Source organism: Aquincola sp. J276, from assembly GCF_024700035.1.
GTDB lineage: Bacteria > Pseudomonadota > Gammaproteobacteria > Burkholderiales > Burkholderiaceae_C > Aquincola > Aquincola tertiaricarbonis.
In genome coordinates this window covers 3,492,320-3,717,361 of the sequence record NZ_JAJONC010000001.1, presented here as the reverse complement: position 1 = coordinate 3,717,361, position 225,042 = coordinate 3,492,320, and the positions used below count along the sequence as shown (strand labels likewise).

213 protein-coding genes, 3 tRNA genes and 7 pseudogenes (2 of these 223 only partly in view) are annotated in these 225,042 nt (G+C 68.5%); 87 read left to right on the top strand and 136 right to left on the bottom strand.

Annotation, left to right across the window (positions count from 1 at the left end; genetic code table 11):
* Both rfbD and rfbB read right to left on the bottom strand, forming a co-directional pair.
* A protein-coding gene (rfbD, locus tag LRS14_RS17320; protein ID WP_257800301.1) for a dTDP-4-dehydrorhamnose reductase crosses the window boundary here: on the bottom strand, positions 1-858 show its 5' portion. The gene continues 36 nt to the left of window position 1, outside the view; only the first 858 of its 894 coding nucleotides appear in the window; the start codon lies at positions 856-858; its stop codon lies beyond the left edge, outside the window.
* Complete coding sequence (gene rfbB / locus LRS14_RS17315; protein ID WP_257800300.1) at positions 855-1,919, bottom strand: dTDP-glucose 4,6-dehydratase; 1,065 nt, start codon at positions 1,917-1,919, stop codon at positions 855-857. The genes rfbD and rfbB overlap by 4 nt, the downstream gene beginning before the upstream one ends.
* A gap of 163 nt (positions 1,920-2,082) precedes the next feature.
* Here rfbB and lysS point away from each other — a divergent pair, with 163 nt between their 5' ends.
* The 3 genes from lysS (at position 2,083) to LRS14_RS17300 (ending at position 4,519) form a co-directional block, all read left to right on the top strand.
* Positions 2,083-3,591, top strand: a complete 1,509-nt coding sequence (lysS, locus tag LRS14_RS17310; protein ID WP_257800298.1) for a lysine--tRNA ligase — start codon at positions 2,083-2,085, stop codon at positions 3,589-3,591.
* 13 nt (positions 3,592-3,604) lie between these two features.
* Positions 3,605-4,159, top strand: coding sequence for a pyridoxamine 5'-phosphate oxidase family protein (locus LRS14_RS17305; RefSeq protein ID WP_232315434.1), 555 nt, complete (start codon positions 3,605-3,607; stop codon positions 4,157-4,159).
* Between the two features lie 111 nt (positions 4,160-4,270).
* Entirely contained in the window at positions 4,271-4,519 is a 249-nt protein-coding gene (locus tag LRS14_RS17300) for a hypothetical protein (RefSeq protein ID WP_046114709.1), read from the top strand.
* A 16-nt stretch (positions 4,520-4,535) separates the two neighbouring features.
* On the opposite strand, the gene LRS14_RS17295 is transcribed toward LRS14_RS17300, so the two are convergent.
* From LRS14_RS17295 to LRS14_RS17270, 6 genes are read right to left on the bottom strand one after another with little or no spacing between them, the layout of a single operon-like run.
* Complete coding sequence (locus tag LRS14_RS17295) at positions 4,536-5,324, bottom strand: enoyl-CoA hydratase (protein WP_046114710.1); 789 nt, start codon at positions 5,322-5,324, stop codon at positions 4,536-4,538.
* 59 nt (positions 5,325-5,383) lie between these two features.
* Positions 5,384-6,574 (bottom strand): DUF3108 domain-containing protein, encoded by a 1,191-nt coding sequence (locus LRS14_RS17290; RefSeq protein ID WP_257800297.1) that lies wholly within the window; start codon positions 6,572-6,574, stop codon positions 5,384-5,386.
* Positions 6,559-8,283 carry a M61 family metallopeptidase gene (locus LRS14_RS17285; protein WP_257800296.1) on the bottom strand — a complete coding sequence of 575 codons (1,725 nt, stop codon included), beginning with the start codon at positions 8,281-8,283 and terminating at the stop codon, positions 6,559-6,561. The genes LRS14_RS17290 and LRS14_RS17285 overlap by 16 nt, the downstream gene beginning before the upstream one ends.
* Positions 8,284-8,305: 22 nt before the next feature.
* On the bottom strand, positions 8,306-8,755 hold the full coding sequence (locus LRS14_RS17280) for a DUF3429 domain-containing protein (RefSeq protein ID WP_046114713.1): 450 nt from the start codon (positions 8,753-8,755) through the stop codon (positions 8,306-8,308).
* 42 nt (positions 8,756-8,797) lie between these two features.
* Positions 8,798-9,520 (bottom strand): DsbC family protein, encoded by a 723-nt coding sequence (locus tag LRS14_RS17275; protein WP_046114714.1) that lies wholly within the window; start codon positions 9,518-9,520, stop codon positions 8,798-8,800.
* A gap of 11 nt (positions 9,521-9,531) precedes the next feature.
* Positions 9,532-10,656: an FAD-dependent oxidoreductase gene (locus LRS14_RS17270; protein WP_257800295.1), complete on the bottom strand. Its 1,125-nt coding sequence runs from the start codon at positions 10,654-10,656 to the stop codon at positions 9,532-9,534.
* A 100-nt stretch (positions 10,657-10,756) separates the two neighbouring features.
* Between LRS14_RS17270 and LRS14_RS17265 the strand changes: the two genes are divergently transcribed.
* Entirely contained in the window at positions 10,757-11,611 is an 855-nt protein-coding gene (locus tag LRS14_RS17265) for an MOSC domain-containing protein (RefSeq protein WP_046114716.1), read from the top strand.
* A gap of 3 nt (positions 11,612-11,614) precedes the next feature.
* Here the strand turns inward: LRS14_RS17265 and LRS14_RS17260 are convergent, their stop codons facing one another.
* Positions 11,615-12,502 carry a pirin family protein gene (locus LRS14_RS17260; protein ID WP_257800294.1) on the bottom strand — a complete coding sequence of 296 codons (888 nt, stop codon included), beginning with the start codon at positions 12,500-12,502 and terminating at the stop codon, positions 11,615-11,617.
* 123 nt (positions 12,503-12,625) lie between these two features.
* On the opposite strand from LRS14_RS17260, the gene ychF reads away from it, so the two are divergent.
* The 4 genes from ychF to rpoH all read left to right on the top strand — a co-directional run bounded on the left by ychF (position 12,626) and on the right by rpoH (position 19,770).
* Complete coding sequence (gene ychF, locus LRS14_RS17255; protein ID WP_257800293.1) at positions 12,626-13,720, top strand: redox-regulated ATPase YchF; 1,095 nt, start codon at positions 12,626-12,628, stop codon at positions 13,718-13,720.
* A 13-nt stretch (positions 13,721-13,733) separates the two neighbouring features.
* Positions 13,734-16,919: a CHASE domain-containing protein gene (locus LRS14_RS17250; protein WP_257800292.1), complete on the top strand. Its 3,186-nt coding sequence runs from the start codon at positions 13,734-13,736 to the stop codon at positions 16,917-16,919.
* 100 nt (positions 16,920-17,019) lie between these two features.
* Positions 17,020-18,702 (top strand): methyl-accepting chemotaxis protein, encoded by a 1,683-nt coding sequence (locus LRS14_RS30330; RefSeq protein ID WP_310733675.1) that lies wholly within the window; start codon positions 17,020-17,022, stop codon positions 18,700-18,702.
* Positions 18,703-18,834: 132 nt separating this feature from the next.
* On the top strand, positions 18,835-19,770 hold the full coding sequence (rpoH, locus tag LRS14_RS17240) for an RNA polymerase sigma factor RpoH (RefSeq protein ID WP_046115709.1): 936 nt from the start codon (positions 18,835-18,837) through the stop codon (positions 19,768-19,770).
* A 72-nt stretch (positions 19,771-19,842) separates the two neighbouring features.
* On the opposite strand, the gene LRS14_RS17235 is transcribed toward rpoH, so the two are convergent.
* Genes LRS14_RS17235 through LRS14_RS17215 form a run of 5 tightly spaced genes read right to left on the bottom strand, consistent with a single transcriptional unit; the run spans position 19,843 to position 23,953 of the window.
* Positions 19,843-20,463, bottom strand: a complete 621-nt coding sequence (locus tag LRS14_RS17235) for an SCO family protein (protein ID WP_046115710.1) — start codon at positions 20,461-20,463, stop codon at positions 19,843-19,845.
* Positions 20,448-21,377, bottom strand: coding sequence for a heme o synthase (gene cyoE / locus LRS14_RS17230; protein ID WP_257800291.1), 930 nt, complete (start codon positions 21,375-21,377; stop codon positions 20,448-20,450). Before cyoE ends, LRS14_RS17235 begins: the two co-directional genes overlap by 16 nt.
* A 26-nt stretch (positions 21,378-21,403) precedes the next feature.
* Positions 21,404-22,552: a COX15/CtaA family protein gene (locus tag LRS14_RS17225; protein WP_404977563.1), complete on the bottom strand. Its 1,149-nt coding sequence runs from the start codon at positions 22,550-22,552 to the stop codon at positions 21,404-21,406.
* Entirely contained in the window at positions 22,552-23,277 is a 726-nt protein-coding gene (locus LRS14_RS17220) for a hypothetical protein (RefSeq protein WP_046115712.1), read from the bottom strand. The genes LRS14_RS17225 and LRS14_RS17220 overlap by 1 nt, the downstream gene beginning before the upstream one ends.
* Positions 23,222-23,953 (bottom strand): SURF1 family protein, encoded by a 732-nt coding sequence (locus tag LRS14_RS17215; protein WP_257800288.1) that lies wholly within the window; start codon positions 23,951-23,953, stop codon positions 23,222-23,224. The genes LRS14_RS17220 and LRS14_RS17215 overlap by 56 nt, the downstream gene beginning before the upstream one ends.
* A 48-nt stretch (positions 23,954-24,001) precedes the next feature.
* Between LRS14_RS17215 and LRS14_RS17210 the strand changes: the two genes are divergently transcribed.
* Positions 24,002-24,220, top strand: coding sequence for a twin transmembrane helix small protein (locus LRS14_RS17210; protein ID WP_046115714.1), 219 nt, complete (start codon positions 24,002-24,004; stop codon positions 24,218-24,220).
* Between the two features lie 64 nt (positions 24,221-24,284).
* Here LRS14_RS17210 and LRS14_RS17205 read toward each other — a convergent pair whose 3' ends face one another.
* The 8 genes from LRS14_RS17205 to LRS14_RS17170 are packed head-to-tail and all read right to left on the bottom strand — an operon-like array spanning position 24,285 to position 30,682.
* A complete protein-coding gene (locus tag LRS14_RS17205; RefSeq protein ID WP_257800286.1) occupies positions 24,285-25,169 on the bottom strand; it encodes a cytochrome c oxidase subunit 3 in 885 nt (294 codons plus the stop codon).
* A gap of 37 nt (positions 25,170-25,206) precedes the next feature.
* Entirely contained in the window at positions 25,207-25,431 is a 225-nt protein-coding gene (locus LRS14_RS17200) for a DUF2970 domain-containing protein (RefSeq protein WP_046115716.1), read from the bottom strand.
* The gene (locus tag LRS14_RS17195) at positions 25,428-26,003 is read right to left on the bottom strand and encodes a cytochrome c oxidase assembly protein (protein ID WP_046115744.1); all 576 of its coding nucleotides are present in this window, start codon (positions 26,001-26,003) and stop codon (positions 25,428-25,430) included. The genes LRS14_RS17200 and LRS14_RS17195 overlap by 4 nt, the downstream gene beginning before the upstream one ends.
* Before the next feature lie 60 nt (positions 26,004-26,063).
* Entirely contained in the window at positions 26,064-26,192 is a 129-nt protein-coding gene (locus LRS14_RS17190; RefSeq protein WP_232315544.1) for a cytochrome oxidase small assembly protein, read from the bottom strand.
* A gap of 2 nt (positions 26,193-26,194) precedes the next feature.
* Entirely contained in the window at positions 26,195-27,817 is a 1,623-nt protein-coding gene (ctaD, locus tag LRS14_RS17185) for a cytochrome c oxidase subunit I (protein ID WP_257800285.1), read from the bottom strand.
* A gap of 30 nt (positions 27,818-27,847) precedes the next feature.
* The gene (gene coxB / locus LRS14_RS17180) at positions 27,848-29,041 is read right to left on the bottom strand and encodes a cytochrome c oxidase subunit II (RefSeq protein ID WP_232315546.1); all 1,194 of its coding nucleotides are present in this window, start codon (positions 29,039-29,041) and stop codon (positions 27,848-27,850) included.
* A gap of 2 nt (positions 29,042-29,043) precedes the next feature.
* The gene (locus LRS14_RS17175; RefSeq protein WP_257800284.1) at positions 29,044-29,688 is read right to left on the bottom strand and encodes a DUF2244 domain-containing protein; all 645 of its coding nucleotides are present in this window, start codon (positions 29,686-29,688) and stop codon (positions 29,044-29,046) included.
* Positions 29,689-29,734: 46 nt separating this feature from the next.
* Positions 29,735-30,682, bottom strand: a complete 948-nt coding sequence (locus tag LRS14_RS17170) for a biotin synthase (RefSeq protein ID WP_257800283.1) — start codon at positions 30,680-30,682, stop codon at positions 29,735-29,737.
* 24 nt (positions 30,683-30,706) lie between these two features.
* Between LRS14_RS17170 and LRS14_RS17165 the strand changes: the two genes are divergently transcribed.
* Both LRS14_RS17165 and LRS14_RS17160 read left to right on the top strand, forming a co-directional pair.
* Entirely contained in the window at positions 30,707-31,411 is a 705-nt protein-coding gene (locus LRS14_RS17165; protein ID WP_257800282.1) for a ComF family protein, read from the top strand.
* Positions 31,412-31,425: 14 nt separating this feature from the next.
* The gene (locus LRS14_RS17160) at positions 31,426-31,896 is read left to right on the top strand and encodes a tRNA (cytidine(34)-2'-O)-methyltransferase (RefSeq protein ID WP_046115720.1); all 471 of its coding nucleotides are present in this window, start codon (positions 31,426-31,428) and stop codon (positions 31,894-31,896) included.
* Between the two features lie 8 nt (positions 31,897-31,904).
* On the opposite strand, the gene LRS14_RS17155 is transcribed toward LRS14_RS17160, so the two are convergent.
* The 4 genes from LRS14_RS17155 to LRS14_RS17140 form a co-directional block, all read right to left on the bottom strand.
* Entirely contained in the window at positions 31,905-32,915 is a 1,011-nt protein-coding gene (locus LRS14_RS17155; RefSeq protein ID WP_257800503.1) for an NAD(P)H-dependent glycerol-3-phosphate dehydrogenase, read from the bottom strand.
* Between the two features lie 34 nt (positions 32,916-32,949).
* Positions 32,950-33,423, bottom strand: a complete 474-nt coding sequence (gene secB / locus LRS14_RS17150) for a protein-export chaperone SecB (RefSeq protein ID WP_046115721.1) — start codon at positions 33,421-33,423, stop codon at positions 32,950-32,952.
* Between the two features lie 89 nt (positions 33,424-33,512).
* Positions 33,513-33,770 (bottom strand): glutaredoxin 3, encoded by a 258-nt coding sequence (gene grxC, locus LRS14_RS17145; RefSeq protein ID WP_257800281.1) that lies wholly within the window; start codon positions 33,768-33,770, stop codon positions 33,513-33,515.
* Positions 33,771-33,851: 81 nt separating this feature from the next.
* The gene (locus LRS14_RS17140; protein WP_046115723.1) at positions 33,852-34,274 is read right to left on the bottom strand and encodes a rhodanese-like domain-containing protein; all 423 of its coding nucleotides are present in this window, start codon (positions 34,272-34,274) and stop codon (positions 33,852-33,854) included.
* Between the two features lie 81 nt (positions 34,275-34,355).
* On the opposite strand from LRS14_RS17140, the gene gpmA reads away from it, so the two are divergent.
* On the top strand, positions 34,356-35,102 hold the full coding sequence (gpmA, locus tag LRS14_RS17135; RefSeq protein WP_046115724.1) for a 2,3-diphosphoglycerate-dependent phosphoglycerate mutase: 747 nt from the start codon (positions 34,356-34,358) through the stop codon (positions 35,100-35,102).
* A gap of 3 nt (positions 35,103-35,105) precedes the next feature.
* Here the strand turns inward: gpmA and LRS14_RS17130 are convergent, their stop codons facing one another.
* Genes LRS14_RS17130 through LRS14_RS17105 form a run of 6 tightly spaced genes read right to left on the bottom strand, consistent with a single transcriptional unit; the run spans position 35,106 to position 39,639 of the window.
* Positions 35,106-35,858 (bottom strand): 1-acyl-sn-glycerol-3-phosphate acyltransferase, encoded by a 753-nt coding sequence (locus tag LRS14_RS17130; protein ID WP_257800280.1) that lies wholly within the window; start codon positions 35,856-35,858, stop codon positions 35,106-35,108.
* Positions 35,855-37,171, bottom strand: a complete 1,317-nt coding sequence (locus tag LRS14_RS17125) for a dihydroorotase (protein WP_257800279.1) — start codon at positions 37,169-37,171, stop codon at positions 35,855-35,857. The genes LRS14_RS17130 and LRS14_RS17125 overlap by 4 nt, the downstream gene beginning before the upstream one ends.
* Positions 37,168-38,121: an aspartate carbamoyltransferase catalytic subunit gene (locus LRS14_RS17120; RefSeq protein WP_259376505.1), complete on the bottom strand. Its 954-nt coding sequence runs from the start codon at positions 38,119-38,121 to the stop codon at positions 37,168-37,170. The genes LRS14_RS17125 and LRS14_RS17120 overlap by 4 nt, the downstream gene beginning before the upstream one ends.
* Positions 38,122-38,126: 5 nt before the next feature.
* The gene (gene pyrR, locus LRS14_RS17115) at positions 38,127-38,639 is read right to left on the bottom strand and encodes a bifunctional pyr operon transcriptional regulator/uracil phosphoribosyltransferase PyrR (RefSeq protein WP_257800277.1); all 513 of its coding nucleotides are present in this window, start codon (positions 38,637-38,639) and stop codon (positions 38,127-38,129) included.
* Positions 38,636-39,058 (bottom strand): Holliday junction resolvase RuvX, encoded by a 423-nt coding sequence (ruvX, locus tag LRS14_RS17110; protein ID WP_046115729.1) that lies wholly within the window; start codon positions 39,056-39,058, stop codon positions 38,636-38,638. Before ruvX ends, pyrR begins: the two co-directional genes overlap by 4 nt.
* Positions 39,055-39,639, bottom strand: coding sequence for a YqgE/AlgH family protein (locus tag LRS14_RS17105; protein ID WP_046115730.1), 585 nt, complete (start codon positions 39,637-39,639; stop codon positions 39,055-39,057). Before LRS14_RS17105 ends, ruvX begins: the two co-directional genes overlap by 4 nt.
* Before the next feature lie 82 nt (positions 39,640-39,721).
* Here LRS14_RS17105 and LRS14_RS17100 point away from each other — a divergent pair, with 82 nt between their 5' ends.
* The gene (locus tag LRS14_RS17100; RefSeq protein WP_257800276.1) at positions 39,722-40,945 is read left to right on the top strand and encodes an SAM-dependent methyltransferase; all 1,224 of its coding nucleotides are present in this window, start codon (positions 39,722-39,724) and stop codon (positions 40,943-40,945) included.
* The gene (locus LRS14_RS17095; RefSeq protein WP_257800275.1) at positions 40,942-42,417 is read left to right on the top strand and encodes a deoxyribodipyrimidine photo-lyase; all 1,476 of its coding nucleotides are present in this window, start codon (positions 40,942-40,944) and stop codon (positions 42,415-42,417) included. Before LRS14_RS17100 ends, LRS14_RS17095 begins: the two co-directional genes overlap by 4 nt.
* 25 nt (positions 42,418-42,442) lie before the next feature.
* On the opposite strand, the gene LRS14_RS17090 is transcribed toward LRS14_RS17095, so the two are convergent.
* From LRS14_RS17090 to LRS14_RS17065, 6 genes are all read right to left on the bottom strand, one after another.
* Positions 42,443-48,751: an Hpt domain-containing protein gene (locus LRS14_RS17090; protein ID WP_257800274.1), complete on the bottom strand. Its 6,309-nt coding sequence runs from the start codon at positions 48,749-48,751 to the stop codon at positions 42,443-42,445.
* Between the two features lie 31 nt (positions 48,752-48,782).
* Positions 48,783-51,269 carry a methyl-accepting chemotaxis protein gene (locus LRS14_RS17085; protein WP_257800273.1) on the bottom strand — a complete coding sequence of 829 codons (2,487 nt, stop codon included), beginning with the start codon at positions 51,267-51,269 and terminating at the stop codon, positions 48,783-48,785.
* A 35-nt stretch (positions 51,270-51,304) separates the two neighbouring features.
* A complete protein-coding gene (locus LRS14_RS17080) occupies positions 51,305-51,853 on the bottom strand; it encodes a chemotaxis protein CheW (protein WP_046115733.1) in 549 nt (182 codons plus the stop codon).
* Positions 51,854-51,874: 21 nt separating this feature from the next.
* Positions 51,875-52,240 (bottom strand): PleD family two-component system response regulator, encoded by a 366-nt coding sequence (locus LRS14_RS17075; RefSeq protein ID WP_046115734.1) that lies wholly within the window; start codon positions 52,238-52,240, stop codon positions 51,875-51,877.
* A 27-nt stretch (positions 52,241-52,267) separates the two neighbouring features.
* A complete protein-coding gene (locus tag LRS14_RS17070; RefSeq protein WP_310733676.1) occupies positions 52,268-52,684 on the bottom strand; it encodes a response regulator in 417 nt (138 codons plus the stop codon).
* A gap of 82 nt (positions 52,685-52,766) precedes the next feature.
* Positions 52,767-52,919, bottom strand: a complete 153-nt coding sequence (locus LRS14_RS17065) for a rubredoxin (protein WP_046115735.1) — start codon at positions 52,917-52,919, stop codon at positions 52,767-52,769.
* Positions 52,920-53,097: 178 nt separating this feature from the next.
* Here LRS14_RS17065 and LRS14_RS17060 point away from each other — a divergent pair, with 178 nt between their 5' ends.
* The gene (locus LRS14_RS17060) at positions 53,098-54,057 is read left to right on the top strand and encodes a bifunctional hydroxymethylpyrimidine kinase/phosphomethylpyrimidine kinase (protein WP_046115736.1); all 960 of its coding nucleotides are present in this window, start codon (positions 53,098-53,100) and stop codon (positions 54,055-54,057) included.
* 20 nt (positions 54,058-54,077) lie between these two features.
* Positions 54,078-55,373, top strand: coding sequence for a glutamate-1-semialdehyde 2,1-aminomutase (gene hemL / locus LRS14_RS17055; RefSeq protein ID WP_257800272.1), 1,296 nt, complete (start codon positions 54,078-54,080; stop codon positions 55,371-55,373).
* A gap of 543 nt (positions 55,374-55,916) precedes the next feature.
* On the opposite strand, the gene LRS14_RS17050 is transcribed toward hemL, so the two are convergent.
* Together LRS14_RS17050 and LRS14_RS17045 are read right to left on the bottom strand one after the other, a co-directional pair.
* A complete protein-coding gene (locus LRS14_RS17050; RefSeq protein WP_257800271.1) occupies positions 55,917-56,393 on the bottom strand; it encodes a DUF6152 family protein in 477 nt (158 codons plus the stop codon).
* Positions 56,394-56,415: 22 nt separating this feature from the next.
* Positions 56,416-56,838 carry a hypothetical protein gene (locus tag LRS14_RS17045; protein ID WP_257800270.1) on the bottom strand — a complete coding sequence of 141 codons (423 nt, stop codon included), beginning with the start codon at positions 56,836-56,838 and terminating at the stop codon, positions 56,416-56,418.
* A gap of 47 nt (positions 56,839-56,885) precedes the next feature.
* Between LRS14_RS17045 and mpl the strand changes: the two are divergent.
* Positions 56,886-58,242 (top strand): annotated as a pseudogene (mpl, locus tag LRS14_RS17040) (UDP-N-acetylmuramate:L-alanyl-gamma-D-glutamyl-meso-diaminopimelate ligase).
* A gap of 38 nt (positions 58,243-58,280) precedes the next feature.
* Here mpl and LRS14_RS17035 read toward each other — a convergent pair.
* Entirely contained in the window at positions 58,281-61,025 is a 2,745-nt protein-coding gene (locus tag LRS14_RS17035) for a zinc-dependent metalloprotease (RefSeq protein ID WP_257800269.1), read from the bottom strand.
* Positions 61,026-61,160: 135 nt separating this feature from the next.
* Between LRS14_RS17035 and LRS14_RS17030 the strand changes: the two genes are divergently transcribed.
* From LRS14_RS17030 to LRS14_RS16965, 14 genes and pseudogenes are all read left to right on the top strand, one after another.
* A complete protein-coding gene (locus tag LRS14_RS17030) occupies positions 61,161-61,754 on the top strand; it encodes a YqiA/YcfP family alpha/beta fold hydrolase (RefSeq protein ID WP_257800268.1) in 594 nt (197 codons plus the stop codon).
* A 7-nt stretch (positions 61,755-61,761) separates the two neighbouring features.
* Complete coding sequence (gene fabG, locus LRS14_RS17025) at positions 61,762-62,502, top strand: 3-oxoacyl-[acyl-carrier-protein] reductase (RefSeq protein ID WP_257800267.1); 741 nt, start codon at positions 61,762-61,764, stop codon at positions 62,500-62,502.
* A 122-nt stretch (positions 62,503-62,624) separates the two neighbouring features.
* Positions 62,625-64,680, top strand: a pseudogene (locus LRS14_RS17020) (ribonuclease catalytic domain-containing protein).
* 5 nt (positions 64,681-64,685) lie between these two features.
* Positions 64,686-65,615 (top strand): energy transducer TonB, encoded by a 930-nt coding sequence (locus LRS14_RS17015; protein WP_257800266.1) that lies wholly within the window; start codon positions 64,686-64,688, stop codon positions 65,613-65,615.
* Positions 65,612-66,475: a shikimate dehydrogenase gene (gene aroE, locus LRS14_RS17010; RefSeq protein WP_257800265.1), complete on the top strand. Its 864-nt coding sequence runs from the start codon at positions 65,612-65,614 to the stop codon at positions 66,473-66,475. The genes LRS14_RS17015 and aroE overlap by 4 nt, the downstream gene beginning before the upstream one ends.
* Positions 66,472-67,242: a transglycosylase domain-containing protein gene (locus LRS14_RS17005; protein ID WP_046111175.1), complete on the top strand. Its 771-nt coding sequence runs from the start codon at positions 66,472-66,474 to the stop codon at positions 67,240-67,242. The genes aroE and LRS14_RS17005 overlap by 4 nt, the downstream gene beginning before the upstream one ends.
* Before the next feature lie 29 nt (positions 67,243-67,271).
* Positions 67,272-67,880, top strand: a complete 609-nt coding sequence (locus LRS14_RS17000) for a hypothetical protein (protein WP_232315240.1) — start codon at positions 67,272-67,274, stop codon at positions 67,878-67,880.
* Entirely contained in the window at positions 67,877-68,401 is a 525-nt protein-coding gene (locus LRS14_RS16995; protein WP_257800264.1) for a TlpA disulfide reductase family protein, read from the top strand. Before LRS14_RS17000 ends, LRS14_RS16995 begins: the two co-directional genes overlap by 4 nt.
* Positions 68,402-68,622: 221 nt before the next feature.
* The gene (accB, locus tag LRS14_RS16990; protein ID WP_257800263.1) at positions 68,623-69,084 is read left to right on the top strand and encodes an acetyl-CoA carboxylase biotin carboxyl carrier protein; all 462 of its coding nucleotides are present in this window, start codon (positions 68,623-68,625) and stop codon (positions 69,082-69,084) included.
* A gap of 10 nt (positions 69,085-69,094) precedes the next feature.
* The gene (accC, locus tag LRS14_RS16985) at positions 69,095-70,444 is read left to right on the top strand and encodes an acetyl-CoA carboxylase biotin carboxylase subunit (RefSeq protein WP_046111171.1); all 1,350 of its coding nucleotides are present in this window, start codon (positions 69,095-69,097) and stop codon (positions 70,442-70,444) included.
* Between the two features lie 75 nt (positions 70,445-70,519).
* Positions 70,520-71,422, top strand: a complete 903-nt coding sequence (gene prmA / locus LRS14_RS16980; protein WP_257800262.1) for a 50S ribosomal protein L11 methyltransferase — start codon at positions 70,520-70,522, stop codon at positions 71,420-71,422.
* Positions 71,419-72,519, top strand: a complete 1,101-nt coding sequence (locus LRS14_RS16975) for a zinc-ribbon and DUF3426 domain-containing protein (protein ID WP_257800261.1) — start codon at positions 71,419-71,421, stop codon at positions 72,517-72,519. The genes prmA and LRS14_RS16975 overlap by 4 nt, the downstream gene beginning before the upstream one ends.
* A gap of 31 nt (positions 72,520-72,550) precedes the next feature.
* Positions 72,551-73,456: a carbohydrate kinase family protein gene (locus tag LRS14_RS16970; RefSeq protein ID WP_257800260.1), complete on the top strand. Its 906-nt coding sequence runs from the start codon at positions 72,551-72,553 to the stop codon at positions 73,454-73,456.
* A gap of 41 nt (positions 73,457-73,497) precedes the next feature.
* Positions 73,498-74,127, top strand: coding sequence for a hypothetical protein (locus LRS14_RS16965; RefSeq protein WP_198156837.1), 630 nt, complete (start codon positions 73,498-73,500; stop codon positions 74,125-74,127).
* A 105-nt stretch (positions 74,128-74,232) separates the two neighbouring features.
* Here LRS14_RS16965 and LRS14_RS16960 read toward each other — a convergent pair whose 3' ends face one another.
* The 7 genes and pseudogenes from LRS14_RS16960 to LRS14_RS16935 all read right to left on the bottom strand — a co-directional run bounded on the left by LRS14_RS16960 (position 74,233) and on the right by LRS14_RS16935 (position 83,886).
* Positions 74,233-75,459, bottom strand: a complete 1,227-nt coding sequence (locus LRS14_RS16960; protein ID WP_257800259.1) for a ribonucleotide-diphosphate reductase subunit beta — start codon at positions 75,457-75,459, stop codon at positions 74,233-74,235.
* A gap of 122 nt (positions 75,460-75,581) precedes the next feature.
* The gene (locus LRS14_RS16955) at positions 75,582-78,512 is read right to left on the bottom strand and encodes a ribonucleoside-diphosphate reductase subunit alpha (protein ID WP_257800258.1); all 2,931 of its coding nucleotides are present in this window, start codon (positions 78,510-78,512) and stop codon (positions 75,582-75,584) included.
* Between the two features lie 230 nt (positions 78,513-78,742).
* Positions 78,743-79,366, bottom strand: coding sequence for a 1,6-anhydro-N-acetylmuramyl-L-alanine amidase AmpD (gene ampD / locus LRS14_RS16950; protein WP_257800257.1), 624 nt, complete (start codon positions 79,364-79,366; stop codon positions 78,743-78,745).
* On the bottom strand, positions 79,359-80,948 hold the full coding sequence (locus LRS14_RS29950; protein ID WP_259376747.1) for a sigma-54 dependent transcriptional regulator: 1,590 nt from the start codon (positions 80,946-80,948) through the stop codon (positions 79,359-79,361). Before LRS14_RS29950 ends, ampD begins: the two co-directional genes overlap by 8 nt.
* A gap of 39 nt (positions 80,949-80,987) precedes the next feature.
* A pseudogene (locus tag LRS14_RS29945) lies at positions 80,988-82,187 on the bottom strand (sensor histidine kinase); the annotation flags it as partial.
* A gap of 614 nt (positions 82,188-82,801) precedes the next feature.
* Positions 82,802-83,035: a PP0621 family protein gene (locus LRS14_RS16940; RefSeq protein ID WP_046111162.1), complete on the bottom strand. Its 234-nt coding sequence runs from the start codon at positions 83,033-83,035 to the stop codon at positions 82,802-82,804.
* Positions 83,032-83,886, bottom strand: coding sequence for an inner membrane protein YpjD (locus LRS14_RS16935; RefSeq protein ID WP_046111161.1), 855 nt, complete (start codon positions 83,884-83,886; stop codon positions 83,032-83,034). The genes LRS14_RS16940 and LRS14_RS16935 overlap by 4 nt, the downstream gene beginning before the upstream one ends.
* Positions 83,887-84,014: 128 nt before the next feature.
* Here LRS14_RS16935 and ffh point away from each other — a divergent pair, with 128 nt between their 5' ends.
* The 3 genes and pseudogenes from ffh (at position 84,015) to LRS14_RS16925 (ending at position 86,245) form a co-directional block, all read left to right on the top strand.
* The gene (ffh, locus tag LRS14_RS16930; protein WP_046111160.1) at positions 84,015-85,409 is read left to right on the top strand and encodes a signal recognition particle protein; all 1,395 of its coding nucleotides are present in this window, start codon (positions 84,015-84,017) and stop codon (positions 85,407-85,409) included.
* A gap of 82 nt (positions 85,410-85,491) precedes the next feature.
* A pseudogene (locus LRS14_RS30710) lies at positions 85,492-85,974 on the top strand (DUF2726 domain-containing protein); the annotation flags it as partial.
* 142 nt (positions 85,975-86,116) lie between these two features.
* Entirely contained in the window at positions 86,117-86,245 is a 129-nt protein-coding gene (locus tag LRS14_RS16925; RefSeq protein WP_257800255.1) for a hypothetical protein, read from the top strand.
* On the opposite strand, the gene ftsY is transcribed toward LRS14_RS16925, so the two are convergent.
* Entirely contained in the window at positions 86,242-87,609 is a 1,368-nt protein-coding gene (gene ftsY, locus LRS14_RS16920; RefSeq protein ID WP_257800254.1) for a signal recognition particle-docking protein FtsY, read from the bottom strand. The two genes, LRS14_RS16925 and ftsY, sit on opposite strands and share 4 nt — an antisense overlap.
* Before the next feature lie 65 nt (positions 87,610-87,674).
* On the opposite strand from ftsY, the gene LRS14_RS16915 reads away from it, so the two are divergent.
* The 3 genes from LRS14_RS16915 to miaB all read left to right on the top strand — a co-directional run bounded on the left by LRS14_RS16915 (position 87,675) and on the right by miaB (position 89,627).
* A tRNA-Met gene (locus LRS14_RS16915) sits at positions 87,675-87,751 on the top strand.
* A 134-nt stretch (positions 87,752-87,885) separates the two neighbouring features.
* Positions 87,886-88,269, top strand: coding sequence for a hypothetical protein (locus LRS14_RS16910; protein ID WP_257800253.1), 384 nt, complete (start codon positions 87,886-87,888; stop codon positions 88,267-88,269).
* Complete coding sequence (gene miaB / locus LRS14_RS16905) at positions 88,266-89,627, top strand: tRNA (N6-isopentenyl adenosine(37)-C2)-methylthiotransferase MiaB (RefSeq protein WP_257800252.1); 1,362 nt, start codon at positions 88,266-88,268, stop codon at positions 89,625-89,627. The genes LRS14_RS16910 and miaB overlap by 4 nt, the downstream gene beginning before the upstream one ends.
* A 9-nt stretch (positions 89,628-89,636) precedes the next feature.
* Here miaB and LRS14_RS16900 read toward each other — a convergent pair whose 3' ends face one another.
* Positions 89,637-89,915: a hypothetical protein gene (locus tag LRS14_RS16900; RefSeq protein WP_257800251.1), complete on the bottom strand. Its 279-nt coding sequence runs from the start codon at positions 89,913-89,915 to the stop codon at positions 89,637-89,639.
* A gap of 117 nt (positions 89,916-90,032) precedes the next feature.
* Here LRS14_RS16900 and hemA point away from each other — a divergent pair, with 117 nt between their 5' ends.
* The 6 genes from hemA (at position 90,033) to LRS14_RS16870 (ending at position 95,036) form a co-directional block, all read left to right on the top strand.
* Positions 90,033-91,331, top strand: a complete 1,299-nt coding sequence (gene hemA / locus LRS14_RS16895; protein ID WP_257800250.1) for a glutamyl-tRNA reductase — start codon at positions 90,033-90,035, stop codon at positions 91,329-91,331.
* A gap of 87 nt (positions 91,332-91,418) precedes the next feature.
* Positions 91,419-92,513: a peptide chain release factor 1 gene (gene prfA, locus LRS14_RS16890; RefSeq protein WP_046111153.1), complete on the top strand. Its 1,095-nt coding sequence runs from the start codon at positions 91,419-91,421 to the stop codon at positions 92,511-92,513.
* On the top strand, positions 92,506-93,351 hold the full coding sequence (gene prmC / locus LRS14_RS16885) for a peptide chain release factor N(5)-glutamine methyltransferase (protein WP_257800249.1): 846 nt from the start codon (positions 92,506-92,508) through the stop codon (positions 93,349-93,351). The genes prfA and prmC overlap by 8 nt, the downstream gene beginning before the upstream one ends.
* A gap of 93 nt (positions 93,352-93,444) precedes the next feature.
* Positions 93,445-94,029, top strand: a complete 585-nt coding sequence (locus LRS14_RS16880) for a hypothetical protein (protein WP_046111151.1) — start codon at positions 93,445-93,447, stop codon at positions 94,027-94,029.
* A gap of 102 nt (positions 94,030-94,131) precedes the next feature.
* Positions 94,132-94,449 carry a Grx4 family monothiol glutaredoxin gene (gene grxD / locus LRS14_RS16875; RefSeq protein WP_046111150.1) on the top strand — a complete coding sequence of 106 codons (318 nt, stop codon included), beginning with the start codon at positions 94,132-94,134 and terminating at the stop codon, positions 94,447-94,449.
* On the top strand, positions 94,449-95,036 hold the full coding sequence (locus LRS14_RS16870) for a UbiX family flavin prenyltransferase (protein ID WP_046111149.1): 588 nt from the start codon (positions 94,449-94,451) through the stop codon (positions 95,034-95,036). The genes grxD and LRS14_RS16870 overlap by 1 nt, the downstream gene beginning before the upstream one ends.
* Before the next feature lie 21 nt (positions 95,037-95,057).
* On the opposite strand, the gene LRS14_RS16865 is transcribed toward LRS14_RS16870, so the two are convergent.
* The 3 genes from LRS14_RS16865 to LRS14_RS16855 are packed head-to-tail and all read right to left on the bottom strand — an operon-like array spanning position 95,058 to position 98,547.
* Complete coding sequence (locus tag LRS14_RS16865; protein WP_257800248.1) at positions 95,058-95,699, bottom strand: lytic transglycosylase domain-containing protein; 642 nt, start codon at positions 95,697-95,699, stop codon at positions 95,058-95,060.
* The gene (locus LRS14_RS30325; protein ID WP_257800247.1) at positions 95,696-96,790 is read right to left on the bottom strand and encodes a DUF418 domain-containing protein; all 1,095 of its coding nucleotides are present in this window, start codon (positions 96,788-96,790) and stop codon (positions 95,696-95,698) included. The genes LRS14_RS16865 and LRS14_RS30325 overlap by 4 nt, the downstream gene beginning before the upstream one ends.
* A complete protein-coding gene (locus LRS14_RS16855; RefSeq protein WP_257800246.1) occupies positions 96,787-98,547 on the bottom strand; it encodes a proline--tRNA ligase in 1,761 nt (586 codons plus the stop codon). The genes LRS14_RS30325 and LRS14_RS16855 overlap by 4 nt, the downstream gene beginning before the upstream one ends.
* Positions 98,548-98,685: 138 nt before the next feature.
* Between LRS14_RS16855 and LRS14_RS16850 the strand changes: the two genes are divergently transcribed.
* The gene (locus LRS14_RS16850) at positions 98,686-99,276 is read left to right on the top strand and encodes an RNA pyrophosphohydrolase (RefSeq protein ID WP_257800245.1); all 591 of its coding nucleotides are present in this window, start codon (positions 98,686-98,688) and stop codon (positions 99,274-99,276) included.
* A 31-nt stretch (positions 99,277-99,307) separates the two neighbouring features.
* Here LRS14_RS16850 and proB read toward each other — a convergent pair whose 3' ends face one another.
* The 4 genes from proB to rplU all read right to left on the bottom strand — a co-directional run bounded on the left by proB (position 99,308) and on the right by rplU (position 102,174).
* Complete coding sequence (proB, locus tag LRS14_RS16845) at positions 99,308-100,426, bottom strand: glutamate 5-kinase (RefSeq protein ID WP_257800244.1); 1,119 nt, start codon at positions 100,424-100,426, stop codon at positions 99,308-99,310.
* The gene (gene cgtA, locus LRS14_RS16840) at positions 100,419-101,489 is read right to left on the bottom strand and encodes an Obg family GTPase CgtA (protein WP_046111143.1); all 1,071 of its coding nucleotides are present in this window, start codon (positions 101,487-101,489) and stop codon (positions 100,419-100,421) included. The genes proB and cgtA overlap by 8 nt, the downstream gene beginning before the upstream one ends.
* An 86-nt stretch (positions 101,490-101,575) precedes the next feature.
* Positions 101,576-101,833, bottom strand: coding sequence for a 50S ribosomal protein L27 (gene rpmA / locus LRS14_RS16835; protein WP_046111142.1), 258 nt, complete (start codon positions 101,831-101,833; stop codon positions 101,576-101,578).
* 29 nt (positions 101,834-101,862) lie between these two features.
* Positions 101,863-102,174, bottom strand: a complete 312-nt coding sequence (rplU, locus tag LRS14_RS16830) for a 50S ribosomal protein L21 (RefSeq protein WP_046111141.1) — start codon at positions 102,172-102,174, stop codon at positions 101,863-101,865.
* 146 nt (positions 102,175-102,320) lie between these two features.
* On the opposite strand from rplU, the gene ispB reads away from it, so the two are divergent.
* The 8 genes from ispB (at position 102,321) to LRS14_RS16790 (ending at position 109,127) form a co-directional block, all read left to right on the top strand.
* Positions 102,321-103,331 (top strand): octaprenyl diphosphate synthase, encoded by a 1,011-nt coding sequence (gene ispB, locus LRS14_RS16825; protein WP_404977562.1) that lies wholly within the window; start codon positions 102,321-102,323, stop codon positions 103,329-103,331.
* 25 nt (positions 103,332-103,356) lie between these two features.
* Positions 103,357-103,433 (top strand) — tRNA-Pro (locus LRS14_RS16820).
* 139 nt (positions 103,434-103,572) lie between these two features.
* Entirely contained in the window at positions 103,573-105,291 is a 1,719-nt protein-coding gene (gene pilB, locus LRS14_RS16815; RefSeq protein ID WP_046111139.1) for a type IV-A pilus assembly ATPase PilB, read from the top strand.
* 20 nt (positions 105,292-105,311) lie between these two features.
* Positions 105,312-106,532 carry a type II secretion system F family protein gene (locus LRS14_RS16810; protein ID WP_257800243.1) on the top strand — a complete coding sequence of 407 codons (1,221 nt, stop codon included), beginning with the start codon at positions 105,312-105,314 and terminating at the stop codon, positions 106,530-106,532.
* A 4-nt stretch (positions 106,533-106,536) separates the two neighbouring features.
* Positions 106,537-107,472, top strand: coding sequence for an A24 family peptidase (locus LRS14_RS16805; RefSeq protein ID WP_257800242.1), 936 nt, complete (start codon positions 106,537-106,539; stop codon positions 107,470-107,472).
* Positions 107,473-107,479: 7 nt separating this feature from the next.
* Positions 107,480-108,094, top strand: coding sequence for a dephospho-CoA kinase (gene coaE / locus LRS14_RS16800; RefSeq protein ID WP_046111136.1), 615 nt, complete (start codon positions 107,480-107,482; stop codon positions 108,092-108,094).
* Positions 108,095-108,121: 27 nt separating this feature from the next.
* Positions 108,122-108,877: a cell division protein ZapD gene (gene zapD / locus LRS14_RS16795; RefSeq protein ID WP_257800241.1), complete on the top strand. Its 756-nt coding sequence runs from the start codon at positions 108,122-108,124 to the stop codon at positions 108,875-108,877.
* Positions 108,878-108,899: 22 nt separating this feature from the next.
* Positions 108,900-109,127, top strand: coding sequence for a DNA gyrase inhibitor YacG (locus LRS14_RS16790; protein WP_257800240.1), 228 nt, complete (start codon positions 108,900-108,902; stop codon positions 109,125-109,127).
* A 28-nt stretch (positions 109,128-109,155) separates the two neighbouring features.
* On the opposite strand, the gene rpoN is transcribed toward LRS14_RS16790, so the two are convergent.
* The gene (gene rpoN, locus LRS14_RS16785) at positions 109,156-110,589 is read right to left on the bottom strand and encodes an RNA polymerase factor sigma-54 (RefSeq protein WP_046111133.1); all 1,434 of its coding nucleotides are present in this window, start codon (positions 110,587-110,589) and stop codon (positions 109,156-109,158) included.
* A gap of 251 nt (positions 110,590-110,840) precedes the next feature.
* Between rpoN and LRS14_RS16780 the strand changes: the two genes are divergently transcribed.
* Positions 110,841-111,956, top strand: a complete 1,116-nt coding sequence (locus tag LRS14_RS16780) for a DNA topoisomerase IB (RefSeq protein WP_257800239.1) — start codon at positions 110,841-110,843, stop codon at positions 111,954-111,956.
* Here the strand turns inward: LRS14_RS16780 and LRS14_RS16775 are convergent.
* Positions 111,886-112,317 carry a PRC-barrel domain-containing protein gene (locus tag LRS14_RS16775; protein ID WP_046111131.1) on the bottom strand — a complete coding sequence of 144 codons (432 nt, stop codon included), beginning with the start codon at positions 112,315-112,317 and terminating at the stop codon, positions 111,886-111,888. The genes LRS14_RS16780 and LRS14_RS16775 overlap by 71 nt on opposite strands.
* A 125-nt stretch (positions 112,318-112,442) precedes the next feature.
* On the opposite strand from LRS14_RS16775, the gene LRS14_RS16770 reads away from it, so the two are divergent.
* The gene (locus LRS14_RS16770; protein ID WP_046111130.1) at positions 112,443-113,810 is read left to right on the top strand and encodes a sigma-54 dependent transcriptional regulator; all 1,368 of its coding nucleotides are present in this window, start codon (positions 112,443-112,445) and stop codon (positions 113,808-113,810) included.
* On the opposite strand, the gene LRS14_RS16765 is transcribed toward LRS14_RS16770, so the two are convergent.
* On the bottom strand, positions 113,788-114,708 hold the full coding sequence (locus tag LRS14_RS16765; RefSeq protein WP_046111129.1) for a LysR family transcriptional regulator: 921 nt from the start codon (positions 114,706-114,708) through the stop codon (positions 113,788-113,790). The genes LRS14_RS16770 and LRS14_RS16765 overlap by 23 nt on opposite strands.
* A 94-nt stretch (positions 114,709-114,802) precedes the next feature.
* Here LRS14_RS16765 and LRS14_RS16760 point away from each other — a divergent pair, with 94 nt between their 5' ends.
* The gene (locus tag LRS14_RS16760; RefSeq protein WP_257800238.1) at positions 114,803-115,831 is read left to right on the top strand and encodes a bile acid:sodium symporter family protein; all 1,029 of its coding nucleotides are present in this window, start codon (positions 114,803-114,805) and stop codon (positions 115,829-115,831) included.
* A gap of 9 nt (positions 115,832-115,840) precedes the next feature.
* On the opposite strand, the gene LRS14_RS16755 is transcribed toward LRS14_RS16760, so the two are convergent.
* The 7 genes from LRS14_RS16755 to LRS14_RS16725 all read right to left on the bottom strand — a co-directional run bounded on the left by LRS14_RS16755 (position 115,841) and on the right by LRS14_RS16725 (position 120,942).
* The gene (locus LRS14_RS16755) at positions 115,841-115,990 is read right to left on the bottom strand and encodes a hypothetical protein (protein WP_157039401.1); all 150 of its coding nucleotides are present in this window, start codon (positions 115,988-115,990) and stop codon (positions 115,841-115,843) included.
* Between the two features lie 62 nt (positions 115,991-116,052).
* Positions 116,053-116,394, bottom strand: coding sequence for a hypothetical protein (locus tag LRS14_RS16750; protein ID WP_257800237.1), 342 nt, complete (start codon positions 116,392-116,394; stop codon positions 116,053-116,055).
* A gap of 36 nt (positions 116,395-116,430) precedes the next feature.
* Complete coding sequence (locus LRS14_RS16745; RefSeq protein WP_046111127.1) at positions 116,431-117,675, bottom strand: ROK family transcriptional regulator; 1,245 nt, start codon at positions 117,673-117,675, stop codon at positions 116,431-116,433.
* Positions 117,675-118,130 carry an RbsD/FucU family protein gene (locus tag LRS14_RS16740; protein ID WP_046111126.1) on the bottom strand — a complete coding sequence of 152 codons (456 nt, stop codon included), beginning with the start codon at positions 118,128-118,130 and terminating at the stop codon, positions 117,675-117,677. Before LRS14_RS16740 ends, LRS14_RS16745 begins: the two co-directional genes overlap by 1 nt.
* Positions 118,131-118,146: 16 nt before the next feature.
* A complete protein-coding gene (locus LRS14_RS16735; RefSeq protein ID WP_232315238.1) occupies positions 118,147-118,953 on the bottom strand; it encodes an ATP-binding cassette domain-containing protein in 807 nt (268 codons plus the stop codon).
* A gap of 16 nt (positions 118,954-118,969) precedes the next feature.
* A complete protein-coding gene (locus LRS14_RS16730) occupies positions 118,970-119,923 on the bottom strand; it encodes an ABC transporter permease (protein WP_046111125.1) in 954 nt (317 codons plus the stop codon).
* Complete coding sequence (locus tag LRS14_RS16725) at positions 119,923-120,942, bottom strand: sugar ABC transporter substrate-binding protein (RefSeq protein WP_257800236.1); 1,020 nt, start codon at positions 120,940-120,942, stop codon at positions 119,923-119,925. Before LRS14_RS16725 ends, LRS14_RS16730 begins: the two co-directional genes overlap by 1 nt.
* Before the next feature lie 267 nt (positions 120,943-121,209).
* On the opposite strand from LRS14_RS16725, the gene LRS14_RS16720 reads away from it, so the two are divergent.
* From LRS14_RS16720 to LRS14_RS16700, 5 genes are all read left to right on the top strand, one after another.
* Complete coding sequence (locus tag LRS14_RS16720; protein WP_310740841.1) at positions 121,210-122,037, top strand: carbohydrate kinase; 828 nt, start codon at positions 121,210-121,212, stop codon at positions 122,035-122,037.
* A 138-nt stretch (positions 122,038-122,175) separates the two neighbouring features.
* Positions 122,176-122,820, top strand: a complete 645-nt coding sequence (locus LRS14_RS16715) for a biliverdin-producing heme oxygenase (protein WP_257800235.1) — start codon at positions 122,176-122,178, stop codon at positions 122,818-122,820.
* A complete protein-coding gene (locus LRS14_RS16710) occupies positions 122,817-125,039 on the top strand; it encodes an ATP-binding protein (RefSeq protein WP_257800234.1) in 2,223 nt (740 codons plus the stop codon). The genes LRS14_RS16715 and LRS14_RS16710 overlap by 4 nt, the downstream gene beginning before the upstream one ends.
* Positions 125,036-125,572, top strand: a complete 537-nt coding sequence (locus LRS14_RS16705; protein WP_083440285.1) for a response regulator — start codon at positions 125,036-125,038, stop codon at positions 125,570-125,572. The genes LRS14_RS16710 and LRS14_RS16705 overlap by 4 nt, the downstream gene beginning before the upstream one ends.
* Entirely contained in the window at positions 125,569-128,028 is a 2,460-nt protein-coding gene (locus LRS14_RS16700) for a response regulator (RefSeq protein ID WP_257800233.1), read from the top strand. The genes LRS14_RS16705 and LRS14_RS16700 overlap by 4 nt, the downstream gene beginning before the upstream one ends.
* A gap of 162 nt (positions 128,029-128,190) precedes the next feature.
* On the opposite strand, the gene LRS14_RS16695 is transcribed toward LRS14_RS16700, so the two are convergent.
* Positions 128,191-129,858 carry a Na/Pi cotransporter family protein gene (locus LRS14_RS16695; protein WP_257800232.1) on the bottom strand — a complete coding sequence of 556 codons (1,668 nt, stop codon included), beginning with the start codon at positions 129,856-129,858 and terminating at the stop codon, positions 128,191-128,193.
* Positions 129,859-130,106: 248 nt separating this feature from the next.
* On the opposite strand from LRS14_RS16695, the gene LRS14_RS16690 reads away from it, so the two are divergent.
* Both LRS14_RS16690 and LRS14_RS16685 read left to right on the top strand, forming a co-directional pair.
* Entirely contained in the window at positions 130,107-130,832 is a 726-nt protein-coding gene (locus LRS14_RS16690) for a gamma-glutamyl-gamma-aminobutyrate hydrolase family protein (RefSeq protein WP_232315237.1), read from the top strand.
* A gap of 60 nt (positions 130,833-130,892) precedes the next feature.
* Positions 130,893-132,308: a CoA transferase gene (locus LRS14_RS16685; RefSeq protein ID WP_257800231.1), complete on the top strand. Its 1,416-nt coding sequence runs from the start codon at positions 130,893-130,895 to the stop codon at positions 132,306-132,308.
* A gap of 13 nt (positions 132,309-132,321) precedes the next feature.
* Here the strand turns inward: LRS14_RS16685 and LRS14_RS16680 are convergent, their stop codons facing one another.
* From LRS14_RS16680 to LRS14_RS16670, 3 genes are read right to left on the bottom strand one after another with little or no spacing between them, the layout of a single operon-like run.
* Positions 132,322-134,031 carry an ATP-dependent DNA ligase gene (locus LRS14_RS16680; protein ID WP_257800230.1) on the bottom strand — a complete coding sequence of 570 codons (1,710 nt, stop codon included), beginning with the start codon at positions 134,029-134,031 and terminating at the stop codon, positions 132,322-132,324.
* Positions 134,032-134,077: 46 nt separating this feature from the next.
* Positions 134,078-134,854 carry a hypothetical protein gene (locus tag LRS14_RS16675; RefSeq protein ID WP_257800229.1) on the bottom strand — a complete coding sequence of 259 codons (777 nt, stop codon included), beginning with the start codon at positions 134,852-134,854 and terminating at the stop codon, positions 134,078-134,080.
* Between the two features lie 16 nt (positions 134,855-134,870).
* Positions 134,871-135,962 carry a ligase-associated DNA damage response exonuclease gene (locus tag LRS14_RS16670; protein WP_257800228.1) on the bottom strand — a complete coding sequence of 364 codons (1,092 nt, stop codon included), beginning with the start codon at positions 135,960-135,962 and terminating at the stop codon, positions 134,871-134,873.
* A 72-nt stretch (positions 135,963-136,034) separates the two neighbouring features.
* Between LRS14_RS16670 and LRS14_RS16665 the strand changes: the two genes are divergently transcribed.
* Positions 136,035-136,436 (top strand): DUF805 domain-containing protein, encoded by a 402-nt coding sequence (locus LRS14_RS16665; RefSeq protein ID WP_052736036.1) that lies wholly within the window; start codon positions 136,035-136,037, stop codon positions 136,434-136,436.
* Between the two features lie 27 nt (positions 136,437-136,463).
* Here the strand turns inward: LRS14_RS16665 and LRS14_RS16660 are convergent, their stop codons facing one another.
* From LRS14_RS16660 to LRS14_RS16620, 9 genes and pseudogenes are all read right to left on the bottom strand, one after another.
* Positions 136,464-137,276 (bottom strand): phospholipase D-like domain-containing protein, encoded by an 813-nt coding sequence (locus tag LRS14_RS16660; protein WP_257800501.1) that lies wholly within the window; start codon positions 137,274-137,276, stop codon positions 136,464-136,466.
* A 92-nt stretch (positions 137,277-137,368) separates the two neighbouring features.
* Positions 137,369-137,611: pseudogene (locus tag LRS14_RS16655) on the bottom strand (phospholipase D-like domain-containing protein); the annotation flags it as partial.
* A 133-nt stretch (positions 137,612-137,744) separates the two neighbouring features.
* Positions 137,745-138,551 carry an endonuclease/exonuclease/phosphatase family protein gene (locus LRS14_RS16650; RefSeq protein ID WP_257800227.1) on the bottom strand — a complete coding sequence of 269 codons (807 nt, stop codon included), beginning with the start codon at positions 138,549-138,551 and terminating at the stop codon, positions 137,745-137,747.
* A 3-nt stretch (positions 138,552-138,554) separates the two neighbouring features.
* The gene (gene nudB, locus LRS14_RS16645; protein WP_257800226.1) at positions 138,555-139,037 is read right to left on the bottom strand and encodes a dihydroneopterin triphosphate diphosphatase; all 483 of its coding nucleotides are present in this window, start codon (positions 139,035-139,037) and stop codon (positions 138,555-138,557) included.
* A gap of 58 nt (positions 139,038-139,095) precedes the next feature.
* On the bottom strand, positions 139,096-140,889 hold the full coding sequence (gene aspS, locus LRS14_RS16640; protein WP_257800225.1) for an aspartate--tRNA ligase: 1,794 nt from the start codon (positions 140,887-140,889) through the stop codon (positions 139,096-139,098).
* A 215-nt stretch (positions 140,890-141,104) separates the two neighbouring features.
* Positions 141,105-141,728: pseudogene (locus LRS14_RS16635) on the bottom strand (DUF502 domain-containing protein); the annotation flags it as partial.
* A 23-nt stretch (positions 141,729-141,751) separates the two neighbouring features.
* Positions 141,752-142,099 (bottom strand): FmdB family zinc ribbon protein, encoded by a 348-nt coding sequence (locus tag LRS14_RS16630; RefSeq protein WP_257800224.1) that lies wholly within the window; start codon positions 142,097-142,099, stop codon positions 141,752-141,754.
* Positions 142,100-142,175: 76 nt separating this feature from the next.
* On the bottom strand, positions 142,176-143,723 hold the full coding sequence (gene ubiB / locus LRS14_RS16625; protein WP_257800223.1) for a ubiquinone biosynthesis regulatory protein kinase UbiB: 1,548 nt from the start codon (positions 143,721-143,723) through the stop codon (positions 142,176-142,178).
* 13 nt (positions 143,724-143,736) lie between these two features.
* The gene (locus tag LRS14_RS16620; RefSeq protein ID WP_404977561.1) at positions 143,737-144,219 is read right to left on the bottom strand and encodes a hypothetical protein; all 483 of its coding nucleotides are present in this window, start codon (positions 144,217-144,219) and stop codon (positions 143,737-143,739) included.
* A 235-nt stretch (positions 144,220-144,454) separates the two neighbouring features.
* Between LRS14_RS16620 and LRS14_RS16615 the strand changes: the two genes are divergently transcribed.
* The 6 genes from LRS14_RS16615 to LRS14_RS16590 all read left to right on the top strand — a co-directional run bounded on the left by LRS14_RS16615 (position 144,455) and on the right by LRS14_RS16590 (position 151,256).
* On the top strand, positions 144,455-145,849 hold the full coding sequence (locus LRS14_RS16615) for an undecaprenyl-phosphate glucose phosphotransferase (protein ID WP_257800222.1): 1,395 nt from the start codon (positions 144,455-144,457) through the stop codon (positions 145,847-145,849).
* 34 nt (positions 145,850-145,883) lie between these two features.
* Positions 145,884-146,648: a hypothetical protein gene (locus LRS14_RS16610; RefSeq protein WP_257800221.1), complete on the top strand. Its 765-nt coding sequence runs from the start codon at positions 145,884-145,886 to the stop codon at positions 146,646-146,648.
* Positions 146,645-147,067, top strand: a complete 423-nt coding sequence (locus LRS14_RS16605) for a hypothetical protein (RefSeq protein ID WP_257800220.1) — start codon at positions 146,645-146,647, stop codon at positions 147,065-147,067. Before LRS14_RS16610 ends, LRS14_RS16605 begins: the two co-directional genes overlap by 4 nt.
* A gap of 13 nt (positions 147,068-147,080) precedes the next feature.
* Positions 147,081-148,100 carry a UDP-glucose 4-epimerase GalE gene (gene galE / locus LRS14_RS16600; RefSeq protein WP_257800219.1) on the top strand — a complete coding sequence of 340 codons (1,020 nt, stop codon included), beginning with the start codon at positions 147,081-147,083 and terminating at the stop codon, positions 148,098-148,100.
* A gap of 7 nt (positions 148,101-148,107) precedes the next feature.
* On the top strand, positions 148,108-149,565 hold the full coding sequence (locus LRS14_RS16595) for a mannose-1-phosphate guanylyltransferase/mannose-6-phosphate isomerase (protein WP_257800218.1): 1,458 nt from the start codon (positions 148,108-148,110) through the stop codon (positions 149,563-149,565).
* A 353-nt stretch (positions 149,566-149,918) separates the two neighbouring features.
* Positions 149,919-151,256: an MBL fold metallo-hydrolase RNA specificity domain-containing protein gene (locus LRS14_RS16590; protein ID WP_257800217.1), complete on the top strand. Its 1,338-nt coding sequence runs from the start codon at positions 149,919-149,921 to the stop codon at positions 151,254-151,256.
* Positions 151,257-151,327: 71 nt separating this feature from the next.
* Here LRS14_RS16590 and tnpC read toward each other — a convergent pair whose 3' ends face one another.
* The 27 genes from tnpC to LRS14_RS16455 form a co-directional block, all read right to left on the bottom strand.
* Positions 151,328-152,749 carry an IS66 family transposase gene (tnpC, locus tag LRS14_RS16585; protein WP_257800216.1) on the bottom strand — a complete coding sequence of 474 codons (1,422 nt, stop codon included), beginning with the start codon at positions 152,747-152,749 and terminating at the stop codon, positions 151,328-151,330.
* A gap of 3 nt (positions 152,750-152,752) precedes the next feature.
* Positions 152,753-153,097: a hypothetical protein gene (locus tag LRS14_RS16580; protein WP_257800215.1), complete on the bottom strand. Its 345-nt coding sequence runs from the start codon at positions 153,095-153,097 to the stop codon at positions 152,753-152,755.
* Between the two features lie 33 nt (positions 153,098-153,130).
* The gene (tnpB, locus tag LRS14_RS16575) at positions 153,131-153,469 is read right to left on the bottom strand and encodes an IS66 family insertion sequence element accessory protein TnpB (RefSeq protein ID WP_257800214.1); all 339 of its coding nucleotides are present in this window, start codon (positions 153,467-153,469) and stop codon (positions 153,131-153,133) included.
* Positions 153,466-153,894 (bottom strand): IS66-like element accessory protein TnpA, encoded by a 429-nt coding sequence (gene tnpA, locus LRS14_RS16570; protein WP_257800213.1) that lies wholly within the window; start codon positions 153,892-153,894, stop codon positions 153,466-153,468. The genes tnpB and tnpA overlap by 4 nt, the downstream gene beginning before the upstream one ends.
* Positions 153,895-154,322: 428 nt before the next feature.
* Entirely contained in the window at positions 154,323-154,928 is a 606-nt protein-coding gene (locus LRS14_RS16565; protein WP_257800212.1) for an SGNH/GDSL hydrolase family protein, read from the bottom strand.
* A gap of 74 nt (positions 154,929-155,002) precedes the next feature.
* Complete coding sequence (locus LRS14_RS16560; protein ID WP_257800211.1) at positions 155,003-156,085, bottom strand: acyltransferase; 1,083 nt, start codon at positions 156,083-156,085, stop codon at positions 155,003-155,005.
* 576 nt (positions 156,086-156,661) lie between these two features.
* Positions 156,662-156,895: a hypothetical protein gene (locus tag LRS14_RS16555; protein WP_257800210.1), complete on the bottom strand. Its 234-nt coding sequence runs from the start codon at positions 156,893-156,895 to the stop codon at positions 156,662-156,664.
* Positions 156,896-157,287: 392 nt separating this feature from the next.
* Complete coding sequence (locus tag LRS14_RS16550) at positions 157,288-158,709, bottom strand: DUF1501 domain-containing protein (protein ID WP_257800209.1); 1,422 nt, start codon at positions 158,707-158,709, stop codon at positions 157,288-157,290.
* A 5-nt stretch (positions 158,710-158,714) separates the two neighbouring features.
* The gene (locus tag LRS14_RS16545; protein ID WP_257800208.1) at positions 158,715-160,799 is read right to left on the bottom strand and encodes a DUF1800 family protein; all 2,085 of its coding nucleotides are present in this window, start codon (positions 160,797-160,799) and stop codon (positions 158,715-158,717) included.
* A 624-nt stretch (positions 160,800-161,423) separates the two neighbouring features.
* The gene (locus tag LRS14_RS16540; protein WP_257800207.1) at positions 161,424-162,527 is read right to left on the bottom strand and encodes a DUF1972 domain-containing protein; all 1,104 of its coding nucleotides are present in this window, start codon (positions 162,525-162,527) and stop codon (positions 161,424-161,426) included.
* Entirely contained in the window at positions 162,524-163,465 is a 942-nt protein-coding gene (locus LRS14_RS16535; protein WP_257800206.1) for a glycosyltransferase family 2 protein, read from the bottom strand. Before LRS14_RS16535 ends, LRS14_RS16540 begins: the two co-directional genes overlap by 4 nt.
* Complete coding sequence (locus LRS14_RS16530) at positions 163,462-164,664, bottom strand: glycosyltransferase family 4 protein (protein ID WP_257800205.1); 1,203 nt, start codon at positions 164,662-164,664, stop codon at positions 163,462-163,464. The genes LRS14_RS16535 and LRS14_RS16530 overlap by 4 nt, the downstream gene beginning before the upstream one ends.
* Positions 164,661-165,689 carry a polysaccharide pyruvyl transferase family protein gene (locus LRS14_RS16525; RefSeq protein WP_257800204.1) on the bottom strand — a complete coding sequence of 343 codons (1,029 nt, stop codon included), beginning with the start codon at positions 165,687-165,689 and terminating at the stop codon, positions 164,661-164,663. Before LRS14_RS16525 ends, LRS14_RS16530 begins: the two co-directional genes overlap by 4 nt.
* Before the next feature lie 23 nt (positions 165,690-165,712).
* Positions 165,713-167,011, bottom strand: a complete 1,299-nt coding sequence (locus LRS14_RS16520) for a Coenzyme F420 hydrogenase/dehydrogenase, beta subunit C-terminal domain (protein ID WP_257800203.1) — start codon at positions 167,009-167,011, stop codon at positions 165,713-165,715.
* Between the two features lie 102 nt (positions 167,012-167,113).
* Positions 167,114-168,673 carry a hypothetical protein gene (locus tag LRS14_RS16515; RefSeq protein ID WP_257800202.1) on the bottom strand — a complete coding sequence of 520 codons (1,560 nt, stop codon included), beginning with the start codon at positions 168,671-168,673 and terminating at the stop codon, positions 167,114-167,116.
* On the bottom strand, positions 168,670-170,067 hold the full coding sequence (locus LRS14_RS16510; RefSeq protein WP_257800201.1) for a hypothetical protein: 1,398 nt from the start codon (positions 170,065-170,067) through the stop codon (positions 168,670-168,672). The genes LRS14_RS16515 and LRS14_RS16510 overlap by 4 nt, the downstream gene beginning before the upstream one ends.
* Before the next feature lie 95 nt (positions 170,068-170,162).
* On the bottom strand, positions 170,163-171,611 hold the full coding sequence (locus LRS14_RS16505) for a hypothetical protein (RefSeq protein WP_257800200.1): 1,449 nt from the start codon (positions 171,609-171,611) through the stop codon (positions 170,163-170,165).
* 49 nt (positions 171,612-171,660) lie between these two features.
* The gene (gene epsI / locus LRS14_RS16500) at positions 171,661-172,347 is read right to left on the bottom strand and encodes an exosortase-associated protein EpsI, B-type (protein ID WP_257800199.1); all 687 of its coding nucleotides are present in this window, start codon (positions 172,345-172,347) and stop codon (positions 171,661-171,663) included.
* Positions 172,344-173,216, bottom strand: a complete 873-nt coding sequence (gene xrtB / locus LRS14_RS16495) for an exosortase B (RefSeq protein WP_257800198.1) — start codon at positions 173,214-173,216, stop codon at positions 172,344-172,346. The genes epsI and xrtB overlap by 4 nt, the downstream gene beginning before the upstream one ends.
* A 20-nt stretch (positions 173,217-173,236) precedes the next feature.
* On the bottom strand, positions 173,237-174,142 hold the full coding sequence (locus LRS14_RS16490; protein WP_257800197.1) for a polysaccharide biosynthesis tyrosine autokinase: 906 nt from the start codon (positions 174,140-174,142) through the stop codon (positions 173,237-173,239).
* A gap of 1 nt (position 174,143) precedes the next feature.
* Complete coding sequence (gene epsF, locus LRS14_RS16485) at positions 174,144-175,571, bottom strand: chain length determinant protein EpsF (protein WP_257800195.1); 1,428 nt, start codon at positions 175,569-175,571, stop codon at positions 174,144-174,146.
* A 12-nt stretch (positions 175,572-175,583) separates the two neighbouring features.
* Positions 175,584-176,432 (bottom strand): polysaccharide export protein EpsE, encoded by an 849-nt coding sequence (epsE, locus tag LRS14_RS16480; protein ID WP_257800194.1) that lies wholly within the window; start codon positions 176,430-176,432, stop codon positions 175,584-175,586.
* 8 nt (positions 176,433-176,440) lie between these two features.
* Positions 176,441-177,421 carry an EpsD family peptidyl-prolyl cis-trans isomerase gene (locus LRS14_RS16475; protein WP_257800193.1) on the bottom strand — a complete coding sequence of 327 codons (981 nt, stop codon included), beginning with the start codon at positions 177,419-177,421 and terminating at the stop codon, positions 176,441-176,443.
* A gap of 200 nt (positions 177,422-177,621) precedes the next feature.
* Positions 177,622-178,353 carry a bifunctional demethylmenaquinone methyltransferase/2-methoxy-6-polyprenyl-1,4-benzoquinol methylase UbiE gene (ubiE, locus tag LRS14_RS16470; RefSeq protein WP_257800192.1) on the bottom strand — a complete coding sequence of 244 codons (732 nt, stop codon included), beginning with the start codon at positions 178,351-178,353 and terminating at the stop codon, positions 177,622-177,624.
* 16 nt (positions 178,354-178,369) lie between these two features.
* Complete coding sequence (locus LRS14_RS16465; RefSeq protein WP_257800191.1) at positions 178,370-178,771, bottom strand: DUF971 domain-containing protein; 402 nt, start codon at positions 178,769-178,771, stop codon at positions 178,370-178,372.
* Positions 178,768-179,211 carry an HIT family protein gene (locus tag LRS14_RS16460; protein ID WP_257800190.1) on the bottom strand — a complete coding sequence of 148 codons (444 nt, stop codon included), beginning with the start codon at positions 179,209-179,211 and terminating at the stop codon, positions 178,768-178,770. Before LRS14_RS16460 ends, LRS14_RS16465 begins: the two co-directional genes overlap by 4 nt.
* Positions 179,208-183,143 (bottom strand): FAD/FMN-binding oxidoreductase, encoded by a 3,936-nt coding sequence (locus LRS14_RS16455; RefSeq protein WP_257800189.1) that lies wholly within the window; start codon positions 183,141-183,143, stop codon positions 179,208-179,210. The genes LRS14_RS16460 and LRS14_RS16455 overlap by 4 nt, the downstream gene beginning before the upstream one ends.
* 216 nt (positions 183,144-183,359) lie before the next feature.
* On the opposite strand from LRS14_RS16455, the gene ugpB reads away from it, so the two are divergent.
* From ugpB to ugpQ, 5 genes are all read left to right on the top strand, one after another.
* Entirely contained in the window at positions 183,360-184,667 is a 1,308-nt protein-coding gene (gene ugpB / locus LRS14_RS16450; protein WP_046111088.1) for a sn-glycerol-3-phosphate ABC transporter substrate-binding protein UgpB, read from the top strand.
* A gap of 98 nt (positions 184,668-184,765) precedes the next feature.
* On the top strand, positions 184,766-185,647 hold the full coding sequence (gene ugpA / locus LRS14_RS16445; RefSeq protein WP_046111087.1) for a sn-glycerol-3-phosphate ABC transporter permease UgpA: 882 nt from the start codon (positions 184,766-184,768) through the stop codon (positions 185,645-185,647).
* On the top strand, positions 185,647-186,498 hold the full coding sequence (ugpE, locus tag LRS14_RS16440) for a sn-glycerol-3-phosphate ABC transporter permease UgpE (RefSeq protein WP_046111086.1): 852 nt from the start codon (positions 185,647-185,649) through the stop codon (positions 186,496-186,498). The genes ugpA and ugpE overlap by 1 nt, the downstream gene beginning before the upstream one ends.
* Before the next feature lie 9 nt (positions 186,499-186,507).
* Entirely contained in the window at positions 186,508-187,596 is a 1,089-nt protein-coding gene (gene ugpC / locus LRS14_RS16435; RefSeq protein ID WP_046111085.1) for a sn-glycerol-3-phosphate ABC transporter ATP-binding protein UgpC, read from the top strand.
* 9 nt (positions 187,597-187,605) lie between these two features.
* Positions 187,606-188,382, top strand: a complete 777-nt coding sequence (gene ugpQ, locus LRS14_RS16430; RefSeq protein ID WP_257800188.1) for a glycerophosphodiester phosphodiesterase — start codon at positions 187,606-187,608, stop codon at positions 188,380-188,382.
* Positions 188,383-188,425: 43 nt separating this feature from the next.
* Here the strand turns inward: ugpQ and LRS14_RS16425 are convergent, their stop codons facing one another.
* The 3 genes from LRS14_RS16425 to secA form a co-directional block, all read right to left on the bottom strand.
* Entirely contained in the window at positions 188,426-189,766 is a 1,341-nt protein-coding gene (locus tag LRS14_RS16425) for an MFS transporter (protein ID WP_257800187.1), read from the bottom strand.
* 111 nt (positions 189,767-189,877) lie between these two features.
* Positions 189,878-191,107 (bottom strand): bifunctional glutamate N-acetyltransferase/amino-acid acetyltransferase ArgJ, encoded by a 1,230-nt coding sequence (gene argJ / locus LRS14_RS16420; RefSeq protein ID WP_257800186.1) that lies wholly within the window; start codon positions 191,105-191,107, stop codon positions 189,878-189,880.
* 50 nt (positions 191,108-191,157) lie between these two features.
* Complete coding sequence (secA, locus tag LRS14_RS16415) at positions 191,158-193,902, bottom strand: preprotein translocase subunit SecA (RefSeq protein WP_257800185.1); 2,745 nt, start codon at positions 193,900-193,902, stop codon at positions 191,158-191,160.
* A gap of 215 nt (positions 193,903-194,117) precedes the next feature.
* Between secA and LRS14_RS16410 the strand changes: the two genes are divergently transcribed.
* Positions 194,118-194,438: a hypothetical protein gene (locus LRS14_RS16410; RefSeq protein WP_257800184.1), complete on the top strand. Its 321-nt coding sequence runs from the start codon at positions 194,118-194,120 to the stop codon at positions 194,436-194,438.
* Positions 194,439-194,457: 19 nt separating this feature from the next.
* On the opposite strand, the gene LRS14_RS16405 is transcribed toward LRS14_RS16410, so the two are convergent.
* The 6 genes from LRS14_RS16405 to petA form a co-directional block, all read right to left on the bottom strand.
* Positions 194,458-194,533, bottom strand: a tRNA-Thr gene (locus LRS14_RS16405).
* Positions 194,534-194,563: 30 nt separating this feature from the next.
* Positions 194,564-195,112, bottom strand: coding sequence for a ClpXP protease specificity-enhancing factor (locus tag LRS14_RS16400; protein ID WP_257800183.1), 549 nt, complete (start codon positions 195,110-195,112; stop codon positions 194,564-194,566).
* Positions 195,113-195,118: 6 nt separating this feature from the next.
* On the bottom strand, positions 195,119-195,730 hold the full coding sequence (locus tag LRS14_RS16395; protein ID WP_046111078.1) for a glutathione S-transferase N-terminal domain-containing protein: 612 nt from the start codon (positions 195,728-195,730) through the stop codon (positions 195,119-195,121).
* A 132-nt stretch (positions 195,731-195,862) separates the two neighbouring features.
* Complete coding sequence (locus tag LRS14_RS16390) at positions 195,863-196,633, bottom strand: cytochrome c1 (protein ID WP_046111077.1); 771 nt, start codon at positions 196,631-196,633, stop codon at positions 195,863-195,865.
* Positions 196,634-196,658: 25 nt separating this feature from the next.
* Complete coding sequence (locus LRS14_RS16385) at positions 196,659-198,059, bottom strand: cytochrome bc complex cytochrome b subunit (protein WP_046111076.1); 1,401 nt, start codon at positions 198,057-198,059, stop codon at positions 196,659-196,661.
* A gap of 28 nt (positions 198,060-198,087) precedes the next feature.
* The gene (gene petA / locus LRS14_RS16380; protein ID WP_046111075.1) at positions 198,088-198,690 is read right to left on the bottom strand and encodes a ubiquinol-cytochrome c reductase iron-sulfur subunit; all 603 of its coding nucleotides are present in this window, start codon (positions 198,688-198,690) and stop codon (positions 198,088-198,090) included.
* A 192-nt stretch (positions 198,691-198,882) separates the two neighbouring features.
* Here petA and mscL point away from each other — a divergent pair, with 192 nt between their 5' ends.
* Both mscL and LRS14_RS16370 read left to right on the top strand, forming a co-directional pair.
* The gene (gene mscL, locus LRS14_RS16375) at positions 198,883-199,317 is read left to right on the top strand and encodes a large conductance mechanosensitive channel protein MscL (protein WP_046111074.1); all 435 of its coding nucleotides are present in this window, start codon (positions 198,883-198,885) and stop codon (positions 199,315-199,317) included.
* Positions 199,318-199,421: 104 nt separating this feature from the next.
* Entirely contained in the window at positions 199,422-201,767 is a 2,346-nt protein-coding gene (locus LRS14_RS16370) for a DUF1631 domain-containing protein (protein WP_257800182.1), read from the top strand.
* A gap of 26 nt (positions 201,768-201,793) precedes the next feature.
* Here LRS14_RS16370 and pdxA read toward each other — a convergent pair whose 3' ends face one another.
* The gene (pdxA, locus tag LRS14_RS16365) at positions 201,794-202,804 is read right to left on the bottom strand and encodes a 4-hydroxythreonine-4-phosphate dehydrogenase PdxA (RefSeq protein ID WP_046111073.1); all 1,011 of its coding nucleotides are present in this window, start codon (positions 202,802-202,804) and stop codon (positions 201,794-201,796) included.
* 123 nt (positions 202,805-202,927) lie between these two features.
* Here pdxA and LRS14_RS16360 point away from each other — a divergent pair, with 123 nt between their 5' ends.
* Positions 202,928-203,464: an outer membrane beta-barrel protein gene (locus LRS14_RS16360; RefSeq protein WP_046111072.1), complete on the top strand. Its 537-nt coding sequence runs from the start codon at positions 202,928-202,930 to the stop codon at positions 203,462-203,464.
* A gap of 21 nt (positions 203,465-203,485) precedes the next feature.
* Here LRS14_RS16360 and LRS14_RS16355 read toward each other — a convergent pair whose 3' ends face one another.
* A complete protein-coding gene (locus LRS14_RS16355; protein ID WP_257800181.1) occupies positions 203,486-204,235 on the bottom strand; it encodes a Nif3-like dinuclear metal center hexameric protein in 750 nt (249 codons plus the stop codon).
* Between the two features lie 29 nt (positions 204,236-204,264).
* Between LRS14_RS16355 and LRS14_RS16350 the strand changes: the two genes are divergently transcribed.
* Positions 204,265-205,434 (top strand): trypsin-like peptidase domain-containing protein, encoded by a 1,170-nt coding sequence (locus LRS14_RS16350; protein WP_046111070.1) that lies wholly within the window; start codon positions 204,265-204,267, stop codon positions 205,432-205,434.
* A gap of 24 nt (positions 205,435-205,458) precedes the next feature.
* Here the strand turns inward: LRS14_RS16350 and tatC are convergent, their stop codons facing one another.
* The 15 genes and pseudogenes from tatC to LRS14_RS16275 form a co-directional block, all read right to left on the bottom strand.
* Positions 205,459-206,250 (bottom strand): twin-arginine translocase subunit TatC, encoded by a 792-nt coding sequence (tatC, locus tag LRS14_RS16345; protein WP_046111069.1) that lies wholly within the window; start codon positions 206,248-206,250, stop codon positions 205,459-205,461.
* The gene (gene tatB / locus LRS14_RS16340) at positions 206,247-206,729 is read right to left on the bottom strand and encodes a Sec-independent protein translocase protein TatB (protein ID WP_046111068.1); all 483 of its coding nucleotides are present in this window, start codon (positions 206,727-206,729) and stop codon (positions 206,247-206,249) included. The genes tatC and tatB overlap by 4 nt, the downstream gene beginning before the upstream one ends.
* A gap of 37 nt (positions 206,730-206,766) precedes the next feature.
* Positions 206,767-207,009: a Sec-independent protein translocase subunit TatA gene (gene tatA / locus LRS14_RS16335; RefSeq protein ID WP_257800180.1), complete on the bottom strand. Its 243-nt coding sequence runs from the start codon at positions 207,007-207,009 to the stop codon at positions 206,767-206,769.
* Positions 207,010-207,075: 66 nt separating this feature from the next.
* Positions 207,076-207,423, bottom strand: coding sequence for a histidine triad nucleotide-binding protein (locus LRS14_RS16330; RefSeq protein WP_257800179.1), 348 nt, complete (start codon positions 207,421-207,423; stop codon positions 207,076-207,078).
* Between the two features lie 31 nt (positions 207,424-207,454).
* Positions 207,455-207,841, bottom strand: coding sequence for a hypothetical protein (locus LRS14_RS16325; RefSeq protein WP_232315234.1), 387 nt, complete (start codon positions 207,839-207,841; stop codon positions 207,455-207,457).
* Between the two features lie 21 nt (positions 207,842-207,862).
* The gene (locus LRS14_RS16320; RefSeq protein ID WP_257800178.1) at positions 207,863-208,210 is read right to left on the bottom strand and encodes a phosphoribosyl-ATP diphosphatase; all 348 of its coding nucleotides are present in this window, start codon (positions 208,208-208,210) and stop codon (positions 207,863-207,865) included.
* On the bottom strand, positions 208,207-208,596 hold the full coding sequence (hisI, locus tag LRS14_RS16315) for a phosphoribosyl-AMP cyclohydrolase (RefSeq protein WP_257800177.1): 390 nt from the start codon (positions 208,594-208,596) through the stop codon (positions 208,207-208,209). The genes LRS14_RS16320 and hisI overlap by 4 nt, the downstream gene beginning before the upstream one ends.
* Positions 208,597-208,605: 9 nt before the next feature.
* Positions 208,606-209,055, bottom strand: coding sequence for an NUDIX domain-containing protein (locus LRS14_RS16310; protein ID WP_257800499.1), 450 nt, complete (start codon positions 209,053-209,055; stop codon positions 208,606-208,608).
* Positions 209,048-209,917 carry an ATP-binding protein gene (locus LRS14_RS16305; RefSeq protein WP_257800176.1) on the bottom strand — a complete coding sequence of 290 codons (870 nt, stop codon included), beginning with the start codon at positions 209,915-209,917 and terminating at the stop codon, positions 209,048-209,050. Before LRS14_RS16305 ends, LRS14_RS16310 begins: the two co-directional genes overlap by 8 nt.
* A gap of 43 nt (positions 209,918-209,960) precedes the next feature.
* Positions 209,961-210,626 (bottom strand): ligase-associated DNA damage response endonuclease PdeM, encoded by a 666-nt coding sequence (pdeM, locus tag LRS14_RS16300; RefSeq protein WP_257800175.1) that lies wholly within the window; start codon positions 210,624-210,626, stop codon positions 209,961-209,963.
* A 34-nt stretch (positions 210,627-210,660) separates the two neighbouring features.
* Positions 210,661-211,305: a nucleoid occlusion factor SlmA gene (gene slmA / locus LRS14_RS16295; RefSeq protein WP_046111060.1), complete on the bottom strand. Its 645-nt coding sequence runs from the start codon at positions 211,303-211,305 to the stop codon at positions 210,661-210,663.
* A 75-nt stretch (positions 211,306-211,380) separates the two neighbouring features.
* The gene (locus LRS14_RS16290) at positions 211,381-212,103 is read right to left on the bottom strand and encodes a pyrimidine 5'-nucleotidase (RefSeq protein ID WP_257800174.1); all 723 of its coding nucleotides are present in this window, start codon (positions 212,101-212,103) and stop codon (positions 211,381-211,383) included.
* Positions 212,104-212,157: 54 nt separating this feature from the next.
* Positions 212,158-212,544 (bottom strand): hypothetical protein, encoded by a 387-nt coding sequence (locus LRS14_RS16285; RefSeq protein ID WP_046111058.1) that lies wholly within the window; start codon positions 212,542-212,544, stop codon positions 212,158-212,160.
* Positions 212,545-212,750: 206 nt separating this feature from the next.
* Positions 212,751-213,657: pseudogene (gene argB, locus LRS14_RS16280) on the bottom strand (acetylglutamate kinase).
* Positions 213,658-213,717: 60 nt separating this feature from the next.
* Complete coding sequence (locus LRS14_RS16275) at positions 213,718-214,152, bottom strand: Cd(II)/Pb(II)-responsive transcriptional regulator (RefSeq protein WP_257800173.1); 435 nt, start codon at positions 214,150-214,152, stop codon at positions 213,718-213,720.
* 72 nt (positions 214,153-214,224) lie between these two features.
* Between LRS14_RS16275 and LRS14_RS16270 the strand changes: the two genes are divergently transcribed.
* On the top strand, positions 214,225-216,534 hold the full coding sequence (locus tag LRS14_RS16270; protein ID WP_257800172.1) for a cation-translocating P-type ATPase: 2,310 nt from the start codon (positions 214,225-214,227) through the stop codon (positions 216,532-216,534).
* 22 nt (positions 216,535-216,556) lie between these two features.
* Here LRS14_RS16270 and LRS14_RS16265 read toward each other — a convergent pair whose 3' ends face one another.
* Together LRS14_RS16265 and LRS14_RS16260 are read right to left on the bottom strand one after the other, a co-directional pair.
* A complete protein-coding gene (locus LRS14_RS16265; protein ID WP_257800171.1) occupies positions 216,557-218,050 on the bottom strand; it encodes a carboxypeptidase M32 in 1,494 nt (497 codons plus the stop codon).
* A 20-nt stretch (positions 218,051-218,070) separates the two neighbouring features.
* Positions 218,071-218,565 carry a YqaA family protein gene (locus LRS14_RS16260; protein ID WP_046111054.1) on the bottom strand — a complete coding sequence of 165 codons (495 nt, stop codon included), beginning with the start codon at positions 218,563-218,565 and terminating at the stop codon, positions 218,071-218,073.
* A 107-nt stretch (positions 218,566-218,672) separates the two neighbouring features.
* Here LRS14_RS16260 and dusB point away from each other — a divergent pair, with 107 nt between their 5' ends.
* From dusB to LRS14_RS16225, 7 genes are read left to right on the top strand one after another with little or no spacing between them, the layout of a single operon-like run.
* Positions 218,673-219,698, top strand: coding sequence for a tRNA dihydrouridine synthase DusB (dusB, locus tag LRS14_RS16255; protein WP_257800170.1), 1,026 nt, complete (start codon positions 218,673-218,675; stop codon positions 219,696-219,698).
* Between the two features lie 18 nt (positions 219,699-219,716).
* Entirely contained in the window at positions 219,717-219,953 is a 237-nt protein-coding gene (locus LRS14_RS16250) for a Fis family transcriptional regulator (RefSeq protein ID WP_046111052.1), read from the top strand.
* 8 nt (positions 219,954-219,961) lie between these two features.
* Complete coding sequence (gene purH, locus LRS14_RS16245) at positions 219,962-221,533, top strand: bifunctional phosphoribosylaminoimidazolecarboxamide formyltransferase/IMP cyclohydrolase (RefSeq protein WP_257800169.1); 1,572 nt, start codon at positions 219,962-219,964, stop codon at positions 221,531-221,533.
* Positions 221,530-222,156, top strand: coding sequence for a lysophospholipid acyltransferase family protein (locus LRS14_RS16240; protein WP_257800168.1), 627 nt, complete (start codon positions 221,530-221,532; stop codon positions 222,154-222,156). The genes purH and LRS14_RS16240 overlap by 4 nt, the downstream gene beginning before the upstream one ends.
* Before the next feature lie 10 nt (positions 222,157-222,166).
* Entirely contained in the window at positions 222,167-223,132 is a 966-nt protein-coding gene (locus LRS14_RS16235; RefSeq protein ID WP_046111049.1) for a phosphatidate cytidylyltransferase, read from the top strand.
* Complete coding sequence (gene ruvC, locus LRS14_RS16230) at positions 223,129-223,683, top strand: crossover junction endodeoxyribonuclease RuvC (RefSeq protein WP_046111048.1); 555 nt, start codon at positions 223,129-223,131, stop codon at positions 223,681-223,683. The genes LRS14_RS16235 and ruvC overlap by 4 nt, the downstream gene beginning before the upstream one ends.
* A 26-nt stretch (positions 223,684-223,709) precedes the next feature.
* Positions 223,710-224,198, top strand: a complete 489-nt coding sequence (locus tag LRS14_RS16225) for an MgtC/SapB family protein (RefSeq protein WP_046111047.1) — start codon at positions 223,710-223,712, stop codon at positions 224,196-224,198.
* Positions 224,199-224,213: 15 nt separating this feature from the next.
* Here LRS14_RS16225 and LRS14_RS16220 read toward each other — a convergent pair whose 3' ends face one another.
* Positions 224,214-225,042: the 3' portion of a tripartite tricarboxylate transporter substrate binding protein gene (locus LRS14_RS16220; RefSeq protein ID WP_257800167.1), read on the bottom strand. It continues 158 nt past the right edge of the window; the window shows 829 of its 987 coding nt (coding positions 159-987); the start codon falls outside the window, past its right edge; it ends in the stop codon at positions 224,214-224,216.

Here is a 225,042-nt window from a genome sequence, read left to right as displayed (position 1 = left end):
CTCTTGCCACGGCGGCATCACGAGGTCGAAGGCCTGCTGCAGGCGGGCGGTGGACAGCCGCGAATTCAGCGGCCGCTGCGCCGGCGTCGGGAAGCTGGTGGTCGGCACCGGCTCGATGGCGCCGGGCGCCACCTTCAGCGGCAGGCTGTTGGCACGCGCCCAGTCGATGACGAAGCTGGCATAGCCGTGCCAGCTGGTCTCGCCCGCGGCCACCGCGTGGTAGGTGCCGCACAGCGCCGGGTTGGCGCGGCAGGCGCGGATGGCATGGGCGGTGATGTCGGCCAGCAGGTCGGCACCGGTGGGTGCGCCGATCTGGTCGTCGATCACGGTGAGCTTCTCGCGCTCGCCGGCCAGCCGCAGCATGGTGCGGGCGAAGTTGCCGCCACGCGCGCCGTAGACCCAGCTGGTGCGCAGGATCACATGCGGGCAGCCGCTGGCGCGGATGGCCTCCTCGGCCTGCAGCTTGGTGCGGCCGTAGACGCTCAAGGGGCCGGTGGGCGCATCCTCGTCGCGCGCATGGCTGCCGCTGCCGTCGAACACATAGTCCGTGCTGTAGTGCACCAGCAGCGCGCCGATCGCGGCGGCCTCGTGGGCGATCACCGCCGGACCGGTGGCATTCAGCGCCTCGGCCAGCGCCGGTTCGCTCTCGGCCTTGTCCACCGCGGTGTGGGCGGCGGCATTCACGATCACGTCGGGCCGCACCTGGCGCACCGTCTCGGCCAGGCCCTCGGGGCGGCTGAAGTCGGCGTGCAGCGTGGTGCTGTCGAAGTCCAGCGCGACCAGCTCGCCCAGCGGGCGCAGCGCGCGCTGCAGCTCCCAGCCGACCTGGCCGCCCTTGCCGAAGAGCAGGACCTTCATGCGCGGCCGCCGTAGTTGGTGCCGATCCAGTCCTTGTAGGCGCCGCTCTGCACGTCGGCCACCCACTGCGTGTTCTCCAGGTACCACTGCACCGTCTTGCGGATGCCGGTCTCGAAGGTCTCGGCCGGGCGCCAGCCCAGCTCGCGCTCGATCTTGCGGGCGTCGATGGCGTAGCGGCGGTCGTGGCCCGGGCGGTCGGTCACGTAGGTGATCAGGCGGCTGTAGGGGCCGGCCGGGTCGGGCTTCAGCTCGTCGAGCAGCGCGCACACGCGCTGGACGATGTCGATGTTGGCCTGCTCGTTCCAGCCGCCGATGTTGTAGGTCTCGCCCAGCGTGCCGCGCTCCAGCACCGCGCGGATGCCGCTGCAGTGGTCCTTCACGTACAGCCAGTCGCGGATCTGCTGGCCGTCACCGTACACCGGCAGCGGCTTGCCGGCCAGGGCGTTGACGATCATTAGCGGGATCAGCTTCTCGGGGAAGTGATAGGGCCCGTAGTTGTTCGAGCAGTTGGTGGTGACCACCGGCAGGCCGTAGGTGTGGTGCCAGGCGCGCACCAGGTGGTCGCTGGCGGCCTTGCTGGCCGAGTACGGGCTGTTCGGCTCGTAGGCGTTGGTCTCGGCGAACGGCGGGTCGCTGGGCTTGAGCGAGCCGTACACCTCGTCGGTGCTCACGTGGTGGAAGCGGAAGGCCGCCTTGGCGTCGCCCTGGAGCTTGCCCCAGTAGGCGCGGGCGGCTTCCAGCAGCGCGAAAGTGCCGTCGATGTTGGTGCGCATGAAGGCGCCGGGGCCATGGATGCTGCGGTCCACGTGACTTTCGGCGGCGAAGTGCACCAGCGCACGCGGCTGGTGCGTGGCCAGCAACTCGTCGACCAGGTTGCGGTCGCAGATGTCGCCCTGCACGAACACGTGGCGGGCGTCACCTTCCAGCGACTTCAGGTTGCCGAGGTTGCCGGCATAGGTCAGCAGATCGAGGTTGATCACCTTCTCGTCCGACTGGGCCAGCCAGTCGAGCACGAAGTTGCTGCCGATGAAGCCGGCGCCGCCTGTCACGAGGATCGTCATGGGTGTCGAGGTGGTTGGATGAGGCCCCGCCGCGGCACTGCGCCGCCACTGAACGAGCCGGGAAATCTGACCGTGCAAGTATGCCTTGCTAGGGTCAGCACCTAGAATCGCGACCCCCTGGCGCCGCCAGCGCCCCTTCGGCCGTTTTGCGGCCTGCCCTCGCATGACCGACCACGCCACCCCCACGCCGCCCGTCGCCGACGACAACAAGCTGATCGCAGAGCGCCGCGAGAAACTCGCCGCCATCCGCCGCGAGGGCGTTGCCTTCCCCAACGACTTCAAGCCACGCGACCATGCCGCCGCGCTGCTGCAGGCGCATGGCGAGTCGCCCAACGAGGCGCTGGAGCCGAAGGCCGTGGCCGTCTCGCTGGCCGGACGCATGATGCTCAAGCGGGTGATGGGCAAGGCCAGCTTCTGCTCGCTGCAGGACGCCACCGGCCGCATCCAGCTGTTCGTGGCGCGGGACAACGTGGGCGAGCAGGTCTACGCCGCCTTCAAGCACTGGGACCTGGGCGACATCCTGGGCGCCGAGGGCACGTTGTTCCGCACCAAGACGGGTGAACTTTCGGTCAAGGTGACCACGCTGCGGCTGCTGACCAAGAGCCTGCGCCCGCTGCCGGACAAGTTCCACGGCATGGCCGACCAGGAGCAGAAGTACCGCCAGCGCTACGTCGACCTGATCACCGACGACGACGCCCGCGCCCGCTTCACCGCCCGCAGCAGGACCCTCTCGGCCATCCGCCAGTTCATGGTGGACCACCGCTTCATGGAAGTGGAGACGCCGATGCTGCACCCGATCCCGGGCGGCGCCAACGCCAAGCCCTTCGTCACGCACCACAACGCGCTCGACCAGGAGATGTTCCTGCGCATCGCGCCCGAGCTGTACCTCAAGCGGCTGATTGTCGGCGGCTTCGAGCGGGTGTTCGAGATCAACCGCAGCTTCCGCAACGAAGGCATCAGCGTCCGGCACAACCCGGAATTCACGATGATGGAGTTCTACGCGGCCTACTGGAACCATCACGACCTGATGGACTTCACCGAGGAAGTGCTGCGCCATGCCGCGCGCCAGGCCACCGGCTCGGCCGCCATCAGCTATGCCGGCAAGCCGGTGCACCTGGACCAGCCCTTCGCCCGCCTGACGGTGCGCGATTCGCTGGTGGCCCATGCCGGCCTCAGCGCCGAGGAGGCCGTGGACGCCGAGGTGCTGCGCGCCCGGCTGAAGGCCGCCGGCGAGGAGGCGCCTGCCCACTGGAAGCTGCCCGAGCTGCAGTTCGGCCTGTTCGAGGCGGTGGTGGAAGAAAAGCTCTGGCAGCCCACCTTCATCATCGACTACCCGGTGGAAGTGAGCCCGCTGGCCCGCGCGTCCGATGCCGACCCGTCGATCACCGAGCGCTTCGAGCTCTTCATCACCGGGCGCGAATACGCCAACGGCTTCTCGGAGCTGAACGACGCCGAGGACCAGGCCGCCCGCTTCCAGGCCCAGGCCGCCAACAAGGAAGCCGGCGACGAGGAGGCGATGTACTACGACGCCGACTTCATCCGCGCGCTGGAATACGGCATGCCGCCCACCGGCGGCTGCGGCATCGGCATCGACCGCCTGGTGATGCTGCTGACCGATTCGCCCAGCATCCGCGACGTGATCCTGTTCCCGGCGCTGCGGCGCGAAGGCTGAAGGCAGGCCTGCGGTGTTGTCGTCCCGCATCGAGTCCCTGCACATCCTGGAGGCGGCCTGCTGGCAGGAGCTGGAGAAAGCCGCCACCGACCCCGCCCACGGCTGGCGGCTGATGACCCTGGCCACCGTCCAAGGCGATGAGGCCGATGCCCGCAGCGTGGTGCTGCGCGAAGCGCGCCGCGGCCCGCAGGAGCTGCTGTTCTACAGCGACGCCCGGGCCGCCAAGGTGCGGCAGATCGGGCAACAGCCCAAGGGCACGCTGGTGATGTGGTCGAAGGCGCTGAGCTGGCAGCTTCGGCTGCGGGTGGCGATGACCGTGGCCACCGACGGCCCCGACGTGGCTTCCCGCTGGGCCCAGGTGCGGCTCACGCGCTCGGCGGCCGACTACCTGGCCGGCGCCGCGCCGGGCAGCGAGCTGCCCTCGCCGCTGGTGCCCGAGCGCGCCGCGCGGGAGCATTTCGCGGTGATCACCGCCCGTGTGCTGTCCATCGACTGGACCGAGCTGCATGTCGACGGCCACCGCCGCGCGATCTTCTCGGCCGACCACGCCACCTGGGCGCAGCCGTGAACTGCGCCGGATAGCCGGCGCTTTTCGACACGTTTGCGCAGGCTTCGGTTGTCAACCGGAACGCGGCTCAACCGATATAGGGAGACCTCGTCAGAGAGTTGTCCCCACACCATGCCATCTCCCGCCCATCCCGTCTTCGAACGCCTGACCGCCGCGCAGAGCCCGCTGGCCCGCCAGCAACTGCTGCATGAGCTGGAAAAGCTCGTCGACAGCCGCCCTGCAGAGAAGGCGCTGGCCCAGCGCGTGCATCAGGTGATCGACCGCGGCGTGCCGTACTTCGCGCCCACCGACGCCCACTACCTGAGCTGGGCCCGCCAGGTGGCCGAGCTCTGGCAGCGCGCCGAAGCCCTGCCCGCCTGACACCGGCCGGCACGCGTCACCGGTGCTTGAACACCGGGGCGCGCTTGCTCAGGAAGGCGTCCATGCCTTCCTTCTGGTCTTCCGTCGCGAACATCGCGTGGAAGAGGCGCCGCTCGTAGGACACGCCGTCCGACAGCCCGCCCTCGAAGGCCTTGTTCACGCATTCCTTGGCCATCATCACGCTGGGCATGCCGTAGCCGCAGATGACCGTGGCCGCGCCGATGGCCTCGTCGATCAGCTTGTCGGCCGGCACCACGCGCGACACCAGCCCGGCCCGCTCCGCCTCGGCCGCGTCCATCATGCGGGCGGTGAGGATCATGTCCATCGCCTTGCTCTTGCCCACCGCGCGCGGCAGCCGCTGCGTGCCGCCGGCGCCCGGCATGATGCCGATCTTGATCTCGGGCTGGCCGAACTTGGCCGTGTCGGCGGCGATGATGAAGTCGCACATCATCGCCAGCTCGCAGCCGCCGCCCAGCGCGAAACCCGCCACCGCGGCGATCACCGGCTTGCGCACCTGGCGGATGGTTTCCCAGTTGCGGGTGATGAAGTTGCCGCCGTAGGTGTCCTCGAAGGTGTACTTGGCCATCGCCGCGATGTCGGCGCCGGCCGCGAAGGCCTTCTCGCTGCCGGTGATCACGATGCAGCCGATGCCCGGGTCGGCATCGAAGGCCAGCAGCGCATGGCCCAGGTCGTTCATCAGGCCATCGTTCAGCGCATTGAGCTGCTTGGGCCGGTTCAGCGTGATGAGCGCGGTCTTCAGCGGGCCGTCGCCGCGCAGCTCGGTGAGGATGTTCTCGTAGTCCATTCGCGTGGTCCCTCGGTGGCACAGTCGTGCGGGCACTATAGGCGGGGCACCACGGCCGGCTATTCGGTCTGCAGCGGAGGCGCGTCCAGCATCAGGTCGACGTAGGTGTCGCCCTCGTGGCGGATCAGGATGCGCACCGGCAGGTACTGCAGCGTGGGCGCGAACCACAGCTCCGCCGTCAGCTCGCCGGGCCGGGTGGATTCGCGCCGCGGCTTCACATGGAAGGTGCGCAGCTCGCCGACGCGGGTGTAGAGCGTTTCCTCGGCCACCACGTCGTAGTGCCAGCGGTCGATGCGCCGCGGCAGTGCCAGCGGAAACTCCAGCGCCTGGCCCACCCGGAGCAGCTGCGGCTGGGTGGTGAACAGCCAGGTGAGCTGCACGAACTGGCTGGCCGTGTCCTGCACCCCGGGCCAGGGCTCGGCGGTGCCCTTGTCCAGCACGATGCGGTCGGGCTCGAAGCGCAGCCCGCGGCGCCGCGGCTTGCCGAACAGCGTGCTGGTCACTTCCTCGTAGGCCTGCGGCACCAGGCCGCCGGGCGTCACCGCGCCTTCACTGGTCATGCGGCGCGCCACCAGCGGCGCGAAGCTGGGACCGACCACCACGTCCACATGCACCTGGTAGCGCTGCGCCTGGCGGATCCATTGCACCCGCGCATGGCCGTTCACCTCGCCGCGGTAGTTGCCGTTGAGCACATAGTCCAGCCGGGTGGACGGCGGCCACTCGAAGGCCGGCGCGCTGGCCGAGGCCACCTGCAGCGGCTGGAAGGCGGCCAGGGGCGGGCTGGCCGCAGGGGTCGGGGCCGGGGCCGCTGCCATCTCCGCCGCGGAAGCGGCCGCAGCGGCGTCAGGCACGGGCTCCGATGCCGGCCCGGAGGCCGGCTCGGGCGGCAGCTCGGGCGCCTGTGCCACCAGGCCCGGCACCGGCTCCACCTCGGCCTCGGTGGGCGTGTCGGGCGCGCTGGCGGCCGAAGCCGCGGGCTCCGGCGGCGGCGCGGGTTGGGGCTTGCGGCGTGCCGGCGCAGGCGGCGCGGCACGCACCGGCGCGGCAGCTGGCGGCGCGGCCTGCTGCAGTTCGCGCACGAAGGCCACGTCCATGCGCTGCATCGCCGGCTTGTCGCCGCCGCCAGCGGAGACCAGGGCGTCCGACAGCCGGCTGCTGAGCCACAGATGGCCGGCCAGCACCGCCACCGCCACGGCCAGCGCCGCCAAGCGGCGGCCGCCGCGGCCCGGGCGACTCAGCAGCCCAGCCATGCGCGGCGCAAGGCCGCGGCCGACTTCGCCGGCTTGTCGGCCGGGCTCAGCAACAGCGTGGCCGCGGGCGTGGCTTCGGGCACCACACGCACGGTGTGCAGCCGCTGGTCACGTGCCAGCAGCAGTTCGAACGGCAGGCCGGCGCCCACCCACTGCTGCGCATCGTCCAGCCGGCGGATGCGCCAGCCATCGACCGCCAGCAGTTCGTCGCCGGCCGAGACACCGGCACGCTCGGCCGCGCTGCCGCGCAGCACCTGGCGCACCTGCACGCCGCTCAACGCGCCCTCGGACAGCCGCAGGCCCAGCGCGGCCGACCAGCCGGCCGGCTCCGGCTTCACCGCCACCCCGGCACGCTCCAGCAGCGGCTGCAGCGGCAGGTCGTCGGTGCCGTGCACCCAGGCGGCCAGCTCGTCGGCATAGGAACGGCGGCCGACCGATTGCAGCGCGGCCAGGATGGCGGCCTCGTCCACCGGGCCGCCATCGCTGGCCGCCCACAGCGCGCGCATCACGTCGTCCAGCGAGCCGCGGGCCTCGGCGCGCAGCGTCAGGTCCAGCGCCATCGCCACCAGTGAGCCCTTGGTGTAGTAGCTCACCGTGGCATTGGGCGTGTTCTCGTCGGCGCGGTAGTACTTCACCCAGGCGTCGAAGCTGGCCTGCGCCACGCTCTGCACCTTGCGCCCGGGCCCGGCCAGCACGCCGTTGACGGTCTTGCCGATCAGCTTCAGGTAGCGCGGCGCGTCGATCAGGCCGGCGCGCAGCAGGAACTGGTCGTCGTAGTAGCTGGTGAAGCCTTCGAAGAACCACAGCAGCTCGGTGTAGTTCTCGCGCGTGTAGTCGAACTGCGCGAACGGCGCCGGCTTCAGCCGCTTGACGTTCCAGGTGTGGAAGAACTCGTGGCTGATCAGGCCCAGCAGCGTCACGTAGCCATCGCTGGCGGCCGCCACGCCGGGGCGCGGCAGGTCGCGGCGGTTGGCAATCAGCGCGGTGCTGGCGCGGTGCTCCAGGCCGCCATAGCCTTCTTCCACCGTGTTGAGCATGAACACGTAGCGCTCGTACGGCGGCTGGCCCTGCGGCCCGTGCCAGAAGGCCACCTGCGCCTCGCAGATGCGGCGGGTGTCGGTCAGCAGCCGGTCGCCGTCGAAGCCGGGCCAGGCGCCGGCCACCACGAATTCATGCGGCACGCCGGCCACCTCGAAGCGGCCGCGCCAGAAGCTGCCCAGCTCGAACGGATGGTCCACCAGCTCGTCGTAGTCGGCGGCCACGAAGGCGCGCGGGCCGTCGGCCGGCATGGCCGTGGCCACCTCCCAGCCGCGCGGCAGCGCGCCCAGCTCGATGCGGTGCGGCTCGGCCTCGCGGCCTTCGACACGCAGGCACAGGCTGGTGTTGTTGAAGAAGCCGCGCGAGGCATTGAGGAAGGCGGTGCGCACCGAGGTGTCGAAGGCATAGACCAGGTAGCTCAGCGTCAGCGCGCCGCGGCCTTCCGGCCGTGCGATCCAGCTGGTCTTGTCGCGCTGCTGCAGCGGCACCGGCGTGCGCCCCTGGCGGGCCTGCACCTCGGAGAGGTGCCGGCCGAACTCGCGCACCATGTAGCTGCCCGGGATCCACACCGGCAGGCTCAGCACCTGCTCGGGCGCCGGCTGCGGCACGGTGAGCGTGACGCGGTACAGGTGGGCGTGGACGTCGGCCACGTCGATGCGGTAGGTGATCATGGAGGACAGCCAGTGGGAAGGGTCATGCGCCCGCGGCGCCGATGAAGCAGCTCAGCGACGACACCGCGCTCAGGCGGAAGCGCAGCGTGAGCCACGCGGCCAGGCCGTGGCGCGGATACACCCGGCGGTCCACCAGGTAGCAGCCCAGCAGCATGGCGCCGCTGATCACCAGACCGGCGTCGGGCGACATCATCAGCGCCACCCAGGCCACCAGCGAGGGCACCACGCCCCAGGCGAACAGCGCCGGCGTGCCGTCCCGGAAGCCGATGCCCCAGTGGATGCCGCCGAGGAAGGACACGATGATTGCGGCATAGCTGGCCAGCGCCAGCGTCACGTAGGGCAAGGCGTCGGCACGCACCAGCCACACCAGCAGCGCGCCGGCGACGAAGGGGATGAGGCCGGCATAACCGAGGCGCAGGGCAGGCGCCGACGGCGCGGCGGCAGGAGGAAGGGCGACAGGTGGGGCGGACATGGCGCGCGCATTGTGACTGCGCCCGCCCGCCCTGCGGCGCGATCAGGACTTGCCCGAGGCCTCGGCCAGCTGCTTCTCGATCTCCGCCGCCGGAATGGCGCCGGGCAGGCGCCGGCCGTCCTGGAACACCAGCGCCGGCGTGCCGTTGAGCTTGTGCTTCTGGCCGAAGGCCACGTTGCGGGTGATGGCCGCGGCGTCGCACTGGCCCATCTGCTTGGGGATGGTGGCGTTGTCCAGCATCCAGGCGCGCCAGGTCTTCTGCGCATCCTTGGCGCACCAGATGGCCTTGGCCTTGGCGTCCGAATCGGCGCCCAGGATCGGGTACAGGAAGGTGTAGATGGTCACGTCCTTCACCGTGGCCAGGTCGCGCTCGAAGCGCTTGCAGTAGCCGCAGTTGGGGTCGGCGAAGACCGCCAGCTTGCGCGAGCCGTTGCCCTGCTTCTGCACCATCGCGTCCTTCAGCGGCAGCGCCGCGAAGTCGATGGCCGTCAGCTTCTGGATGCGGGCATCGGTCAGGTTGGTCTTGCTGCGGGTGTCGAAGATGGAGCCCTGGATGAGGTGGTTGCCCGTCTCGTCGCTGTAGATCACCTCGGTGCCCATGCGCACCTCGTACAGGCCGGGGATGGTGGTCTTGCTCACCTCGTCGATCTTGGGCATCTGCGGCAGCCGCTCCGCGAGGTTCTTGCGGATGACGTCTTCCTGGGCGGCCAGCGGCAGCGCGGCGACGGCCAGCACGGCGGCGGCGACGAGGGTTCGGTTCAGCATGGGGTTGTCCTTCAGAGACCGAGCGCACGCCCGGCAAGCCAGCGCTTGGCACGCGGCAGGTGATCCACCAGATTCAATCCGCGGTTGCGTAGTTCCCGCAGCCCTGGCGTGGGCGGGGCGAAGAGGTGCAGCAGGCCGTCGGTCACCGTGGCCATCGCGCTGGTGGGGCCGAGCCGGCGCCGCGCATAGCGCGACAGCAGGCGCTCGTCGCCCAGGGCGCGCCAGGGCTCGCGCGCGGCCAGGGTTTCGGCCAGCACCTGCACGTCGGCCAGGCCCAGGTTCAGGCCCTGGCCGGCCAGCGGATGCACCACATGGGCACTGTCGCCCAGCAGTGCCCAGCCAGGACCGGTGACCCGGCGCGCCTGCCCGATGCCCAGCGGCCAGGCCGCCCGCTCGCTGCCCAGCGCAAGGCGGCCCGCAGCGCCGCCGGTGGCGTCGTTCAGGGCTGCCTCGAACTCGGTGGCCGGCAGGGCCAGCAGCTCGCCCGCGCGCGCCTCCGGCAGCGACCACACCAGGCCGTAGCTGGTGTGCGGCTGCGGCCGGTCGAAGGGCAGCAGCGCCAGCACGTCGGGCGAGCGGAACCACTGGCGCGCGGTGCCGTGGTGCGGCCGGTCGGACGTCAGGCGGGCGGCGATGGCCCGCTGGCCGTACCAGTGCATCTCGAACTCGATGCCCAGGCGCTGGCGGGTGGCCGAATGCTTGCCTTCGCACAGCGCGGTCAGGGGCGCGGCGATGGACTCCTCGGGCGCGGCCATGCGCACATGCGGCGCAAAGCGCAGGGCGGTGTGCAGCGCGGTCTCCAGCGCGGCGGCATCGACGATCCAGGCCAGCGCCTCCACCGCCTGCTCCCAGGCCGAGAAGCTCAGCGCCCCGGGCCGGGCATCGCCTGCGATCTGCATGTCGTGCACCGGCGTCACCGCATCGGGCGGCAGCGCCTCCCAGACCTTGAGCGAGCGCAGCAGCGCCACCGAGGCGGCATTCAGCGCATAGGCACGCACGTCGGGCTGGCCGGCCGGCGCCGGCGCGGCCGCCTGCAGCACCACCCGCAGCCCCTGGCGCGACAGCGCCAGCGCCAGGCTGGCGCCCACCGCGCCGGCACCGCGGATGCACACGTCGATCGAGCTGTCGGAATTCATATGAAAACCATTGTAGGGAGCAGCCCCTGCCCCGCCTCGCCCGCAGGAAGCGGCCCGCATGGGCGCGCCCGCAGGGGGTGGTGGCGGGCAGAATGGCCGCATGAGCGACCATTCCGTCACCGTGCATTCGCTGCACATCCATCCCATCAAGTCGTGCGGCGGCATCGCGGTACGCCAGGGCCTGCTGATCGAGACCGGCCTGGAGCTGGACCGCGCCTGGATGGTGGTGGACGAGCACGGCGAATTCCTCACCCAGCGCGAGCTGCCGCGCATGCAGCTCGTCAAGCCCACGCTGCGCACGGACGACCTGGTGCTGCGCGCCCCCGGCATGCTGGCGCTGCACCTGACGATCGACGCGGTGGAAGCGCCCTGCCGGGCCACCGTGTGGGGCGACGAGGTGGCCGCCTTCGACATGGGCAAGGTGGCCGCGCAGTGGTTCAGCGACTACCTGGGCCGCCCGGCGCGGCTGGTGCGCTTCGACCCCGAGCACCGCCGCGCCTGCGACACGAAGTGGACGGCCGGCCTGCCGGCGCAGACCGCCTTCGCCGACGGCTTCCCGCTGCTGGTGACGTCCACCGCCTCGCTGGCCGAGCTGAACCGGCGGCTGGCCGAAGCGGGGCGGCCCGCCGCGACCATGGAGCGCTTTCGCCCCAACCTCGTGCTCGACGGGCTGGAGGACGCGCATGCCGAGGACTTCATCGACGAGCTGGTAATCGAGTCGCCGCAGGGCCCCATCGTGCTGAAGCTGGTCAAGCCCTGCTCGCGCTGCAGCATCCCCGACGTGGACCCGGCCACCGCCGAGACCGGCCATGCCATCGCCGACACGCTGGTGGCCTACCGGGCCGACCCGCGGCTCAACGGGGCGCTCACCTTTGGCATGAACGCCATCATCGTCAGCGGCACCGACCATGTGCTGCAGGTGGGCGCCAAGGGCGAGGCGACGATCGCCTTCTAGGCTTCAGGTCGGCCGCTTCTGCGGCAGCGGGATGAATTCCGTCTCGCCCGGCACGGCCGCGAAGCGTTGCGCCTGCCAGTCGTCGGCCGCCTGCACGATGCGCTCCTTGCGGCTGGAGACGAAGTTCCACCACATGTAGCGCTGGCCCAGCGGCTCCCCGCCCACCAGCGCGATGCGCGCGCCGGCCGGCGCGGCCACGGTGCAGGTGGCGCCTTCGGGCAGCAGCGCCATCGTCTGCGCGCCGATCTCCTCGCCATCGAGCAGGAAGCCGCCCTCCACCGCATACAGCGCCTGCTCGGCGGCCAGCGGCGGCAGCGCCAGTTCGGCGCCGGCCGACAGCCGCAGGTCGATGTACAGCGTGGGCGAGCGCTGCGGCACCGGCGAGGTGGCGCCGAATCCGCTGCCCATCAGCACCCGGGCCACCACGCCCGGCGCGGGCACCACCTCGGGGATGTCGGCGGCGCCGGTGTGCGAGAAGAAGGCGGGCATCTCCTCGTCGGCCTCGGGCAGCGCCAGCCACAGCTGCAGGCCATGGCGCAGGTCGGCCTGGCCACGCAGTTCGTCGGGCATGCGCTCGGAATGAGCCACGCCGCTGCCCGCCACCATCAGGTTGACCGCCCCGGGCTCGATGCGCTGCACCGCGCCGGTGGAGTCGCGGTGCACCATCGCGCCCTGGTACAGGTAGGTGACGGTGGCCAGGCCGATGTGCGGATGGGCCCGCACGTCCTGCGTGTCATGCGCTTCCACCGGGCCGAAGTGGTCGAAGAATACGAAAGGCCCCACCGCCGGCTTCGGCAGCGAAGGCAGCGAGCGGCGCACCAGGAAGCCGCCGCCCAGGTCCTTGGTGTGGGGCGAAATCAGCGTGATGCCGTGGGGGGTGGTGGCGGTCATGTCAAGCCTCGGGCCGGTACAGCGATGCGTGCAGTATCTGGCACCCGCCGGCCGGCGACTTAAACTTCACCCTCGTTTGTCTGCTGCCCGGCGCGTCCTGTGCCGGCACCTCCGGAATCCCCTATGAGCCTCAAGTGCGGCATCGTCGGCCTGCCCAACGTCGGCAAGTCCACCCTGTTCAACGCCCTCACCAAGGCGGGCATCGCTGCCGAGAACTATCCCTTCTGCACCATCGAGCCCAACGTCGGCATCGTGGAGCTGCCCGACCCGCGGCTGCAGGCGCTGTCGGACATCGTCAGGCCCGAGCGGGTGGTGCCGGCGATCGTCGAGTTCGTGGACATCGCCGGCCTGGTGGCCGGTGCCTCCAAGGGTGAAGGCCTGGGCAACCAGTTCCTCTCGCACATCCGCGAGACGGACGCCATCGTGAACGTGGTGCGCTGCTTCGAGGACGACAACGTCATCCACGTGTCGGGCAAGGTCGACCCCATCGCCGACATCGAGGTCATCCAGACCGAGCTGTGCCTGGCCGACCTGGGCACGGTGGAAAAGACGCTGCAGCGCTCGATCAAGGCCGCCAAGTCGGGCAACGACAAGGAAGCCGCCAAGCTGGTGTCCGTGCTGCAGAAGTGCCAGGCCGCGCTCGACCAGGCGCAGCCGGTGCGCAGCATCGACTTCAGCAAGGAAGAGCTGGTGATCCTGAAGCCGCTGTGCCTGATCACCGCCAAGCCGGCGATGTTCGTGGGCAACGTGTCGGAGACCGGCTTCGAGAACAACCCCCTGCTGGACCGGCTGAAGGCCTATGCCGAGGCGCAGAAGGCGCCGGTGGTGGCCATCTGCGCCAAGACCGAGGCCGAGCTGGCCGACATGGCCGACGACGACCGCGCCCTCTTCCTGGCCGAGATGGGCCAGGACGAACCCGGCCTGAACCGCCTGATCCGCGCCGCCTTCAAGCTGCTGGGCCTGCAGACCTACTTCACCGCGGGCGTGAAGGAAGTGCGCGCCTGGACCATCCACATCGGCGACACCGCGCCCAACGCGGCCGGCGTGATCCACACCGACTTCGAGCGCGGCTTCATCCGCGCGCAGACCATCGCCTTCGACGACTTCATCCAGTACAAGGGTGAACAGGGCGCGAAGGACGCCGGCAAGATGCGCGCGGAAGGCAAGGAGTACGTGGTGAAGGACGGCGACGTGATGAACTTCCTGTTCAACGTCTAGCGGCCCAGCGCCCATGTCCTTGCCGCAGTCCCGGGCAAACGGCTGGGCCCTCAAGCTCATCGTCACCTGGGTGGCCTACGTGGCCACCGGCATGCTGGGGCTGCTGGTCTCCATACCGCCCAGCTTTGCATCGCCGCTGTTCCCGGCCGCCGGCTTCGCGCTGGTGGCGGTGCTGTTCTGGCGCATGCCCGCCGCGGTGGCGGTGGCGCTGGGCTCGGCCACCATCAACTTCTACCTGAGCGCGCCGCGTGGCCAGTTCGCGCTGGCGGCGCTGCTGATGCCCGCCTGCGCCGGTGCCGGTGCCATGCTGCAGGCGCTGGCGGGCGCGGCCCTGGTGCGGCGCCACGTGAGCCAGCCGCTGGTGCTCACCGAGCCGCGCGACCTGCTGCGCTTCTACCTGCTGGGCGCGCTGCTCAGCTGCCTCATCAGCGCCTCCATCGCGGTGGCGGCGCTCACCGCGGTGGGCACGCTGCCGCCGGGCATGCGCTTCATCACCTGGTGGACCTGGATGGCCGGGGACACGCTGGGCGTGATGATCGGCGCGCCGATCGCGCTGACCCTGCTGGGCCAGCCGCGCACCGAATGGGCGGCGCGCCGCCTCACGGTGGGCCTGCCGCTGGTGGTGGTCACGGTGCTGATGGGCCTGGGCATCCGCCAGATGGTGGAGCTGGACAGGGAGCGCGAGCGCGCCGCCTTCGAGCGCGAGGCCAGCAGCCTGTCGGGGGCCATGCAGGCTCGCCTGCGCGAGCCGCTGCGGGCGCTGGAGGCGATCAACGGCGTGTTCGTCGCCTCGCAGGACGTGACCGCCGCCGAATTCCGCCGCGCCACCGCCGCCTGGCTGCAGCCGGCCCTGGGCCTGCAGGCGCTGGGCTGGAACGAGCGGGCGCGGCGTGCCGACGTGCCGGCGCTGGAGGCCCGGGCGCAGGCCGAGGGCCTGGCCGGCTACCGCGTGTTCGACCGCCAGGACGCCGGCGTGCCCGATGCCGCGGCGCAGCCCGAGGTGATGGCCATGCGCTACATCGAGCCCGAGGCCCGCAACCGCGGCGCGCTGGGCGTGAACGTGCTGTCGATCGCCGCCGCCCGCGACACCGTGGCCGAGGCGGTGCGCAGCGGCCAGCCGGTGGCCACGCCGGGCTTCATGCTCACCCAGGGTGGCATCGGCATCGTGGTGTACCAGGCGGTCTATGCCGGCACGCCCGCCGGGCCGGTGGACCGCATCGCCGCGGTGCGCGGCACCGCCTTCGTCACCCTGCGGCTGGAAGACCAGGTGGATGCGGTGGAAGCCGCGCCCGGCCCGCCGCTGGCGCTGTGCATCGTCGACACCGACCCCGATGCCTCGCTGCGCCGCCTGGGCGGTGCGCCGGGCTGCGAGCGGCCGGTGGTCGGCAAGCGGCGGCCGGTGCATGTGCGGCCGGTCACCTTCGCCGGCCGGCACTGGGAGATCCAGGTGCGCCCCCAGCCCGGCGCCGGCACGCTGGGCAGCCAGTTCGGCAATGCCTGGCCCTTCTCGGTGGTGGGCCTGCTGGCCACCGCCATGGTGGGCGCGCTGCTGCTGACGGTGACCGGCCGCGCCCGCCGCATCGAGATGGCGGTGGCCGAGCGCACCGCCGACCTGCTGCGCGAGGTGGCCGAGCGCAAGCGCACCGAGGCCGCGCTGCGCGAGAGCGAACAGCGCTTCCGCAACATGCTGGACCATGTGCCCATCGGCGTGATCTACACCGACCTGGAAGGCCGCATCCGCGAATCCAACCCCCGGCTGCGCGAGATGACCGGCTACAGCGCCGAGGAGCTGAACGGCATGGATGCCCTGCTGCTCACGCATGCCGACGACCGGGCCTTCGACAGCGAGCTCAGCCAGCGCCTGGTGCGCGGCGAGATGCCGATGGTGCGGCGCCAGAAGCGCTACGTCACCCGCGACCAACGCACCGTGTGGGTGTCGGTGGTGCTCACCGTGCTGCGCAACGCGGCCGGCGAGCCGCACCGCCTGGTGGGCGTGGTGGAGGACATCACCGAGCACCTGCGCCTGCACGAGGCCGAGCGCGCGCGCGAGAGCGCCGAGGCCGCCAACCGGGCCAAGAGCGAGTTCCTCTCCCGCATGAGCCATGAGCTGCGCACGCCGCTGAACGCGATGCTGGGCTTCGCACAGCTGCTGGAGCTGGACCGCCAGCAGCCGCTGGCCCCTCACCAGACCGAATGGACCACGCAGATCCAACAGGCCGGCTGGCACCTGCTGCACATGATCAACGACACGCTGGACCTGTCGCGCATCGAGTCCGGCACGCTGAAGCTGCAGACCGAGACGCTGGACGTGGCCGACCTGCTGCGTGCAACCCGCTCGCTGCTGGAGCACAACGCGCAGCGGCGCGGCGTGACGGTGGTGGAGCGGCTGGACCCGGCGGCCGCGGCCGTCACCGGCGACCTCACCCGGGTCAAGCAGATCATGACCAACCTGCTGTCCAACGCCATCAAGTACAACCAGCGCGGCGGCCGCGTCACCATCACCACGCAGCTGGTGGATGCGCAGACGGTGCAGCTGGAAGTGCATGACACCGGCCTGGGCATGAGCGAGCAGCAGCTGTCCGAGCTGTTCCAGCCCTTCAACCGCCTGGGCCGCGAGACCAGCGGCGAGGAAGGCACCGGCATCGGCCTGGTGATCAGCCAGCGCCTGGCCGAGCTGATGGGCGGCACGCTGCGCGCGCGCAGCGTGGAAGGCCAGGGCTCCACCTTCGTGCTGCAGCTGCCGCTGGCCCGCGACGGCAGCCTGCCGCGCAGCCTGGCCGAGGGCGAGCTGCCCGGCGAGGCGGTGTACCGCCGCCGCACCGTGCACTACGTCGAGGACAACGAGACCAATGCGGAGGTGATGCGCGGCATCCTGGCGCAGCGGCCGCAGATCCGGCTGGAGGTGTTCACCACCGGTCTGGACGGCCTGGCGGCCATCCGTGTCGAACGCCCCAGCCTGGTGCTGCTGGACATGCACCTGCCCGACATCGACGGCCTGGAACTGCTGCGCCACCTCAAGGCCGACCCCGACACGGCCCGCATCCCGGTGGTGGTGGTGTCGGCCGACGCCACCTCGGCGCGCATCCAGGAAGCCATGGCCGCAGGCGCGGCGCAATACCTCACCAAGCCGGTGAACGTGGGCGAGATCCTGGCCGTGCTGGACGAGCAGCTGGAGCCGATGGAAACGCGCTTCGGATGAGTGCATGCCGCACCAGCGGTGTGCGGATTACAGATTGACCGCGCAGGCGCCGAAACGCTGGTCATCGTTGTACTTCGCCAGCCGCCGCGCTGCCTTCGCCATGCCTGATCTGCGTTCGCTTTCCGTTCGAAGCCGCTTCTACTGGGTGATGGGTCTGGTCAGCTTGTCGATGCTCGTGCTGGGCGGCTGGAGCCTGCTGGACAGCCGCACCACCAACGGCCCCGTGGCCCGCCTCTTCGACCAGGCGCTGGCCGCCTCCAGCCAGGTGGGCGACCTGCGCGAATCGCTGTCGGCGGTGCGCCGCTTCGAGGCCGCGATGATCGCCACCGCGGTGTCCAACCCCACCGACGTGGAGCCGCTGCACACGCAATGGAAGCAGCAGATCGAGCGCCTGAAGGTGGCCGGTGCCCGACTGGCCGAGGACAACCCCGGCAACCCCGCGCTGGCCGAGTTGGTGAGCGCCCAGGGCAAGCTGCTGGCCGACTATGCCGCGGTGATCGAGCCGATCGCCGTGCAGCTGAAGGAAGCGCGCATGGACGCCTCCGCCGGGCTGGCCTATGCCCAGCGCGCCACCGAGACCATGGACGCGCTGCAGGCCAACGGCGCCGCGCTGCTGAAGGCCGAGCACGACCATGCCAACATCCTGCGCGCCGAGATCGCCGCCAGCACCGCGATGGCGGCCTGGATGCGGCTGGGCCTGGTGGCCGCCACGCTGCTGGTGGTGCTGCCGCTGATGGCGGCCACGCTGCGTGCCGTCTGCGGGCCGCTGGACCATGCGGTGGAAATCACCGGACGCATCGCCCGCGGCGACCTCACCAGCCGCATCGACACCCGCGGCAGCGACGAACCGGCGCGCCTGATGCAGGGCCTGGCGGGCATGCAGGCCTCGCTCAGCACGCTGGTGGGCCAGGTGCGCGGCGCATCGGCCAGCATCGAGGCCGCCTCGTCCGAGGTGGCCAGCGGCAACCTCGACCTCAGCCACCGCACCGAGCAGGCCGCCAAGCACCTGCAGAGCACCGCCTCGGCGATGGAGGAGCTGAGCGGCAAGGTGCGCCAGTCGGCCGAATCGGCCCACAGCGCCAACCAGCTGGCCGGCTCCGCCTCCGGCGTGGCCCAGCGCGGGGGCAGCGTGGTGGCCGACGTGGTCAGCACCATGAACGAGATCCACGCCAGCTCGCAGAAGATCGCCGACATCATCGCCACCATCGACGGCATCGCCTTCCAGACCAACATCCTGGCGCTGAACGCGGCGGTGGAAGCCGCCCGCGCCGGTGAACAGGGCCGCGGCTTCGCGGTGGTGGCCGGCGAGGTGCGCAGCCTGGCCCAGCGCAGCGCCGAGGCCGCCAAGGAAATCAAGACGCTGATCGGCGCCAGCGTCGAACGGGTGGATGCCGGTTCCCGGCTGGTGCATGCCGCTGGCGGCACCATGGGGGAGATCGTGGGCAGCGTGCAGCAGGTGCGCGACATGATCGGCGCCATCACCGCCGTGGCCGGCACCCAGAGCCACGACCTGGCGCAGATCAGCAGCGCCATCACCGAGCTGGACCAGGTCACGCAGCAGAACGCCGCGCTGGTGGAGGAATCGGCGGCGGCCGCGGAGTCGCTCAAGGCCCAGGCCGGGACGCTGGCGGCCATCGTCGCCACCTTCCGGCTGGAAGGTGCGCAAGCCGCGTCGGCAGGCACACCGCCTGCCACCTTGCATGCACGGGCGGCCGCGGATCTGATCAGCCGCGCACAGGGCGGCGAAACCACTGAACAGCCGCTGTCGACGATGGTTATGTGAGCGCATGCTTACGCCGAAGGCTTGTGTTGCATTCAGGTGGCTCCCGGCTATCCGGCCGATAGCCGGCGCCGTCAGCACTCGACCGAGGCGAGTGCTAATATTCCGGAACCTTCTGCGGAACAGCTTGTCTGAATGACCATGACTTCAACCACTGCCTCTGCGATCGCCGTGCGTGACCCGTGGGCGTTGGTGCCGCCGATCGGCAACCTCGACGCCTACATCTCCGCGGTCAACCGCATTCCCCTGCTGACCCAGGAGGAAGAGTCTCGCTACGCCCGCAAGTTGCGTGACGAAGGCGACGTCGAAAGCGCCGGCCGGCTGGTGATGAGCCATCTGCGCCTGGTGGTGTCGCTGTCGCGCCAGTACATGGGTTATGGCCTGCCGCAGTCCGACCTGATCCAGGAAGGCAACGTCGGCCTGATGAAGGCCGTCAAGCGCTTCGATCCCGACCAGGGCGTGCGGCTGGTGAGCTATGCCATGCACTGGATCAAGGCCGAGATCCACGAATACATCCTGCGCAACTGGCGCATGGTCAAGGTGGCCACCACCAAGGCCCAGCGCAAGCTCTTCTTCAACCTGCGATCGATGAAGCAGGGCTTGAAGAGCGACGCGGCCGATGGCGACACCCACCGCAGCACGCTCACCAGCGCCGAAGTGGCTTCGGTGGCCGAGGCGCTGAACGTCAAGCCGGAGGAAGTGCTGGAAATGGAAACCCGGCTGTCCGGTGGCGACGTGGCGCTGGAGCCGCAGACCAGCGACGACGGCGAGGAAAGCTACGCCCCGATCGCTTACCTGGCCGACGAAAGCCAGGAACCGACTCGCGTGCTGGAAAACCGCCGCCGCGACGAGCTGTCGGGCGATGGCATCGGCCGCGCTCTGGAAGTGCTGGACGCGCGCAGCCGCCGCATCGTGGAAGAGCGCTGGCTCAAGGTCAACGACGACACCTCCGGCGGCATGACGCTGCATGAGCTGGCGGCCGAGTACGGCGTCAGTGCCGAACGCATCCGCCAGATCGAGGTGGCGGCCATGAAGAAGATGCGCAAGGCGCTGGAGCCGGTGGCGGGCTGACCGACACTGCCCCGCCAGACGACGGAACGGCCCCTGCAGGGGCCGTTTTTCATGGGGCATTGCGCAGGGGCCTCAGGCCCCGGCCAGCAGCGCCTTGATGTCCGAGGCCAGCGCCTGCGCCCCGCTGCCGTAGCGGGTGAACAGCCTCACCTTGCCCTGCGGATCGAACAGGTACGAGCCTGCGGTGTGATCCACCGAGTAGGCACCTTCGGTCTTGCCCGGCACCTTGGTGTAGAACACCTTGAACTCACGCGCCGCCGCCTTGGTTTCCTCCGGCGTGCCGCGCAGCGCGACGAAGCCCGGGTCGAAGTTGGCGACGTAGGCCTTCAACAGCTCCGGCGTGTCGCGCTCCGGATCCACGCTGACAAAGATGCCCTGCACCTTGTCGCCGTCCGGCCCGAGGGAGCGCTTGACCTCGGCCAGCTCGGCCATGGTGGTGGGGCAGACGTCGGGGCACTGGGTGAAGCCGAAGAACACCACCACCACCTTGCCCTTGAACTCATCCAGCGAGCGCTGCTTGCCGTCCGGGTCCTTCAGCGACAGCTTCTGCGCATAGTCCGCGCCGGTGATGTCCACGCCGGTGAAGGCGGCCTTGGGCGTGGAGGAAAACTTGTCGCAGCCCGCCAGCAGCAGCGCCGCGGCAGCCGCGCCCGCCAGGCAGGCGCGGCGGGAGAACGTCAGATGGAAAGCCATGGGCCCAGGTAGTGGTCCAGCAGCAGCGCGGCGAACAGCAGCGACAGGTGCAGGATGGAGAAGCGGAAGGTGCGGCGCGCCAGTGCGTCGCTGTAGTGGCGCCACAGACGGAAGGCGTAGGCGATGAACAGCCCGCCCAGCACGGCCGCGGCCACCAGGTAGATCAGGCCGCTCATGCCGTACAGGTAAGGCAGCAGCGTGGCCGGGAACAGCACCAGCGTGTACAGCAGCACCTGCAGCCGGGTGAATTCGGCGCCGTGGGTCACCGGCAGCATCGGCAGGCCGGCGCGCGCATAGTCCTCCACCCGGTACAGCGCCAGCGCCCAGAAGTGCGGCGGCGTCCACAGGAAGATGATGAGCACCAGCATCCAGGACTCGGCACCCACCTCCCCGCGCATCGCGGCCCAGCCCAGCAGCGGCGGCATGGCGCCGGAAGCGCCGCCGATGACGATGTTCTGGGGCGTCATCGGCTTGAGCACCACGGTGTAGATCACCGCATAGCCCACGAAGGTGGCCAGCGTGAGCCACATCGTCAGCGGATTGACCAGGAAGTACAGCACCGCGCCACCCAGGCCGCAGAGCACGGCGGAGAACAGCAGCGTCTGGGTGTTGGTGAGCTGGCCCTTGGCCGTCGGCCGCCAGGCGGTGCGCGCCATCTTGGCGTCGATGCGCTGTTCCACCACGCAGTTGAAGGCGGCGGCGGCGGCCGCCACCAGCCAGATGCCTACCGTGGCCGCCAGCACCACGCCCAGGTCGGGCAGGCCGGGCACGGCCAGCAGCATGCCGATGACGGCGCAGAACACGATGAGCTGCACCACGCGCGGCTTGGTCAGCGCATGGAACTGCCGGACCTTGGAAGCGGGCGGCGCAGGCGCTGCGACGGCAGGCGTGGCGGTGGACGAGGAGACAGACATGGGAACCCGGATTGTAGGAAGCCGCTTCAGGCCATGGCCGCGGCGCGGCGGGCGGACGGTGCGGCCCGTGCAGGGGCCGGTTGCAGCGCCCGCGCCAGCAGCCGGCTGAGCAGCAGCACCAGCGCGGCCGCGCCGGCGGTGTGGGCCACCGCGGCCAGGATGGGCCAGCCCAGCACCACGTTGGACAGGCCGCTGGCCAGTTGCCAGGCCATCAGCCCCAGCAGGCCGAGCGCGAACCGGCGTGCACCGGGCTGGCCGCTGGCGTGCAGCCGCCAGGCCAGCAGCCCCATGGCGGTGAGCACCACCGCCGCCATCAGCCGGTGCGCCATGTGGATGGCGGTCAGTGCGGCAAACGGCAGATAGCTGCCGGCGCCCGTCTGGCCCAGTTCACGGCGCAGGGTGAAGGCATGTTCGAAGTCCATCGGCGGCCACCAGCTGCCCTGGCAGGTGGGAAAGTCCCGGCAGGCCAGCACCGCGTAATTGGTGCTCACCCAGCCGCCCAGCGCGATCTGCAGCACGCACAGCCCCGCCACCGCCAGCGCGCCCCACTGCAGCCCGCGCGACAGCTTCAGCGGCCGCGGCAGGAAGGCCTCGGCCTGCAGGGCCAGCAGCGCCAGCAGCCCCAGGCCGAACAGCAGGTGCAGGGTGACGATGGCCGGGTACAGCTTCATGGTGACCGTGAGCGCGCCGAAGGCGCCCTGCAGGCACACCGCCACCAGCGTGACCGTGGCCCACCAGGGCGATGGCGCCTGCTCGGCACGGCGCCGCCGGTCCAGCCAGCTCATCACCGCGATGACGACGATGAGCACGCCCACGCCCATGGCGAAGTAGCGGTGCACCATCTCCATCCAGGCCTTGCCGTGGGTCACCGGACCGGTGGGCATGGCCGTCTGGGCGGCATGGATCTCGTCGCGTGCGCCCAGCGGCGTGGCGCTGCCATAGCAGCCGGGCCAGTCGGGGCAGCCCAGGCCCGAGTCGGTCAGGCGCGTGGTGGCGCCGATCACGATCAGGTCGAAGGTGAAGAACAGCGTGAGCAGCGTCAGCGCGCGCAGGCGCTGCGCGGGCGTGGCACCGCGGTGGCGCGTCCACACCCACACCAGCGGCCCGGCAGCCAGCAGCACGCCCAGCACCGCCAGGTGCAGCACCGGAGACCAGTCGACGAGGTCCATCACCATCACCGGCCCGGCTGGTCCCAGCTGGACGAACCACGCAGCAGGCGGTCCAGGTCCTTCTTGAGCTTGAGCGGGTCCGGCTCCACCGGCGCGCGCATCATCCAGTTGCCCATCGGATCGACGATGTACAGGTGGGCATCCAGTGGCTGGCCGGGCTCCGGCGCCAACCAGCCGGCCAGGGCCTCGGCCGGCACGCGCAGCACGGTGGCGGCCGGCGTGGTGTTGAGCGCGGCGGTGAGCTCCGGCCGCAGCGGCGCCCGGTCGGTGAACAGCACCACCTTGTCGATCCGCTCGCGCTCGCGTCCCATCATCTCGCGCAGCTGGCGCTGCAGGAACAGGCGCTTCTCGCAGGCGGCGTCGCAATCGGCGTCCACCGCGATGACCAGCAGCCACTGCCCGCGCAAGGAGGCGGCCGGCACGGGCTTGCCATCCAGGTCGGCCAGCGGCAGCGCCGCCGGCAGCTCACGCACCGGCGTGATCAGCGTGCTGTAGTTCGTACGGCCCTCGGGGCGGATGACGAAGTAGGTGAAGTACGAGGCGATGACCGGCGAGGCGCACACCAGCAGCACCATCAGCATCTTCAACCGGCCCATGGCCGTGCGGCGCTGCACCGTCGCATCGGCCACGGCGGCGCCCGGATCGGGCATCGAATGCACGGTGAAGCTCAGCGGATCACCCGCCACGCCGACTGCCTTGCCGCCAGGGACGGACGAGTTGGAACCAGACATACAAACCCGCGACGAGCGCGCTCAGTGCAAACCATTGAAAGGCGTAACCGTGGTGTCTTGCGACGTCGATGGCCGGAGGCAGCCAATCGCGCTCCAGGCCATCGGACGCGGTGCCGGTCTGCCAGACCGACAACGGGCGCAGCGTCAGGCCCGTTTCACGCGCATAGGCTTCCAGATCCAGATTTTGCCGGATGCGTTCCGCAGTCGGCGCCTCGAACTCATACAACCGGGCCGGCGGCGGGGCGACCCGGCCCGTCAGCTCCACCGAGCCCGACGGCGTGGGCGTGTCGGCCACACGGCTGCGGTCCAACGCGTCACGCGGCTGCCAGCCACGCTGCACCACCACCGCGCTGCCATCGGCCAGCTGCAGCGGCGTGATGACGAAGAAGCCCGGCCGGCCGTTCATCTGCCGGTTGTCCAGGTACACGGTGGCCGCCGGCAGCCAGCGCCCGGTCAGCCGCACCGTGCGGTGGAACTGCGCCTGCGCCTGCTCGGGCGTGCGGGCCAGCGCCGCGGTGTCCAGCATCGGCATCAGCGCGCGTTCGTCGATGGCGCGCTGCAGGCTGGTCTTCTGCTCGGCGCGGTCCAGCTGCCACAGGCCCAGCCGGAAGGTGAGCGCGCCCACCACCAGCGCCGCCACGGCCACCACCACCCGCCGGCCGCGGGCGCTCAGCATGGCCGTGCTGCCAAGGCGGCCGGGGCCGCGGTGCCAGAATCCTGACCCATGAAAATCGTCATTGCGGTGGTCCTTCTGGGCATCCTCGCGGCGCTCGGAAGTGCCGGCCTGTTCATGCTGCGCAAGCCCAAGCCGGGGCAGGTGGGCCGCGGCAACAAGATGGCCCGCGCGCTGGCGCTGCGGGTGGGGCTGTCGGTGGCGCTGTTCCTGTTCATCCTGTTTTCCTACTGGATGGGCTGGATCCAGCCCACCGGCGTGCCGCGATGAAAAAGAGCGCCTTGCGGCGCTCTTGATGCGGGGCCGGAAGGCCCGGGATCGGGCCGGCCTCGGCTTACATCCAGTACACCACCACGTACAGGCCCAGCCACACCACGTCCACGAAGTGCCAGTACCAGGCGGCACCTTCGAAGCCGAAATGGCGCTCCGGCGTGAAGTGGCCCTTCTGCAGCCGCAGCGTGATGAACAGCAGCATCAGCATGCCCACCAGCACATGGAAGCCGTGGAAGCCGGTGAGCATGAAGAAGGTGGAGCCGAACACGCCCGAGTTGAGCTTCAGGTTCAGGTCGCGGTAGGCGTGGAAGTACTCGTAGCTCTGCACGCACAGGAAGGTCACGCCCAGCAGCACCGTGGCCCACATCCACACGATGGTCTTGGCGCGGTGGCCGGCGATCAGCGCATGGTGGGCGATGGTCAGCGTGATGCCCGACGTGAGCAGCAGCGCGGTGTTGATGGTGGGCAGGGGCCACGGGCCCATGGTGCTGAACGGCTCCACGGTGCCGGTGGGCGAGGCGGTGGCGCCGGGCGCGCCGCTCGGCCACACGGCCTTGAAGTCGGGCCACAGCAGCGCATTCTCCAGGCTGCCCAGGCTGGGCACCGAATGCACCCGGGCCCAGTACAGGGCGCCGAAGAAGGCACCGAAGAACATCACCTCCGAGAAGATGAACCAGGCCATGCTCCAGCGGTACGACACGTCGATGCGCGAGCCGTACATGCCGCCTTCGCTCTCGCGGATGGAATCGCCGAACCACTGGAAGAGCGTGACCGCCCACCAGATCAGGCCGAACAGCACCGAATAGGCGCCCCAGCCGTGGCCGTTGACCCACTGGCCTGCGCCCAGGATCACGAAGAACAGGCCGATCGCCGCCATCACCGGATGCCGCGACGGGCCCGGCACGAAGTAATAAGGCGTTGCCCCTTGGTGTGTCGCTGCCGACATGCTCGCTTCTCCTCGAACCTTCTATCGTTTGTGACGGTCAGCCGGCGATGCCGCTGCCCACCACCCATTTCACCAGCAGCACCAGCGCCGTCACGAACACCGCCGCGGCCAGCAGGCCGGCGACGATGACGTGCACCGGGTTCAGGTGCTTCACGTCTTTCTCGTATTCACTGTTCTTGCGCACGCCGAAGAACGACCACGCCACCGCGCGCAGCGCATGCAGGAACGAACCCTTGCGGGCGGCCGCCTCCTTCAGGCTCACGAGCGCGGCTCCTTGGCAGGTGCCTGCACCACGTCGGCGGCCTGCTTGCCGGGCACCTCGAAGAAGGTGTACGACAGGGTGATCGTCGTCACGTCCTTCGGTAGCTTCGGGTCGATCACGAAGGTGACCGGCCAGGCCTTCACCTCGCCCGGCTGCAGCGTGTACTCGTTGAAGCAGAAGCACTCGAGCTTGTTGAAGTAGGCGGTGGCCTGCTTCGGCGCATAGCTGGGAATGGCCTGCGCGGCCATCACCCGGTTCTGCACGTTCTTGAAGTCGTACATCACCGTGGTGAGCTCGCCCGGATGCACCTGCACCGACCGTTTCGCCGGCTTAAATTCCCAGGGCCCGCGCGAGTTCGCGTCGAACTCGATGGTGATGGTGCGCGTGGTGTCGACCTGCGTGTTGGCCTTGCTCGTGCGGCCGGACGAGCCGGCGTTGTACGAGGTGGCCTGGCGCTCCGACAGCGAGAGCACGTTGATGCCCAGCGCCGCGCAGATGTGGCGGTACATCGGCACCAGGCCGTAGCCGAAGCCGAACATCAGGCCGGCGATGACCACCAGCTTGCCCACCATGCGCAGGTTGTCCCCGTGCACGGTGGAGGCGAGCAGTCGCCGCTTCTGGTCAGCCACGGCTCAGCCCCCGATCAGCCACATGCGGGCCATGAAGCCCAGCGCGAAGATGATCGCCACCGACGCCAGGATGATGCCCAGCCTGACGTTGGCCTTGCGTTGCTCCTGCTGACGCGGTCCACCGGCCATCATGTTCACGCCAGGATGCGCGTGGCGGTGGCGTCGAGCTTGGGCGGGTTCTCGAAGGTGTGGAACGGGGCCGGCGACGGCACTTCCCACTCCAGGCCTTCGGCACCGTCCCACGGCTTGGCCGGGGCCGGTTCACCCTTGCCGCGCATCATCGGCACCACGACGAACAGGAAGAAGTACACCTGCATCAGGCCGAAACCGAGCGCGCCCAGCGACGCGATCATGTTGAAGTCGGCGAACTGCATCGGGTAGTCGGCGTAGCGGCGGGGCATGCCGGCCAGACCCAGGAAGTGCATCGGGAAGAAGGTGATGTTGAAGAAGATCAGCGACAGCCAGAAGTGGATCTTGCCGCGGGTCTCGCTGTACATCACGCCGGTCCACTTCGGGCCCCAGTAGTACACGCCGGCGAACAGCGCGTACAGCGAGCCGGCCACCAGCACGTAGTGGAAGTGCGCCACCACGTAGTAGGTGTCCTGCAGCTGGATGTCCACCGGTGCGGTCGACAGGATCAGGCCGGTGAAGCCGCCCATCGTGAACACGAAGATGAAGCCCACCGCGAACAGCATCGGCGTCTCGAAGGTCATCGAGCCGCGCCACATCATGGCCACCCAGTTGAAGATCTTCACGCCCGTGGGCACCGCGATCAGCATGGTCGCGTACATGAAGAACAGCTGGCCCGTCACCGGCATGCCGGTGGTGAACATGTGGTGCGCCCACACGATGAACGACAGGATGGCGATGGACGCCGTGGCGTACACCATCGAGGTATAGCCGAACAGGCGCTTGCGGGCGAAGGCCGGGATGATGGCGCTGATGATGCCGAAGGCCGGCAGGATCATGATGTACACCTCGGGGTGCCCGAAGAACCAGAAGATGTGCTGGTACATGATCGGGTCGCCACCGCCGGCGGGGCTGAAGAACGACGTGCCGAAGTGGCGGTCGGTCAGCGTCATCGTGATGGCGCCGGCCAGCACGGGCATCACCGCGATCAGCAGGTAGGCGGTGATCAGCCAGGTCCAGCAGAACAGCGGCATCTTCATCAGCGTCATGCCGGGCGCGCGCATGTTCAGCACCGTGACGATGATGTTGATGGAGCCCATGATGGACGAGGCGCCCAGCAGGTGCATCGCGAAGATGCCGGCGTCCATCGACGGGCCCATCTGCAGCGTCAGCGGCGCATACAGCGTCCAGCCGGCGGCGGGGGCGCCACCGGGCATGAAGAACGACGCCACCAGCATGATGGCCGCGGGGATCATCAGCCAGAAGCTGAAGTTGTTCATCCGCGCGAAGGCCATGTCGGACGCGCCGATCTGCAGCGGGATCATCCAGTTCGCGAAGCCGACGAAGGCCGGCATGATCGCCCCGAACACCATGATCAGGCCGTGCATGGTGGTGAACTGGTTGAACAGCTCGGGATTGAAGAACTGCAGCCCGGGCTGGAACAGCTCCAGCCGGATCATCAGCGCCAGCACGCCGCCGATCATCAGCATGGTGAAGCTGAACAGCAGGTACAGCGTACCGATGTCCTTGTGGTTGGTGGCAAAGACCCAGCGGCGCCATCCGTGCGGATGGTCGTGCGCGTGGTCGTCGTGGCCCGCATGGCCGTGATGGTCGAGAACTGCGCTCATGATGTTTCCCCGTTCGTTCCGCCTAGGCGATTACTTGCCGCGAGCAGCCAGTACTTCCTTCGGCTGAACGATCTGCCCGGTCTTGTTGGTCCAGGCGTTCTTCGTGTACGTGGCGACGGCAGCCAGCTCGGTGTCCGACAGCTGCGGCCAGGCCGGCATCGCGCCGTTGTTCTGGCCCTTCAGCAGCACCTGGATCTGCACGTCGTGGTTCTCGTCCAGCACCTTGGGCGAGCCGACCAGCGCCTTGATCGGGCCGGCGCCGGAGCCGTCGGGCTTGTGGCAGGCGGCGCAGTTGGCGTTGTAGACCTTCTCGCCGCGCGCGATCAGCTCTTCCAGCTTCCATTCCTTGTTCGGATCGTCCGCGGCCGCTGCGGCTTCCTTGCGCTTGCCGTCCACCCACTTGGTGTAGTCCTCCTGCGAGAGCACCTTCACGTGGATGGGCATGTACGCGTGTTCCTTGCCGCACAGCTCGGCGCACTGGCCATAGTAGTCGCCCACCTTCTCGGCGCGGAACCAGGTGTCGCGCACGAAGCCGGGGATGGCGTCCTGCTTGACGCCGAAGGCCGGCACCATGAAGGCGTGGATCACGTCGTTGGCGGTGGTGATGATGCGGACCTTCTTGTCCACCGGCACCACCAGCGGGTTGTCCACCTTCAGCAGGTAGTCGTCCATCGGCGGCGGGTTGCCGCTGTTGGAGGCTTCGCGCTGCGCGGTGTCCAGCGTGGACAGGAAGCCCAGGCCTTCGCCCTCGCCCTTCAGGTAGTCGTAGCCCCACTTCCACTGGTAGCCGGTGGCCTTGATGGTCAGGTCGGCATTGGTGGTGTCCTTCATCGCCACCACCACCTTGGTGGCGGGCAGCGCCATGAAGATGACGATGACGAACGGTGCCACCGTCCACGCCACCTCGACGGCCACGCTCTCGTGGAAGTTGGCCGACTTGGCACCGCGCGACTTGCGGTGCTTGAACACCGAATAGAACATGACGCCGAACACCGCGATGAAGATCACCACGCAGATGATCATCACGAAGTTGTGGAGCCACATCTGCTCCGCCGCGATGCGGGTGACCGGCGGATGCAGGTTGACCTGGTTCACGCCGGGGCCGCCCGGCAGGTCTTTCACCTGGGCCAGCGCCGCATGCGTGGCAAGCGTGGCGCCCAGTGCCACCCCGGCGCCTGCAAGCCGCTGTCCCCATCGGCCGAGGTGCTTCATCGTCGTCTTCATCGTCACTTGAGCTCCATTCCCAGATCGTCTTCGCCGCCGTGCGCCCGGCCCTCGGAGCGCAGCGCACGCCGCAGCTCCTGGGCCAGCGACCCGCGCAATTCCGGCCGCACGTGGCGGCCCACACGCACACGGCGGCCCTGGCCCGACAGCTCGAGCAGCGACCCTTCACCGTGCACCGGTTCGACGCGCACCCACGCCGACCGAAAATCCATCCGTTCCACGCTGTTGCCGCAGCGGGTTTCCACGCTCAGCGCATCGCCCCGCAGGGTGATCGTCTCGCGGTCGGAGGCATGGCGCGCATGCACCAGCAGCGCAATGCCGAAGACCAGCAGTTCCAGGCCGGCGAAGCCGAGCACGATGCTCGCGCCCAGCCAGGTGAAGCCGAGTGCCACGGCCAGCGACACCACGCACACCGACAGGTAGGCGGTGAGCAGCTGCCGCGGTGAGAGCGAGCAATTGCGCCGCAACACCCACTGCAGCGCCGGCAGGCCGTCCACATCCAGCACGCTGCCCCAGCGCCACGGTGCACGGCCCGCGGCCGACGACTGCAGGGCCGGCCAGGAGCTTGGAGCAAGTGTGACGGACATCAAGGTTGCGTGCAAAAAGGCTGGCAGGGTGGCGTGCTTCAGGGATTGACGCGCGCTCACCAAAAGCCGCGGGATTCTAGCGGCAAGTGTTGGTCTCGTGAGACCGTCAGGGAGATGGCTTGCGCGGTGGCCTTCCACCGGCGCGCACCATCGCACGCATGTCGTCCAGGGAGACGGCCGTCTGCGCTGCCACCGCGGGCCGCGGCGCGGGGTTGAACGCATGGCCGTAGACCACCTCGAAGCGCATCGCGATGCGGCCGTCGGCGCCGGCGCGCTCGGCCAGCGCCGCTTTCAGCCGGTGGTGCCAGCGCGGCGTGCGCAGGCCCGGCGCCCGCGCCGGATCGGCATTGCCGCCGAGCTGGCGCAGCTCGGCCAGCAGTGCCTCGGGCGTGGCCCAGGTGAGGGTGAGCTGCTCCTGGTCCATCACCGGGTCGGCGAAGCCGGCATGCACCAGCATGTCGCCGATGTCGTGCATGTCCACCAGCGGCGCGCCGGGGCTGCCGGCGCCGAGGTCGGCATACAGCGCATGCAGCTCGCGCAGCGTGTCGGGGCCCAGCGTGGAAAACATCAGGAAGCCGTCCACCGCCAGCGCCCGCCGCCACTGCGCCAGCAGCGCCGGCGGATCGATGGCCGCATGCAGCACCATGTTGGCCCAGAGCAGGCCGCCGGCAGCCGCGGGGACCTCGGCCTCGCCCAGCACCTGCGCGCCGCCACCGGCCCAGCGCCGGGCGCTCCACCAGGGTGCGCTGCCGGCCTGGCGGCTGCGCGCCAGCAGCGCGGGCGTGGGTTCCACCTGCAGCTGGCGCGCCTTGGGGTAGGTCTGCCGCAGCAGCGCATCGCTGGCGCCGGCATGGGCCCACCATTGCAGCACCGCCTCGGGCTGGCTGCGGATCACCGGCAGGCGCTCGGCCATGCGGCGGGCCACCTCGGCATGCAGCCAGGGCGGCTCGGCGGCCGCGGCCCAGCGGCCCAGCACCCGGGCCACGGCGGCGGCATCGACGTTGCGGGCGGTCGAGGCGGCCTTCGGGGCCTCGTTCGGCAGGGCATGGGACATGGTCCGGCTCAGTATATTGAGCCGATGACCCCTCGCCCCGCCCTGCCCTGGCCGACTCTGTGCTGCGTGTGCCATGCCTGGGCCCAGGCCCGCATCTGCCCGGACTGCTGCCACCGCTTCGCCCCGCCGCGGCCGCGCTGCCGCCGCTGCGCCGCCCGCGTGCCGGAAGGCGTGGTCACGTGCGCCGACTGCAGCGCCACGCCCCCGCCCTTCGTGCGCAGCACCGTGGTGGCCGACTACGCCTTCCCCTGGCATGCGGTGATCGGCCGGCTGAAGTACCACCAGGGCCTGGACGTGGCCGATGCGCTGGCCGACCTGCTGGCCGCCGCCGTGCAGGCCGATGGCGCGGCGCAGCCGGCCCTTGTGCTGCCGATGCCGCTGGGCCACCAGCGGCTGCGTGAGCGGGGCTACAACCAGGCGGCCGAGCTGTCGCGCCGGGTGGCGCGCCGACTGGCGCTGCCGCATGCGCCCGGGTTGCTGCACCGGGTGGCCGAGACCGCCCACCAGGCCCTGCTCAGCCGCGCCGATCGGCAGCGGGCGGTGCTGGGCTGCTTCGCGGTGGATGCGGCCCGCAGCCATCCGCTGCGCGGCCATGTGGTGGCCCTGGTGGACGACGTGGTGACCACCGGCGCCACCGCCGCTGAAGCCGCGCGCACCTTGCTGGCCGCGGGGGCCCACGCTGTGCAGGTCTGGGCCTTCGCCCGCACGCCGCCGCCCATGGACGCCTGACCGAGAATGCGGCCATGTTCCGCATCGTCCTCGTCGAGCCGCAGATTCCGCCCAACACCGGCAACGTGATCCGCCTGGCTGCCAACACCGGCAGCCAGCTGCACCTGGTGGAGCCACTGGGCTTCTCGATGGAGGACAAGCTGCTGCAACGCGCCGGCCTGGACTACCACGAGTACGCCGAGGTGCGCCGGCATGCCTCCTGGGCCGCCTTCGTGGCCGACCAGCAGCCCGAGCCGGCACGCTGCTTCGCCTTCACCACCCATGGCAGCCGGCCCATCGGTGACGTGGCCTGGCAGCCGGGCGACTGGCTGGTGTTCGGCAGCGAGACGGCCGGCCTGGCGCCCGCGCTGCGCGAGAGCTTCGCGCCTGCACAGCGGGTGCGCCTGCCGATGCGCCCCGGCCAGCGCAGCCTGAACCTCAGCAATGCGGTGGCGGTGGCGGTGTTCGAAGCCTGGCGGCAGAACGGTTACGCCGGCGGCGGCTGAGGCGCGGCTCAGCCTTCCTGTTCGGGGCGGGCTTCGCGGGCCATCAGGCGGGCCACCGCTTCGGGCGGCGTGAGCCGACCCTCCAGCACCGCCACCACCGCCTGCGCGATCGGCATCTCGATGCCGAGATCAGCCGCCCGGCGGCAGACCGTTGCCGCGCTGTATACCCCTTCGGCCACGTGGCCCAGCTCGGCCAGGATGCGCGCCAGCGGCAGGCCTTCGGCCAGCAACAGGCCCACCTTGCGGTTGCGCGACAGGTGGCCGGTGGCGGTGAGCACCAGGTCGCCCAGCCCGGACAGGCCCATGAAGGTATCGGCCCGCGCGCCCATGGCCACGCCCAGTCGGGTCATCTCGGCCAGGCCGCGGGTGATGAGCGCGGCCCGTGCATTGAGCCCCGGGGCGCCAGGCGAGCCGGCAGCCGCCAGGCCGTCGCACAGGCCGGTGGCAATGGCCAGCACATTCTTCACCGCGCCGCCCACTTCCACGCCCACGGGGTCGGCCGAGGTGTACACCCGCAGCGCGTCGCTGTGAAAGGCCTGCACCATCGCCTCGCCCAAGGCGGCGTCGAAGCTGGCGGCCACCAGCGCCGTGGGCTGGCCGCGCGCCACCTCTTCCGCAAAGCTGGGGCCGGACAACACGCCCGAGGCGGCGCCCGGCCGCAAGGCCTGCGCCACCTCATGGCCGAGCAGCCCGGTGCCGGCCTCGAAACCCTTGCACAGCCACACCACGCGCGCGCCGGGCGGCACGCGCTGCAGCATCTCGCGCAGGCTGGCCATGGGCGTGGCGACCACCACAAGGCCATCGGTGCCGGCCGGCTGCAGGCAGCGGTCGATGTCGGCTTCGTACTCCAGCGAGGCCGGCAGCGCGATGCCGGGCAGGTAGCGCTCGTTGCGGCCGCTGGCGGCCACCTGGGCCAGGTGCGCGGCATCGCGGCCCCACAGCATCACGCGGTGGCGCCCGGCCGCCTGTGCGGCCAGCGCGGTGCCCCAGGCACCGGCGCCCAGCACGGCGATGTTCAAGCGCATGGCAGCGCCCTCACGCCGCACCCGAGGCTCAGTTCAGGCTGGTGATGATGCCCGAGCCGTTCGCGCCGGCTTGCTGCTGCTGCTGGGCTTCGAACATGGCCTGGAAATTGACTTCCGACAGCACCACCGGCGGGAAGCCGGCGCGGGTGCAGACGTCGGAGACGATGGCGCGCAGGTACGGGTACACCATGCCCGGGCAGGCGATGCCGATGATGGCCTGCATCTGGTCCTGCGGCAGGTTGCGGATCTCGAAGATGCCGGCTTGCTTGGCCTCGATCAGGAACAGCGTCTTCTCGCCGATCTTGGTGGTGACGGTGGCCGTCACGCAGACCTCGAACACGCCCTCGGCGATCGGCTCGGCCGACACGCCCAGGTTGATGTCGACCTGTGGCTGGACCTGCTGCTCGCGCAGGATCTGCGGCGAGTTGGGTTGCTCCAGCGACAGGTCCTTCAGGTACATGCGCTGGATCTGGAACACGGGGGTCAGTTCTTGCTCGGCCATGGTGAGTTCATCCAAGAAAACAAAACCCGCAGGCTGCGGGCTTGATCGCGGATTATGGCGTGCGCGAATGACGCCCCGTGCGGGGCCGCTCAGGCGCCCAGCAGGGGCAGCAGGCCGCCGGCGCGGTCCAGCGCGATGAGGTCGTCGCAGCCACCCACGTGCTTGTCGCCGATGAAGATCTGCGGCACCGTGCGGCGGCCGGTGAGCTCGATCATCGTGTCCCGTTCGGCCGGCTGCAGGTCGATGCGGATCTCGTCGATCTCCTTCACGCCGCGCTGCGCAAGCAGCTGCTTGGCGCGGATGCAGTAAGGGCAGACCTGGGTGGTGTACATGCGGACGGTGTTCATGACTCGATTGTCATGAAGTGCCGCCCCGCGGGCAGCACCGCCGGCCAAAGCCTCATGCGCCGTGCAGGCTCTGGCCGGTGTTCAGGCCGATTTCTCGATCGGCAGGCTGGCATCGCGCCAGGCGTTCAGGCCGCCCACCACGGTGCGCACGTCGGCATAGCCGGCCTTGCGCAGCATGCCCGCGGCCCGGTTGACGTTGACGCCCGGACCCCCGATGACCAGTAGCGGCAGTGTCTTGTTGGCCGGCAGGCCCTTGGGCGCGGATTCCAGCGTGGACAGCGGCACGTTGCGCGCGCCGATGGCATGGCCGGCGGCATAGGCCGCGGCTTCGCTGACGTCGATCAGCGTGGCCTTCTCGCGGTTGATGAGGCGTACCGCCTCACCGGTGGGCACGGCGTTGGGGCCGCCGCCGGCCGCAGCCTGCTTCAGCGTGGGCAGCATCAACAACCCGCCGGAGACGATGGCGACGAGCACGAGGTACCAATTGGCGATCAGGAATTGCACGGGTGGGCCAGCGGGAGCGAAAGACGCGAATTATAGAATTCGCCCCCTTTCCTCCCTCTGCCCCTCGGGCCCGACCGCGCCATGTACAAGCTCGTGCTGATCCGCCACGGCGAATCCACCTGGAACCTCGAGAACCGCTTCACCGGTTGGACCGACGTGCCGCTGACCGCCACCGGCGTGGCCCAGGCCCAGCAGTCGGGCGACCTGCTGCGCGAGGCCGGCTACGAGTTCGATGTGGCCTACACCTCGGTGCTCAAGCGCGCCATCTGGACGCTGTGGCACTGCCTGGACCGCATGGACCGCACCTGGCTGCCGGTGGTCAAGGACTGGCGCCTGAACGAGCGCCACTACGGCGGCCTGCAGGGCCTGAACAAGGCCGAGACGGCCAAGCAGTACGGCGACGAGCAGGTGCTGGTCTGGCGCCGCAGCTACGACACGCCGCCGCCGGCACTGGAAGCGGGCGATCCGCGCAGCGAGCGCGGCGACCTGCGCTACGCGCAGCTCGACCCCGCCCAGGTGCCGCTGACCGAATGCCTCAAGGACACCGTGGCCCGCGTGCTGCCGCTGTGGCACGAGACGCTGGCACCGGCCATCCAGAGCGGCCAGCGCATCGTCATCGCGGCGCACGGCAACAGCATCCGCGCGCTGGTGAAGTACCTGGACAACATCAGCGACGACGACATCGTGGGCCTCAACATCCCCAACGGCATTCCGCTGGTGTACGAGCTGGACGCCGACCTGAAGCCCATCAAGAGCTACTACCTGGGCGACGCCGAAGCCGCCGCCAAGGCCGCCGCGGCCGTGGCCGCACAAGGCAAGAAGAGCTGATCTTCAGCCGCGCTGCAGCGCCTGCTCGACCTGCTGCTGCAACGCCGCCGCCAGCGCCCGCCGGTCGGCATGGGCGCTGGCCTGCGAAGGCAGCCAGCGCACCCGCACCGTGAGGCCGCGAGCACTCACGATGTTCCACACGCTCTGCAGCAGCGTGGTGTTGCCGACGAACTCCGCCGCCGGGCTCACCGCATGCAGCGGGTCGGCATAGCGCAGCACCGCCGGCTGGATCGGCGTGGCGGTGGTGATCGCCGCATGCAGCAGGTTGGCATGGAAGGGCAGCACGCCCTGTCCGTCGGAGGTGGTGCCTTCGGGGAAGACCGCCACGCACTGGCCGGCCTGCAAGGCCTCGGCCATCTGGTGCACCACGCGCAGTGCATCCCGCTTGCTGGCACGCTCGATGAACAAGGTGCCCACGCTGCGCACCAGCCAGCCGACCACCGGCCAGCCCAGCACGTCGGCCTTGGAGACGAAGCGGGCCTGCGGGCAGCAGGCATGCAGCGCGGCAATGTCCAGCCAGGACACATGGTTGGCCACCACCAGGCCGGCACCCGCGCGCGGATGGCCTTCCACCACCAGCGCGACGCCCAGCGCCTTCAGCACGCCGGCTGACCAGCGTTGGATCTCGCGGTGCCGCCCAGCCGCGTCCAGCGACGGGAACTTCAGCGCAACGATGGCCACGCCCTTGAGCAGCTGCAGCAGCGCCCGCAGCAGCCGCCAGGCCGCGCGTGGCGCACTCACCCTCGGGAAGCTCAAGCGGCGGCCGTGCTGTCTTCGTAGGCCACCGTGCCGGCCACCAATGTGGCCTTGACGCGGCCCGGCAGCTCGAAGCCGGTGTGCTCGGGCGCGAACGGCGTGTGCTTGCCCTGGCTCTTCAGGGCGGAGGGCTTGGCCTGCCAGCGCTCGTCGAGGTCGAACACGCACACGTCGGCCACGCCGCCTTCCACCAGCCGGCCGGCACTGGCCGACAGCGAACCCAGCGAGGCGCCCAGCGCCCGCACCGGCTCGCTGGTGATGGTGGCCAGCGCACGCAGCAGGCCGGCGCCGCTGTCGTCGCCCCATTTCAGCGCCAGCGGCAGGAGAAGCTCCAGCCCGGTGGCGCCGGGCGTGGCCTCGGCGAAGGGCAGCGTCTTCTCGTCCGCGCTCACCGGGTTGTGGTCGCTGACCAGCGCGTCCAGCGTGCCGTCGGCCAGCGCGGCGCGCAGCGCGTCGCGGTCGCGGCCCTGGCGCAGCGGCGGCGTCACGCGCATGGCCGAGTTGAAGTAGCCGATGTCCACGTCGGTCAGGTGCAGCGAGTTGATGCTGACGTCGGCCGTGACCGGCAGGCCCTCGGCCTTGGCCGCGCGCACCAGGGCCACGCCCGCCGCACTGGAAATGCGGCACAGGTGCACCCGCGCGCCGGTGGAGCGCACCAGCTCGAACAGCGTGTGCAGCGCGATGGTCTCGGCCATCGCCGGCACGCCGGCCAGGCCCAGCCGCGTGGCCACGGCACCGCTGGCGGCCACGCCCTTGCCCAGCCACGCATCCTGCGGCCGCACCCAGACGGTGTAGCCGTAGGTGGCGGCATAGAGCAACGCGCGCTGCATCACCAGCGTGTCGGCGATGGGCACCTCGGCCTGCGAGAAGCCGACGCAGCCGGCCTCGGTCAGCTCGGCCATCTCGGTCAGCACCTCGCCGGCCAGGCCGCGGGTCAGCGCGCCCAGCGGGAACAGCCGGCAGCGGCTCAGCTTGCGGGCGCGGAACTTCAGCATCTCGACCAGGCCGGGCTCGTCCAGCGCGGGGTCGGTGTCCGGCGGGCACACCAGGCTGGTGACGCCGCCGGCGGCCGCCGCGGCCAGCTCGCTTTCCAGCATGCCTTCGTGCTCGTGGCCGGGCTCGCGCAGGCGGGCCGCCAGGTCGACCAGGCCGGGCGCGACGATGCGGCCGGTGGCGTCGATGCGGCGGTCGGCCGCGAAGTCGCCGGCCTTGCCGATGGACACGATGCGGTCGGAGGCGATGGCGATGTCGGTGACTTCGTCGCGGCCCGAGGCCGGGTCGATCACGCGGCCGTTCTGGATCAGGATCTTCATGCCTCGTTCCCAGCAATGATGCTCATGACCGCCATGCGCACCGCGATGCCGAAGGTCACTTGCGGAAGGATCACGCTCTGCGTGCCGTCGGCCACGGTGGAGTCGATCTCCACGCCGCGGTTGATCGGCCCCGGGTGCATCACGATGGCGTCGGGCTTGGCCAGCGCCAGCTTCTCGGGCGTGAGGCCGAAGCTCTTGAAGAACTCGCCGGCGCTGGGCAGCATCGCGCCGCTCATGCGCTCGTTCTGCAGCCGCAGCATGATGATCACGTCGGCATCACGGATGCCCTCGGCCATGTCGTGGCACACCCGCACGCCCATCTGCGCCAGGTCGGCCGGCACCAGCGTCTTGGGGCCCACCGCGCGGATCTCGGGCACGCCCAGGGTGGTGAGTGCATGGATGTCGGAGCGGGCCACGCGCGAGTGCACGATGTCGCCCACCACCGCCACCGTGAGGTTGCGGAAGTCCTTCTTGAAGTGCCGGATGGTGTACATGTCCAGCAGGCCCTGCGTGGGGTGCGCATGGCGGCCGTCGCCGGCATTGACCACATGCACGTGCGGCGCGCAGTGCTGGGCGATCAGGTAGGGCGCGCCGCTTTCGCTGTGGCGCACCACGAACATGTCGGCATGCATGGCCGACAGGTTGGCGATTGTGTCCAGCAGGCTCTCGCCCTTGGCGGTGCTGCTGCGCGCGATGTCCAGGTTCAGCACGTCGGCCGACAGCCGCTTGGCCGCGATCTCGAAGGTGGTGCGGGTGCGGGTGCTGTTCTCGAAGAACAGGTTGAACACGCTCTTGCCGCGCAGCAGCGGCACCTTCTTCACGTCGCGGTCGTTCACGCTGAGGAAGGTGCCCGCGGTGTCCAGGATCTGCGTGACGACGTCGCGCGGCAGGCCCTCGATGGACAGCAGGTGGATCAGCTCGCCGTGCTTGTTGAGTTGCGGATTCTTCATGCGTGTCACTCCCCGGCCCCGGTCGCTTCCACCGCGAAGCGCAGCCGCCCGTCGTCGTGACGGGCCAGCGACAGGCGCTGCGTGGCCGGCAGCGTGAGCCGCGCGGCGGCATAGGCCGCTTGTATAGGCAACTCGCGCCCGCCGCGGTCCACCAGCACTGCCAGCGTCACGCTGGCCGGGCGGCCGAAGTCGAACAGCTCGTTGACCACCGCGCGGATGGTGCGGCCGGTGTAGAGCACGTCGTCCACCAGCACGATGTGCTTGCCGTCGATCTCGAAAGGCAGCCGGGTGGCGTCGACGCCGGCGGCCATGCCGCGCTGGCCGAAGTCGTCGCGGTGCAGGGCGCTAGAGATCACGCCGTGCTCGCCGGGCAGGCCCAGGTCGGCCTGCAGCCGCTCGGCCAGCCAGGCGCCGCCGGACCACACGCCCACCAGCACCGCGCCGGGCTGCAGCAGCCCGCGCACGCCGTTGCGCAGCTCGGCATAAAGCGCCTCGGCGTCGAGGGACAGAGTACTCATGGTTGGGCTCTCAGAAACTGGTCAAGGATGATCGCGGCCGAGGCCGCATCCACGTCGGCGGCGCCGCCGGCCAGGGCCTCGGTGGTGCTGTAGCGCTCGTCCACCTCGTGCACCGGCAAGCGCAGCCGGCCATGCAGCTGGCGGGCGAAGCGCTGCGCGCGGCGGGTATTGTCGTGCGGCGTGCCGTCGGGGTGCAGCGGCACGCCCACCACCAGCGCATCGGGCTGCCACTCGCGCACCAGCTTCTCGATGGCGGCAAAGCGCGCGTCGCCCTCGGCCGCGATGGTCTTCAGCGGCGTGGCACTGCGCAGCAGCGTGTTGCCGCTGGCCACGCCCACGCGGCGCGTGCCGTAGTCGAAAGCGAGAAAGGAACGGGTGGCGGGCGGCGCAGGGCGGGGGGCGTCGGGCTGGTCGCTCACGCGTGCCCCGCCTCCCCGCTCAGCATGCGCGGGTCGATGCCCAGCAGCGACAAGGCCTTGTCGTAGCGCTGCGCGATCGGCGTGTCGAAGATGACTTCGGGCGTGGCATTGACGGTCAGCCAGCCGTTGCGGCCGATCTCTTCCTCGAGCTGGCCGGCGCCCCAGCCGCTGTAGCCCAGCGTGACCAGGATCTTGCGCGGGCCGGCACCGTTGGACAGCGCTTCCAGCACGTCCTTGCTGGTGGTCATCTCCAGCTCGCCGCCGGGGATGGCCATGGTGGAGTTGTAGTGGCCGCCGCTGCCGGAGAGCTTCTCGTGCAGCACGAAGCCGCGCTCGGTCTGCACCGGGCCGCCGAAGTACACCGGCGCGTCGGCCAGGTCTTCGCGCTCCAGCGGCAGCTCCACCTTCTCGAACAGGTTGCGCAGCTTGATGTCGATCGGCTTGTTGATCACCAGGCCTAGCGCACCGCGTTCGGTGTGCTCGCACAGGTACACCACGGCGCCGACAAAGTTCTCGTCGGCCATGCCGGGCATGGCGATCAGGAACTGATTCGTGAGATTGATGCGGGCGCTGTCGGCCATGCGGGGGATTCTAGTGCGGCCCGACCGGTGCTATGGCGGGCCCGATAATCGCCAAGGCCTTCCCGCCCCTGCTGCCCACCCCATGACCGCGCCTGCCGACACCGTACCCACCGACCGCTTCTTCGCGCTGCTGGCCGAGAGCCTGGCCGCGGGCACGCTGGCCAAGCTGGTGCTGGGCAAGTACCACGGCCCCGAGGCCGACCTGCAGCGGCTGACCGCGCGGCCGGTGCTGCTGCGCGGCCAGCCGCACCTGAGCTTCGTCTACACCCACCGCACCAAGGACATCACCAAGAACCACCCGGTGGACGAGGCGATGGCGCTGCTGCGCGGGCTGGCCGGCCCGGCCTTCGGCCACGCCCACCTGCTGACCACCGCGGAAGACGTGCAGCTGCTGTTCAGCCGCAAGGGCAAGCCCGCACTGGTGCGCCGGCCCACCGCGCAGCCGCGCGAGGCGGCCGTGGCCCACGACCGCGAAAAGCACCGCTTCCTCGACCTGGGCCGGCCCTTCCTGCGCGAGCTGGGTGTGACCGACGCGCAGCACAAGCTGGTGCCGGCGATGTCGCGCAAGTGGAAGCAGATCAACAAGTTCGTCGAGGTGCTGGACCATGCCTTCGACGGCAGTGCGCTGGCACAGGGCAGCGCGCCGGTGAAGGTGCTGGACTTCGGCTCCGGCAAGGGCTACCTCACCTTCGCGGTGCACGACTACCTGAGCCACACCCGCGGCCGGCCCGCCGAGGTCATCGGCGTCGAGCTGCGCGAGGACATGGTGCAGCTGTGCGAAGGCGCGGCCCGCAAGCTCGATTTGGCCGGGCTGCACTTCAGGCTCGGCGACGTGGGCAGCATCGAGACCGGCCCCACCGACGTGATGATCGCGCTGCATGCCTGCGACACCGCCACCGACCATGCGCTGCACCGCGGCATCACGGCCGGCGCTTCCATCATCCTCAGCGCGCCCTGCTGCCACAAGCAGATCCGCCCGCAGATGAAGAGCCCGGCGCTGCTGCAGCCGATGCTGCAGCACGGCATCCACCTGGGCCAGCAGGCCGAGATGGTGACCGACAGCCTGCGCGCGCTGCTGCTGGAAGCGCATGGCTATGCCACGCAGGTGTTCGAGTTCATCTCGCTGGAGCACACCAGCAAGAACAAGATGATCCTGGCGGTCAAGCGCCCCGGCCTGCCGGCGGCGAAGCGGCAGGCGCTGCGGGCGCAGATCGCGGAGATCAAGGCCTTCTACGGCATCCGCGAGCACTGCCTGGAGACGCTGCTCGACGCCCGCAGCCCGGCGCCCGAGGCCACGCCCGCATGAAGGCGCTGGATGCGGCGCTGATGTGGTTCCGGCGCGACCTGCGGGCCGAGGACAACGCCGCCCTCTTCCATGCGCTGAAGGCAGCGCGCCAGGTGCATTGCGTGTTCATCTTCGACAGCACGATCCTGGACGAACTGCCGCGCGCCGACCGCCGGGTGGAGTTCATCCGCGACAGCCTGGTGGGCCTGGACGCCCAGCTGCGCTCGATGGCCGCCGCACACGGCGTGGACGGCGCCGGCCTGATCGTGCGCCACGGCGTGGCGGTGCAGGAGCTGCCGCGGCTGGCCGACCAGCTGCATGTGCAGGCCGTCTACACCAACCACGACGACGCGCCCTATGCGCTGGAGCGCGATGCCAAGGTGCGCGGCGCGCTGGCCAACCTGGGCATCAGCTTCCACACCAGCAAGGACCATGTGGTGTTCGAGCGCTCGGAGGTGCTGACCGCCACCGGCAGCCCGTACAGCGTGTTCACGCCCTACAAGAACGCCTGGCTGAAGAAGGTCGACGACTTCTACCTCAGCGCCTACCCCGTCTCGCGCCATGCGGGTGCGCTGGCGCCGCGGCCCGATGGCGATTGCTCCGAGGTGCCTTCGCTGGAGGACATCGGCTTCCAGCGCACCAACCTGCATGAACTCAAGCTGCCCAGCGGGCCGGTGGGCGCGCTGGAGCTGATGGCCGACTTCCGCGAACGGATGGACCGCTACGACGACGCCCGCAACTATCCGTCGGTGAAGGGGCCGAGCTACATGGGCCCGCACCTGCGCTTCGGCACGGTGTCGGTGCGGCAGCTGGCGCGCGAGGCACATGCGCTGGCGGGCCAGGGCTCGCGGGGCGCGGCGACCTGGTTGTCGGAGCTGATCTGGCGCGACTTCTACCACCAGATCCTGCACCACCATCCGCATGTGGTGGGCCATGCCTACAAGCCCGAATACGACGCCATCAAGTGGGACCACGGCAAGGCCGCCGACGCGCTGTTCGCCGCCTGGTGCGAAGGCCGCACCGGCTACCCGCTGGTGGACGCGGCCATGCACCAGCTGAATCAGACCGGCTACATGCACAACCGGCTGCGCATGGTGACGGCCAGCTTCCTGTGCAAGGACCTGGGCATCGACTGGCGCCGCGGCGAGGCCTACTTCGCGCTGCACCTGAACGACTACGACCTGGCCGCCAACAACGGCGGCTGGCAGTGGGCCGCTTCCACGGGCTGCGATGCGCAGCCCTACTTCCGCATCTTCAACCCGGTGTCGCAGAGCGAGAAGTTCGATGCGGACGGCAAGTTCATCCGCCGCTACCTGCCGCCACTGGCGCGGCTGCCCGACAAGCTGATCCATGCGCCGTGGCTGGCCACGCCGATCGAGCTGGCCGCCGCGGGCGTGACGCTGGGCAAGGACTACCCGCGCCCGGTGGTGGACCACAACGAGGCGCGGGCCAGGACCCTGGAGCGCTTCTCGGTGGTGAAACGCCCCGCATGAAGCGGGGCGGCCGGGCGGGGCCGAGTCACCCGGGCTGCGAAGCCTCGGCCGCGTAGCGCGCCACCAGGGCCAGCAGCTGCTCTTCCGAGTAGGGCTTGCCCAGGTAGTGGTCCACGCCCAGCTCGGCCGCCACGTCGCGGTGCTTCTGGGCGATGCGCGAGGTGATCATCACCACCGGCAGGTCGCGCAGGCGCTCGTCGGCGCGCAGGTTGCGCACCAGGTCGAAGCCGTCCATGCGCGGCATCTCGATGTCGGTCAGCAGCACCGCGGGGCGCTCGCCGGCCAGCTTCTCCAGGCCTTCCAGCCCGTCCTTGGCCAGCGCCACGCGGTAGCCCTCGCGCTGCAGCAGCCGCTGCGTCACGCGGCGCACCGTCAGCGAATCGTCCACCACCAGCACCAGAGGCGCCAGCGGTGCGACGGGTGCCGCAGCCGAGGCGGCCGGCTGGCCAGCCTGCCCCGCCTCGCGGGCCGCGGCCTGGGCACCGTCGCCGTACAGGCTGGCCAGCGCCACCGGGTTGTAGATCAGCGTCGGCGCGCCGGAGGCCAGCAGCGTGACGCCCACCAGGCCCGGCAGCCGCGAGAGCTGCGCGCCCAGGTTCTTGACCACCACCTCGTGGTTGCCGACCACCTCGTCCACATGCAGCACCACGCGCTGCTGCGCGCTGCGGATGACCACCAGCGCCTGCGTGCGTGACGCGTCCACGCCGCGCGGGCTGCCGTGCAGCAGGGCGCCCAGCCAGAAGAAGGGCAGCCCCTGGTCGCCGACCTGGCATTGCCCGCTGGCATAGGCCTGCGCCACCTCGGCAGCGGGCACGCGGCGCACCGCCTCCACCAGCGGCGAGGGCACGGCCACCGTGAGGTCGCCGGCACGCAGCATCACCACCTGCGTCACCGCGGTGGTCAGCGGCAGCACCAGGCGGAAGCTGGTGCCCTGGCCCCAACTCGTCGCGGTCTCGATGCGGCCGCCCATGGCCACGACCTCGCTGCGCACCACGTCCATGCCCACGCCGCGGCCGGCCAGCTCGGTCACTTCGCGGGCGGTGGTCAGGCCGGGCGCGAACACCAGCTGCGCCAGCTCGCCATCGCTCACCGCCGCGTCAGGGCCGATCAGCCCCAGCTCCATGCCGCGCTGGCGCAGGCCCAGCAGGTCGAGACCGCCGCCGTCGTCGCGCACCTCCACGCCCACCTCGTTGCCCGCATGGCTGAGCGAGACGGTGATGCGGCCCACCGGGTCCTTGCCCCGCTGCGCCCGCAGCTCGGCCGGCTCGATGCCGTGCACCACGCAGTTGCGCAGCAGGTGCTCGAAGGCACCCGTCATGCGGTCCAGCACGCCACGGTCCACCTCGATGGCGCCGCCGACGATGTCCAGCCGCACCTGCTTGCCGGTCTCCTTGCTGGCCTGGCGCACCACGCGGTAGAGGCGATCGGCGATGCCCTCGAACTCCACCATGCGGGTGCGCAGCAGGTCGTCCTGCAGGTCGCGCGTGAGGCGGCCCTGCGCGGCCAGCTCGTCCTCGGCGGTCTGCAGGCTGCGCTGCAGGCTGCGCTGCACCGTGGCCACGTCGTTGACCGACTCGGCCATCATCCGCGTGAGCTCCTGGAAGCGCGTGAAGCGGTCCATCTCCAGCGGATCGAAGCTCTGCGCGGCCTTGGCCGCCTCGATGCGCGAGCTGATTTGCGTCTCGGCCTGCAGCTCCAGGTCACGCAGCTGGCGGCGCAGGCGCTCCAGGTTCTCGGTCAGGTCGCCCAGCGAATGCTTCATCGTCACCAGCTCGGTGTCGATGCGCGAGCGGGTGATCGACACCTCGCCGGCATGGTTGACCAGCCGGTCCAGCAGCGGCGCGCGCACGCGCACCGGGGCCTGCTGTGCCGGCGCGGCCAATGGCGCCGCCGGCACGTCGGCCGGCTGGGCGGGCGCGGCGAAGCGCGACCAGTCGATGGCCGAAGGCTCGGGCTGCGGCTGTGCCTGCGGCGGCGCGGGCAACGTGAACAGCGGCTGGGGCGCCTGCATCGTCGGCAGCGGCTCCGGCGGCACGGGCTGCAGCGGCGGCAGCTCAGGCAGCGCCTGCTCGGGCGAGGCATCGATGGTGAAGCCGAAGCCGGTGTCCACCGCCGGTTCCGGCTCGCCGCGCTGCAGACCTTCGAAGGTGCTGTTCAGCGCATCGACACGGGCCTGCAGCGCCTCCACGTCGGCCGCGGCCACCAGCTCGCGTGCCAGCAGGTGCTCGATGGCGGTTTCCAGCCGGTGCGCCATCTCGCCCAGTCGCATGGCGCCGGCCAGGCGGGCACCGCCCTTGAGCGTGTGCAGCGTGCGCATGCAGGCCGATGCGCCAGCCGGATCGTCGGGGCGCTGCGCCCAGTCGCGCAGGCGGGCGGCCAACTGCGGCAGCAGCTCCTGCGCCTCTTCCTCGAAGATGGGAAACAGCTCGGCATCCACCGCGTCGACGGCGTCGATGCTGTCCTCGTCGTCCAGCGCCAGCGCGCCGGCACGCGGTGCCTCGAAGACCGGCTCGGGGGCCAGCGGCTTGACCTCGACACCGGGCAGCGCGTCGGCGATCGGGATGAGGTCGGGCTGGGGCTCGGGCTCGGGCTCCGGCTCCGGCTCCGGCTCCGGCTCCGGCTCCGGCTCGGGCTCGGGCTCGGGCGCTGCGGCCGCATCGCCGGCCAGGTGGTGCCAGTCGCTGCCGTCGTCCAGGCGGCCAGGCAGCGTGCCGCTGCCGGTGTCCAGCACCTGCTCCGCGGCCAGCGGGGCGGCGGCTTCGGCCAGCTGCCGCTCGCAGGCCTGCAGCCGCTGGATCAGCTCCGGCGACGGGCTGCGCAGGAAGCCGGCGGCGAACTGGTGCAGCAGATGACGGATCTCGTCGCTGACCTGGTTGAACAGCCGCGAGGTGGCGCCATCGCCCTGCCCCAGCGCCTGCGCATGGGCCAGCGTGTGTTCCAGCAGGCGCGCCAGCTGGGACAGCTCGGCAAAGCCCACCGTGGCCGAATTGCCGGCCAGCGAATGCGCCAGCGAGACCGCCGTCTCGCCCACCGGGCGGTGCAGCTCCAGCGCCCATTCGGCCAGCTCGATGCCCAGGCGACGCGACTGCTCGTCGGCCTCGGCCAGGAAGATGTTGAACAGCGCCTGCGGCACCGCCAGGTCGCCGACCATCTTGTAGTCGTCGGCCGGCGGGGCCGCCGGCTGCGGCTCGGGCAGCGCATCGGCCTCGGGCGTGCCGAAGTCCAGCGCCAGCCAGTCGTCGGCCGGCACCGGCGGCAGCCCGGGCAGCGCCAGCGACGGCGGCGGCTCGGCGGCCGGCTCGGACAGCGGGGTGATGCTGAAGTCGGGCCAGGCATCCACCAGGGTGGACACCTCGGGCTCGGGCAGTGCTTCCACTGCAGGCTCGGCCACCGGAGCGTCGGGCTGCGCGAGCGGCTCCGGCTCGCCGGGCAGGTCCAGGTCGGGCAGCAGCGCCATCGGCGAAGTCATCAGCGGCTGCAGCTCGGGGGCGCGTGCGGCCTGCGTCGGGTCCGGCAGGTCGAAGCCGAAGTCCAGGTCCAGCGCATCCGCCGACGGCAGGTCGGGCACCGCGGCCAGCAGCGGTGCGGTGTCGGCCAGCGGCGGCGTGGCCGGCTCGGGCAGCACCAGCGGCGGGGTGCGGTCCACCGGCTCGGTGAGCACGGCTTCCAGCGCGCCGTATTCCGACTGGCCGCCCGCATCCACCAGGGGCACCGGGCCGGTGATCGGCTCGGGCAGCTCGCCGGGCTGGCTGTCGGCCAGGCCGTCGTCGGTGGCGGCGGCCACCGAGGGCAGGAACAGCGGCTCGCGCCGGCCCTGCAGCCGCATCGCGTCGGCCACCTGCTGCACCGGCTGCGGCGCATGGCCGCCGGCGCGGCCCTCGGCCAGCGCCTGCACCCAGTCGGCCAGGTAGTCCAGCAGCTCGGCGGTGACGGCCAGCAGGTCGTCGTCGGCCGGCAGGTGGCTGGCCAGGCGGGCGTTGTAGAGCTGTTCGGCGGCCCAGGCGGCCTCGCCGAACGCGTTCAGGCCGACCATGCGACCACTGCCCTTGAGCGTGTGGAAGGCCCGGCGCAGCACCGTCATGCGGCCGAGGTCGTCGCGGTGCAGCGCCAGGCCCTGCAGCGCGGCGGCGGCCGCCTCGAACACCTCGCGCGCCTCTTCCAGGAAGACCTCGCGCATCTCGGCGTCGTCGTCGCCGAAGCCTTCGGTGACGGGCAGCGCAGCGGCCGGCGCGGGCGCCGGCTCGGGCTCGGGTTGCGGCGCAAGCGACGGCAGCTCGGGCAGGTCCAGGTCGAGCGTGGCGGCGGGCTCGGGCGACGTCGGCGCGGGGGCCTGCAGCGCCAACAGCGGCGCATCGGCCGGCTCGGCCGGCCAGTCCAGCGTCAGATCGGGCAATGCGGCCGGCTCGGCGGGCACGGGCTGCGGCGGCTGCGCGGTGGCGGGCTCCGGCGCCCAGGGCACGGCGGGCTCCAGCACCGGCGGCGGTGGCGGTGGCACCACCGTGGCCTCGGGCTCGGTCGGGGTCGGCGCTGCGACCTCGTCGGGGATGGCCGCCACGGCCGGGGCCGCCATGCGGTGCGCCGCGCCGCTGCCCACGTTGGAGCGCAGCAGGCCGCTGTCGGCATCGAAGCTGAACAGCGACTTGGCCACCTGCGGCTGCACGCTCAGCATGTCGATCAGGAAGCCCAGCATGCCGAGGTTGGCGGCCAGGCGGTCGAAGCGCTGCACGTCGGCACCGGCATCGCCGCCGGCATGCAGCAGCGCATCGACGTCGTCGCGCATGCGCAGCACGGCCTGGCTGGCATGGTCGAAGCCCAGCACCGACAGCACGCCACGCATCGCCTGCAGCTGGCCGGGCACCGGCATCAGCGGCTCCACCGCCTGCGGCGTGCGGAAGTACAGGTCGATCTGCTTTTCGCTCTCGGCCAGCGAGGCACGCAGTTCCTGCACCACGCTGCCCATGGTCTGCCGGTCGGACACCCGCCGGTACAGCGATTCCATCCAGCCTTCCAGCGGCTGCGCGGCTGCGCCGCCGCGGGCGGCGTCGATGCGCTCGGCCAGCCGCTGCACGCGCTGGATCTCGTCGGGGCGGTCGAAATCCGCGTCCTCCAGCGAGGCGTCCACGTACAGCACGCTGGTCGCCACCTCCATCGCCAGCCCGGCCGGCGGCGCCTGGCCGCTGTCGGCGGTGCCGGCCACGGCGTCGTGCAGCGCAGCGGCCAGGCGCTCGCCGCCCGGGAACAGGCGGCGCAGCGATTCCCCCACCAGCGCGAACAGTTCGCCGATGCCGTTGAGCCGGTGCAGTTCACCGCCCGCCACGGCCGACCAGGCATCCCGCGCCACCGCCACGCGCTTGCGCGCCTGCGACACCCAGGCGGGATCGAAGCGGCCCAGCCGGCTGGTCTCGTAGTCCACCGCCGGCAGCACCGGCAGGCCCCAGGCCTCGCGCACCGCGGCCAGCCGCGGCGCGGCCGTGCCTTCGGCGGCCGGCAGGGCCTGCGCGCAGAAGAACAGCAGGTCGTGCGCCAGCCGCTGGGTGGCCGGGCTGGCGGCCAGCGCGTGGGCATCCCGCTCGCCGGCACGCAGCTGCGCCATCAGCCGGGCGGCGATGCGCTTGGTGTGCATGTCGGTGCGCAGCAGCCGCGCGGCCTGTGCCTCGAAGAAGGCGCCGGCCAGCTTCCACAACGTGGCCGCATGCTGGTGGCGGGTGCCGGCGCCCAGGCCGGCGAACAGGTCGCTCAGCTGCCGGGCGGCCGGGCCGTCGGGCTGGCGCATCATGGCCAGCGTCTGGGTTTCCACCGCGGCGCGGGCATCGGCATCCAGCGGCCGCGGCTCGGCCGCGGCGTCGGCCGGCATTTCGCGCCAGCGCCATTCCACCGGCCACAGGTCGGCCGGGTGCGCCCGCTCGGCGCCGGCCAGTTCCTGCACCGCGCGGTACTGCGGAAACAGCAGCAGCGGCGACACCGGCTTGCCGGCCAGCAGCCGCTGCAGGTAGTCCAGCAGCGCGAAGGAAGCGAACTCGATGGTGTCCACCGCCGCGGCGTTCAGCTTGCGCTGGCCCACCTGCTGCGCCAGCGCCTGCTCCGCCGCGCGCAACAGCACGGCGGCCGACGGCAGGCCGATCAGCTCCAGCGCGCCGGTGCCCTGGTGGAAGGCCTGTTGCGCCTGGCGCAGCAGGGCCGGGTCGCCGCCAGCGGCGTCGGTGCCGGCGTCGGCCTCCTTCAGGTGGCGGCGCAGCGACTTGTGCGCCAGCTCCAGCGAACGCCGCAGTTCTTCATGCACCCAGGACAGCGCGGTGAGGTCTTCGGTGTGGTCGCGCGACAGGTGCGCAGGCATGGCAGCGGACATGGATTCGGCGCCCGCGGCGTCAGTTGATCTTGAACCGGGCCACGGACTGGCTCAGCTCCTCGGCGGTGCGCGACAGCTCGCGCACCATCTGCGAGGTGGAACGGGTGCCTTCGCCGGTCTGCTCGGTCACCGCGAAGATGTGCTGGATGTTGGCAGCCACCACGTTGGCGCCCTGCGCCTCGCTCAGCGCCTGGGCGGAGATCTGGGCGATCAGCTCGGCCAGGCGGCGGGTCACCCGCTCGATGTCGGCCAGCGCGGAGCCGGCGGCGTCGGACAGGCGAGTGCTTTCCACCACGCCCTGGGTGGAATGCTCCATCGCGGCCACCGCATCCTGGGTGTCGGTCTGGATGGTGCGCACCAGCGCGGCGATCTGCCGCGTGGCGTCGGCCGAGCGCTCGGCCAGCCGCTGCACTTCCTCGGCCACCACGGTGAAGCCGCGGCCCGCCTCGCCGGCCGAAGCGGCCTGGATCGCGGCGTTCAGCGCCAGCACGTTGGTCTGCTCGGTGATGTCGGAGATCAGCTCGGTGATCTCGCCGATCTCCTGCGAGCTTTCGCCCAGCCGCTTGATGCGCTTGGAGGTCTCCTGGATCTGGTCGCGCATGGTGTTCATGCCGCCGATGGTGTCCTGCACCGCGGCGCGGCCCGATTCGGCCGCCGCCAGCGACTGGGCTGCCACCTCGGCGGTCTGCTGCGCCTGCGCCGACACCTCGTTGATGCGGCCGGCCATCTGCAGCACGGCCTCGCCGGTCTCGTGGATCTCGCGCAGCTGCTCGGTGGATGCGGCCAGCAGCTCGGTGGAGGTGTCCTCCACCTTCTGCGTGGTCTCGGTCAGGCGGCCGGCGGCGGCCTGCACCTGGGCCACCAGCGAGCGCAGTTCCTCCACCGTGTAGTTCACCGAGTCGGCAATGGCGCCGGTGATGTCCTCCGTCACCGTGGCCTGCTGCGTCAGGTCGCCCTCGGCCACCAGCTGCAGCTCGTTCATCAGGCGCAGGATGGCGGCCTGGTTGGCATCGTTGACGCGCTTGGCCTGCTGCTCCTGGCGCTCGGCCTCGGCCCGCTGGGCCTGCGCCAGCCGGGCCTGTTCGCCCTGGTCGCGCACATACAGCCGCACGAAGCCGCCACCGCCGAGCAGCGCGAGCAGCAGCCCGCCGCCGATCAGCGGCAGCGCGGCGCCCAGGCCGGCGGCCGCGGCACCTTCGCTGACGCCGGGCAGCGCCTCCAGCGCCTGGCGCAGCGGCTCCACGTCGGCCACCACGGCGGCCTGGGCCTGGCGCGCGGCCAGCAACGCCGGCAGCCGCGGCAGCACCGCCTCGGCCTGCATGCGCAGCGGCTCGTAGGCGGCCAGCAGCGTGGCGATGCGCTCGCGCAGCGCGGCATCGCGGGTGCCGGGCAAGCCCAGTTCGGCATTGCCTTCCAGCAGCAGGTTGGCGGTGTCGCGCAGCGCCGGCAGGTCCTTGCCCAGCAGCACCACCGCCTCGGGACCCAGGCCTTCGGGCGTGGCGTATTCGCCGGCATTGCGGCCCAGGCGCTGGGTGAGCATCGGCAGCTGGCTGGCCACTGCCAGCTCGGCAGCCGAGGCACCGGCCTGCACCTTGCCGCTGACCACCGCCTGCGCGGCTTCCAGCAGCTGGCCCGACTGGCGCGCCACGCGGCGCAGCGCCTGGCCGGCCTGCTGCAAGCCTTCCTGCTGCGACAGCACGCTGCCGGTGTTCTGCACGATGCGCTCGGCCAACGGCAGCACCGTGGCCGCCTGCTCGGCCGACAGCGGCTGGGCCAGCCTGCGCACGGTGGTGCCCAGCTGGTCGCGGCTGGCTTCGGCGGCGGCGAAGGCATCGGCCTGGCCGGCCACCGCCAGCGGCAGCACCCGCGCCAGGCGTTGCGAATGCGCCAGCGCCTGGCCCACCGCGTTGAGCTGCTGGCTGCCGCGGCTGGCCGACCCCAGCGCCAGCACCACGCCCACGATCAGCATCAGCAGGCCACCCAGCATCAGCAGCGCCAGCATGTTCCGCTGGCGCGACACCGGCCAGCGGCCGATCAGCGGCAGGCCGCTGCCGGCATCGCCGGCCGCGGGCGCGGGCACCGGTTCGTTGAAGCGGCTTTCCAGGTCGTCGTCCGCGAGCTCGGACGGCCGGCTCTCGGCGATCAGCGACGCCGGGCCGGCCACGGGAGCAGGCGCCGGCGCGGGCCGCGCGGCCGGGGCCGACGCGGTGCTGGCCACCGGCGCGCGCGGCGCGACGACCGGGCCGGCCGAGACCGGCGGCGCCAGCCCGGCGCCGGTGCGCGGAAAGTTGGTGGCGGTGGCCGCGAACGGCTCGTCGTCGTCCAGCGGCGCGGGCCGCGTGGGCAGCGGCGTGGCCGGGTACGGCGCGCCGATGTCCATGTCCAGGTCGATGTCGGGCGCCTCCGGCGTGGGCCGGCCGAAGTCCTCGCCCACCTGGGTCACCGGGCCTGCCGGGTCTGCCGCCTGTCCATCGCCCTTGGTCTTGTACTGATCGAGAAAACTCATTGCTTCACCCCGGGGCTGACTCGTGTGCTCGGGCGCTACTGGCCCGCGATGGCAAGGAACTGAGGATCGTCGGCCAGGGCCGACAGCAGGATCTCCTGCCAGGCGCGCCCTTCGGCGTCCCGGAAGCGTGCGCCGGCGAAGGCCGGGCGGACGGGCCCCTGGGCTTCATCGGCAGCGGCGCTCTCGCGCTTGAGCTGGCTCTCGTTGCGCAGGCCGGCCAGGCGCTCCACCAGCAGCGCGCAGTTCAGGCCGCCGGCCGCGTTCAGCGCCACCAGCCGGGCCGGGTCGCGCGTGCCCTCGCGGGCGGTCTCGGTGCGGCCCAAGCCCAGGAAGGCGGCCAGGTCGACCACGCCATGCAGGCCGCCGCGCAGGTTGGCCACGCCGACGAACCAGGGCTTGGCATGCGGCACCGGCAGCAGCGTGGCCAGCGGGAAGATCTCGCCCGCCTGCTGCAGGGGGAACAGCAGCCCATGGCCGTGGCACTCCACCGCCAGCCAGGACGCCACCTGCTGCTGCGTGCGGGCCGCCTGCAGGCGATCGGCCAGGCGGGCATGCAGTTCGCGCAGGGCTTCGCGGTTGGCCATCGTGTGCGGTGCGCGCTCAGGCTAGTCGAAGGCGCGGATCTTGGCGATCAGCTCGTCCGCATCCACCGGCTTGACGACGTAGTCGCGTGCACCCTGGCGCAGGCCCCAGACCTTGTCGGTCTCCTGGTTCTTGCTGGTGCACATGATGACCGGCACGCCGGAAAAGCGCGGGTCGCGGGTGATCGAGCGGGTGAGCTGGAAGCCGTTCTGGCCCGGCATCACGACGTCCATCAGGATCAGGTCGGGCAGGTCCTCGCCCAGGCGGCGCAGCGCCTCGTCGCCGTTCTCGGCCGTGCGCACCGCATAGCCGCGGCGGCCCAGCAGGTCCGACAGGTGGTACAGCTCGGTCTTGGAGTCGTCCACCACCAGGATCTTGCGGATCGTCATGTCGTTGTTCCTTGGCCGGGCGGGGCGTCAGGCGGGGCGCCGGTGCTGCGCCACGGCGCGCAGCAGCTGTTCCTTGGTGAACGGCTTGGTCAGGTAGTCCTCCGAGCCCACCATGCGGCCGCGAGCCTTGTCGAACAGCCCGTCCTTGGACGACAGCATGATCACCGGCACATGGGCGAAGCGGGGGTTGCGCTTGATGATGGCGCAGGTCTGGTAGCCGTCCAGCCGCGGCATCAGGATGTCGCAGAAGATCAGCTCGGGCTCATGGTCGTTGACCTTGGCCAGCGCATCGAAGCCGTCCTCGGCCAGCACCACCTCGTGTCCGCCCTGGCGCAGGAAGATCTCTGCGCTCCGGCGGATGGTATTGCTGTCGTCGATCACGAGCACCTTGGCCGCCGTGGGCGGCGCAGCGGTCTCGGACAGGGTGGGAAACGGGTCGCTCACGGGCGAATCTCCTTCACGCACGCCGGCGCCGATGCTGCGGCGGGGCGGGCAGACTGCAAGGCCGCCCTCCTGGGCCGGTCCGTCAGATCTGGACCATCTCGAAGTCTTCCTTGCGAGCGCCGCATTCGGGGCATACCCAGTTCATGGGCACGTCGGCCCACTTGGTACCCGGCGCAATGCCGTGTTCGGGGTCGCCGGCGGATTCGTCATAAATCCAGCCGCAGATCAGGCACATCCAGGTTGCGGGTTCGCTCACGTTATGCAGTCAATCACTACAATAAAGGGGCATTGTAGCCACGCGGTTTTGCGAAAAGCTGAGACCGTGCAGGTACATGCAACACATTCTTGAAACTCCTCTGGAGGTTATCGGCACCCTGCTGCTGCCCTTGAGAGGACGTACCGGATCCCACCCCATGAACCCCCAAAACCAACCGCCCCCGGCCGACGAAGTGGCCGAAGAAGGCGTCGCACCGGCCTGCGTGATGAGCTTCAACGCCAGCGACGCCAGCGGTGCCGGCGGCCTGGCCGGCGACATCGCCACCATCGCGGCGATGGGCGCCCATGCGCTGCCGGTGGTCACGGCCATCGTCATGCGCGACACGGCGGAGATCTTCGACCGCCACGAGATCGAGGGCGACGTGGTGGCCGAGCAGGCCCGCGGCATCCTGGAGGACGTGACCATCGCCGGCTGGAAGGTCGGCTTCCTCGGCTCGGCCGAAGGCGTGAGCGCCGTGGCCGAGGTGCTGAGCGACTACCCCGACGTGCCGCTGGTGGCCTACATGCCCAACCTCGGCTGGCTGGAGGAGGACGACCACCAGAGCTACGTGGACGCCTACCGCGAGCTCATCCTGCCGCAGACCGAGGTGCTGGTCGGCAACCACAAGACGCTGACCGACTTCCTGCTGCCCGACTGGGACAACGAGCGCCCACCCTCGGCGCGCGAGCTGGCCGTGGCCGCCGGCGAGCACGGCACGCGCTTCGTGCTGGTCACCGGCGTGATGCTGCCGGCCAAGGCCAAGGGCACCGAGCAATGGGTGGACAACGTGCTGGCCTCGCCGCAAGGCGCGCTCACCGGCGAGAAGTTCGAGCGCTTCGAGGCCAGCTTCGTGGGCGCCGGCGACACGCTGTCGGCCGCGCTGGCCTCGTTGCTGGCCGCCGGCAGCGAGCTTCAGGCCGCAGTGGGCGAGGCCCTGGCCTTCCTGGACAACAGCCTGGACGCGGGCTTCCGCCCCGGCATGGGCAACGTCATCCCCGACCGCTTCTTCTGGGCCCTGCCGCCCGGCGAGGAGGAGGAAGGCGAGCCCGGCGAAGACCCCGGCTCCGGCCCGCAGGGCGAGCCCGACGGCAGCAACCTGCCTAGACAAGTGCATTGATCCTTTCGCCTGCAGCACCCATGACCGACAAGAACGCTGAACTCTTCGAACGCGCGCAGCGCGTGATCCCCGGCGGCGTGAATTCGCCGGTGCGCGCCTTCCGCGCCGTGGGCGGCACGCCGCGCTTCATCCAGCGCGCGCAGGGGCCCTACATCTTCGATGCCGAGGGCAAGCGCTACATCGACTACATCGGCTCCTGGGGCCCGATGATCCTGGGCCATGGCCACCCCGCGGTGCTGGAAGCAGTGCAGAAGGCCGCGCTGGAGGGCTTCAGCTTCGGCGCGCCCACCGAGCGCGAGATCGAGCTGGCCGAGGAGATCATCTCCCTGGTGCCCAGCGTGGAGCAGGTGCGGCTGGTGAGCAGCGGCACCGAGGCCGCGATGAGCGCCATCCGCCTGGCGCGGGGCGCCACCGGCCGGCCGATGCTCATCAAGTTCGAGGGTTGCTACCACGGCCATGCGGATGCGCTGCTGGTCAAGGGCGGCTCGGGCATGGCCACCTTCGGCCACCCCACCAGCGCCGGCGTGCCGCCCGAGGTGGTGCAGCACACGCTGGTGCTGGAGTACAACAACCTGGAGCAGCTGGAAGAAGCCTTCGCGCTGCACGGCGACCAGCTGGCCTGCGTGATGATCGAGCCGATCGCCGGCAACATGAACTTCGTGCGGGCGCAGGTGCCCTTCGTCAAGCGCCTGCGTGAGCTGTGCACCGAGCACGGCGCGCTGCTGGCCTTCGACGAGGTGATGACCGGCTTCCGCGTGGCGCTGGGCGGCGCCCAGAGCCTGTATGGACAACTGATCCCGGGCTTCCAGCCCGACATCAGCGTGTTCGGCAAGGTGATCGGCGGCGGCATGCCGCTGGCGGCCTTCGGCGCCTCACGCGCTGTGATGAGCCTGCTGGCGCCGCTGGGCCCGGTCTACCAGGCCGGCACGCTGTCGGGCAACCCGGTGGCCACGGCCTGCGGCCTGGCCACGCTGCGCGAGATCCGCAAGCCCGGCTTCTTCGAAGCCCTCTCGGCCCGCACGGGCGAGCTGGTGCAGGGCCTGCAGGGCGCCGCGCAGAAGGCCGGCGTGCCGATGGTGTTCGACCACCAGGGCGGCATGTTCGGCTTCTTCTTCGCGAATGAGCTGCCGCAGCACTACAACGCGGTGCTGGCCACCGACAAGGAGCGCTTCAACCGCTTCTTCCACGCGATGCTCGATCGCGGCGTGTACCTGGCGCCTGCGTTGTACGAGGCCGGGTTCGTGAGCGCTGCCCACACGGCCGACGACATTGCGGCGACGGTGGCGGCGGCGGGTGAGGCACTGGCTGAGGGTTGAGGCTCGTGCTTATGCGCGGAGGTGACATGCCGGGTGTGCGCTGTTTGCGCAGGGCCGTGCGGGCCGGCCCGGGGGCTTAGCTTCCGCGGTCGGTGCTGCGCATGGAGGTGCCTTGGCACGGCGCCACGGTCTGCCGCTACCGTGCTGCGCCGTCGGCCGCGGCCGCGGCACGGCAGAGCGTGCTTGCCGGCGAGGCGGCGGCAGCAGCCTTTTCGCACCCGCAGAGCAGAGCCGCGCGGGGGCGGTGCCCGGCGGGGCGATTTGTGGGGTGGCGAGGAGCGCAGCGCCGAGGTCGGCGCGCGCCGCGCGCTTCGTGAACTGACTCGCGGCCGACTGTTTGAGCGGCAGTGAGCGAAGCGAACGAGAGCGAGTTGGGCCGCGCGACCTCGGCGTGAGCACCGCAGCGAAGTCCGGCCCGCAGGGCCGGACCACCCCAGCATGAGCCCCGCCGGGCACCGCCCCCCGCGTGGCGGCCGAACAAGACGGCGCCTGCGGCCTGTGCGGCCGAAGGCAACGGGAGCAACGCCGAATGCCACCCGGCCCTCAAGCCGGCGACGACCTCAGGCCGTAAGCCTTGCCGCCCACCCACACGTATTCAGCGCGCAGCACCGGGTCGCCCTTTTCGCCGGTGAAGGTGAAGCCCAGCACCGCCACGTCGGTGCCTTCGGCGATCGGCGGCATGCCCCAGGCCTGCAGCCGGGTGAGCGGCGCGAGCTCGATGGTCCATCGCCTGTCGTTGCGCGTGGGCAGCCGGGCGGCCTGAAGCAGCGCCGGGCCGTCCACTGGCGACGCCTGCGCCGGCACCGGGCGCTGGGCCAGGTCGGCCGGCAGCTGCAGGTTCGGCGGGCGTTCCAGCGTCAGCTCCGCATGCGGATTGCGCCAGGCCACCTGCACGGCCTTGCCCTCCAGGTACAACGGCCTCTGCTGGTCGAAACTGCTCCAGCCATGGTGCGCCCAGGCGCTGCGCGCCAGCATCAGCGCGCCCGGCACGGCGATTGCGAGAACCTGTCTGCGTTGCATGTGTACTCCTTGCTTGCAAGCGTCAATAAGCCAGCCACCGACCGCAGATGATGACCGCCAGCCAAAGCCCCAGCGAAAGCGCGGTCTGCCCGCGGGCGAAGCCGTCCAGCCGCTGCAGGCCGCCGCGGGAGTGGAAGAGCAGCGCATTCAGCCCCGCCAGCATCACCAGCCCCAGCTTGACGATGAACAGCCGGTTGGCCAGCAGCTCGGCCGGCTGGCTGCCGAACATCATCAGCCCGCTGCCCAGCACCAGGCAGAAGCCCAGCACCGTTACTGTCAGCGCCAGCCGCGCCAGCGGCCCCACGGGCAAAGTCGCGGCCAGGCCCCACACGCGCAGCTCCAGCAGCACCAGCGGGCCCACCAGCAGCGCGATGCCGGCGATGTGCACCACCTCCAGCGCCGGATACAGCCAGGCGTGCTCCGCAATCCAGGTCAATCCTTGCACCGCGGCCTCCCCGGGCAGGCAATGGACCGCCTCCTAGAATCTTTGCCATGCATATTCACATCCTCGGCATCTGCGGCACGTTCATGGGCGGCCTGGCCGCCCTGGCGCGCGAGGCGGGCCACCGGGTCACCGGCTGCGACGCCAACGTCTACCCGCCGATGAGCGACCAGCTGCGCAGCCTGGGCATCGAACTGATCGAAGGCTTCGATGCGGCGCAACTGAAGCTTGAGCCCGACCTCTTCGTCATCGGCAACGTGGTCACCCGCGGCAATGCGCTGATGGAGGCCATCCTCGATGCCGGCCTGCCCTACACCAGCGGCCCGCAATGGCTGGCCGAGCACGTGCTGCAGGGCCGCCATGTTGCTGGCGGTGGCCGGCACGCATGGCAAGACCACCACCACCTCCATGCTGGCCTGGATCCTGGAAGCCGCGGGCCTGAAGCCCGGCTTCCTGGTGGGCGGCGTGCCGCAGAACTTCGGCGTCTCCGCGCGGCTGGGCGAGGGCGCGCCCTTCGTCATCGAGGCCGACGAATACGACACCGCCTTCTTCGACAAGCGAAGCAAGTTCGTGCACTACCGGCCGCGCACCGCGGTGCTGAACAACCTGGAGTTCGACCACGCCGACATCTTCGACCGCATCGAGGACATCGAACGCCAGTTCCACCACCTGGTGCGCACCGTGCCGGCCAGCGGCCGCCTGGTGGTCAATGCGCGGGAGCCGGCGCTGCAGCGCGTGCTGCAGATGGGCTGCTGGAGCGAGACGGTGCGTTTCGGCCCGCCGCGCGAGGAGCCAGGCGCGCTGCGCGCCCGCGGCGAGCCGCATGCCTTCGACGTACTGCGCGGCAGCCTGAAGATCGCGCGGGTGGACTGGCCGCTGCTGGGCGAGCACAACCAGCTCAATGCGCTGGCCGCCATCGCCGCGGCCGAGCACCTGGGCGTCGATCCCGAGGTGGCCGGCAAGGCGCTGGGCAGTTTCGAGAACGTGCGGCGCCGCCTGGAGCTGCGCGGCGAGGCCGGTGGCGTGAAGGTCTACGACGACTTCGCGCACCATCCCACCGCCATCCGCACCACGGTCAACGGCCTGCGCCGCAAGGTGGGCCTGGCGCGCATCCTGGCGGTGTTCGAGCCCCGCTCCAACACGATGAAGCTGGGCACGATGAAGGCGCAGCTGCCCTGGTCGCTGGAAGAGGCCGACCTGAGCTTCTGCCATGGCGGCGGCCTGGGCTGGGACGCGCGCGAAGCGCTGGCGCCGATGGGCGCGCAGGCCTCGGTGCACGACAGCATCGATGCGCTGGTGGCCGCCGTGGTGCGTGCGGCCAAGCCCGGCGACCACGTGCTGTGCATGAGCAACGGCGGCTTCGGCGGTGTGCATGACAAGCTGCTGAAGGCGCTGCACAAGGGCTGAAGCCCGCCATGCAGCGCCGCCGGGCATGAGGCCCGGCCTCAGCTGCGGACCATCGTGGCCCGCAGTGCCTCGTTCAAGGTGCTCAGGCTTTCCTGCAGGTGGGCCCGCGTCTCGGCACTCACGCCGCTGCGGCCCGCGCTGGCCTTCAGCTGAGCCTGCAGCTCGGTGGCCTGCATGCGCACCAGGCTCATCGCATCGGCCGGCAGGTCGCTGGGCCGCGTCAGCAGCGCCTGCACGCGCTTCAGGTGCTCGCGCTGCAGGTTGCGCCGCATGCCGTCGATCTCGCCGCCCTGCTTCAGTTCGCGCCAGATGGACGACTGCAGCGTGCCGTACACCTCGTTGAGCGTGAGCGCGCCGTTGCGTTCACGGGCCGTCAGGTAGGCCGGCAGGTCCAGCACGCGCTGGGCGGTGCCGGCGGTCATCAGCCGGTCCAGCGCCTGGGTCTGCAGGCCCAGCACCAGCGTGGGGATGCTCACCGGCTGGCCGCGCTCCCATTCGTTGAAGTCGGGGCTCAGGCTGGCCAGGAACTCGGGGCGGAAGCGGAAGCTGTCCACGCTGAACACGCTGTCGGCCAGGAAGCGCAGCGCCTCGCGCTGGCGAGCGGGCTCCACCGGTTTGTAGGTGGGCCGTCCGGTGGTGCCGGGCAGGTCGCGCTGCACCACCATGCCGCCCACGTACTTGGCGGTGAGCTGCGGGATGTCGCGCAACTGGCGGAAGCCGCTGGCCAGCACCCGGCGTTCGCGCTGCGGGTCGTCGCCCGGCCGCGCGCCGCGGGCCTGCACCCGGTCCCACAGCTCGCGGGAGAGCGCGAAGCGCTTGCGGTACCAGGCCAGCGGGTCGTCGCCCAGGTCGAAGCGGTTGGTGTAGGGGTCGATGCCGCCGCCGCGGCCGGAGTCGGCATCGGCATCGTCGGCATAGGCCAGCTGCGGCTCGGTGCTGCGCGCGGCGATGCGGCCCAGCTCCTGCGCCTCCTGCTCGCGCGGGATGGGCTTGTACGCGTATTCGATGGCCCAGTAGTCGTAGGCGCCGAGCGTGGGCGTCACGTAGTTGCCCTGGCGCTCGTTGGCCAGCGCGATGTTGAACGGGGTGTAGTCCATCACCGAGCTGACGATGCCATTGGCCTCGGTGAAGCTCCTGTCCTGCAGCTGGTTGCGGTTGACGGTGGTGGAGGCCTTGAAGTTGTGCTTGAGGCCGAGCGTGTGGCCCACCTCATGCATGATCACGTCCTTCACGTAGGCCTGCACGATGGCCTCCACCTCGGGGCTGTCGGGCGGCAGCTCGGCGCGGGCCGCCAGCAGGTCGAAGGCGAAGGCAGCCTCGTCGGAACTCTGTTCGGCGTAGTCGCAGAAGGCGTTGTGCTGGTGGCGGCCGAAGGGCTGCGCAAACGACTGCAGCTTGGCCGGCGAGGTGCCCAGGTCCTCGGTGGCGAAGCGCCGGGCGCCGCGGGCGAACACGTCGCTCATCGCGATGTCGGCATCCAGGATCTCGCCGGTACGCGGGTCACGCACGCTGGGGCCGCGGGCAAAGCCCACGTCGCTGCCGACGAACCAGCGGATGGAGGCATGCGAGGCATCCAGCGTGTCGAAGGTGGCGTCGTCCGGTTGCTGCTTCACCACCACCGCATTCTTGAAGCCGATGCGCTCGAAGGCCTTGTTCCACTCCAGCACGCCGGCTTCCACCGAGGCGCGATAGCGCTGCGGGATGTTGCGGTCCAGCCAGTAGGTGATGGGCTGCACCGGCTCCGACAGCGCGGCGTCCGGCTCCTTCTTCTCCAGCCGCCAGCGCGCCACATGGTGCACGCGCAGGTTGGGCTTCAGCTCCTGGCCGTAGTCGGTGAAGGCATCGGTGAAATGGCCCAACCGCGGGTCGGCGGCCCGCGGTGCCATCGGCTGCTGCGGCAGCTGCTGCAGGCTGTAGACGATGCCGACGAACAGGCTGCGCGGGTCGGGCGTGGTGGTGGGCGGCGACGGCATCGGCGTGGGCGTCGGCGGCCGCACCAGCGGCGGCGCCGGGATGCGCGGCGTGACGAAGTGCAGGTTGGCATTCAGCGAGGTGCTGTTGCCATCGGCGCGGGCCGACTCGAACCATGAATTCCCGCGATCCAGCCCGTAGGGCAGCCGGTAGGCCGCTTCCAGCAGGGTGGAGTAGCCGACGATGTCCGACAGCAGGAAGGCCGCGTCCACCAGCACCGACTTGCGCTGCGGATGCTCGGCGCTGGCCACCGGCGCCGCGCCCAGCAGGCTGTCGGAGAAGCTCTGGCGCACGGTGCGGGCCAGCGCCGGGTCGCCGGAGGCGACGAAATCGGTGTTCTTGGCCACCAGCTGCACGGTGTTGCCGATGCGGCGCAGCTCCACCATCCAGCCGTTGGCCATCTGGCCGCCGTACAGGCCACGCTCGCCCACCGACTGGCTCACGCCCGCCGTCAGCAGGAAGGGCTTGCCGAAGCGGTCGGAGGGGATCTCCAGCCATACCTTCTCGTCCTTGCGCCAGACGGGGAAGAAGCCGTCGTCGACCTTGGCCTCGCGGATCACGTCGGCGAAGGGGCGCGGCGCGGCGGGGTCGGGCCGGGCGGCGGCGCCAGGCGGCGGTGCGCCGGCTGCCGACCCACCGGCCGGGGCCGAGGCCCCCGCGGCCGGCGCGGCAGCCGCGCCGGCCGCGGCGGCCATGGTGGCGGCACCGCCGCCCACGGCGGCAGGCGGCCTGGCCGGCGCGGGGCTGCCGGACGCGGCAGCCGGGCCGGCGGCCGGCCGCTGCAGCGCGGCGCAGCCGGACAGGATCAACAAGGCCGCTGCAACGGCACTCAGGCGGACGGGTCGGACGGATGAACGCATGTCGGCTTTCAACGGGTTCGCAGCAGGAGCGCCTATGTTCCCACGCTGCGCAAGCCAGCGTTCAGGGGTGGCCGATAGACTGGCTGCGTGAACCAAGCGCCCACCCACCTGCTGTACCTGCACGGCTTCCGGTCGTCACCGCAATCCTTCAAGGCCCGCCACATGGGCGCCTGGATCCAGGCCCACCGGCCCGGTGTGCAGTGGTGGTGCCCCCAGCTGCCGCCCTCGCCCCGCGCGGCGATGCAGCTGCTGACCGAAGGCATCGCCGGCTGGCCGGCCGATCACATGGCGGTGGTGGGCAGCTCGCTGGGTGGCTTCTACGCCACCGCGGTGGCCGAGCGCACCGGCTGCCCCGCCGTGCTGCTGAACCCGGCGGTGAACCCGGCGCGCGACCTGGAAAAGTACATCGGCGAGCAGACCGCCTTCCACGACCCCGGGCAGCACTTCTTCTTCCGGCCCGAGTTCATCGACGAGCTGCGGGCGCTGACGGTGCCGGCGATCACCCGGCCCGAGCGTTATGCCGCCGTCATCTGCCAGGGCGACGAGGTGCTGGACTGGCGCGAGATGAGCGGCCGCTATGCCGGCGCCAATGTGCGCCTGCTGGAAGGCGGCGACCACGCCATCTCCAATTTCGACGTGCACCTGCCCTTCGTGCTCGATTTCCTCCACCTGACACCCTGAAGCAACCATGAGATTGAAAGACAAGATCTGCATCGTCACCGGCGCGGCCCAGGGCATCGGCCTGGCCACCGCCGCCAAGTTCGCGGCCGAGGGCGCGGTGGTGATCGTGTGCGACGTGAAGCCCGCGGCCATCGATGCCGCGGTGACGCAGTGCGTGCAGGCCGGTGGCCGCGCCGAAGGCCATGTGGTGGACGTGACCGACCGCGCCCAGGTGGATGCGATGGTGGCCGCGGTGAAAGCCCGCCACGGCCGCATCGACGTGCTGGTGAACAACGCCGGCATCACCAAGGACGCCCGCCTGGTGAAGATGACCGAGGCGCAGTTCGACGCGGTGATCGACGTGAACCTGCGCGGCGTGTTCCATTGCGCGCAGGCGGTGGCCGAGACCATGAGCGCGCAGGGCGGCGGCGTGATCCTGAACGCATCGTCGGTGGTGGGCATCTACGGCAACTTCGGCCAGACCAACTACGCGGCCAGCAAGTTCGGCGTCATCGGCTTCACCAAGACCTGGAGCCGCGAGCTGGGCCCCAAGGGTGTGCGGGTGAACGCGGTGGCGCCGGGCTTCGTTGAAACGCCCATCCTGTCCACCATTCCCGAGAAGGTGCTGGACCACATGCGCGAGCAGGTGCCGCTGCATCGGCTTGGCAAGCCGGAAGAGATCGCCAACGTGTATGCGTTCCTGGCCAGCGACGAGGCGAGCTATGTGAACGGCGCCGTGATTGAGGTGTCCGGCGGCATGACCGTCTGAATCGCGCACCCGGTGCCGTGCGTACACGGCCCCACCCGCCAAGCGGGTAACGCGGCCGCCTTCGGGGCGGCCGGTCGGCGGCCGCGAGAGGCTCCGCTTGATCAGGGTGTGACAATTGGCCGATGTATGCACTGTTCGATGAATCCGGCAAGTTCCTGGCCGGCCGCGTGATGTCCGAGGCCGAGAGCTCGATGCAGATCGAGCTCGACTCGGGCAAGCGCGTCAAGGTCAAGGCCGCCAACGTCCTGCTCAAGTTCGACAAGCCGTCGCCTGCCGAGCTGATCGCCGAAGGGCAGCGCCTGGCACCCGAGATCGACCTCGACCTGGCCTGGGGAATTCGCCCCCGAAGGGGAGTTCGGCTTCGCCGACCTGGCGCGCGACTACTTCGATGCCAAGGCCGGGCTGGCGCAGCAGGCCGCCGCCCTCTTCCGCCTTTACGAGGCTCCGCATTACTTCCGCCGCGTCGGCAAGGGCCTGTTCAAGAAGGCGCCGGAGGAAACCGTCAAGGCCGCGCTGCTGGGCATCGAGCGCAAGAAGCAGCAGGCCGCGCAGATCGAGTCCTGGGCCACCGAGCTGGCCGAGGGCCGCTGCCCCGAGCCGGTGCAGGAGCAGCTCTACAAGATCCTGTTCAAGCCCGACAAGAACGCGCCCGAGTACAAGGCCGTGGTGGAGGCGGCCAAGCGCTCGCAGCGCGCGCCGCTGGACCTGCTGAAGGCCGCGGGCGCCATCCGCAGCCCGTACCAGTTCCACTGGAAGCGCTTCCTGTTCGAGCAGTTCCCGAAGGGCACGGGCTTTCCGGCGCTCCAGGCGCCCGACATTGCCGAGCCGCTGCCGCTGGCGCCGGTGCAGGCCTTCTCGATCGACGATTCGCAGACCACCGAGATCGACGATGCGCTGTCGGTGCAGGGCCTGGGCACCGGCACCGTGGTGTTCGGCATCCACATCGCCGCGCCCGGCCTGGCCTTTGCGCCGGGCAGCGCCATCGACAAGGTGGCCGGCGAGCGCCTGTCCACCGTCTACATGCCCGGCTGGAAGCTGACGATGCTGCCCGACGAGGTGGTGCAGCGCTACACGCTGGCCGAAGGCCAGGACTGCCCGGCCGTCAGCCTGTACGTGACGATGGACGAGGCCACGCTGGAAGTGCGCGCCAGCGAGACGAAGCTGGAGCGTGTGCCCATCGCCGCCAACCTGCGCCACGACCGGCTGGACGACGTGGTGACCGAGGCCACGCTCACCGGCGCGGCGCCGGCGGACTATGCCTTCGCGCCCGAGCTGGCCTTCGCCTTCCGGCTGGCGCAGCACCTGAAGGCCCGGCGCGAGGTGGTGCGCGGCAAGCCGGAGAACTTCAATCGGCCCGACTACAACTTCCGGCTGGAAGGGAATACCGGCGTGCCCGAGGGCGACGAGACGGTGCAGATCAGCACCCGCCGCCGCGGCGCACCGCTGGACCTGATCGTGGCCGAGGCGATGATCCTGGCCAACAGCACCTGGGGCGGCTGGCTGGCCGAATGCGGCCTGCCCGGCATCTACCGCAGCCAGGCCAGCCTGGCACCCGGCATCAAGGTGCGCATGGGCACCAAGGCGCTGCCACATGCGGGCATGGGCGTGGCGCAGTACACCTGGGCCACCTCGCCGCTGCGCCGCTACGTCGACCTGGTCAACCAGTGGCAGATCATCGCCTGCGCGCGCCACGGCCGCACCGCCGCGCTGGCTGCGCCCTTCAAGCCGAAGGATGCGCAGCTGTTCTCCATCATCTCGGCCTTCGACGCCGCCTACGGCGCCTACAACGACTTCCAGCACGGCATCGAGCGCTACTGGACGCTGCGCTGGCTGGAGCAGAACGGCGTGACCGAGCTGGAAGCCGCGGTGATGAAGGACGGCCTGGTGCGGGCCGACACGCTGCCGCTGGTGTTCCGTGCCAACGGCTGCGAGCAGCTGCCGCGCGGCGCGCACGTGCGGGTGCGCATCACCGGCATGGACCTGCTGACGCTGGACCTGCATGCGCAGCTCGTCACCCGCCTGGACGACGCGGTGGCCGAGGTGGCTGCCGAGACCGATGCCGAGGTGGACGAGGAAGTGCAGGAAGCCGCGCCGCTGTCGCTGGCCATCGACCTGGGCGATGCGCCCGAGGCGGGCGCCGCCGCACCGCAGGAGGGTGCCGCCCCCGCGGCGGCCTGACGCCGATGGCCGCGGCGCAGCGCCTGGCACGCGGTGGCGGGGGCCGGCCAGCCGGCCGCCCCGTCCTGCTGCGGCGCCTGCGCGGCTGGGGCACGCTGCAGTGGGCGCTGCTGGCCTCGGTGGGCGTGCATGCCGGCCTGTTGACGATGCAGGTGGCCTCGCCTGCCGGGCTGCTGCAGCGCATGGGCGAATCACCGCTGGAAGTCATCCTGGTGAATGCCCGCGGCGCGGAGCCGCCACCGCAGGCCCAGGCGCTGGCCCAGGCCGCGCTGGCCGGTGGCGGCGAAGCCGCGCAGGGCCGCGCCACCTCCCCGCTGCCGCCCACGCTGGAAGTGCGCAGCGGCGAGGACACCGACAGCCGCCAGCGCCGCATCGAGCAGATGCAGACCCAGCAGCAGCAGTTGCTGGCCCAGGTGCGGCGCGAGCTGGCGCTGCTGCCGCCGCCCGATCCCCGGCGCGACACCGGCGCGGCCGACGGCGACGCGCAGGAGGAAAAGCGCCGCCAGATGCTGCGCCTGCTGGCCGAGATCGAAACCCGCATCAACCAGCAGAACGCCGAGCCGCGGCGCCGCTACATCAGCCCGGCCACCCGCGAGGTGACCTACGCCACCTACTACGACCGCCTGCGCCGCCGCATCGAGGAACGCGGCACCCGCGACTTTCCGCGCTTCCAGGGCCGCAAGCTGTACGGCGAGCTGACGATGAACGTCACCGTGGATGCGCTCGGCCAGGTGGTGGAGGCCGAGGTGCTGCGCTCCTCCGGCAACCGCCACCTGGACCAGCGCGCCGTGGCCATCGTGCATGCGGCCTCGCCCTTCGGCCGCTTCAATGCGGCCATGCAACAGGAGGCCGACCAGATCGTGGTCACCTCCCGCTTCAGATTCACCCGCGACGACGGGCTGGAAACCAGCCTGTCCGCCACCTCCCGACGATGAGCACCTCCGCAACCGCCCCCGCGCCCGCCGACGAGCTGTATGCCGTGATCGGCAACCCGATCCAGCACAGCCAGTCGCCTTTCATCCACGCCGCCTTCGCCCGCCAGACCGGCGAGCCGGTGCGCTACAGCCGGGTGCTCAGCCCCTTCGACGGCTTTGCCGACACGCTGCGGCAGTTCATCGCCGAAGGCGGCAAGGGCTGCAACGTCACCGTGCCCTTCAAGCTCGAAGCCCCCGGCCTGGCCGCCCGCGTCAGCGAGCGCGCCGCGCTGGCCGGCGCGGCCAATGTGCTGGACCTGCGGCCCGACGGCTGGGTGGCCGACAACACCGACGGCATCGGCCTGGCGCGCGACATCGCCAACGCCGGCGTGCCGCTGGACGGCACCCGGGTGCTGCTGGTGGGCGCAGGCGGGGCGGCCGCCGGCGCACTGGGGCCGCTGATCGAAGGCCGGCCGCGTGAGATCGTGGTGGCCAACCGCACGCCAGCCAAGGCCCAGGCCCTGGCGGACCGCCACGCCGACTGGGCCCGGCGCCACGGCGTGCGGCTGCAGGCCGGCGGGCTGGACCTGCCCGAAGGCCCGTTCGACGTGGTGCTCAACAGCAGCGCCACCAGCCTGCAAGGCGCGGCCGTGCCCGTGCCGGCCTCGGTGCTGCGGCCGGGCACGCTGGCCATCGACCTGATGTACGGCCCGGCGGCCGAGCCCTTCCTGCAGTGGGCGCGGGCCCATGGCGCCGTGGCCCGCGACGGCCTGGGCATGCTGGTGGAGCAGGCGGCCGAGGCCTTCTTCCTCTGGCGCGGCGTGCGGCCGCAGACGGCGCCGGTGCTGGCTGCGCTGCGCGAGGCGCTGGCCCGGCCATGAAGCAGCTGGGCCGTTGGATCGCTCTGGCGGTGCTGTGCTTCCTGGCGCTGCAGCTGTACTTCGGCCTGCGCGTGGCGCTGATGGTGGTGGTCGACCCGCAATCCACCGCCTTCCAGCGCAGCGAGGCGCGGCGGCTGCTGGGCAGCCAGGCCGGGCGCCAGGCCGGCTGGAGCCAGCAGTGGGTGCCCTATGAGCGCATCGCGCCCAGCCTGAAGCGCGCCGTGATCGCCAGCGAGGACGCCAGCTTCGTGGACCACGGCGGCGTGGACTGGGAAGCCATCGAGAAGGCCTGGGACCGCAACCTGCGCGCCGAGGCCCAGGCCGAGAAACGCAACCAGCTGCTGGCCCAGCGCCAGGGCAAGGCCGCGGCCAAGGCTCCGCCCGTGCCGGCGCAGCCGCGCATCGTGGGCGGCTCCACCATCACCCAGCAGCTGGCCAAGAACCTGTTTCTCTCGTCCGAGCGCACCACGGTGCGCAAGGGGCAGGAACTGGTCATCACCTACATGCTGGAGACCTTGCTGGGCAAGCAGCGCATCCTGGAGATCTACCTGAACAACGTGGAATGGGGCGAAGGCGTGTTCGGCGCGCAGGCGGCCGCGCGGCACTACTTCCGGGTGGATGCGGCGCAGCTCGGCACGGCGCAGGCCGCCCGGCTGGCGGTGATGCTGCCGGCGCCCAAGCGCTTCGAGCGGCGGCCGGGCTCGCCCTACATCGTGGGCCGCGCCGGCACCGTCGCCGCCCGCATGGGCGCGGTGGAACTGCCCTGATCCGTATCATCCCCGGCATGAGTGAATCGATGAGTGCCGACATCGCCGCCACCGCCGCCCGCCTGGTGGTGGAAGAAGGCATGGAGTACGGCCCGGCCAAGCGCAAGGCCGCCCGTTCGCTCGGCCGCTCGCGCCCGGCCGACCTGCCTGGCAACGACGCGGTGGAGGACGCGGTGCGCGAGTACATCAGCGTGTTCTGCGCCGATACCCAGCCGGCCGAACTGGCCGCGCTGCGCGGCCTGGCGCTGCGCTGGATGGAGCGGCTGGCCGAGTTCCGGCCGCACCTGTCGGGCGCCGCCTGGCGCGGCACCGCCACCCGGCTGTCGGCCCTGCACCTGGACCTGTATTGCGACGACACCAAGTCGGCCGAGATCGAGCTGATCAACCAGGGCGTCGACTACGACGTCGGCAGCCTGCCGTCCCCGCGCGGCGGCGAGCCGGTGGACATGCTCTCGCTGGCCAGCTGGTGCCCCGAGCTGGACGATCACGTGACGCTGTTCCTCGCCATCCGCGACCTGGACGACCTGCGCGGCGCCCTCAAGCCCGATGCCACCGGCCGCACCCTGCGCGGCGACCTGGGCGCCTTGCGGCGCCGCATGGCCGAAGATGCGGCCGACCCCGAGGCTTCCGACACATGAAAAGACGCAGCACCTTGTTCGCCGGCGTGGGCGCCCTGGCCGCGATGGCCGGCGCCGGCCTGGCGTGGTGGCGGCTGTCGCCCGGCCCGGTGGATGACCAGGCCGCGGCGGCGCTGTGGTCGCTCAGCTTCACCCAGCCGGACGGCGGCGAGCTCCAGATGGCCGGCCTGCGCGGCCAGCCGCTGGTGCTCAACTTCTGGGCCACCTGGTGCCCGCCATGTGTGAAGGAGCTGCCGCAGATCGACCGCTTCCACACCGACTTCCGGGCCGCCGGCTGGCGCGTGGTGGGCCTGGCGGTGGATGGGCCCACCTCCGTGCGCGAGTTCCTGCGCAAGCAGCCGCTGGGGTTCCCCATCGGGCTGGCGGGGCTGGAAGGCACCGACCTGTCCAAGCGGCTGGGCAACACGGCCGGTGCGCTGCCGTTCACCGTGGTGTTTGGCCGCGATGGCCGGCCGCTTCATCGCAAGCTGGGCGAGACCAGCTACGAGGAATTGGCCTCCTGGGCCCGCTCCGCGGGCTGAAGCCCTAACAGCCTTCTAATTTTTGTCAACACCGGGTAACGGCGGATAAACCGCGTAGAGTTCGCTCCCCGCGCCCTGCTCGCAATTATTCGCGGACCTGTTGTTCCGCTGCGACGCCAGGGTGGACGAAACGCCGGTGATGCCGGCCACTTCGCCGCAAAACTTGACTTGATCGCGCGTGATGCCGGGTGCTGCCCGCTTCGTGTGCAGGAGAACGAACAATGGATCTGCGCAAGCTCAAAACGCTCATCGACCTCGTGTCGGAATCGAACATCTCCGAGCTCGAGATCACCGAGGCCGATGGCAAGGTGCGCATCGTCAAGGCCGATCCCCAGGCCGCGCCGCAGGCCTACGCACCGGCTCCCGCGCCGCTGCAGCAGGCACCGGCGCCGCTGGCCGCTGCCGCCTCGGCAGCCGCGCCGGCGGTGGAGGCACCGGCCGAGCCCAGCGGCCACATCGTCAAGTCGCCGATGGTGGGCACGTTCTATGCGGCGTCCAGCCCGGGTGCCAAGCCGCTGGCCGAGGTGGGCCAGGCCGTCAAGGAAGGCGAGCCGCTGTGCATCATCGAGGCGATGAAGATCATGAACGAGATCGAAGCCGACAAGAGCGGCACCGTCACCAAGATCCTGGTGGACAACGGCCAGGCGGTCGAATTCGGCCAGCCGCTGTTCATCATCGAGTGAGGCCGGCCTCGTGTTCAAGAAACTGCTGATCGCCAACCGCGGCGAGATCGCCCTGCGCATCCAGCGCGCCTGCCGCGAGATGGGCGTCAAGTCGGTCGTGGTGTATTCCGAGGCCGACCGCGACGCCAAGTACGTGAAGCTGGCCGACGAGGCGGTGTGCATCGGCCCGGCGCCGTCGGCGCAGAGCTACCTCAACATGCCGGCCATCATCTCCACCGCGGAGGTGACCGACGCCGAGGCCATCCACCCCGGCTACGGCTTCCTGTCCGAGAACGCCGACTTCGCCGAGCGCGTGGAGAAGAGCGGCTTCGTCTTCATCGGGCCGACGCCCGAATCCATCCGCATCATGGGCGACAAGGTCTCGGCCAAGCAGGCCATGATCAAGTCGGGCGTGCCCTGCGTGCCGGGCTCGGAGGGCGCGCTGCCCGACGACCCGAAGGAGATCATCCGCACCGCCCGCGCCATCGGCTACCCGGTGATCATCAAGGCCGCCGGCGGCGGCGGTGGCCGCGGCATGCGCGTGGTGCACACCGAGGCAGCGCTGCTGCATGCGGTACAGACCACCAAGGCCGAGGCCGGTGCCGCCTTCGGCAACCCGGCGGTGTACATGGAGAAGTTCCTCCAGAACCCGCGCCACATCGAGATCCAGGTGATGGCCGACTCGCACCGCAATGCGGTGTGGCTGGGCGAGCGCGACTGCTCCATGCAGCGCCGCCACCAGAAGATCATCGAGGAAGCGCCGGCGCCGGGCATCCCGCGCCGGGTGATCGAACGCATCGGCGACCGCTGCGCCGCCGCCTGCAAGAAGATCGGCTACCGCGGTGCCGGCACCTTCGAGTTCCTGTACGAGAACGGCGAGTTCTACTTCATCGAGATGAACACCCGGGTGCAGGTGGAGCATCCGGTGACCGAGATGGTCAGCGGCATCGACATCGTGCAGATGCAGATCCGCGTGGCCGCCGGCGAGAAGCTGCCCTTTGCGCAGCGCCAGATCCAGCAGCGCGGCCATGCGATCGAGGTGCGGGTGAATGCCGAGAACCCGTACACCTTCGTGCCCTCGCCGGGCCGCATCACGATGTGGCATCCGCCGGGCGGCCCGGGCGTGCGGGTGGACTCGCACATCTACTCGAACTACTTCGTGCCGCCGAACTACGACTCGATGGTGGGCAAGATCATCGTGCACGGCGACACCCGCGAGCAGGCCCTGGCCCGCATGCGCACCGCGCTGGACGAGACGGTGGTCGAAGGCATCCAGACCAACATCCCGCTGCACCGCGAGCTGATGGTGGACGCCAAGTTCATCGAAGGCGGCACCAGCATCCATTACCTCGAAGGCTGGCTCGCCCAACACAAGAGATGATGTCCGCCCCCACGCTCACGGCTTCGCCGCTTCGTTGCCCCGCGAGGCGGCTCGGCATCGGCTGCGGAGGCCCGCATGTTTGAGCTGGTGCTGCGCGCGCCGGAGCCGCTGGTCGAGGCGGTGTCCGATGCCTTGATGCTCGAGCTGGACGCGCTGTCGGTCTCGGTGGAAGACGCCGATGCGGACAGCGACGCCGAGCAGGCCCTGTTCGGCGAACCGGGCATGCCGGCTCCCAAGGCCGGCTGGCAGCGCTCCACGCTGCGCGCGCTGTTCGCCGAAGAGGCACAGGCCACCGAGGCCGCCACGCTGCTGCTGGCCCAGGACTGGGCCGCCGATGTGGCGATGCAGGGCCTGCAGCCGGTGCCGGAGCAGGACTGGGTGCGGCTGACGCAATCGCAGTTCGCGCCGGTGGAGATCACGCCCGACTTCTGGATCGTACCCACCTGGCATGAGCCGCCCGCCGCCGCCCGGCAGGTCATCCGGCTCGACCCTGGCCTGGCCTTCGGCACCGGCACTCACCCCACCACCCGCATGTGCCTGCGCTGGATCGCCCGCCAGGCGGCCGGGCGCGGCGCCGGCTGGTCGCGGGTGCTGGACTACGGCTGCGGCTCCGGCATCCTGGCCATCGGCGCGGCGCTGCACGGCGGCCAGGCCATCGACGCGGTGGACATCGACCCCGCGGCCGTCACTTCCACCCTGGCCAATGCCCAGGCCAACGGCGTCACGCTGCACGCTGGGCTGCCCGACGCGGCCGGCGGGCACTACCCGCTGGTGCTGGCCAACATCCTGGCCACGCCGCTGAAGCTGCTGGCGCCGCTGCTGTGCGGCCATGTGGCCCCCGGCGGCGACCTGGTGCTGGCCGGCATCCTGGAACGCCAGGCCGAGGAACTGACGGCCGCCTACGCACCCTGGTGCGAGCTGGCGGTGCACGACCGCGAGGACGGCTGGGTGCTCATGACCGCCCGCTTCGCACCATGAGCCTGGCCACCCGCTGCGCCCAGTGCGGCACGGTGTTCCGCGTGGTCGAGGACCAGCTCAAGGTCTCCGAGGGCTGGGTGCGCTGCGGCCGCTGCGAGGCGGTGTTCAATGCGCTGGAGTCGCTGTTCGACCTCGAACAGGAGACGCCCCCGCCCTGGCCGGGCGCGCCCGATGGTGAACCGCCTGCCCCGCAGGCGCCGCAGGAGCCCCTGCCGGCGCCGCGTGCCGGCGCGCTGGGCCCCCTGGAGCCGCCGCCATTCGAGCCGTCCGACCTGCCCGGCGACGACCTGCCCGCTTCCGCCCGGCTGGACCACCGTCCGCTGCTGCACCAGCCCGACGACGAACCCGACGACGGCCGCCGCCTGGACCCGCGCTTCCAGCCCACGCAGGCGCCGCAGGAATTCTCGGACGACGAGCCGGACGACGAGCCCTTCCGTGCCCGCTCGGCCCCGCTGCCGATGCGCGAATCGCCGCCCGACCTGGTGCCGCCGCCGGCCGCCCGACCGGCCGCCGCCTGGGCCGATCCGGCGCCGGTGCCGCCGGCGGCCGCCGCCGCGGCCCCGGCCCGGCCTGCCACGCCCGAGTTCATGCGCCGCCCGTCGCCGCGACAGGCCGGCCTGTGGCAGCGCCCCGGCGTGCGCGGGCTGCTGGTGCTGGCCGCGGTGCTGCTGGCGCTGCTGCTGCTGGCCCAGATCGGCCTGCGCTGGCGCGATGCGCTGGCCGCCCGCTGGCCGGAATCGGCGCCGGTGCTGCATGCGCTGTGCGGCCTGGCCAGCTGCCAGGTGGAGCCGCTGCGCCGGGTGGACAGCCTGGCCGTGGACAGCAGCGGCCTGGTCAAGCTGGAAGGCCATGCCAACAGCTACGAGTTCAACGCCACGCTGCGCAACAACGACCGCGTGCCGGTGATGCTGCCCGCCTTCGAGCTCACGCTCACCGATGCGCAGGGTCAGGTGGTCAGCCGCAAGGTGCTGAGCGCTGCCGCCATGGGCGCCAGCGGCAACACCCTGGCGGCCGGCAGCACGCTCAAGCTGCAGGGCGTGCTGGCTGGCGGCGAGCGCAAGCTCACCGGCTACACCGTCGAGATCTTCTACCCCTGATCCCTTCGCCCTCTCTTCTCCAGGAGCCTCCATGGCCGCCCTCATCTGCGGATCGCTTGCGTTCGACACGATCACCAACTTCCCGGGCCGCTTTGCGCAGCAGATCCTGCCGGAGCAGGTCCACATCCTGAACGTCAGCTTCCTGGTGCCCACGCTGCGCAAGGAGTACGGCGGCTGCGCCGGCAACATCGGCTACACCCTGCGGGCGCTGGGTGGCGACGCTGTGGTGATGGCCGCGGTGGGCAGCGACGGCAAGGACTATGTGGAGCGGCTGCAAGGCCTGGGCATCGACGTGTCCTGCATCCACACCGACGCCGGCAGCTACACCGCGCAGGGCATGTGCATCACCGACCAGGACAACAACCAGATCTGGGCCTTTCACCCCGGTGCGATGAGCCTGGCCCACCTGACCGAAGTGCCTGCGCGCAGCGACCTGAAGATCGGCATCATCGCCCCCGACGGCCGCGACGCGATGCTGGTGCATGCGCAGCAGATGCATGCGGCCGGCATCCCCTTCGTGTTCGACCCGGGCCAGGGCCTGCCGATGTTCGACGGCGCCGAGCTGCGCCGCTTCGTCGAGCAGGCCACCTGGGTGACCGTCAACGACTACGAAGCCCGCATGCTGTGCGAACGCATGGGCACCGACATCGAGGCGCTCTCGCGCTCGCACCTGAAGGGCTTGGTGGTCACGCTGGCCGACCAGGGCTGCGAGGTGTGGCAGCAGGGCCAGCGCACGCTGGTGCCCGGCGTGAAGGCCAGCGACGTGCTCGACCCCACCGGCTGCGGCGACGCCTTCCGCGGCGGCCTGCTTTACGGCCTGGAACGAGGCTGGGAGCTGTCCCGCTGCGCGGCGCTGGGCAACCGCCTGGGTGCGCTGAAGATCGCCAGCCGCGGCGGCCAGAACCACCAGGTGGATCCGGCCATCCTGGAGGGCTGAAGCGCCCCACAAAAGAAAAGCCCGGCACCAGGCCGGGCTTCATGTCGTCAGAAGACGATCAGGGCTTGTTGCCGGTCGGGAAGGGCCAGGCTGCCGCCGGGCTCAACGCCGTCTTCGCCGCAGGGGCCGCAGGGGCACTGGGGGTCGGCGCCTTCTTCGCGGCCTTCTTCGCAGCAGCCTTCTTGGCCGGGGCAGCGGCCGCCTTCTTGGCCGGCGTGGACGACGAGGTCTTCTTCGCAGCCGCCTTCTTGGCCGGTGCGGAAGCCTTCTTCGCCGGCGCGGCGGCCTTCTTGGCAGCCGCCTTCTTCGCCGGAGCCGCCGCCTTCTTGGCCGGTGCCGCCGACTTCTTCGCCGCGGCCTTCTTCGCCGGAGCTGCCGCCTTCTTGGCCGGCGCCGCTGCCTTCTTGGCGGCAGCCTTCTTCGCCGGTGCAGCGGCCTTCTTCGCCGGCGCCGCCTTCTTGGCCGGTGCCGCCTTCTTCGCGGGCGCCGCCTTCTTGGCCGGTGCCGCGGCCTTCTTCGCCGGGGCCTTCTTGGCCGGTGCGGCCTTCTTCGCAGTTGCCATTTCAATCTCCTTGATCAAGTTGCAAACAGCACCCTGCCGCTCGAGTTACAGCAAGGTGGCCCACCGTCCGTGGTCTTCCGGCGTAGCGCCGGCTGCCTCGGTACGGTGAACGGGGTGGCGACCCGGGAGCCCGGCTTCTATGGCCTGGCTTCTCGTGCCGCGGATCTTGATCTCTTCACACCAGGGAGCTGTCTGCTGCTCGTCAAAGCGGCGTTCAGTCCCAGCTCAGTGCGCCACCGGATTGGTACTCGATGACGCGGGTTTCGAAAAAGTTGCGCTCCTTCTTCAGGTCGATCATCTCGCTCATCCACGGGAACGGGTTCTCCTCGTTCGGGAAGAGCGGGTCGAGGCCGATCTGCGTGGCCCGCCGGTTGGCGATGTAGCGCAGGTAGCCCTTGAACATGGACGCGTTCAGACCCAGCACGCCACGCGGCATGGTGTCTTCGGCATAGCGGTATTCGAGGTCGACGGCCTTCAGGAACAGCGCCGTGATCTCGGCCTTGAACTCCGCCGTCCAGAGGTGCGGGTTCTCGAGCTTGAGCTGGTTGATGAGGTCGATGCCGAAGTTGCAGTGCATCGACTCGTCGCGAAGGATGTACTGGTACTGCTCGGCCGCGCCCGTCATCTTGTTCTGCCGGCCCAGCGCAAGGATCTGCGTGAAGCCGACGTAGAAGAACAGGCCCTCCATCAGGCAGGCGAAGACGATCAGGCTCTTGAGCAGGGTCTGGTCGTTCTCGGGCGTGCCGGTGTGGAAGTTGGGGTCCATGATCGCGCCGATGAAGGGGATCAGGAACTCGTCCTTGTCGCGGATCGACTTCACCTCGTTGTAGGCGTTGAAGATCTCGCTCTCGTCGAGCCCGAGCGACTCGACGATGTACTGGTAGGCGTGCGTGTGGATCGCTTCCTCGAACGCCTGGCGCAGCAGAAACTGGCGGCACTCGGGCGCCGTGATGTGGCGATAGGTGCCCAGCACGATGTTGTTGGCGGCCAGCGAATCGGCCGTCACGAAGAAGCCGAGGTTGCGCTTGATGATGCGGCGCTCGTCGTCCGTCAGGCCGTTGGGGTCCTTCCAGGTCGCGATGTCGCGCGACATGTTCACCTCTTGCGGCATCCAGTGGTTGGCACAGGTGGCGAGGTACTTCTCCCAAGCCCACTTGTACTTGAACGGGACGAGCTGGTTGACATCCGTCTGGCCATTGATGATCCGCTTGTCGGCCACGTTGACGCGGCGCGTGCTGTGTTGAACAGCGGCGGCAATCGATGTGCCTGCGGGGACGGTGGCAGCCGCGACGGCGGGGGCTGCAGCGGGCATGGACTGCGCGGTTTGCAGGGCCGGTGAAGCCGTCGTCGCGCGAGTCGTTTGGGGCTTCGCGTCAACAGTGTGGGGGGCTCTTTCAGGAGCCTTGGCTTCGACCGGTTTGTCTTCTTCCCAGACCAGCATGTATGTACATCCTCAGGTGTTGAAATTATCCGAGTGTTGTGTTCAAACACCAAGCACTTATTGACATCAATGCGATGTCGATGTTGCCGCATTGCATCGACAACATCGCATCGCAGACGGCATCACTGGCAGGCTTCGCAGCCGGGGTCGTCGATGCTGCAGAACTTGATGTCGGTGGCCGGCTCGGCGGCCGCTTGTGCGGCACGGGCCTGGGCTGCAGCGGCATCGATGGCCGACATGCCGCCACCGCTCACATGCGCACCATGCGAGCTGTTGGCACCCGAGCTCACCGAGTTCATCGCACCGGCCTTGACCGTCGACTTCTCCGCATGCGTGGCACCCATGGTGCGCAGGTAGTAGGTGGTCTTGAGGCCGCGGATCCAAGCGAGCTTGTAGGTCTCGTCGAGCTTCTTGCCCGAGGCACCGGCCATGTAGATGTTGAGGCTCTGCGCCTGGTCGATCCACTTCTGGCGGCGGGCCGCGGCTTCCACCAGCCACTGCGTCTCCACCTCGAAGGCGGTGGCGTACAGCTGCTTCAGGTCTTCAGGCACGCGGTCGATGCGGCGCAGCGAACCATCGAAGTGCTTGAGGTCCATCACCATCACGTCGTCCCACAGGCCCAGCTTCTTCAGGTCCTGCACGAGGTACTCGTTGATGACGGTGAACTCGCCAGACAGGTTGGACTTGACCGACAGGTTGCCGAAGCAGGGCTCGATCGATGCATCCACGCCCACGATGTTGGAGATGGTGGCCGTGGGCGCGATGGCCACGCAGTTGCTGTTGCGCATGCCGTGCTCGGCGATGCGGGCACGCAGCGCGTCCCAGTCCAGCGTGGCGGCGGTGTCGGCTTCCACGTAGCCGCCACGCTCCTCGGCCAGCAGCTTCAGTGAATCGAGCGGCAGCACGCCACGGTCCCACAGCGAGCCGCGGTAGCTGGAGTAGCGGCCACGCTCGGCGGCCAGGTCGGTCGAGGCCCAGTAGGCGTGGTAGCACACGGCTTCCATCGAACGGTCGGCGAACTCCACCGCGGCCTGGCTGGCGTAGGGCGTGCGCAGCTGGTACAGCGCGTCCTGGAAGCCCATGATGCCCAGGCCCACCGGACGATGCCGCAGGTTGGAGTCACGCGCCTTCTTGACGGCGTAGTAGTTGATGTCGATCACGTTGTCGAGCATGCGCATCGCGGTGGACACGGTGCGCTTCAACTTGTCGTGGTCGATCGCGCCGTCCTTCAGGTGCTGCGCCAGGTTCACCGAGCCGAGGTTGCACACGGCGATCTCGGAGTCGCTGGTGTTCAGCGTGATCTCGGTGCACAGGTTGGACGAGTGCACCACACCCACGTGCTGCTGCGGCGAGCGCACGTTGCAGGCGTCCTTGAAGGTGATCCAGGGGTGGCCGGTCTCGAACAGCATCGAGAGCATCTTGCGCCACAGGTCCTTGGCGGGCATGCGGCGGAACAGCTTGATCTCGCCGCGGTCGGCCTTGGCCTCGTAGGCGACATAGGCCTCCTCGAACGCCTTGCCGATCTTGTCGTGCAGGTCGGGGCAGGTGGAGGGCGAGAACAGCGTCCACTCGCCGCCTTCCATCACGCGCTTCATGAACAGGTCGGGAATCCAGTTCGCCGTGTTCATGTCGTGGGTGCGGCGGCGGTCGTCGCCGGTGTTCTTGCGCAGCTCCAGGAATTCCTCGATGTCGAGGTGCCAGGTCTCCAGGTAGGCGCACACCGCGCCCTTGCGCTTGCCGCCCTGGTTCACCGCCACCGCGGTGTCGTTGACCACCTTCAGGAACGGCACCACGCCCTGGCTCTTGCCGTTGGTGCCCTTGATGTAGGAGCCCAGCGCACGCACGTTGGTCCAGTCGTTGCCCAGGCCGCCGGCGAACTTGCTCAGCAGCGCGTTTTCCTTCAGCGCCTCGTAGATGCCGTCGAGGTCGTCGGCCACGGTCGTGAGGTAGCAACTCGACAGCTGCGAGCGGCGGGTGCCGGCATTGAACAGCGTGGGCGTGCTCGACATGAAGTCGAAGGTCGACAGCACGTTGTAGAACTCGATCGCACGCGCCTCGCGGTCGATCTCATTGAGCGACAGCCCCATGGCCACGCGCATGAAGAAGGCCTGCGGCAGCTCGATGCGGGTCTCGTTGACATGCAGGAAGTAGCGGTCGTACAGCGTCTGCAGGCCGAGGTAGTCGAACTGCAGGTCGCGGTCGGCGTTCAGCGCCGCACCCAGGCGGGCCAGGTCGAACTGCATCAGCTTCTCGTCCAGCAGCTCGGCCTGCACGCCCTTCTTGATGAAGGTGGGGAAGTACTCGGCGTACTGCGTGGCCATGTCGGCATGCATCGCCTCGAAGCCCAGCACTTCCTTGCGGATGGTGTGCAGCAGCAGGCGGGCGGTGGCGCGGGTGTAGCCGGGGTCCTTCTCGATCAGCGTGCGGGCGGCCAGGATGGCGGCCTTGTGCACCTCTTCGATCGGCACGCCGTCGTACAGGTTGCGGCGCGTCTCGGCCAGGATGGGCTCGGGGCGGATGTCAGCGCCCAGGTTGGCGCAGGCCGATTCGATCAGCAGCTGCAGGCGGGCATCGTCCAGCGGCGTGCGCACGCCGTTCTCGGTCACGAAGAACTGGTGCGGCGAGGCGGCCTCGGCCGGCGCCACCTGGCGCGCACGCTCCTGCGAACGGCGCTCGCGGTACAGCACGTAGGCCCGCGCCACTTCATGGTGGCCGCCGCGCATCAGGCCCAGCTCGACCTGGTCCTGCACGTCCTCGATGTGGAAGGTGCCACCGCCAGGGCGCGAGCGCAGCAGCGCGCGCACCACGTTCTCGGTCAGGCCGTCGACCGTCTCGCGCACGCTGGCCGAGGCTGCGCCCTGGGTGCCGTGCACGGCCAGGAAGGCCTTCATGAGCGCCACCGCGATCTTGTTGGGCTCGAAGGACACGACGGCGCCGTTGCGCCGCAGGATCTGGTAGCCCTGGTAGGCCGGCGCGGCGGCGCTGGCGGCGGTGGGGCGGGAGGTCGTCGGCAACACCGGGGACGACGCCGGAGTACTGGCTGTAGCGTGCATGGAGCGCTTCTCCTGACTGGGTGTTAGAAAGAATCGGTGCAGAAAAATCGGGCAAAAAGGCTGCCGGGCCAGGCGCTGGAAGAGCCTTGCCGGCGGACCGTTGTGCGGAGGAAATAGCTGCTGGAAAGAGGCTGCGCGAAGCGGCGACCGGGCGGCTTGACGGGCCGCGGATCAACCGTGCAGTGGCTCTAGGATAGCACTAGATCTAGTGTTTGCCAGCGCCGCGAACACTAGCCGTGGGGCTGTTGCATCTCGAGCGAAAGTGGCGGTGGCCAGTGGAGTTTCACCCCTTGACTGCGCACCGTTTCCTCGGCCAGGGTCCAGTCGAAGGCGGCGCCGGGGTCGTGCTTGCGGCCCGGGGCCACGTGCTCATGGCCGGCCACGTCCACCAGCGGATAGGCCGCGGCCAGCGCCGCCACCAGCGGCCCCAGCGCCGCGTACTGCGCGGGCTCGAACGCCGTGCCTTCCAGGCCTTCGAACTCGATGCCGATGGAGAAGTCGTTGCAGTTGGCCCGGCCGCGCCAGGCCGATTGGCCGGCATGCCACGCGCGCCGGTCGCAGGACACGAACTGCAGAACCTCGCCACCGCGCCGGATGACGAAATGCGCCGAAACCTGTGCCCCGCGGATCTGCTCGAAGTACGGATGCGCGGCCCAGTCCAGGGTGTTGATGAACAGGCGCTCGATCTCGTCGCCGCCATACACCCCCGGCGGCAGGCTGATGGAATGCAGCACCAGCAGCGTGACGGCCGCCCCATCCGGCCGCGGCCCGTGGTTGGGCGACGCCACGGGCCGGGCGGCGGGCCACCAGCCGGCGGCCAGCGGCTGCCGGTCGACAGGCAGGGGCTCAGGCATCGGCCGTGGCATCGCCGCTGCCATCGCCCACATGCACGCCCAGCCGCGCCATGCGGTAGCGCATCTGCCGCAGCGACAGGCCCAGGCTGGCGCCCGCGGCGGTGCGGTTGTAGCGGTGGCGCTCCAGCGCACGGGCCAGGATGTCACGCTCCACGTCGTCCAGGTAGGCGGCCAGGTCGGTGGGCAGCGGCGCATCGGTGCGCAGGCCGCCGGCCGGCGCCGCCGGCGGGCCGTCGAGCGAATGGTCGGCCGATTCGGTCTCGGCGAAGGCGGCATCCGGCAGGCCGAGGTCCAGCCGGCCGATGAGGTCGCTGCCCGACATGGCCACCGCACGCTGCAGCAGGTTCTCCAGCTCCCGCACGTTGCCGGGGAAGGCATAGCGCGCCAGGTGCTCGAAGGCATCGTCGCTGAGCTGCGGCGGTGGCGTCACGCCCGCATCGCGCGCGATGCGTTCCAGCACCGCGGCGCAGATGGGACGCAGGTCGTCCAGCCGCTCGCGCAGCGGCGGCACGCGGATCTGGATCACGTTCAGGCGATAGAACAGGTCCTGGCGGAAGCGGCCGCCCTGCACCTCGGCCGCCAGGTCCTTGTGGGTGGCGCTGACGATGCGCACGTTGACCTGGGCCTCGTTCACCGCACCCACCGGCCGCACCGCACGCTCCTGGATCACGCGCAGCAGCTTGCTCTGCATCGACAGCGGCAGGTCGCCGATCTCGTCGAGGAACAGCGTGCCGCCATGCGCGGCCTGGAAGAAGCCTTCGCGGTCCTCGGCGGCGCCGGTGAACGCGCCCTTGCGGTAGCCGAAGAACTCGGCCTCCAGCAGTTGCTCCGGGATGGCGCCGCAGTTCACCGCGATGAACGGGCCCTCGGCACGCGAGCTCACCTTGTGGATGGCCCGGGCCACCAGTTCCTTGCCGGTGCCCGACTCGCCCTGCACCAGCACCGGCGCCATGCTGCGCGACACCTTCTCGATCAGCGAGCGCACCTGCTGCATCGCGCCCGAGGTGCCCACCAGCCGTGCCAGCGCGGCCGACACCGGTGCCGGCTCGGCCGGCGGTATCGGCATGGCCGCCCCACGCGCGGACATCGGCGCCGACGAAGGCGCGGGCGCGGGGGCCGGCCGCAACCGCGGCGGCGCACTGGCGGCCGGCGGCTCGAACGCGGCCGAGGGCAGGCTGGAAGGCACCACCGTGGGCAGCGGCTGGCCGCTGCGGCCCAGCGCCGAGGCCACCACGGCACGGAACTGCCGCAGGTCCACCGGCTTGGTCAGGTAGTCGTAGGCGCCGGCCTTCAGGGCCTCCACCGCGTTCTCGGCGGAACCATAGGCGGTGATCACGATGGCCTTCTCCGGCCGGCCCTGCTGCTCGATGTGGCGCAGCAAATCGAGCCCGCTGCCGTCGGGCAGCCGCATGTCGGTGATCACCGCGCTGTAGCGGCGGCCGGCCAGCAGGGCCAGCGCGTCGTCGACCGAACCGGCGGTCTCCACGTCGTAGCCCTCGCGGATGAGCGTGAGCTCGTACAGCGTGCGCAGGTCGGGCTCGTCATCGACGACGAGCAGGCTGAAGGGCGTGGCGGTCGTCATGGCAGCGGCGCGGTGGGGGGTGACGGCAGCGAGCGGGATGGTCACCGAGAACTCGTTGCGCAAGGGCTGGTCGGCGGGCCGCAGCTGGTAGTCGATGCTGGCGCCGTACCGCTCGCACAGCTCGCGGCAAATATACAAGCCGAGGCCGGTGCCCCGGCTGCGGGTGGAGAAGAAGGGCTCGAAGAGATGGCGCTCCACGTCCGGCGGGATGGGCGGGCCGTCGCTGGCCACATGCAGCCGCGCGTGGCCGGATGCTTCGCGGGCCAGCACCACGCGGATGGCGCCCGGCGCGGCGCTGGCATGGCGGTGCGCGTTGTCCAGCAGGTTGACCAGCACGCGGCGCAGGTGGTCGGGGTCGAAGCGCACGAACATCGGCTCCGGCGTGTCCAGCATCGGCGCGGCCAGCTGCACCTGCAGCCGGCTGCTGGGGCCGAACTCCAGCTGCTCGGCACGCGCCCATTCGGCGATCACCGAGGCCACCTCGCCGCCCAGGTCGATCAGCCGGGCGCTCGGTGCGGCGCCGGGGGCCACCTCCAGCACGTCGTCCACGATGCGCTTGAGCCGCTCCACGTTGTCGGCCACGATGCGTGTGAGCCGCTGCTGGTCGGGCGCCTCGGCATCCTCCTCCATCAGCGCATTGGCCTGCGCGATGGCCGCCAGCGGATTGCGGATCTCGTGTGCGATGCCGGCCGACACCCGGCCCATCGCGGCCAGCTTCTCCTGCCGGGTGCGGGCCTGCACGCTGCGCAGGTCTTCCAGGAACAGCACGCACAGTTCCTCGCCGGCGCCGCGGCCGGGGACGGCCAGGCGGTCCTCGGCGCGGCGGCCGGTGAAGCGCGCGCGCAGGCGCAACTGGCGCTGGCCGCCAGGGCCGAAGTCGAGGACGGCCTCGCGCTGCCCGTCGCCCCAGCCCCCGGCCTCGAAGGCGTCGGACACCGCCGCCGCCAGCGCCTGCCAGGCCGGCACCTGGGGCAGCTCGAACGGCGCGGCCGGTGCAAGGCCCTCGTCGGCCAGCAGCCGGCGTGCGGCCGGGTTGGCGGCACGCACCCGCATGCGGCGGTCGATCACCAGCACGCCATCGGCCATCTGCTCGATCACCAGCCGGTTGAGCTGCGCCTGCTGGCGCGCCAGCTCCAGGCTGCCGCGGGCGGCGGCTTCCTCGCGCGCCAGGCGGCTGGCCAGTTCGCCGGCCAGCAGCGCGATGACGAACAGGCCGATGCCGGCCAGGCCGGCCTGCATCATCAGCACCGCCAGGTCGCCGCCGGCCAGCGTGCCGCGCCAGGCACCGGCCAGCAGCACCAGGGCCGCGGCCGCAGCGGTGGCCAGCGAGGTGAGCCGCGGCGTGAGCACCGCGGCCATCAGCACCGGCAGCACCAGCAGGGCCACGTAGTTGAAGCCCGACGCCGGGTCCAGCAGGTGCAGGCTGGAGAACACCACCACGTCCACCACGATGGTGGCCGCCACCGCCGGCGTGGACAGCGACGGCCCGGCGCCCGCATCGCGGAAGCGCGGCAGCAGCCACAGCAGCAGCGCCTGCGCGGCATAGGCCAGCGCCAGGCTCAGGGCCGGCAGCAGCGCCCGCAGGCCCAGCACGCTGCCGGCGCCCTGCGCCAGCAGCAGCGCCAGCCCGATGACCGCACGCGCGCCCAGGAACAGGCGGTAGAAGCGCTGGAACGCAGGCTGCGCGGTGCCGGCGTCGGCACGGCGTCCCGGGCCGCTGCGCGCAGCGGGTTCGGGCGCCGCAGCAAAGCTGCCCAGCCAGGCCTGGGTGGGCTCGGCGCCGCGGTCGGTCACGCGGCGGCCGCTGCGCCTGCGCTCGGCGGCCTGCGGCTCGGCGTGGCCGGGCGCCGGCGTCACCCGGGCGGTCCCGCGTCGCGGTGCGCGGGGCTGCAGAACAGCTCGCCGCCGGGCCCGGGCAGAGCCTCGCTGCGCGGCAGGTGCAGGCCGCAGCGCTCGCAGGCCACGATGCCTTCGATGCGCGGCGCCGGCGGCGGCTTGGCAGGCGGCGGCGGTGGCGGCGCGGCGCGCTTGCGCGACATCACATAGAGCACCAGCGCCACGATGAGCAACAGCACCACGTACTTCATGACAGCCGGCCCAGCAGCACTTCCAGCACAAAGCGCGATCCGATGTAGGCCAGTAGCAGCAGCGCCGCGCCCACGTACAGCCAGCGGGTGGCGTGTCGGCCGCGCCAGCCGCGCAGGTGGCGGCCGACCATCAGCACCGCCACCGTGCCCCAGCCCAGCAGCGAGAACACTGTCTTGTGGTCCCAGCGCCAGGGCGCCGGGCCCTGCAGCGTGCTGCCGATGCCCAGCAGCAGCGCGGCACTGAGCACCACGAAGCCGGCATCGACGAAGCGGAAGGTCAGCCGCTCCAGCCGCATCAACGGCAGGCCCAGCGGCGCCGGCAGCACGCCGCCCGGGGCCGGCGGCGGGCGGCCGGCACGCGGGCGCATCTGGCGCTCGGCCGCGTCCAGCAGCGTGGCATGCAGCACCGCCGCACCGAACAGGCCGTACGAGGCCACGCCCAGCAGCCAGTGCAGCGGCACCCAGGGCGAGCCCACATGCACCTGCACGTCGCCCGGGAACACCAGCGTCAGCAGCACCACCGCGCTGCCGGCCACCGCCAACAGGCGCCGCACGCCCGGCAGCGGCACGAAGCGGCTCTCCACCGCATGCATGGCCAGCACCAGCCACACCGTCACCGAGAGTGCGGGCGCGAAGCCGAAGCGGGTGCCGCGCTGAGCCTCGCCCAGGCCGCCGATGTCCACCACCAGCGCCAGGCCGTGCGCCACCCAGGCCGCGGCCAGGGCACCGGCAGGCCAGCGCGAGCGGGCTTCGATGGGCCAGGTGGCCGCCGCATAGCCCACGAGCGCCAGCAGCCCGAGCACCCATGCGACCAGGGTTGCCATGTCGGTGGAACCTGACAGGGAATTCATGATGGAAAGTGTACGTTCGCCCCACGGCACCGCCGGGCGGGGTGCTCCAGGCGCGCGCACACCGCCTGCTAGGATTTGCGCCCCCTTGCCGCGCCCGCGGCCCTGCCTCCTTCGACCCCGGAATGTCCATGGCCTCCACACTCGCCGATCGCCTGTCACAGCTCGTCAAGACGATGCGCGGCCAGGCCCGCATCACCGAAGACAACGTGAAGGACATGCTGCGCGAGGTGCGCATGGCCCTGCTGGAAGCCGACGTGGCGCTGCCCGTGGTGCGCGACTTCATCGAGCGGGTGAAGACCAAGGCGCTGGGGGCCGAGGTGGCCGGCTCGCTGAACCCGGGGCAGACGCTGGTGGGCATCGTCCACAAGGAGCTGGCCGCGACGATGGGCGAAGGCGTGTCCGACCTGGACCTGGCCACGCAGCCGCCCGCCATCATCCTGATGGCCGGCCTGCAGGGCGCCGGCAAGACCACCACCACCGCCAAGCTGGCCAAGCACCTGATCGAGAAGCGCAAGAAGAAGGTGCTGACCGTCTCCGCCGACGTGTACCGCCCTGCGGCCATCGAGCAGCTGAAGACGGTGACGCGCCAGGCCGGCGCCGAGTGGTTCGCCAGCACGCCCGACCAGAAGCCGCACGACATCGCGCTGGCCGCGCTGGACTACGCCCGCAAGCACTACTTCGACGTGCTGCTGGTGGACACCGCCGGCCGGCTGGCCATCGACGAGGCCTTGATGGCCGAGATCCGCGACCTGCATGCCACGCTCAAGCCCGTGGAGACGCTGTTCGTGGTGGACGCGATGCAGGGCCAGGACGCGATCAACACCGCCAAGGCCTTCAAGGAAGCGCTGCCGCTGACCGGCATCGTGCTGACCAAGCTCGACGGCGACTCGCGCGGCGGCGCGGCGCTGTCGGTGCGGCAGATCACCGGCGCGCCGATCAAGTTCGCCGGCGTGTCCGAGAAGATCGACGGGCTGGAGGTGTTCGACGCCGAACGCCATGCCGGCCGCGTGCTGGGCATGGGCGACATCGTCGCGCTGGTCGAGGAAGTGCAGAAGGGCGTGGACATCCAGGCCGCCCAGAAGCTGGCCACCAAGCTCAAGAGCGGCGACAACTTCGACCTCAACGACTTCCTGTCGCAGATCACCCAGATGAAGAAGATGGGCGGCCTGTCCAGCCTGATGGACAAGCTGCCCGCTCAGATGACCGCCAAGGCCGGCCAGCCCGACATGGACAAGGCCGAGCGCGAGGTGCGCCGCATGGAAGGCATCATCAACTCGATGACGCCGCTGGAGCGCCGCAAGCCCGAGCTGCTCAAGGCGAGCCGCAAGCGCCGCATCGCCGCCGGCTCGGGCGTGCACGTCCAGGAGGTCAACCGCCTGCTCAACCAGTTCGAGCAGATGCAGGGGATGATGAAGAAGATGAAGGGCGGCGGCCTCATGAAGATGATGAAGCGCATGGGCGGCATGAAGGGCATGGGCGGCCTGGGCGGCGGCGGCTTCGGGGGGCTGGGCGGCCCCCGGTGAAACGCTTGGTCACCTTTGCGCGGTTGCCCCTGGCGGGAGGGGGCGCTACGGTCCCGCCCTGTTGTAGTGGCTGCGCGAAGGTATGGACGACCCCTGGATCTGGCTGGCTGTTGGCATCGCGGGCACCCTTGCCGCTCTGGCGCCGCTGTGGCTGCGCGCGCGGCAGCGTTCCAAGGCGGCGCGCGCGCTGGACCAGCTCGACACCCTGAGCACCTGGCCGCCCGAGCCGATGCGGGTGCTGGACGTGCATGAGCGGCTGGCACTGCAGGCGCTGAACCGTGCGCTGCCGCACCACCTGATCCTGGCGGCGGTGCCGCTGGCCGGTTTCCTCAACGTGCCGCGCCGCCACTCGTACACCGAATGGCTCAAGCGCGTGGGCCACCTCAGCGTGGACCTGATGGTGTGCGACAGCTCGTCGCAGGTGGTGGCCGTGGTGTTGCTGCGCAAGCCGAACGACACGGCCAAGCGGCTGCGCCGGGCCGAGCGCATCGTGCGGGTGCTGGAAGCGGCCCGCGTGCGGGTGCTGGTGTGGCCGGCGGCCGCCCTGCCCTCGCCGGACGAGATCCGCGAATCGCTGCGGCCGGCGCCGCGGGCCGCGCCGCTGCCGGGCAGCCCGGCCAGCGCCCCCCCGGAGAGCTCGGCGGGGCGGGACATCACGCTCAACACCCCCCACCCGCCACGGCCCCGCGCATGGGCTGGGCCTGCCGGTGCCGCTGGTGGTGGAGCGCCATCCCAACACCACGCCCACCCCGGGCCGCGAGACGCCGCCATCGACCTGGTTCGACGACCTGGACCCGGCGCAGGATGGCGGGCCGCTGCGGCCCGGTTCGGTCTAGTTCAGCAGCGCCTGCGCGAACTCGCGGGCATTGAAGGTCTCCAGGTCGGCGAGCTGCTCGCCCACGCCGATGAAGTACACCACCAGCGGCCGCAGCGCCGGCTGCTTGGCGCTGCGCTCGCGCGCCCACAGCGCGATGGCCGCCAGCACGCCGCCCTTGGCCGTGCCGTCGAGCTTGGTGATGATGAGGCCGCTAACCTGCAGCGCCTCGTCGAAGGCCTTGACCTGGGCGAGCGCGTTCTGGCCTGTGTTGCCGTCCACCACCAGCAGCACCTCGTGCGGCGCATCGGGCTGGGCCTTGGCGATCACGCGACGGATCTTCTTCAGCTCCTCCATCAGGTGCAGCTGCGTGGGCAGGCGGCCGGCGGTGTCGGCGATGACCACGTCGCATTCACGCGCACGGCCGGCCACCACGGCGTCGAAGGTGACGGCGGCCGGGTCGCCGCCTTCCTGGCTGACCACCTCCACCCGGTTGCGGCCGGCCCACACCGTGAGCTGCTCGCGCGCGGCGGCGCGGAAGGTGTCGGCCGCGGCCAGCAGCACCTTCTGGTCGGCATCGGCCAGGTGACGGGTGAGCTTGCCGATGCTGGTCGTCTTGCCGGCGCCATTGACGCCCACCACCATCATCACCGTGGGCGTGGCCTCGCCGATGACGAGCGGACGCTCCAGCGGCTGCAGCAGCGCGGTGATGGCGTCTGCCAGCAGCGCCTTCACGGCCGAGGGCTCGGTGACCCCCGCTTCCTTCACCCGGCGCTTGAGATCGTCCAGCAGCCACTGCGTGGCCTTGACGCCTGCATCGGCCATCAGCAGCGCGCTTTCAAGTTCCTCGTACAGCGCATCGTCGATCTTGGTGCCCGAGAACACCATCGCGATGCTGGAGCCGGTCTTGCGCAGGCCCTGGCTGAGCTTGCTGACCCACTCGGTGCGCTCCATCGGCGCGTCGATGTTCGCCATCGCGCCGCGCAGGTCGGCATACACCGGCGGCGCACCGGCCGGTGCCGGAGCCGGGCCCGGCCGCGGCGGTGCCACGGGTGCGGCCGGCGGCGTGGCAGTGAAGGCGCTGGCGGCCGGCGCGGCAGGGACCTGCGGGACGACCGCAGGCCGCGGGGCAGGTGCAGGCACCGGTGCCGGCGGCGGCCGCAGCGTGCGGATGTCCACGCCCGGGGGTGCCCACACGGGCGGTGCGGCGGGCGCCGGAGCGGGCGGCCCGGGCCGCGGGGCCGGGGCAGCCACCGGTGATGCGGCCGGCGCGGGGAGCGGGGCCGGCGCCTGCACGGGCGCGGGGGCCGGAGGCAGCGTTCGCAGGTCGACCGCGGGCGGCCCGGGCGGCGGCGGCGGAGGCTTTTTCTTGAAGAAACTGAACATCCGCAGATTGTGGCGCGGGATGCTGGACACGCCAGAAATTTTGTCGCTATACTGCGCGGCTCTGAGGCGCTTTAGCTCAGCCGGTTAGAGCGACGGAATCATAATCCGCAGGTCCGGGGTTCGAATCCCTGAAGCGCCACCAAACTCGAGAAGCCCGCTACCGCAAGGTCAGCGGGCATTTTCTTGACCTCGCCGCCTTCGGCCCGCAGGCGATAATCGCGGGCTCCACGCACGGCGCGCAATCCCGCCCGCCGGCACAGCCCCTGGATCCACACCATGACCCGCTGTGTTGCCGTCGGCCTGCTGGCCGCGGCCTTGGCACTGCCCGCCTTCGGCCAGGCGGTGCAGCGCAAGTTTCCCGCGAATGCCCTGCGCGGCGAGCTGCAGATCACGCAGCCGCCCGAGGTGCTGCTGAACGGCCGCGCTGCCACGCTGGCGCCGGGCGCCCGCATCCGCGGCGACAACAACATGATCCAGCTCTCGGGCAGCCTGACCGGCCCGAAGTACGTCGTGAACTACACGCGCGACGGCCTGGGCATGGTCAAGGACGTGTGGATCCTCACCGCCGAAGAACGCGCGATGAAGCCGTGGCCGGTCAACGACCAGCAACTGGCCACCTGGTTCTTCAACCCCGACGCGCAAACCTGGACCAAGCCATGACCGACAGCACCACCGCCGCCAAGAAGAAGGTGTTCATCCGCACCTTCGGCTGCCAGATGAACGAGTACGACTCCGACAAGATGGCCGACGTGCTGCAGGCCGCGCAGGGCTACGAGCCCACGCAGGACGTGGAGCAGGCCGACCTGATCCTGTTCAACACCTGCTCCATCCGCGAGAAGGCGCAGGAGAAGGTGTTCAGCGACCTCGGCCGCGTGAAGCACCTGAAGAGCAAGGGCGTGCTGATCGGCGTGGGCGGCTGCGTGGCCAGCCAGGAAGGCGCGGCCATCATCGAGCGCGCGCCCTACGTCGACATGGTCTTCGGCCCGCAGACGCTGCACCGCCTGCCGCAGATGATCGAGGCCCGCACCCGCGAGCGCCGGCCGCAGGTGGACATCAGCTTCCCCGAGATCGAGAAGTTCGACCACCTGCCGCCCGCGCGCACCGAAGGCGCCACCGCCTTCGTCTCGATCATGGAAGGCTGCTCCAAGTACTGCAGCTACTGCGTGGTGCCGTACACCCGCGGCGAGGAGGTGAGCCGCCCGTTCGACGACGTGCTGACCGAAGTGGCGGAGCTGGCCGCGCAGGGCGTGAAGGAAGTGACGCTGCTGGGCCAGAACGTCAATGCCTACCGCGGCCGCATGGGCGACACGGCGGAGATCGCGGACTTCGCGCTGCTGATCGAGTACGTGGCCGAGATGCCTGGCATCGAGCGCATCCGCTACACCACCAGCCACCCGAACGAGTTCACGCAGCGGCTGGTCGACGTCTATGCCCGCGTGCCGCAGCTGGTCAACCACCTGCATCTGCCGGTGCAGCACGGCAGCGACCGCATCCTGGGCGCGATGAAGCGCGGCTACACGGTGCTGGGGTACAAGAGCACGATCCGCAAGCTGCGCGCCATCCGGCCCGACATCAGCCTGTCGACCGACTTCATCGTGGGCTTTCCGGGCGAGACGGACGAGGACCACGCCAGGACCATGAAGCTGGTGGACGACATCGGCTACGACGCATCCTTCAGCTTCATCTTCAGCGCCCGCCCCGGCACCCCGGCCGCAGCGCTGCATGACGACACGCCGCATGCCGTCAAGCTGCAGCGGCTGCAGCAGCTGCAGGCCGCGCTGGAAGCCAACGTGCGCCGCATCAGCGACAGCCGCGTGGGCACGGTGCAGCGCATCCTGGTGGAAGGGCCGTCACGGCGCGACGCCAACGAGCTGATGGGCCGCACCGAATGCAACCGCATCGTCAACTTCGCCGGCCCGCAGCGGCTGGCGGGTCAGCTGATCGACGTGCGCATCACCGAGGCCTATCCGCACTCGCTGCGCGCCGAGGTGGTCACCGCCGAAGCGACGGTGGCCTGAGCGGCTGCTTCAGCGGGCGCGGCCGAAGCCGGCCCACCACAGCGCGGTGGCGCAGGCCAGCACCATCGCGCCATAGGTCAGCATGCGCCCGTCCTGCCCCAGCACCACCAGCCCGGCCAGCAGCACCGCGGCACCCGCACTGAAAGCCCACAGCAGCAGCCGCAGGTAGCTGGCCTTCGCGAGCTCCTTGCGCCACAGCAGCTTGGCGGCGGCCGCCGCGATCAGGCCCACGCCCAGCGCGGGCGCAAAGAGGTTCAACACATGCCAGAAGGCGTCGAGGAAATCCATCGGCGAGGGCGTGAAGGCGCAAAGGTTGATGCAGCGCAAGCGCGATGCAGTGGGACGAGGGTGGCGATGCACCTTGCGGGACGCTGGGATAGCTGGTCAATTTTATAATTCCCCCTTATGAGCGTGTTTGCCCTCGGCCTGAACCACAACACCGCCCCGCTGGACCTGCGTGGCCGGTTTGCGTTCACGCCCGAGCAACTGCCGCCCGCGCTGCGTGGTTTCCGCGAGCGGGTGCAGCGCAGCGGGGCCGAGGCGGCGCTGCTGTCCACCTGCAATCGCACCGAGCTGTACGTGGCCGCCGAGCCCGCCGGCGTGCGCGAGCTGGTGCGCCCGGCGATCGACTGGCTGGCGTCGCAGGGTGGCGTCAGCGGGGCCGATCTGATGTCGCACACCTACGTCGAGGAAGACCGCGCCGCCGCGCGCCATGCGTTCCGCGTGGCCTCGGGGCTCGATTCGATGGTGCTGGGCGAGCCGCAGATCCTCGGCCAGATGAAGCAGGCCGTGCGCGAGGCGGATGCCGCCGGCACGCTGGGCACCACGCTGCACCAGCTGTTCCAGCGCTCGTTCTCGGTGGCCAAGGAAGTGCGCAGCTCCACCGAGATCGGCTCGCACTCCATCAGCATGGCCGCCGCCTCGGTGCGGCTGGCGGCGCAGCTGTTCGAGGACCTGAAGGACATCCGCGTGCTCTTTGTCGGTGCGGGCGAGATGATCGAGCTGGTCGCCACGCACTTCGCTGCCCGCACCCCGCGCGCGATGGCGCTGGCCAACCGCACGCTGGAGCGTGGCGAGAAGCTGGCCTCGCGCTTCGGCGCCCAGGCCCTGCGCCTGGCCGACCTGCCGCAATGCCTGCACGAGTTTGATGCGGTGATCTCGTGCACCGCCAGCTCGCTGCCCATCATCGGCCTGGGCGCGGTGGAGCGGGCGGTAAAGCAGCGCAAGCACCGCCCGATGTTCATGGTCGACCTGGCCGTGCCGCGCGACATCGAGCCCGAGGTGGCGCGGCTGGACGACGTCTACCTCTACACCGTGGACGACCTCTCCGCCCTGGTGCAGACCGCCGGCGAAAAGCGCCAGGCCGCGGTGCAGCAGGCCGAGGTCATCATCGACGCCGGCGTGCAGAGCTTCGCCCACTGGCTGGACCAGCGCGCCAGCGTGCCGCTGATCCAGGCGCTCAACCGCCAGGCCGACGACTGGCGCGCCGCCGAGCTGGCCCGCGCCCGCAAGCTGCTGGCGCGGGGCGAGGACGTGGAGGCGGTGATGGACGCCCTGTCCCGCGGCCTGACGCAGAAGATGTTGCACGGCGCGCTGGCCGAGCTGAATGCGTCCGACACCGACCAGCGCGAGCAGACGGCGCAGACCATCTCGCGCCTGTTCCTGCGCCAGAGCGCCCGCACCCCCGGCGGCAGCGCGCGTTAGCGGCGCTCACCGCCCGCTTCGCCCTTCCGACGCGCCGTCCTGGCGCGCCCGCCGGCTCCCCGCCGGCCGCCCAGTTCCCCGCCCCCGATGAAAGACACCCTCCGCCACTCGCTCGACCGTCTCGTGATGCGCCTGGCCGAGCTCGATGCCAACCTGGCCGACCCGCGCGTGGCGTCGGACATGAAGCGCTACCGCACGCTGTCGCGCGAGCAGGCCGAAGTCGCCGGCGTGGTGGCCCGCTTCCAGCAGTACCAGCAGCGCGAGCGCGACCTGGCCGCCGCGCAGGAGATGCTGGCCGATGCCGAGATGGCCGAGATGGCCCGCGAAGAGATCACCGGCGCGCAGGCCGACCTCGAACGCCTGCTGACCGAGCTGCAGACCGCCCTGCTGCCGCGCGACCCCGACGACGCGCGCAACGCCTTCCTGGAAATCCGCGCCGGCACCGGCGGCGACGAATCGGCGCTGTTCGCCGGCGACCTGGCGCGCATGTACCTGCGCTGGTGCGAGCGCCAGGGCCTGCGCACCGAGCTGATGAGCGAGAGCGAATCCGAGCTGGGCGGCTACAAGGAAGTGGTCATCCGCGTGGAAGGCGAGCGGGTGTACGAGCGGCTGAAGTTCGAATCCGGCGGCCACCGCGTGCAGCGCGTGCCCGTCACCGAAAGCCAGGGCCGCATCCACACCAGCGCCTGCACCGTGGCCGTGATGCCCGAGCCCGACGAAGCCGAGGAAGTGCAGCTCAACCCGGCCGACCTGCGCATCGACACCTTCCGCGCCAGCGGCGCGGGCGGCCAGCACATCAACAAGACCGACAGCGCCATCCGCATCACCCACCTGCCCACCGGGATCGTGGCGGAATGCCAGGACGACCGCTCGCAGCACCGCAACAAGGCCAAGGCGATGGCGGTGCTGGTGGCGCGCCTGCGCGACAAGGAACAGGGCGAGCGCGCCGCCAAGGAAGCCGCCACCCGCAAGAGCCTGGTGGGCACCGGCGACCGCTCCGACCGCATCCGCACCTACAACTTTCCGCAGGGTCGCATCACCGACCACCGCATCAACCTCACGCTGTACAAGCTGGGCGCGGTGATGGACGGCGACCTGGACGACGTGATCGCCGCGCTGCAGGCCGCGCAGGCCGCCGAGCAGCTGGCCGCGCTGGAAAGCGGCCAGGCCGCGCATGGCTGACGACACCGGCCGCACGGTGGCCCAGGCCCTGGCCGACGCCCGCGCCGACGGCATCGACCGGCTGGACGCCCAGCTGCTGCTGGCGCATCGCCTGGGTCGGCCGCGCACCTGGCTGCTGTCGCACGACACCGATGCGCTGCCGGCCGCCATCGACGCCGCCTTCGCCGCCGACTGCCGGGCCCGGGCCGACGCGGTGCCGCTGGCCTACCTTACCGGCCAGCATGAGTTCCATGGCCTGCTGCTGGAAGTGACGCCCGACGTGCTGGACCCGCGGCCCGACACCGAGACCCTGGTGGACTGGGCGCTGGCGGTGCTGGCCGGCCGCCCGGCCGATGCCCCGCCGCCCCGGGTGATCGACCTGGGCACCGGCTCCGGCGCCATCGCGCTGGCGCTGCGGCACGGCTGGCCGGCGGCCGAGGTGTGGGCGCTGGACGCCAGCCCGGCGGCCCTGGCCGTGGCGCAACGCAATGCCCGTCGCCTGGGCCTGCCGGTCCGCTTCGCGGCGTCCGACTGGTGGGCGCAGTGCCCGCCGGGCCGCTTCCACCTGGTGGTGAGCAACCCGCCCTACATCGCGGGCGACGATCCGCACCTGCCCGCGCTGCGGCACGAGCCGCGCATCGCCCTCACCCCGGAGGGCGACGGCCTGGCCGCGCTGCGACAGATCGTGGCCGGTGCGCCGCCGCGGCTGCATGCGGGTGGCTGGCTGCTGCTGGAGCACAGCCATGACCAGGCCGGCGACGTGGCCGCCTTGCTGCAGGCGTCTGGTTTTGACCACATCCAGCACCGACCCGACCTGGCCGGCCACCTGCGCTGCACCGGCGGCCGCTGGCCCGGCTGACGAACAGGCCAGGTTCCGCCGGCTGATCGCCGTGCACGCAAGGCGCTGGGGCAGTAGCATCAACTCACTTTCAGGGCAGGAAGGGAGCACACGATGACCCGGACCATCCCCCTCCAGCACGGCTTGGCGCTGTGCCTGGCACTGGCCACGACGGCCGCCGCAGCCGACCAGGGCCTGCGGGTGAGCGACGCGGAGGACACCTGGCCGCGCTGGCATGCCCGCATCGGCATCAACGCGCCCTCCACCCGCACGGATCTGTCCCTGGCCGCCGCGCTGCCGCGCACCCACGGCGCCCAGGTGCTGGGCGACTACTACTTCGCCGGCACCGGCTTCGAGGCCCACCGCATCACCGGCGGATTCCGCGCCACCAGCGGCCTGCTGCTGGGCAGCCGCAGCGCCGCGCTCAGCACCACGGCGATGCCTTCGGCCGGCGGGCTGTCCTTCACCCGCTCGACGCTGGACGCCTCGGGCGAAGCGGCGAGCACCGTTCCGTACCTGGGCGTGGGCTACACCGGCCTGTCGGTGCGGGGCGGCTGGGGCTTCACCGCAGACGTGGGCCTGATGGCACTCGGCGGCGGCCTGCGGGTGGGTCGCTCCCTCGGTCCGAGCCCCGACGACCTGGCGCGCGACCTGCGCCTGATGCCGGTGCTGCAACTCGGCGTGTCGTACTCGTTCTAAGCAGGTGCGGCACGGGCTTGCCCGCGCCGCCCGGTAGCACGCCGGCCGATGCCGTATAACCCCGGCTTCGTCAATCCAAACTGCCTCCTGCGGAACCACACCATGAGCGACGTCCAACAACGCATCGACAGCCTCGTCAAGGGCAACCGCGTCGTGCTCTTCATGAAAGGCACGTCCCAGTTCCCGATGTGCGGCTTCTCGGGCCGCGCCATCCAGATCCTCAAGGCCTGCGGTGTCACCGACCTGACCACCGTCAACGTGCTGGAAGACGAGCAGGTGCGCCAGGGCATCAAGGAATACGCCAACTGGCCCACCATCCCGCAGCTCTACGTCAACGGTGAATTCGTCGGCGGCTCGGACATCATGATGGAGATGTACCAGAGCGGCGAGCTGCAGCAGACGCTGACGGCCTCGGCCTGATGTCCACCCCGGCCACCCCAGGCCGCCTGCCGCGGCTGGTGGTCGGCATCACCGGCGCCAGCGGCGCCGTCTATGGCGTGCGACTGCTGCAGCGCGCCCGCGCCCTCGGCATCGAGACGCACCTGGTTGCCACACCGGCCGGCGTGCTGAATGTGCACCACGAGCTCGGCCTCGGCCGCCAGGCGCTGGAAGCGCTGGCTTCCCATGCCCATGCGCCCGGCGACATCGGCGCCTGCATTGCCAGCGGCAGCTTCGACACCGCGGCCATGGCCGTGGCGCCCTGCTCCATGAAGACACTGGCCGCCATCGCCCACGGCTTCGGCGACAACCTGCTCACGCGCGCGGCCGACGTCACGCTGAAGGAGCGCCGCCGGCTGCTGCTGATGGTGCGCGAGACGCCTTTCAACCTGGCGCACCTGCGCAACATGACGGCCGCCACCGAGATGGGCGCCATCATCTACCCGCCGCTGCCGGCCTTCTACCACCGGCCCGAGACCATCGACGCGCTGGTGGACGACACGGTGGAACGGGCCCTGGCCCTGCTGGGACTGGATGCGGCACGCCCGCGGGAGTGGACCGGGCTCTAGGCCCAGCAGGCCCGCCGGCGCTCAGGCTGCGGGCGAGGCGGTGGACTGCCAGCGCCGACGCGCGGCGAACACCGCATTCGGATATTCCGCCCGGCCGCGGCTGCCGTTGTAGCGGCCCAGCGCCAGGAACAGGTCGCCCCGCTCCTGGTCCAGGTAGTGCCGCAGGATCACGCAGCCGAAGCGCAGGTTGGTCTGCATGTGGAACAGCTGGCTGGGGTCGCCGTCACCGATCAGCCGCGACCAGAACGGCATCACCTGCATGTAGCCGCGCGCACCGGCCGAGCTGATGGCGTACTTGCGGAAAGCGCTTTCCACCTGGATCAGGCCCAGCACCAGCGCCGGCTCCAGGCCGGCGCGCGTGCTCTCGTACCAGGTGGCCTCGAGGAACTCCAACCGCGTGCGGCGTTCGGTCTTCTGCCGTTGCAGTCGCTCGCTCATGGCGCCCAGCCAGCGCAGGTAGGCCAGGCGGGCCTCCACCGTGGGAAAGCTCGGCTGCGGAGGCGCCTCGGCGGCGATGGCGGCCGACATCGCCGACCGCACGGCGTTGGCCAGCGGCTCCTCCGCCTGCGTGCCCGCGCGCGCGCCCACGCCGGGCAGCCCCCAGAGCACACCCGCACCTAGGGCCAGGCAGGCACGCCGACGCAACATCCCGGGGCGTTTCATCGGCGGCCCATCCACGCCTCGAACGGACCGCGCCAGCCCTGCCGCGCCATCGCCCGGGCGGCCGGTATCGCCAGCCACCACAGGCCCATTGCCCACGTCCAGGCGGCCAGCGGCGGCAGCGGCCAGCCCAGCCCCGCGCCGCTGAACAGCGCCAGGCAACCCAGCGAATGCAGCAGGTACAGGCTCAGCGTGCGCTGGCCCAGCGGCGCCAGGGCCTGCGGCCAGCGGCGGGCATGCAGCACCACCAGACCGACCAGTGGCACGGTCAGCATCCAGCCGATGCCGGGAGCCACGGCCGTCCACAGCGACAAGGCGCTGTCACCGCGTGCCGCGGCATCGGTGATGCTGAAGGCATAAGCCGCATTGGCCAGCAACCCCACCGGCAGCAGCCGGCGCACCCAGCGCTGCCACACCGGCCGCCAACGGCGGTGGGTGAGCAGGCGCAGCCGCGCCGCCAGCATGCCGGCGAGCATTGCCGCCCGCAGCACCGGCAGGAACAACACCAGCCCCAGCACCTGCAGCATCAGGTAGGCATTCAGGTTGAGCACGAACTGGTCGCGCCAGGAGGCGGTGGCGCCGAAGCCCTCGGACGCATCGGCCTGCGCGCTGCCGCCGGCCAGCAGCGTCAGCATCACGCTGAGCGCCACCGAGCCCAGCGCCCAGCCGCAAGCACGCAACCAGCGGGCATGCAGGCGCGACAGACGCTCACGCGCATGCGCCACCACGGTGAAGCCGCACAGCGCATACATCGTCAGGATGTCGCCGGCATAGACCAGGGCGCCGTGCAGCACGCCCAGGCCCAACAGGCGCCACAGCCGGCGGCGCCGGTCCTGCAGCGTGGCGCGGCGGCTGGCCAGCACCAGACCAGCGCCAAAGAGGAAGGCCAGCAGCGGATAGGCCTTGCCATGCAGCAGCAGCGCAGTGAGCGACTGCAGCCCCAGGGACAGCATGCTGGCCGGATCGGCCTCGCCCAGCGGCGCACCCCAGGGCCCCACGGTGTACGAGATGGCGTTGACCACCAGCACACCCACCATCGCCAGCGCCCGCAGCGCATCCAGCAGCGGGTCTCGGCGATGCGTGGGCGAGGTCACTCGGCGGCAGCCGGGGCCTTCAGGCGGGCCTGCAGATGCGAGACCAGCTCGGCCAACGCCAGCTTGGTGGCGGCGGCGTCACGCCGACCCTGGTACTCGACCTGGCCTTCCTTCAAGCCGCGGTCCGACAGCACGACGCGGTGGGGCACGCCGATCAGCTCCCAGTCAGCGAACATGGCGCCCGGGCGTTCGCCGCGATCGTCCAGCATCACGTCGATGCCCAGCCGCTGCAGGTCATCGTGCAGCTGGTCGGCCGCCGCCTTGACCTCGGCGCTGCGGTCGTAGCCGATGGGGCACAGCACCACGGTAAAGGGTGCGATGCTGTCCGGCCAGACGATGCCGCGCTCGTCATGGCTTTGCTCGATGGCCGCGCCCAAGATGCGCGTGACGCCGATGCCGTAGCAGCCCATCTCGAAGAACTGCGGCTTGCCCGCCTCGTCCAGGAAGGTGGCGTTCATCGCCTTCGAGTACTTGGTGCCGAGGTAGAACACATGGCCCACCTCGATGCCGCGCTGGATGGCCAGCACGCCCCGGCCGTCAGGCGAAGGATCGCCGGCCTGCGCATTGCGGATGTCAGCCACCTCGTCGGGCTCGGGCAGGTCGCGGCCCCAGTTCACGCCGGTGAAGTGGAAATCGGCCTCGTTGGCGCCGCAGACGAAGTCGCTCATGTTCGCCACGGTGCGGTCGGCAATCACCTTCACCGGCTTCTTCAGGCCGATGGGACCGAGGTAGCCCGGCTTGCAGCCGAAATGCTCCTCGATCTCGGCCACGGTCGCGAAGCGGTAGCCATTCTTCAGCCCGGCCAGCTTGCCGGCCTTGATCTCGTTGAGCGCATGGTCGCCGCGCACCAGCAGCAGCCACACCGTGGCCTTGACGATGTCGCCGGCTTCGTTGCGCTCGTCGGTGGCCAGCACCAGCGACTTCACCGTGCGCTCCAGCGGCAGGCCCAGCAGCGCGGCCACGTCCTCGCAGGTGGCCTTGCCGGGCGTGGGCGTCTTCTCCAGCGCCTGTGCCGGCGCGGCACGCTCGGCGAGCAGCGCAACGGATTCGGCCAGCTCGATGTTGGCGGCGTAGTCGCTGGTCGGGCAGTACACCAGCGCATCCTCCCCGGTGTCGGCGATCACCTGGAACTCATGCGAACGGTCGCCGCCGATGGCGCCGGTGTCGGCCGCCACCGCGCGGTACTGCAGGCCCAGGCGGTCGAACACCGCGCAGTAGGCGGCATACATCGCGTCGTAGCTCTTGCCGGCGGCGGCCACGTCACGGTCGAAGGAATAGGCGTCCTTCATCGTGAACTCGCGCCCGCGCATCACGCCAAAGCGCGGCCGGCGCTCGTCGCGGAACTTGGTCTGGATGTGGTAGAAATTTTTCGGCAGCTGCTTGTAGCTGCGCAGCTCCTGGCGGGCGATGTCGGTCACCGCCTCCTCGCTGGTGGGCTGGATGACGAAGTCCCGTTCATGCCGGTCCTTGACCCGCAGCAGCTCCGGGCCCATCTTGTCGAAGCGGCCGGTCTCCTGCCACAGCTCGGCCGGCTGCACCACCGGCATCAGCAGCTCGACGGCGCCGGCGCGGTTCATCTCCTCACGGATGATGGCTTCCACCTTGCGGATGACCCGCAGCCCCATCGGCATGTAGTTGTAGATGCCGGCGCCCAGGCGCTTGATGAATCCGGCGCGAAGCATCAGCTTGTGGCTGACGATCTCGGCGTCCGCGGGCGCTTCCTTCAGCGTCGAAATGAAGAACTGGCTGCTTTTCATGGGAGGTCTGAATCATGCAAGGCGAGCGCGGGGAGCGCTGCCATGTCCAGGGCGCTGACGATGCGGGAAAGCGAGACATCGCATGCCGCACCGGCCCGGTGCAATAATGATTTCAACTTATAGATTCGAGGTTTGATTATGCTCGACCGTGAAGGCTTCAGGCCGAACGTCGGCATCATCCTGCTCAACGCCCGGAACCAGGTCTTCTGGGGCAAGCGTCTGCGGACGCACTCCTGGCAATTTCCCCCAGGGGGCATCAAGCATGGCGAGACGCCCGAACAGGCCATGTTCCGCGAGCTTCACGAGGAAGTGGGGCTGCATCCGGAGCAGGTGAGGATACTGGCGCGCACCCGCGATTGGCTTCGATACGAGGTACCCGAGCACTACATCCGCCGCGATGCGCGGGGCCACTACCGCGGCCAGAAGCAGATCTGGTTCCTGTTGCGGCTCATGGGCCGCGACAGCGACATGAACCTGCGTGCCACCGACCACCCGGAGTTCGACGCCTGGCGCTGGAACGAGTATTGGGTGCCGCTGGATGTGGTGATCGAGTTCAAGCGCGACGTCTACCAGATGGCGCTCACCGAGCTCGCGCGCTTCCTGCCGCGCCCCAACCACCACAACCGCTACCTGCGCTCGGGCATGCGCCCGCATCGGCAGGACGACGGCGGCCAGCGGTCGTCGGCCCTGTCGCTGGACGGTAACCCGCAGACGACGACACCTGAATGACAGCCCGGGCCCCGCGGCCCAGGCGCTGTCATCAAGTCAGCACGAGGTTCGTGCGGTGGATCATCTCGGGCTCGTTCATGTAGCCCAGCAGGCCTTCGATCTGCGATGAAGGCTTGCGCACGATGAGCCGGGCCTCGGCGCTGGAGTAGTTGGCCAGGCCGCGCGCGATCTCGCGCCCTTCCTGCGTGCGCACCGCGATCACGTCACCGCGGTGGAACTCGCCCTGCACCTCGCTCATGCCAATGGGCAGCAGGCTCTTGCCGTCGCCCAGCAGCGCCTGCGCCGCACCCGCGTCCACCACCACCGCGCCGCGCAGCTGCAGGTGGTCAGCCATCCACTGCTTGCGCGCCGCGCGCTTGGCGGTGCTGGCCACCAGCAGCGTGCCGATCGCCTCGCCCTGCACCAGGCGCGGCAGCACGTCGGCTTCGCGACCCCAGGCGATCACGGTGCTGGCGCCGCTGCGGGCGGCCCGCTTGGCGGCCAGGATCTTCGTGATCATGCCGCCGCGGCCGATGCTGGAACCGGCGCCACCGGCCATGCGCTCCAGCTCCGGATCGCCGGCCTGGGCCACATCGACGAAGCGGGCGTCGGGGTTGTTGCGCGGGTCGGCGGTGTACAGGCCCCGCTGGTCCGTCAAGATCACCAATGCATCGGCTTCCACCAGGTTGGCCACCAGGGCGCCCAGGGTGTCGTTGTCGCCAAACTTGATCTCGTCGTTGACGACGGTGTCGTTCTCGTTGATGACCGGAATGACCTTCAGGCCCAGCAGCGTCAGCAGCGTGGAGCGGGCGTTCAGGTAACGCTCGCGGTCCGCCAGGTCGGCATGCGTGAGCAGCACCTGCGCACTGCCCATGCCGTGCTCCGACAGCTTGCTCTCGTACATCTGTGCCAAGCCCATCTGGCCGACGGCCGCGGCGGCCTGCAGCTCGTGCAGCTCCTTCGGCCGCGTGGTCCAGCCCAGGCGCTTCATGCCCTCGGCGATGGCGCCGCTGGACACCATCACCACCTCGCGGCCGCCCTCGGCCAGGGCCGCGAGCTGGCGGCACCAGTTGCCGATGGCCTCGGCATCGACGCCGCGGCCTTCGTTGGTGACCAGGCTGGAACCGACCTTGACGACGATGCGCCGGGCCGTTTTCAGTTCGTCATTCATCTTGCGCAACAGGGGCGTCGAAACGCGGATCAGGGTCGGGCATCGGCGCGTTCTTCTCGGCCGCAACGTGGTCGTACACCGCATGGATCAGCGGCTCCAGGCCCTCCCGGGTGAGCGCGGAGATCTCGAAGACCGGGCCCTTCCACTTCATGCGCTTGACGAAGTCCTTGATGCGCGCGGCCCGCTCCTCGGCCGGCACCATGTCCAGCTTGTTGAGCACCAGCCAGCGCGGCTTGTCGTGCAGGGATTCGTCGTAGCGCTTGAGCTCCTTGATGATGCCCTTGGCCTGCGCCACCGGGTCCACGGCCTCGTCGAACGGCGCCATGTCCACGAGATGCAGCAGCAGGCGGGTGCGCTGAAGGTGCCGCAGGAAGCGGTGGCCGAGGCCGGCGCCATCGGCCGCACCTTCGATCAGGCCCGGCACGTCGGCGACGACGAAGCTCTTCTCCGGCGCCACGCGCACCACGCCCAGGTTGGGATGCAGCGTGGTGAACGGGTAGTCGGCGATCTTCGGCCGGGCGTTCGAGATGGCCGCGATCAGCGTGCTCTTGCCGGCGTTGGGCATGCCCAGCAGGCCCACGTCGGCCAGCACGCGCAGCTCGAGCTTGAGCTTCTTCGCCTCGCCGGGCCAGCCGGGCGTCTTCTGCCGCGGCGCGCGGTTGGTGCTGCTCTTGAAATGCAGGTTGCCGAAGCCGCCGTCGCCGCCCTTGCAGATCAGCACCGGCTCGCCGGGCACCAGCAGCTCGGCGATGACTTCGTTCTTGTCGATGTCGGTGATGATGGTGCCCACCGGCATGCGCAGCACGATGTCCTCGGCGGCCGCCCCGAACTGGTCGGAGCCGCGACCGGCCTCGCCGTTCTTGGCCTCGTGGCGGCGCGCGTAGCGGTAGTCGATCAGCGTGTTGAGGTTGCGGTCGGCCACCGCGTACACGCTGCCGCCGCGCCCGCCGTCGCCGCCGTTGGGGCCGCCGAAGGGGATGAACTTCTCTCGCCGGAAGCTCGCGCAGCCGGCGCCGCCGTCACCGGCGGCTGCATCAATGGTGGCTTCGTCAACGAACTTCATGGTCGGGAGATCTTAGAAGCAAAAAGACAAAGGCCCCGGCAAGCCGGGGCCTCGCAGCGGTGCCGGCTGCCTGGGCAGCCGGACCGTCACACGGGGGTGACGAACACCGTCTGGCGGTTGCGCTCGCCCTTGATGGCGAACGAGACCTGGCCATCGACCAGCGCGAACAGCGTGTGGTCCTTGCCGATGCCGACGTTGGTGCCGGCATGGAACTTGGTGCCACGCTGGCGCACGATGATCGAGCCGGCCGAGACGGCCTGGCCGCCAAAGGCCTTCACGCCCAGCATCTTCGGTTTGGAGTCGCGGCCGTTCCGTGTGGAACCGCCGCCTTTTTTCTGTGCCATGGATCAATGCTCCTGAATTAGCGACGACGTCAGAGCGTCACGGCACCGATCTCGAGCTCGGTGTAGGTCTGACGATGACCACCGTGCTTCTGATAGTGCTTGCGACGGCGCATCTTGAAGATGCGGACCTTGTCGTGCTTGCCTTGCGCCACAACGGTGGCCTTCACGCTGGCGCCGGCAACCAGGGGCGTGCCGACCGTGAGCTCTGCGCCGTTTCCGACGGCGAGCACCTGGTCAATCACGATTTCCTGGCCAACGTCCGCAGCAATCTGTTCTACCTTGATCTTCTCGCCGGAAGCAACCTTGTATTGCTTGCCACCGGTTTTTATGACCGCGTACATGTCAACCCTTTCAATCATCCGCACCCCAAGGACGACCCTTGGCGCGCGGAACCCGGCATTATAGCCTGATCCGCGGGCTTGGCAACAAGCGGGGCAGCCAGCCGGCGGAGCGTCACGGCGATGTTCCTATAATCGCGGGCTACCCAATGTCGTCCACTTCCCCTAACGCCAACGTGACTTCGCCTGCCCCCTCCACCCCTCTCGCCGTCGATCCGATGGCGCACGAGATGCAGGCAGTGGACGCCGCCATCACCGAGCGCCTGCGCTCCGACGTGGTGCTGATCAACCAGATCTCGCACTACATCGTCAGCGCGGGCGGCAAGCGCATCCGCCCGCGGCTGGTGCTGCTGTTTGCCAATGCCCTCGGTTTCACCGGCCCGGAGCGCTTCACGCTGGCCGCCACGGTGGAATTCATCCACACGGCCACGCTGCTGCACGACGACGTGGTGGACGAGTCGTCACTGCGCCGCGGTCGCCAGACGGCCAATGCCATGTTCGGCAACGCCGCCAGCGTGCTGGTGGGCGACTTCCTGTACTCCCGTGCCTTCCAGCTGATGGTGTCGGTCGACCGCATGCGCGTGCTCGACGTGCTGGCCGACGCCACCAACGTCATCGCCGAGGGCGAGGTGCTGCAGCTGATGAACATGCACGACCCCGACCTGGCGGTCGACGACTACCTGCGCGTGATCCGCTACAAGACGGCCAAGCTGTTCGAGGCCAGCGCGCGCCTGGGCGCGGTGCTGGCCGATGCGCCGCGCGAGCTGGAAGACCGTTGCGCCGACTATGGCCGCTCGCTGGGTACCGCCTTCCAGCTGGTGGACGACCTGCTGGACTACCAGGGTGCCACCGCCGAGCTGGGCAAGAACGTCGGCGACGACCTGCGCGAGGGCAAGCCTACGCTGCCGCTGCTGGTGGCGATGGAGCGCGGTACCGCCGCGCAGCGCCAGCTGATCCGCCACGCCATCGAGCAGGGCGAGATCGAGCGGCTGGACGAGATCGTGCAGATCGTGCGCAGCACCGGTGCGCTGGAAGCCACGCGGGAGGCCGCACGCCAGGAGGCCGACAAGGCGCGTGACTGCCTCAGCGCGATACCCCCTTCCCAATTCAAGGAAGCGCTGCTAGACTTATGCGTTCAGTCAGTTGATCGCTCGTACTAGCTAGTTGGGCACAACAAGAAGAAATCGGGGTGTAGCTTAGCCTGGTAGAGCGCTACGTTCGGGACGTAGAGGCCGGAGGTTCGAATCCTCTCACCCCGACCAGGACACACGAAATAGGCCGCAGCAATGCGGCCTTTTTCATTGGCGCCACGATTTGAATGTAGGTGCTACAGCGGCCCCTGTTCCGGGGCTTGCGGTTGCCGGCGCGAACTACACTGCGGCCGAAGTCAAAAGTTGCCCTGTGGATACTGTCGCCGACGCCGCCCAATCGAGCCTGTCCGGAGTCGCCCGTGTGCTGGTGCATGCGGGCCGGTTGCAGCCGCGCCAGGCGGAAGCGCTGGCGGCCCAGGCGCGTGAAAGACGGGTGAGCTTCGTCTCGGCGCTGGTGGCCGCCGGCACGGTGTCCGCCTCGGACCTGGCGCACACGCTGTCCAATGCCCTGGCGGTGCCGCTGCTGGACCTGAAGGCGGTGGACGTGGAGCGGCTGCCGCGCAACGTCATTGACAACAAGCTGGCCAGCCAGTACCAGGTGGTGGTGCTGGGCCGGCGCGGCAACCGCCTGTTCATCGGCGGCGCCGATCCCACCGACCAGGAAGCGATCGAGCGCATCAAGTTCGCCACCCAGCTGTCGCCCGAGTGGGTGCTGGTGGAGTACGACAAGCTGGCCGCGTTGATGGAGGCGCTGGGCGCCACCGTCAACGAGGCACTGGAAAGCCTCGCCGGCGGCGACTTCGACTTCGACGTCAACGACGAGGCCGCGGCCGACGAACAGGCCAACGAGGTGGTGTCGGAGGTGGAAGACGCGCCGGTGGTGCGCTTCCTGCAGAAGATGCTGATCGACGCGATCAACGCGCGTGCGTCCGACCTGCACTTCGAGCCCTACGAGTACCACTACCGCGTGCGCTTCCGCATCGACGGCGAGCTGCGCGAGATCACGCAGCCGCCGGTGGCCATCAAGGACAAGCTGGCCTCGCGCATCAAGGTCATCAGCCGGCTGGACATCTCCGAGAAGCGCGTGCCGCAGGACGGCCGCATGAAGCTGAAGTTCGGCAACAAGGCGATCGACTTCCGCGTGAGCACGCTGCCGACCCTGTTCGGCGAGAAGATCGTGATCCGGATCCTGGATCCGTCGTCGGCCAAGCTGGGCATCGAGGCACTGGGCTACGAGAAGATCGAGAAGGATCGGCTGATGGCCGCGATCCAGCGGCCCTACGGGATGATCCTGGTCACCGGACCCACCGGCTCGGGCAAGACGGTGTCGCTGTACACCTGCCTGAACATGCTCAACCAGCCGGGCGTCAACATCGCCACGGTGGAAGACCCGGCGGAAATCAACCTGCCCGGCATCAACCAGGTGAACGTGAACGACAAGGCCGGCATGACCTTCGCGGTCGCGCTGAAGTCCTTCCTGCGGCAGGACCCGGACATCATCATGGTGGGCGAGATCCGCGACCTGGACACCGCCGACATCGCGATCAAGGCCGCGCAGACCGGCCACCTGGTGATGTCCACGCTGCACACCAACGACGCGCCCACCACCCTCACCCGCCTGATGAACATGGGCGTGGCGCCGTTCAACATCGCGGCCAGCGTGCTGCTGATCACCGCCCAGCGGCTGGCGCGCCGGCTGTGCGAGAACTGCAAGGCGCCGGCCGAATACCCGCGCGAAGCCCTCAAGCGCGCGGGCTTTCGTGACGAAGACCTGGATGGCACCTGGAAGCCGTACCGGGCGATCGGGTGCTCGGCCTGCAACAACGGCTACAAGGGCCGCGTGGGTCTGTACCAGGTGATGCCGATCACCGAGGCCATCCAGCGCATCATCCTGTCGGAGGGCACGGCCCTGGACATCGCCAAGCAGGCGCAGATCGAGGGCGTGCGAGACCTTCGGCAGTCGGGCCTGGTGAAGGTGCGGGCAGGCGTGACCACGCTGGAAGAAGTGATCACGGTCACCAACGAATAGACGTTCGGGGAAGGTCTGGAATGGCGACTGCTGCAGCCGCGAAGAACATCAAGGAATTTGTCTTCGAGTGGGAAGGCAAGGACAAGAACGGCAAGACCGTTCGTGGTGAGATCCGCTCCGGTGGCGAGGCCGCGGTGAGCGCCATGCTGCGCCGCCAGGGCGTGATGATCACCAAGGTGAAGAAGCGCCGGATGTCGGGTGGCAAGTCCATCAAGCAGAAGGACATCGCCATCTTCACCCGCCAGCTGGCCACGATGATGAAGGCCGGCGTGCCGCTGCTGCAGTCGTTCGACATCGTGGCGCGCGGCAGCACCAACCCCAAGCTGACCCGGCTGCTCAACGACATCCGCTCCGACGTGGAGACCGGCACCAGCCTGTCGGCCGCCTTCCGCAAGCATCCGCTGCACTTCAATGCGCTGTACGCCAACCTGGTGGAAGCCGGCGAGGCGGGCGGCATCCTGGAGCAGCTCCTGGAACGCCTGGCGCTGTACGAGGAAAAGACGCTGGCGCTGAAGTCGAAGATCAAGTCGGCGCTGATGTACCCGGTGGCGGTGATGGTGGTGGCCTTCGTGGTGCTGACGGTGATCATGCTGTTCGTGATCCCGGCCTTCAAGGATGTGTTCAGCTCCTTCGGCGCCGACCTGCCGGCGCCCACGCTGTTCGTGATCGCGCTGTCGGAGTTCTTCGTCGGCTACTGGTGGGTGATCTTCGGCGTGCTGTTCGGCGGCGGCTACTTCTTCATGCAGAGCTGGCGCCGCTCCGAGAAGATGCAGATCGCGATGGACCGGCTGCTGCTGCGCATCCCGGTGTTCGGCGAGCTGATCAACAAGAGCGTGATCGCACGCTGGACGCGCACCCTGTCCACGATGTTTGCGGCCGGCGTGCCGCTGGTGGAGGCGCTGGATTCGGTGGGCGGGGCTTCCGGCAACGCGGTGTACGCGATGGCCACCGAGAAGATCCAGAAGGACGTGTCCACCGGCTCGGCGCTGACCACCGCGATGCAGTCCACCGGCGTGTTCCCCACGATGGTGCTGCAGATGGCCTCCATCGGCGAGGAATCCGGCTCCCTGGACCACATGCTGGGCAAGGCGGCCGAGTTCTACGAGGACGAGGTGGACGAGATGGTCAAGGGCCTGTCCAGCCTGATGGAGCCGTTCATCATCGTCATCCTGGGCACGCTGATCGGCGGCATCGTGGTGTCGATGTACCTGCCCATCTTCAAGCTCGGCGCGGTCGTCTAGACAAGTGCCGGCCGACCTACCGCTCGACCTGCTGCTGTCGCCCGGGGTCCTGGCCCTGGTGGGCCTGTGCATCGGCAGCTTCCTCAACGTGGTGATCCACCGCCTGCCGCTGATGATCGAGCGGCAGTGGTGGGGCGACGTGTCGCACCAGCTGGGCGATGGCGACTCCTGGCGGCGCGTGTTCGCGGCCAAGGGCGAGATGCCCGGCGCCCAGCAGCAGACCGCCCGCCAGCTGAGCACCGCGCTGGAAGCCCTGCCGCACCTGGGCATCGCCGCGCCGCGCTCCCGCTGCCCTTCCTGCGGCCATGCGATCCGCTGGCACGAGAACCTGCCGCTGCTGGGCTGGCTGCGGCTCAAGGGCCGCTGCTCAGCCTGCGGCAGCCGCATCTCGGCGCGCTATCCGCTGATCGAGCTGGCCACGGCGGTGCTGTTCGGGGCCATCGGCTGGCGCTTCGGTGCGCAGCCGGTGACCGTGCTGTGGTGTGCGGTGGCCGCGGTGCTGGTGGCGCTGGCCGCCATCGACTGGGACACCACGGTGCTGCCCGACGCCCTGAACTTCCCGCTGCTGTGGGGCGGCCTGGTGGCCGCGGCGCTCGGCTGGACGCTGCCGCTGTCCACGGCGCTGTGGGGCGCGGTGGCGGGCTACCTGTCGCTGTGGTCGGTGTACTGGCTGTTCAAGCTGACCACCGGCAAGGAAGGCATGGGCTATGGCGACTTCAAGCTGCTGGCCGCGCTGGGGGCGTGGCTGGGCTGGCAGGCCATCGTGCCCATCCTGCTGATGTCGTCGGTGATCGGCGCGGTGGTGGGCATCGGCATGAAGCTGCGCTCGTCGCTGCGCGAAGGCCGCTATGTGCCCTTCGGCCCCTTCCTGGCGGGCGCCGGGCTGGTGGTGATGCTGGCCGGCACGTCCACGGTGCTGGGCTGGATCGGCTGGGCCTGACGCGACGATGGACCGCGGCCTGCACATCGGCCTGACCGGCGGCATCGGCAGCGGCAAGAGCACCGTGGCCGCACGGCTGGTGGCCCGCGGCGCGGTGCTGGTGGACACCGATGCGATCTCGCGCGCCCTCACCGCCAGCGGCGGCGCGGCGCTGCCGGCCATCGCCGCGGCCTTCGGCGATGCGGCCATCGCCGCCGATGGCGCACTGGACCGCGACCACATGCGCCAGCGGGTGTTCGCCGACCCCGCGGCGCGCCACCGGCTGGAAGCCATCCTGCATCCGATGATCGGCGCCGAGACGCAGCGCCAGGCCGCGCTGGCCGCGGGCCGCACCATCGTCTTCGACGTGCCGCTGCTGACCGAGTCGGCCCACTGGCGCGCGCGGGTGCACAAGGTGCTGGTGGTGGACTGCAGCGAGGCCACCCAGGTGGCCCGCGTGATGCGCCGCTCGGGCTGGACGCAGGCCACGGTGGAGCGTGTGATCGGCCAGCAGGCCACGCGCCAGGCACGCCGGGCCATCGCCGATGCGGTGCTGTTCAACGAGGGGCTGACCTTGGAACAGCTCGATACCCAGGTACAGCGCCTGTGGCAGTACTGGAGCGTGGACCCTGTGAAACAATAAGCAGAGCCATCCTTACGGGCCTGCATCTTGGTTCTCTACGAATACCCGTTCAACGAAGGCATCCGCACGATGCTGCGGCTGGAGCATCTGTTCAACAGGCTCGGCCAACTGGTGGCGCGTGACGCAACCGTGGACCACCACTTCGCGCTGGCCACCCTGTTCGAGATCATCGACGTCGCCTCGCGCGCCGATCTCAAGTCCGACCTGCTGAAGGAGCTGGACCGCCACCGCGCGCAGCTCGAAGCCTACCGGGGCAACCCGGCCATCTCCGAAGCTGCGCTCAACGTCGTCACCTCGCGGCTGGACCATGCGTTCAACGGCCTGAATGAGATGGACGGCAAGGCCGGCCACCAGCTCAATGGCAACGAGTGGCTGATGAGCATCCGCAGCCGCATCGGCATCCCGGGTGGCACCTGCGAATTCGACCTGCCTGCCTACCACGCCTGGCAGCAGCACGGGCCGGAGCGTCGGCGTGCCGACCTGATGGGCTGGATCGGCAGCATGAGGCCGCTGGCCGACGCGCTGCATGTGCTGCTGGGCCTGCTGCGCGACAGCGGCGTGCCGCACAAGGTGGTGGCCACCGGCGGCCAGTTCCAGCGCAGCCTGCCGCAGGGCAAGACCTACCACCTGCTGCGCGTGAAGCTGCCCGACGATCCCGAACTGGTGCCGGAGATCACCGGCCATCGGCTGATGGTGTCGGTGAGGCTGATGCGCAGCGATGCGGAAGGCCGCGTGCGGCCGGTGACCGAGGACTGCAGCTTCGAGCTGACCCTCTGCGCCTGAATTCCCAAGCTGCCTGACGACGATGACACGCACCGTGAAGTGCCCGGGCTGTGGAGGCCCCAGCCTGTATGCGCCGGAGAACCGCTGGCGCCCCTTCTGCAGCGAGCGCTGCCGCACCGCCGACCTGGGCGCCTGGGCCGAGGATCGCTACCGGTTGCCGGCGGAATCGCAGGAGGCCGACGGCCTGCCGGGTGACACGCCCGCGCCCTCAGCCCCCGACGACAGCGGGCGCCCGCGCGGCGACTTCTGACCCGCCGGCCCGCCCGGGCCGGCTGCCATCACACCCGTGCTTCGGCGGCGGCCGAGGCGGTGGCACCCACCGGCGGACGCTGGCGGCGCATTTCCACCGCGGGCAGCTTGAGCTGCTGACGGTACTTGGTGACGGTGCGCCGGGCCACATGGAAGCCCTGGCGCTTGAGCATGGCGGCCAGTTGCACGTCCGACAGCGGCTCGCCCGGCGCCTCTTCCTCGATCAGCTCGCGGATCACGCCGCGGATGGCGGTGGTGGAGGCCTGGCCGCCGCTGTGCGTGGGCAAGGAGCGCGAGAAGAAGTACTTCAGCTCGAACACGCCCGATGGCGTGGCCATGTACTTGTTGTTGGTCACGCGGCAGACGGTGGACTCGTGCAGGCCCACCTCCTGCGCGATGTCGCGCAGCGCCAGCGGCTTCATCGCCATGGGGCCGTACTCGAAGAAGTGGTGCTGGTGGCGCACGATGGCATTGGCCACGTCCAGGATGGTGGCAAAGCGCTGCTCCACGTTGCGCAGCGTCCAGCGGGCTTCGCGCAGGTGAGCGGCCAGGTCGGTCTGTCCGGTGTCGCGGTGGCGCTGGAACAGGTCGGCATACAGCCGGTTCAGGCGCACGCGGGGCACCACCTCGGGGTTCAGCGTGGTGATCCAGTTCGAGCCACGTCCGCGGCGCACGATGACGTCGGGCGTGACATAGGGCGTGCGCGCCGAATCGAAGCGCGAGCCCGGACGCGGGTTGAACTGCCGGATGCGCTCGCACACGGCTTCCACCTCGGCGGGCGTGGCATCCACCAGGGCGGCCAGCTTGTGAAACTCGCGCATGGCCAGGCGCTGCAGCGGCTGCGCCAGCACCTTGCGGGCCAGCGCGCGCTGCTTCTCGTCCTCGATCAGCACCGTCTGCAGGTGCAGGCATTCGGCCAGGTCGCGGGCGCCGATGCCCAGCGGGTCCAGGCCCTGCACACGGCACAGGGCCACGCGCACTTCGTCCAGGCCGGTGGGCGGGTCCAGCTCGGCCAGCGTGCACAGCTCCTCCAGCGGCTGGCGCAGGTAGCCGTCGTCGTCCAGCGACTCGATCACCATCGCGCCCAGTGCGCGGTCGCGCTCGGTCAGCGGCATTACGTTGAGCTGGGTATGCAGGTGCTGGCGCAGCGAGATGCTCTGCGGCAGCAGGTCGATCAGCGATACGTCGCCGTCGGACGCCGGACCGTGGCCACCGCCGGCCGACATCGTCCAGGCCTGGGCCTCCCAGGGCGCTGCGGACACATCGGCGCCATCGTCCAGGTCGGTGCTGCCCGCGGTGTCGTCGCCCTCTTCCTCCAGGAAGGGGTTGCCGTCGAGGGCTTGCTGCACCTCCTGGGCGAAATCCATCGACGACAACTGGAGCAGGCGCACCGCATGCTGGAGGCGGGGCGTGACGGTCTGGGTCTGGCGGCGCTCGATGCGCATGTGCAGTGCGGCGGTCATGCAATCTCCTGGGGCCGGGGTAGGCGTTGCAAACAGTGTCGCGGCCGCTCTTCGCCTCGCGCCTAGGCGGATGCGGGCGCTTCATGTAGGCATGCTCCGACAGTGATTTCCAGTACCCGGACGGCCCCCTCGGCATGCCGCGGCCTACCCGCCACAGGCAGGCGCTTGCCGCAAAAAATTCTGCGCCGCCGCCCCGCGCAGCCGCGGTGCCCGCGCCTCCCCGGGCACGCCGGCTGCGAAGGTGCCGAACCATGCCCACCACACCCCCCGACGCCCTGCCGCCCGCCCTGGTCTATGTGAGCGACGAGATGCCGGGTTGGCGCCGCGTCAAGCGCGGGCGCAGCTTCGGTTATGTCGACGAGCAGGGGCAGCCGGTGAAGGACGAATCCGCGCTGGCCCGCATCCGCTCGCTGGCCATTCCGCCGGCCTACACCGACGTGTGGATCTGCCCGCGCGCCACCGGCCACCTGCAGGCCACCGGCCGCGACGCACGCGGGCGCAAGCAGTACCGCTACCACGCGCTGTGGCATGAGCACCAGGGCCAGTCGAAGTTCGAGCGGCTGCAGCAGTTCGGCCGCGTGCTGCCGGCCATCCGCCGGCGGGTGCAGCGGGACCTGGACCAGCCCGGCCTGCCCCGCACCAAGGTGCTGGCGGCGCTGGTGCGGCTGCTGGACACGACCTACCTGCGCATCGGCAATGACGAGTACGCCAAGCAGAACGGCTCCTTCGGCCTGACCACGCTGCGGCGCAAGCATGCGGCGGTGCGCGGCAGCGTGCTCAAGCTGTCCTTCCGCGGCAAGAGCGGCGTGGAGCAGGAGGTGGCGGTGGAGGACGCCCGGCTGGCGCGCATCGTGCGCCGCTGCCAGGAGCTGCCGGGCCAGGCGCTGTTCCATTACCTGGACGACGACGGCCAGGTGCACGGCATCGATTCCGCCGACGTCAACGAATACCTGCGTGCAGTGGCCGGCGACGACTTCAGCGCCAAGGACTTCCGCACCTGGCATGCCAGCGCGCTGGCGCTGGAGCGGCTGCTGCCCTGCGAGCTGCCGCATACCAAGCGCGAGCTGACGGTGCTCACCCGGCAGGTGATCGGCGAGGTGGCGCAACACCTGGGCCACACCATCGCGGTGTGCCGCAAGTCGTATGTGCACCATGCGGTGCTGCGCAGCTTCGAGCGCGGCTGCCTGGAGCAGCTGTGCCGCGTGAAGGAGCGCGGCGCACGCGGCCTGCTGGCGCGTGAACGCAGCCTGCTGGCGCTGATGGCCGCGGAGCAGGCGGCCGAACGCAAGGCAGGCGCTACTTCTCCCAGTACACGGGCGTCTGGTAGTAGTCGTGCACGTCCCGGTGCCAGGCCTCGCCCCCATTGAGCTGCGTGGGCCAGTGGGTGGACTCGAAGCCCGGCGCATTGTCGAAGTGGGACTTCTGCACATCCAGCACGAAGGCGCGGCGCTCGCTGTCCAGCCGCAGCGCCCGCCACGGGATGGCGAACAGCTTCTCGCCGATGCCCAGGAAGCCACCGCTGGACATCACCGCATAGGCCACGGTGCCATGCGCCAGGTCGATCATGAGTTCCTCGACGTCGCCCAGCGTCTCGCCGGCGAGGTTGACGATGTTGAAGCCCGTGAGGGTGGAGGCGCTCATCAGCGCGGCACCGGGCCCCGTGGCTTCGGTGAGCGACTGAACGCTGTCGATGCGGGTGGCGGTGTCGTCGGCAGGCAGGGTGGCCATGATCAGTCTCCTGGCGAGGGCAAAGCCCGATGGTGGAGCCAGAAGGCAACGCCTGTGCCTGACTGCAGCCGCGCCGACCCATAATCAGCCTTTTGCAGCGCGGCCAGGTCGCGCGTCGGGTAGTTATGGGACATGCTTTGATCGTCGAGGACGACCCGGACGTCGCCGAGACCATGGCGGCTCTGATCGCCGCCGAAGGGTTCACGGCCGTGACGGCACGTACGTTGAAGGACGCGCGCAGGCAACTGGCCACGCGGGCGCCCGATCTCGTCCTGCTCGATCTGCAGCTGCCGGACGGCCAGGGGCTGGACCTGCTGAAGGACACCGACCAGCTGGCCAACACCGAGGTGGTGCTGGTCACCGGCCACGCGAGCATCGAGACCTCCATCCAGGCACTGCGGCTGGGCGTGGCCGACTACCTGGTCAAGCCCTTCAACATCAAGCAGCTGCAGGGCATCCTGTCGCGCCTGATGCAGCCCTCCACGCTGAAGGCCGAGCTGGAGGATCTGCGCGCCGAGCTGGACCGCACCGGCCGCTTCGGCCACATGGTGGGCCGCTCCGCGCCGATGCGCCAGGTGTACGAGCAGATCGCGAGGGTGGCCGGCTCGGCCGTCACCGTGCTCATCACGGGTGAGAGCGGCAGCGGCAAGGAAGTGGCGGCGCGCACCATCCACGACCTCAGCCGCCGGCGCCACCAGCCCTTCCTGGCGGTGAACTGCGGCGCCATCTCGCCGCACCTGATCGAAAGCGAGATCTTCGGCCACGAGAAGGGCAGCTTCACCGGCGCCGACCGCCAGCACCTGGGCTTCTTCGAACGGGCGCACGGCGGCACGCTGTTCCTGGATGAAGTGACCGAGATGCCGCCGGAGCTGCAGGTCAAGCTGCTGCGCGTGCTGGAGACCGGCAGCTTCATGCGCGTGGGCAGCACCACGCCGGTGGAAACCGACGTGCGCGTGATCGCCGCCACCAACCGCGTGCCCACCGAGGCAGTGGCCAGCGGCAAGCTGCGCGAAGACCTGATGTACCGGCTGGACGTGTTCCCGATCCGCATGCCTTCGCTGCACGAGCGGCCGGACGACATCCCGATGCTGGCCGAGCACTTCCTGCAGGACATCGGCCGCCGCGAAGGCGTGAACAAGCGCTTCCTGCCCACCGCCATCGCGGCGCTGTGCCGCCACCGCTGGCAGGGCAACGTGCGCGACCTGCGCAACGCGGTGCAGCGCATCTACCTGATGGCCGACGGCCGCGACATCGACGACGAATGGCTGCAGCCCGGCCTGGGCGCCGGCACCAAGGCCCGCCCGCCGACGGTGACGGTGGACGACCCCGACACGCTGACGGTGCGCATCGGCCAGCCGCTGGCCGAGATCGAGCGGGCGGTGATCCTGGCCACGCTCAAGCGCTTCGACCACCACAAGGAACGCACCGCCGCGGCCCTGGGCGTGAGCCTGAAGACGCTCTACAACCGCCTCAAGGAATACGCGGAGAAGTAGCCGCCGGGCGCGTGGCCGACGCCAGTTCGGCCACCAGCGCCCAGATGTGCTGGGCCACCGGCGACAGCGAGCGGTTGCGCCGCCGCACCAGCACGATGCGCCGGCGCAGCGGGGGCTTCAGTGCCACCGCGCGCAGCGCCTGGCCATCCGGCAGCGGCAGCGACAGCGCCGGCAGGATGGACAGGCCCAGCCCCTCGGCCACCATGCGGAAGGCGGTGGTGGCATTGCCCACGTCCTGCACCACGCGGGCGCGCGGGCCGTGCCGGCGCAAGGCCTCGTCGATCAACGGCCGGCTGCCCGAGGTGTGGTCCAGCAGCACCAGCGGCTGGTCGGCCAGCGCGGCCAGCGACACGCTGCTGCGCCGGGCGAAGGCATGGCCCGCCGGGCACACCAGCACGAAGGCCTCCTCGAACACCGGCTGCTGCTCCAGGTCGTCCATGCGGTCGCCGCCCACCACCACCGCGAAATCCACCGCGCCGGCGCGCACGCTTTCCAGTGCCAGGCGCTGGGCCTGGTCGGTCAGCAGCACCTGGATGTCCGGGTGGCGCTGCTGGGCAGCCGACAGGCAGCGCGGCATCAAGCCGGCCGAGACCGTGGGCGCGCTGGCCACCCGCACCACCCCGCGCGCCTGGGCGCCCAGCGCCTGGGTGCGGGCCAGCAGCTCCTGCAGCTCGCCCAGCACGCGGCGCAGCGGGCCCACCAGCGTCTGGCCGGCGGGGGTGAGCAGCACCTCCCGCGTGGTGCGGTCCAGCAGCTTCAGGCCGAGCTCCGATTCCAGCGCCCGCATGCTCTGGCTGACCGCCGGCTGCGACAGGCCGATGGCCGCGCCGGCGCGGGCAAAGCCGCCCTCGTCGGCGATGGCCAGCAGCACCTGCAGCTGACGGAGGCTGACATTCATAAGCGCAGCGAATCAACCAATCCCATCAATCCATTTTACAAACGAGGCTGCGGCCCGTGTAATCACGGCCCTGCCCTTGCCCATCGAGCCTGCCATGCGACGACCTGCCTTCCTGCCCGACAACTTCGTGCTGCTGCTGCTGGCCGTGCTGGGCGTGGCCACGGTGCTGCCGGTGCACGGGGTGGGTGCCCAGGGCGTGAAGTGGCTCACCAATGCCTGCGTGGCGGGCCTGTTCTTCCTGCACGGGGCCAAGCTGTCGCGGGAGGCGGTGGTGGCGGGCCTGCTGCACTGGCGGCTGCACCTGACGGTGATCAGCGCCACCTTCATCCTGTTTCCGATCCTCGGCCTGGCGCTGCGGCCCCTCTTCGAGCCGCTGATCGGCCCCACGCTGTACCTGGGCGTGCTGTTCGTGTGCGCGCTGCCTTCCACGGTGCAGTCGTCCATCGCCTTCACCTCCATCGGCAAGGGCAACGTGCCGGCGGCCATGTGCAGCGCCAGCACCTCCAACATCGCCGGCATCGCGCTCACGCCGCTGCTGATCGCGGCCATGGCCTCCACCAGCTCGGCCAGCAGCGGCGCGGCGGGGGTGATGAGCTGGCAGTCGGCGGCCGGCATCGTGGGCCTGCTGCTGCTGCCCTTCGTGGCCGGGCAGATCGCGCAGCGCTGGATCGGCGCCTGGGTGGCGCGCCACCGCGGCATGCTGAAGTGGTTCGACCAGGGCTCCATCCTGCTGGTGGTGTATTCGGCCTTCAGCGAGGCCACGGTGCAGGGCCTCTACCAACAGGTCAGCCTGGGCACCCTGGGCATCCTGCTGGGCATCAGCGCGCTGCTGCTGTTCGTGGTGATGGGGCTGCTGGTGCTGTTCAGCCGGCGCATGGGCTTCAGCCGCGAGGACGAAGTGGCCATCGTGTTCTGCGGCTCCAAGAAGACGCTGGCCAGCGGCGTGCCGATGGCACAGATCCTGTTCGCCGGGCAGGCCGTGGGCCTGATCGTGCTGCCCATCATGGTGTTCCACCAGCTGCAGCTGATGGTGTGCGCCTCCATTGCCCAGCGCTATGCGCGGCGGGCGGCGCAGGAGCAGGCCGCACCCGCGGTGGCCGTGGCCCCCGCGGCGCGGCGCTGAACGCACCGCCTACTGGAGCGTCTCGTCCGGCCGCGGCTGGTGCGGCAGGTCGGGCTCGCGCACCGGCGGCGTGGTGCTGGGCGGGTCGCCGTCGGGGGTTACCGGCAGCACGTCGGGCGGGGGCGGCGGAGGTGGCTGGGGCACGCTGTGCAGGTTCATCGGCATCTCCTTTTCAAGAGCGACCGATGCGGCACGTGGCGTGCCCGGCGCACGCCCCGGTGTCAGCGCTTGCCGGTCTTCTTGGCCGCGGCGGCGCGAGCGCTGTCGGTGAACAGCTTGGCGGCGCGGCCCTTCAGCTCCAGCAGCTCGCTGGCGGTGACCGAGTACTTGCGGCCGGCGGCGTCCACTTCCACGCGGAACTCCACCTCGTGGCCGTTGTTGGACAGCATGCCGCTGGTGAAGTCGTAGTCGGGGTCCTCGGCGGGCAGGCCGCGCTGGGCCACGTCGTAGTCGATGTACGTCACCTCGCGGATCTCGCCGCTGGCCAGGTCGAGCATGCCGGTGGACTCGATCACCTCCTCGAGGAGTTCGTCGAAGATCTTGATCGGTACTTGCAGGTCCACGGGCGTCCTTGTTTACGAAGTCGAAGGGCAGGCATTCTAGAGAGGCCGCTCGAGCTTGAGGAACAAGTCCCGGTCGGGCGCGAAGTTGGCATGCAGCGGCAGCAGCGCGCCGCCCAGTGCCCGGGCATCGGGGCCGATGGTGCCGGGCATCAGCAGCGGCCGGCGCACGCCTTCCCAGCTGAGGTCGGCGCAGGCGGCTTCCACCGCCTCCAGCAGCGCGGCCAGCAGCTCGCGGCTGAACTGTCCATCCACGATCACCCCTTCCAGGTCGAGCAGGCAGGCTGCGTCATGCAGGGCCAGGGCAATCGCCGGGCCGGCCTCGGCCAGCCAGGCGTCGGTGCAGGCGCGCCAGGGCGGCTGCAGCGCGCGGGCGTCGGTGGTGGCGCCCAGGTCCAGGCCCGCGGCGGCGTACAGCGTTTCCAGCGTGAACAGCGAGGCGATGCTCAGCAGCTGCGGCGGATGCGCCTCGCCGCGCCGGCCGCGGCCCATGGCCAGCGAGCCCACCGCGCCGGCATTGCCGCTGAGGCCACCGCGCAGGTGGCTGTCCAGCACCAGGCCGCCGCCGATGAAGGTATCGACGAACACGTACAGGAAGCTGCGCACGCTGCGGCCGCGGCCGGCCACCAGCTCGGCCACGCAGGCCGCGGCGGTGTCCTTGACGAAGGTGACCGGCAGGCCGCTCATGCCGGCCACGCGGTCGGGCAGGTCGATGCGGTCCCAGGCGCGCGCACGTTCGCTGTCCACGCCCAGCAGCGTCTGCCACCCGCCCAGCGACAGCGGCGCGGCGATGCCGATGCCCTGCAGCCGCTCGCGCCGGCCGGGGCCCAGCCATTCGCGCATGCCCTGCAGGTGCTGGTCGATGGCGGCGCACACCGCCTCCGGCTCGGGATAGTCGTAGCTGACCGACGAGCGCTGGCAGGCCGCACCGGTGAAGTCCACCAGCAGAACGTCCAGGCTGCGCCGGCCCACCTTCACGCCGATGGCATAGGCGCCATCGGGCGCCAGCGCCAGCGGCACCGAGGGCTGGCCCACCTTGCCGCGCAGCGGCGTGCCCTTGACCAGCAGGCCATCGTCCAGCAGCCGCTTGGTGATCTGCGAGACCGTCTGCGCGGTGAGCTGCGTCAGCCGCGCGATTTCCGCCGCCGGCAGCGCGCCGTTCAGGCGGATGGCCTGCAGCACCACCCGTTCGTTGTACTGCCGCAGGCCACCCTGGCTGGAGCCGCGCGGGCGCAGCCGCCCGGCTTCGGGCGGGTGGGAGGCGGCGGGTGCGGCGGATGGCATCAGGGCTCCAGCGGCTGGGCGATCACGCCCTTCTTGAACAGGAAGTTGGCATACGGCTGCAGCTCGCCGGTCTGCACGATGGCGAAGGCCTGGCGGGCCCGATCGTAGAAGGCGAAGCGCTCGGTGGCCTGGCACTGCGCCGGCCGGGCGTCGCCGCGGTCGGCCAGCGCCTGCACCACGCGGCGCTGCAGCGCCGAAAGATAGCCCGGCGCGCTGCCGCCCACCTGCATGCAGGCCACTGGCTGGGCCACCGCCTCGTCCAGCGGCAGCACCGAGAGCACTGCCTCGCAGGCTTCTTCCATCGACACGCCCGGCCAGTGCAGCACCGGCCGCCGCGTGGCCAGCGTGTGGGCGGTGAAGTTGGCGTCGGCCAGCACGATCTCGTCGCCGTGGCCCATTTCGGCCAGCACCTTCAGCAGCTCGGGCGTGAGCAGCGGATGGATGTGCTTGAGCATCTGGGGCCGCCCCGCTTCAGGCCAGGCACTCGGCCGGGATGTCCTGCGGCTGCATGGCGCCGGTCATCACCGCCACGGTGTCGCTCATGGTGATCTTCTTCGGGTCGAGCACCGCGGCACGGCGGCCCAGGCGGGCCACGTGGATGCGGTCGGCCACCTCGAACACATGCGGCATGTTGTGCGAGATGAGCACCACCGACAGGCCCTTGTCGCGCACCCGGCGGATCAGCTCCAGCACCATGTTGCCCTCCTTCACGCCAAGGGCGGCGGTGGGCTCGTCCATGATGACCACATGCCGCGCGAAGGCTGCGGCGCGGCCCACGGCCACGCACTGCCGCTGGCCGCCGGACAGCGTCTCCACTGCCTGCGTCATCGAGCGGATGCCGACCTTCAGGTCGTTCATGCGGGCGATGCTCTCTTCCAGCATGCGCTTCTTGTCCAGCATGCGGAACACGCTGCCCAGCACGCCAGGCCGGCGCACCTCGCGGCCGAGGAACAGGTTCTCGGCGATGGACATGGCGGGCGCGACCGCCAGGTCCTGGTACACCGTCTCGATGCCGGCGCGGCGGGCGTCGATGGGGCTCTTGAAGTGGATGGGCTGGCCGTCGAGCTGGATCTCGCCGGCATCGGGCACGGTGGCGCCCGACAGCGCCTTGATCAGCGACGACTTGCCCGCGCCGTTGTCGCCGATCACCGCCAGGATCTCGCCGGCGCGCAGCTCGAAGTCGGCGCCGTCCAGGGCGGTCACCTGGCCATAGCGCTTCACCAGGCCGGTGGCCTTCATCACGATTGGCGGCCGGGCCGCGAGGTTGTGCATGCTCATAAAGGTTCCTTCCGGCTCAGCGGGCCGACTTGCGCGACATCTGGTCGGCCGCCACCGCCAGGATGACGAGGATGCCGGTGACCAGCACCTGGTAGACCGACGACACGCCCATCAGCGTCAGCCCGTTGCGGAAGACGCCGACGATCAGCGCGCCCACCAGGGTGCCGAGGATCACGCCGCGGCCGCCGAACAGGCTGGTGCCGCCCAGCACCACCGCGGTGATGGCGTCCAGGTTCTCGGTCTGGCCGGCATTGGGGTCGCCCACCCCGGTGCGCGAGACGGACAGCAGTGAGGCGATGCCGTAGAACACGCCCGCCATCACGTACACGCCCAGCAGCACCCGCTGCGTCGGGATGCCGGTCAGCCGCGTGGCCTCGGGGTTGTTGCCCACCGCGTACACATGGCGGCCCGACTGGGTTTCACGCAGCGCGAACCAGGCCGCGAAGTACAGCAGCAGCATCAGCACCGCGCCATAGGCCACGTTGGTGCCGCCCAGGCCGAAGGTGCTGCCCAGCCAGGTCATCGCGTCGGGCAGGTCGGTGACGGTCTGCGATTGCGAATACAGCTGCGTGATCGCAAAGGCGATGTTCAGCGTGCCCAGCGTGACGATGAAGGGCGGCAGCTTCAGCCGCGTGACCAGCAGGCCGTTGACCAGCCCGAACAGCGTGGTCACGCCGATGCCGCAGGCGATGGCCACCGGCGTGGGCAGGCCGAGGTCGGCGGCGAACTTGGTCATCACGATGCTTCCCAGCGCCATCACCATGCCGCAGGACAGGTCGATGCCGGCGGTGAGGATGATGAGCGTCTGCCCGATGGCGATGACGCCCACCACCATCACCTGCTGCAGGATCAGCGAGAAGTTCTCGCCGCTGAGGAAGCGGTCGGTCTGCGTGGCGAAGAAAAGGCACGCCACCAGCAAGGCGATGAACGGCCCCAGCACGCCCAGCGGCGGCAGCTTGTCCTTCCACATCACTTCTTCCCCCAGCACAGCTCGGTGCCGGCCTGCACGTCCTTGCTGTCGATGCCGGGCAGCGGCTTGTCGGTGATCAGCGTCACGCCGGTGTCCACGTAGCCGCTGGCCTTCTTGCCGCTGGTGGCGTATTCGATCGCCGCGTCCACGCCCATCGAGGCCATCTTCAGCGGGTACTGCTGCGAGGTGGCGGCGATCTTGCCGGCCTTGACGTCGCGGATGCCCTGGCAGCCGCCGTCCACCGACACGATGACCACGCCCTTCTCCTTGCCGGCCTTCTTCAGCGCGTTGTAGGCACCGGCGGAGGCGGGCTCGTTGATGGTGTAGACGACGTTGACGTCGGGGCTCTTCTGCAGGCAGTTCTCCATCGCCGTCTGGCCCTTGGCCTGGTCGCCGTAGCTGTCGGCCTGGCAGACGATGGCGGGGTCGCTGCCCAGCTCGTTGCTCTTGGCCTCCGGCGCCGGCAGCCCGAAGCCCTTCAGGAAGCCGTTGTGCCGCTGCGCGCCCACCGGGTGGCCCGGGAACAGGTCCAGCGTGACGATCCTGGCCGGCTTGCCGCCCAGCGCGGCCTTGGCGTACTGGCCGATCAGCACGCCGGCGGTGTAGTTGTTGGTGGCGAACAGCGCATCGGTGGCGTCGGCCGGGTCAGCCGGGCTGTCCAGCGCGATCACCATCACGCCGCGATCGCGGGCCTTCTTGATGGCCGGCACGATGGCCTTGGCGTCACTCGGCGTGATGAGGATGGTCTTGGCGCCGGCCGCGATCATGTTCTCCATCGCCGTCACCTGGCCGGCGTTGTCGCCGTCGGCCTTGCCGGCACCGGCGATCAGGCGGGCCTTCTTGGCCTTGGCCGCCTCGGTGGCGCCCTCCCTCATCTTCACGAAGAAGGGATTGGTGTCGGTCTTGGTGATCAGGCCGATCACCGGCTCGGCCGCATTCGCCGTGGCGGCTGCACCCAGCATGGCGGCAGCGGCCAGGGCGGTGGCGGCGATGGAAAGAACGGGGCGCTGTGCGGGCATGGGGGTGTCTCCGGTGTTGGTCTGAAAACGACATCGGGGTGATCCGATGGATGTACTTTGGTAGAGTCCGGTTAATAAATCAAGCTGATTGATTAATGGAAAACCCGATGTTCGCAGCGGCATGCGCGGGGCATGCTGCGCACCTGTAACCCCTGGAGAAACCCATGTTCGTGGTCTGCGGCGAAGCGCTGTTCGATGTATTTGCAGCTGGCGATACCTCTACCGGCCTGATGCTCGACGCGCGCGTCGGCGGCTCCCCCTTTCAACGTGGCCGTGGGCCTGGCCCGGCTGGGCCAGCCGGTCGGCTTCTTCGGCGGCGTGTCCACCGGCTTCCTCGGTGAGCGGCTGATGCGCGCTCTGACCGACGAAGGCGTGGACACCCGCTGCACGCCGCGCAGCCCGGCCCGTACCACGCTCAGCCTGGTGGGCGTGGACACCGCCGGCGTGCCCTCCTATTCCTTCTATGGCGAAGGCGCGGCCGACCGCGGCGTGGCCCAGGTGTCGCTGGGCGCCATTCCGCCGGAGGCGCGGGCCTTCCACGTGGGCTCCTATGCCACGGTGGTGGAGCCGGTGGCTGCCACGCAGCGGGCACTGATCGAGCGCGAGCACCGCCGCAGCCTGATCAGCTACGACCCCAACATCCGCCTGAACGTGGAGCCCGACCTGGGCCGCTGGCATGCGCTGCTGGACTGGATGCTGCCGCGCACCCACCTGCTGAAAGTGAGCGACGAGGACCTGGGCCTGCTGTTCCCCGGCAAGTCGCCCGACGTGCTGGCCGCGCAGTGGCTGGCCCGTGGCGTGGCCATGGTGGTGGTGACACGCGGCGGCGAAGGCGCGCTGGCCTGGACCGCTGCGGCGCAGGCCCAGGCCGCGCCGGTGAAGGTGGACGTGGTGGACACCGTGGGCGCCGGCGACACCTTCCAGGCCGCGCTGCTCACCTGGCTGGCCGAGCACGACGCACTGTCGCCGATGGCGCTGCGCACGCTGCCGGCCACGCAGCTCAAGGCGGCGCTGGATTTCGCGGCGCAGGCCGCCGCCATCACCTGCTCGCGCCGCGGCGCCGACCTGCCGCGCCGGGCCGAACTGCCGGTGTGAGGACAGCGCCTATCAGCCTCCGCTGACAAGCCGCCCGGCACGACGGTGTTAAAACATGCACCCGTGCCCGGTTTGGCCCTTGCATCGCCCGCTGACAGCAAGCGCCGCCGGACTGCAGTCCACCTTCCGGCCTTGTCCATGCTGTCCACGCCCGCCGCTTCCCTCTCGCTCCACGCACGGCTGCGCGAGGCCACGGCCGATGCACATGCGCAGCTGGAATCCCTGCTGGGGCTGCTCGACAGCCCGATGAGCTACACGCGCTTCGTGGCGGTGCTGATGCGCTTCCACGGCTTCCACCGCGCGTGGGAACCGGCACTGGCCCGTGCGCTGCAGGACGAAGCCTTCACTGCGCCGCGCCAGCGGCTGGCGCTGATCGAGCACGACCTGCGCGCACTGGACATCGACGACCTGGACATCGAGGCGCTGCCCGTGGTGCCCGAAGCCGCGCAGCTGTGCCGCACGCTGGAAGGCGCGCTCGGCTCGCTGTACGTGATGGAGGGCTCCACCCTCGGCGGCCGCGTGATCACCCGCCGCCTGCTGGCCGATGCCGACTGGTGCCCGGCCGAGGGGCTGCTGTATTTCCATCCCTATGGCGACCTGACCGGCGAGCGCTGGCGGCAGACGCTGGCCCTGCTGTCCACCGTGCCGCCGCCACGCCAGCAGGCGGTGGTGGACGGCGCGCTGGCCACCTTCGCGCTGCTGCTGCAGTGGCTGGAGCCGGCGGTGGTGGTGCCGGACCATGGCGAGGACGATCCTTCCAGCGAATGGGGGGTGGCGCTGTGAACGCCGGCGCCGCCGCCGCCGACGCCTGCGCCCGCGAACCCATCCACATTCCCGGGAGCATCCAGCCGCATGGCGCATTGCTGGTGGTGGCCCCCGACGGCCGCCGGGTGCTGCAGGCCAGCGGCAACGCCGCCGCGCTGCTGGGCCTGCCCGAGGCACCCACCAGCACCGCGCAGATCGACGGCGCCCTGCCGGCGCTGCTGCAGTCCTGGGCTGAAGCCAGCGACGGCGTGCTGCAGCAGGCCCAGGCCTGCGGGGCCCGGCTGCTGCAGATGACGGTGCATGCCACGCCGCAGGGCCTGATCGTCGAGCTGGAGCCGCTGGACGCCACCGAGCTGCAGACGCTGGATTCGCTCTACCCGCGCCTGCGCAGCTTCCTCGACGACGTGGAGGGCGAGGACGACATGGCCGTCCTGGGTGAGCATGCCGCGCGCGAGGTGCGCCAGCTCACCGGCTTCGACCGCGTGATGGTCTACCGCTTCGACGAGGAATGGCACGGCACCGTGATCGCGGAGGACGGCAACGGCCGCCTGCCCAGCTACCTGGACCTGCGCTTCCCGGCTTCCGACATCCCGGCCCAGGCGCGCGAGCTGTACCGCCGCCACCGGCTGCGGCTGATCCCTGACGCGATGTACACCCCGGTGCCGGTGCTGCCTGCGGCCAGCCCGCTGGACGGCCAGCCGCTGGACCTCTCCGGTGCCGCGCTGCGCAGCGTCTCGCCGGTGCACCTGCAGTACATGATGAACATGGGCACCGCGGCGTCGATGTCGGTGTCCATCGTGATCGACGGCCAGCTGTGGGGCCTGATCGCCTGCCACCATGCGCAGCCGCTGCGGGTGGGCGCCCCCACCCGCGCGGCCTGCGACTTCCTCGGCCAGATCCTGGCGCTGAAGATCGGCGCGCGGGAACGCGGCCAGGAAGCCGCGCTGCGCTGGGCCGCCAAGGAGCTGGAACACGACCTTGTGGCCCGCATGGCCGAGGCCGGGGACGCGCCCGATGCCGTGACCGGCCGCCTGGCCAAGAGCCCCGAGGCCTGGCTGCGACTGACGCGCGCCAGCGGTGCCGCGGTGCTGCGCGGCGACACGGTGCACAGCGTGGGCCAGGCGCCGTCCCCGGCCCAGTTGAAGGCCCTGGCCACCTGGCTGCACCAGCGGCAGGACCGCGGCGAGCTGTTCGCCACCCATGCCCTGCCGGCCGTCTACCCGCCGGCCGCCGAGTTCGCCGACACCGCCTGCGGCCTGATCGCCGCACCCATCTCGGTCATCCATCCGCACTACGTGATGTGGTTCCGCCCCGAGCGCATACACACCGTCACCTGGGGCGGCCGGCCGGAGAAGGCCACCACCGCGGACGGCAGCCTCACGCCGCGGGCCTCCTTCGCCGCCTGGACGCAGGAGGTGCGCGGCACCGCCCAGCGCTGGACGCCGGTGGAAGTGGATGCCGCACGCTCCTTCTGCCAGGCCATGGTCACGCTGGTGCTCAAGCAGGCCGAGCAGCGCGCCGCGCTGACCGACCGGCTGGAGACCAGCAACCGCGAGCTGGAGGCGTTCTCGTACTCCGTCTCGCACGACCTGCGCGCGCCGTTCCGCCACATCGTCGGCTTCGCTCAGCTGCTGGGCGAAAGCGAGCCGCAGCTCGCCAGCCGCTCGCGCCACTACCTGGACACCATCATCGAGTCGGCGCTGTCGGCCGGCCGCCTGGTCGACGACCTGCTGAACTTCTCCCAGCTCGGCCGGGCCAGCCTGGAGATGGCGCCGGTGGACATGGCCAAGCTGGTGGAGGAGGTGCGCCGCTCCATGCGCATCGACCAGGGCACCCGCCAGGTCACCTGGGAAATCGGTCCGCTGCCGCCGGCCTGGGGCGATGCCTCGCTGCTGCGCCAGGCCTGGGCCAACCTGGTGGACAACGCCATCAAGTACACCCGCCGCAAGCCGGTGGCCGTGATCCGCATCAGCGGCGAACAACGCGCGCACGAGACCGTGTACACCGTCTCCGACAACGGGGTCGGCTTCGACATGGCCTACCAGGGCAAGCTGTTCGGCGTGTTCCAGCGCCTGCACCGTGTCGAGGATTTCGAGGGCAGCGGCATCGGCCTGGCACTCACCCGCCGCATCATCGACCGCCACGGCGGTTGGATCGCGGCCGAAGGCGCACCCGACGAGGGCGCCACCTTCCGATTCGGCGTACCGCGCCCGGCCCAGAAACAAGGCGAATCATGACGAAGATTCCTCACGCGGAAGGCGGTCCGAGCCCGGACGCCTCCCTGCACAAGACCATCGAGCTGCTGGCTTCGGCCAGCCGTTCGGCCGAGCTGCGGCCCATCCTGCTGGTGGAGGACAGCCCCAACGACCTGGAGCTGGCCCTGGCCGCGCTGGAACGCTGCCAGCTGGCCAACCCGGTGCATGTGGCCCGTGACGGCGTGGAAGCACTGGACTACCTGCATGCCCGCGGCGCCTGGGCCGGCCGCGACAGCGGCGACCCCGCGGTGGTGCTGCTGGACCTGAAGCTGCCCCGGCTGGACGGCCTGGAAGTGCTGGAGCGGGTGAAGAAGGACCCGCTGCTGCGCGCCGTGCCCATCGTGATGCTCACCTCCTCCCGCGAGGAACGCGACCTGGTGCGCAGCTACGAACTGGGCGTGAATGCCTTCGTCGTCAAGCCGGTGGATTTCCGCGCCTTCCTGCAGGCGATCCAGGAACTGGGCATGTTCTGGGCCGTGCTGAACCAACCGCCGCCCCGCCTGCCGATCCGATGAACGGCCCCGCTCGCGTCCTGCTCCTCGAAGACAGCGACATCGACACCGAGCTGATCTGCACCTACCTCCAGCGGGCCCAGATGCCCATCGAGGTGGTGCGGGCGGCGCGCCGCAGCGAGTTCCTGGCCGCGCTGCAGCGCAGCGACATCGACCTGGTGCTGGCCGACTACTCGCTGCCCGACTTCGACGGCATTGCCGCGCTGCGGCAGGCGCTGGAGAAGCTGCCGGACGTGCCCTTCGTCTTCGTGTCCGGCGTGGTGGGCGAGGACGTGGCCACCGACGCGCTGCGCCAGGGCGCCACGGACTACGTGCTCAAGCGCAACCTGGCGCGGCTGCCCAAGGCGGTGGAACGGGCGCTGGCCGAGGCCCGCGAGCGCATGCGCCGCCGCGACGCCGAAGCCGCTCTGGGCGCCAGCGAGGCCACCGCCCGGCTCGCGCTGGAGCGCCAGCGCCAGGCCGAGGTGCTGTTCCGCCTGGCGGCCGAGGCGGCCAACATCGGCGTCTGGGAGTTCGATCCCACCGGCCCGCGGCTGTGGATCGACGACGGCCTGCGCCGCATTGCCGACATCCTGCCCGGCGCGCAGGTCGATTACGCCTACTTCGTGTCGCAGGTGGTGCACCCGGACGACCGCGTGCTGTTCGAGCAGTCGCTGGCCGCCGCGCTGGTGCCCGACGGCCGGCCGGAGCTGGAGTTCGAGCACCGCGTGATCACCCTGTCCGACCAGCGGGTGCGCTGGCTGGCCATCGCCGGCCGCCGCTTCGACAGCGACGACGGCGGCCCGCGGCTGGTGGGCACCGCGCGGGACGTGACCGGCCAGCGCCGCAAGGGCGAGGCCCTGCGCCGGCTGAACGAAGCGCTGGGCGAGCGGGTGGAGCAGCGCACCCGCGAGCGCGACCGCATCTGGAACCTGTCGGCCGACCTGATGGCGGTGTGGCGGCCCGACGGCACGCCCGAGGCGCTCAATCCCGCCTGGGAAAGCCTGCTGGGCTGGCCGGCCGCCGAGGTGATGAGCCAGGCCATCGTGGAGCTGCTGCACCCGGCCGACGTGGCGGTGACCCGCACCGCAATGGACACCCTGGGCGCCGGCGCCGGGACCGCGCGCTTCGACAGCCGCGTGCGCACGCGCGACGGGAGCTACCGCTGGATCCGCTGGGCGGTGCGGCCCGATGCCGGTTACTTCTACGCCATCGGCCGCGACGTGACCGAGGAGCGGGCCGCCGCCGACGAGCTGGCCGCCACCAACCAGGAGCTGAAGGAACAGATCGCCGAACGCGGCCGGGTGGAAGCCACGCTGCAGCAGATGCAGCGGCTGGAGGCCGTGGGCCAGCTCACCTCGGGCGTGGCGCACGACTTCAACAACCTGCTCACGGTGGTGCTGTCCAACATCAGCCTGATCCGCCGGCTGCTCAACCAGGGCGTCGCGCCGGACGAACGGGTGCTCAAGCGGCTCGATTCGATGCAGAGCGCGGCCGAACGCGGCGCCAAGCTCACCGCGCAGATGCTGGCCTTCTCGCGCCGGCAGCGGCTGGAGCCGCAGGTCATCGACCTGAACGACACCGTGCTGGCGCTGCGCGACCTGCTGCAGTCCACCATGGGCGGCAGCGTGCGCCTGGCCACCGAGCTGACCAAGCCGCTGTGGCCGGCGCTGGTGGACGTGACGCAGATGGAACTCATCGTGCTCAACCTGGCCATCAACGCCCGCGATGCGATGGAGGTGGGCGGCAGCCTGACCGTGCGCACCGCCAACGTCACGCTGGGCCCGCCGCAGCGGCCGGAAGAACCCGAGGCCGGCGACTATGTGCGGCTCACAGTCAGCGACACCGGCAGCGGCATGACCCCCGAGGTGCTGGCCAAGGCCTTCGAGCCCTTCTTCACCACCAAGGAGGTGGGCAAGGGGTCGGGCCTGGGGCTGGCGCAGGTGTATGGCTTTGCCAAGCAGTCGGGCGGTGGCGTGCGCATCGACACCCAGCCCGGCAAGGGCACCTCGGTGCATGTGTTCATGCCACGCGCGATGGGCGAGGTGCGCCAGCGCGAGCCGGAGGTGACCCAGCACGGCCTGCTGGACGGCAGCGAGCCCAGCCACACGCTGCTGCTGGTGGACGACGACCCGGCGGTGCGCGATGCCACCTCGTCGATGCTGCGCGCCATCGGCTACCGCGTGATCGAGGCGGGCAGCGGCGGTGCCGCGCTGGAGCTGCTGGCGCGGCGCAAGGACATCGAGCTGGTGCTGGCCGACTTCGCGATGCCGGGCATGAACGGCGCGGAGCTGGTGCGGCTGCTCAAGCTGTCGCATCCGCACCTGAAGACGATGTTCCTCACCGGCTTCGTCGACCTGGCGGCGCTGAAGGACATTCCGGAAGAGCAGGTGCTGCAGAAGCCGCTGCGCGACGAGGAGCTGGCCCGCCGGCTGCGCCGTGCGCTGCGCGGCGGCAGCGGCAGCCGCACGCTGAACTAGCTGAGATCACCCGCCCGCCGGGCCGCCCCAAGGGCGGGTGCGCCCCCTCGGGGGCAGCGAGCGCCAGCGAGCTTGGGGGCTCCATCACCCGCCCGCCGGGCCGCCCCAAGGGCGGGTGCGCCCCCTCGGGGGCAGCGAGCGCCAGCGAGCTTGGGGGCTCCATCAGCTCTCGTCGGTGAGCGGCGCGAGCTGCGAGTGCCGGATGCGGGTGCTGGCCAGCGCGCCGGCCGATTCCAGGATCGGGTAGGCGATCGAGCACAGGTGCGAGTTGATGCGCTTGAGGTCGCTGATCAGGTCCAGGTGCAGCGAGCTGGTCTCGATGCTCTGCGCAGTGTTGTCGCGCAACCGGGTGATGTGGCTGGCGGCGTACTCGTGCTCCAGGTCGCGGAAGCGGGCCTTCTCCTCCAGCAGCCGCTGCGCGTCGCGCACATGGCCGTCGAGGAAGACGCTCATCGCCAGCCGCAGGTTGGCCAGCAGGCGCTCATGCAGGTGGCAGATCTCGGCCATGCCGGCGTCGGAGAAGCTGCGGTTCTTGCGGATCTTCTTGTCCTCCACGTCCTGCAGCACCCGCTCGATGATGTCGCCGATCTGCTCCATGTTGATGGTGAAGCTGACGATGTCGGTCCAGCGCCGGCCTTCGCGTTCGGACAGCGCCTCGCGCGAGATCTGCGTCAGGTAGAACTTGATGGCCGAGTACAGCTCGTCCACCGTGTCGTCCATCTTGCGCAGCTGCTCGGCCAGGCGCAGGTCGTTGTGGCGGATCACCGGCAGGATGCCGCGCAGCATGGTCTCCACCACGTCGGCCTGGTGCAGCGCCTCACGCGCGGCGCAGCTGATGGCCAGCGAAGGCGTGGCCAGGGCCACGGGATCGAGGTGCCGCGGGCGCTCACCCGGGCCGCCGCGGCTGGGGTCGGGCAGCCAGCTCACCACCCAGCGGCCCACCACACCGGTGAAGCCGATGAACAGCAGCGCCAGCGTGATGTTGAAGCCGAGGTGGAACAGCACGATCTGCTGGTGCACCACCGGTATCTGCTGCTGCAGCAGCACATGCACATGGCCCAGCAGCGGCATCGCCAGCACCGCACCGGTGGCCTTGAAGATGAAGTTGCCGATGGGCAGGCGGCGCACCTGCGGCGCGGCGCCGCTGGTGGCGATGATGGCCAGCACGCCGCTGCCCAGGTTGGCGCCGATCACCAGCCCCAGCGCCACGTTGGTGGGCAGCAGGCCCTGCGAGGCCAGCGTGGCGGTGAGCAGCACGATGGCCAGGCTGGAATAGGCCGCCACCGTGAGCACCGCGCCCACCAGCACGTCCAGCAGGATCTCGTTGGGCAGCGACACCAGCAGCGTGCGCACCACCGGCGACCGGGTCATCGGCTCGGTGGCCTGCACGATGAGCTGCAGCGCCAGCGTGATGAGCCCCAGCCCGATGAGCACCCGCCCCACCCGGCCACCCACGGTGTTCTGGCGCGAGACGAACATCACCACGCCGACGAAGATCAGCAGCGGCGACAGCCACGACAGGTCGAAGGAAAACACCACCGCCATCAGCGCGGTGCCCATGTCCGCGCCCAGCATCACCGCCAGCGCGGCGCTGGTGCTCACCAGCCCCTTGCCCACGAACGAGGCCACGATCAGGCAGGTGGCGGTGCTCGACTGCACGAGGCTGGTGACGCCCAGCCCCGCCAGCATCGCCGGCACCCGCCGGCTGAAGCTGGAGGCCAGCACCGTACGGAGGTTTTCTCCGAACACCTGCAGCACGCCGGTACGAACGATGTGGGTGCCCCAGACCAGCAGGGCGATGGCGGCCAGCAAATTCAGCAGGTGGATCATCGAATGCAGCTTACGTAGTTTTTTGACGGCCGGTGCGGCGCAGGGCCCGGGTGCGCCGATACAGTGGGCGCATCACGCAGGACCCGGGCCAGGGCATGGCGATTGCCTTTCACCCGCCTGCCCCAACGCGCTTCACGCCCTCCATGCCTGACGTCCCCTCCGCCCCGGTTGCCAGCACCAAGCCCCTGCTTATCGGGCTTTCCGCGCGCATCTACCATCCGACGACACCCGTCCCCAGCCTGGGTGGCGTGTTTACCCGCACGCTGCATTACCTGGAGCAGTCGGTGGCGCACTGGGTGATGTCGCGCGAGGTGCTGGGCGTGATGATTCCCGCGGTGGAAAGCGAGAGCCTGGTCCGGCGCAGCGACATGAGCCTGCGCCACTACGCCGACATGCTGGACGGCCTGGTGCTGCAAGGCGGCACCGACGTCTCACCCGAGACCTATGGCGAAACCCCGATGAAGCCGGCCTGGGCCGGCGACCGGGTGCGCGACCTCTATGAGATGGAACTGCTGGACGCCTTCATCTCCGCCGGCAAGCCGGTGCTGGGCATCTGCCGCGGCTGCCAGCTGCTGAACGTGGCCTTCGGTGGCTCGCTGTACCAGGACATTCCCACCCAGCTGCCCGGCGCGCTGCGCCACCACGACGAGAACACCTACGAACGCCAGTTCCACCGTGTGAGCCTGGTGCGCGGCACCCGGCTGGCCGGGCTGTACCCCGACCGCAGCACCGGCGCCATCAACTCCATCCACCACCAGTCGGTGAAGACGCTGGGCCACGACCTGGAGGTGGAGGCGCTGGCCATCCCCGACGGCGTGGTGGAAGCCATCCGCTGGAAAGGCCCGAGCTATGTGTTCGGCATGCAGTGGCACCCGGAATTCATGGCGCTGAACCGCTGGCATGACGACCAGCTCGACGGCTCGCCCATCCTCGACGACTTCCTGTCGGCGGTGCGCGCCCGCAAGGCGCAGTAGCACGCGCCGCCATCCACCGCAGGCCCGGCCGTGCGCGCAGAACCCGCTTCCGCCCCGCCCATGACGGCCGCCGATGCGCTGGCCGCGTTGTGGCAGCAGGCCGGCCTGCCGGCGGCGGCCCTGGCCCAGGCCATGCTGGCCGGCGACGCGCCGGTGCTGCCCTCCTCCTTCGCGGTGGCCACCGCGGCCCAGGCCTCGCTCGGCGCCGCGGCGCTGGCCGCGGCCGAGCTGTGGCACTGGCGCGGTGGCGGGCAGGCACGCCAGCAGGTCGACGTGGACCGGGTGCATGCCGCGCTGGACAGCTGCGCGCACTTCCTGGTCGATGGCGTGCAGCCACCGCTGTGGGACAAGATCTCCGGCCTGTATGCCTGTGGCCCCGATGGCGAAGCCGGCTGGGTCCGCATCCATGCCAACTTCGCGCACCACCGCGACGGCGCGCTGCGGCTGCTGGGCCTGCCGCCGGGCGAGGCCACCGGCCGCGAGGCAGTGCAGCAGGCGCTGCGCCACTGGAATGCGGAAGGCTTCGAGGCCGCAGCGGCCGATGCCGGACTGGTGGTGGCCGCGGCGCGCAGCTTCGAGCAATGGGACAGCCATCCGCAGGGCGTGGCGGTGGCCGCGCAGCCAGTGGTGCGCATCAACCGCATCGAGCCGGCCGGCCAGGCAGGCGGGCCGCTGGCCTGGCCGGCCCTGGCCAGCGACGACGCGCCGCCGCTGTCCGGGCTGCGGGTGCTGGACCTCACCCGCATCCTCGCCGGGCCGGTGGCCGGCCGCACGCTGGCCGCCTATGGCGCGGACGTGATGCTGGTGAACTCGCCCTCGCTGCCCAACATCGCCGCCATCGCCGACACCAGCCGCGGCAAGCGCTCGGTGCTGATCGACCTGATGGACGAGCCCGGCCGGGCCACCTTGCGCGGCCTGGCGGCGCAGGCCCATGTGTTCCTGCAGGGTTACCGGCCGGGTGCGCTGGCCGGCTTCGGCTTCTCGGCCGAGGCGCTGGCGCGGCTGCGGCCGGGCATCGTGGTGGTGTCGCTCAGCGCCTATGGCGCCGAAGGCCCGTGGGCCGGCCGCCGCGGCTTCGATTCGCTCGTGCAGACGGCCACCGGCTTCAACCTGGCCGAAGCCCTGGCCGCCGGCAGCCACACGCCGCGCGCCCTGCCGCTGCAGATCCTGGACTACGCCGCCGGCTACCTGCTGGCCTTCGGCGCGCAGGCCGCGCTGTGGCGCCAGCAGCACGAAGGCGGCAGCTGGCATGTGCAGGTGTCGCTGGCCGGCGTGGGCGCCTGGCTGCGCAGCCTGGGGCGGCTGCCGGGCGGGCTGCAGGTGGTGCCGCCTTCTTTCGATCCGTACCTGGTGCAGGAAGCCAGCGGCTTCGGGGCGCTGACGGTGCTGCGCCATCCGGTGCGCTTTTCCCGCACGCCGCCGGCCTGGCAGCGGCCTTCAATGCCGCCGGGCAGCCATCCGCCGCGCTGGGACTGAAGGCCGCCGCGCCTCAGCCGTGGATCAGCGCTTCCAGCGTCTGCAGCGTGTCGGCTTCCCACAGCGGCTTGTCGTGCCGGATGCGCAGCATGCGCGGAAAACGGGTGGCGATGCCGCTCTTGTGCCGCGGGCTGCGCTGGATGCCCTCGAAGCCCAGCTCGAACACCAGCGTGGGCTTGACGCTGCGCACCGGGCCGAACTTCTCCAGCGTGTTGGCGCGGATCACGCGGTCCACCTCGGCGAACTCGGCATCCGTCAGGCCCGAGTACGCCTTGGCGAACGGCACCAGCTGCAGCGCGCCGGGCTGGGCCGGCTCGCGCCGGGCGATGGCATCGAGCACCGCCTGCGCCTCGGCGGCATCGGCCGGCTGGCGGTTCCACACCGCGAAGGTGTAGTCGGTGTAGACGCTGGCCCGCCGGCCGTGGCCGCGCTGGGCATACACCAGCACGCCATCGGCGGTCATCGGCTCGATCTTCCACTTCCACCAGGTGCCGCTGGACTTGGTGCGGCCGGTGCCATAGGCGGCATCGCGCTGCTTGAGCATGAAGCCCTCCACGCCCCGCTCGCGCGACTCGATGCGCAGCTCGGCCAGGGCCGGCCAGTCCGCCGCCTGCACCATGGGCGAGAGCTGCATGCGGCTGTCGGCCAGCACCTGCTCCAGCTGCTGGCGGCGCGCGGTATGCGGCTGGGCCCGCCAGTCCACGCCCTGCCACTCCAGCAGGTCGTAGGCGATGAAGTTGACCGGCGCGTCGCCCAGCACCTTCTTGGTGAGCTTGAGGCGGCCGATGCGCTGCTGCAGCAGCGCGAACGGCGCCGGCCGCTCGTCCTGCCACACCACCAGCTCGCCATCCAGCACCGTGCCGTCGGGCAGCGGCTGCGCCAGCGCGACGATCTCGGGAAAGCGTTCGGTGATCAGGTCCTCGCCGCGCGACCAGATCCACACCCGCCCGGCGCGCTTGACGATCTGCGCCCGGATGCCGTCGAACTTCCACTCCACCAGCCAGCGCTCGGGCGGGCCGAGGCGGGCTTCGAAATCGGCGGCATCGCCTTCCAGCTGGTGCGCGAGGAAGAAGGGATAGGGCTGGCCGGCATCGTCCGGCGCGCGCTGCTCGCCTTCCTGGGCTGGCGCGGCCGGCGCCAGCAGCGCCAGGTAGCGCGCGGCGCTGGGCGTGGAGCGGCCGTCGGTGTAGCCCATCATGCGCTGGGCCACGCGCTTGGCATCCAGCTCGGCATGCTCGGCCAGCGCCCGCTGCACCAGCAGCTTGCTGACGCCCACGCGGAAGCCGCCGCCGATCAGCTTGGTGAGCAGGAAGCGGCCGGTGGTGTCCAGCTCGCGCCAGTAGCTGGCCACGCGGCGTGCCTGTTCTTCCGGCGGCAGGCCGCGCAGCGGCAGCAGCCGGTGCTCGATCCATTCGGCCAGGCCCAGCGGCTCGCCCAGCTGCCCGGCCGGCGGCAGCACATGGGCGATGGTCTCCGCCAGGTCGCCCACCGCCTGGTAGCTCTCCTCGAACAGCCATTCGGGAACGCCGGCCTCGGCACAGGCCAGCGCGCGCAGCACGCCGGTGGGCACCACCTGCCGAAGCTTGCCGCCGGCCAGGAAGTACACGGCCCACGCGGCGTCCTCCGGCCGGGCCTGGGCGAAATAGCGGCGCAATGCGGCCACCTTGTCGCTGGTGGCGGTGCTGGCATCCAGCGCGGTGAACAGGGTGGCAAAAGCGTGCATCGCCGGGGTGCAGCAGGCAGCGGGCCCGCACGGGCCGCGGGCCTGCTCAGTGCTGCTCGACGGGCTGACCGGCGGCCGGGCGGTGGTAGCCGTCGTTCAGGCGGCTGAACTGCGCCTCGCGTTCGGCATCGACGAAGGCCTGCAGCGCCTCGAAGCTCCTGCCCTGCACGCTGGTGTCGTGCAGCAGCACGATCTGGCCGATCAGGCCCCAGTCGGCGGCCTCGCCGACACACCAGACGCTGGCCTGCGCCGGCAGCGGGGCCAGCAGCGCTTCCGGCAGCCGCTCGGGCTCCACCGCCTGCAGCAGGGCGCGTTGCGGCCAGCGGTCCAGCGGCGCACCGGCCTCGGCTGGCGGCCACCAGGCCAGCAGCCGCAGCGCGCCGAAGGTTTCCACCACCGGGCCGGAAGGGCCGTCGCGCACCTCGGTGCTGGCCGCCGCCACCTGCTTGACGGCCGCCACCCAGGCCCCGGGCTGCCACTGCGCCAGCAGCCGCGGGTGGGTGACCACCGGAGCCACCTGCGGCGCGGGCTGCCAGTCCAGCTCGACATCCGTGACCTCGGTCGCGGCCCAGCGGGCGGCCCGGCGCGCCACCTTGCGGCCGACGGCATCCAGCTCGACCGCGGCGACGGGCGCGTCCAGCACCGGCTGCAGGCGCGGCAGTCGCAGCGAGGGCGGCTCCTGCGCGGCGCCGCGGCCCGGCACACCGCCCGGCTGCCACCCGTCCAGCAGGCGCATCAGCTCGGCGTCGGTGGGGCGGTTGCCGCGGTCGGCGCGCCAGCCGTCCAGCACGCGGGTCGGGTCCAGGTCGTCGTCGCGGTCCATGGCTTGCAAGGGTGGATCAGGCTTCGGCCGGTGTGTCGGCCGTGGCCGGGGTGGGCTGCTCGGTGGCGGCGCCCGGCTCCTCCAGCGCATCGTCGCCGTATTCGGTGCGGAAGGCGCCGGCGTCCAGGCCCTGCTCCTGCAGCCAGCGCACCATCACCGCCTCGTAGCCATGGGTGACGATCACGCGCTGGGCGCCGGTGGCGGCGATGGCGCGCTGCAGGCCCGGCCAGTCGGCATGGTCGCTGAGCACGAAGCCGCGGTCCACCGAGCGACGACGCCGCGCGCCGCGCAACTGCATCCATCCGCTGGCAAAGGCATCGCTGTAGTCGCCAAAGCGGCGCAGCCAGGGCGAGCCCTGCACCGAAGGCGGCGCGATGACCAGCGCCCGGCGCATCTCCGCCTTGGGCAGCTCGGTGGCCGAAAAGGTGGCTGGCAGCGGCACGCCGGCGGCGCGGTAGGCGACGTTGAGCGTCTCCACCGCGCCGTGCACCACAATGGGTCCGATCGACGGATCGACCCCCGCCAGCATGCGCTGGGCCTTGCCGAAGCTGTAGCCCATCAGCAGGCTCGCGCGGCCGGCCTCGGCATTCGCGGCCCACCAGCGGTTGATGTCGTCGAACAGGCTCACCTGCGTGGGCCAGCGGTAGATCGGCAGGCCGAAGGTGGATTCGGTGATGAAGCAGTCGCAGCGCACCGGCTGGAACGGCGCGCAGGTGACGTTCAGGTCGCCGGGGCCCTCGCCGTGCATCGTGGTGTCGCCGGCGACGAAGTAGTCGCCCGAGGCCACCCAGACGCGGCCGCGGTGCTCCAGCCGCACCTGGGCCGAACCCAGCACATGCCCGGCCGGGTGCAGGCTGATGCGCACGCCGCGGTGTTCCACCGCCTCGCCCCAGCCCAGCGTCTGGAGGTCGATGTCCTCGCCCAGGCGGGAGCGCAGCACGCCGGCGCTGTCGTGCGAGGCCAGGTAGTGAGCGTGGCCACGGCGCGCATGGTCGGCATGGGCATGGGTGACGATGGCGTGCGACACCGGCCGCCAGGGGTCGATGTGAAAGTCCCCCGGCGGGCAATACAGGCCATCGGGCGTGGCCACCACCAAGTCGTCGTGCATCGTCGCATTGTGACGACGAAGCGGCCGCCGCTTGGTGACGATGGGATACTGAAACCGCTCGTTGACGCCCCGATGACCACTTTGGAACCCACATTGCCGACCCCGCTGCGCCTTGGCGAGGAGCCGATGACGCCGCTGCAGATCCTGTTCAGCCTGCGCGGGCGCGTGCCGCGCAAGGTCTGGTGGCTGTATGGCGTGCTGGCGCCCATTGGCATGGGTGCGCTGGCCACGGTGCTGCTGCGCATCGTGGGCATGGGCGCGCAGCAGACGGACGAGCTGGTGAACCTGCTGCTGCTGTGGCCGGTGGTGGCGGTGTCGGTCAAGCGCTGGCACGACCGCGACAAGTCCGGCTGGTGGGTCTTCATCACCCTGGTGCCGCTGATCGGCTGGCTGTGGGCGCTGATCGACAACGGACTGCGCCGCGGCACCCGCGGCGCCAACCGCTTCGGCGACGACCTGACCGAGCGCTTCTGACGCCGGCCCCGGCCGGGCCGACTCGGCTCAGTACAGCCCGGTGATGCCGCCCACGCGCAGGTACAGCCGCGCGCAGCCGGCCACGAAACCGCGCTGCACATTGGCCCACACGCCTCGGCGCACCGATGGTGCCGTCACCTCCCGCGAGGCGGCCACGGCCTCGTCGAACTGCGCCGCCAGCCCGCTGGCAAAGGCCCGGTCGTGCACCACGACGTTGGCTTCCAGGTTGAGCAGCAGCGACAGCGGATCGATGTTGGAGCTGCCGACCGTCGCCCAGTGGTCGTCCACCACCGCCACCTTGGCATGCAGGAAGGCCGGCATGTATTCGTAGATGCGCACGCCCTGGGCCAGCAGCTCCGCATACAGCACGCTGGCGGCCAGCGCGGCAAAGCGGTAGTCGGGCCGGCCCTGCAGCAGCAGCCGCACCTTCACGCCGCGGCGCGCCGCATTGCGCAGCGTGCGCCGGAACTGCAGGCCGGGGTAGAAGTACGGCGACACCAGGTCGATGCGCTCGCGCGCCTGGCGGAAGGCGTCGATGTACGCGCGTTCGATGGCCCGGCGCTGGCGCAGGTTGTCCCGCACGACGAAGGCCGCGCGCACCGGCGGCAGGCTGTGCAGCGGCGGCACGGCCGAGGCCCGCACCGGCGGCCCGAGCCGCATGCGGCGCACGATCTCGCGCACCCGCTGCACCGGCTGGGGGCTGCGCGCGGCGGCCATGGCCTCGTCGCGCCAGTCACGGCCGAAGGCGGCGCGTGTCCACACCGCGCGCGCCGTGTGCTCGATGGGCAGCACCACCGGGCCCTGCACCCGGACGGCAAAGTCCAGCCGCGGCGCATCCAACGTGCCGTGGCCCAGGTCAGGCGATCGTCCAGCACGTTGATGCCGCCGACGTAGCCCACGCCGGAATCCACGACGCACAGCTTCTGGTGCAGCCGGCGGAACTGGTCGGGCTGCATCCAGGAGCGCCAGCCCGCCATCGGCCGGTACACCACCAGCCCGACGCCGGCCGATTCCAGCCGCTGGCGCAGCACCGGCAGCGCGGCGGCGGAGCCGAAGCCGTCCACCACCACCCGCACCCGCACGCCGCGCCGGGCGGCGGCCTCCAGCGCCTCCATCACGCACTGGCCGGCGCTGTCGTCATGGAAGATGTAGGTGGCGAGCCACACCTCGTGCATCGCGCGGCCGATGGCCTCGCACATGGCCGGGAAAAGCATGTCGCCACCGCGCAACAGTTCCACCTCGTTGCCGCCGGTGAACAGGGCCCGCGGCAGGCTGTACCAGTGCAGCGGGTCTTCGTGGGGGCGGGGATCAGGCAAGGTCGAACTCGGCCACCAGCGGCAGATGATCCGACATGCGGGCCCAGCCGCCACCACGCGGCACGAAGGTGGAACGGCAGGCCAGCCCGCGGGTGTAGAAGCGGTCGAGCGCGAACACCGGCACCCGCGACGGGAAGGTGAGGCACTTGGCCTCGCGCGCGCCGGCCTCGCGCGCGCGCAGCAGGCCGCAGTCGGCCATCGGGCCGTCGAGCTTCTCGCCCCAGTCGTTGAAGTCGCCGGCCACCACCACTGGCGCCTCGGGCGGCACCGCCTCGCTGATGTACTCGGCCAGCCGCCGCGCCTGGCGCACGCGGCTGGCATGCATCAGGCCCAGGTGCACGGTGATGGTGTGCACCGTCAGGCCGTTCCAGTGCACCGGCACGTGCAGCAGGCCGCGCTGCTCGAAGCGGTGGTCGCTGACGTCGTGGTGGCCAATGTCGCCGATGGGCCAGCGCGACAGGAGCGCATTGCCATGCTCGCCGTCGCGCGTGATGGCGTTGGTGCGGTAGGCCACCTCGTAGCCCTGCGGCGCCAGGAAGTCGGCCTGGCCGCCTTCCGGCCAGCCGAAGGAGGTGCGGGCGAAGGCGCGGGCCTCGCGGTGGTTGAACAGCCGCACTTCCTGCAGGAACACCATGTCGGCGTCCAGCGCCTCCACGCCCTGGCCCAGGTTGTGGATCTCCAGCCGCTTCAGCGGGCCGACGCCACGCACGCCCTTGTGGATGTTGTAGGTGGCCGTCCGCAGCCGGCCGAGCGAGCTGGCCGGTGGCAACAGCGTGGACTGCAGCGGTTTGAGCGTCATCCTTCAGGCAAAACGCGGCAGTTGCAGGATGGCCTCGGCATTGCTGGGCGAGAAGCAGCGATCGGCCGCTTCCTGCCAGGGCAGCCAGGCCAGCGCGGTGTGCTCACGCGGGCTCAGGGTGATGGGTGTGCCCGCGGGCACGCGCAGGCCGAAGACATGCTCGGTGTTCTGCGTCACGCCCGGGGCATAGCGGTGCCGCCACACCGGGTAGATCTCGTACAGGTTGGCCAGCTGCCAGTCGCGCAGCGCCGTCAGCGGCACGCTGTCGCTGCCGACGACGATGCCGGTTTCCTCGAACACCTCGCGCACCGCGGTCTCGGTCAGCGGTTCGTCCAGCGAGTCTTTCGAGCCGGTGACGCTTTGCCAGAAGCCGGGCTTGTCGGCCCGCTCGATCAGCAGCACCTCCAGCGCCGGCGTGTGGATCACCACCAGCACCGATTCGGGGATCTTGAACGGACGCGGTGTCTCGGCGGCAGTGGGAGGCATCGGCGTAGAGAGGCGGGCGGAGCGGCCAGTCTAGCCACTCCGCCGCCGGGCGGGACGCTCAGGCCTGCGCCGGCTGGTTGTTGCGCAGGCGGATGTGCAGCTCGCGCAGCTGCTTCTCGTCCACCGGGCCAGGGGCGCCGGTCAGCAGGTCCTGGGCACGCTGGGTCTTGGGGAAGGCGATCACGTCGCGGATCGACTCGGCCTTGGTCATCAGCGTGATCAGGCGGTCCAGGCCGAAGGCCAGGCCACCGTGCGGCGGCGCGCCGTACTGCAGCGCGTCCAGCAGGAAGCCAAACTTCAGCTGCGCTTCCTCGGGCCCGATCTTCAGCGCGTTGAACACCTTGCTCTGCACCTCGGCCCGGTGGATACGCACCGAGCCGCCGCCCAGCTCCCAGCCGTTGAGCACCATGTCGTAGGCCTTGGCGATGCACTGGTCGGGCGCCGTGTCCATCAGGTCTTCATGGCCGTCCTTCGGCGCAGTGAACGGGTGGTGCACCGCCACCCAGCGGTCGCCTTCCTCGTCGTGCTCGAACATCGGGAAGTCGACCACCCACAGCGGCGCCCAGCGGTCCTCGAACAGGCCCTTGGCGCGGCCGAACTCGCTGTGGCCGATCTTCACGCGCAGCGCGCCGATGGCGTCGTTCACCACCTTGGCCTTGTCGGCGCCGAAGAACAGCAGGTCGCCGTTCTGCGCGCCGGTGCGCTTGAGCACCTCGGCCAGCGCGGCATCGTGCAGGTTCTTCACCACCGGGCTCTGCAGGCCTTCACGGCCCTTGGCCAGGTCGTTGACCTTGATCCAGGCCAGCCCCTTGGCGCCGTAGATCTTCACGAACTCGGTGTAGCCGTCGATCTCGCCGCGGCTCATCTCGCCGCCGCCGGGCACGCGCAGGGCCACCACGCGGCCGCCCTTGGTGGTGGCAGGCGTGGAGAACACCTTGAAGTCCACGTCCTTCATCACCTCGGTCAGCTCGGTGAATTCCAGGCCCACGCGCAGGTCGGGCTTGTCGGAGCCGAAGCGGTGCATCGCCTCGGCATAGGTCATCACCGGGTACTCGGGCAGCTCGACGCCGATGGTCTTCTTGAACACCTGGCGGATCATGTTCTCGGTGATCGTGCGGATCTCGCCTTCGGTCAGGAAGGAGGTCTCCAGGTCGATCTGCGTGAACTCGGGCTGGCGGTCGGCGCGCAGGTCCTCGTCGCGGAAGCACTTGGTGATCTGGTAGTAGCGGTCGAAGCCGGCCACCATCAGCAGCTGCTTGAACAGCTGCGGGCTCTGCGGCAGCGCGAAGAACATGCCGTCATTGACGCGGCTGGGCACCAGGTAGTCGCGCGCGCCTTCGGGCGTGCTCTTGGTGAGCATCGGCGTCTCGATGTCGATGAAGCCGTTTTCGTCCAGGTACTTGCGCACCTCCATCGCCACGCGGTAGCGCAGGATGAGGTTGTTCTGCATCAGCGGGCGGCGCAGGTCCAGCACGCGGTGCGTCAGGCGGGTGGTCTCGGACAGGTTCTCGTCGTCCAGCGGGAACGGCGGCGTCACGCTGGGGTTCAGCACCTCCAGCTCATGGCACAGCACCTCGATCTTGCCGCTGGTGAGGTTGGCGTTCTCGGTGCCGGCCGGGCGCGGGCGCACCAGGCCCACCACCTTCAGGCAGAACTCGCTGCGCACGCCCTCGGCCGTCTTGAACATGTCGGCGCGGTCGGGGTCGCACACCACCTGCACCACGCCCTCGCGGTCGCGCAGGTCGATGAAGATGACGCCGCCATGGTCGCGGCGGCGGTGGGCCCAGCCCATGAGGGTCACGGTCTGGCCCATCAGGGCTTCGCTGACGAGGCCGCAGTAAGTGGTTCTCATAAAGATCTCTCCGGAATGCTTGGCGGTTCTGGCGGGCGCGTCGGCGCCCAAAGGCGGGAAGTGAGGCTCTGGCGGCGGGCGGGCCGCAGGGGCTGGGCGCTTGCCAGGCGCTCAGCCCGCCAGATTTCGCTCCACCTCGGGCGCGGGCGGCTCGGCCGGCGTGGACGGCAGCACCGCCACCGGCGTCGCGGGGGCGCCGGCGGCACCACCGGCAGCGCGGAGGCCGACAGCGGCGGCGCCACCACGCCCATCGAGATGATGTATTTCAGCGCCTCGTCCACGCTCATGCGCAAGGCGATGACCTCGCTGCGCGGCACCATCAGGAAGAAGCCCGAGGTGGGATTGGGCGTGGTGGGCACGTACAGGCTCACATGCTCGCCCGACAGGCGCGCGGCCACCTCGCCGCCAGGGCGGCCGGTGATGAACGCGATGGTCCAGGCGCCGGCGCGCGGGTACTGCACCAGCACGGCTTCGCGGAAGGCGTTGCCATTGCTGGAGAACAGCGTGTCGGAGACCTGCTTGACCGAGCTGTAGATCGACTTGACGATGGGGATGCGGTGCAGCACCCGGCTGCCCTGGCGCAGCGCCCACTGCCCGGCGAAGTTGGTGGCGAACACGCCAGTCACCAGCAGCAGCACCACCACCACGAGCAGGCCGAGGAAGGGAATGTCGCGCAGCGTCTCGATCGGGCCATGCAGCGCCGTGGGCAGCACCGCCTGCGTGGTGCTGAGGATCCAGCCGAACACGCCGTCCATCAGGCCGAGCACGGCGTGCAGCACCCACACGGTGACCGCCATCGGCAGCCACACCAGCAGGCCGGCGAGCAGGTACTTTTTCAAGGCAGGCTTTCGGGACGCGACGCTCAGCTGGCGTCGCTGCCGCCACCGCCGGTGCTGCCACCGGACGAGGACGGCGCGGCCGCGGCAGGCGCGGCGGCAGCAGGCTTGGCGGCTTCAGCCGCGGGTGCTGCGGCGGCGGCCGGGGCACCCTCGCCCGCCGACACGGCCGGCTTCGTGGTGCCGCCCGAGCCGTTGCGGAAATCGGTGACGTACCAGCCCGAGCCCTTCAGCTGGAAACCGGCAGCCGTGACCTGCTTCTCGAACGCCTGCGCACCGCAGGCGGGGCAAGTGGTCAGCGGCGGGTCGGACAGCTTGCGCAGAACGTCTTTCGTATGGCCGCATTCGGCACAGCGATAGGCGTAGATCGGCATGACAAACCCTTGGAATGAGCGCTTTGACGCAAAAAAACGGAACCCGCGATTCTAACGGCCGGGCGGGCCCTGGCGCCTACAGCCGCTGCGCGAGCTGCACCCCCAGCGCACCGATGCCGAAGCCGATGCCGCCCCAGATGACGGCCAGCAGCAGCCGGTTGGTGCGCCGCTGCTCGGCCACCAGCTCGCGCAGCGCGCGCGCCTCCTCCGCATGGGCGGTGGCCTTCAGGCTCTGGTGCAGCAGCCGCGGCAGCTCGGGCAGCAGCTGCGCATAACGCGGCGCCTCGTTCTTCACCCGCTCCACCAGGCCGCGCCAGCCGATCTGCTCGTTCATCCAGCGCTCGAGGAAGGGCTTGGCGGTGGCCCACAGGTCCAGGTCGGGGTCGAGCTGGCGGCCGAGGCCCTCGACGTTCAGCAGCGTCTTCTGCAGCAGCACCAGCTGCGGCTGGATCTCCACGTTGAAGCGGCGGGAGGTCTGGAACAGCCGCATGAGCACCTGGCCGAGCGAAATGTCCTTCAGCGGGCGGTCGAAGTGCGGTTCGCACACCGCGCGGATGGCGCTCTCCAGCGCATCGATGCGGGTCTCGGGCGGCACCCAGCCGCTTTCCACGTGCAACTCGGCCACGCGCTTGTAGTCGCGGCGGAAAAAGGCGATGAAGTTCTGCGCCAGGTATTCCTTGTCGTTCTCGGTCAGCGTGCCGATGATCCCGAAATCGAGCGCGATGTAGTTGCCGAAGGTCATCGGCGCCAGGCTCACCTGGATGTTGCCCGGGTGCATGTCGGCATGGAAGAAGCCGTCGCGGAACACCTGGGTGAAGAAGATGGTGACGCCGTCGCGCGCCAGCTTCTTGATGTCCACGCCGGCGTCGCGCAGACGCTCCACCTGGCTGATGGGCACGCCGTGCATGCGCTGCATCACCATCACCGTGGGGGTGCACAGGTCCCACACCATCTCCGGCACCATGCACAGGCCCAGATCCTGCATGTTGCGCCGCAGCTGGGCCGCATTCGCGGCCTCGCGGATCAGGTCCAGCTCGTCATGCAGGTAGATGTCGAATTCCGCCACCACTTCCCGGGGCTTCAGCCGCTTGCCGTCCACGCTGACGCGTTCCACCCAGCGCGCCAGCCGGTGCAGCAGGGCCAGGTCGTCCTCGATCACGTCGAGCATGCCCGGGCGCAGCACCTTCACCGCCACCTCGCGGCCGGATAGCAGCGTGGCGAAGTGCACCTGCGCAATCGACGCGCTGGCCACCGGCTCGGGATCGAAGTGCAGGAATGCGGCAGACAGCGGCTTGCGCAGCGCCCGCTCCACCAGCGACATCGCCAGTTCGCCGGGAAACGGCGGTACGTCGTCCTGCAGCTTGGCCAGCTCGTCGGCCACGTCGCGCGGCAGCAGGTCGCGGCGGGTCGACAGCACCTGCCCGAACTTCACGAAGATCGGCCCCAGGCGTTCCAGCGCCATGCGCAGCCGCGCGCCGCGTGGCGCGTCGAAGCGGCGCCCCAGCGTCACGATGCGCGCGATCCAGCGCACCCAGCCCTGCCGGAAGCCCGACAGGGCGATGTCGTCCACCCCGAAGCGCAGCAGCGTGACGACGATCAGCAGCAGCCTGGCCAGGCGCCTCATCGGGCGGCCGCGCTCACAGGCGCCCCGCGCGCCAGCGCGCGGCCCACTGGGCGCCGGTGCCCACGGCCAGTTTCAGGCCGCGCGCCAGGCCGCGGCCGACGGTGGCCACCTCGTGCGCCAGGCGCGGGTCGATCACGCGGGCCAGGTCCGCCTCGATGTCCCAGCGCACGTTGTCCACCAGCCAGTTGACGTCGGCCGCCAGGGCGGCGTCGCCCTGCACTTCCATCGGCACCCGGCCGCCCTGCGCCAGCTGGCCCAGCAGCTCCAGCGGTCGGCTGGCATCCACGCGCACCGTCAGGTCGGCCAGCTCGGGCGCGCCGACATCGGGCGTCCACTCCAGCAGGCCGGCGGCACTGATGTGAAACAAAAGTACGGGCGGAGCGGGCATGAAACGCGGCCACTCGCGCCACTGCACGCCAATCGTGCGCCCCACGTGCTGGCGCAGGCGCTCGGTGGCCACCGGCTCGGCGGACAGCACATGGTTGAGCATCAGCACGACACGTTCAACCAGTGCCGGGGCAAGAAGGGCTTGAAGGCTCTGAAACATCCTTCGATTGTAGGGAGCGCCGTGGTCAACCCCCGGCTACAGGTGGAGGCAGAACCGTCAAGGAATTGAGCGAGAATGTTTTTTGGCCGGTGAAGGACGAAGAGCGAGTCGTCACCCACTCGCACCGGTAGAGCGGCAAGCGCGCAGCGCGCGTGCCTTGAGCCGCCCCCCAGACCATCCCAACATGTTCGAAGACCGCAGCTACACGAGAAGGTTCTACAGCGCACCGCAGTCCGTCACCTCGTTCATCGCTGCCTTCCTGGAGCCGGTGATCACGGTGCTGGTGCTGCTGATTGCCACCACTGCGTTCGACGTGGACGTTGGTCGCGCCGATCTGGTGCTGTGCCTGCTGGTGTTCGCGCTTACCTTCCCGGGCCGCAACCGTTTCAAGGACGCCGGCATCGCCGCGGCCACCGACATCTTCAGCTCGTGGATCACGCTGCTGGCCATCCTGGCGCTGTGCGGCTACGCCACCAAGAGCTTCGGCTACTTCGAGGAGCGGGTGCTAATCGCCTGGGCCGTCATCACGCCGGTGGTGCAGTGGCTGGCGGTGGTGGCGGGGCGCAACGTGCTGCGCCGCCATGCCGCGCAACCCGAAGCCCGGCGCAAGGCGGTGGTGGTGGGCGCCGGCCCGCTGGGCGTGAAGGTGGCGCGCGCCCTGATGGAAAACCGGGACCAGGGCAGCGACTTCGTCGGTTATTTCGACGACCGTGCCGACGAGCGTGTGGACGGCGGTGCCGCCGGCCAGTTGCTCGGCCGCCTGGCCGCGCTGGCGCCCTATGTGCACGAGCACGGCATCAAGGAGGTGTACATCACGCTGCCGTTGGGCTCGCAGCCGCGCATCCTGCAGCTGCTGGAGAGCGTGCAAGGCACCACCGCTTCCATCTTCTTCGTGCCCGACGTGTTCGGCATCAGCATCATCCAGGGGCGCCTGCAGGACATGAACGGCATTCCGGTGGTGGGCATCTGCGAGACGCCCTTCACCGGCACTAACGAGCTGGTCAAGCGCATCAGCGACATCGTGCTGGCGTCCATCATCCTGGTGCTGATCTCGCCGATCCTCATCGGCCTGGCCATCGGCGTGAAACTCAGTTCCCCCGGCCCGGTGATCTTCAAGCAGCGCCGCAACGGCCTGGATGGCGAGGAGATCATCGTCTACAAGTTCCGCTCGATGCGGGCGATGGACAACGGCACGGTGGTCAAGCAGGCGCAGCGCGGCGACCCGCGCATCACGCCTTTCGGCGCCTTCATCCGCAAGACTTCGCTGGACGAACTGCCGCAGTTCATCAACGTGCTGCAGGGCCGCATGAGCATCGTGGGGCCGCGCCCGCACGCGGTGGCGCACAACGAGGAATACCGCAAGCTGATCAAGGCCTACATGGTGCGCCACAAGGTCAAGCCGGGCATCACCGGCTGGGCCCAGGTCAACGGCCTGCGCGGCGAGACCGAGACGATCGAGAAGATGCAGCAGCGGGTGGAGTACGACCTGGAATACCTGCGCAACTGGACGCTGGGCCTGGACCTGCAGATCATCGTGCGCACCGTGCGGGTCATGCTGTTCGACCGCAATGCGTACTGAACCCCAGAACGACGACATCAGAAGGAGAACCGCCATGGTGCTGCGGCCCCAGAGATTGCTTCCGCTCGCCGCCGCGCTCTGCGCCGCCGGCGCTGCGCATGCGCAGAGCACGCCTTATTACGTCGGCGTGTCGCAGACGTTCACGAACGAATCGAACATCTATCGCTCGCGCAACAACGAGGTGTCGGACACCATCTCGTCCACCGCGTTGTTTGGCGGGGTCGACCAGATGATCGGCCGGCAGCGGGTGTACGGCAATGCCACCGTCAGCGCCAACCGGTTTACCGACAACGGCGACCTGAACAATACCGGCTACGGCCTGAAGGCCGGGCTCGACTGGGCCACGATCGAGCGCATTTCGGGCAACCTGGAGCTAAACGCCAATCAGAGCCTGGCGCGCTATGAAAACGCGATCGGCAGCACGGACAAGAACGAGTTGCGCGACCTGCAATTCCGCGCGACAGCGCGTGTCGGCGTGGTGACTCGCCTGACTGCCGAGACCACCTACAGCTATCGACGCGTTGACTACTCGCTGGACGCCTACCGCGCCCGCAACTACGACCAGAACGCGGTATCGGGCGGCTTGCGCTACCGCTTCAGCGGCGGGTTGTCCGCCGGTGCCGCGCTGCGGTTCACCAAGGGCGAGTACCCCGACCGCACTCCGGTCGATGAGTACGACCGCCGTGACATCGACTTCACCGCTACCTGGATACCCACGGGCAACAGCAGCATCAACGGCCGCATCAGCCTGAGCGACACCAGCCATTCCAGGCCACGACCGCCGACTTCAACGGCGTGACCGGTGACATCAGCTGGGACTGGCGCCCCACCGGCAAGCTGCGCTTCGTGACCACGCTGTCGCGCGACACTGGCGAGGAAATCAGCCTGCTGGGCGGATCGGCGGACCAGGTGCTGTCCAACAGCCGCGTCAGCACGTCGATCGGCACCCGGGCCACGTACGAAGTCACGTCGAAGGTGACGGCCGATGCCAGCGTGCGGTATGTGCACCGCAAGCTCGATGCGGCCGTTGGCGCCCTCTCTGCCGACGGCGGCGACAACACCCGCTTCGTCAACGTCGGTGTGCGTTGGGCGGCGATGCGCTCCGTCACGCTGGGCTGCAGCCTGGGCTATGAGTCGCGCTCATCGTCTTCCGCGCTGTCGGCACCGTACGACACACGCACCGCGAGCTGCTTCGGCCAGTTTGCGCTGCAGCTGTAAGGCGCACGCCTGCATGGCCACCATCCTGCTGACAGGCGCCACCGGCTACATCGCCTCCCACACCTGGCTTGCGCTGGCCGCCGCGGGCCAGCAGGTGGTGGGCATCGACGACTTCTCCAACAGTTCGCCGGAGGTGCTCAAGCGCCTGCAGGAACTGATGGGCGGCGAGCAACCGGTGTTCGAGCGGGGCAGCGTCACCGATGCTGCGTTCATCGACAGCGTCTTCCAGCGTTACCGCATCGACGCCGTGGTTCACTTTGCCGCCTTCAAGGCGGTGGGCGAATCCACTGCCCAGCCGCTGACCTATTACGCCAACAACCTGGGCGGACTGCTGACGGTGTGTGAAGCCATGCGCCGGCACGGCGCCTGGCGCTTCGTGTTCAGCAGCAGCGCCACCGTGTACGGCAAGCCGGAACGCCTGCCCATCGACGAAAGCGCGCGCCTCAGCGCCACCAATCCCTACGGCCAGACGAAGTTGATCGGTGAACAGATCCTGACTGACCTGGGTGCCGCCGAGCCTCGCTGGCAGACCGGCGTACTGCGCTACTTCAACCCCGTCGGCGCCCATGAAAGCGGGCGGATCGGCGAGGACCCGCGCGGTATTCCCAACAACCTGATGCCGTACGTGGCCCAGGTGGCTGTGGGCAAGCGGGCGCGGCTCCAGGTGTTCGGTGATGATTACGACACGCCTGACGGCACGGGTGTGCGCGACTACATCCACGTCACCGACCTGGCAGCAGGTCATGTCGCGGCCCTTCGCCGGCTGCTGGAGCAACCCGGTTCCTTTACGGTCAACCTGGGCACCGGCCGCGGTTACAGCGTGCTGGAACTGGCGCGTGCCTACGAGGCGGCCAGTGGCCGGACCATTCCCTACGACATTGTCGCCCGCCGCCCGGGCGACATCGATGCCTGTTATGCCGACCCCGCCTTGGCGCAAGAACTGCTGGGATGGACCGCGCAGCACGGCCTGGCCCGCATGTGCGAGGACAGCTGGCGTTGGCAGCGCCTGAACCCCAACGGATTTGAGAACTAGAGGCTCCATGAGCAGCACTTCTTCCAGCGTGCAAGTTACCCCAGTCGTCATGGCAGGCGGCTCCGGCACACGGCTCTGGCCGCTGTCCCGCGCCGGTTATCCGAAGCAGTTCCTCGTGCTGTCGGGCAATACCAGCCTCTTCCAGCAGGCCGTGGCACGGCTACAGGCGCTGCGTGGTGATGGTCGACAGGTGAACCCGACGCTGGTCGTAGGCAACGAGGAACACCGCTTCCTGGTGCTGGATCAGCTGCGCGAACTGCGCGCCGAACCCGGCGCCGTGGTCCTGGAGCCCATGGGCAGGAACACTGCACCGGCGTTGACGCTGGCCGCTCTGCAGGCGCTGGAAGGCGGCCAGGATCCGGTGCTGGTCGTCACCCCCGCCGACCAGACCGTGACTGATGAAGAAAGCTTCAGCGGCGCGCTGGCCCAGGCTGTCGACGCGGCCGCCGACGGCACCATCGTCATCCTCGGCATCGCGCCTGACCGGCCGGAAACCGGCTATGGCTACATTTGCGCCTCCGCCGCGCAAGGCATTGCCGCCGTCGAGCGCTTCGTGGAAAAGCCGGATGCGGCCACCGCTGCGCGCTACCTGGCCGAGGGCAGCTACTACTGGAACAGCGGCATGTTCGTGCTGCGCGCTTCGGCGTGGATGAGTGCGCTGGAGCGGTTTCGCCCCGACATCGCAAGCACCACACGCGCGGCCTGGGCGGCGCGCAAGACTGACGACAAGTTCGTGCGGCCGGGCAAGGAGGAGTTCGCGGCCGTACCGTCGGAATCGGTCGACTACGCCGTGATGGAGAAGTGCCCGGGCAGCCGCACCGCTATCCGCATGGTGCCCCTCGACGCCGGCTGGAACGACCTCGGCGCCTGGGAAGCCGTCTGGCAGGTGGCCCCCAAGGACGCCGAAGGCAACAGCCATGTAGGCGACGCAGTGTTTGCCGACAGCCGCAATACCCTGGTGCATGCCACCAGCCGCCTGGTGAGCGTGGTCGGGCTGGATGACGTGATCGTCGTCGAGACGGCCGATGCGGTGCTGGTGACCGACCGCTCCCGCAGCCAGGACGTGAAGAAGATCGTCACCCGCCTGGACGCCGACAAGCGCGGTGAACACACGCTGCACCGCAAGGTGCACCGCCCTTGGGGCTGGTACGACAGCATCGACAACGGCCCACGCTTCCAGGTCAAGCGCATCATGGTCAAGCCCGGCGCCAGCCTGAGCCTGCAGATGCACCACCACCGCGCCGAACACTGGATCGTGGTGAGCGGCACCGCTGAAGTGACCAACGGCGACAAGGTCATCATCCTGACCGAGAACCAGAGCACGTACATCCCACTGGGTCAGACGCACCGGCTTGCGAACCCGGGCAAGCTTCCGCTCGAGATCATCGAGGTGCAGAGCGGCAGCTATCTGGGTGAAGATGACATCGTGCGGTTCGAGGATACCTACGGCAGGGCTCCGCAGTAAGGACTTAGCCACGGCCCACTCGTGATGCGCGGGGCCGTTTCTCCATGGGTGGCTTTGCGTTCGCCCCCGTTCCGTGCATTCGGGGCGCACTAGATGCAGATGCGAATGGCGTCTACATAAAGCGCTCGAACCGCCGATACGACTTGAATTGGTGAGCATGAAGGACCAGGCCCATGGGGCCGTGTCTGCTCGACCGTGGTGCCCGTGGCACTCGATGTGGGCTTGTGAAGTACCAGCGTGTACGAAGGTCGCCTCGGCGGCCACAGCATGACACTCATCGTGGGAGCTGACCCATGTTGCGATTCACACACCATGGCGCGGTGCGCGGGGTCACCGGCTCCTGCCATCGGCTGATGCTGCCGGACGACCAGGCCGTACTCGTCGACTGCGGATTGTTTCAGGGCGCCGAGACTTCGCCCGAGGGCGCCAGCGCCAGCCAGCTGGAAATCGACTTCCCGCTGGACAAGGTGCGCGCGCTGGTTGTCACCCATGTGCATATTGACCACGTCGGACGCATTCCCTACCTGCTGGCGGCCGGCTTCCAAGGGCCGATCTACTGCAGCCAGGCCAGCGCCCAGCTGCTGCCCCTGGTACTGGAAGACGCGCTGGAAGTTGGCTTCACCCGCAACCGCAGCCTCATCAGCAAGTTCCTGGCGCTGCTAAAGGACCGCACGGTACCTTTGCCCTACAAACACTGGCAGACGGTGGTGGCCGGCAGCCCCGGCCTGCGAGTGCGGCTGCAGCCGGCCGGCCACATCCTCGGGTCCGCCTATGTTGAGTTCGATGCCATCCAAACCGGCCACGCCGCGCAGCGCGTGGTGTTTTCGGGCGACCTCGGCGCGCCCTACACCCCGCTGCTGCCGGCACCTCAGTCGCCGACGCGCGCCGACGTGCTGGTGCTCGAAAGTACCTACGGCGACCGGGTGCACGACAGCCGCAAGACCCGCCGCGAGCGCCTGCAGGCCCTGTGCGAGCATGCCTTCGGGAATGGCGGCACGGTGCTGGTGCCGGCATTCAGCATCGGCCGCATGCAGGAATTGCTGTACGAGCTGGAGGAAATCATCCACCGCGATGGCCAACGCCGGGCCGCGCCGGGCCTGCCCTGGGGCAAGGTGCAGATCATCGTCGACTCGCCGCTGGCGGCCGACTTCACCGCCGGCTACGCACGGTTAAGAGACCACTGGGATGCGGAGGCGCGCCGCAAGCTGGCGGCCGGCCGCCACCCGCTGGCCTTCGACCAGGTAACCACTGTGGCCGACCACGCCGGGCATTTGCAGATGGTGCAGGGACTGTCGCGCTCCGGCCGGCCAGCCATCGTGATCGCCGCCAGCGGGATGTGCAGTGGCGGGCGCATCATCAACTACCTCAAGGCGATGCTGGGCGACCCGCGGCACGACCTGTTGTTCTGCGGCTACCAGGCCGCCGGCACGGCCGGACGGGCCATCCAGCAGCACGGCCCGCGCGGCGGGTGGGTGGAACTCGATGGCCAACGCATCGACATCCGCGCCAAGGTGCACACCCTGGCCGGTTACTCGGCCCACGCCGACCAGCAGGATCTGTTGCACTTCATCGGCCGGATGCGAAGTGCGCCGAGGCAAGTGAGGCTGGTGCATGGGGATGACGGGGCGAAGCAAGAGCTGGCGGCGCTGATTCACCAGCGCCATCCGGGGACGGAAGTTGTGGTGCCTTGAACCGGAACAGTTATCTCAGTGGCAGCAGTCCGTGAGCGTCCAGCCGCCCCGCCTTGACGTCGAGAAGGCGTTCAGGCTTTCGCTGCAGTCCAGCGATGCGGCAGCAGTTCATCGAGCCGGGTGTTGAGCAGCGTCGGCAGACGCTGCAACACGTCGCGCAGGTAGGCCCACGGTTCGTGCCCATTCATCCGTGCCGACTGCACTAGGCTCATCACGATGGCAGCGCGTTGGCCGGCGAGCTCGCTGCCCACGAACTGCCATGCCTTGCGTCCCATTGCCCAGGGCTTGATCTGACGCTCCAGGTGGTTGTTGTCGATGGCCACAGCACCGTCGTCGAGGTGCCGCGTCAGCGCCGCCCAATGGGTCAGCGTGTAATCGATCGCCTTGGCCGTCGCGCCGCCGTCTGGGACCAGCCGTCGCTCCAGGCCCAGCCACTGCTGGAGCTCGTCCCATAGCGGCTTGGCAAGCCTCTGCCGCAGAGCTCGGCGCTCGTCGTCGCTGAGGCCCTTGAGTTCGCCCTCGACTTCATAGATGCGGGCGAACCGCCGCAGCGCGTCAACCCCGATGGGGCTCGTGCCCTCGTGCGCGAGCTCTTCGAAGTTCCTGCGCGCATGCGCGGCGCATGCGGCGCTGATGCGACCCGGGTAGTGCTGTGGGTCCACCACGGCCTCGTACGCACCGTAGCGGTCAGTGAGCAGCGTCCCGGACCATCGTCGCTCGCCGCGTCGCTCGTCGCCGTTGAGGAAGGCCACCGGGTACTGCGCCCCGCGCCCGCGGCAGAAGTCGTAGACGACGCCGGGCACCGCGTCGTGCCAACTTCGCGCGTAGGCCCACATGTAGGCCCGGCGTGTCCTGCCTGCGCCGGGGTCCAGCAAGGCCACCGGCGTCTCGTCAGCGTGCAGCACGCGGCAATCGAGCACGAAGCGCTTGTGCAGCACGTACAGCGGCTCCAACGCCGCGCCCACCTGACCGGTCCCGACTGCCAACGTCGAGCGCGGGGTGTGCACGCCGGAGCGGGCGTTGATGGTCTCTTGACGGTAGTACGGCAGGTGGTCCACGAAGCGGCTGATCGCCGTGTGCGCCAGCAGCCCGCTGGCGGCGATGCCGCCCTCAACGATCTCCGGCACGCTGGGCGCCTGCTTGAGGACCTGGCAGTGCCGGCAAGCCCACTTGCCATAGATGTGGCGGTGCACGAAGAACTCGGCCGGCACGATGTCGAGCCGCTCGGTGACGTCTTCACCAATGCGCTTCATGGGACGTCCGCAACCCTGCTCCTGGCAGTTGGTGCTGTCGGGCTCATGGCGATGCTCGACGCGACGCAGGTGCGCCGGCAGTGCACTGCGACGGGGCTGACGTGACGGCGCCTTGGGCTGGGTGCCGGCGGCCGCCGCGGCGGCCTCGGCTTCACGGCGCAGACTCTCGAGCTGCGCACGCAGCGCGGCTTCGTCCTCGGCCGGCGTCTCTTCGAACAGGCGACGCTGGTCAGCGTTCATGGCCTATGACTTGGCCCCGTAGGTCCAGCGCTTGAGCCGCGCGAGCTCGAAGTTGATCTTCTCGATCTTGGCCTCGCGCAGCGCGATCTCGCGGTCCTTGCGCTGCAGCAGCGCATCGCGCTGCGCCAGCTCCGCAGCTCGCTCAGCGAGCGCCTGGTCGCGCTGCATGAGGGCTTGGTCACGCTCGCCGAGTTGCTGCGCCTGGGCCTGCACCTGCTGCTGCAGCTGGGCGATCAGCGCGGCGACCTCGGGCGAGAGGCCCTCGGGGTCAGTGGGAGGAAGACCACGCATGCCGAGCATGCGGGGCATCGTGCCATAGCCCGCCACGCGGCCTATCGGCACATGCACCGTCAACCGATCATGGCTGACCGCACGCCAGATTCAGGCCCGCGTGATGGCGCTGAGCTCATGAAGCCGCTGCCACGGCAGGCCCAGCATCAGGGCATCGAACTGCGCCTGCGTCAGCGTCCACGAGGGCGTCACGGTGCCAGCGACCGGCCACACGAACCGCCCGGTGTTCAAGCGACGCGACGCGCACCACAGCCCGAAGCCGTCATGCATGAGCAGCTTGACGCGGGTGCCACGGGCATTGGCGAACAGATAGCCATGGTGAGCGTGCGCCACGCCGAACACTTGCACCACGCGCGCCAACAGCCGCTCGGGTCCAGCCCGCATGTCCACGGGCTCGGCGGACAGCCACATCACGTCGATGCGGATCATCGAAGCAGCTCGCGCATCCAGGCCGCGCATTCGCTGGCCGCACTGGCCGGCCAGGTTACCGTGACCGCTGTCACGCCGCGCTGCAGCTCGATGCGGATGTCAGTTAGCGCGGCCGGCTCGCTGGGCGCAGGCAGTTGTACCGGAACGAACGAGGACCTGTGCTCAGGCGCCTGGACTTCACCAGGGGTCATCCCGCAAAGGGCGCTGGCGGCGGGCTTAATCTCGGCCTCGCGCACCCACCGACGCAGCAAGTTGGCGTTGACGCCATGGGCCATCGCCACCGCCGCCATCGACATGCCCGGTTGCAGGCAACTGGCCACCGCGCCGGCCTTGAATTCATCGCTGTGCGTACGACGCCGACGGCGAGGGCCACCTTGTAGATCGGGGATAGTGTTCACGTGTCCACCAAAAGTCGAAGTGGACATGAGACTCCTATTCGCCTACCCGGCCTTCAAGATGGTCGGCCTGGACGCTCACAGCAGTCCAACAAAAGAAGCTGCCCACGTTTCGGGAAGCTAAACACTCTGCGACGATAGAGCCGTGGCCGAGCGAAACGAGTTCAGATCGAATGGCCTGGTATACGTCGTCCTGCGCACCGACGGCCGGGGCATCACCCTGGCTCGCGCAATCGCAGTGCAATCTGCAGCCGACCGCCGTGGCGCAGTGCACAGCTTGTTGCCAGCGGGCGTCGACGAAGCCCGCCTCGACCTCGCTGACGAGCTACCCCAACGCCTTAGTCAAGGCTTAGTCGGCGACGCGGACGGCAGTTTTAGTGCACCGGCAAAATGCGCGGCGCTCAAACCACGACATTCATGCGCTGATTGACCAGTAGCGCGAGAGGCGACGCCGGCGCTCAGCGTTTCGCAGGCAGCCGTGCGCCAACTGCCTGGAAGATAGCCGCTGCAATGGCCCGCATGCCGGCATCACCGGGGTGCGACAGCACACCTGCATCGGTTGCGCCAGTAGCCGCTGCCGACCCGCGATTTTCCGGGCGGTCAAGGAAGCCCGCGAGGTTAACGAACGTCCCGCCCTCTCGGATGCAGGCAGTTCGGATCGCAGCGTCGAGCTTGCCCTTTCGCCACCAGGTGCCCACACACACTAGATTGCCATTTGCCGGTCTGACCTCCGCAAGCAAACGCGCCAGCCTGTCGCCAAAGTCCTGCGCCCCTTCGTCGCCGTTAAGGGCGTTGTCACCCAGTTCGACAACCACCAGGTCGCTACGATTCGCGCGCGCGACCAGCGCAGGCTCTGGGGCAACATAGGTTGGCGACCGCTCAAGCTTGGCGTGATTAAAGCGCTGAAGGTCGACTTGGCCACCGACCTGGGCCGCCAGCATCGCGGAAAGCTGGCCCGAGTAGTCGCTGGCCTCGGCTGTGGCTGCCATTCCCCAGCGGCCGCTCCAGCCCTTCTGGGGGTCCGGCTGGCTAAACGTGATGGAGTTGCCGATTGTTGTGAGCATGAACTGCTCTGCCGCCCAGCAGGCCGTGGCTGTTCCTGCCGATATGCACAGCAATAACGCGCGCCCCAAGGGACTCACGCGAGCCTCTCACTCGGCTTGCGCCGACCAACGGTGTCGAGGAATCTGCGCGCTCGCCGCACCAGCGGCTTCTCCACGAAGAGATGTATGAGGTGCGAAACGGTGACCGTGGCAAAGAACACAACAATCAGAATTAGCACCGGTGAAAGCTTGACCTTTCCAAGCGCCGCCACCATGCCCGAAGCCGCGATGGGATGGATGAGGTAGAGGCTGTACGAGCTTTCGCCCAGCTTTGAGAAAAGCATCGTCGCTCGATTAACCGTAAGCCGCACAAGAAGCGGGATGCCGCAGGCTACTGCGAGTGCGTACGGGTCGACCCCGGTTGGCACACCACCCAGGCGCGCGGCAACCACGGCAGAAGAAGCGACGCCGAATAGGAACACCGCTTGGCGCGTCGAGTAAGTGTTGCACAGCAAAGCCAATCCGAGGGCCATGCCAATCACAAAATGGAGATTCTCGCTGGACGTAGCCACGAGCATCACCGCACCATCGAAGTCAACGATCTGGCCAAAAGCAAACGCCGCGCATATAAAGGCAGCCACGGCAGGCACCGGTTGCACGCGAAGCGTCATGGCAAGCGAGAACAACAAGTAGAAGTACATCTCGTGCAGCAAAGTCCATCCCACGCCGTGTATTGGCCTAACCTCGCCAGCTTGGTTGAACGCAGGGATAAATAAGTAGGACTTGATCGCGTGGACCACGTCGAAATGGTTGTGAAGCACTGCAGCGGGAATCGCCAGAGCGAGGGCCACCTTGAACGTAGTCAATAGCCAATACAGCGGCACGATCCGAGCGACTCGATGCCGAAGGAACGTTGCCGCGCCTGCACTGTCGTTTGTCAGCTTCTCGCTTGCCAGCACAATTACGATGCCGCTGATGACAAAGAAAATTGGCACGCCGGAAGCGCCAGCCTTCCAGATTGGGAACGTACTGAGCACGCGCTCCTGAAGGTAAAACGTAGTGTGTGTGAGCAAGACCATGGCGGCCGCGAAGAACCGCAGTGCCTGAACGACCTCGATCTTGCCCGCCGCTGCCAAGTTGGCGATGTGCCTTTGATCCTCATGCGTGATCTGATTCATCTCCACTTCCCTCTTCTAACGCACCTCTGCTCCCGACATCTTGCTCTGTCCGACAAACGCGTCTGCATTCTGTCAGTGGGGTGTGTAAGGGTCACGACACTTCGCGGAAATGCGGAAAATCGTCGCATATAATTCTCGCAGATGAACGAAGTGCTGCCGATTCCTATGTGTACGCATTTCTGGAGTACATGCAGATGCGCTGCGGGTCGAAGCGGGAGTAGCAGACACTGCCGAACAGCCCCACGCATCCAATACAGATACACCGTCTCAGGTCGGCACCGGGCGTTGTGCTTAGGCATTATGCTCGACTCAAGTCCCGAATGGACGCTCTGACTCAGCCCCGTCACTTTATGCGGCGCTGTCTTCTACTAGCGATTCACGGGCAGCGCGTCGACGAAACTGCCTACCACATCGACCACAGCGGGCGATCCCGCGCACCGTCGACTTCGCCGTCACCTCGTCGCATTAGGAAGCTTTTGAAAGCGCGCAGTGCCATGTCGCGCGACTACATGGCGACGAACAGCCCTCGAATCCAATAAACCGGCAGTCGGGCTTGGAGATCAACACCGGCTTGGCTCAGTGCTCACAGTCGCGAGACAAGTTAATGCGCAGCCGGCCACACCCGGTGAACACCGTCTTGCCAATGGCGCTGTCGTGGTAGTCGACCGCATCGCCAGACGTGGATGCGTCGGGCCGGTGACTCAGACGGTGCGCGCGCCCGGCGCCCACCGCGCGCCAGATGATCTCCTTGTTCTCCGCGATGAATACGGCGTTGACCGCCTCCCCACTCATCGAACCAATGACAGTCAATGAAATCGTCCCGGAGAGATGGCTCCCCGCCGCTACGGCCTTGGGCCGCCTTGGGAGCCTGTTGCCGTAGGCATGCAATGGCGCGCGAAGACATTACAAACACCGTCCTCTTGGACAGACGGAAACAGCCCCCGCATAAGCACACAGGCCCGAGCGCAACTCCGCGCTGTGCTCAACCGCCCATCGCGCCAAGCGCGCCGCATGGCCCGACGGCCAGCGCGCGGCGCGGATTCATGGCCTTGGCGTATGGCTTGAATGGGTGCAGCCCTGCGCTCCCTGCACCCGGCGTGCTTCGGTGGAGACGAGTCACGCAAGACCGAATGGCCACCGCAATTGTTGGGCGGGGCGCAGTGCCTTCCCGGACAGTCCGCACCCGCGCTGTCGCCCGCCCGTCACGCCCGCATGAATCCCAGATCGTGCGTTGAGAAACGACTGAGAAGCGGAAAGACGTCGAGAAGGTCCGAATTGCCCAAGCCCATCCATTTGCCGAGCGTTCCTGCGTACTGAGCAACGGCCGTAGTGGGAAGCAGTCGACCTGAACCCGTATCGAGGTCCGTTCGAAGTGCCGTTGTGGGAAACGAGCCGTAGATGTCACCGCCGTTGACCGCCCCGCCGGCTACGAAATGATGGGAACCCCAACCATGGTCACTCCCAGAACCGTTGGTCGTCAAGGTACGACCAAAATCGGAAGCAGTGAACAGCGTGACGTTGTTCAACATGCCCATCATTGACAGCGACGTAAGAAAATAGTCTACAGCGTGCGCGACACGAGCCATGAGCACGGGTTGATCGCGCATTTGGTCGGCATGGGTGTCAAATCCACCGATTGATACCATGAAAACTTGTCGGCGCATTCCCAGCATAGAACTGGCACCGACCATTTGCGCCACGGTTCGCAACTGTCTCGCCAGCCGGTCCGATGACAGAGATATAGACGTCCCCGCGTTGACTGCAATCCCGGCCGACGGCAGCGCGGGCACCGAGACGTTGGCCATGGCAGCTCGTAGTTGAGCAGCAGATTCCACGCTCCTACGCATCACCTTCGCATATTCCGCCTGATAGGGGGTGTTGCCCTCCAATTGCATCGAGCGCCTAAGCACAGCAGGAGCTGAACTAGAATAAAAGATGGATTGGGCGCCTGCGCCCCGGACCGCCACCGGTCCATCCGCACCCACTTCATATTGACTGACAGTCCGACCAGACAAGAATACGGCATTCCCCGCAGTGGAGACAGATGTAAACGCCGGGCTCTGATTTGCGGACATCAAGATGTCGCCAATGCGTCCGCCCCACCCTGAGGTGCCGCCTTCTGGCGCCATCGATTGCCATGTGGCTGCTTGATCGTTGTGCGAAAACAGTTTGCTGGGCAAGCCGGAATTCGACTTGAATTCAGCAAGCGTCGTCGGACGATTTAGCGTGCCCACGTTGGCTACCAGCGCAGCCTGCCCGGATTCATACCATTTTCGCAGCGGATTGAGTTCCCTAGCCATCCCAAACATGCGTCCCGCTGCTTGACTGGATTGAGAGATCGTGTCCAGCGAGCCTCTTGCGATAGCCAACTCGCCCCGTGCCCGCGCATACTCCATGTACCCACCGGCATCAATAGGCACTACCCAATTATGAGAGTCGTTTCCGCCCTGCATGTACAAACATACCAGGGCCTTGTAACCTACCGGGCCGGAGGCATGGGCAGACTGCGCAGACAACGCACCCAGGCCAGCCATGGTAGTTAGAAAACTCGGCGACACCCCTGCGCAAGATGCAGAAGAAAGGCCGCCAAGAACGTTCAAAAATGATCTGCGGGACTTATTCATGCTATTCACCGTTGCACCAAGTATTCGGGGGAAGCCAGGGCAATGAACAACGCTATTCGCGCCCTATTCTCGCCAAGCGCAGCTGGCAAACTCTTCACGCTAGACACGGCGTCTATAATGTCAAGCTTCAATTGGCTGGACATACGTCCGGCGAACAGGAGCACATTCAAGTTCTCGATGAGCGTATCGACGTTACCCGCCGCAGCCACTGCAATGTGCGGGTCAAGATTAATCACCACATCGCGGCCAGAACCTGTCCAGCCTAGTCCTCCAATAGCCATGGTTTCGGCCACGTTCACCCATTCCGCAACAGTAGTCTCATTTACGACTTGGAACTCAGGTGCCGTGGCGCCCTCCCGAGTAAACGCTGTATTCGGCGGAATATATCCAGGCCGGTAGTATCCGAAAACGCTTGATGAATAGTTGGGCCGCTGCTGCAGGCTCTCCAGATCACTAGGCATCATGAATTCACCCGTGACGGACCGCGCATTGAAGGCGCGCATCCATTGAGCCACACGAAGGACTGGCTCCTTGAGTTTCCCAAAATCCGCGCTCGGCGCAGACCGTGCCTCAGGATCCAAAAGGATCGCGCGTACAACACTCCCAAGATCGCCCCGTAGACCGCGCTCATTGCGGTTGAATACTGCGGCAACCCGACTCACATACGCAGGACTGGGATTACTCGTGACCAAGTGCTGGATAAGCTGTCGACTGACGAACGGCGCAACGTTCGGGTGATTGAACAGAGCATCCAACGCGATTCGTAGATCACTCTCAGCCGTTCCGCCAGCAGATATAGTCACGCCATGCGGCTTGCCCTGGAATAGCAACTTTTGCGAGATGGAGTGCATGCCGGGGTAAGCCTTCATCCGCCCCAAATCCGATTTTACGTCGCCTGCCGCTGTATAGTTAGGGAAACGCCAACGAAAGTTATATTCGCTCAGTTGGTCGTCAGGTAATGCCCACGACCAACCGGTAAATACCTTAGCCAACGCCATGACATCGTCATTGTTGTAAGTCTCAATAACGGCACCATTTCCATCGCGACGAGCAGTACCATCCGGGTTCAGTTCATGCAAACCGATGGTGAAAAGCTGCATTACTTCGCGCGCGAAATTCTCGTCCGGAAGGCGACCGGTTACCGGATCTTCCTTGCGATTGCGAATGTGAGACAGATATAGTCCCATTGCAGGCGACAGCGCAACCTCTTCCAGCAAATCTCTGAAGTTGCCAAATGCATGCCTATTCAAATTGTCGTAGTAGTTCGCGTAGGCCCTGGCATGGGCCCACAAATTCGATTCCGCCTGTGACACCATGAAAATTTGATGTAGAGCGAAGCCGACCCGTCTGCGCAATTGATCCTGAGACGTGGCAACGCTTCGCCAGAATTGGTTGGTGACCCAGGCTGGGTTGTATCTGCTCCCTCGGGGCCGGTACGCATCGCCCAGCTGATATTTGGATTCAATCTGCTGAACGAAATCCGCCTTGAAAGGCATGGCCTGCTGTTCAGTAATCCACGCCGCATATCCGATCGACATCACCCGGGCCACATCGGATTCTGTTGCTCCGAACGTCGCCTGCTGCAGGAATCGTGCGGCATCGTACTTAGACACTCCCGAAGCGGATGTCTTTGCCACCACGGGTGTCGGCCACACCAACCGGAGGGCACCACCCCAATACATCTCTCCCTGACCCGGCCGCACGTCGACTCCATCAAGCGCCGCCGTGCCCTGTCCAAGATCGTACGAAACTATAGATGCACTTGGCAGAACGGAAACGGTTCCGTCTGTCAGGCTTCCGACGTACAGATTGCGGTCGACGCCCGCCACGGTCCCGTCATTCGCGTAGACCAGATCCACCTTCACTCCTGGCCTTAGGCCAGGCGCCTGTAGCTTGTAGCTAGTAATGCCGGTCGAACGAACTTCTTGTCTGGCAACGGCGATGCCGTTGACCCTAAGTTCCATGACGGGCCCTACGCCCGCAGCGACAACGCCGCGAGCATGAACCGTCAGTGTTGGCGTCTGATCCTGTGCGGTTGCAGATGCGGCAGCAACAAGACAGAAAGACACCAAGGCCAATCGCTTCTTCATTTTATGCACTCGAGGATTGCACCGCGGACGACGACGGCGCTTGCAGCAATATGGAGGAAGGACGACGGACCGACAATGTCGGTATTACGCGATGCGTGAATCGCCTGCGACCAGGAGACGCTGCGAATGGCATCCTGCAGCGCTCCTGTTGCGTTCTATATCGAGTGAATGCCAGGCGCTTTTAGGGCGAGGGTGTAACAGAGCGAGTGTCACCCGTAAGCGATTGTGTGGGGCCCGCCCTACTCGCTTGTCGGCGCGCATGCATTGCAGCTAACCACCTACGAGCGTTCGCGTTTTCGCACCGCTGCTATCCCAGCAGGGCACGAATGGAAGACATCGTTCAGCACGCTCACGCAAGAGACGACGCTGGGAAGACTGGTAACACAACGTCCGACCGCGTAGAAGATACGCGTCGTGCGACAAGAGGGCCGGACGTGCTAAAGAATGACTGGTCTCAGCGAACGCGGCAAAGCGGCGGGCAACAAGTCCGCCGCTTCAAAGACGCCACGAAGTCACGAGTTGGGTTGCTGGCGCGATGTCAGCCCACCGGGTTAATGAAGTACTCGCGCAATCGTAATATGCTTAGTTCAACTGATGCGAGACTAATGCGTTACAGAGCCGGCCCTAGGCGTACTGCAACAGCAATTCCTCATATTCACGAAGTACTTTATCCCAAGTAAAGTTTTCTGCGAACCTTCGCTTACTCCCCTCAGCCATTGCCCTTACGGCTTGGCTTCCATCCAAGGAAGAAGCTTCGTCGAACAAACGTGCAATGGAATCGGCATCTCGAAAATACAAAGCCGACTCGCCGGCAACCCACCGATTATACTTGTTATCGTGTGCGATTACCGCATTTCCAGCACCCATGGCCTCCACAAGCGACGGATTGGTTCCACCGACCTGGTGCCCGTGCACATAGGCTCGGGAATAAAACCGCAGACTGCCAACGACCTCATTGTCATAGATTGCGCCCAAGAAGCGTACTTCGGGACTTGCCGCGTCTAGGACTCTCCGGTGATAGGTGTTGGCCGGATCATAATTCCCCAAGACCACCAGAACCTTGCCTCTCCGTCGCAGCGAAAATCCCCGAACAATCTCAAGCAACGAATTTTCCGGCTCTGGGCGTGCGATTACCGTAAAGTATTCGCGCGGCGTGAGCTGAAAGTTGTGGATCAATTCCACAGGGGCCGCTAATATATCCCTCGCCCCATAGGGCACGGTGGTAATCTTTTTGGCATCCACGCGTGTGGTCAGGTGGCGTTTGATCTCTGGATGATCGGCAACCAAGTGGTTCCCAATGAGACATCCCGCCCAATCATTCAGCCAAAACCATAACTTCGCGGGAGCGCTCCACTTCTCACGCTTCCACTCAACGCCATCCATGTTGATTAAATTGCGCACTCCGGCCAAGCGAAGGCGAGCGCAAAAAATGGCCGTGTTGTACCCCAACGTCAAGCACAGGTCTTGATGACGGGCAGCATGCGCCGTTGCATGCCAATCAAAGACGATAGTGCCTCTCGGGCCAGACTGAGAGACGGGAATACTAACCCTCTCAACACCCTCCCACACATCAGTTACGATCCCTCCAACCCCATCTACTTGGCAGTAAACCACCACGCGCCAGCCATTCGCGACGAGGTACCTAGAAAGATGTTCAGCAAAAGTCTCGAAACCACCATGTGCTGCTGGCACGCCTCTGATTCCGAGAATGCGAAGAGTCTTCTTCATGTTGTGAACGGCTTAATGAAGCGTTGACGCGCTCGCCTAGTGATCTGCTGAACGACGCAAAAGATTGCTCCTGGATCGCTTACAACTGCGCTCGCAGCAGCTGCAAATTGTCTTCGCCTCAGCGGTGAGATAACGTGATGGTAGCGACGCAGCACTTCTAATTCCGCGAGTCTGCGCTCAAGAGCGGATTTCAGGGCGGGTTCGTGCTGAGCATCCACCGTGTTCAACACTCTTTGGTTGAGCTGTATGACGCGTTCCACGAGCAGCAGGTGGTTTGTCGTCAATGAATTTGTTTCGCCACGCCGCAGTCTGTATAACGCGTCAGGCACGGCAATGAACCGGGCGCGGGCCTGCAGTAGCTGGAAGTACAACAGGAAATCTTCCCCATATTTTGTTTCGCGATCGTACTCAATTCCGTGGCGTGTGAGGAATTCCCGCCGGATTAGAGCCTTGGCGACACCAATTTCGTGTTTAACGAAAAATACTGGATCCACGACCCGCACTTCTGTTACAGGCACACCGTATTGTGAAAACCAATCACCGGTTACGCGCTGCGAGCCATCCTCAAATACCTCAAGATTGTCGATAACCGCATCGGCGCTCCGTATCTCTGCCGCACTCAACAGCGCGTCCAGACGCCCGGGTTTGAACTCATCGTCAGCGTCCAAAACTGCAACCCAATAACCACGCGCGGCGGCTAAGGCTCGATTTCTGGAAGCGCTAGGGCCACTGTTGCGCGAGTTAGCCAACAGGCGAACACGGCTGTCAGAAAAGCTCGCAACGATGTCACGGGAGGCGTCCGTAGAGGCATCGTCCACGACAATGGCCTCCCACGATTGCATCGACTGGTCAACCAGTGAATCCAGCGCTGCCCTGATATAACGAGCAGCGTTGTAGCAGGGAATTAGCACCGATACAACTGGCGTTGCCGCAATCATCTCGCCACTTTCGTATATACAGATTCCACGCGCTCTATATGGGCGTCCGGGCTGAATCGGGCTTCAGCGGTGGAACGACCCGCACGGCCCATTTCAATCGCGAGGTCGGGGTTCCCGTACAGTCGCGCTATCCGTTGCGCCAGCAATTCGGGATTTCCCGGTGGCACAACGTATCCATCATACCCATCAGTCACTATTTCGGGCATGCCGCCCATGTCAGAACAAATGACAGGACGTCCCAGCGCAAACGACTCCACTAATGTAAGGCCGAAAGTCTCATACCATTCCGACGGCGTCACAGTACAAATCGAGCCACGTATCAAGCTATGTAACGCCGCTCCAGACTGAAATCCCACCAGCTTGACATTCGTGAGGGAATGCTGACCAATATAGCTTTCCATGGCGCCTCGTGCTGCGCCCTCGCCGGCAATCACGAAAGCGACCTCCGGCAGAGTCCTAGCGGCCTTCAGCAGTGTCATCAAACCCTTAATCAGCTCAAGACGCCCGTAGTATAAAATATAAGAGCCTCGGTCCGAGGTCGGGGTAAAACGCCTCGCATCCACGAAATTATGTATCGTAGTGACCTTGTTCGCTGGGACACCTAGACTAATGACTTTCTGTCTGAGGAATTCGCTCACAGCTATAAAGTGGTCCACGCCCGAAACTGCACCGTTCGCATGTGCAACATACGTTTCGATAGCGCTAAGCGCAGATCGCGCAACAGAGCCACGATTACAACGCTGCACAATCGCACGATAAAACTTATGGCCGTCGCATCGCTCGCACGGTTCCCCGTTTGCGACAAGATGAGACGTAGGACACACCACCCTATATTCATGCAGGGTTTGAACGACCGGCACCCCCCCTCGCTTCAAACTGTTCAATATCGACGAGCTCAACTGCCCATAGTAAATATGTAGGTGAGCAACGTCAAATTTCTTTGTCGCAAGCATTGCAGCGAGATTTTTTGCCGCGCCCCGGTTGTAGACAAACCGAATTAAGTCATTAACCCTGGGCTTTTCGAAGTCCACAGGCGGCGGGAAAAAACTGGAGTCGGCGGTGGGCAGATTCTGTGAATGAGCAGCGGCGAAGACATGCACATCATGGTTTCGCTCCCGTAACATCGTGCCCAAATCAAAAAAGTACTTATCTGAGCCGCCACGGACATAGTGATTCTGCCCAACGTTCAGAACGTTCATGGAGCCGCCGTCGCGGCAGACTGCAGAATACTGTCCACATACTCCTCAGATGCTTTCTGAAGAGGTAACCGGCGCTCGCCTACACTTGGATAATCGATGTCCTGCAACAGTGTCTGCCCAATGGTATTGGACCCGTTGACTGCCCGTCCTTCCAATCCAAACAGCTTAAGCAAATGTTGGATTTTTGGTTTCTTCGCGGCGAACGACATGAATTGGCGCCCGTAGAGGATTGAGAAGATCGTTCCGTGGAACGTATCGGTTACGACATACGACGCGTTTGCCATCAGCGATAAGAAGGCAAACGGATCTGCCGGCAACACGTGGTCGCACCAACTGTTGTTGAAACCTGGCGAGACAGTCGTCAATTGATTACTCCGCGCGAACGCCTGCACCTCCGCGATCTGTTCGGGGGCCAGGCCGTACGTGTAAACGAGCAGGTAATTCTTCAAAACCGGCGCGCCCTTGAACCGCGACCAATCAAGCAGGAACGTCGGATCGAGAACCAACGTTGGTACGCGTCCTGTTAGGGCCGCCGCAATCTCATAGGTTCGCTCGTCACGGACGGAGACATTTGACAGGCGCGCAAGTCCACGCACCGCGAATTCCTTCGCTTGGACTTCCTGGAGCGTGGAATCGCTTGAGCTAGGCGCGTAAGAAGCTATAACTCGCGAATTAATGTCCAGGCCGAAGTATTGCGGTAGCGGCTGAAATGTCGGGTTGCGAACGTTCCATATCTCGTCACTGCCCAACACAGCAAGGTCATACCGCCGGTCTGGCAACGTGCGCTCAATACGGAGCTGCTCCCAGGCTTTGCGGAAAGCTAGGAATTTAGCAAAGTTGAATGTCAACGTCGACGGTCGCCGGGAAACCAGCGTTCTATATCGTGCCCTGCGCGCGGAGAACGGCTCGAAGTCGACGACCACTACATCGTGCCCCAGGCTACGAATTTTCTCTTGTGTAGCGTACGCTTGGAGAAAAGCACCGTAGTTGAAAGCACTGTACAGCGTAAATATCCCAACCTTCATAGTCAACTTTACCTCTTGGCGGACTATCTCTTAAGTATCCGCGCAATGCGGCCCATTACCTTTTTTAGGTAGTACCCCTCAACGAATTTCCCGAGCTTGTACTGCAACTCTATGCGTCGCGTTATCGGCTTCATGACGTTGTAAAAGTGCTCGATGCTACCGATCCTTTTGGCTTCCGCAAAAGCCGCATGACTGCCTAATTCGGACTGTACACGCAGGCGAACCAATCGCCGACGCCACGCGGGCACGGCCCGAGAACCTGGTGCGATGCGCTTCTTCGGAGCCCACGATTTCGAGCGCTGCACGTCGGCCAGGCGGACAGACAACCCGTCCCACCTATGCCGATAATTGCCATCTTGTGTGCGAGCGACCAAGTCCGGAGATAGCGATTCTAATTGCAACTCCCCGGCCGTCAGACCTTCATTCAAGATAGCTAGCAGCTCACCATTTCGACATACAACGACGTTCGTACCCTGCCAAACCTTCGAGTACTGTGGCAGCCAAGCGTCGCCAAATGCAATGTCGGCTGTTTCAGCCATGATGTCGTCGCAGAAATCGCACGATCGCAGCTGAAAAAAGGCATGACCCCAGTTATTACCGTAGAACTCAACCGATTCCTTGGTGTTACTCTGACCAGAAAGACGGTCAGTTGCCTTGATGTGGTAAGAATTCGACTGTATCTCTGGCTTCTTGACTCGGAAGTCGATCTTCTCCAAACGGTCGGGCTGAATACCGAGTTGCCAGCCGAGCAACTCCGCGAAACCGCTGCTCTTCATGTGCCCACACACCAGTCCCACGGTATACCGCACGCGTTGCCTTAATACTGCATCCTCGTTCTGCAACAGCCGAACCGCCTTTATAAAGCACGGGACACCGACGATCGCAACACGACGGTCGCTATTAGCCACCTGCCTAAGGATTTCGGACATCTCCACTGCGTAATAACGGCTCTTTCCTCGATCGGCCAATGCACCCACGGACGTACTTATGCAATATTTAAACAGCTGATCTTTGGATGTAGTTGGCTCCACATGGATCACTGAGTCGACCAGTCCACGTGCAAGCAGAGCTTGCAGCAACCACGTGGTAAGTCCACCAGAACTAGAGTTCTGGACAACTTCGTCGTCGACGATTCGTCCAGCCAGCAAACCGTTCGGAAGGAAGTAACCCAGCCTGCGGTCGTGAAGCGCGGCCGTCCCCTGGAACTGGGCTGCTGCCAGGTGATCCTCGTTTTTCGCATCATCGGAAAACGGGCACACAGCGGACGCTCGTTCTTTTTCCGCCGGCGAAAGCCCGCGAAGATCCGCTGTGTACACACCCATCGGCGTCCACTCGACTTTGGATCGGCCCGCGGTAGCGAACGAACAGGCCCCGCAGCCGACGCATACGCCGTTCTCAATTACACGATCAATACTCATAGACGTCTACCAGACAAAAATCGGGGCAGGCAACACCCTATTAATCGATTGCCTTTCTTGCTGCTCGAACGGTTTGAGAAAAAAACATAGAAGCGCGTAGACGCCAAGCGATATTCCGCACCCCACCATGTCGCTAAAAACTGCTTGCGTAGCGGGAAAAATATACTCCACTCCACTGCCTGCAAGCCAAGCCGCCAACCCGCCCACTAGCAACTTGCCCAACGAGATCCAAGGAAGTGACGCACCGCCGCCGTGCCGCTTGATTGCCCAGCGCATAACGCAGATAGCTACGAGCTCTCCTGCTAGCAACACTGAGATGAGTAAACTGGTGCGATCCACCAAACCGAGTGCAATCGCGGAAAAGAACACAGCCAGGCCAGCGACCAACGCGCTAAGCACTGTTCGCCCGTCCTCCAGCGTAACCAAAACCAAATTATGGCAAGTTCGAGTGGAAAGTAGAGTGATGTATAGAAGCAGTCCCGCCACCGTCGTGCCGGCATCTGCAAAACGACTTCCAGACGCAAGCAACATCAACCGGTCACCCACGAGGACTAGAGCTACTACTGCCGGGGTCAAAATAAAAAGGTTCAGCTTGAGGACGATCCTAAACAAAAACGTCACTCTAGTAGTTGTGGTGCGCCCGTGGTGTGCCGCCGCCACAAAGAGCGGACGGATCAGCCCCATCAGCAGAACCGTCGGTAAATACCGCTGGACTACCGATGCAAGAGCGATGCAAAAGGCAAACTTCGCAGCAAGCTCGCCGTCAAGCACTTTTGCGCCAATGACTTTTGCCGCCTCGAGCCCCCATAACATGCCCACAAATTGCGCTACGTAAACTGGCGCAGAGTACCGCCGTATCCTTGACCAATCGAATACTACTGGTTTTACCCCTTCAACCTCTGTAGCGCTGCCAACTTGGTGTTGACCGGCTATAAAGAGGGTTGTAGTAAACAGCAGACTAGCGACCGAGCATGCGCCCTCAATAAGCAGCCAGCCACGTAGTGTTACCTCACCATCGAGGAGGACGGATGCGCCTATCAAGGCCAACACCCTTAAACAATTGCGCCACAAAAGCGACAATTGCGACCGCTTTTGCTCAAGCACGGAGTCAAAGCCAGTCTCAAAAAATCTGCAGGTTGCCTCACAAAGGAAAATCAAACAGAACAACGGCAGCACATCCCCAATTTCGGGCGACCCAATCGATCGGCCAATGAGCGTTGATCCGGTAAGCAGCGCCGAGCAAAATAATAGTGTTGCTGCCAAACGCAGGACAACCAGACGGCGAACAAAGAGATAAACCGCTGGCAGACCCCATTGGATTCGCAAAGCGGGCACATACCGTTCCAGCGCAGCAATTAATCCGACACTCGAACCCAACACTCCTATTTCGAGTAGCCCGTTTAGCGCGATGTAGATCGCGTAATCGTTCGCGTCAAGCGCGCGTACGAGAAGCAACAGCCATAGCAACCCGATGGCTAAACCGATGGTGCGTCCGACCGCAAAATGTTTAAGCGCGCGATTGAGTCGTCTTCCGGAATACGCCTCGTCCTGTTGGCTCGGCGTCAATTCGCTTCCACCAAAGAAAAAACCGAGTTTGCTTCCGCACAGTAGGAGCCATCGAAGTTCTTGGCGGTGCTCACTTTTTGTGTAATCTGGTCGCGACGAGACTCTGTATTTTCTGCACTTCGGTCTTCGCTTGACACAGCGCGCTCCACAACAGTGCTGGTTAGCACCTTCTCGCCGTTTTGATCAATCACCCGGACGTTCACGGAGCTTGAAGACCTGTTCACGCCGAGAACCGATTTTATCGAGTCGTCACCGGTGCCCATGACGACGACCCGAACGTTATAACCACCGGCGTACTCAGGCTTCCGAGAATCCCGAAGCGTGGATTTGTACACGTCACTGAGAAACGCCTCGCGAAGCGTCTTCAGCGCCCAATAGACCGGGGTTGGGTATGCAGCCCCTGAGCTGTCAACGCGTAGGAGTTGCCACGGACCAGCCATTCCTAATGCATGCCAATTCGACATGACTACGTTTGGCATCGAAATGATGCCTAACTGGAAGTCGGCCGTCGACACGGCCCCGCCCACGCCCGTGGCCATAAACCAGTTTTGTTGCCACGGTCCCGTTTTCGGCATTGACGGCCATCGTGCATGCTCTGTGATATACACGTCGGGACTGCCACCAACTGATTTGAACGCCTGTGAAAACTTGTCCGTGTAGCGCAAGGCGTCCGGAACGGTGATTCCGTCGTAGTACGGGTGGATGGCGATCCCGCTCACACTTCGAGCTAGCGTGTCAGCGACTGCGCCGTTGAAGTCTTGCAGGCGACCGTCTTTCAATGCCCAAGGCGCAGTCGCACCGTGAACAACCAACTTCGCCTCAGGCGCTGATTTGCTGACTGATGGTATAAGACTAGCAACTCTTTGCGCGTAATCGGGGCCACTCCAACGATAGGGAGGCCAATCCATTTCATTGCCAAACTCTAGCGCAATCAAGCGACAAGACCTTCCGCCGACGCAGCCAAACACGTCAGCACGTTTCAAGGTGTTTAACGCAGAATTGACCTGCCTATCCGCCTCGGCGGTATGATATTCCCCCGCGGACTTGCCTGCTATGTTCAGCGTAATGAGCGCGACGCCATCGACTTCGGAAACGAAGCGAGCAAACTCTTTGGGGCCGAACTGGAGTTGGGCGCGCCGATCGAAGTCAGCGAGCTGTTGAGCGCGCGCCTTAGGATCTAGGCCGGCTCCAGTCCAGTCAAACCAGTTAGAAACGTTACCGCCAGGGTATCTGTAGGACGCACCCGCGAATGGCTGCAAGAGCGCAATAACATCCGATCTCACCGCCCCAGTCGCGTCAGAGTGGCCGATTTGAAAATCGCGCCACGGGACGTTGAACCCGAACACGGCCTTGGGCACGTCACGGCGGATGCGCTTACTGGTGTCTACCTCCACGACGACTGTGTCCTTCGCCGGGCACGCAGCAAACGAGTACGGCAGAAGCAGCCCTGAACAGATTGTGGCAACGATCGCGCGCAAAGACGTTCCTGTCATCGCCGGGTTCTGTTCGCTGCGTGGGCTAAACCAACCATCATGGCGGGGAGCACAAAAATTCGCGGATCTTGAAATGCAGGTGACGTGGGCGATATAAAGAGCACGTATAGGCAGCCGCAGCCGGCTAGCAGCCAGAGGCGCCTCGAAAGATCGTCGGCCGCAACGGCGCGCCGCAGGCAAGCTAGAACCAATGCCAAGTACGATGCTCCAAGAAGAAGTGCGCCAATGACCCCGCTTTCAGCAAGAGAATTTGGCCAATAAGTGTCCAGCAGATAGTCTTGTTTGCCGAACCACCAATACCGCCCGAAACCAAGATCGTAATAAAAGGACAAGTCGAACTTCTCAGCACCCGCCCCGCCATAGGTCCCCAGCCCCGAGCCGAAGGGCCAATATTGTCTGGCCACATTAAGGCTGCCTACAAATATTTGGGCGCGTGGGTGCTCGACCGTATGAAAGTTCCCGATGCCCCACATACCGGCCTCAGACAAAAGGTTGTCTGAGAAAACCAGCCAAAATATAGCTGCAGCCGCCACCCCGATAATAGCTGCGCCGATAAGTCGCGCCGGAACTCCTTCGCGACGCTTCAGGAGATACATGACAATCATTGCAAACAGGCAGGCTGCTAACTCCTGGCGTTGGACGGAAGCGACCATAATCGAGAGGTAGGCGGCGACTAGGAGCGACCATCCCAGTTTCGGCTTATCTGTGAGACCTACCATTGCGTAAGAGTAGAGCGCGAAGAACGCTGCGTAGCTGGCCATGATTGAAGGGTGTTCGAAAACTGACATCGCCCGCGACGGGAATATGCCAATAGGATCGAACGTCCCTCTCACACTGCCGCTGGCGGCGAATACATTGAAGTAAATCCCGGGCAACGCCCATTCCACCGCAATGACAGCGACGATGACCAGCCAACTCCACTTTGCCAACGCACCGAAAACTCGCGAAACGCCGGAACTCCATCCGATTGCGAAACCGAGGCACACCAAGAGAAGTGGCTTGAGGTCGGACGCGAACTGATACGCAGCGGCGAGGTAACGCGCGCGACTGCCGATAGTCGACAGCGACGCCCAGAGCAAAAAACCAGCGGTGAAGATGAGAAAGGGGAGGAAGATGCGGTCACACCGCGCAGCTGTAATAAGTCCAACGAACCCAAATAGCCCCAGGATCATCAAACTCAGCTGCCACACACCGGAGAGTCCAATACCGGCTGTTTTCGTGAGGAGGCTTGAAGTAACCTGCAGCAGCACTATTCCCCATAAAAGGATCGATCCGCGTGCGCTCCCCGCTTGGGTAATAAGCAAGATAGCACAAACGCCCAAGCACACCGCTGCAGCTGGTACTGCGGCGATGGCGCCCACAAGTGGGATCGCCGCAGCTGAAACGAGGCTGAACAAACACAGCAGTGCCAGCCACCCAACCGGTAACCTCGGTTGCAAGCTCACGCCGTTATTATTCATCCCGACTCCAAGTGGCAAAGCGTACTTGCAATAACTAACCGGCTCGCCCGAACACTCTAGCCCGCGCATCTCCAGAGAGTTCGCCGTACAACGAGCGAATGAACTCCTCATTGAGCCTCAATCCGACGGAGTAATCTGACGAAATGGTTGAAATGCGCACCAGCATCCCGTCCGGAATCCAGCCCTTCAGTCCATAGCGCATCTGGGCGAGCTTTTGCTGGGTACCCGAAACGACTGCATGCTCGCCGGTGACCATCCAGTAGGTAATCGGCTCAGACCTCGGGCCAAGTTTCGCCAACAAATTCCGCACAGGCAACTCGCGTTGCGCCAGCGCGATTCGCGCTGTTGTGTCACCGGATATTTGGAAGCCTTGAGCGGGATAGCACACTTCAGGTCGATGTGCTTTGGTGGCATCCGACTGGTCGCCACCATAAGCCACCGACAGCATCACTCGATCACGGCCGGCACGTACGTAGGTGCGAGTAAGCACCTCGTTGTATAAGCTGTCGAGCACTGCCTGAACATTGGGCGGTGTAATTACCGCAGGGGTGAGTTCGTCAACAGACCAAACTCCCGCTGCAATTTCTCTGGGGAACAGGGCTGGCAACTTTGGCAGACCCATCACGTCGGATAGATGTCTCTTGGGTCGAATCAACTCAGCGGTCGCAGCCCCGCCGATCATCAGACCTGACATAACCAGAGAGCGCCTCGTGAGATTCATGTTGACTGCTCCCGCCCGAACGTCACCTTACGCAGTACTGAATCCGTCACCAGCATGAGCATCAGTCCCACAAGGAACAGCACCATACCTGCAAATCCATGGACGAACCCTTGTCCCGCCTCGTCACCCATATGAAAGGTCACCAACACCAATATCATGACCCGCACGACGTTGGCAATAAACGCGATCGGGATTATCAGAGCAGCAAGTGCGACATTCCTGACGACAGACGTCGACCTCGTAAGGTTTAGGTATAACAGGCCCAGCGCCTCCAACGTGAACATTGAGTTAAGTCCGGCGCAGGCGTCAGCTACCAAAAGTTGGTATTGTCCTACGGTCAAGACAACACCCGCTCGTCCGACTGGATATCCAAGGAAGTACAAAACATTGGCTGCGACGGCTGATACGACTGACTTCAGTGGCCCAGTTACTGACGCCACCAATACTTCCGGGAGCGGCACCATGAAGAGCAGAAAGAACAGTGGGAACCAAGCTTTACGAAGTGCCGTTCGACCTCCTAAAGCTAGGATAACTGCACTAAGTACAAGGATTTGAGAACCTACCTCAAAGAGGAGGATCGCTTGGCTTCGCCCGACGACATACAGAAAAAGTCCGGCGGCCATGAAGAAGGTCACGTGCCATGTGGTTCCAGTGGCATTCGGCAAAAGGATGTCGTCCCGCCTGACATACAGCAGATACAGCGCGACGGCTAAGATGATCGGGCCATGCCCCTGTTCGTCGCTGGCCCAAACGGTCCCGACAAGATCCGCATAGGTAGGCAGATACAGGCAAAGGAAGCCAACTGTCAACACCAGCAGCGGGCCGACTCGGCGGTGAGCGACCTGCTGAGGAACGGTTATATTATTCACAGGCTTCCTTGCGGCTGCAATTACAAATCGTTTATAACGACACCGACGACATTCATGGTAGCGTTGGAAAGATCAGAAAGCATTTCATGAAGGGCATCAACCCGCGCGCTGTTGCGCCTAGCGATGATTAGCCCCGCCCCGCATCGCGCCGCGATCACAGCGCAATCGCTGCCATAAACTGCCGCGGGTGTGTCGACGATGACGTGATCAAATTTCCCGATGAGTTCACGTATCAGGAGACCGAACGCGGGGCGCTCCACTAGCTCCAAAGGATTGGGTGGTGTTATTCCGACAGGAAGCACGAACAAGCTCGGTATGCCGGCAACCTGCTGTATTACTTTTGACTCAGAGCGTCCGCTCAATATCCCAGATAATCCACTTTTATTCTCAATCCCGAAAACCTCATGCTGCCGGGGACCGCGCATATCGGCGTCGATCAACAACGTTCGACCGCCTAACTGCGCTAGCGTCGCCGCGATGTTCGCTGCAAAGAACGTCTTCCCATCGCCAGAATCTGGGCTAACCACCGCAATTGCGGTTCGGGCACGCTCATCGTTATAAACGCGCATCATCAACTGGCTGCGGATCGCCCGGAAGCTCTCCGCTTGGTAACCGAATGGCGCATTGAGTGTGACAAGCTCCGGGCTCCCCACGCGGTTTTCGCCCGGTGCATAGGGATAATGGAACTGTTGTGACAACGCAAACAGCACGTCGTCAGAACTGGCCAGTCCCAATGCCACGGCCGCCTCTCCAAATCGCACGCCGTGATCGCGCTGATAACGCAGGACCTGCTCCACTTGCTCTGCGTTTAGGTTTCGCGATTCGGCAATGATGGAACCGATGGACCGATCAGCAAACGGGCCGCGCTCCTGCGCTCCGTCCCCACGCACAACTCCGGCGCCAACCCCGTCATCTATTCTGGACATTTCACCTCCTCAACGGCGCAGGAAGGCCGACAAGCCGTTGACTAACCAAAGCCGCTCTACGTTTCTGCTGGCTTGTGCGCCGTGCGTTTGGACGCGGTAGCAAACCGATCACAGGGAGTCCCAGGGCTTCATTGATGTCGGAGAGGGTTCGCACTCTGCGGTCCGTCATCTCCATCACCAGGCAGACAGCGACAGACAACACTGCGCCGAGCGCGGCGGCGATCGCCAGGTTCACCAGCAATCGCGGCGAGGAGTGTTCAAGGGGCGGTAGGGCACTTGTCAGCACATTTGCGTAACTCTGAGTAGCCTGCGACTCCAAGGAGCTTTGAGTTGCCCGCGACATAACACCATCGAAGTTTCGCTGCGCGCTTTCAACCTCACGCATCAACACTTGACCCTCATCGCGAACCGCTCTGAGCGAAAGAAGGCGCTGACGCTGCTCATCTAATTCCTGGCGCACCTTCGCCTCCCGCTGGCGATTGGCGTTGCTGTTGAGCGCCATGCTGCCGGTAACGCGTTGTGTTTCCGCGGAGATGCGCCGTTGCAGCTCCGCGATGTTGGCCTTCGCCTCAACCACTTGAGGATGCCTATCGCCTAGGCGCGAGGTCAGTTCTTGAAGTCGAGCCTCGTTCCGGCTAACGTCTGCTTTCAAGCCGGCAACGACTGGATTTGTGAGGACCTCTGACATTCGGTCCGCAGACACGCCCCCTGCTTGCGCTTGCCGGCTAGACGATTCGGATGCAATGGCCTGAAGTTGAACCAACTGACTTGTCAGTTCGCTTAATCGTTGGTTTTCAACATCCAACCGCTCATCCGTTGCGATAATTCCTTTTTCTCGCTGAAAGGCAGAAAGTTTAGCCTGCGCTGCTTCCAATGCCTCTCGTGCTTCTTTAGATTGAACGTCGAAAAAAGCACTGAAGCGCTTAGCTGGGTCCACCCGCAATTCCAACGTTGTCGCCAAGTAAGCTTGGCTAAACGCATTCACGAGCGCGGCGGCAAAACGGGGCTCCGGCGCTGTATAAGAGATCGAGATGATGTTGCTCTCGCGTGACGGCTGCACTTCTAACTTCTTTTGAAGAAGGGTGACAAGCCATTGTTCGGGAGTCCCCTTCCCCTCACCCTCGTCAAGCCACTGCGCGCGGATTTCGGCGCTCTCACTCAAACGGAGATCGCGAATAACACGCAGCGCAACGCGCTCACTGTTGATGATGTCGACTTGCGTGGCCATGAAACCTGGCGACGCCATCGCCGGATATTGAATTGCGGCAAGCGGGTCAGGCTTGGCATCGACGACCACGGACGCCGAAGCTTTGTACTGCTTGGGTAGCAGCAAGCTGACCATCAATGTCGACAGCAGGATCATGAGAAAGCACAAAGCGCCGAGCCAGCGCCGCGCTTTGAGTATTGCAAACACTTGCGTCAGAGTCATTTCGGGCCTCGATTAGAACAGGCTCTCGCGCACGTAGATGACGTCCCCGTCCTTCATGCGATCGTCCATAGTCGGGGTAATAATTTCTGTCTTCCCATCAACCGACCGTCGATGTACGCGAATGCCCTTTTCCGTTCCCCGCTGCGTAAGTCCGCCGCCCGTCGCAAGAGCTTGCATTAAGGTCATACCCCTTTCGAGGCGCATTGGCCCTGGCCGCTGAACTTCCCCGTAGATATACACGGTCGGTTGCCGTTCTACCCATATGACATCGCCGTTCTGGATGAGGATGTCTTCCGTATTAGAGTTCGCACTGAAGATCGTGGGGACATCCACTTCCGCGCGAAAGGGACGTCCATTACGGCTGCCGGTGACGATGATGACATCACCACCCGATACGGCGGTGCCACCCGCCATCGCCAACAGGTCGGTCAGCCGCATTTCCGCCACTTCCAGTGGGTAACGGCCCGGCCGGTTGACCTGGCCAAGCACGTTCGCTTGGTTGCCACGAACCTGAAGCACAGCAATAGTCACCTGCGGCTGCTTGACGAAATTGCCGTTGCGCAGGCCATCAGCGATGGCCCGCTCGGCGGCGGAAATGCTTTGCCCGCCCAGGCGTACCTGGCCGATCAGCGGGTAAGACACCACGCCGGTTTCACTGACCCGGGTTTCCAGCGTCAGGTCGGGGTTTTGATAAACCGTGATGCGCACCACGTCGCCCGCGCCCAGTCGGTATTCGGGGGTGGACGACGCCGGAATGGGGGCGTTGGCCGTTTGTGCCTGCAGAGGCAGCGCAGCTGCCAGAGCCGCCGCAGCGCTCATGGCGGCCACGCAGGCGCGCAGCCGGTTGTTGTTGCTCTTCACGCTGCCCATCACTTGAGTCCCATTCCTTTGCTGATCGACGAGGCATCCAGCCCACTGGCGGCAGGCGCCGGCGCGGGGGCTGGCACAGGCGCCGTGGAGGCGGCCGGCGCGCTGGCAGCGCCTTCTGCGAACTTGCCGACGTACTCGATTTGCGCACCGCCTCGCATCTGCTTCACGTTCTCTTCCACCAACTTCCGCTTCCGGTCATTCAGCAGAAATTGCTCGATGGCCGGCGTGGCCTGCTCCAGCGTGACCGGCTGGCTGCGCGAATTGGCCAGCACGATGACCTGGGCGCCGGTGGGGGACGGCGTGAGCACGGCCTGGCCGTCCTGCATGCGGGCGAAGTTGTCCAGGCTGGCCAGCGGCAGCTGCTCGGCGGCGCGCACGGCCTGGTTGCCGGCAAACTTGAATTCGTTGGCCTTCAGGTACTCGACGAATTCGTTGATGTTCTTCGCTTCGGCCAGCTTGGCGCGCAGGCCGTCGATCTGCTCGGGCTTGGCTTCGATGGCCAGCTCCTGCAGGCTGTAAACGCGGCGCTCCTTGAACAGAGCCGGCTTCTCGTCGTAGTACTTGCGCACTTCGTCGGGGGTGGGCTTGCTCGCCGTCTCGCCGATCTTGTCGACGTAGGCGCGGGCAATGATCTCGCGCTTGGCGGCTTCGATCTGCTGCACCACGCGCGGGTCCCGGTCCATCTTCTGGTCCACGGCCTTCTGAACGGCCAGTTCCTGGTCGATCAGTCGCTCCAGGATCTGCTTGCTCGCCGCATCCGCCTGCTCGGGCCGCAAGCCGCGCTGCTGCTGCAGCACGAAGTTGATCTGGTGAACCGTGATCTCTTCCTTGTTCACCTTGGCCGCAGTCTGGCTGGCCACCTTGCTGTCTTTCTTCTCGCCGCACCCCGCTGCCAGCAGCACCGCTGCCGAAGCCGCGGCAATGCAGGCCACCCGCCATGTGCGATGGGCCTGGGGATAGTGGTCGGATCGGGTCGTCACGCTGGAATCTCCCACCTTGCAGTGCAAGGGCTTGTCTCAGTGATGTGGGCTCGCAGGATGCGGACCAGCCTGGCGCCGGCCGTCAATCGCCCAGACGGCGGAGTGTATAGGGCTGTCCGTGGCAGATCCGTGTAAGCACTGACAGACAAGGTATCCATCCCCACGTATTCAGGGGAGGTCGTGCCGTCAGGCACGGCGGCTCAGCACTTGATGCCGACGTGCAGGGCCACGACCCCGCCTGTGAGATTGTGCACATCCACATGACCGAAGCCAGCGCCCTTCATCAGGGCCTTGAGCGCCTGTTGGTCGGGGTGCATGCGGATCGATTCCGCGAGGTACTGGTAGCTCTGGGCGTCTCCCGCCACCCACTGGCCCAGGCGCGGCAGCACCTTGAAGGAGTACCAGTCGTAGGCTTTCTGCAACGGCGCGGCCACCTTGGAGAACTCCAGCACCAGCAGCCGGCCGCCCGGGCGCAACACGCGGTTCATCTCCTTGAGCGCACCGTCCTTGTGCGTCATGTTGCGCAGGCCGAAGGCGACGCTCACCAGGTCGAAGCTGGCGTCGCGGAAAGGCAGCCGCTCGGCGTCGCAGATGGTGGTGGGCAGGACCAGGCCCTCGTCCAGCAGCCGGTCGCGGCCGGTGCGCAGCATCGCCTCGTTGATGTCGGTGTGCACCACCAGGCCGCTGCTGCCCACCTTCTTGCTGAACGCCCGGGCGAGGTCACCGGTGCCGCCGGCGATGTCCAGCACACGGCTGCCTTCGCGCAGGTCGGCCACGGCCAGGGTGTAGGCCTTCCAGGCGCGGTGCAGGCCCATCGACATCAGGTCGTTCATGACGTCGTACTTGGTGGCCACCGAGTCGAACACGCCGCGCACGCGCTGCGCCTTCTCGTTCTCGTCGACCGTCTGGAAACCGAAATGCGTCTGGGTCATCGAGGGTCCGCTTTCTTCAATGGTTGCCGCAGGCATGGCCGCCGGCTTGGGGCATGGGCGCGTCGCGGTCGATGCCGGCCTGCTGTAGCCGCGCCTCGTACTGGCGCCACAGGTCGGGCTGCTCGCTGCCGAGGAAGTAGAGGTACTCCCAGGTGAAGATGCCGGATTCGTGCCCGTCGCTGAACTTGGGCTGCACCGCATAGTGGCCCACCTGCACGATGTCGACGATGCCGACGTCGCGCTTGCCGTGCTGCAGCACCTCCTGCCCCGGGCCGTGGCCCTGCACCTCGGCCGACGGCGAATACACGCGCATCAGCTCGAACGGGATCTGGAAGCGCCGGCCATCGTCGAAGCTGACCTCCAGCTGCTTCGATTGCTGGTGGACCGTGAGGCCCGTGGGCTGCAGCTTGGTCGTCATGCGGCTTCCAGGGCGGCGGCCACGGCCGCGTCAAGTTGTTCGAGCGTGCAGGCCAGGCGCTGCACGGCGGGCGGCTCCACCACGCGCTGCGCCGTGCCCCACACCGGCTGCGGGAAATGGCTGTCCCAGTCGAAGCGGGCGATCACGTGCCAGTGCAAGTGCGGCACCACGTTGCCCAGCGTGGCGATGTTGATCCTGGTCGGCCGCAGCGCCTGGCGCAGCGCCTGCTCCACCGCGGCCACGCGCTCCATGCAGCGGGCGCGCTCCTCGGGCGACAGGTCGGTGAACTCGGCCACGTGGCGATCGCAGATCAACCGGTAGAACGCCGGGAACGATGCATCGGCCGCGCGGATGGCGCGCCAGCCCTCGCCCCGCCACACCACGTGGCCGCCGGGCGTGTTGCACAGCTCGCAGGTCGCGGTGCTTGCCACCGTGCTCATACCAGCACCCGCTCGATGCCGCCCTGGTTGGCGCGGGCGACGTACTCGGGCATCCAGTTCTCGCCCAGGATCTTGCGGGCCATTTCCACCACGATGTAGTCGGCTTCCAGCAGGCCGTTGTTCAGGTCGTTGCCATAGCGGCTCAGGCCCTGCAGGCAGCTGGGGCAGCTGGTGAGGATCTTCACGTCCTCGCCCGCCGCCACCGCGCCGCTGTCGCGCAGCGCGGCTTCGCCCTTGCGCAGCTCTTCTTCCTTGCGGAACCGGATCTGCGTGGAGATGTCGGGCCGTGTCACACCCAGCGTGCCGCTCTCGCCGCAGCAGCGGTCGTTCTTCAGCACGCTGTCGCCCACCAGCGCCTTCACCGTCTTCATCGGCTCCTGCAGCTTCAGGGGGCTGTGGCAGGGGTCGTGGTACAGGTAGGCGCCCCGCTGCGCGGCGGGCAGGGTGATGCCGCGCTCGAGCAGGTATTCGTGGATGTCGACGATGCGGCAGCCGGGGAAGATCTTCTCGAATTCGTAGCCCTGCAGCTGGTCGTAGCAGGTGCCGCAGCTCACCACCACGGTCTTGATGTCCAGGTAGTTCAGCGTGTTGGCCACGCGGTGGAACAGCACCCGGTTGTCGGTGATGATCTGGTCGGCCTTGTCGAACTGGCCTGAGCCGCGCTGCGGATAGCCGCAGCACAGGTAACCCGGCGGCAGCACCGTCTGCACGCCTGCATGCCACAGCATCGCCTGCGTGGCCAGGCCCACCTGGCTGAACAGCCGCTCCGAGCCGCAGCCGGGGAAATAGAACACCGCCTCCGTCTCAGCCGTGGTGGCCTGCGGGTTGCGGATGATCGGCACGTAGGCCTTGTCCTCGATGTCCAGCAGCGCGCGTGCGGTGCGCTTGGGCAGGCCGCCCGGCAGCTTCTTGTTGATGAAGTGGACCACCTGCTCCTTCAGCGGCGCGCTGCCCACGGTGGCGGGCGGCGCGGCAGTCTGCTTGCGCGCGGCCAGCTTCATCACGTCGTGCGCCAGGCGCTGGGCCTTGAAGCCCACGTCCACCATCGCGCTGCGCACGAACTTGATGGTCTGCGGGTTGGTGGCGTTGAGCATCAGCATCGCCGCGGCATTGCCGGGGCGGAAGCTCTTCTGCCCCATCTTGCGCAGCAGGTTGCGCATGTTCATCGACACGTCGCCGAAGTCGATCTTCACCGGGCAAGGGCTGGCGCACTTGTGGCACACGGTGCAGTGGTCGGCGACGTCCTCGAACTCTTCCCAGTGCGCGATGCTCACGCCGCGGCGCGTCTGCTCTTCGTACAGGAAGGCCTCCACCAGCAGCGAGGTGGCCAGGATCTTGTTGCGCGGGCTGTACAGCAGGTTGGCGCGCGGCACATGGGTGGCGCACACCGGCTTGCACTTGCCGCAGCGCAGGCAGTCCTTGATGGAGTCGCTGATGGCGCCGATGTCGCTGCGCTGCATGATCAGCGACTCATGGCCCATCAGGCCGAAGCTGGGCGTGTAGGCATGGCGCAGGTCGGCGGCATGCACGTCGGCCCACTCGGGCGTGCTGCCCGGGCGCAGCAGCTTGCCGCGGTTGAAGCGGCCTTCGGGGTCCACGCGCTGCTTGTAGTCGGCGAACGGCTGCAGTTCCTCGTCGGTCAGGAACTCGAGCTTGGTGATGCCGATGCCGTGCTCGCCCGAGATCACGCCGTTCAGGCTGCGGGCCAGCGCCATGATGCGGTCCACCGCCTCGTGCGCGGTCTGCAGCATCTCGTAGTTGTCGCTGTTGACCGGGATGTTGGTGTGCACGTTGCCGTCGCCGGCATGCATGTGCAGCGCCACCCACACGCGGCCGCGCAGCACTTCCTTGTGGATGCGGTTGCACTCCTCCACGATGGGCGACAGCGCCGCACCCGAGAAGATGGACTGCAGCGGCTTGCGGATCTGCGTCTTCCACGAGGCGCGCAGCGTGGTGTCCTGGATCAGCTCGAAGAAGCTGCGCGCATCCGGGCCTTCGGCGATGCTGTCCAGCCCCTGCAACCAGCCGCTCCACAGCAGGCGCACCTCGCGCAGCAGCTGCAGCGCCTGCTGAACGCGGTCTTCCAGCAGCTCGGCGCTGGCGATCTCGCCGGCATCGTCGCTCTTGCCCAGCGGCAGGTTGCCCCGCAGGAAGAAGGCCTCCAGCGCATCCACCAGCTGCAGCTTGTTGCGCAGGCTCAGCTCGATGTTGATGCGCTCGATGCCGTTGGTGTACTCGCCCATGCGCTCCAGCGGAATCACCACGTCCTCGTTGATCTTGAAGGCGTTGGTGTGGCGGGCGATGGCGGCGGTGCGCTTGCGGTCGAGCCAGAACTTCTTGCGGGCGTCGGCGCTCACGGCCACGAAGCCTTCGCCGGCGCGGCTGTTGGCGATGCGCACCACCTCGCTGGTGGCGCGGGCCACGGCGGCTTCGTCGTCGCCCACGATGTCGCCGACTAGCACCATCTTCGGCAGGCCGCTGGCGCTGGTGCTGCCGCGCTTGCTCTTGGTGGCGTAGCCCACCGCCTTCAGGTAGCGGTCGTCCAGGTGCTCCAGGCCGGCCAGGATGGCACCGCCGGGCTTGCGCGCCTCGGCGAACATGAAGTCCTTGATCTCGACGATGCTGGGCACCGCGTCCTTCGCGTTGCCGAAGAACTCCAGGCACACCGTGCGGGTGTGGGCCGGCATGCGGTGCACCACCCAGCGGGCGCTGGTGATCAGGCCGTCGCAGCCTTCCTTCTGGATGCCGGGCAGGCCGGCCAGGAACTTGTCGGTGACGTCCTTGCCCAGGCCTTCCTTGCGGAACACGCGGCCGGGGATCTCCAGCGTCTCGGTGCGCTCCAGCACCTTTCCCGAGGCATCGAAGTAACGCAGCTCGAAGCGCGCCGCGTCCACGTCGTGGATCTTTCCCAGGTTGTGGTCCAGGCGCGTGACCTCCAGCCACTTGGCCTCGGGCGTGACCATGCGCCAGGAGGCCAGGTTGTCCAGCGCGGTGCCCCACAGCACGGCCTTCTTGCCGCCGGCGTTCATCGCGATGTTGCCGCCGATGCAGCTGGCCTCGGCCGAGGTGGGATCGACCGCGAACACGTAACCGGCACGCTCGGCCGCATCGGCCACCCGCTGGGTCACCACGCCGGCCTCGGTGAACACCGTGGCCACCGGCTGCGCATGGCCGGGCAGCGCCACCAGCTCCACCTCGGTCATGCGCTCGAGCTTTTCGGTGTTGATGACCGCGCTCTTCCAGGTCAGCGGGATGGCGCCGCCGGTGTAACCGGTGCCGCCGCCGCGCGGGATGATGGTCAGGCCCAGCTCGACGCAGGCCTGCACCAGGCCGGCCATCTCCGCCTCGGTGTCGGGCGTGAGCACGACGAACGGGTATTCCACCCGCCAGTCGGTGGCGTCGGTGACGTGCGAGACACGCGACAGCCCGTCGAACTTGATGTTGTCCTTGGCGGTGATGCGGCCCAGCGTGCGGCGGGCCTTGCGGCGCAGCTCGCCCAGCGCGTCGAACGAGGCGGCGAAGCCGGCCACCGCCGATTCGGCCAGCACCAGCAGCTCGCCCACCAGCGCGTCGCGCTGCGGGTCGGCCTGCGGGTCGCGGCGCTTGGCGATCTCGCCCAGCCGGTGGCGCAGGGCGTCCACCAGCAGGCCGCGGCGCTTGGGGTTGTCGAGCAGGTCGTCCTGCAGGTACGGGTTGCGCTGCACCACCCAGATGTCACCCAGCACCTCGTACAGCATGCGCGCGGAACGGCCGGTGCGGCGCTCGCCGCGCAGGCGGTCCAGCAGCTGCCAGGCACGCTCGCCCAGCAGCCGCATCACGATCTCGCGGTCGGAGAACGAGGTGTAGTTGTAGGGAATCTCGCGCAGGCGGCGTGCCTGCTCGTCTGCAAGGCCGGGGACGGCCAGGGTGTTCACAGCAAGCGGTGCATTCATGTCGATTAACCGCCGCCGCGTCCCGGGCGACGGCACCGGGCGGGGTTGACGCAAGGGGGCCGGATGTTAACGCACGGCCCTCCGGCGCCCGGGCGGCGGCCCGACGGTCGGCGGGTTATCCCCGTTGCCCCTGCCAGCGCTTCATGACAGAAACGCGACTGTCATAAAACTTCAAAATACTGGCGGGCTTCAAACCCCTCCCACGGAGTCTCCTGCATGCATTTCAAGTCTTTCGCGCTGGCCTCGGCCGTGCTGGCCGCGTCCTTCGGGGCCCAGGCCCAGGTCGAGATCCAGTGGTGGCATTCGATGACCGCCGTGAACAACGAGTGGGTCAACGACCTGGCCAAGGATTTCAACGCAAGCCAGAAGGACTACCGCATCGTGCCCACCTACAAGGGCGCCTACGATGAATCGATGACCGCGGCCATCGCCGCCTTCCGTGCCGGCAACGCGCCGCACATCCTGCAGGTGTTCGAGGTGGGCACCGCCACCATGATGGCCAGCAAGGGCGCCATCGTGCCCGCCGGCAAGGTGATGAAGGACGCTGGCTTCAAGTTCGATCCGGCCGCCTACATCCCGGCCGTGGCCGGCTACTACACCGCGCCCAGTGGCGAGATGCTGAGCTTCCCGTTCAACAGCTCCACCACCATCTTCTACTTCAACAAGGACGCCTTCAAGGCCGCCGGCCTGCCCACCGACAAGGCACCGGCCACCTGGCCGGAAGTGGTGTCGGCCGCGGCCAAGCTGAAGGCCAGCGGGCACAAGTGCCCGATCACCTTGGCATGGCAGAACTGGACCCAGCTGGAAAGCTTCTCGGCCTGGCACAACGTCGAGTTCGCCACCAAGCGCAACGGCCTTGCCGGCCTGGACGCGCGCCTGGCGGTCAACTCGCCGCTGCATGTACGGCACATCGAGAACCTGGCCAACATGGCCAAGCAGGGGCTGTTCGTCTACAAAGGCCGCAGCGCCACGCCGCAGGCGTCGTTCACCTCGGGTGAGTGCGCCATGATCACCACGTCGTCGGGCTTCTATGGCGACGTGGCCAAGAACGCCAAGTTCGCCTACGGCCTGGCCCCCCTGCCCTACTACCCCGACGTGGAAGGTGCACCGCAGAACACCGTGATCGGCGGCGCCAGCCTGTGGGTGATGTCGGGCAAGAAGCCCGAGGAATACAAGGGCATCGCCACCTTCTTCAACTACCTGTCCAAGCCGGAAGTGCAGTCCGCCAGCCACAAGCGCACCGGCTACCTGCCGATCACCATGGCCTCGTTCAAGCTGACCGAGGAATCGGGCTTCTACAAGGAGAAGCCGGGCACCGACGTGGCCGTGAACCAGATGATCCGCAAGGTGACCGACAAGTCGCGCGGCATCCGCCTGGGCAACTACCTGCAGATCCGCGCCATCGAGGACGAGGAACTGGAACAGGTGTGGGCCGGCAAGAAGACGGCCAAGGAAGCGCTGGACTCCATCGTCAAGCGCGGCAACGAGCAGCTCGAGCGTTTCCAGAAGGCCAACACGCGCTGAAGCCGGCTGAACGCCCGCAGCGCCGCACGAGGAGGACGCGGCGCTGCAGGGCGCGACAATGACAACAACAACTACAAGCCGGCACCGCCGCCGCGCCCATGGAAAAACGAGTCGTCTTCCGTTCACGCTGGCTGCCGTGGGCCCTGCTGGCCCCGCAGCTGGCGGTCATCCTGATCTTCTTCTTCTGGCCCGCGGGCCAGGCGCTCGTCCAGTCGTTCCAGCAGTCGGATGCCTTCGGCACCTCGGTGGAATGGGTGGGCCTGGAGAACTTCCAGCGCCTGTGGGACGACCCCACCTACCTTGAATCCTTCAGCACCACGGCCGTGTTCTCGGTGCTGGTGGCTTCGCTGGGCATCATCATCTCGCTGGTGCTGGCGGTGTTCGCCGACCGCGTGGTGCGCGGCACCACCTTCTATCGCACGCTGTTGATCTGGCCGTATGCGGTGGCGCCCGCGGTGGCCGGTGTGCTGTGGCTCTTCATGTTCGCGCCCAGCATCGGCGTGGTGTCGTATGCGCTGGGCGCGCTGGGCTTCGACTGGAACCACCTGCTCAACAGCGGCCATGCGATGACGCTGATCGTCATGGCGGCGGTGTGGAAGCAGCTCTCCTACAACTTCCTGTTCTTCGTGGCGGGGTTGCAGAGCATCCCCAAGTCGCTGATCGAGGCGGCCGCCATCGACGGTGCACGCCCGTGGCGCCGGTTCTGGACGATCCAGTTCCCGCTGCTGTCGCCCACCACGTTCTTCCTGCTGGTGATCAACGTGGTGTACGCCTTCTTCGACACCTTCGCCATCGTGGACGCAGCCACCCAGGGTGGCCCGGGCAAGGACACCGCGATCCTGGTCTACAAGGTGTACTACGACGGCTTCAAGGCGCTGGACCTGGGCGGCTCGGCCGCGCAGTCGGTGGTGCTGATGGTGATCGTCATCGCGCTGACGGTGGTGCAGTTCAAGTTCGTCGAGAAGAAAGTGAACTACTGATGGTCGAGCGCCGTAGCACCTGGGGCATCCTGGCCCACGTGATCCTGTTGCTGGGCGTGGCGATCGTCGCGTTCCCGGTGTATCTCACCTTCGTCGCCTCCACCCACACCTCGCAGGACGTGGTGCAGCAGCCGATGCCGCTGCTGCCGGGCGCGCACCTGATCGACAACTACCGCACCGCGCTGTTCGGCACCGGCTCGGGCGGCGGCTCCAATGCCGCCGTGGGCCGCATGATGATGGTGAGCCTGATCAGCGCGCTGGTCATCGCCATCGGCAAGATCGCCATTTCGCTGCTGTCGGCCTTTGCGCTGGTGTACTTCCAGTTCCCGTTCCGCAAGCTGTTCTTCTGGGCCATCTTCGTCACGCTGATGCTGCCGGTGGAAGTGCGCATCGGGCCCACCTACAAGGTGGTGAGCGACCTGGGCATGCTCAACACCTATGCAGGCCTGACCGTGCCGCTGATCGCCTCGGCCACGGCCACGTTCCTGTTCCGGCAGTTCTTCATGACGGTGCCGGACGAGCTGGTGGAGGCCGCGCGCATCGACGGCGCCGGGCCGCTGCGCTTCTTCAAGGATGTGCTGGTGCCGCTGTCCACCACCAGCATCGCGGCGCTGTTCGTCATCCAGTTCATCTACGGGTGGAACCAGTACCTGTGGCCGCTGCTGGTCACCACCCAGGAAGACATGTACCCGGTGGTGATCGGCATCAAGCGGATGATCGCCGGCGGCGAAGCCGGCAACGAGTGGAACCTCATCATGGCCACCGCAATGCTGGCGATGATTCCGCCCGCGCTGGTGGTCATGCTGATGCAGAAGTGGTTCGTCAAGGGCCTGGTCGATACCGAGAAATAGGACAACACAGTGGGAGCCATTTCGATCCGCAACGTGGTCAAGCGCTATGGCACGGGTGCCAGTGCGCTGCAGGTGATCCACGGCGTGAATGCGGAGATCACGGACGGCGAGTTCGTCGTCATCGTCGGGCCTTCGGGCTGCGGCAAGAGCACGCTGCTGCGCATGGTGGCCGGGCTGGAGGAGATCAGCGGCGGCGAGATCGGCATCGGGGGCCGGGTGGTCAACGACATCGAGCCGTCGGAGCGCGACATCGCGATGGTCTTCCAGAACTACGCGCTGTATCCGCACATGACGGTCTACGCCAACATGGCCTATGGCCTGAAGATCGCCAAGGTGCCGCCGGCCGAGATCGAGGCGCGGGTTCAGAAGGCCGCCAAGATCCTGGAGCTGGGTGCGCTGCTGCAGCGCAAGCCGCGGCAGCTGTCGGGCGGCCAGCGCCAGCGGGTGGCCATGGGCCGGGCCATCGTGCGGCAGCCGCAGGTGTTCCTGTTCGACGAGCCGCTGTCCAACCTGGATGCCAAGCTGCGCGCGCAGACCCGGCTGGAGATCCAGAAGCTGCACCGGGAGCTGGGCGTCACCTCGCTGTTCGTCACCCACGACCAGGTCGAGGCGATGACGCTGGCGCAGCGCATGATCGTGATGAACGCCGGCCGCATGGAGCAGATCGGCACGCCCGACGAGGTGTACACGCGCCCGGCCACCACCTTCGTGGCCGGCTTCATCGGTTCGCCGCCGATGAACCTGGTCCCCGGCACGGCGGACGGCTCGCGCTTCACGGTGGGGGGCGTGTCGCTGTCGCTGCCGGCCACCGCGCCGCGCGCTGGCGAGCTGATCCTGGGCGTGCGGCCGGAGCACCTCACCATTGCCGAAGGCCCCAACGGCCACAGCGGCTGGCCGCTGACGGTGGAGATGATCGAGACGTTGGGCGCGGAACGGTTGATCTATGGCCGCATGGCCCCCGGTGCCGACCTGGTGACGGTGCGGGTGGACAGCGGCGATCGCGCGCCCGCGCTCGGCCAGACGGTGCAGCTGGTGGTCCAGGCCAAGCACCTGCACTGGTTCGATGCCGGCACGCACCACCGCGTGGCCGGCACCTGAGGTCGCGCCGTGCTGCCGTTTGACGCCAGCGCCGCCTGGCCCTACCCGCGCTGGATCGCTCACCGCGGTGCCGGCAAGCTGGCGCCGGAGAACACCCTGGCCGCGTTCCGCCATGGCGCCTCGTACGGCTACCGCGCGTTTGAATGCGACGTGAAGCTCAGCGCCGACGGCGTGCCCTTCCTGCTGCATGACGCCACGCTGGAACGCACCACCAACGGCGCAGGCACTGCCGGCGATCTCACGTGGGAAGACCTCTCACGGCTGGACGCCGGCAGCTGGCATTCACGGCACTTCGCCGGCGAACCCCTGCCGCGGCTGGACGCCATCGCCGCCTATGTGATGCGCAACGGCTTTGCGCTGAACATCGAGATCAAGCCCACGCCGGGCACCGAACGCCGTACCGGCGAGGTCGTGGGCCAGCAGGTGCTGCGCCTGTGGGCGTCGCGGCACCAAGCCCCGCCGCCGCTCTTCAGCTCCTTCCAGCCCGCGGCCCTGGCCGGGGCGCGCGACACCGCGCCGGAGGTGCCGCGCGCGCTGCTGCTGGACAGCCTGCGTGAAGGCTGGCTGGACGAAGCGCTGGCGCTCGGCTGCGTGGCCTTGGTGGCCAACCACCGGGCGCTGGACGCCGCGGTGATCGCCCGCATCCATGGTGCCGGCCTGCGGGCGCTGTGCTACACGGTGAACGACGGCGACGCCGCGCGGCAGCTCGAGGCCGCCGGCATCGACGGCGTGATCACCGATGCGGTGGACCGCTTCGCGCCGGTGGCGCACGGCACGGCCGATTGACCACCCCTCGGCCGATGGACGACCACCGCACACGCCGCGCCTGCTAGGCCTTCAGCGGCATGGCATCGGCCGCGGCTTCGGCGCCCGTGGCCGGTGGCGCGGCCTGGGCCGGCAGGCTGCGCACCGAGCGGATCACCGGATGGCGCGCGGCCACCACCGCCAGCAGCAGGGCACACAGGCCGGCGAACAGCAACGCGGCGCGCAGCGCCACATGCTCGCCCAGCCAGCCGCCCAACAACGCCCCCGGCCCGGCCGGCAGGATGATCAACCAGCGCATGGTGCTGGTCATGCGGCCCAGCATGGGCTCGGGCGTCACCGCCTGCCGCAGCGCCAGGAAGTTGATGAAGATGAGCACCGCGCCGGTGCCGAACAGCATCAGCATCAGCACGAACGCGGCCACGCCGGCCGAGCCCGGCGGCACCAGCGCCGCCAGCAGCCAACCGATGCTGCAGGAGCCGATGCCCAGCGTCAGGCAGGGCCCCGGCCCCACATGCTGGCTGATGCGGTGGCCCAGCGTGCTGGCCAGCACCGTGCCGGCGCCCATCGCCACGTAGGCCAGGCCGATCGCGCGCTCCGACATGCCCAGCTCGCGCGTGGCGTACAGGATCTGCACCACCAGGGCCGCGTGGTGGCACATCTGCCAGCCGCCCACGGCCAGGGCCAGCGCCACCAGCAACCGGTGATGCGCGACGAAGCGCAGGCCGTCCTTCAGCTCCGGCCAGAACCGGGCGCCGGAGCGCGGCTGGCGTTGCTCCGCCACGCGCACGCCGCGCAGGATGCCCACCGACAGCAGCAGCAGCACCGCATCGATCAGCAACGCCATCGGCGCGCCCACCATCTTGATCAGTGCGCCGGCCAGGCCGGGCCCGGCCACCTCGGCGCCCGACGTGGCCAGCGCATTCTTGGCATGCGCCTCCACCAGCCGCTCGCGCGGCACCACCTGGGTGAGCACGATCTGCGCGGCAGTGCCGGCCACGGTGTACACCGTGCCGATCATGAAGCCCACCACGTAGAGCCATTCGATGCTGAGCCAGCCCAGCGCCCAGGCCGCCGGCACGGTGAGCACCGCCAGCGCCAGCGAGAACTCGCCCGCCACGTACACCGGCAGCTTGCGCACGCGGTCCAGCCACACGCCGGAGGGCAGCGAGAACAGCACGAAGGGCAGCACCTCCATCGCCGTGAGCCAGCCCATCTGCGTGGGCGTGGCATGCAGCAGCAGCGCAGCGGTGAGCGGCAGGGCCAGCATCGTCACCTGCCCGCCCAGGGAACTGCACAGGATGGAGATGAACAGGCGCCGGTACGCTGCGTTGCGCAGCAGGTCGGTGGGCGGCAATTGCAGCCGGCGCAGCCAGGCGGCCGGCAGACGCGGAAGCAGCAGCTTCATGGGCTCGGGTCTCGCGGAAGGAGCGGCGGCGCGCCTCGTGGGCGCTGCCATGCCAATCCCCCACGCTAACAGCGCCATGCGAGGCGCTGCAAGCCGCCAGCCTGGCGAATATCAGCTGCGGTAGTCGGCGTTGATGCTGACGTAGTCGTGCGAGAGATCGCAGGTCCATACCGTGGCCTGGGCATCGCCGCGGTGCAGGTCCACCCGCACGGTGATTTCGCTCTGCTTCATCACACGCTGGCCATCGGCTTCCTGGTAGCCGGGGTGACGGCCGCCGGCGCGGGCCACATGCACGTCGTCCAGGAACAGGTCGATCCTCGACTGGTCCAGGTCGTCGATGCCGGCATAACCCACGGCGGCCAAAATGCGGCCGAGATTCGGGTCGCTGGCGAAGAAGGCCGTCTTGACCAGCGGCGAATGCGCGATGGCATAGGCCGCCAGCTTGCACTCGTCCGCCGTGCGGCCGCCGTCCACCTGCACGGTGATGAACTTGGTGGCGCCCTCGCCATCGCGCACGATGGCCTGCGCCAGCTCGGTGGCCACGGCCACCACGGCGTCGCGCAGCGCACGGCCGTCGGCGCCGTCCAGCGAAGTCACCGGCGCATGGCCGGCCTGGCCGGTGGCGATGAGCACGAAGGAATCGTTGGTCGAGGTGTCGCCGTCGATGGTGATGCGGTTGAAGCTCAGGTCGGCCGCCTCGCGCACCAGCGGCTGCATCAGCGCGGGATCGACCACGGCATCGGTGGCGACGTAGCTCAGCATCGTGGCCATGTTCGGGCGGATCATGCCCGCGCCCTTGGCGATGCCGGTCACCGTGACGGTGCGGCCCCCCACCTGCACCTGGCGCGAAGCGGCCTTGGGCAGCGTGTCGGTGGTCATGATGCCTTGCGCCGCGTCGGCCCAGCCGTCGACGCGCAGGTCGGCCAAAGCAGCGGGCAGGCCCGCCTCGATGCGATCCACCGGCAGGGTTTCCATGATCACGCCGGTGGAGAACGGCAGCACCTGCTCGGGCGCGAGCTGCATCAGCCGAGCAGCGGCAGTGCAGGTGGCGCGGGCACGCTGCAGGCCGTCGTCACCCGTGCCGGCGTTGGCATTGCCGGTGTTGATCACCAGCGCGCGGATGCCCTGGCCGGCTGCCAGGTGCGCCTGGCCCACCTGCACCGGCGCGGCGCAGAAGCGGTTGCGGGTGAACACGCCGGTCACCTGCGTGCCTTCATCCAGCGCGAAGACCACCAGGTCCTTGCGGTTGGCCTTGCGGATGCCGGCCATGGCGATGCCGATCTTCACGCCCGCCACGGGTTTCAGGTCGGCGGGGTTGGGCGCTTGCAGGTTCACGGGCATCGGCGGCCTCCGTTCGGGTCAGTGCAGGTGCGGTATCAGGCGGCGGCGGATCAGCTCAGCCGGCCGTGGCACTGCTTGTATTTCTTGCCGCTGCCGCAGGGGCAGGGGTCGTTGCGGCCGACGCGCGGCAGGTTGTCCGCGAGGTTGCCGCCTTCGGTTTCCTGCGACACCGAGCCGTCCTCGTTCGGATGGGTGTAGGTCACCTGGCCCAGCTCGCTGGCGCTCTGCTCGATGGCCTCGGCGGCCTGGGCCACCTGGTCCTGCGACTGGATGCGCACCGTCAGCAGCACGCGGGTGACTTCCATCTTCACCAGGTCCAGCATCTGCGAGAACAGCTCGAAGGCCTCGCGCTTGTATTCCTGCTTCGGGTTCTTCTGCGCATAGCCGCGCAGGTGGATGCCCTGGCGCAGGTAGTCCAGCGAAGCCAGGTGCTCACGCCAGTGGCTGTCGATGGACTGCAGCAGCACCATGCGCATGAACGGCGTGAACTGCTCCTTGCCGACGATGGCCACCTTGGCGTCGAAGACCTCGTCGGCCGCCTTGACCACGCGCTCCTCGATGTCCTCGTCGGTGGCGCTGTCGCTGGACTCCACCATCGCCTTCAGCGACACCTCGAGCTGCCACTCGTCGCGCAGCGTCTTCTCCAGGCCGTCCAGGTCCCACTGCTCTTCCAGGCTGCCTTCGGGCACGTAGGTGCGCACCACCGAAGCCAGCGCACTGCGGCGCAGGTTGACGATCTGCTCCTCCACCGAGGAGGCTTCCAGGATCTCGTTGCGCTGCTGGTAGATGACCTTGCGCTGGTCGTTCGCGACGTCGTCGTATTCCAGCAGTTGCTTGCGCACGTCGAAGTTGCGCGCTTCCACCTTGCGCTGCGCGCCTTCGATGCTGCGCGAGACGATGCCGGCCTCGATGGCCTCGCCCTCGGGCATCTTCAGCCGGTCCATGATGGCGCGCACACGGTCACCGGCGAAGATGCGCATCAGCGGATCTTCCAGCGACAGGTAGAAGCGCGACGACCCCGGGTCGCCCTGGCGGCCGGCGCGGCCGCGCAGCTGGTTGTCGATGCGGCGCGACTCATGCCGCTCGGTGGCGATGATGCGCAGGCCGCCCTCGCCCTTCACCTTGTCGTGCAGGCTTTGCCACTCGGCCTTCAGCTGCTCGATGCGGCGCGCCTTCTCGTCGGCGGGCACGCTCTCGTCCGCCTCCAGGATCTGCACCTGCTTCTCGACGTTGCCGCCCAGCACGATGTCGGTGCCGCGGCCTGCCATGTTGGTGGCGATGGTGATGACACCCGGCCGGCCCGCCTGCGCCACGATCTCCGCTTCCTTGGCGTGCTGCTTGGCGTTCAGCACCTGATGCGGCAGCTTGGCAGCCGCCAGCAGGTTGGAGATGAGCTCGGAGTTCTCGATCGAGGTGGTGCCCACCAGCACCGGCTGGCCGCGGGTGTGCGCGTCGCGGATGTCCTCGATCACCGCGTTGAACTTCTCCTTGTTGGTCTTGTAGACCAGGTCCAGTTCGTCCTTGCGGATGGTGGGCTTGTTCGGCGGGATGACCACCGTTTCCAGGCCATAGATCTCCTGGAACTCGTAGGCTTCGGTGTCGGCCGTGCCGGTCATGCCCGACAGCTTGGCGTACATCCGGAAGTAGTTCTGGAAGGTGATCGAGGCGAGCGTCTGGTTCTCGCTCTGGATCTTCACGCCTTCCTTGGCTTCCACCGCCTGGTGCAGGCCGTCGCTCCAGCGGCGGCCGGTCATCAGGCGGCCGGTGAATTCGTCGACGATCACCACCTCGCCGTTCTGCACCACGTAGTGCTGGTCGCGGTTGTAGAGGTGGCGTGCACGCAGCGCGGCGTACACATGGTGCATCAGCGTGATGTTGGCCGGGTCGTACAGGCTGGCACCTTCGGCCAGCAGGCCGGCTTCAGCCAGGATGCGCTCGGCGTTCTCATGGCCGTCTTCGGTCAGGAACACCTGGTGGCTCTTCTCGTCCACCGTGAAGTCGCCGGGCTCGATCACGCCCTCGCCGGTGCGTGGATCGGCCTCGCCGATCTGCTTCTTCAACAGCGGCACCACGGCATTGATGCGCACGTACAGCTCGGTGTGGTCCTCCGCCTGGCCGCTGATGATCAGCGGCGTGCGGGCCTCGTCGATCAGGATGGAGTCCACCTCGTCGACGATGGCGTAGTTGAGCTTTCGCTGCACCCGGTCGGCCACCTCGTAGACCATGTTGTCGCGCAACACGTCGAAGCCGAACTCGTTGTTGGTGCCGTAGGTGACGTCGGCGTTGTAGGCGGCCTGCTTCTCCTCGCGGCTCATGCCGGGCACGTTCACGCCCACGGTCAGGCCGAGGAAGTTGTACAGCCGGCCCATCCACTCCGCGTCGCGGCGGGCGAGGTAGTCGTTGACCGTCACCACGTGCACGCCCTTGCCGGCGAGCGCATTCAGGTAAACGGGCAGCGTGGCCATCAGCGTCTTGCCCTCGCCGGTGCGCATTTCGGCGATCTTGCCCTGGTGCAGCGTCATGCCGCCGATCAGCTGCACGTCGAAGTGGCGCATCTTCAGGCTGCGCTTGCTGCCTTCACGCACGGTGGCGAAGGCCTCGGGCAGCAGGGCGTCGAGCGTCTCGCCCTTGGCCAGCCGGTCTCGAAACTCGTCGGTCTTGGCGCGCAGGCCGGCGTCGTCGAGTTTTTCGAACTGCGGCTCCAGTGCATTGATCTGCTGCACCACCGCCCGGAACTGCTTGATCAGCCGATCGTTGCGACTACCGAAAATCGAAGTGAGAAGCTTAGGCAACATGCGCTGAACGAGCTGGAAGGAGAGAAGCCGGCCGACCCGTACAGGGCCTGTTGACCGGAGGGGCCGACGCGGCGCGAGCGCTGCACCTGGGGGGTGCAGGCCGGATTTGCAACGCCCGGCTGCCTTGCGGCGCAAGGCGGACAGCAGCTTGCCGGTCACGACAAACGCTGGGGCGCAAAGCCGAACGAGTCTATCACCGGGGCTAGACTGCACCGATGGCACAGCAACCCCGCGGCGGCATGCCGCTGACACGCCCGATCAGCGAGGCCCTGGAGGGCAGCGCGCCCCTGGCGCGCCTGGTGGAACGGGTGCAGGCATCGAACGAGCGCTTCCGCGCCATCGAGCCGGCCTTGCCGCCCGCACTGCGCCGCCACGTGCGCCCGGGCCCGGTGGATGAAGAGGGCTGGGCGCTGCTGGTGAGCAACACCGCCGTCGGCGCCAAGCTGCGCCAGATGCTGCCGCGCTTTGACGACCTGTTGCGCGAAGCCGGCCTGCCCACGCCGGCCATCCGCATCCGCGTGATGAACGGGGGCTGACGCAGGCTTGGCAGGCGGGTGGTGCCGGCTTTCGGAATCGAACCGAAGACCTTCCGCTTACAAGGCGGGTGCTCTACCAACTGAGCTAAGCCGGCACGGCTTGCAACAAATTCTAGGCGCGGCGCTTACTTGATGCGCTTGAGCGAAGGCCGGCTGCCACCGGCGGGCGGCTCGGGCGGTTCGTCGTCGCGTGACTCTGCATCACCCTCGGATTCGGACGCCAGGCGCAGTCCGCGCACCCCGCCTGCACCGGGCAGCGGGGTCGGACTGGGCGGCTCGTTCTGTTCGGGTGGCAGGGTCACCGCCTCGTCGGCCGCCAGCGGCCCGGTCGTGCTTTCAGTGGGCATCGGGAAGGCCATGCCCTGGCCGTTCTCGCGCGCATAGATCGCCACCACATGATCGATCGGCACCACGATGTCGCGCGGCTGCCCGCCGAAGCGGGCGCGGAACTCGATGAACTCGTTGCCGAGCTTCAGGCCGCTGGTCGCCTCGAAACCGACGTTCAGAACGATCTCGTTGTTCTTCACGTACTCCATCGGCACCTGCACGCTGCGGTCGACGAAGACCGCGACATAGGGCGTGAAGCCGTTGTCGGTGCACCAGTCGTGCAACGCACGAACCAGGTACGGGCGGGTGGAGGTGCCCTGCCCTTCGGGAGCGATCGGAGACGTCATGCGGATTTACTTGCGCATCACTTTTTCGGAGGGCGTCAGCGCCTCGATGTAGGCGGGGCGCGAGAAGATGCGCTCGGCGTACTTCAGCAGCGGCAGGGCGTTCTTCGACAGTTCGATGCCGTAGTAGTCCAGGCGCCACAGCAGCGGGGCGATGGCCACGTCCAGCATCGAGAAGTCGTCACCCAGCATGTACTTGTTCTTCTGGAAGATCGGCGCGAGCTGGGTCAGCCGGTCGCGGATCTGCGCGCGAGCCTTCTCCAGCTGCTTCTCGGTGGCCTTCACGCCACGGCTTTCCAGCAGGTTGACGTTGGAGAACAGCTCCTTCTCGAAGTTGAGCAGGAACAGGCGCACGCGCGCACGGGCCACCGGGTCGCCGGGCATCAGCTGCGGATGCGGGAAGCGCTCGTCGATGTACTCGTTGATGATGTGCGACTCGTACAGGATGAGGTCGCGCTCCACGAGGATGGGCACCTCGTTGTACGGGTTCATCAGCGCGATGTCTTCGGGCTTCGCGAAGAGATCCACGTCGCGGATCTCGAAGTCCATTCCCTTTTCGAACAGCACGAAGCGGCAGCGGTGCGAATAAGGATCGGTGGTTCCAGAGTAAAGCACCATCATGGCAGCGGGCCCCTTCTTCTAACAATTCGAACGGCGAGCCTCTCAGCTCAGAAAACACGAAGCGCAGTGGGCCCTGCGGCACCACTGCGCTGACGACCCAGGCCGCTCTCGGCCCCGGGTCGCGCGGAACGACTACCTGATGTCTTTCCAGTAGGCGGCGTTCAGGCGCCAGGCGATCACGGTGAACAAGCCCAGGAAGATCAGCACCCACACGCCCAGGCGCACCCGGTAGTTCTGCTGCGGCTCACCCATCCACTGCATGTAGGCCACGAGGTCGGCCACCGCGCTGTCGAACTCGGTCGGGCTCATGGTGCCCGGCGTGAGCTGTTGGAAACCCTTGAACACGTGCACCGTCTTGGACGCATCGTGCGGGTCCCGCTCGTCGACGAACTGGGCGGCGCGTTGACCTTGCAGTTCCCACAGCGGATTGGGCATGCCCACGCTGGGGAAAGCGAGGTTGTTCCAGCCGGTGGCCTTGGTGTCGTCGCGGTAGTAGGTGCGCAGGTAGGTGTAGAGGTAATCCGCACCGCTGCCGGCGTGGCTGGCACGCGAGCGGGCGATCACCGTCAGGTCGGGCGGCGTGGCGCCGAACCATTCCTTGGCCTGCTTTGGATCGATGGCCGACTTCATCATGTCGCCGACGTTTTGCGTCGGGAACGCGAGCTTGGTCTTGATCTGGTCGTCCGTCAGGCCGATGTCGCGCAACCGGTTGTAGCGCATGAACGAAGCCGAGTGGCAGTTCAGGCAGTAGTTGACGAACAGCTTGGCGCCGTTCTGCAGCGCGGCCACGTCGGTCATGCGCTCGGTGGGGAAGCGGTCGAGTGCATGGCCGCCTTCCGCAGCCTGCGCACCGCCCGACAACATCGCCAACGATGCCAGCAAGGAGAGAAGGATTTTTTTCATGGTGTTTCGGTGCTCCTGCGGCGCGTCAGTGGGCGTTGAAGACCACGCGGTCGGGCACCGGCTTGAACTTGCCGATCTGGCTCCACCAGGGCATCAGCAGGAAGAAGCCGAAGTAGAACAGCGTACCCACCTGCGACACGATGGTGCCGATGGTGGACGGCGGCTGGATGCCGAGGTAGCCGAGCACGAAGAAGAACACGACGAAGATGCCGTACAGGTACTTGTGCCAGTCGGGGCGGTAGCGGATCGACTTGACCGGGCTGTAGTCCAGCCAGGGCAGGAAGAACAGGATGATCACGGCGCCGCCCATCACGACCACGCCCCAGAACTTGGCGTCGAAGGTCTTGAGCAGCACGATGGCGATGACCGCAGCCACCAGCACCGCACCCTTGATCAGCATGCTGGCGCGCAGCTTGACGAACGACAGCACCGCAGCGAGGCCGATGATGATGCACAGCACGTTGACGAGGTCGTCGGTGGTGGCGCGCAGCATCGAGTAGAACGGCGTGAAGTACCAGACCGGCGCGATGTGCGGCGGCGTCTTCAGCGGGTCGGCGGGGATGAAGTTGTTGTACTCGAGGAAGTAGCCACCCAGCTCCGGCGCGAAGAAGATGATCGCGCTGAAGGCCATCAGGAAGACGCTGACGCCCAGGATGTCGTGCACCGTGTAGTACGGGTGGAACGGGATGCCGTCCAGCGGGCGGCCCTGCGCATCCTTCTTGGCCTTGATCTCCACGCCGTCGGGGTTGTTGGAGCCCACTTCATGCAGCGCGATGATGTGCGCCACCACCAGGCCCAGCAGCACCAGCGGCACCGCGATGACGTGGAAGCTGAAGAAGCGGTTGAGCGTGGCGTCGCTCACCACGTAGTCGCCACGGATCAGCAGCGCCAGGTCCGGACCGACGAACGGCACGGCGGCGAACAGGTTCACGATCACCTGCGCGCCCCAGTACGACATCTGGCCCCAGGGCAGCAGGTAGCCCATGAAGGCCTCGGCCATCAGGCACAGGAAGATGGCGCAGCCGAACACCCACACCAGCTCACGCGGCTTGCGGTAGCTGCCGTAGATCAGGCCGCGGAACATGTGCAGGTACACGACCACGAAGAAGGCCGAGGCGCCGGTGGAGTGCATGTAGCGCACCAGCCAGCCCCAGGGCACGTCCCGCATGATGTATTCGACCGAGGCGAACGCCAGGTTCGCATCGGGCTTGTAATGCATCACCAGGAAGATGCCGGTGACGATCTGGATGACCAGCACCAGCAGCGCCAGCGAGCCGAAGAAGTACCAGAAGTTGAAGTTCTTCGGAGCGTAGTACTCGGACAGGTGCTCCTTGTACAGCTTGCTGGCTGGGAACCGGTTGTCGACCCACGTCAGCAGTTGCTGCGACAAGGGCGCGCCGGCCGGGGCTTGCTTGAATTCCGCCATATGTTGTGCCTCGGGATGTTCGGGGGTGTCAGGCCTTCTTGTCCTCGCCGATCAGCAGGCGCGTGTCGGACAAGTACATGTGCGGCGGCACCTCGAGGTTGTCCGGCGCGGGCTTGTTCTTGAAGACGCGGCCGGCCATGTCGAACGTGGAACCGTGGCACGGGCAGAGGAAGCCGCCCTGCCAGTCCGAGGGCAGCGAGGGCTGGGGACCGGCGACGAACTTGTCGGTGGGCGAGCAGCCCAGGTGCGTGCAGATGCCCACCACCACCAGGTATTCGGGCTTGATGGAGCGCCACTCGTTGCGGCAACTTTCCATCGGCGTGATCTCGGCCGGGTTGCGGGCCGAATTGGGGTCGGCGAGCTGGCCGCCGAGGGCCTTCAGCGCCTCGATCTGCTCGGGCGTGCGGCGGACGATCCACACGGGCTTGCCGCGCCATTCGACCGTCACCTTCTCGCCCGGCTGCAGGCTGCCGATGTCCACTTCCACCGGCGCACCGGCCGCTTTGGCACGCTCGGACGGGGTGAACGTCGAGACAAACGGCACGGCGACGGCGATGCCGCCTACGGCACCCGCACATCCGGATGCGACGAGCCACGTGCGTTTGGCTTTGTCGACTTGCTGGTCACTCATGGAGTCCTCTGGTGGCATTCGCTGGAAGACGCGACAAGAAACACACGTGGGTTTCCGTCAGGGGCAACCCAGGATTCTAACGGACGCTGTAGGCCTTTCCCGACGGTCCGCACAGCAATCGCCTTGGGCAATACTCCGGCCGCATCCCATAGCGCCGGGTACAGGCGCGCAACACACACAGGAGAGAACCCCATGAGTTTCGTCAGCGAGTTCAAGGCTTTTGCAGTCAAGGGCAACGTGGTCGATCTGGCCGTGGGCGTGATCATCGGGGCCGCCTTCAGCAAGATCGTCGATTCCCTGGTCAAGGACGTCATCATGCCTGTGGTCGGCCGGCTGGTCGGCGGACTCGACTTTTCCAACTACTTCCTGATGCTGGCCAGCCCACCTGCGGGCTACACCGGACCGATGACCTACGAGGCGCTCACCAAGGCCGGCGTGCCGCTACTGGGCTACGGCAACTTCCTGACGGTGGCACTGAACTTCCTCATCCTGGCCTTCGTCATCTTCATCATGGTCAAGCAGATCAACCGGCTGCGGCTGGCAGAGCCGCCCGCTCCCACCGAGCCGGCGCCGGAACCCGAGGACGTGAAGCTGCTGCGCGAGATCCGCGACAGCCTCAAGCGCTGAACGGCGGGCGCTGAATTTGCGCCCATACTTGTCGATAACCGGGGCATGGGGCGCCCGACCGAAGCGGTCGCTGCCGCCCCTCCAACCCGGTCGCCGTGCGCATCATGAATTCGCCACTCCCGCGTCCCGACGCCGCGCTCCAGGCCGCGGCACTCCGCATCAAGCACGCCGCCCGCGAGGCGGCGCAGCGCTGCGTGGACAGCCTTGGGCTGGCCGCGCTGTCCAGCCTGAAGATCCATGAGCGGGACGACTTCCTGGCCGCCCAGTTCGAGCTGAACCGTCGCCAGGCCGCCTTCGTGCATGCGTTCAACGAATCGCTGGACCAGCAGGTGCAGCGCGAGACCGCGCCGCGTCATGCGGCCCCGCGCAGCTCCACCAACACACCCTGGGAGGCGCTGAGCCTGGTGGACGACCACGAGGTGGAGGCCAGCATCAACGCCGACCGCTTCGGGCTGGTGATCCAGCACGCCTGCGAGTGGGAGCTGCGGGAGCTGGATGCCTACGTCGGCTCGCTGCTGCAGCTGGGCCGCCCGGACCACGAACGCAACCCCCTGCGGCCCGAGCTGGTGGGCAAGGCGCTGCTGGCCGGGGTGGAGGCCATCTCCGAGCGGCCCGAAGTGCGCAAGCTGCTGGGCATCGAGCTGGGACGCAGCCTGGCCGACCTGATGCCCCGCGTGTACGGCGACATCGTGAGCGCCATGCGCGACGCCGGCGTGCAGCCGGTGAGCCTGGCCGTGCGCAGCACGCAGGGTCCGGGCAACGACATGGGCTTCAACACCTCGGGCTACGACGGCGGCGCCAGCCGCGGCGCGCCGCTGGCCGAGACGCCTGCGCCGGCGGGTGCCGCCATGGGTGGCAGGCCGGCGGCCCCCGCGCAGCGGCCCGGCACGCCGTTCGGGCATGTGGACGTGCAACTGATGTCGCTGATCCGCCAGCTGGCGTCCTCCGGCGGTGGCGGTGGCGGTGGAGGCCTGCCGCTGCACGAGGAGGCCGCCGCGCGGCGGGGCGGCCACGCTTCCGGTTTCGCCAGCTCCGGCAGCGGCCCGGCACCCAACCTGATCTACGCCCACCGGGACGAGCTGCGGCAGGCCTCCACCGGCCGCCTCGACCACATGGTGATCGACGTGGTGGGCAGCCTGTTCGAGCAGATCCTGTCGGACCCCAAGGTGCCACCGCAGATGGCCCGCCAGATCGCACGGCTGCAGCTGCCGGTGCTGCGCGTGGCCCTGGGCGACCCCAGCTTCTTCTCCTCGCGCCGGCATCCGGTGCGCCGCTTCGTCAACCGCATCGCGTCGCTGGCCTGCGCCTTCGACGACCTGGCCGGCGGCCCCGGGCAGGAGTTCCTGGGCCTGGTGCGCGCGCTGGTGCAGGAGATCGTCGACGGCGACTTCGACCAGATGGAGGTCTACGAGCAGAAGCTGGGCGCGCTGGAAGCCTTCATCGCCAGCCAGGCCCGGCAGGAAGTGCAGGACCAGGGCAGCAATGCCCCGCAGCTGGTGGAGGCCAAGGAACAGGACCTGCGGGTGCAGCAGCAGTACATGCGGCAGCTGCAGACGGCGCTGGCGGTGGTGGAGATGCCCGCCTTCCTGCGCGACTTCCTGGCCCAGGTGTGGAGCCAGGCGCTGGTGCAGGCCGCCCGCCGCGGCGGCGAGGCCGGCGAGCTGGCGCAGCGGCTGAAGCGTGCCGCGCGCGACGTGGTGATGAGCGTGCAGCCCAAGGGCACGCCCGGCGACCGCAAGAACTTCCTGATGACGCTGCCGCAGCTGATGAAGGACCTGAACCACGGCCTGGCGATGATCGGCTGGCCGGAGCCGGCCAAGAAGTCCTTCTTCTCCGAGCTGCTGCCGGCGCATGCCGAGTCCCTCAAGGGCCAGTCGCTCCGCCCGCTGGACTACAACCTGATGGTCAAGCAGCTGGATGCGGTGTTTGCCATGCCGCTGCCGCGCTTGGCCGCGGGCAGCACGCTGCCGGTGCTGAACGACGCGGTGGACCAGGTGCATTTCAGCGAGGACGAGGCGGCGCAGATCGGCCTGGTGCAGGAACATGCCGTCAACTGGCAGCGCAGCGTCGACATCGACCTCAACGTCGAGCCGGAGATCAGCGCGGTGGATATCCGCCTGGACGGCCTGCCGCCGCCCGAGCCAGTGGAGCCCAGCCGCGGCGCTTCACTGGCCGACCATGTGCAGCTGGGCTTCGCCTACCAGATGCTGGTGGACGAGCAGTGGCAGAAGGTCAAGCTGAACTACGTGAGCCCGGGCCGGGCGTTCTTCGTGTTCACCAGCGGCGGCAAGCACCACAAGACGGTGTCGCTCACCTCGCGCATGCTGCACCGGCTGTGCGAGGCGGGCCGCTTCCGGGCGTTCGAGAACGCCTTCCTGATCGAGCGCGCCACCGCCCGCGCGCGCAAGCAGCTGGCCGCGCTGCGGCCGGCCCCCACGCTGCGGCACTGACGCCGCCCGCACTCAGCCGCCCGCACTCATCCGCCTGCACTGAGCTGGCGCGCCATGCGCACCGCCGTCACCAGGCTGGAGGCATCGGCCAGGCCGCGGCCGGCGATGTCGAAGGCGGTGCCGTGGTCCGGGCTGGTGCGCACGAAGGGCAGGCCCAGCGTGACGTTGACGCCCTCCTCCACGCCCAGATACTTCACCGGGATCAGGCCATGGTCGTGGGTCATCGCCACCACCAGGTCGAAGGCGCCCTGGCGCGCCCGCATGAAGACCGTGTCGGGCGGGAACGGCCCCTGCGCGTCGATGCCCTCGGCCCGCGCCGCCTGCACCGCGGGGCCGATGTAGCGCAGCTCCTCGTCGCCGAACAGGCCGCCCTCTCCGGCGTGCGGATTGAGCCCGGCCACCGCGATGCGCGGCGCCGGCTGGCCCCAGGCCGCCGCAGCCCGGTGGGCGATGCGCACGGTGGACAGCACCGCGTCGAAATCCAACAGCTCCAGCGCCCGCCGCAAGGCCACGTGGATGGTGACCAGCACCACCTTCAGCTCCGGGTTGGCCAGCATCATGCGCACCGGCGGCAGGCTGCCGTCGGGGCCGGCCGCCAGCGCCTGCAGCATCTCGGTGTGGCCCGGGTAGGGCACGCCGGCGGCGCTCAGCGCTTCCTTGTGGATGGGCGCGGTGACCACGGCCCGTGCCTGGCCCTGCTGCACTGCTCGCACCGCCTGCTCGATCCACCGCGCCGCGGCCGCGCCGGCGCGGGGGTCGATGGTGCCCCAGGGCAGTGCGGCCAGCGCCGCATCGCCGCCGCCAGCCAGCAGCGGCAGGCAGCCCGGCGGGCAGTGCGCATGGTCCAGTGGCGATTGCAGCAGCGCAAGCGGCGCCGGGCGGCCCAGCGCGGCCAGCGCCCGGCGCAGCACGCCGGCATCGCCCACCACCACCGCATCGTGCAGTTCGCCTTGCAAGAAGGCCTTGGCGACGATCTCGGGGCCGATGCCGCAGGCATCACCCAGGGTGACGAGCAGAGGAAGCGAGGGCGCAAACATGGTCGGGATTGTGGCCGGCCCGCAACAACATTTCACGCTTGGAACGGCACCTCCTTCACCCGCGGCTTCCAGCATGGGGTCACGCCGGCATCCGCCGGCCCTGGTTGAAGAGGAAACAAGAGCATGAAGTCGAAGCTGAACAACCCCGCCCGCCTGGCCCTGGTGGCCGCCCTGGCCAGTGCTGCGGCGCTGCCCGCCATGGCCGAAGGCCTGTACGTCGGCGGCTCGGTGGCCAAGCCGGACTGGAACGCCAACAGCATCAATGGCGTGTCCGGCGATTCTTCCGGCACCGGCCTGAAGGTGTATGGCGGCTGGCAGCTGCATCCCAACTTCGCGGTGGAAGCCAGCGCCTTCCGCCTGGGCCGCCTGAGCGGCAGCAACGGCGACGCCAAGGCGGACGGCGTGGGCCTGGATGCGGTGGGCATGCTGCCGTTTGCCACCGACTGGACGGCCCTCGCCAAGCTGGGCGTGGCCAGCGTCAAGACCCGCGCCGGCGGCGACGACGACCGCAGCACCGTGCCGAAGGTGGGCCTGGGCGTGCAGTACAACCTGTCGCAGACCATGGCCATCCGCGGCGAGTGGGAGCGCTACCGCCTGGATGCGTTCGACCGCAAGAGCAACACCGACCAGTACTCCATCGGCCTGAACGTCTCGTTCTGACGCCGCGCCGGCCGGCGGCCTTCAGGCCGGGTTGTCGATCTCGATGAACCGGTGCTGCAGGCCGTAGGTCTGCGCCAGGTGCGCGGCCACCGCGGGCGCGCCGAAGCGCTCGGTGGCATGGTGGCCGCAGGCCAGGAAGGCCACGCCCGTCTCGCGCGAGATGTGGGCCTGCGGCTCCGAGATCTCCCCGGTGACGAAGGCATCGGCGCCGGCGGCGATGGCCGCCTCAAAGTAGCCCTGCGCCCCGCCGGTGCACCAGGCCACGCGCGCCAGCGGGCGGCCGTCGCCCGGCAGCAGCAGCGGCCGGCGGCCGAGCGCCGCCTCGGCACGCAGGGCCAGCGCCTGCGCGCTGTCCAGGCCGTTGGCGGTGCCGATGAAGCCCAGATCCTGCTCGCCGAAGCGCGCGTTGGCCACCAGGCCCAGCTGCAGCCCCAGCTGCGCGTTGTTGCCCAGCTCGGCATGGGCATCCAGTGGCAGGTGGTAGGCGAACAGGTTGATGCCGTGCGCCATCAGCCGCTGCACCCGGGCCTTCAGCCAGCCGGTGAGCCGGCCATCCTGGCCACGCCAGAACAGGCCGTGGTGCACCAGGATCGTGTCGGCTCCGTCCTCGATCGCGGCGTCGATCAGCGCCAGGCTGGCCGTGACGCCGGAGACGATGCGGCGCACCTCGCCGGCGCCCTCGACCTGCAGACCGTTCGGCCCATAATCCTTGAAGCGGTCCACGGCCAGCAGACGGCCCAGATAGGCTTCGACCTCAACGCGCTGGACCATCTCTCGCCCCTTTTCCTGTTGCATCTTGCATGCGTAGAACCTGGCTGATTTTCTCGCAGGCGGTGACGGTGTCGCTGGCCATGCTGTTCGTGGTGGCCACGCTCAAGCCTGATTGGCTCTCGCGCCGCCCCGGCCAGCCGTTGCTGCCGGAGATCGTGTCCATCGTCAGCGCGCCGGTGGCCTCGGCCCTGCCCGCCAGCGCGCCGATGGCCGGCTACAGCACCGCCGCGCGCAAGGCGTCGCCCTCGGTGGTCAGTGTCACCGCCATGCGCGCGCCGCAGCGCAATCCGCACGCCGACGACCCCTGGTTCCGCTTCTTCTTTCGCGAGGGCAACGGCCCCCAGCGGCCTGAACCGCAGCGCGGCCTCGGCTCGGGCGTCATCGTGTCGCCGGAGGGCTACCTGCTCACCAACAACCACGTGATCGACGGCGCCAGCGAGATCGAGGTGCAGCTGGCCGACGGCCGCCAGGCCTCGGCCCAGGTCATCGGTGCCGACCCGGAGACCGACGTGGCGGTGCTCAAGATCACGCTGGACAAGCTGCCCGCGGTCACCTTCGGCCGCGTGGACGAATTGCAGGTGGGCGACATCGTGCTGGCCATCGGCAATCCGTTCGCGGTCGGGCAGACGGTCACCTCCGGCATCGTGAGCGCACTGGGCCGCAGCCGGCTCGGCATCAACACCTTCGAGAACTTCATCCAGACCGATGCGGCCATCAACCCCGGCAATTCCGGCGGCGCGCTGGTGGACGTCAACGGCAATCTGGTGGGCATCAACACCGCCATCTTCTCGCGCAGCGGCGGCAGCCTGGGCATCGGCTTCGCCATCCCGGCCGACTCCGCCCGACAGGTGATGGAAAGCCTGATCCGCGACGGCAGCGTGACCCGCGGCTGGATCGGCGTGGAGCCGCGCGACCTCACCCCGGAAATCGCCGAGACCTTCCAGCTGCCGGTGACCGAAGGCGTGCTGATCACCGGCGTGCTGCAGGACGGCCCGGCCAGCCAGGGTGGCATCCGCCCCGGCGACGTGGTGGTGAGCGTGGACGGCCGGGCCGTCACCAACACCCAGCAGCTGCTGGGCGCGGTGGCGTCGCTGAAGCCCGACACCCTGGTGGGCATCGGCGTGCAGCGCGGCAGGCAGTCGGTGGATGTGAACGTGCGCGTGGCCCAGCGTCCACGCGCGCGGCCGGCCGGGCGCTGAGCCCGTCGGCGCACGCCCCACGCGTCAGCTCGCGGAGGTCTTGCTCTCGGCGTCGGCGTCCGGCGCCTGGGTGTGCTTGATGAACACCTGCGCCGCCCAGATGCCCAGCTCGTACAGCAGGCACATGGGCACGGCCAGCGCCAGCTGCGACACCACGTCGGGCGGCGTGATCACCGCGGCGATGATGAAGGCCAGCACGATGAAGTAGCCGCGGAAGGCCTTCAGCTTCTCGATGCTGACCAGACCCATCCGCGCCAGCACGATGACCACGATCGGCACCTCGAACGCGGTGCCAAAGGCGATGAACATCGTCAGCACGAAGCTGAGGTACGCCTCGATGTCAGGCGCGGCGGTGATGCTCTTGGGTGCGAAGCTCTGGATGAACTTGAACACCTGGCCGAACACGAAGAAGTAGCAGAAGGCTACGCCCACGAAGAACAGCAGCGTGCTCGACACCACCAGCGGCAGCACCAGCTTCTTCTCGTGCGAGTACAGGCCGGGCGCGACGAAGGCCCACACCTGCCACAGCACCACCGGCAGCGCGATCAGGAAGGCCGCCATCAGCGTGATCTTCAGCGGCACCACGAACGGCGAGATCACGTTGGTGGCGATCAGCGTGGCGCCCACCGGCAGGGTGGACACCAACGGCGCGGCCAGCAGGTCGTAGAGGCCGCCGGGCCCGGGCCACAGGCAAAGCGCGCCGAACACCACGCCCACCGCGATCAGCGCCCGGATCAGGCGGTCGCGCAGCTCGACCAGATGCGACACGAAGGGCTGTTCGGTGCCTTCGAGTTCGTCTTTCTCTTCGGCGCTCATGACCAGCGTTTCGGCCGGTGGCGGGCCACCCGGGCCGCGCCCGACTGCGCCTTGGTGCGGATGCCGGCCTTCTGCTTGTACCACTGGGGCACCGCACCCCGCTTGAGCCGCCAGTTCTTGCGCGGATGCCGGTACTCGGGCACCGGCGTGCTCAGCGGCTCGGTGCCCACCGCGGGCGCCAGGCCGGCGGTGGCGGCATCGTCCCAGTCGCGCTGGAGGTCGGTCGTGTGCTGGTTGAACTCGGTGTGCACCGTCTGCTCGACGTTGCGCGCCGCGTCCTCGAACTGCGTCTTCATCTTCTTCAGCTCATCGAGCTCGATCGACCGGTTGACCTCGGCCTTCACCTCGGCCACGTAGCGCTGCGCCTTGCCGACGAAGTGGCCCACGGTGCGGGCCACCTTCGGCAGGCGCTCGGGGCCGATGACGATCAAGGCCACCGCGCCGATCAACGCGAGCTTGTCGAAACCGAAATCGATCATGCAGCGCTCATGCAGGCAACTTCAAGGCAACGCCGCCTCAGGACTTGCGCTTGGCTTCGACGTCGACCGTGTGCGGGTCGGCCGCGCTGCGTTGCGTGCCCACCTGCTGCGGCGGCACGTCGGTGCCGTCGATGCCTTCGGAGCCACCGCGCACGCCGTCCTTGAAACCCTTGACCGCACCGCCGAGGTCGGAGCCCATGTTCTTCAGCTTCTTAGTACCGAAGATCAACACGACCACCAACAACACGATCAGCCAATGCCAGATGCTGAACGAACCCATATCAATCTCCTTCGAGGGAATCCAACGATTCTAGGGGGGCGGCCATGACAGCCTTGGCGTGGGGGTTCAGCCCTTGTTCCAAGGGCGCGGACCGCCCATTGCATGCAGGTGCAGGTGCGGCACTTCCTGGCCGCCGTCCGCACCGGTGTTGATCACGTGGCGGTAACCGTTGGTCACGCCCAATTCGCGCATCAGCTTCACGCTGAGCACCATCATCCGGCCCAGCAGCGCCTGGTGTGCTTCCGTTACCTCCATCATCGAGCCGATGTGCTCCTTGGGCACGATGAGCACATGCACCGGCGCCCACGGCGCAATGTCATGGAAGGCGATCAGCTCGTCGTCCTCATGGACCTTGCGGGCCGGGATCTGTCCGGCGGCGATCTTGCAGAAGATGCAGTTCGGGTCGCTGTGCATGCGCGGGGCTCGGCGTTGCGGGAAGTAGGGTTCAGTTCGGCATCGGCCGGCCATCGGCCAGCGCCAGCCAGCCGCGGATGACGCGGTACAGGAACCAGATGGAGATCAGGCCCCAGGCGATCCACCCGGGCACGAAGAACAGCAGCCACAGCGGTGCCGTGACGAGGTACAGGCCGGCCGCCCACAGCACGCTGCGGATGCGCCAGCGGAAGTGCGACTCCTGCCAGGTGCCGTCGGCGTCGTTGCGCTTGACCAGGTCGAGGATGAAGGCCGCCACCAGCAACAGCACCGTCGGCTGGAAGGCCGGCAGCACCGCGCCCACCGCGACGATGGCATGCAGCGCATAGCTGATGTGGCCGATGTTGCGCAGCGAACGCTCGCGCTGCAGATCGGGCATGACGTCGACGATCGGGCTCACGGGACTACCTCCTGCAAAGGGCTATTCGCCGGTGTTCTCGCGCTGCTGCACCTTGCGCAGCGCGAACTCTTCCAAGCCTGAGAGCCCTTCGCGCCGTTCGAGTTCGGCCAGCACATCGGCCGGCTTCAAATCGAAGGCCGCCAGCGCCACCATGGAGTGGAACCACAGGTCGGCCACCTCGTAGACGATCTTCTGGCGGTCGCCGTCCTTGGCCGCCATCACGGTTTCAGTGGCTTCTTCGCCGATCTTCTTCAGGATGGCGTCGGTACCCTTGTGGAACAGGCGCGCCACGTAGCTGGTGTCGGGACTGGCGCCCTTGCGCAGTTCGATGACTTCGGCCAGCCGCGCCAACGTGTCGTTACCGCTCATTTGTAGATGCTTTCGGGGTCTTTCAAGACCGGATCGACGCTTTTCCACTCGCCGTCCTCCAGCCGCTGGAAGAAGCAGGAGTGGCGCCCGGTGTGGCAGGCGATGCCGGGAGTGTGGCCCTGCTGGGTCACCTCCATCAGCACTACGTCGTTGTCGCAGTCCAGCCGCAGGGCGTGCACCTTCTGGATGTGGCCGGATTCCTCGCCCTTGTGCCACAGGCGCTGGCGGGAGCGGCTCCAGTACACCGCCTCGCCCAGCGCCGCCGTGCGGGCCAGGGCCTCCCGGTTCATGAAGGCGAACATCAGCACGTCCTTGCTGCCGTGCTCCTGCGCGATGACGGGCACCAGCCCGTCGCGGTCCCACTTGATGCTGTCCAGCCAGTCCATGACTGCAGTTTACGGCGCGGGGTGGGTGGGCCCGGTGAAGCCGCGCTCCTGCGCGAACCATTGCAGCACCGGCACCGTGCCCGGCAGCACCGGCTGCACCTGCACCGGCAGCTGGTTCCAGGCCATCTGCTGCGCCTCGCGCATCTCGAACTCGCCGCGCCAGTCGAACACCTTGCAGAAATGCAGTCGCACGCGGGCATGTTCATAGTCGACGATCTCCACACGCCAGGGGTGCACCGGGCCGATGGTGATGCCCAGTTCCTCGATCAGCTCGCGCCGCAGCGCCTGCTCGACCGACTCGCCCGCCTCCAGCTTGCCGCCCGGGAATTCCCAGTACCCGGCGTACACCTTGCCCTGCGGGCGCGAGGTGAGCAGGAAGCGCCCGTCGGCGTCGATCAGCACGCCCACGGCCACGTCCACCGGCGTGCGGTCGGCACCCTGCTGCGGCTCGTCAGGCATCGTCACGCCCCGAGAAGTCGCGGGCGAACTGGTAGGCCACCCGGCCGGAGCGGGAGCCGCGTTCCAGGGCCCACACCAGCGCCTGCGGCCGCGCGGCCTCGATGCGCTCGGGCGCGATGCCGAAGTGCTGCAGCCACTGGCCGACGATGGCCAGGTATTCGGCCTGGCTGAACGGATAGAAGCTGACCCACAGGCCGAAACGCTCGGACAGGGAGATCTTCTCTTCGACCACCTCGCCGGGATGCACCTCGCCGTCCTCGGTGTGGGTGTAGCTGAGGTTCTCCTTCATGTACTCGGGCAGCAGGTGACGGCGGTTGCTGGTGGCATAGATCAGCACGTTGTCGCTGGCCTGGGCCACCGAGCCGTCGAGCATGGACTTCAGCGCCTTGTAGCCCGGTTCGCCCTCGTCGAAGCTGAGATCGTCGCAGAAGACGATGAAGCGCTCGGGGCGATCGCCCACCAGGTCCACGAGGTCGGGCAGGTCGACCATGTCGGCCTTGTCCACCTCGATCAGGCGCAGGCCGCGGCCGGAGAACTCGTTCAGGCAGGCCTTCACCAGCGAGCTCTTGCCGGTGCCGCGGGCTCCGGTCAGCAGCACGTTGTTCGCCGCCCGGCCTTCGACGAACTGACGGGTGTTGCGCACGAGCCGCTCCTTCTGCCCGTCGATTTCCTGCAGGTCTGACAGGCGGATGGTGGACACATGCCGCACCGGCTCCAGCACACCGGCGCCACGCCGCTTGCGATAGCGCCAGGCGATGGCTGCTGACCAGTCGGGGGCGGCGGGCGGCAGCGGCAGCACCGCTTCCAGGCGGGCCAGCAGCGCATCGGCGCGCTGCATCAGTCGTTCGAGGTCGGTGGACATGGGCGGGGAAGGCAACAGCCGGCGCGCGGCCAAGCCGGCCAGTTTAGCGAGCAGGCACCAGGCGATTGGGCACGTCGAACAGCTGCCCGTCGGCCACTGCCACCAGCCGGTCGCCCGGCTGGCATTCCACCGGATGCAGCCCGGTGAAGCTGCCGAACGCCGGCATCACCGCCACGCCAGCGCGGAAGTGGAAGCATGGCACGCGCACCCGGTCCAGGCCGCGGCCCAGCCGGGCGCCAGGATGCAGGTGGCCGGCCACCACCTGCCGGCCCGGCCGCGGCTGCGGGTGATGGCACAAAGCCAGGCCGCCCAGCGGCAGCGGCTCGTCCACGCAGCGGATGCCCAGCCACGGCGGCGGATCGCCGGCGCGGTCGTCGTGGTTGCCCCGCACCAGGGTGATCTCGAGCCGGGCGTGCCGCTCGCGCCAGGCGCCGAAGGCAGCCAGCGTGGGCGCGGCATGGGCATGCGCCGAATGCAGCAGGTCGCCCAGGAACACGACGTGGGCCACCGGGTGCAGGCCCAGCAGTTCGTCCAGCCGCTGCAGGTTGTCGGTGGTGGTGCCTCGCGGCACCGGCACGCCCAGGCGGCGGAAGCTCACCGCCTTGCCGATGTGGGCATCGGCGATGAGCAGCATGTGGTGGTCGGGAAGGAGGGCCGCCTTTTGCGGCAGCAGGCGCAGCGTTTCGCCGCCCCAGGTGAGGTCCAGCATGGCCGCTACGGTAGCAGCCCGGCCGGACGTGGCCTCAGCAGGCCAGCATCTGCAGCGAAGCTTCCAGGTGCTCGGTGGGCTGGCGCTTGAAGCCCGAGCGCGCATACCGATGCAGCCGGCCGATGGCGAACGCGGTGAGCACCGAGGCACGCACCTGCCCGTCCACCGTGGGCGTGTTGGAGCCGGCGTTTTCGGCCGCGCCGCGCAGGCTCTGGCGCAGCATGGACTCCAGCCGGTCGAAGAACTGGTTCATGCGGGTGGCCAGGCGTTCGTTCTCGAACACCAGCGCATCGCCCACCATCACGCGGACCATGCCGGGGTTCTTCTCGGCGAACTGCAGCAGCACGGCGACGCTGCGGTGCGCCTGCACCTGGCCTTGCGGCTCGCGCTCGACGATCTGTGTGACCAGGGTGAACACGCTGCTTTCGATGAAGTCGATCAGCGCCTCGAACATCTGCGCCTTGCTGGCGAAGTGACGGTAGAGGGCGGCTTCGCTCACCTCCAGCCGCGACGCGAGCGCCGCCGTGGTCACACGCTCGGCGCCTGGCTGCTCCAGCATCTGGGCGAGGGTTTCTAGGATCTGCACCCGGCGCTCACCAGGCTTGGGTCGCTTGCGCGCCGGCGAGCCGCCGTTGGACTCCAGCCGGTCGTTCTCCGGGATCGACGAAAAATCTGACATCGCGAAGTGCGAAAGAGTCAACGGTTCCGTCGATTCTTGCATGCAGAAACAATTACTCACCCTCCCCAGAAGCACTCACTTCAATGGGTTGCCAAGTGACGTCGGCCAGTGTTTTCCAGCCGGCAGCAGCTGCGCCAGGCGGCCGATGGTGCGGTCCACGTAGGCCGGTTGCATGGTCCAGCGCTGGCGGCGGGCACGCACCGGCGAGCCCCGCCGGCCGAAGCGCTGCATCCACACCGTGTGCATGCCGATGCTGCGCGCGGCCTTCTGATGCTGCAGCGTGTCTTCCACCAGGATGCAGCGCGACGGCGGCACCCGCAGCCGGGCGGCCAGCGCCCGCAGCATGCGCGCATCGGGCTTGGGGCGCAGGTGGCCGAACATGGCCATGTCCTCGATCGTGACCACCGCGTCGAACCAACGCGCAATGCCCAGCGCCTGCAGCACCCGCATGGCATAGGCGCGCGGCGCATTGGTGAGGATGATCTTGCGTCCGGGCAGGCGGCGCAGCACCGCGAGGTCATGGCGGTGCCCATTGATGCGCTGCTCCAGGTCGGGCAGCAGGTGCGTCTCGTGCAGGAAGTGCGCGGGCTTGACGCCGTGGTGCTTCACCAGCCCCAGCAGCGTGGCGCCGTAGCGCAGCCAATAAAGGCGGCGCAGGCGGTCGGCCTCCTCGGGCGGCACGCGCAACTCCCGTTGCACGTAGGCACCCATGGATTCATGCAGGGCGCCAAAGACGAAGGCGCCTGCGTCGTGAAGCGTGTCGTCGAGATCAAAAAGCCAGAGGCAGCGGGCGGTCATGCGGCAGATCGTCGCATGAGGCCCGCCGGCCATCCGGCGCAGCGGGCTGACGCCTTAGCTGTTGGTGTCGCCGTCGACGATCTGGTCGTTGCGCATGGCGCTGATGGCCTCGGCACGCACCTGGTCGCGGCTCTTGGTGCCGGCCACCTGGTTCAACTCGGGCTGCTGGAAGCGCTGGCCCAGTTGCTGGCCATAGGTGTCGCCGATGGCGAAGCGGTCGCCGGCGGCCATGGCGGCGCGGGTCTGCGCCACCACTTCGCTGCGGCTGACGGCGTTGCTGTAGCTTGCCGGCTCCTTGTTGCCGTTGGTGTCACCGTTGTTCCAGGCCGAAGTGGTATTGCGGCCGGTGATGTCGACACGGGAGACGTCAGACTGGGCGAATGCGCCACCCGAGGCCAGGAGGGCAGCCAGCGACGCAGCAGCGATGAAACGGGTCTTCATGTCAGTTCCTTCCATAAACGTTGTCGATGGGAAGGACTGTAGGGAGCAACCCTGATGAGAAAAACCCGAATGCCGGCAACGACGCATTGCGCCGACGCGAATAATGCGGGCACGAGGCTGGTGTCAGCGCCAATTTTGCGGAAAGAAGCCAGCCGGCTGCGTAAAGATGGACGACGTTGTCGGCGGATGCCTACGCAGGCGTTGGATCAATGCGACCGGATCATGGTGCCGTAGGCCCTGGTCCGACAAAATCTCGAGCAGCATCGCATGCGGCACCCGGCCATCGATGATGTGCACCGCGTTCACGCCGCCCTTGGCCGCGTCCAACGCCCCCGAGATCTTGGGCAGCATGCCGCCGCTGATGGTGCCGTCGGCAAACAGCTCATCGATCTGGCGCGCCGACAGGTCGGTGAGCAGGTTGCCCGCCTTGTCCAGCACGCCGGGCGTGTTGGTCAGCAGCACCAGCTTCTCGGCGCGCAGCACCTCGGCCAGCTTGCCGGCCACCACGTCGGCATTGATGTTGTAGTTCTCGTTCTCGGAGCCGAAGCCCAGCGGCGAGATTACCGGGATGAACTGGTCGTCCTGCAGCGCCTTCACCACGCTGGGGTCGATGGACTCGATCTCGCCCACCTGGCCGACGTCGTGCTCGATGGACGGGTCGTTCTTGTCCACCATCTTCAGCTTGCGGGCGCGGATCAGGCCGCCGTCGCGGCCGGTCAGGCCCACGGCCTTGCCGCCGGCGGCATTGATCAGGCCGACGATGTCCTGCTGCACCTGGCCGGCCAGCACCCATTCGACGACTTCCATGGTCTCTTCATCGGTGACGCGCATGCCCTGGATGAAGGTGCCCTTCTTGCCCAGGCGGCTCAGCGCCTCGTCAATTTGCGGGCCGCCGCCGTGCACCACCACCGGGTTCATGCCCACGAGCTTGAGCAGCACCACGTCTTCGGCGAAGTCCTGCTGCAGCACCGGGTCGATCATCGCGTTGCCGCCGTACTTGATGACGATGGTCTTGCCGTGGAACTTGCGGATGTACGGCAGGGCCTGCGCCAGGATCTCGGCCTGCTCACGCGGCGCGATGTGCTGGAGGTCGGGAACGGTCGGGGCAGTCATGGCGGTTGGTGCAACGCAGCAAAGTGATCGCCGATTGTAGGGACGCCCCCCGGGCGGAGGCTACCGGCTGTGCACGCCGCGGGCCGGTGGCAGTTCGCTGTCGCGGGCCTCGCCCAGCGCCAGGACGATGCCGCACAGCTCGCCCGGCTGCGCCTGCTGGCAGGAGCGCTGCAGCATTGCCAGCTGCCGCTCCAGCACCTGCAGCGCGGCGATGCGCTCCCGCACGTGGCCCAGGTGCTCGGCCACCACCTGGTCCACCACCGAGCAATCCGCGCCGGGCGCGTCCAGGTGGGCCAGCAGCACGCGGATCTCGTCCAGGCTCATGTCCAGCGCGCGGCAGTTGCCGATGAACCGCAGGCGCTGCAGCGCGGCGTGGTCGTAGCGCCGGTAGTTGTTGTCGCCGCGGGCCGGCGCGGGCAGCAGGCCCGACTTCTCATAGAAGCGCACCGTGTCCACGTCCATGCCGGCGGCGGCCGCCAGTTCCCCGATGCGCATGCGCTGCTCCTGTTGCCCAAGGCCACTGTAGCGGCTTGACTCTGGAGTGGCTCCGGGGTTTGCAATGCGCCCATGGCCCATGGACACATTCCGATCGCGCATGCCGCGGCAGCCCGCCCCGAGGGCTCGCACCCTGACTTTCATGCACACACGCATCCGCACAGCCACGCGCACGACCATGCGCATGGGCATGGGCATGCACACGAGCCCGCCGCCGATGCCGCGTGCAGCCCGCAGGCCGGCTGCTGCGGCCCGGCGCCCGCCGCGGCCGCCAGCGCACCACCAGCCGGGCGGGGCACCCGCCTGCATGTGCCGCAGATGGACTGTGCCGCCGAGGAATCCGACATCCGCCGCGCGCTGGAGCCGCTGGCCGGCATCCGCGCGCTCAGCTTCCACCTCGGCAGCCGCACGCTGACGGTGGACGCGGAGCCGCCCGTGGTCGCCGCGGCGGCCGAGGCCATCCGCCAGGCCGGCTACAGCGCCACGCCGCTGGCGGCGGAGGCCGACGTGCAGCCTCCGGCCGGCAACACCCCGCGGCTGGTGGCCGCCCTGCTGCTGGCCGCCGCTGCCGAAGGGCTGCACTTCCTGGCACCCGACACCCTGCCCTGGCGCATCGGCGGCATGGCCGTGGCGGCGGTGGCCATCCTGCTGGCCGGGCTGGAGACCTACGCCAAGGGCTTGCAGGCCCTGCGCCATGGCCGGCTGAACATCAATGCGCTGATGGCCGTGGCCGTCACCGGCGCCTTCGCCATCGGCCAGTGGCCGGAAGCGGCGATGGTGATGGCGCTGTATGCGCTGGCCGAGGCCATCGAGGCGCGCGCCGTCGACCGCTCCCGCCGGGCGGTGCAGGGGCTGCTGTCGCTGACGCCGCAGACCGCCCAGGTGCGGCAGCCCGACGGCCGCTGGGCCGAGCAGCCGGCCGCCGGCGTGCCGGTGGGCGCAGTGCTGCGCGTGCGGCCCGGCGAGCGCATACCGCTCGACGGCACGGTGGTGGCCGGGCGCAGCGCGGTCGACCAGTCGGCCGTCACCGGCGAGAGCATTCCGGTGGACAAGACCGAAGGCGACCCGGTGTTCGCCGGCACGGTGAACCAGGCCGGTGCCCTGGAGCTGCGGGTGAGCAGCGCCTTCGACCACAGCACCCTGGCCCGCATCGTCCAGGCGGTGGAACAGGCGCAGGGCGCGCGAGCGCCCACCCAGCGCTTCGTGGACCGCTTCGCCGCGGTGTACACGCCGGCCGTATTCGCCATCGCGCTGGCAGTGGCGCTGCTCGGTCCCTGGCTGGCCGGCTGGGCCTGGCCCGAGGCCATCTACAAGGCCCTGGTGTTGCTGGTGATCGCCTGCCCGTGCGCGCTGGTCATCTCCACGCCGGTGACCGTGGTCAGCGGCCTGGCCGCGGCGGCGCGCCGAGGCATCCTCATCAAGGGCGGCGCCTTCCTGGAGCAGGCGCGCCTGCTGAAGGCGGTGGCCTTCGACAAGACCGGCACCATCACCCACGGCCAGCCGGTGCTGGTGGCCTGGCAGGCGCTGGCGGGCCAGCCGGCCGAGGCCACCGCGCGGCTGGCCGCCAGCCTGGCGCATGCGTCGCAGCACCCGGTGTCGCGTGCCATCGCGGCCGGGCTGCCGGCCGACCACGCGCCGGTGGACCACAGCGATGCGCTGGGCGGCCGCGGCATGTCCGGCCGCGTGGACGGTCGCCAGCTGGTGCTGGGCAACCACCGGCTGATCGAGGAACGCGGCCAGTGCAGCCCGGCGCTGGAAGCGGCGCTGCGCGAGCAGGAAGCGGCCGGCCGCAGCGTCACCGTGCTGGCCGACGAGCACCAGGCGCTGGCCTGGTTCGCGGTGGCCGACACGGTCAAGCCGCATGCCGCGCAGGCCGTGGCCGCCCTGCGCGCGCTGGGCCTGCAGCCAGTGATGCTGAGCGGGGACAACGCCGCCACCGTGCGCGCCGTGGCCGCGCAGGCGGGCATCGAGCAGGCCGAGGGCGACCTGCTGCCGGCCGACAAGCTGGCCCGCATCGAAGCGCTGCAGAAGCGCCACGGCCCCACCGCGATGGCCGGCGACGGCATCAACGACGCGCCGGCGCTGGCCCGCTCGGACATCGGCATCGCCATGGGCGCGGCCGGCACCGACATCGCGGCCGAGGCCGCCGACATCGTGGTGATGAACGACGACCTGGGCCGCATCGCCGAGACGGTGCGCCTGTCGCGCCGCACGCATGCGGTGCTGTGGCAGAACATCAGCCTGGCCCTGGGCATCAAGGCCGCCTTCCTGCTGGCCGCGGTGCTGGGCGGCGCCACCATGTGGATGGCGGTGTTCGCCGACATGGGTGCCAGCCTGCTGGTGGTGGCCAACGGGCTGCGGCTGCTGCGGCACAAGCCCTGAGGCGGCCCGCCGCCCGGGCGACTCAGTCGTTCAGGTAGCGCGCCTCGAGGTGGGCCTTGAAGTGCGCCGGGTTCAGCGGCTCGCCGCTGGCGCGCAGGGCCAGCTCGTCGGTGGGCCAGCGCGAGCCCTGCGACCAGATGTGCGCCTGCAGCCAGCCGAACACCGGCGTGAAGTCGCCCTGCGCGATGCGGGCATCGGTGTCGGGCACGGCGCGGCGCATCGCGGCGAACCACTGCGCCGCGTACATCGCGCCCAGCGAGTAACACGGGAAGTAGCCGAACAGCGCCTCGGGCCAGTGAACGTCCTGCAACGGACCGTTGGTGAAGTCGCCGCGGGTGTCGATGCCCAGCAGCTCCTGCATCTTCGCGTTCCACAACGCGGGGATGTCCTCGGCCTCGATCTCGCCTTCGATCAGCGGTCGCTCGATCTCGTAGCGCAGGATCACGTGGGCCGGGTAGGTCACCTCGTCCGCATCCACGCGGATGCGCCCCGGCATCACCTGCGTCAGCAGGCGCCAGAGGTTGTCCGGCTCGAAGGCCGGCTGCGGGCCCAGGTGCTGCACCACCAGTGGCGCCAGCCGCTCGACGAAGGCGCGGCTGCGGCCCAGCTGCATCTCGAAGCTGAGCGACTGGCTTTCATGGATGGCCATCGAGCGCGCCTGCGCCACCGGCTGGCCCAGCAGTGCACGCGGCAGGTTCTGCTCGTAGCGGCCGTGGCCGGTCTCGTGGATGGTGCCCATCAGGCTGATAAGGAACTCGTCGGTGCTGTAGCGGGTGGTCAGCCGCACGTCCTCCGGCACGCCGCCGGAAAACGGATGGGTGCTCACGTCCAGCCGGCCGGCGTTGAAGTCGAAGCCCAGCAGCCGCATCGCCGCCTCGCACAGCGCGCGCTGGCGGTCCACCGGGAACGGGCCCACCGGCTGCGCCAGCGGCCGGCCGCGCTGGCGTTCGGTGGCCTGGGCGATGAGCCCCGGCAGCCACTGCCGCACCTCGCCGAACACGCGGTCCACCGTGGCGCAGCGCATGCCGGGCTCATACCGGTCCATCAGGGCGTCGTACTTCGACAGGCCCGATTGCTCGGCCAGCAGCCGTGCTTCCTCGCGGCCCACGCGCAGCACCTCGCGGAAGTTCTCGACGAAGCCGGCCCAGTCGTTGGCCGGCCGCTGGGTGCGCCAGGCATGTTCGCAGCGCGAGGTGGCGATCTGCCGCGCCTGCACCAGCGCCTCGGGCAGCGCATTGGCATTGAACCAGTCGCGCCGGATCTCGCGCAGGTTGGCGCGCTGGGCATCGTCCAGCGGCTCCTGCTCGGCTTGCTGCAGTCGCTCGGGCAGGCTGACGTCGGTGCGCAGGCGGTGGGTCAGGCCGGCCAGTTCGGCCAGGGCCTCGCTGCGCGCCTGGTTGCCCTGCGGCGGCATGTTGGCGGCCTGGTCCCAGCCGCAGATGGCGGCCAGGTGGTCGAAGCGGTGCAGGCGCTGGCAGTGGCGGGTCAGCTCGTCGTAGGCGGGGGTCGGGCTCATCGGGCACTCCGGAGTGCGGGTCAAGGTGTGAAGCGGCCGGGGAAGAACCACAGCAGGCCGGCGGTCATCGTCACATAGCGCAGGAACTTGCCCACGGCCATGTAGCCCACGCAGGGCCAGAAGGGCAGGCGCAGCCAGCCGGCCACGGCGCACAGCGGATCGCCCACCACCGGCAGCCACGACAGCAGGCAGGCCTTGGGGCCGAAGCGCTGCAGCCAGCGCAGCGCGCGGTTGTCCGCCGGATGGTGCGTGGCCTTCTCGTAGGCCAGCTCGGCGCCGTAGCCCATCCACCAGCTGATGGCGCCGCCCACCGTGTTGCCGGCAGTGGCCACCAGCACCGCGGGCCAGAACATCGCCGGGTCCAGCTTGACCAGCCCGAACACCGCCGGCTCCGAGCCCAGCGGCAGCAGCGTGGCCGACACCAGCGACACCAGGAACACCGCACCTAGGCCCACTTCAGGCAGGGCCAGCGCATTCATCACCGTGGCCAGGGCGGCCTGCAACCAGCTTTCCATCGGGCGGCATTATCACGACGGCACCGGCCCTGCCACGCACCCGGGCGCGGCGGTGGGCGCCGCTATACTCCTGCCTCCTTTTTCAGCACCACCCCCACCCCCGCCCCATGAAGATCGGCCACGTCGAGCTGCCGAACAGGCTGTTTGTCGCCCCGATGGCAGGGGTGACCGACCGGCCTTTCCGCATGCTGTGCAAGCAGCTGGGCGCCGGTTATGCGGTCAGCGAGATGGTCACTTCCAAGCGCGAGCTGTGGAAGAGCCTGAAGACCTCCCGCCGCGCCGACCACACCGGCGAGAGCGCGCCCATCGCGGTGCAGGTGGCCGGTGTCGATCCGGCCGAGATGGCCGATGCCGCGCGATACAACATCGACCGTGGCGCGCAGGTCATCGACATCAACATGGGCTGCCCGGCCAAGAAGGTGTGCAACGTGTGGGCCGGCTCGGCGCTGATGCGCAACGAGCCGCTGGCCCTGCGCATCGTCGAGGCGGTGGTGGCCGCCTGCGCGCCGCGCAACGTGCCGGTGACGCTGAAGATGCGCACGGGCTGGTGCGACACCGAGCGCAATGCGGTGACCATGGCCCGCGCGGCCGAGGCCGCCGGCGTGGCCATGGTGACGGTGCATGGCCGCACGCGCGAGCAGGGCTACAGCGGGCAGGCCGAGTACGACACCATCGCGGCCGTGAAGACAGCGCTGTCCATTCCCGTGGTGGCCAACGGCGACATCGATTCCCCCGAGAAGGCACGCGCCGTACTTGCCTATACAGGTGCCGACGCGCTGATGGTGGGCCGCGCGGCACAGGGCCGGCCTTGGATCTTCCGCGAGATCGCCCACTACCTGGCCACCGGCACGCTGCTGCCGCCGCCGCCGGTGGCCGACGTGCGCGGCTGGCTGGTGGCCCACCTGCTGGACCACTACGGCCTGTACGGCGAGCAGTCGGGCGTGCGCAGCGCGCGCAAGCACATCGGCTGGGCCGTGCATGCGCTGCCCGGCGGGGCCGAGTTCCGCGCCCGCATGAACCTGATCGACGACTGCGAACAGCAGCTGCGTGCGGTGGCCGACTGGTTCGACCGCCTGGCCGAGCAGCACGAGCGGCTGCCCGCCAACGACAGCCGGCTGGCGCTGTCGGCCTGACCTCCTTCCTGTGAGTCCATGACCAAAAAACACCTCGAAGCCTGCGTGCGCGAGAGCCTGGAGCAGTACTTCCGCGACCTGCGTGGCGTGGAACCGCACTCGGTGCACGAGATGATCCTCAATGCCGTCGAGAAGCCCATGCTCGACGTGGTGATGCAGCACGCGCAAGGCAACCAGAGCAAGGCCGCCGAGTGGCTGGGCATCAACCGCAACACCCTGCGGCGCAAGCTGCTCGAACACAAGCTCATCAAGTAAGGCCCGCCATGACCACCGCACTGATCTCCGTCTCCGACAAGACCGGCATCGTCGACTTCGCCCGCGAGCTGCATGCCGCCGGCGTCAAGCTGCTGTCCACCGGCGGCACCGCGAAGCTGCTGGCCGAATCGGGCCTGCCCGTGACCGAGGTGTCGGAAGTCACCGGCTTCCCGGAGATGCTGGACGGCCGCGTGAAGACCCTGCACCCGCGCATCCACGGCGGCCTGCTGGCCCGGCGCGACGTGCCGGCCCACATGGCCGCGCTGGCCGAGCACGGCATCAACACCATCGACCTGCTGGTGATCAACCTCTATCCCTTCGCGCAGGCCACGGCCAAGGCCGACTGCACGCTGGAAGACGCCATCGAGAACATCGACATCGGCGGCCCGGCCATGCTGCGTGCAGCCGCCAAGAACTGGCAGGACGTGGCGGTGGTGATCGACCCCGCCGACTATTCGCGCGTGCTGGTGGAACTGAAGGACGGCCAGATCGACCGCACCACCAAGTTCACCCTGGCGCGCAAGGTGTTTGCGCACACCGCGGCCTACGACGGCATGATCGCCAGCTACCTGAGCGGCCTGCAGGCCGGCGCCGAGCTGGCCACCGCCGCCACGCCCACGCGGCTGGACTACCCCGCGGTGCTCAACCTGCAGCTGCACAAGGTGCAGGACATGCGCTACGGCGAGAACCCGCACCAGAGCGCCGCCTTCTACCGCGATGCGCAGCCGGCCGAAGGCACGCTGGCCGGCTGGCGGCAGCTGCAGGGCAAGGAACTTTCGTACAACAACATCGCCGATGCCGATGCGGCCTGGGAATGCGTCAAGACCTTCGACGCGCCGGCCTGCGTCATCGTCAAGCATGCCAACCCCTGCGGCGTGGCCGTGGCCGCGAGCCCGGCCGAAGCCTATGCCAAGGCCTTCAAGACCGACCCCACCTCGGCCTTCGGCGGCATCATCGCCTTCAACCGGCCGCTGAACGTGGAAGCGGCGCAGCTGGTGGTCAAGCAGTTCGTGGAGGTGCTGATCGCCCCGGCCATCAGCGCCGAGGCGCGTGACGTGTTCGCCGGCAAGCAGAACGTGCGGCTGCTGGAAGTGCCGCTGGCGCCGTCGATGAACACGCTGGACTTCAAGCGCGTGGGCGGCGGGCTGCTGGTGCAGTCGGCCGATGCCAAGAACGTGCAGCCGGCCGAGCTGCGCGTGGTGACGAAGAAGCAGCCCACGCCGCAGCAGATGCAGGACCTGCTGTTTGCGTGGAAGGTGGCCAAGTTCGTCAAGAGCAATGCCATCGTGTTCTGCGCCGACGGCATGACCATGGGCGTGGGCGCCGGGCAGATGAGCCGCATCGACTCGGCCCGCATCGCATCGATCAAGGCCGGCAATGCCGGCCTCACGCTGGCCGGCACCGCGGTGGCCAGCGACGCCTTTTTCCCGTTCCGCGACGGCCTGGACGTGGTGTGCGACGCGGGTGCCACCTGCGTGATCCAGCCCGGCGGCAGCATGCGCGACGACGAGGTGATCGCCGCCGCCGACGAGCGCGGCATCGCCATGGTGCTGACCGGCGTGAGGCATTTCAGACATTGAGCTTTGCAGTCGAAGCCGCCGGCCTCACGCTGGCGTTCGTGGCCCGGCTGGTCACGGGGGCGCAGGGGCACTGGAAGGGCTGCCCGCCCAAGGCGGAGCAGCGCATCTACTTCGCCAACCACCAGAGCCACCTCGACTGGGTGCTGATCTGGGCGGCGCTGCCGCGTGACCTGCGGGCCAGCACCCGGCCCATCGCGGCGCGCGACTACTGGACGACCGGCAAGCTCAAGCACTGGATCACCCGCGAGGTGTTCCATGCGGTGTACGTGGACCGCAAGCGCGTCGACGACCAGGACCCGCTGGAGCCCCTGGCCGCGGCGCTGGAGCAAGGCGACTCGCTGGTGATCTTCCCGGAAGGCACCCGCGGTGCGCAGGCCGAGCCGGCCGGCTTCAAGAGCGGCCTGTACCACCTGGCCATGCGCTTTCCCGAGGCGCGGCTGATTCCCACCTGGATCGACAACGTGCAGCGCGTGATGCCCAAGGGCGAAGTGGTGCCGGTGCCGGTGCTGTGCACCGTGACCTTCGGCGCGCCGGTGGCGCCCACGCTCGGCGAGGACAAGGCCGCCTTCCTGGCCCGTGCCCGCGACGCCGTGATCGCACTGCGTCCCAGGCCGGCCGCATGAGGGCCTGCCCATGAGCGCACTGCGCCAGCTCGGCGTCGACCAGCAGGTGGGCCTGCTGTTCGTCATCCTCTTCGGCGTGCTGCTGGCGGCCACGGCCACGGCGGTGGGCTGGTCGCTGCGCCATCCGGAGGCCGCCAGCACCACCTCCCACCGCCACATGAAGCGCGACCTGCTGGCGCTGTGGAATGGCGCGGTGCTGTTCTGGCTGGCCTGGATCTGGGGTGCGGTGGGCGCCACGCTGCTGTTCGGCATCGTGTCCTTCCTGGCGCTGCGCGAGTTCATCACGCTGCAGCACACCCGCCGCAGCGACCACCGCAGCCTGATCCTGGCCTTCTTCGTGGTGCTGCCGCTGCAGTACGTGATCGTGGGCACGCGGCATTTCGACCTGTTCACCGTGTTCATCCCGGTCTACGTGTTCTTTGCGCTGCCGGTGGTGAGCGCGCTGGCCGGCGACCCGGAACGCTTCCTGGAGCGCAATGCCAAGATCCAGTGGGGCATCGTGGTGTGCGTGTACGGCCTCAGCCACGCCCCGGCGCTGCTGCTGCTCGATTTTCCGAACTACGAGGGCCGCGGCGCCTTCCTGCTGTTCTTCCTGGTGTTCGTGGTGGTCATCGCGCAACTGGCGCAGGAAGGCGCCAGCCGCTGGCTGCGGCGCCGGCCCGTCGCACGGCAGATCAGCCGCAGCTTCTCGCTGCAGGCCTGGGTGCTGGGCGCGCTGGCCGCGGCGCTGGCCGGGGCGCTGCTGTACTGGGCCACGCCCTTCAAGGCCGGGCAGGCGCTGGCCATGGCCTTCATCGCGGCCGGCAGCGGCACCTTCGGTGAGTTCGTGATGAAGGCCCTCAAGCGGGACGCCGGGGTGCACCATTGGGGCAACCGCAGCGCCGTCACCGGCGCCGTCGGCCTGCTGGACCGCGTGGCGCCGCTCTGCTTCGCCGCACCGGTCTTCTTCCATTTCGTCCGCTGGTATTTCCTGTGACGTCCCGCATCCTTGGCATCGACCCCGGCCTGCAGACCACCGGCTTTGGCGTGATCGACGTCGACGGGCCGCGTCTGGCCTATGTGGCCAGCGGCACCATCAAGACCGCGGGCGCCGAGCGCGGCAACCTGCCGGCGCGGCTGAAGATCATCTTCGAGGGCGTTTCCGAGGTGGTGGGCCGCTACACGCCCGACCATGCCTCGGTGGAGATCGTGTTCGTCAACGTCAACCCGCAGAGCACGCTGCTGCTGGGCCAGGCCCGCGGCGCGGCGCTGGCGGCGCTGGTGTCGCGCGGGCTGCCGGTGGCCGAGCACACCGCGCTGCAGATGAAGAAGGCCGTCGTCGGCCACGGCGGCGCCCGCAAGGAGCAGGTGCAGGCGATGGTGATGCGCCTGCTGGCCCTGCCCGGCCTGCCCGGCAAGGACGCGGCCGACGCGCTGGGCCTGGCAATTGCCCAGGCCCATGCAGGCCACTCGCTGGCCGCACTGGCCCAGGCCACGACGCTGGCGCGCAAGACCCACGCCACCTACCGCCGCGGCCGCGTGTACTGACCACACAGCCGCAGGAGGCGAGGAAGATGGACGGGGTTTGGCAATCGGTGCTGTCTGCGCTGCAGCAGGAGTTCTCCGATGTGCCCGACGTGGAGCAGGCCACCCGCATCGTGGTGCGGCTGGTCATCGCCGCGCTGCTGGGCGGCATGCTGGGCTGGGAACGCGAGCGCACCGGCAAGGCCGCCGGCGTGCGCACCCACATGCTGGTGGCGCTGGGCGCCGCGCTGTTCGTGCTGATACCGCAGCAGGCGGGCGTGTCGGACACCGACATGAGCCGCGTGATCCAGGGCGTGGTGGCCGGCATCGGCTTCCTGTGCGCCGGCACCATCATCAAGGGCCGCGACGAGGAGAACGTGCAGGGCCTGACCACCGCCGCCGGCATCTGGCTCACCGCGGCCATCGGCGTGGGCGTCGGCCTGGGGCGGGAGGCCTCGGCCATGCTCAGCACCCTGCTGGCGCTGGCCATCCTGCACTGGCTGCCGCGGCTGATCAATCGCGTGAGCCCCAACCGCTGAGCGCGGGGGCGCCGCCTACTCGGCGGTCACCTTGGCGTCGCGGATCACCTTGCCCCACTTGGCGGTCTCGGTGTCGATGAAGGACTGGAATTCCTCCGGCGTGCCGCCCACCGGGATGGTGCCCATCTGCTCCAGCCGGCTCTTCACGTCGTCCAGGCGCACGATGCGCGCCACCTCGTCGGACACCCGCTTGACGATGTCCTTCGGCGTGCCGGCCGGCGCCAGCAGCCCGGCCCAGGTGCTGCCGGTGAAGCCGGCCACGCCCTGCTCGATGAAGGTGGGCACCTCGGGCAATGCGGGCAGGCGCTTGTCGCTGGCCACGCCGATCAGCCGCACCTTGCCGGCCTTGCCCGGCGCGATCAGGCCGGAGGCTGCGTCGAGGAACAGCTGGATCTGCCCACCCATCAGGTCGGTCAGCGCCGCCGCCGCGCCGCGGTAGGGGATGTGCACCATGTACGAGCCGGTCAGTGCCTTCAGGTACTCGGTGGTGAGGTGCGCCGCCGAGCCGCTGCCGCTGGAGCCGAAACTCACCTTGCCTGGATGGCGCTTGGCATAGGCCACCAGCTCGGCCGCGGTCTTGAACGGTGCCTCGTTGTTGACGGCGGCCACCAGCGGCGACAGGCCGATCAGCGACACCGCGGCGATGTCCTTGCGCGGGTCGTAGGGCAGCTTGGGATACAGCGTGGTGTTGGCCGCATAGGCCGCGATCACCACGCCCATGGTGTAGCCGTCGGGCGCGGCCTTGGCCACCGCATCGGTGCCGATGATGCCGTTGGCGCCGGCCTTGTTGTCGACCAGCACCGTCTGGCCCAGGCGCTCCTGCAGCTTCTGCGCGACCAGGCGG

Coding starts and splice junctions, on each gene's coding strand:
- prmA (WP_257800262.1), top strand. CDS start 70,520: ATGTTTGAGCTGGTGCTGCGCGCGCCGGAGCCGCTGGTCGAGGCGGTG.
- LRS14_RS16670 (WP_257800228.1), bottom strand. CDS start 135,962: ATGCACGACGACTTGGTGGTGGCCACGCCCGATGGCCTGTATTGCCCG.
- LRS14_RS17215 (WP_257800288.1), bottom strand. CDS start 23,953: ATGCTGAGCGCCCGCGGCCGGCGGGTGGTGGTGGCCGTGGCGGCGCTG.
- LRS14_RS17280 (WP_046114713.1), bottom strand. CDS start 8,755: ATGTCCGCCCCACCTGTCGCCCTTCCTCCTGCCGCCGCGCCGTCGGCG.
- ispB (WP_404977562.1), top strand. CDS start 102,321: ATGTCGTCCACTTCCCCTAACGCCAACGTGACTTCGCCTGCCCCCTCC.
- LRS14_RS16850 (WP_257800245.1), top strand. CDS start 98,686: ATGCTCGACCGTGAAGGCTTCAGGCCGAACGTCGGCATCATCCTGCTC.
- rpoN (WP_046111133.1), bottom strand. CDS start 110,589: ATGACCGCCGCACTGCACATGCGCATCGAGCGCCGCCAGACCCAGACC.
- secB (WP_046115721.1), bottom strand. CDS start 33,423: ATGGCCGAGCAAGAACTGACCCCCGTGTTCCAGATCCAGCGCATGTAC.
- LRS14_RS16970 (WP_257800260.1), top strand. CDS start 72,551: ATGGCCGCCCTCATCTGCGGATCGCTTGCGTTCGACACGATCACCAAC.
- pdxA (WP_046111073.1), bottom strand. CDS start 202,804: ATGTTTGCGCCCTCGCTTCCTCTGCTCGTCACCCTGGGTGATGCCTGC.
- LRS14_RS16465 (WP_257800191.1), bottom strand. CDS start 178,771: ATGACGACCAAGCTGCAGCCCACGGGCCTCACGGTCCACCAGCAATCG.
- ubiB (WP_257800223.1), bottom strand. CDS start 143,723: ATGAGGCGCCTGGCCAGGCTGCTGCTGATCGTCGTCACGCTGCTGCGC.
- LRS14_RS16940 (WP_046111162.1), bottom strand. CDS start 83,035: ATGAAGTACGTGGTGCTGTTGCTCATCGTGGCGCTGGTGCTCTATGTG.
- mscL (WP_046111074.1), top strand. CDS start 198,883: ATGAGTTTCGTCAGCGAGTTCAAGGCTTTTGCAGTCAAGGGCAACGTG.
- LRS14_RS17120 (WP_259376505.1), bottom strand. CDS start 38,121: ATGAAGAATCCGCAACTCAACAAGCACGGCGAGCTGATCCACCTGCTG.
- coxB (WP_232315546.1), bottom strand. CDS start 29,041: ATGAAGACGACGATGAAGCACCTCGGCCGATGGGGACAGCGGCTTGCA.
- LRS14_RS16880 (WP_046111151.1), top strand. CDS start 93,445: ATGACCCGGACCATCCCCCTCCAGCACGGCTTGGCGCTGTGCCTGGCA.
- ubiE (WP_257800192.1), bottom strand. CDS start 178,353: ATGACCCAGACGCATTTCGGTTTCCAGACGGTCGACGAGAACGAGAAG.
- LRS14_RS16260 (WP_046111054.1), bottom strand. CDS start 218,565: ATGGAAAGCTGGTTGCAGGCCGCCCTGGCCACGGTGATGAATGCGCTG.
- LRS14_RS17195 (WP_046115744.1), bottom strand. CDS start 26,003: ATGGTGGGCAAGCTGGTGGTCATCGCCGGCCTGATGTTCGGCTTCGGC.
- slmA (WP_046111060.1), bottom strand. CDS start 211,305: ATGTCAGATTTTTCGTCGATCCCGGAGAACGACCGGCTGGAGTCCAAC.
- LRS14_RS16265 (WP_257800171.1), bottom strand. CDS start 218,050: ATGAGCCCGACCCCCGCCTACGACGAGCTGACCCGCCACTGCCAGCGC.
- LRS14_RS16975 (WP_257800261.1), top strand. CDS start 71,419: ATGAGCCTGGCCACCCGCTGCGCCCAGTGCGGCACGGTGTTCCGCGTG.
- LRS14_RS16370 (WP_257800182.1), top strand. CDS start 199,422: ATGAATTCGCCACTCCCGCGTCCCGACGCCGCGCTCCAGGCCGCGGCA.
- LRS14_RS17125 (WP_257800279.1), bottom strand. CDS start 37,171: ATGAAGATCCTGATCCAGAACGGCCGCGTGATCGACCCGGCCTCGGGC.
- LRS14_RS17290 (WP_257800297.1), bottom strand. CDS start 6,574: ATGGCTGGGCTGCTGAGTCGCCCGGGCCGCGGCGGCCGCCGCTTGGCG.
- LRS14_RS16755 (WP_157039401.1), bottom strand. CDS start 115,990: ATGAACCTGCACAGCGTGCCCCAGCCACCTCCGCCGCCCCCGCCCGAC.
- LRS14_RS16285 (WP_046111058.1), bottom strand. CDS start 212,544: ATGAAGACCCGTTTCATCGCTGCTGCGTCGCTGGCTGCCCTCCTGGCC.
- LRS14_RS16630 (WP_257800224.1), bottom strand. CDS start 142,099: ATGCCGATCTACGCCTATCGCTGTGCCGAATGCGGCCATACGAAAGAC.
- LRS14_RS16935 (WP_046111161.1), bottom strand. CDS start 83,886: ATGAATTCCCTGTCAGGTTCCACCGACATGGCAACCCTGGTCGCATGG.
- LRS14_RS16865 (WP_257800248.1), bottom strand. CDS start 95,699: ATGAAACGCCCCGGGATGTTGCGTCGGCGTGCCTGCCTGGCCCTAGGT.
- prfA (WP_046111153.1), top strand. CDS start 91,419: ATGAAAGACACCCTCCGCCACTCGCTCGACCGTCTCGTGATGCGCCTG.
- LRS14_RS16455 (WP_257800189.1), bottom strand. CDS start 183,143: ATGAATGCACCGCTTGCTGTGAACACCCTGGCCGTCCCCGGCCTTGCA.
- LRS14_RS17160 (WP_046115720.1), top strand. CDS start 31,426: ATGTTCCGCATCGTCCTCGTCGAGCCGCAGATTCCGCCCAACACCGGC.
- aroE (WP_257800265.1), top strand. CDS start 65,612: ATGAGCACCTCCGCAACCGCCCCCGCGCCCGCCGACGAGCTGTATGCC.
- LRS14_RS16765 (WP_046111129.1), bottom strand. CDS start 114,708: ATGAATGTCAGCCTCCGTCAGCTGCAGGTGCTGCTGGCCATCGCCGAC.
- LRS14_RS16700 (WP_257800233.1), top strand. CDS start 125,569: ATGAACGGCCCCGCTCGCGTCCTGCTCCTCGAAGACAGCGACATCGAC.
- LRS14_RS16540 (WP_257800207.1), bottom strand. CDS start 162,527: ATGAAGAAGACTCTTCGCATTCTCGGAATCAGAGGCGTGCCAGCAGCA.
- LRS14_RS16535 (WP_257800206.1), bottom strand. CDS start 163,465: ATGATTGCGGCAACGCCAGTTGTATCGGTGCTAATTCCCTGCTACAAC.
- cgtA (WP_046111143.1), bottom strand. CDS start 101,489: ATGAAGTTCGTTGACGAAGCCACCATTGATGCAGCCGCCGGTGACGGC.
- LRS14_RS30330 (WP_310733675.1), top strand. CDS start 17,020: ATGCCTGATCTGCGTTCGCTTTCCGTTCGAAGCCGCTTCTACTGGGTG.
- LRS14_RS16320 (WP_257800178.1), bottom strand. CDS start 208,210: ATGAGCGGTAACGACACGTTGGCGCGGCTGGCCGAAGTCATCGAACTG.
- LRS14_RS17005 (WP_046111175.1), top strand. CDS start 66,472: ATGAAGCAGCTGGGCCGTTGGATCGCTCTGGCGGTGCTGTGCTTCCTG.
- LRS14_RS16250 (WP_046111052.1), top strand. CDS start 219,717: ATGACCAAAAAACACCTCGAAGCCTGCGTGCGCGAGAGCCTGGAGCAG.
- LRS14_RS16525 (WP_257800204.1), bottom strand. CDS start 165,689: ATGAAGGTTGGGATATTTACGCTGTACAGTGCTTTCAACTACGGTGCT.
- rfbB (WP_257800300.1), bottom strand. CDS start 1,919: ATGACGATCCTCGTGACAGGCGGCGCCGGCTTCATCGGCAGCAACTTC.
- LRS14_RS16725 (WP_257800236.1), bottom strand. CDS start 120,942: ATGCCCGCACAGCGCCCCGTTCTTTCCATCGCCGCCACCGCCCTGGCC.
- LRS14_RS17205 (WP_257800286.1), bottom strand. CDS start 25,169: ATGTCGGCAGCGACACACCAAGGGGCAACGCCTTATTACTTCGTGCCG.
- rplU (WP_046111141.1), bottom strand. CDS start 102,174: ATGTACGCGGTCATAAAAACCGGTGGCAAGCAATACAAGGTTGCTTCC.
- LRS14_RS16595 (WP_257800218.1), top strand. CDS start 148,108: ATGAGCAGCACTTCTTCCAGCGTGCAAGTTACCCCAGTCGTCATGGCA.
- pdeM (WP_257800175.1), bottom strand. CDS start 210,626: ATGCTGGACCTCACCTGGGGCGGCGAAACGCTGCGCCTGCTGCCGCAA.
- dusB (WP_257800170.1), top strand. CDS start 218,673: ATGAAGATCGGCCACGTCGAGCTGCCGAACAGGCTGTTTGTCGCCCCG.
- LRS14_RS17275 (WP_046114714.1), bottom strand. CDS start 9,520: ATGCTGAACCGAACCCTCGTCGCCGCCGCCGTGCTGGCCGTCGCCGCG.
- LRS14_RS16760 (WP_257800238.1), top strand. CDS start 114,803: ATGCGACGACCTGCCTTCCTGCCCGACAACTTCGTGCTGCTGCTGCTG.
- LRS14_RS17105 (WP_046115730.1), bottom strand. CDS start 39,639: ATGGCCGACAGCGCCCGCATCAATCTCACGAATCAGTTCCTGATCGCC.
- ugpB (WP_046111088.1), top strand. CDS start 183,360: ATGCATTTCAAGTCTTTCGCGCTGGCCTCGGCCGTGCTGGCCGCGTCC.
- LRS14_RS16590 (WP_257800217.1), top strand. CDS start 149,919: ATGCTGCCGGACGACCAGGCCGTACTCGTCGACTGCGGATTGTTTCAG.
- coaE (WP_046111136.1), top strand. CDS start 107,480: ATGGACCGCGGCCTGCACATCGGCCTGACCGGCGGCATCGGCAGCGGC.
- LRS14_RS16810 (WP_257800243.1), top strand. CDS start 105,312: ATGGCGACTGCTGCAGCCGCGAAGAACATCAAGGAATTTGTCTTCGAG.
- LRS14_RS17015 (WP_257800266.1), top strand. CDS start 64,686: ATGGCCGCGGCGCAGCGCCTGGCACGCGGTGGCGGGGGCCGGCCAGCC.
- hemL (WP_257800272.1), top strand. CDS start 54,078: ATGACCGACAAGAACGCTGAACTCTTCGAACGCGCGCAGCGCGTGATC.
- LRS14_RS17000 (WP_232315240.1), top strand. CDS start 67,272: ATGAGTGCCGACATCGCCGCCACCGCCGCCCGCCTGGTGGTGGAAGAA.
- tatC (WP_046111069.1), bottom strand. CDS start 206,250: ATGAGCGCCGAAGAGAAAGACGAACTCGAAGGCACCGAACAGCCCTTC.
- LRS14_RS17190 (WP_232315544.1), bottom strand. CDS start 26,192: ATGATGGCCGGTGGACCGCGTCAGCAGGAGCAACGCAAGGCCAACGTC.
- LRS14_RS16400 (WP_257800183.1), bottom strand. CDS start 195,112: ATGACGTCTCCGATCGCTCCCGAAGGGCAGGGCACCTCCACCCGCCCG.
- LRS14_RS16560 (WP_257800211.1), bottom strand. CDS start 156,085: ATGAATCAGATCACGCATGAGGATCAAAGGCACATCGCCAACTTGGCA.
- LRS14_RS16305 (WP_257800176.1), bottom strand. CDS start 209,917: ATGTCCACCGACCTCGAACGACTGATGCAGCGCGCCGATGCGCTGCTG.
- hemA (WP_257800250.1), top strand. CDS start 90,033: ATGAGCGTGTTTGCCCTCGGCCTGAACCACAACACCGCCCCGCTGGAC.
- LRS14_RS16730 (WP_046111125.1), bottom strand. CDS start 119,923: ATGTGGAAGGACAAGCTGCCGCCGCTGGGCGTGCTGGGGCCGTTCATC.
- LRS14_RS16790 (WP_257800240.1), top strand. CDS start 108,900: ATGACACGCACCGTGAAGTGCCCGGGCTGTGGAGGCCCCAGCCTGTAT.
- LRS14_RS17170 (WP_257800283.1), bottom strand. CDS start 30,682: ATGTCCCATGCCCTGCCGAACGAGGCCCCGAAGGCCGCCTCGACCGCC.
- LRS14_RS16425 (WP_257800187.1), bottom strand. CDS start 189,766: ATGAAGCTGCTGCTTCCGCGTCTGCCGGCCGCCTGGCTGCGCCGGCTG.
- tnpA (WP_257800213.1), bottom strand. CDS start 153,894: ATGTCCACTTCGACTTTTGGTGGACACGTGAACACTATCCCCGATCTA.
- LRS14_RS17265 (WP_046114716.1), top strand. CDS start 10,757: ATGAGCGACCATTCCGTCACCGTGCATTCGCTGCACATCCATCCCATC.
- LRS14_RS17295 (WP_046114710.1), bottom strand. CDS start 5,324: ATGGACTACGAGAACATCCTCACCGAGCTGCGCGGCGACGGCCCGCTG.
- epsI (WP_257800199.1), bottom strand. CDS start 172,347: ATGAATCTCACGAGGCGCTCTCTGGTTATGTCAGGTCTGATGATCGGC.
- LRS14_RS16290 (WP_257800174.1), bottom strand. CDS start 212,103: ATGACCGCCCGCTGCCTCTGGCTTTTTGATCTCGACGACACGCTTCAC.
- prmC (WP_257800249.1), top strand. CDS start 92,506: ATGGCTGACGACACCGGCCGCACGGTGGCCCAGGCCCTGGCCGACGCC.
- LRS14_RS16270 (WP_257800172.1), top strand. CDS start 214,225: ATGGCCCATGGACACATTCCGATCGCGCATGCCGCGGCAGCCCGCCCC.
- rpmA (WP_046111142.1), bottom strand. CDS start 101,833: ATGGCACAGAAAAAAGGCGGCGGTTCCACACGGAACGGCCGCGACTCC.
- LRS14_RS16665 (WP_052736036.1), top strand. CDS start 136,035: ATGACCACTTTGGAACCCACATTGCCGACCCCGCTGCGCCTTGGCGAG.
- LRS14_RS16310 (WP_257800499.1), bottom strand. CDS start 209,055: ATGCCTGACGAGCCGCAGCAGGGTGCCGACCGCACGCCGGTGGACGTG.
- galE (WP_257800219.1), top strand. CDS start 147,081: ATGGCCACCATCCTGCTGACAGGCGCCACCGGCTACATCGCCTCCCAC.
- LRS14_RS16610 (WP_257800221.1), top strand. CDS start 145,884: ATGGTGCTGCGGCCCCAGAGATTGCTTCCGCTCGCCGCCGCGCTCTGC.
- aspS (WP_257800225.1), bottom strand. CDS start 140,889: ATGAGAACCACTTACTGCGGCCTCGTCAGCGAAGCCCTGATGGGCCAG.
- LRS14_RS16530 (WP_257800205.1), bottom strand. CDS start 164,664: ATGAACGTTCTGAACGTTGGGCAGAATCACTATGTCCGTGGCGGCTCA.
- LRS14_RS16390 (WP_046111077.1), bottom strand. CDS start 196,633: ATGAAAAAAATCCTTCTCTCCTTGCTGGCATCGTTGGCGATGTTGTCG.
- LRS14_RS17095 (WP_257800275.1), top strand. CDS start 40,942: ATGAAGGCGCTGGATGCGGCGCTGATGTGGTTCCGGCGCGACCTGCGG.
- gpmA (WP_046115724.1), top strand. CDS start 34,356: ATGTACAAGCTCGTGCTGATCCGCCACGGCGAATCCACCTGGAACCTC.
- LRS14_RS16490 (WP_257800197.1), bottom strand. CDS start 174,142: ATGTCCAGAATAGATGACGGGGTTGGCGCCGGAGTTGTGCGTGGGGAC.
- LRS14_RS16900 (WP_257800251.1), bottom strand. CDS start 89,915: ATGGATTTCCTCGACGCCTTCTGGCATGTGTTGAACCTCTTTGCGCCC.
- LRS14_RS17080 (WP_046115733.1), bottom strand. CDS start 51,853: ATGGCCAACCGCGAAGCCCTGCGCGAACTGCATGCCCGCCTGGCCGAT.
- LRS14_RS17300 (WP_046114709.1), top strand. CDS start 4,271: ATGCCATCTCCCGCCCATCCCGTCTTCGAACGCCTGACCGCCGCGCAG.
- tnpC (WP_257800216.1), bottom strand. CDS start 152,749: ATGAACGCTGACCAGCGTCGCCTGTTCGAAGAGACGCCGGCCGAGGAC.
- ychF (WP_257800293.1), top strand. CDS start 12,626: ATGAGCCTCAAGTGCGGCATCGTCGGCCTGCCCAACGTCGGCAAGTCC.
- grxC (WP_257800281.1), bottom strand. CDS start 33,770: ATGAACACCGTCCGCATGTACACCACCCAGGTCTGCCCTTACTGCATC.
- LRS14_RS16775 (WP_046111131.1), bottom strand. CDS start 112,317: ATGGCCACCCTGCCTGCCGACGACACCGCCACCCGCATCGACAGCGTT.
- LRS14_RS16395 (WP_046111078.1), bottom strand. CDS start 195,730: ATGATGGTGCTTTACTCTGGAACCACCGATCCTTATTCGCACCGCTGC.
- LRS14_RS16960 (WP_257800259.1), bottom strand. CDS start 75,459: ATGCTGGTCTGGGAAGAAGACAAACCGGTCGAAGCCAAGGCTCCTGAA.
- LRS14_RS17235 (WP_046115710.1), bottom strand. CDS start 20,463: ATGGCTTTCCATCTGACGTTCTCCCGCCGCGCCTGCCTGGCGGGCGCG.
- argJ (WP_257800186.1), bottom strand. CDS start 191,107: ATGCCCGTGAACCTGCAAGCGCCCAACCCCGCCGACCTGAAACCCGTG.
- LRS14_RS16350 (WP_046111070.1), top strand. CDS start 204,265: ATGCGTAGAACCTGGCTGATTTTCTCGCAGGCGGTGACGGTGTCGCTG.
- LRS14_RS16330 (WP_257800179.1), bottom strand. CDS start 207,423: ATGCACAGCGACCCGAACTGCATCTTCTGCAAGATCGCCGCCGGACAG.
- LRS14_RS17060 (WP_046115736.1), top strand. CDS start 53,098: ATGAACCCCCAAAACCAACCGCCCCCGGCCGACGAAGTGGCCGAAGAA.
- LRS14_RS16565 (WP_257800212.1), bottom strand. CDS start 154,928: ATGCTCACAACAATCGGCAACTCCATCACGTTTAGCCAGCCGGACCCC.
- LRS14_RS16735 (WP_232315238.1), bottom strand. CDS start 118,953: ATGAGCATGCACAACCTCGCGGCCCGGCCGCCAATCGTGATGAAGGCC.
- LRS14_RS17210 (WP_046115714.1), top strand. CDS start 24,002: ATGAAAATCGTCATTGCGGTGGTCCTTCTGGGCATCCTCGCGGCGCTC.
- LRS14_RS16460 (WP_257800190.1), bottom strand. CDS start 179,211: ATGAGCACGGTGGCAAGCACCGCGACCTGCGAGCTGTGCAACACGCCC.
- lysS (WP_257800298.1), top strand. CDS start 2,083: ATGACCGACCACGCCACCCCCACGCCGCCCGTCGCCGACGACAACAAG.
- LRS14_RS29950 (WP_259376747.1), bottom strand. CDS start 80,948: ATGACGACCGCCACGCCCTTCAGCCTGCTCGTCGTCGATGACGAGCCC.
- LRS14_RS17050 (WP_257800271.1), bottom strand. CDS start 56,393: ATGCAACGCAGACAGGTTCTCGCAATCGCCGTGCCGGGCGCGCTGATG.
- LRS14_RS16685 (WP_257800231.1), top strand. CDS start 130,893: ATGACGGCCGCCGATGCGCTGGCCGCGTTGTGGCAGCAGGCCGGCCTG.
- LRS14_RS16225 (WP_046111047.1), top strand. CDS start 223,710: ATGGACGGGGTTTGGCAATCGGTGCTGTCTGCGCTGCAGCAGGAGTTC.
- LRS14_RS17090 (WP_257800274.1), bottom strand. CDS start 48,751: ATGCCTGCGCACCTGTCGCGCGACCACACCGAAGACCTCACCGCGCTG.
- LRS14_RS16385 (WP_046111076.1), bottom strand. CDS start 198,059: ATGGCGGAATTCAAGCAAGCCCCGGCCGGCGCGCCCTTGTCGCAGCAA.
- fabG (WP_257800267.1), top strand. CDS start 61,762: ATGAGATTGAAAGACAAGATCTGCATCGTCACCGGCGCGGCCCAGGGC.
- LRS14_RS16745 (WP_046111127.1), bottom strand. CDS start 117,675: ATGCCATCCGCCGCACCCGCCGCCTCCCACCCGCCCGAAGCCGGGCGG.
- epsF (WP_257800195.1), bottom strand. CDS start 175,571: ATGACTCTGACGCAAGTGTTTGCAATACTCAAAGCGCGGCGCTGGCTC.
- tnpB (WP_257800214.1), bottom strand. CDS start 153,469: ATGATCCGCATCGACGTGATGTGGCTGTCCGCCGAGCCCGTGGACATG.
- LRS14_RS16360 (WP_046111072.1), top strand. CDS start 202,928: ATGAAGTCGAAGCTGAACAACCCCGCCCGCCTGGCCCTGGTGGCCGCC.
- LRS14_RS16275 (WP_257800173.1), bottom strand. CDS start 214,152: ATGCGCATCGGGGAACTGGCGGCCGCCGCCGGCATGGACGTGGACACG.
- ugpE (WP_046111086.1), top strand. CDS start 185,647: ATGGTCGAGCGCCGTAGCACCTGGGGCATCCTGGCCCACGTGATCCTG.
- LRS14_RS17225 (WP_404977563.1), bottom strand. CDS start 22,552: ATGGTGATGGACCTCGTCGACTGGTCTCCGGTGCTGCACCTGGCGGTG.
- LRS14_RS17260 (WP_257800294.1), bottom strand. CDS start 12,502: ATGACCGCCACCACCCCCCACGGCATCACGCTGATTTCGCCCCACACC.
- proB (WP_257800244.1), bottom strand. CDS start 100,426: ATGAATGACGAACTGAAAACGGCCCGGCGCATCGTCGTCAAGGTCGGT.
- tatA (WP_257800180.1), bottom strand. CDS start 207,009: ATGGGTTCGTTCAGCATCTGGCATTGGCTGATCGTGTTGTTGGTGGTC.
- LRS14_RS16955 (WP_257800258.1), bottom strand. CDS start 78,512: ATGCACGCTACAGCCAGTACTCCGGCGTCGTCCCCGGTGTTGCCGACG.
- LRS14_RS16355 (WP_257800181.1), bottom strand. CDS start 204,235: ATGGTCCAGCGCGTTGAGGTCGAAGCCTATCTGGGCCGTCTGCTGGCC.
- LRS14_RS16410 (WP_257800184.1), top strand. CDS start 194,118: ATGGCACAGCAACCCCGCGGCGGCATGCCGCTGACACGCCCGATCAGC.
- LRS14_RS16715 (WP_257800235.1), top strand. CDS start 122,176: ATGCTGTCCACGCCCGCCGCTTCCCTCTCGCTCCACGCACGGCTGCGC.
- LRS14_RS16615 (WP_257800222.1), top strand. CDS start 144,455: ATGTTCGAAGACCGCAGCTACACGAGAAGGTTCTACAGCGCACCGCAG.
- ftsY (WP_257800254.1), bottom strand. CDS start 87,609: ATGTTCAGTTTCTTCAAGAAAAAGCCTCCGCCGCCGCCGCCCGGGCCG.
- accB (WP_257800263.1), top strand. CDS start 68,623: ATGGATCTGCGCAAGCTCAAAACGCTCATCGACCTCGTGTCGGAATCG.
- LRS14_RS16550 (WP_257800209.1), bottom strand. CDS start 158,709: ATGAATAAGTCCCGCAGATCATTTTTGAACGTTCTTGGCGGCCTTTCT.
- LRS14_RS16520 (WP_257800203.1), bottom strand. CDS start 167,011: ATGGGTGTGTACACAGCGGATCTTCGCGGGCTTTCGCCGGCGGAAAAA.
- LRS14_RS16780 (WP_257800239.1), top strand. CDS start 110,841: ATGCCCACCACACCCCCCGACGCCCTGCCGCCCGCCCTGGTCTATGTG.
- nudB (WP_257800226.1), bottom strand. CDS start 139,037: ATGCCTCCCACTGCCGCCGAGACACCGCGTCCGTTCAAGATCCCCGAA.
- LRS14_RS16235 (WP_046111049.1), top strand. CDS start 222,167: ATGAGCGCACTGCGCCAGCTCGGCGTCGACCAGCAGGTGGGCCTGCTG.
- tatB (WP_046111068.1), bottom strand. CDS start 206,729: ATGATCGATTTCGGTTTCGACAAGCTCGCGTTGATCGGCGCGGTGGCC.
- LRS14_RS17270 (WP_257800295.1), bottom strand. CDS start 10,656: ATGAATTCCGACAGCTCGATCGACGTGTGCATCCGCGGTGCCGGCGCG.
- LRS14_RS16855 (WP_257800246.1), bottom strand. CDS start 98,547: ATGAAAAGCAGCCAGTTCTTCATTTCGACGCTGAAGGAAGCGCCCGCG.
- grxD (WP_046111150.1), top strand. CDS start 94,132: ATGAGCGACGTCCAACAACGCATCGACAGCCTCGTCAAGGGCAACCGC.
- LRS14_RS17285 (WP_257800296.1), bottom strand. CDS start 8,283: ATGATCACCTACCGCATCGACGTGGCCGACGTCCACGCCCACCTGTAC.
- LRS14_RS16995 (WP_257800264.1), top strand. CDS start 67,877: ATGAAAAGACGCAGCACCTTGTTCGCCGGCGTGGGCGCCCTGGCCGCG.
- LRS14_RS16705 (WP_083440285.1), top strand. CDS start 125,036: ATGACGAAGATTCCTCACGCGGAAGGCGGTCCGAGCCCGGACGCCTCC.
- hisI (WP_257800177.1), bottom strand. CDS start 208,596: ATGGACTGGCTGGACAGCATCAAGTGGGACCGCGACGGGCTGGTGCCC.
- pyrR (WP_257800277.1), bottom strand. CDS start 38,639: ATGAGTACTCTGTCCCTCGACGCCGAGGCGCTTTATGCCGAGCTGCGC.
- LRS14_RS17100 (WP_257800276.1), top strand. CDS start 39,722: ATGACCGCGCCTGCCGACACCGTACCCACCGACCGCTTCTTCGCGCTG.
- LRS14_RS17250 (WP_257800292.1), top strand. CDS start 13,734: ATGTCCTTGCCGCAGTCCCGGGCAAACGGCTGGGCCCTCAAGCTCATC.
- LRS14_RS16910 (WP_257800253.1), top strand. CDS start 87,886: ATGACCCGCTGTGTTGCCGTCGGCCTGCTGGCCGCGGCCTTGGCACTG.
- ugpA (WP_046111087.1), top strand. CDS start 184,766: ATGGAAAAACGAGTCGTCTTCCGTTCACGCTGGCTGCCGTGGGCCCTG.
- ampD (WP_257800257.1), bottom strand. CDS start 79,366: ATGCCTGAGCCCCTGCCTGTCGACCGGCAGCCGCTGGCCGCCGGCTGG.
- LRS14_RS17075 (WP_046115734.1), bottom strand. CDS start 52,240: ATGACGATCCGCAAGATCCTGGTGGTGGACGACTCCAAGACCGAGCTG.
- LRS14_RS16965 (WP_198156837.1), top strand. CDS start 73,498: ATGTCGTCAGAAGACGATCAGGGCTTGTTGCCGGTCGGGAAGGGCCAG.
- ffh (WP_046111160.1), top strand. CDS start 84,015: ATGGCCTCCACACTCGCCGATCGCCTGTCACAGCTCGTCAAGACGATG.
- LRS14_RS16545 (WP_257800208.1), bottom strand. CDS start 160,799: ATGAAGAAGCGATTGGCCTTGGTGTCTTTCTGTCTTGTTGCTGCCGCA.
- miaB (WP_257800252.1), top strand. CDS start 88,266: ATGACCGACAGCACCACCGCCGCCAAGAAGAAGGTGTTCATCCGCACC.
- ctaD (WP_257800285.1), bottom strand. CDS start 27,817: ATGAGCGCAGTTCTCGACCATCACGGCCATGCGGGCCACGACGACCAC.
- LRS14_RS16770 (WP_046111130.1), top strand. CDS start 112,443: ATGGGACATGCTTTGATCGTCGAGGACGACCCGGACGTCGCCGAGACC.
- LRS14_RS17085 (WP_257800273.1), bottom strand. CDS start 51,269: ATGAGTTTTCTCGATCAGTACAAGACCAAGGGCGATGGACAGGCGGCA.
- secA (WP_257800185.1), bottom strand. CDS start 193,902: ATGTTGCCTAAGCTTCTCACTTCGATTTTCGGTAGTCGCAACGATCGG.
- LRS14_RS17165 (WP_257800282.1), top strand. CDS start 30,707: ATGACCCCTCGCCCCGCCCTGCCCTGGCCGACTCTGTGCTGCGTGTGC.
- petA (WP_046111075.1), bottom strand. CDS start 198,690: ATGAGTGACCAGCAAGTCGACAAAGCCAAACGCACGTGGCTCGTCGCA.
- LRS14_RS16680 (WP_257800230.1), bottom strand. CDS start 134,031: ATGCACGCTTTTGCCACCCTGTTCACCGCGCTGGATGCCAGCACCGCC.
- LRS14_RS16740 (WP_046111126.1), bottom strand. CDS start 118,130: ATGCTCAAGCACATCCATCCGCTGCTCACGCCCGAGCTGCTGAAGGTG.
- purH (WP_257800169.1), top strand. CDS start 219,962: ATGACCACCGCACTGATCTCCGTCTCCGACAAGACCGGCATCGTCGAC.
- LRS14_RS16650 (WP_257800227.1), bottom strand. CDS start 138,551: ATGACGCTCAAACCGCTGCAGTCCACGCTGTTGCCACCGGCCAGCTCG.
- rpoH (WP_046115709.1), top strand. CDS start 18,835: ATGACCATGACTTCAACCACTGCCTCTGCGATCGCCGTGCGTGACCCG.
- LRS14_RS16870 (WP_046111149.1), top strand. CDS start 94,449: ATGTCCACCCCGGCCACCCCAGGCCGCCTGCCGCGGCTGGTGGTCGGC.
- LRS14_RS16675 (WP_257800229.1), bottom strand. CDS start 134,854: ATGGACCGCGACGACGACCTGGACCCGACCCGCGTGCTGGACGGCTGG.
- cyoE (WP_257800291.1), bottom strand. CDS start 21,377: ATGTCTGTCTCCTCGTCCACCGCCACGCCTGCCGTCGCAGCGCCTGCG.
- LRS14_RS17065 (WP_046115735.1), bottom strand. CDS start 52,919: ATGTGCCTGATCTGCGGCTGGATTTATGACGAATCCGCCGGCGACCCC.
- LRS14_RS16695 (WP_257800232.1), bottom strand. CDS start 129,858: ATGATCCACCTGCTGAATTTGCTGGCCGCCATCGCCCTGCTGGTCTGG.
- LRS14_RS17220 (WP_046115712.1), bottom strand. CDS start 23,277: ATGTCTGGTTCCAACTCGTCCGTCCCTGGCGGCAAGGCAGTCGGCGTG.